Origin of the sequence: Candidatus Blochmannia vicinus (genome assembly GCF_023586525.1) — a bacterium.
Classification (GTDB): domain Bacteria; phylum Pseudomonadota; class Gammaproteobacteria; order Enterobacterales; family Enterobacteriaceae; genus Blochmanniella; species Blochmanniella vicinus.
In genome coordinates, this window is record NZ_CP097763.1 from 403,699 (window position 1) to 634,384 (window position 230,686).

General features: G+C 29.1%; 194 protein-coding genes, 12 tRNA genes, 1 rRNA gene, 1 other RNA gene and 2 pseudogenes (1 of these 210 cut by a window edge). 162 read left to right on the forward strand and 48 right to left on the reverse strand.

The window, feature by feature from the left end:
- Nucleotides 1–330 carry the 5' portion of an inorganic phosphate transporter gene (locus M9408_RS01680; RefSeq protein ID WP_250256962.1) on the reverse strand. The gene continues 1,293 nt to the left of window position 1, outside the view, so only the first 330 of its 1,623 coding nucleotides appear in the window; its start codon is at nucleotides 328–330; its stop codon lies off the left edge, out of view.
- Between the two features lie 342 nt (nucleotides 331–672).
- Here M9408_RS01680 and ubiA point away from each other — a divergent pair, with 342 nt between their 5' ends.
- On the forward strand, nucleotides 673–1,545 hold the full coding sequence (gene ubiA / locus M9408_RS01685) for a 4-hydroxybenzoate octaprenyltransferase (protein ID WP_250256963.1): 873 nt from the start codon (nucleotides 673–675) through the stop codon (nucleotides 1,543–1,545).
- 205 nt (nucleotides 1,546–1,750) lie between these two features.
- Here the strand turns inward: ubiA and zur are convergent, their stop codons facing one another.
- On the reverse strand, nucleotides 1,751–2,224 hold the full coding sequence (gene zur, locus M9408_RS01690) for a zinc uptake transcriptional repressor Zur (RefSeq protein ID WP_250256964.1): 474 nt from the start codon (nucleotides 2,222–2,224) through the stop codon (nucleotides 1,751–1,753).
- 553 nt (nucleotides 2,225–2,777) lie between these two features.
- Here zur and dnaB point away from each other — a divergent pair.
- From dnaB to gltP, 4 genes are all read left to right on the forward strand, one after another.
- The gene (gene dnaB, locus M9408_RS01695; RefSeq protein WP_250256965.1) at nucleotides 2,778–4,151 is read left to right on the forward strand and encodes a replicative DNA helicase; all 1,374 of its coding nucleotides are present in this window, start codon (nucleotides 2,778–2,780) and stop codon (nucleotides 4,149–4,151) included.
- A gap of 488 nt (nucleotides 4,152–4,639) precedes the next feature.
- On the forward strand, nucleotides 4,640–5,119 hold the full coding sequence (ssb, locus tag M9408_RS01700; RefSeq protein WP_250257469.1) for a single-stranded DNA-binding protein: 480 nt from the start codon (nucleotides 4,640–4,642) through the stop codon (nucleotides 5,117–5,119).
- A gap of 516 nt (nucleotides 5,120–5,635) precedes the next feature.
- Entirely contained in the window at nucleotides 5,636–7,279 is a 1,644-nt protein-coding gene (locus M9408_RS01705) for a Na+/H+ antiporter (RefSeq protein ID WP_250256966.1), read from the forward strand.
- Between the two features lie 720 nt (nucleotides 7,280–7,999).
- On the forward strand, nucleotides 8,000–9,286 hold the full coding sequence (gltP, locus tag M9408_RS01710; protein ID WP_250236744.1) for a glutamate/aspartate:proton symporter GltP: 1,287 nt from the start codon (nucleotides 8,000–8,002) through the stop codon (nucleotides 9,284–9,286).
- A gap of 264 nt (nucleotides 9,287–9,550) precedes the next feature.
- On the opposite strand, the gene M9408_RS01715 is transcribed toward gltP, so the two are convergent.
- From M9408_RS01715 to M9408_RS01735, 5 genes are all read right to left on the reverse strand, one after another.
- Complete coding sequence (locus M9408_RS01715) at nucleotides 9,551–9,973, reverse strand: Rid family detoxifying hydrolase (protein WP_250256967.1); 423 nt, start codon at nucleotides 9,971–9,973, stop codon at nucleotides 9,551–9,553.
- Between the two features lie 93 nt (nucleotides 9,974–10,066).
- On the reverse strand, nucleotides 10,067–11,110 hold the full coding sequence (argF, locus tag M9408_RS01720; RefSeq protein ID WP_250256968.1) for an ornithine carbamoyltransferase: 1,044 nt from the start codon (nucleotides 11,108–11,110) through the stop codon (nucleotides 10,067–10,069).
- Nucleotides 11,111–11,345: 235 nt separating this feature from the next.
- Entirely contained in the window at nucleotides 11,346–14,219 is a 2,874-nt protein-coding gene (locus M9408_RS01725) for a valine--tRNA ligase (RefSeq protein WP_250256970.1), read from the reverse strand.
- Nucleotides 14,220–14,230: 11 nt separating this feature from the next.
- Complete coding sequence (locus tag M9408_RS01730; protein WP_250256971.1) at nucleotides 14,231–14,683, reverse strand: DNA polymerase III subunit chi; 453 nt, start codon at nucleotides 14,681–14,683, stop codon at nucleotides 14,231–14,233.
- A gap of 19 nt (nucleotides 14,684–14,702) precedes the next feature.
- Nucleotides 14,703–16,229 carry a leucyl aminopeptidase gene (locus M9408_RS01735; protein WP_250256972.1) on the reverse strand — a complete coding sequence of 509 codons (1,527 nt, stop codon included), beginning with the start codon at nucleotides 16,227–16,229 and terminating at the stop codon, nucleotides 14,703–14,705.
- A gap of 238 nt (nucleotides 16,230–16,467) precedes the next feature.
- On the opposite strand from M9408_RS01735, the gene lptF reads away from it, so the two are divergent.
- Together lptF and lptG are read left to right on the forward strand one after the other, a co-directional pair.
- Nucleotides 16,468–17,577 carry an LPS export ABC transporter permease LptF gene (gene lptF / locus M9408_RS01740; protein ID WP_250256973.1) on the forward strand — a complete coding sequence of 370 codons (1,110 nt, stop codon included), beginning with the start codon at nucleotides 16,468–16,470 and terminating at the stop codon, nucleotides 17,575–17,577.
- Nucleotides 17,578–17,648: 71 nt separating this feature from the next.
- Nucleotides 17,649–18,665 (forward strand): LPS export ABC transporter permease LptG, encoded by a 1,017-nt coding sequence (gene lptG / locus M9408_RS01745; RefSeq protein ID WP_250256974.1) that lies wholly within the window; start codon nucleotides 17,649–17,651, stop codon nucleotides 18,663–18,665.
- 37 nt (nucleotides 18,666–18,702) lie between these two features.
- Here lptG and M9408_RS01750 read toward each other — a convergent pair whose 3' ends face one another.
- A complete protein-coding gene (locus M9408_RS01750; protein WP_250256975.1) occupies nucleotides 18,703–19,602 on the reverse strand; it encodes a LysR family transcriptional regulator in 900 nt (299 codons plus the stop codon).
- A 426-nt stretch (nucleotides 19,603–20,028) separates the two neighbouring features.
- Between M9408_RS01750 and M9408_RS01755 the strand changes: the two genes are divergently transcribed.
- The 4 genes from M9408_RS01755 to M9408_RS01770 all read left to right on the forward strand — a co-directional run bounded on the left by M9408_RS01755 (nucleotide 20,029) and on the right by M9408_RS01770 (nucleotide 22,214).
- Nucleotides 20,029–20,112: transfer RNA gene (locus M9408_RS01755), tRNA-Leu, on the forward strand.
- A 354-nt stretch (nucleotides 20,113–20,466) separates the two neighbouring features.
- Nucleotides 20,467–20,607, forward strand: coding sequence for a hypothetical protein (locus M9408_RS01760; RefSeq protein WP_250248529.1), 141 nt, complete (start codon nucleotides 20,467–20,469; stop codon nucleotides 20,605–20,607).
- A 19-nt stretch (nucleotides 20,608–20,626) separates the two neighbouring features.
- On the forward strand, nucleotides 20,627–21,277 hold the full coding sequence (locus M9408_RS01765; protein ID WP_250256976.1) for a metal ABC transporter ATP-binding protein: 651 nt from the start codon (nucleotides 20,627–20,629) through the stop codon (nucleotides 21,275–21,277).
- Nucleotides 21,278–21,353: 76 nt separating this feature from the next.
- Nucleotides 21,354–22,214, forward strand: coding sequence for a metal ABC transporter permease (locus tag M9408_RS01770; RefSeq protein ID WP_250248527.1), 861 nt, complete (start codon nucleotides 21,354–21,356; stop codon nucleotides 22,212–22,214).
- A 940-nt stretch (nucleotides 22,215–23,154) separates the two neighbouring features.
- On the opposite strand, the gene lptB is transcribed toward M9408_RS01770, so the two are convergent.
- Genes lptB through lptC form a run of 3 tightly spaced genes read right to left on the reverse strand, consistent with a single transcriptional unit; the run spans nucleotide 23,155 to nucleotide 24,932 of the window.
- Nucleotides 23,155–23,880, reverse strand: a complete 726-nt coding sequence (lptB, locus tag M9408_RS01775; protein ID WP_250236260.1) for an LPS export ABC transporter ATP-binding protein — start codon at nucleotides 23,878–23,880, stop codon at nucleotides 23,155–23,157.
- Between the two features lie 34 nt (nucleotides 23,881–23,914).
- Nucleotides 23,915–24,379, reverse strand: coding sequence for a lipopolysaccharide transport periplasmic protein LptA (gene lptA, locus M9408_RS01780; RefSeq protein WP_250256977.1), 465 nt, complete (start codon nucleotides 24,377–24,379; stop codon nucleotides 23,915–23,917).
- 37 nt (nucleotides 24,380–24,416) lie between these two features.
- Nucleotides 24,417–24,932 (reverse strand): LPS export ABC transporter periplasmic protein LptC, encoded by a 516-nt coding sequence (lptC, locus tag M9408_RS01785; RefSeq protein WP_250256978.1) that lies wholly within the window; start codon nucleotides 24,930–24,932, stop codon nucleotides 24,417–24,419.
- Between the two features lie 2,039 nt (nucleotides 24,933–26,971).
- On the opposite strand from lptC, the gene M9408_RS01790 reads away from it, so the two are divergent.
- Nucleotides 26,972–27,226 carry a BolA family protein gene (locus M9408_RS01790; protein WP_250256979.1) on the forward strand — a complete coding sequence of 85 codons (255 nt, stop codon included), beginning with the start codon at nucleotides 26,972–26,974 and terminating at the stop codon, nucleotides 27,224–27,226.
- Between the two features lie 54 nt (nucleotides 27,227–27,280).
- Nucleotides 27,281–28,540: a UDP-N-acetylglucosamine 1-carboxyvinyltransferase gene (gene murA / locus M9408_RS01795; protein WP_250236268.1), complete on the forward strand. Its 1,260-nt coding sequence runs from the start codon at nucleotides 27,281–27,283 to the stop codon at nucleotides 28,538–28,540.
- Between the two features lie 212 nt (nucleotides 28,541–28,752).
- On the opposite strand, the gene M9408_RS01800 is transcribed toward murA, so the two are convergent.
- Complete coding sequence (locus M9408_RS01800; protein WP_250256980.1) at nucleotides 28,753–30,126, reverse strand: Do family serine endopeptidase; 1,374 nt, start codon at nucleotides 30,124–30,126, stop codon at nucleotides 28,753–28,755.
- Between the two features lie 202 nt (nucleotides 30,127–30,328).
- Nucleotides 30,329–30,712, reverse strand: a complete 384-nt coding sequence (locus M9408_RS01805) for a YhcB family protein (RefSeq protein WP_250256982.1) — start codon at nucleotides 30,710–30,712, stop codon at nucleotides 30,329–30,331.
- A gap of 443 nt (nucleotides 30,713–31,155) precedes the next feature.
- Here M9408_RS01805 and rplM point away from each other — a divergent pair, with 443 nt between their 5' ends.
- Both rplM and rpsI read left to right on the forward strand, forming a co-directional pair.
- A complete protein-coding gene (gene rplM, locus M9408_RS01810; protein WP_250256983.1) occupies nucleotides 31,156–31,584 on the forward strand; it encodes a 50S ribosomal protein L13 in 429 nt (142 codons plus the stop codon).
- 29 nt (nucleotides 31,585–31,613) lie between these two features.
- Entirely contained in the window at nucleotides 31,614–32,018 is a 405-nt protein-coding gene (gene rpsI / locus M9408_RS01815; protein ID WP_250236276.1) for a 30S ribosomal protein S9, read from the forward strand.
- Between the two features lie 1,100 nt (nucleotides 32,019–33,118).
- Here the strand turns inward: rpsI and dolP are convergent.
- Nucleotides 33,119–33,751 carry a division/outer membrane stress-associated lipid-binding lipoprotein gene (gene dolP / locus M9408_RS01820; protein WP_250256984.1) on the reverse strand — a complete coding sequence of 211 codons (633 nt, stop codon included), beginning with the start codon at nucleotides 33,749–33,751 and terminating at the stop codon, nucleotides 33,119–33,121.
- 518 nt (nucleotides 33,752–34,269) lie between these two features.
- On the opposite strand from dolP, the gene rsmI reads away from it, so the two are divergent.
- The 3 genes from rsmI to M9408_RS01835 all read left to right on the forward strand — a co-directional run bounded on the left by rsmI (nucleotide 34,270) and on the right by M9408_RS01835 (nucleotide 36,712).
- Complete coding sequence (rsmI, locus tag M9408_RS01825; protein WP_250256985.1) at nucleotides 34,270–35,166, forward strand: 16S rRNA (cytidine(1402)-2'-O)-methyltransferase; 897 nt, start codon at nucleotides 34,270–34,272, stop codon at nucleotides 35,164–35,166.
- 35 nt (nucleotides 35,167–35,201) lie between these two features.
- Nucleotides 35,202–35,604, forward strand: an RNA gene (gene rnpB, locus M9408_RS01830) — RNase P RNA component class A.
- 553 nt (nucleotides 35,605–36,157) lie between these two features.
- Nucleotides 36,158–36,712: a DedA family protein gene (locus M9408_RS01835; RefSeq protein ID WP_250248517.1), complete on the forward strand. Its 555-nt coding sequence runs from the start codon at nucleotides 36,158–36,160 to the stop codon at nucleotides 36,710–36,712.
- A 127-nt stretch (nucleotides 36,713–36,839) separates the two neighbouring features.
- On the opposite strand, the gene M9408_RS01840 is transcribed toward M9408_RS01835, so the two are convergent.
- The 4 genes from M9408_RS01840 to rpsU all read right to left on the reverse strand — a co-directional run bounded on the left by M9408_RS01840 (nucleotide 36,840) and on the right by rpsU (nucleotide 41,316).
- Nucleotides 36,840–36,914 (reverse strand) — tRNA-Ile (locus M9408_RS01840).
- A gap of 260 nt (nucleotides 36,915–37,174) precedes the next feature.
- Nucleotides 37,175–39,031, reverse strand: a complete 1,857-nt coding sequence (gene rpoD / locus M9408_RS01845) for an RNA polymerase sigma factor RpoD (RefSeq protein ID WP_250256986.1) — start codon at nucleotides 39,029–39,031, stop codon at nucleotides 37,175–37,177.
- A gap of 166 nt (nucleotides 39,032–39,197) precedes the next feature.
- Nucleotides 39,198–40,946, reverse strand: coding sequence for a DNA primase (gene dnaG / locus M9408_RS01850; RefSeq protein ID WP_250257470.1), 1,749 nt, complete (start codon nucleotides 40,944–40,946; stop codon nucleotides 39,198–39,200).
- A 154-nt stretch (nucleotides 40,947–41,100) separates the two neighbouring features.
- Nucleotides 41,101–41,316, reverse strand: a complete 216-nt coding sequence (rpsU, locus tag M9408_RS01855; RefSeq protein WP_250236286.1) for a 30S ribosomal protein S21 — start codon at nucleotides 41,314–41,316, stop codon at nucleotides 41,101–41,103.
- A 167-nt stretch (nucleotides 41,317–41,483) separates the two neighbouring features.
- Here rpsU and tsaD point away from each other — a divergent pair, with 167 nt between their 5' ends.
- On the forward strand, nucleotides 41,484–42,500 hold the full coding sequence (gene tsaD, locus M9408_RS01860) for a tRNA (adenosine(37)-N6)-threonylcarbamoyltransferase complex transferase subunit TsaD (protein ID WP_250256987.1): 1,017 nt from the start codon (nucleotides 41,484–41,486) through the stop codon (nucleotides 42,498–42,500).
- A 31-nt stretch (nucleotides 42,501–42,531) separates the two neighbouring features.
- Here the strand turns inward: tsaD and plsY are convergent, their stop codons facing one another.
- Entirely contained in the window at nucleotides 42,532–43,119 is a 588-nt protein-coding gene (gene plsY / locus M9408_RS01865) for a glycerol-3-phosphate 1-O-acyltransferase PlsY (protein WP_250256988.1), read from the reverse strand.
- Nucleotides 43,120–43,247: 128 nt separating this feature from the next.
- On the opposite strand from plsY, the gene M9408_RS01870 reads away from it, so the two are divergent.
- Nucleotides 43,248–43,607 carry a FolB domain-containing protein gene (locus tag M9408_RS01870; protein ID WP_250236291.1) on the forward strand — a complete coding sequence of 120 codons (360 nt, stop codon included), beginning with the start codon at nucleotides 43,248–43,250 and terminating at the stop codon, nucleotides 43,605–43,607.
- A gap of 174 nt (nucleotides 43,608–43,781) precedes the next feature.
- Complete coding sequence (locus M9408_RS01875; protein WP_250256989.1) at nucleotides 43,782–44,606, forward strand: undecaprenyl-diphosphate phosphatase; 825 nt, start codon at nucleotides 43,782–43,784, stop codon at nucleotides 44,604–44,606.
- Between the two features lie 259 nt (nucleotides 44,607–44,865).
- Here M9408_RS01875 and M9408_RS01880 read toward each other — a convergent pair whose 3' ends face one another.
- Nucleotides 44,866–46,095, reverse strand: a complete 1,230-nt coding sequence (locus M9408_RS01880; RefSeq protein ID WP_250257471.1) for a tRNA CCA-pyrophosphorylase — start codon at nucleotides 46,093–46,095, stop codon at nucleotides 44,866–44,868.
- Nucleotides 46,096–46,585: 490 nt separating this feature from the next.
- Between M9408_RS01880 and hldE the strand changes: the two genes are divergently transcribed.
- From hldE to M9408_RS01895, 3 genes are all read left to right on the forward strand, one after another.
- Entirely contained in the window at nucleotides 46,586–48,034 is a 1,449-nt protein-coding gene (gene hldE / locus M9408_RS01885) for a bifunctional D-glycero-beta-D-manno-heptose-7-phosphate kinase/D-glycero-beta-D-manno-heptose 1-phosphate adenylyltransferase HldE (protein ID WP_250256990.1), read from the forward strand.
- A gap of 871 nt (nucleotides 48,035–48,905) precedes the next feature.
- Nucleotides 48,906–49,553 (forward strand): 3,4-dihydroxy-2-butanone-4-phosphate synthase, encoded by a 648-nt coding sequence (ribB, locus tag M9408_RS01890; RefSeq protein WP_250248503.1) that lies wholly within the window; start codon nucleotides 48,906–48,908, stop codon nucleotides 49,551–49,553.
- 242 nt (nucleotides 49,554–49,795) lie between these two features.
- Nucleotides 49,796–50,557 (forward strand): 1-acylglycerol-3-phosphate O-acyltransferase, encoded by a 762-nt coding sequence (locus M9408_RS01895; RefSeq protein WP_250256991.1) that lies wholly within the window; start codon nucleotides 49,796–49,798, stop codon nucleotides 50,555–50,557.
- Between the two features lie 134 nt (nucleotides 50,558–50,691).
- Here M9408_RS01895 and metC read toward each other — a convergent pair whose 3' ends face one another.
- From metC to cutA, 3 genes are all read right to left on the reverse strand, one after another.
- Nucleotides 50,692–51,879, reverse strand: a complete 1,188-nt coding sequence (metC, locus tag M9408_RS01900; RefSeq protein WP_250248501.1) for a cystathionine beta-lyase — start codon at nucleotides 51,877–51,879, stop codon at nucleotides 50,692–50,694.
- 1,114 nt (nucleotides 51,880–52,993) lie between these two features.
- Nucleotides 52,994–53,066, reverse strand: a tRNA-Phe gene (locus M9408_RS01905).
- A 377-nt stretch (nucleotides 53,067–53,443) separates the two neighbouring features.
- Entirely contained in the window at nucleotides 53,444–53,755 is a 312-nt protein-coding gene (gene cutA, locus M9408_RS01910; RefSeq protein WP_250256992.1) for a divalent-cation tolerance protein CutA, read from the reverse strand.
- A 409-nt stretch (nucleotides 53,756–54,164) separates the two neighbouring features.
- On the opposite strand from cutA, the gene M9408_RS01915 reads away from it, so the two are divergent.
- From M9408_RS01915 to efp, 3 genes are all read left to right on the forward strand, one after another.
- On the forward strand, nucleotides 54,165–54,458 hold the full coding sequence (locus M9408_RS01915) for a co-chaperone GroES (protein WP_011282622.1): 294 nt from the start codon (nucleotides 54,165–54,167) through the stop codon (nucleotides 54,456–54,458).
- 48 nt (nucleotides 54,459–54,506) lie between these two features.
- Nucleotides 54,507–56,144 (forward strand): chaperonin GroEL, encoded by a 1,638-nt coding sequence (gene groL, locus M9408_RS01920; protein WP_250256993.1) that lies wholly within the window; start codon nucleotides 54,507–54,509, stop codon nucleotides 56,142–56,144.
- Nucleotides 56,145–56,265: 121 nt separating this feature from the next.
- On the forward strand, nucleotides 56,266–56,832 hold the full coding sequence (gene efp, locus M9408_RS01925) for an elongation factor P (RefSeq protein WP_250236307.1): 567 nt from the start codon (nucleotides 56,266–56,268) through the stop codon (nucleotides 56,830–56,832).
- 21 nt (nucleotides 56,833–56,853) lie between these two features.
- On the opposite strand, the gene mscM is transcribed toward efp, so the two are convergent.
- Nucleotides 56,854–60,243: a miniconductance mechanosensitive channel MscM gene (gene mscM / locus M9408_RS01930; RefSeq protein ID WP_250256994.1), complete on the reverse strand. Its 3,390-nt coding sequence runs from the start codon at nucleotides 60,241–60,243 to the stop codon at nucleotides 56,854–56,856.
- 51 nt (nucleotides 60,244–60,294) lie between these two features.
- The gene (gene asd / locus M9408_RS01935) at nucleotides 60,295–61,173 is read right to left on the reverse strand and encodes an archaetidylserine decarboxylase (protein WP_250256995.1); all 879 of its coding nucleotides are present in this window, start codon (nucleotides 61,171–61,173) and stop codon (nucleotides 60,295–60,297) included.
- Between the two features lie 413 nt (nucleotides 61,174–61,586).
- Between asd and orn the strand changes: the two genes are divergently transcribed.
- From orn to M9408_RS02025, 18 genes are all read left to right on the forward strand, one after another.
- Entirely contained in the window at nucleotides 61,587–62,126 is a 540-nt protein-coding gene (gene orn, locus M9408_RS01940; protein WP_250256996.1) for an oligoribonuclease, read from the forward strand.
- A gap of 158 nt (nucleotides 62,127–62,284) precedes the next feature.
- Nucleotides 62,285–62,357, forward strand: a tRNA-Gly gene (locus tag M9408_RS01945).
- A gap of 344 nt (nucleotides 62,358–62,701) precedes the next feature.
- Nucleotides 62,702–63,187, forward strand: coding sequence for a tRNA (adenosine(37)-N6)-threonylcarbamoyltransferase complex ATPase subunit type 1 TsaE (gene tsaE, locus M9408_RS01950; RefSeq protein ID WP_250256997.1), 486 nt, complete (start codon nucleotides 62,702–62,704; stop codon nucleotides 63,185–63,187).
- Complete coding sequence (locus M9408_RS01955) at nucleotides 63,184–64,491, forward strand: N-acetylmuramoyl-L-alanine amidase (protein ID WP_250256999.1); 1,308 nt, start codon at nucleotides 63,184–63,186, stop codon at nucleotides 64,489–64,491. Before tsaE ends, M9408_RS01955 begins: the two co-directional genes overlap by 4 nt.
- A gap of 234 nt (nucleotides 64,492–64,725) precedes the next feature.
- Complete coding sequence (miaA, locus tag M9408_RS01960) at nucleotides 64,726–65,634, forward strand: tRNA (adenosine(37)-N6)-dimethylallyltransferase MiaA (RefSeq protein ID WP_250257472.1); 909 nt, start codon at nucleotides 64,726–64,728, stop codon at nucleotides 65,632–65,634.
- A 92-nt stretch (nucleotides 65,635–65,726) separates the two neighbouring features.
- On the forward strand, nucleotides 65,727–65,957 hold the full coding sequence (gene hfq, locus M9408_RS01965) for an RNA chaperone Hfq (protein WP_250236325.1): 231 nt from the start codon (nucleotides 65,727–65,729) through the stop codon (nucleotides 65,955–65,957).
- A gap of 175 nt (nucleotides 65,958–66,132) precedes the next feature.
- Nucleotides 66,133–67,419 (forward strand): ribosome rescue GTPase HflX, encoded by a 1,287-nt coding sequence (gene hflX / locus M9408_RS01970; protein WP_250257000.1) that lies wholly within the window; start codon nucleotides 66,133–66,135, stop codon nucleotides 67,417–67,419.
- Nucleotides 67,420–67,476: 57 nt separating this feature from the next.
- A complete protein-coding gene (gene hflK, locus M9408_RS01975; protein ID WP_250257002.1) occupies nucleotides 67,477–68,775 on the forward strand; it encodes an FtsH protease activity modulator HflK in 1,299 nt (432 codons plus the stop codon).
- A complete protein-coding gene (gene hflC, locus M9408_RS01980) occupies nucleotides 68,776–69,798 on the forward strand; it encodes a protease modulator HflC (RefSeq protein ID WP_250257003.1) in 1,023 nt (340 codons plus the stop codon).
- Between the two features lie 123 nt (nucleotides 69,799–69,921).
- Nucleotides 69,922–71,220, forward strand: a complete 1,299-nt coding sequence (locus M9408_RS01985; RefSeq protein WP_250257004.1) for an adenylosuccinate synthase — start codon at nucleotides 69,922–69,924, stop codon at nucleotides 71,218–71,220.
- Between the two features lie 269 nt (nucleotides 71,221–71,489).
- Nucleotides 71,490–72,233: a 23S rRNA (guanosine(2251)-2'-O)-methyltransferase RlmB gene (rlmB, locus tag M9408_RS01990; protein WP_250257005.1), complete on the forward strand. Its 744-nt coding sequence runs from the start codon at nucleotides 71,490–71,492 to the stop codon at nucleotides 72,231–72,233.
- A 216-nt stretch (nucleotides 72,234–72,449) separates the two neighbouring features.
- Nucleotides 72,450–72,803 (forward strand): 30S ribosomal protein S6, encoded by a 354-nt coding sequence (gene rpsF, locus M9408_RS01995; RefSeq protein ID WP_250257006.1) that lies wholly within the window; start codon nucleotides 72,450–72,452, stop codon nucleotides 72,801–72,803.
- A gap of 185 nt (nucleotides 72,804–72,988) precedes the next feature.
- A complete protein-coding gene (gene rpsR, locus M9408_RS02000) occupies nucleotides 72,989–73,213 on the forward strand; it encodes a 30S ribosomal protein S18 (RefSeq protein WP_250257473.1) in 225 nt (74 codons plus the stop codon).
- Nucleotides 73,214–73,271: 58 nt separating this feature from the next.
- Nucleotides 73,272–73,742, forward strand: coding sequence for a 50S ribosomal protein L9 (gene rplI, locus M9408_RS02005; protein WP_250257007.1), 471 nt, complete (start codon nucleotides 73,272–73,274; stop codon nucleotides 73,740–73,742).
- Between the two features lie 219 nt (nucleotides 73,743–73,961).
- Nucleotides 73,962–74,717: a 3'(2'),5'-bisphosphate nucleotidase CysQ gene (cysQ, locus tag M9408_RS02010; protein WP_250257474.1), complete on the forward strand. Its 756-nt coding sequence runs from the start codon at nucleotides 73,962–73,964 to the stop codon at nucleotides 74,715–74,717.
- 337 nt (nucleotides 74,718–75,054) lie between these two features.
- Nucleotides 75,055–75,252, forward strand: a complete 198-nt coding sequence (locus tag M9408_RS02015) for a hypothetical protein (protein ID WP_250236340.1) — start codon at nucleotides 75,055–75,057, stop codon at nucleotides 75,250–75,252.
- Nucleotides 75,253–75,302: 50 nt separating this feature from the next.
- On the forward strand, nucleotides 75,303–76,811 hold the full coding sequence (locus tag M9408_RS02020) for an autotransporter assembly complex protein TamA (protein WP_250257008.1): 1,509 nt from the start codon (nucleotides 75,303–75,305) through the stop codon (nucleotides 76,809–76,811).
- A gap of 62 nt (nucleotides 76,812–76,873) precedes the next feature.
- Nucleotides 76,874–80,644 carry a translocation/assembly module TamB domain-containing protein gene (locus tag M9408_RS02025; RefSeq protein ID WP_250257009.1) on the forward strand — a complete coding sequence of 1,257 codons (3,771 nt, stop codon included), beginning with the start codon at nucleotides 76,874–76,876 and terminating at the stop codon, nucleotides 80,642–80,644.
- Between the two features lie 58 nt (nucleotides 80,645–80,702).
- On the opposite strand, the gene ppa is transcribed toward M9408_RS02025, so the two are convergent.
- Nucleotides 80,703–81,236 carry an inorganic diphosphatase gene (ppa, locus tag M9408_RS02030; protein WP_250257010.1) on the reverse strand — a complete coding sequence of 178 codons (534 nt, stop codon included), beginning with the start codon at nucleotides 81,234–81,236 and terminating at the stop codon, nucleotides 80,703–80,705.
- A 250-nt stretch (nucleotides 81,237–81,486) separates the two neighbouring features.
- Nucleotides 81,487–82,458 (reverse strand): octaprenyl diphosphate synthase, encoded by a 972-nt coding sequence (gene ispB / locus M9408_RS02035; protein ID WP_250257011.1) that lies wholly within the window; start codon nucleotides 82,456–82,458, stop codon nucleotides 81,487–81,489.
- A 224-nt stretch (nucleotides 82,459–82,682) separates the two neighbouring features.
- On the opposite strand from ispB, the gene rplU reads away from it, so the two are divergent.
- The 24 genes from rplU (at nucleotide 82,683) to dnaJ (ending at nucleotide 112,815) form a co-directional block, all read left to right on the forward strand.
- Nucleotides 82,683–83,009 carry a 50S ribosomal protein L21 gene (gene rplU / locus M9408_RS02040; protein WP_250257012.1) on the forward strand — a complete coding sequence of 109 codons (327 nt, stop codon included), beginning with the start codon at nucleotides 82,683–82,685 and terminating at the stop codon, nucleotides 83,007–83,009.
- 16 nt (nucleotides 83,010–83,025) lie between these two features.
- Nucleotides 83,026–83,286, forward strand: coding sequence for a 50S ribosomal protein L27 (gene rpmA / locus M9408_RS02045; protein ID WP_250236357.1), 261 nt, complete (start codon nucleotides 83,026–83,028; stop codon nucleotides 83,284–83,286).
- Nucleotides 83,287–83,836: 550 nt separating this feature from the next.
- The gene (gene cgtA, locus M9408_RS02050) at nucleotides 83,837–84,859 is read left to right on the forward strand and encodes an Obg family GTPase CgtA (protein WP_250257013.1); all 1,023 of its coding nucleotides are present in this window, start codon (nucleotides 83,837–83,839) and stop codon (nucleotides 84,857–84,859) included.
- Nucleotides 84,860–85,160: 301 nt separating this feature from the next.
- Nucleotides 85,161–85,637, forward strand: coding sequence for a transcription elongation factor GreA (gene greA / locus M9408_RS02055; protein ID WP_250257014.1), 477 nt, complete (start codon nucleotides 85,161–85,163; stop codon nucleotides 85,635–85,637).
- 381 nt (nucleotides 85,638–86,018) lie between these two features.
- Nucleotides 86,019–86,651, forward strand: coding sequence for a 23S rRNA (uridine(2552)-2'-O)-methyltransferase RlmE (rlmE, locus tag M9408_RS02060; protein ID WP_250257475.1), 633 nt, complete (start codon nucleotides 86,019–86,021; stop codon nucleotides 86,649–86,651).
- Nucleotides 86,652–86,717: 66 nt separating this feature from the next.
- Nucleotides 86,718–88,658, forward strand: a complete 1,941-nt coding sequence (gene ftsH, locus M9408_RS02065; protein ID WP_250257015.1) for an ATP-dependent zinc metalloprotease FtsH — start codon at nucleotides 86,718–86,720, stop codon at nucleotides 88,656–88,658.
- 133 nt (nucleotides 88,659–88,791) lie between these two features.
- Nucleotides 88,792–89,631: a dihydropteroate synthase gene (gene folP, locus M9408_RS02070; protein ID WP_250257016.1), complete on the forward strand. Its 840-nt coding sequence runs from the start codon at nucleotides 88,792–88,794 to the stop codon at nucleotides 89,629–89,631.
- 13 nt (nucleotides 89,632–89,644) lie between these two features.
- Complete coding sequence (gene glmM, locus M9408_RS02075) at nucleotides 89,645–90,997, forward strand: phosphoglucosamine mutase (RefSeq protein ID WP_250257476.1); 1,353 nt, start codon at nucleotides 89,645–89,647, stop codon at nucleotides 90,995–90,997.
- Nucleotides 90,998–91,165: 168 nt separating this feature from the next.
- On the forward strand, nucleotides 91,166–91,441 hold the full coding sequence (gene secG, locus M9408_RS02080; protein WP_250236377.1) for a preprotein translocase subunit SecG: 276 nt from the start codon (nucleotides 91,166–91,168) through the stop codon (nucleotides 91,439–91,441).
- Between the two features lie 176 nt (nucleotides 91,442–91,617).
- Nucleotides 91,618–91,704 (forward strand) — tRNA-Leu (locus M9408_RS02085).
- Nucleotides 91,705–91,774: 70 nt separating this feature from the next.
- Nucleotides 91,775–91,848 (forward strand) — tRNA-Met (locus tag M9408_RS02090).
- Nucleotides 91,849–92,314: 466 nt separating this feature from the next.
- A complete protein-coding gene (gene nusA, locus M9408_RS02095; RefSeq protein ID WP_250257017.1) occupies nucleotides 92,315–93,826 on the forward strand; it encodes a transcription termination factor NusA in 1,512 nt (503 codons plus the stop codon).
- Nucleotides 93,827–93,854: 28 nt separating this feature from the next.
- On the forward strand, nucleotides 93,855–96,524 hold the full coding sequence (infB, locus tag M9408_RS02100) for a translation initiation factor IF-2 (RefSeq protein ID WP_250257018.1): 2,670 nt from the start codon (nucleotides 93,855–93,857) through the stop codon (nucleotides 96,522–96,524).
- 104 nt (nucleotides 96,525–96,628) lie between these two features.
- Nucleotides 96,629–97,012 carry a 30S ribosome-binding factor RbfA gene (gene rbfA / locus M9408_RS02105; protein ID WP_250257019.1) on the forward strand — a complete coding sequence of 128 codons (384 nt, stop codon included), beginning with the start codon at nucleotides 96,629–96,631 and terminating at the stop codon, nucleotides 97,010–97,012.
- 23 nt (nucleotides 97,013–97,035) lie between these two features.
- Nucleotides 97,036–97,788, forward strand: a complete 753-nt coding sequence (gene truB, locus M9408_RS02110) for a tRNA pseudouridine(55) synthase TruB (protein ID WP_250257020.1) — start codon at nucleotides 97,036–97,038, stop codon at nucleotides 97,786–97,788.
- Nucleotides 97,789–98,153: 365 nt separating this feature from the next.
- On the forward strand, nucleotides 98,154–98,423 hold the full coding sequence (gene rpsO, locus M9408_RS02115; RefSeq protein WP_250248475.1) for a 30S ribosomal protein S15: 270 nt from the start codon (nucleotides 98,154–98,156) through the stop codon (nucleotides 98,421–98,423).
- Between the two features lie 150 nt (nucleotides 98,424–98,573).
- Nucleotides 98,574–100,673: a polyribonucleotide nucleotidyltransferase gene (gene pnp / locus M9408_RS02120; protein WP_250257021.1), complete on the forward strand. Its 2,100-nt coding sequence runs from the start codon at nucleotides 98,574–98,576 to the stop codon at nucleotides 100,671–100,673.
- 617 nt (nucleotides 100,674–101,290) lie between these two features.
- Nucleotides 101,291–103,048, forward strand: a complete 1,758-nt coding sequence (locus tag M9408_RS02125; protein ID WP_250257022.1) for a DEAD/DEAH box helicase — start codon at nucleotides 101,291–101,293, stop codon at nucleotides 103,046–103,048.
- A 96-nt stretch (nucleotides 103,049–103,144) separates the two neighbouring features.
- Entirely contained in the window at nucleotides 103,145–103,561 is a 417-nt protein-coding gene (locus tag M9408_RS02130) for a DNA polymerase III subunit psi (RefSeq protein WP_250257023.1), read from the forward strand.
- A 954-nt stretch (nucleotides 103,562–104,515) separates the two neighbouring features.
- Nucleotides 104,516–106,963 (forward strand): bifunctional aspartate kinase/homoserine dehydrogenase I, encoded by a 2,448-nt coding sequence (gene thrA / locus M9408_RS02135; RefSeq protein WP_250257024.1) that lies wholly within the window; start codon nucleotides 104,516–104,518, stop codon nucleotides 106,961–106,963.
- 22 nt (nucleotides 106,964–106,985) lie between these two features.
- A complete protein-coding gene (thrB, locus tag M9408_RS02140; protein ID WP_250257025.1) occupies nucleotides 106,986–107,921 on the forward strand; it encodes a homoserine kinase in 936 nt (311 codons plus the stop codon).
- A 3-nt stretch (nucleotides 107,922–107,924) separates the two neighbouring features.
- On the forward strand, nucleotides 107,925–109,226 hold the full coding sequence (gene thrC / locus M9408_RS02145; RefSeq protein ID WP_250257026.1) for a threonine synthase: 1,302 nt from the start codon (nucleotides 107,925–107,927) through the stop codon (nucleotides 109,224–109,226).
- 416 nt (nucleotides 109,227–109,642) lie between these two features.
- On the forward strand, nucleotides 109,643–111,559 hold the full coding sequence (dnaK, locus tag M9408_RS02150) for a molecular chaperone DnaK (RefSeq protein ID WP_250257027.1): 1,917 nt from the start codon (nucleotides 109,643–109,645) through the stop codon (nucleotides 111,557–111,559).
- A gap of 122 nt (nucleotides 111,560–111,681) precedes the next feature.
- On the forward strand, nucleotides 111,682–112,815 hold the full coding sequence (gene dnaJ, locus M9408_RS02155; RefSeq protein ID WP_250257028.1) for a molecular chaperone DnaJ: 1,134 nt from the start codon (nucleotides 111,682–111,684) through the stop codon (nucleotides 112,813–112,815).
- A gap of 68 nt (nucleotides 112,816–112,883) precedes the next feature.
- Here dnaJ and rpsT read toward each other — a convergent pair whose 3' ends face one another.
- Nucleotides 112,884–113,162 carry a 30S ribosomal protein S20 gene (gene rpsT / locus M9408_RS02160; RefSeq protein ID WP_250257029.1) on the reverse strand — a complete coding sequence of 93 codons (279 nt, stop codon included), beginning with the start codon at nucleotides 113,160–113,162 and terminating at the stop codon, nucleotides 112,884–112,886.
- A 240-nt stretch (nucleotides 113,163–113,402) separates the two neighbouring features.
- On the opposite strand from rpsT, the gene ribF reads away from it, so the two are divergent.
- From ribF to M9408_RS02200, 8 genes are all read left to right on the forward strand, one after another.
- Nucleotides 113,403–114,335, forward strand: coding sequence for a bifunctional riboflavin kinase/FAD synthetase (gene ribF / locus M9408_RS02165; RefSeq protein WP_250257030.1), 933 nt, complete (start codon nucleotides 113,403–113,405; stop codon nucleotides 114,333–114,335).
- A 36-nt stretch (nucleotides 114,336–114,371) separates the two neighbouring features.
- Nucleotides 114,372–117,200 carry an isoleucine--tRNA ligase gene (gene ileS / locus M9408_RS02170; RefSeq protein ID WP_250257031.1) on the forward strand — a complete coding sequence of 943 codons (2,829 nt, stop codon included), beginning with the start codon at nucleotides 114,372–114,374 and terminating at the stop codon, nucleotides 117,198–117,200.
- The gene (lspA, locus tag M9408_RS02175; protein ID WP_250257032.1) at nucleotides 117,200–117,682 is read left to right on the forward strand and encodes a signal peptidase II; all 483 of its coding nucleotides are present in this window, start codon (nucleotides 117,200–117,202) and stop codon (nucleotides 117,680–117,682) included. Before ileS ends, lspA begins: the two co-directional genes overlap by 1 nt.
- 88 nt (nucleotides 117,683–117,770) lie before the next feature.
- Nucleotides 117,771–118,706 (forward strand): 4-hydroxy-3-methylbut-2-enyl diphosphate reductase, encoded by a 936-nt coding sequence (gene ispH / locus M9408_RS02180; RefSeq protein ID WP_250257477.1) that lies wholly within the window; start codon nucleotides 117,771–117,773, stop codon nucleotides 118,704–118,706.
- 255 nt (nucleotides 118,707–118,961) lie between these two features.
- On the forward strand, nucleotides 118,962–119,813 hold the full coding sequence (gene dapB, locus M9408_RS02185; protein WP_250257033.1) for a 4-hydroxy-tetrahydrodipicolinate reductase: 852 nt from the start codon (nucleotides 118,962–118,964) through the stop codon (nucleotides 119,811–119,813).
- A gap of 233 nt (nucleotides 119,814–120,046) precedes the next feature.
- On the forward strand, nucleotides 120,047–121,189 hold the full coding sequence (gene carA / locus M9408_RS02190; RefSeq protein WP_250248449.1) for a glutamine-hydrolyzing carbamoyl-phosphate synthase small subunit: 1,143 nt from the start codon (nucleotides 120,047–120,049) through the stop codon (nucleotides 121,187–121,189).
- A gap of 20 nt (nucleotides 121,190–121,209) precedes the next feature.
- Nucleotides 121,210–124,440 (forward strand): carbamoyl-phosphate synthase large subunit, encoded by a 3,231-nt coding sequence (gene carB / locus M9408_RS02195; protein ID WP_250257034.1) that lies wholly within the window; start codon nucleotides 121,210–121,212, stop codon nucleotides 124,438–124,440.
- A 138-nt stretch (nucleotides 124,441–124,578) separates the two neighbouring features.
- Complete coding sequence (locus M9408_RS02200; protein WP_250257035.1) at nucleotides 124,579–125,079, forward strand: dihydrofolate reductase; 501 nt, start codon at nucleotides 124,579–124,581, stop codon at nucleotides 125,077–125,079.
- 181 nt (nucleotides 125,080–125,260) lie between these two features.
- Here M9408_RS02200 and M9408_RS02205 read toward each other — a convergent pair whose 3' ends face one another.
- The 9 genes from M9408_RS02205 to leuA form a co-directional block, all read right to left on the reverse strand.
- The gene (locus M9408_RS02205; RefSeq protein WP_250257036.1) at nucleotides 125,261–126,088 is read right to left on the reverse strand and encodes a symmetrical bis(5'-nucleosyl)-tetraphosphatase; all 828 of its coding nucleotides are present in this window, start codon (nucleotides 126,086–126,088) and stop codon (nucleotides 125,261–125,263) included.
- A 202-nt stretch (nucleotides 126,089–126,290) separates the two neighbouring features.
- Nucleotides 126,291–127,094, reverse strand: coding sequence for a 16S rRNA (adenine(1518)-N(6)/adenine(1519)-N(6))-dimethyltransferase RsmA (gene rsmA / locus M9408_RS02210; protein WP_250257037.1), 804 nt, complete (start codon nucleotides 127,092–127,094; stop codon nucleotides 126,291–126,293).
- Nucleotides 127,075–128,094: a 4-hydroxythreonine-4-phosphate dehydrogenase PdxA gene (gene pdxA / locus M9408_RS02215; protein ID WP_250257038.1), complete on the reverse strand. Its 1,020-nt coding sequence runs from the start codon at nucleotides 128,092–128,094 to the stop codon at nucleotides 127,075–127,077. Before pdxA ends, rsmA begins: the two co-directional genes overlap by 20 nt.
- Before the next feature lies 1 nt (nucleotide 128,095).
- Nucleotides 128,096–129,379: a SurA N-terminal domain-containing protein gene (locus M9408_RS02220; protein ID WP_250257039.1), complete on the reverse strand. Its 1,284-nt coding sequence runs from the start codon at nucleotides 129,377–129,379 to the stop codon at nucleotides 128,096–128,098.
- Nucleotides 129,380–129,435: 56 nt separating this feature from the next.
- Nucleotides 129,436–131,805 (reverse strand): LPS assembly protein LptD, encoded by a 2,370-nt coding sequence (gene lptD / locus M9408_RS02225; protein WP_250257040.1) that lies wholly within the window; start codon nucleotides 131,803–131,805, stop codon nucleotides 129,436–129,438.
- A 540-nt stretch (nucleotides 131,806–132,345) separates the two neighbouring features.
- Complete coding sequence (gene leuD, locus M9408_RS02230; RefSeq protein WP_250257041.1) at nucleotides 132,346–132,957, reverse strand: 3-isopropylmalate dehydratase small subunit; 612 nt, start codon at nucleotides 132,955–132,957, stop codon at nucleotides 132,346–132,348.
- Nucleotides 132,958–132,974: 17 nt separating this feature from the next.
- Nucleotides 132,975–134,375, reverse strand: a complete 1,401-nt coding sequence (leuC, locus tag M9408_RS02235; RefSeq protein WP_250257042.1) for a 3-isopropylmalate dehydratase large subunit — start codon at nucleotides 134,373–134,375, stop codon at nucleotides 132,975–132,977.
- Between the two features lie 7 nt (nucleotides 134,376–134,382).
- Entirely contained in the window at nucleotides 134,383–135,477 is a 1,095-nt protein-coding gene (leuB, locus tag M9408_RS02240; protein WP_250257043.1) for a 3-isopropylmalate dehydrogenase, read from the reverse strand.
- Nucleotides 135,478–135,500: 23 nt separating this feature from the next.
- On the reverse strand, nucleotides 135,501–137,054 hold the full coding sequence (gene leuA / locus M9408_RS02245) for a 2-isopropylmalate synthase (RefSeq protein ID WP_250257044.1): 1,554 nt from the start codon (nucleotides 137,052–137,054) through the stop codon (nucleotides 135,501–135,503).
- 454 nt (nucleotides 137,055–137,508) lie between these two features.
- Here leuA and rsmH point away from each other — a divergent pair, with 454 nt between their 5' ends.
- The 15 genes from rsmH to secA all read left to right on the forward strand — a co-directional run bounded on the left by rsmH (nucleotide 137,509) and on the right by secA (nucleotide 157,586).
- Nucleotides 137,509–138,465: a 16S rRNA (cytosine(1402)-N(4))-methyltransferase RsmH gene (rsmH, locus tag M9408_RS02250; protein WP_250257478.1), complete on the forward strand. Its 957-nt coding sequence runs from the start codon at nucleotides 137,509–137,511 to the stop codon at nucleotides 138,463–138,465.
- A gap of 5 nt (nucleotides 138,466–138,470) precedes the next feature.
- The gene (gene ftsL, locus M9408_RS02255; protein WP_250257045.1) at nucleotides 138,471–138,782 is read left to right on the forward strand and encodes a cell division protein FtsL; all 312 of its coding nucleotides are present in this window, start codon (nucleotides 138,471–138,473) and stop codon (nucleotides 138,780–138,782) included.
- Nucleotides 138,783–138,865: 83 nt separating this feature from the next.
- Complete coding sequence (ftsI, locus tag M9408_RS02260) at nucleotides 138,866–140,557, forward strand: peptidoglycan glycosyltransferase FtsI (RefSeq protein WP_250257046.1); 1,692 nt, start codon at nucleotides 138,866–138,868, stop codon at nucleotides 140,555–140,557.
- Nucleotides 140,558–140,594: 37 nt separating this feature from the next.
- Nucleotides 140,595–142,106 carry a UDP-N-acetylmuramoyl-L-alanyl-D-glutamate--2,6-diaminopimelate ligase gene (gene murE, locus M9408_RS02265; RefSeq protein ID WP_250257047.1) on the forward strand — a complete coding sequence of 504 codons (1,512 nt, stop codon included), beginning with the start codon at nucleotides 140,595–140,597 and terminating at the stop codon, nucleotides 142,104–142,106.
- Nucleotides 142,103–143,476: a UDP-N-acetylmuramoyl-tripeptide--D-alanyl-D-alanine ligase gene (gene murF / locus M9408_RS02270; protein WP_250257048.1), complete on the forward strand. Its 1,374-nt coding sequence runs from the start codon at nucleotides 142,103–142,105 to the stop codon at nucleotides 143,474–143,476. Before murE ends, murF begins: the two co-directional genes overlap by 4 nt.
- Complete coding sequence (gene mraY, locus M9408_RS02275; RefSeq protein WP_250257049.1) at nucleotides 143,461–144,546, forward strand: phospho-N-acetylmuramoyl-pentapeptide-transferase; 1,086 nt, start codon at nucleotides 143,461–143,463, stop codon at nucleotides 144,544–144,546. Before murF ends, mraY begins: the two co-directional genes overlap by 16 nt.
- A 7-nt stretch (nucleotides 144,547–144,553) precedes the next feature.
- Nucleotides 144,554–145,879 carry a UDP-N-acetylmuramoyl-L-alanine--D-glutamate ligase gene (murD, locus tag M9408_RS02280; RefSeq protein ID WP_250257050.1) on the forward strand — a complete coding sequence of 442 codons (1,326 nt, stop codon included), beginning with the start codon at nucleotides 144,554–144,556 and terminating at the stop codon, nucleotides 145,877–145,879.
- Nucleotides 145,876–147,072, forward strand: a complete 1,197-nt coding sequence (gene ftsW, locus M9408_RS02285; protein WP_250248425.1) for a cell division protein FtsW — start codon at nucleotides 145,876–145,878, stop codon at nucleotides 147,070–147,072. The genes murD and ftsW overlap by 4 nt, the downstream gene beginning before the upstream one ends.
- Nucleotides 147,069–148,136 carry an undecaprenyldiphospho-muramoylpentapeptide beta-N-acetylglucosaminyltransferase gene (murG, locus tag M9408_RS02290; RefSeq protein WP_250257051.1) on the forward strand — a complete coding sequence of 356 codons (1,068 nt, stop codon included), beginning with the start codon at nucleotides 147,069–147,071 and terminating at the stop codon, nucleotides 148,134–148,136. Before ftsW ends, murG begins: the two co-directional genes overlap by 4 nt.
- Nucleotides 148,137–148,194: 58 nt before the next feature.
- Complete coding sequence (murC, locus tag M9408_RS02295) at nucleotides 148,195–149,634, forward strand: UDP-N-acetylmuramate--L-alanine ligase (protein WP_423775065.1); 1,440 nt, start codon at nucleotides 148,195–148,197, stop codon at nucleotides 149,632–149,634.
- 119 nt (nucleotides 149,635–149,753) lie between these two features.
- Complete coding sequence (locus M9408_RS02300; protein ID WP_250257052.1) at nucleotides 149,754–150,569, forward strand: cell division protein FtsQ/DivIB; 816 nt, start codon at nucleotides 149,754–149,756, stop codon at nucleotides 150,567–150,569.
- A 29-nt stretch (nucleotides 150,570–150,598) separates the two neighbouring features.
- Nucleotides 150,599–151,855, forward strand: coding sequence for a cell division protein FtsA (gene ftsA, locus M9408_RS02305; RefSeq protein WP_250257053.1), 1,257 nt, complete (start codon nucleotides 150,599–150,601; stop codon nucleotides 151,853–151,855).
- A 78-nt stretch (nucleotides 151,856–151,933) separates the two neighbouring features.
- A complete protein-coding gene (ftsZ, locus tag M9408_RS02310; RefSeq protein WP_250257480.1) occupies nucleotides 151,934–153,100 on the forward strand; it encodes a cell division protein FtsZ in 1,167 nt (388 codons plus the stop codon).
- 102 nt (nucleotides 153,101–153,202) lie between these two features.
- Entirely contained in the window at nucleotides 153,203–154,096 is an 894-nt protein-coding gene (gene lpxC, locus M9408_RS02315; protein WP_250257054.1) for a UDP-3-O-acyl-N-acetylglucosamine deacetylase, read from the forward strand.
- Between the two features lie 757 nt (nucleotides 154,097–154,853).
- Entirely contained in the window at nucleotides 154,854–157,586 is a 2,733-nt protein-coding gene (gene secA, locus M9408_RS02320) for a preprotein translocase subunit SecA (RefSeq protein ID WP_250257055.1), read from the forward strand.
- A 435-nt stretch (nucleotides 157,587–158,021) separates the two neighbouring features.
- Here the strand turns inward: secA and coaE are convergent.
- A pseudogene (gene coaE, locus M9408_RS03320) lies at nucleotides 158,022–158,638 on the reverse strand (dephospho-CoA kinase).
- A 436-nt stretch (nucleotides 158,639–159,074) separates the two neighbouring features.
- On the opposite strand from coaE, the gene dksA reads away from it, so the two are divergent.
- Nucleotides 159,075–159,542: an RNA polymerase-binding protein DksA gene (gene dksA, locus M9408_RS02335; RefSeq protein ID WP_250248420.1), complete on the forward strand. Its 468-nt coding sequence runs from the start codon at nucleotides 159,075–159,077 to the stop codon at nucleotides 159,540–159,542.
- Nucleotides 159,543–159,668: 126 nt separating this feature from the next.
- On the forward strand, nucleotides 159,669–160,160 hold the full coding sequence (folK, locus tag M9408_RS02340; RefSeq protein WP_250257057.1) for a 2-amino-4-hydroxy-6-hydroxymethyldihydropteridine diphosphokinase: 492 nt from the start codon (nucleotides 159,669–159,671) through the stop codon (nucleotides 160,158–160,160).
- Between the two features lie 1,811 nt (nucleotides 160,161–161,971).
- Here folK and lpdA read toward each other — a convergent pair.
- From lpdA to aceE, 3 genes are all read right to left on the reverse strand, one after another.
- Nucleotides 161,972–163,396: a dihydrolipoyl dehydrogenase gene (lpdA, locus tag M9408_RS02345; protein ID WP_250257058.1), complete on the reverse strand. Its 1,425-nt coding sequence runs from the start codon at nucleotides 163,394–163,396 to the stop codon at nucleotides 161,972–161,974.
- A gap of 163 nt (nucleotides 163,397–163,559) precedes the next feature.
- Nucleotides 163,560–164,858 (reverse strand): dihydrolipoyllysine-residue acetyltransferase, encoded by a 1,299-nt coding sequence (gene aceF, locus M9408_RS02350; protein ID WP_250257059.1) that lies wholly within the window; start codon nucleotides 164,856–164,858, stop codon nucleotides 163,560–163,562.
- Between the two features lie 8 nt (nucleotides 164,859–164,866).
- The gene (gene aceE, locus M9408_RS02355; protein WP_250257060.1) at nucleotides 164,867–167,536 is read right to left on the reverse strand and encodes a pyruvate dehydrogenase (acetyl-transferring), homodimeric type; all 2,670 of its coding nucleotides are present in this window, start codon (nucleotides 167,534–167,536) and stop codon (nucleotides 164,867–164,869) included.
- A 1,452-nt stretch (nucleotides 167,537–168,988) separates the two neighbouring features.
- Between aceE and mrcB the strand changes: the two genes are divergently transcribed.
- The 26 genes from mrcB (at nucleotide 168,989) to tyrA (ending at nucleotide 198,782) form a co-directional block, all read left to right on the forward strand.
- Nucleotides 168,989–171,286: a bifunctional glycosyl transferase/transpeptidase gene (mrcB, locus tag M9408_RS02360; protein WP_250257061.1), complete on the forward strand. Its 2,298-nt coding sequence runs from the start codon at nucleotides 168,989–168,991 to the stop codon at nucleotides 171,284–171,286.
- A gap of 281 nt (nucleotides 171,287–171,567) precedes the next feature.
- Entirely contained in the window at nucleotides 171,568–171,918 is a 351-nt protein-coding gene (erpA, locus tag M9408_RS02365) for an iron-sulfur cluster insertion protein ErpA (protein ID WP_250236495.1), read from the forward strand.
- Between the two features lie 436 nt (nucleotides 171,919–172,354).
- Nucleotides 172,355–173,995 carry a CTP synthase gene (locus M9408_RS02370; protein WP_250257062.1) on the forward strand — a complete coding sequence of 547 codons (1,641 nt, stop codon included), beginning with the start codon at nucleotides 172,355–172,357 and terminating at the stop codon, nucleotides 173,993–173,995.
- A gap of 78 nt (nucleotides 173,996–174,073) precedes the next feature.
- Nucleotides 174,074–175,417, forward strand: coding sequence for a phosphopyruvate hydratase (eno, locus tag M9408_RS02375; RefSeq protein WP_250257063.1), 1,344 nt, complete (start codon nucleotides 174,074–174,076; stop codon nucleotides 175,415–175,417).
- Nucleotides 175,418–175,914: 497 nt separating this feature from the next.
- A complete protein-coding gene (cysJ, locus tag M9408_RS02380; RefSeq protein WP_250257064.1) occupies nucleotides 175,915–177,735 on the forward strand; it encodes an NADPH-dependent assimilatory sulfite reductase flavoprotein subunit in 1,821 nt (606 codons plus the stop codon).
- Nucleotides 177,735–179,456 carry an assimilatory sulfite reductase (NADPH) hemoprotein subunit gene (cysI, locus tag M9408_RS02385; RefSeq protein ID WP_250257065.1) on the forward strand — a complete coding sequence of 574 codons (1,722 nt, stop codon included), beginning with the start codon at nucleotides 177,735–177,737 and terminating at the stop codon, nucleotides 179,454–179,456. Before cysJ ends, cysI begins: the two co-directional genes overlap by 1 nt.
- Nucleotides 179,449–180,210: a phosphoadenylyl-sulfate reductase gene (locus tag M9408_RS02390; protein ID WP_250248408.1), complete on the forward strand. Its 762-nt coding sequence runs from the start codon at nucleotides 179,449–179,451 to the stop codon at nucleotides 180,208–180,210. The genes cysI and M9408_RS02390 overlap by 8 nt, the downstream gene beginning before the upstream one ends.
- A gap of 327 nt (nucleotides 180,211–180,537) precedes the next feature.
- The gene (cysG, locus tag M9408_RS02395; protein WP_250257066.1) at nucleotides 180,538–181,962 is read left to right on the forward strand and encodes a siroheme synthase CysG; all 1,425 of its coding nucleotides are present in this window, start codon (nucleotides 180,538–180,540) and stop codon (nucleotides 181,960–181,962) included.
- Nucleotides 181,963–181,977: 15 nt separating this feature from the next.
- Complete coding sequence (gene cysD, locus M9408_RS02400) at nucleotides 181,978–182,892, forward strand: sulfate adenylyltransferase subunit CysD (protein ID WP_250248406.1); 915 nt, start codon at nucleotides 181,978–181,980, stop codon at nucleotides 182,890–182,892.
- Nucleotides 182,893–182,901: 9 nt separating this feature from the next.
- Complete coding sequence (gene cysN / locus M9408_RS02405; protein ID WP_250257067.1) at nucleotides 182,902–184,329, forward strand: sulfate adenylyltransferase subunit CysN; 1,428 nt, start codon at nucleotides 182,902–182,904, stop codon at nucleotides 184,327–184,329.
- A gap of 13 nt (nucleotides 184,330–184,342) precedes the next feature.
- The gene (gene cysC, locus M9408_RS02410) at nucleotides 184,343–184,981 is read left to right on the forward strand and encodes an adenylyl-sulfate kinase (protein ID WP_250257068.1); all 639 of its coding nucleotides are present in this window, start codon (nucleotides 184,343–184,345) and stop codon (nucleotides 184,979–184,981) included.
- A gap of 362 nt (nucleotides 184,982–185,343) precedes the next feature.
- Complete coding sequence (gene ftsB, locus M9408_RS02415) at nucleotides 185,344–185,619, forward strand: cell division protein FtsB (RefSeq protein WP_250257069.1); 276 nt, start codon at nucleotides 185,344–185,346, stop codon at nucleotides 185,617–185,619.
- Nucleotides 185,620–185,675: 56 nt separating this feature from the next.
- Nucleotides 185,676–186,401 carry a 2-C-methyl-D-erythritol 4-phosphate cytidylyltransferase gene (ispD, locus tag M9408_RS02420; RefSeq protein WP_250257070.1) on the forward strand — a complete coding sequence of 242 codons (726 nt, stop codon included), beginning with the start codon at nucleotides 185,676–185,678 and terminating at the stop codon, nucleotides 186,399–186,401.
- A gap of 15 nt (nucleotides 186,402–186,416) precedes the next feature.
- Nucleotides 186,417–186,890 carry a 2-C-methyl-D-erythritol 2,4-cyclodiphosphate synthase gene (ispF, locus tag M9408_RS02425; protein ID WP_250257071.1) on the forward strand — a complete coding sequence of 158 codons (474 nt, stop codon included), beginning with the start codon at nucleotides 186,417–186,419 and terminating at the stop codon, nucleotides 186,888–186,890.
- Nucleotides 186,891–187,250: 360 nt separating this feature from the next.
- A complete protein-coding gene (locus M9408_RS02430) occupies nucleotides 187,251–188,165 on the forward strand; it encodes a peptidoglycan DD-metalloendopeptidase family protein (RefSeq protein WP_250257072.1) in 915 nt (304 codons plus the stop codon).
- Between the two features lie 990 nt (nucleotides 188,166–189,155).
- Nucleotides 189,156–191,795, forward strand: a complete 2,640-nt coding sequence (gene alaS, locus M9408_RS02435) for an alanine--tRNA ligase (RefSeq protein ID WP_250257073.1) — start codon at nucleotides 189,156–189,158, stop codon at nucleotides 191,793–191,795.
- Nucleotides 191,796–191,976: 181 nt separating this feature from the next.
- Nucleotides 191,977–192,162: a carbon storage regulator CsrA gene (gene csrA / locus M9408_RS02440; RefSeq protein ID WP_250236520.1), complete on the forward strand. Its 186-nt coding sequence runs from the start codon at nucleotides 191,977–191,979 to the stop codon at nucleotides 192,160–192,162.
- 152 nt (nucleotides 192,163–192,314) lie between these two features.
- Nucleotides 192,315–192,405 (forward strand) — tRNA-Ser (locus tag M9408_RS02445).
- A 19-nt stretch (nucleotides 192,406–192,424) separates the two neighbouring features.
- Nucleotides 192,425–192,498: transfer RNA gene (locus M9408_RS02450), tRNA-Arg, on the forward strand.
- A 187-nt stretch (nucleotides 192,499–192,685) separates the two neighbouring features.
- Nucleotides 192,686–194,047: a signal recognition particle protein gene (gene ffh / locus M9408_RS02455; protein ID WP_250257074.1), complete on the forward strand. Its 1,362-nt coding sequence runs from the start codon at nucleotides 192,686–192,688 to the stop codon at nucleotides 194,045–194,047.
- A 97-nt stretch (nucleotides 194,048–194,144) separates the two neighbouring features.
- Complete coding sequence (rpsP, locus tag M9408_RS02460; protein ID WP_250236524.1) at nucleotides 194,145–194,384, forward strand: 30S ribosomal protein S16; 240 nt, start codon at nucleotides 194,145–194,147, stop codon at nucleotides 194,382–194,384.
- 9 nt (nucleotides 194,385–194,393) lie between these two features.
- Complete coding sequence (gene rimM / locus M9408_RS02465; protein ID WP_250257075.1) at nucleotides 194,394–194,951, forward strand: ribosome maturation factor RimM; 558 nt, start codon at nucleotides 194,394–194,396, stop codon at nucleotides 194,949–194,951.
- Nucleotides 194,952–194,981: 30 nt separating this feature from the next.
- Nucleotides 194,982–195,752 carry a tRNA (guanosine(37)-N1)-methyltransferase TrmD gene (trmD, locus tag M9408_RS02470; protein ID WP_250257481.1) on the forward strand — a complete coding sequence of 257 codons (771 nt, stop codon included), beginning with the start codon at nucleotides 194,982–194,984 and terminating at the stop codon, nucleotides 195,750–195,752.
- 4 nt (nucleotides 195,753–195,756) lie between these two features.
- Nucleotides 195,757–196,113 carry a 50S ribosomal protein L19 gene (gene rplS, locus M9408_RS02475; protein ID WP_250257076.1) on the forward strand — a complete coding sequence of 119 codons (357 nt, stop codon included), beginning with the start codon at nucleotides 195,757–195,759 and terminating at the stop codon, nucleotides 196,111–196,113.
- A gap of 456 nt (nucleotides 196,114–196,569) precedes the next feature.
- Nucleotides 196,570–197,664, forward strand: coding sequence for a 3-deoxy-7-phosphoheptulonate synthase (locus M9408_RS02480; RefSeq protein ID WP_250257077.1), 1,095 nt, complete (start codon nucleotides 196,570–196,572; stop codon nucleotides 197,662–197,664).
- Complete coding sequence (gene tyrA, locus M9408_RS02485; protein ID WP_250257078.1) at nucleotides 197,661–198,782, forward strand: bifunctional chorismate mutase/prephenate dehydrogenase; 1,122 nt, start codon at nucleotides 197,661–197,663, stop codon at nucleotides 198,780–198,782. The genes M9408_RS02480 and tyrA overlap by 4 nt, the downstream gene beginning before the upstream one ends.
- A gap of 279 nt (nucleotides 198,783–199,061) precedes the next feature.
- Here the strand turns inward: tyrA and M9408_RS02490 are convergent, their stop codons facing one another.
- Nucleotides 199,062–199,970 (reverse strand): prephenate dehydratase domain-containing protein, encoded by a 909-nt coding sequence (locus M9408_RS02490; protein ID WP_250257079.1) that lies wholly within the window; start codon nucleotides 199,968–199,970, stop codon nucleotides 199,062–199,064.
- Between the two features lie 163 nt (nucleotides 199,971–200,133).
- Complete coding sequence (gene bamD / locus M9408_RS02495; protein ID WP_250257080.1) at nucleotides 200,134–200,877, reverse strand: outer membrane protein assembly factor BamD; 744 nt, start codon at nucleotides 200,875–200,877, stop codon at nucleotides 200,134–200,136.
- Nucleotides 200,878–201,003: 126 nt separating this feature from the next.
- On the opposite strand from bamD, the pseudogene rluD reads away from it, so the two are divergent.
- The 4 genes and pseudogenes from rluD (at nucleotide 201,004) to M9408_RS02515 (ending at nucleotide 207,215) form a co-directional block, all read left to right on the forward strand.
- Nucleotides 201,004–202,007, forward strand: a pseudogene (rluD, locus tag M9408_RS02500) (23S rRNA pseudouridine(1911/1915/1917) synthase RluD).
- A 264-nt stretch (nucleotides 202,008–202,271) separates the two neighbouring features.
- Nucleotides 202,272–204,851, forward strand: coding sequence for an ATP-dependent chaperone ClpB (gene clpB, locus M9408_RS02505; RefSeq protein WP_250257482.1), 2,580 nt, complete (start codon nucleotides 202,272–202,274; stop codon nucleotides 204,849–204,851).
- 353 nt (nucleotides 204,852–205,204) lie between these two features.
- Nucleotides 205,205–206,239: a UDP-N-acetylmuramate dehydrogenase gene (gene murB, locus M9408_RS02510; protein WP_250257081.1), complete on the forward strand. Its 1,035-nt coding sequence runs from the start codon at nucleotides 205,205–205,207 to the stop codon at nucleotides 206,237–206,239.
- Nucleotides 206,240–206,399: 160 nt separating this feature from the next.
- On the forward strand, nucleotides 206,400–207,215 hold the full coding sequence (locus M9408_RS02515) for a biotin--[acetyl-CoA-carboxylase] ligase (RefSeq protein ID WP_250257082.1): 816 nt from the start codon (nucleotides 206,400–206,402) through the stop codon (nucleotides 207,213–207,215).
- An 82-nt stretch (nucleotides 207,216–207,297) separates the two neighbouring features.
- On the opposite strand, the gene coaA is transcribed toward M9408_RS02515, so the two are convergent.
- Complete coding sequence (coaA, locus tag M9408_RS02520) at nucleotides 207,298–208,242, reverse strand: type I pantothenate kinase (protein ID WP_250257083.1); 945 nt, start codon at nucleotides 208,240–208,242, stop codon at nucleotides 207,298–207,300.
- Nucleotides 208,243–208,521: 279 nt separating this feature from the next.
- On the opposite strand from coaA, the gene M9408_RS02525 reads away from it, so the two are divergent.
- From M9408_RS02525 to rplQ, 33 genes are all read left to right on the forward strand, one after another.
- Nucleotides 208,522–208,594, forward strand: a tRNA-Thr gene (locus tag M9408_RS02525).
- 14 nt (nucleotides 208,595–208,608) lie between these two features.
- Nucleotides 208,609–208,690, forward strand: a tRNA-Tyr gene (locus M9408_RS02530).
- A 36-nt stretch (nucleotides 208,691–208,726) separates the two neighbouring features.
- Nucleotides 208,727–208,798: transfer RNA gene (locus tag M9408_RS02535), tRNA-Gly, on the forward strand.
- A gap of 22 nt (nucleotides 208,799–208,820) precedes the next feature.
- Nucleotides 208,821–208,893, forward strand: a tRNA-Thr gene (locus M9408_RS02540).
- Nucleotides 208,894–209,011: 118 nt separating this feature from the next.
- On the forward strand, nucleotides 209,012–209,482 hold the full coding sequence (gene bfr, locus M9408_RS02545; RefSeq protein WP_250257084.1) for a bacterioferritin: 471 nt from the start codon (nucleotides 209,012–209,014) through the stop codon (nucleotides 209,480–209,482).
- A 328-nt stretch (nucleotides 209,483–209,810) separates the two neighbouring features.
- Complete coding sequence (rpsJ, locus tag M9408_RS02550; protein ID WP_250232109.1) at nucleotides 209,811–210,122, forward strand: 30S ribosomal protein S10; 312 nt, start codon at nucleotides 209,811–209,813, stop codon at nucleotides 210,120–210,122.
- Between the two features lie 77 nt (nucleotides 210,123–210,199).
- Nucleotides 210,200–210,847 (forward strand): 50S ribosomal protein L3, encoded by a 648-nt coding sequence (gene rplC, locus M9408_RS02555; RefSeq protein ID WP_250257085.1) that lies wholly within the window; start codon nucleotides 210,200–210,202, stop codon nucleotides 210,845–210,847.
- A complete protein-coding gene (rplD, locus tag M9408_RS02560) occupies nucleotides 210,848–211,480 on the forward strand; it encodes a 50S ribosomal protein L4 (RefSeq protein ID WP_250257086.1) in 633 nt (210 codons plus the stop codon).
- Nucleotides 211,477–211,779 (forward strand): 50S ribosomal protein L23, encoded by a 303-nt coding sequence (rplW, locus tag M9408_RS02565; protein WP_250257087.1) that lies wholly within the window; start codon nucleotides 211,477–211,479, stop codon nucleotides 211,777–211,779. Before rplD ends, rplW begins: the two co-directional genes overlap by 4 nt.
- A 23-nt stretch (nucleotides 211,780–211,802) precedes the next feature.
- The gene (gene rplB / locus M9408_RS02570; RefSeq protein WP_250257088.1) at nucleotides 211,803–212,633 is read left to right on the forward strand and encodes a 50S ribosomal protein L2; all 831 of its coding nucleotides are present in this window, start codon (nucleotides 211,803–211,805) and stop codon (nucleotides 212,631–212,633) included.
- An 18-nt stretch (nucleotides 212,634–212,651) separates the two neighbouring features.
- Nucleotides 212,652–212,939 carry a 30S ribosomal protein S19 gene (rpsS, locus tag M9408_RS02575; protein WP_250257089.1) on the forward strand — a complete coding sequence of 96 codons (288 nt, stop codon included), beginning with the start codon at nucleotides 212,652–212,654 and terminating at the stop codon, nucleotides 212,937–212,939.
- A 43-nt stretch (nucleotides 212,940–212,982) separates the two neighbouring features.
- Entirely contained in the window at nucleotides 212,983–213,312 is a 330-nt protein-coding gene (gene rplV, locus M9408_RS02580) for a 50S ribosomal protein L22 (protein WP_250236558.1), read from the forward strand.
- A gap of 31 nt (nucleotides 213,313–213,343) precedes the next feature.
- On the forward strand, nucleotides 213,344–214,024 hold the full coding sequence (rpsC, locus tag M9408_RS02585; RefSeq protein ID WP_250236560.1) for a 30S ribosomal protein S3: 681 nt from the start codon (nucleotides 213,344–213,346) through the stop codon (nucleotides 214,022–214,024).
- A gap of 30 nt (nucleotides 214,025–214,054) precedes the next feature.
- Nucleotides 214,055–214,456 carry a 50S ribosomal protein L16 gene (gene rplP / locus M9408_RS02590; RefSeq protein WP_250236703.1) on the forward strand — a complete coding sequence of 134 codons (402 nt, stop codon included), beginning with the start codon at nucleotides 214,055–214,057 and terminating at the stop codon, nucleotides 214,454–214,456.
- On the forward strand, nucleotides 214,456–214,662 hold the full coding sequence (gene rpmC, locus M9408_RS02595) for a 50S ribosomal protein L29 (RefSeq protein ID WP_250257090.1): 207 nt from the start codon (nucleotides 214,456–214,458) through the stop codon (nucleotides 214,660–214,662). Before rplP ends, rpmC begins: the two co-directional genes overlap by 1 nt.
- Before the next feature lie 16 nt (nucleotides 214,663–214,678).
- A complete protein-coding gene (gene rpsQ, locus M9408_RS02600; RefSeq protein WP_250236564.1) occupies nucleotides 214,679–214,936 on the forward strand; it encodes a 30S ribosomal protein S17 in 258 nt (85 codons plus the stop codon).
- A gap of 124 nt (nucleotides 214,937–215,060) precedes the next feature.
- Nucleotides 215,061–215,432 (forward strand): 50S ribosomal protein L14, encoded by a 372-nt coding sequence (gene rplN / locus M9408_RS02605; RefSeq protein WP_250236704.1) that lies wholly within the window; start codon nucleotides 215,061–215,063, stop codon nucleotides 215,430–215,432.
- Nucleotides 215,433–215,446: 14 nt separating this feature from the next.
- Complete coding sequence (gene rplX, locus M9408_RS02610; RefSeq protein ID WP_250257483.1) at nucleotides 215,447–215,767, forward strand: 50S ribosomal protein L24; 321 nt, start codon at nucleotides 215,447–215,449, stop codon at nucleotides 215,765–215,767.
- A gap of 12 nt (nucleotides 215,768–215,779) precedes the next feature.
- Nucleotides 215,780–216,319, forward strand: coding sequence for a 50S ribosomal protein L5 (gene rplE, locus M9408_RS02615; protein WP_250257091.1), 540 nt, complete (start codon nucleotides 215,780–215,782; stop codon nucleotides 216,317–216,319).
- A gap of 30 nt (nucleotides 216,320–216,349) precedes the next feature.
- Nucleotides 216,350–216,655: a 30S ribosomal protein S14 gene (rpsN, locus tag M9408_RS02620; protein ID WP_250236569.1), complete on the forward strand. Its 306-nt coding sequence runs from the start codon at nucleotides 216,350–216,352 to the stop codon at nucleotides 216,653–216,655.
- Between the two features lie 29 nt (nucleotides 216,656–216,684).
- The gene (rpsH, locus tag M9408_RS02625; protein ID WP_250236571.1) at nucleotides 216,685–217,080 is read left to right on the forward strand and encodes a 30S ribosomal protein S8; all 396 of its coding nucleotides are present in this window, start codon (nucleotides 216,685–216,687) and stop codon (nucleotides 217,078–217,080) included.
- A complete protein-coding gene (gene rplF / locus M9408_RS02630) occupies nucleotides 217,070–217,639 on the forward strand; it encodes a 50S ribosomal protein L6 (protein ID WP_250236573.1) in 570 nt (189 codons plus the stop codon). Before rpsH ends, rplF begins: the two co-directional genes overlap by 11 nt.
- Nucleotides 217,640–217,670: 31 nt before the next feature.
- Nucleotides 217,671–218,024 carry a 50S ribosomal protein L18 gene (rplR, locus tag M9408_RS02635; protein WP_250236575.1) on the forward strand — a complete coding sequence of 118 codons (354 nt, stop codon included), beginning with the start codon at nucleotides 217,671–217,673 and terminating at the stop codon, nucleotides 218,022–218,024.
- A gap of 15 nt (nucleotides 218,025–218,039) precedes the next feature.
- Nucleotides 218,040–218,564: a 30S ribosomal protein S5 gene (gene rpsE / locus M9408_RS02640; RefSeq protein WP_250236577.1), complete on the forward strand. Its 525-nt coding sequence runs from the start codon at nucleotides 218,040–218,042 to the stop codon at nucleotides 218,562–218,564.
- A complete protein-coding gene (gene rpmD, locus M9408_RS02645) occupies nucleotides 218,548–218,727 on the forward strand; it encodes a 50S ribosomal protein L30 (protein ID WP_250236579.1) in 180 nt (59 codons plus the stop codon). Before rpsE ends, rpmD begins: the two co-directional genes overlap by 17 nt.
- A gap of 3 nt (nucleotides 218,728–218,730) precedes the next feature.
- On the forward strand, nucleotides 218,731–219,171 hold the full coding sequence (gene rplO / locus M9408_RS02650; protein ID WP_250257092.1) for a 50S ribosomal protein L15: 441 nt from the start codon (nucleotides 218,731–218,733) through the stop codon (nucleotides 219,169–219,171).
- Between the two features lie 16 nt (nucleotides 219,172–219,187).
- Entirely contained in the window at nucleotides 219,188–220,522 is a 1,335-nt protein-coding gene (secY, locus tag M9408_RS02655) for a preprotein translocase subunit SecY (protein WP_250257484.1), read from the forward strand.
- Between the two features lie 39 nt (nucleotides 220,523–220,561).
- On the forward strand, nucleotides 220,562–220,678 hold the full coding sequence (gene rpmJ, locus M9408_RS02660; RefSeq protein WP_250236583.1) for a 50S ribosomal protein L36: 117 nt from the start codon (nucleotides 220,562–220,564) through the stop codon (nucleotides 220,676–220,678).
- A 33-nt stretch (nucleotides 220,679–220,711) separates the two neighbouring features.
- Nucleotides 220,712–221,068 carry a 30S ribosomal protein S13 gene (gene rpsM / locus M9408_RS02665; RefSeq protein WP_250257093.1) on the forward strand — a complete coding sequence of 119 codons (357 nt, stop codon included), beginning with the start codon at nucleotides 220,712–220,714 and terminating at the stop codon, nucleotides 221,066–221,068.
- Nucleotides 221,069–221,106: 38 nt separating this feature from the next.
- Nucleotides 221,107–221,499: a 30S ribosomal protein S11 gene (gene rpsK, locus M9408_RS02670; protein ID WP_423775057.1), complete on the forward strand. Its 393-nt coding sequence runs from the start codon at nucleotides 221,107–221,109 to the stop codon at nucleotides 221,497–221,499.
- Nucleotides 221,500–221,537: 38 nt separating this feature from the next.
- Nucleotides 221,538–222,161, forward strand: coding sequence for a 30S ribosomal protein S4 (gene rpsD / locus M9408_RS02675; protein WP_250257094.1), 624 nt, complete (start codon nucleotides 221,538–221,540; stop codon nucleotides 222,159–222,161).
- A gap of 34 nt (nucleotides 222,162–222,195) precedes the next feature.
- Entirely contained in the window at nucleotides 222,196–223,188 is a 993-nt protein-coding gene (locus tag M9408_RS02680) for a DNA-directed RNA polymerase subunit alpha (RefSeq protein WP_250257095.1), read from the forward strand.
- Between the two features lie 43 nt (nucleotides 223,189–223,231).
- Nucleotides 223,232–223,615, forward strand: coding sequence for a 50S ribosomal protein L17 (gene rplQ / locus M9408_RS02685; RefSeq protein ID WP_250257096.1), 384 nt, complete (start codon nucleotides 223,232–223,234; stop codon nucleotides 223,613–223,615).
- Between the two features lie 56 nt (nucleotides 223,616–223,671).
- On the opposite strand, the gene fmt is transcribed toward rplQ, so the two are convergent.
- Both fmt and def read right to left on the reverse strand, forming a co-directional pair.
- On the reverse strand, nucleotides 223,672–224,646 hold the full coding sequence (fmt, locus tag M9408_RS02690) for a methionyl-tRNA formyltransferase (protein ID WP_250257485.1): 975 nt from the start codon (nucleotides 224,644–224,646) through the stop codon (nucleotides 223,672–223,674).
- 35 nt (nucleotides 224,647–224,681) lie between these two features.
- A complete protein-coding gene (def, locus tag M9408_RS02695; RefSeq protein ID WP_250257097.1) occupies nucleotides 224,682–225,179 on the reverse strand; it encodes a peptide deformylase in 498 nt (165 codons plus the stop codon).
- A 437-nt stretch (nucleotides 225,180–225,616) separates the two neighbouring features.
- Here def and M9408_RS02700 point away from each other — a divergent pair, with 437 nt between their 5' ends.
- The 3 genes from M9408_RS02700 (at nucleotide 225,617) to rrf (ending at nucleotide 227,387) form a co-directional block, all read left to right on the forward strand.
- Nucleotides 225,617–226,186, forward strand: a complete 570-nt coding sequence (locus M9408_RS02700; protein ID WP_250257098.1) for a Sua5/YciO/YrdC/YwlC family protein — start codon at nucleotides 225,617–225,619, stop codon at nucleotides 226,184–226,186.
- 26 nt (nucleotides 226,187–226,212) lie between these two features.
- Entirely contained in the window at nucleotides 226,213–227,094 is an 882-nt protein-coding gene (gene aroE, locus M9408_RS02705; RefSeq protein ID WP_250257099.1) for a shikimate dehydrogenase, read from the forward strand.
- 177 nt (nucleotides 227,095–227,271) lie between these two features.
- A 5S ribosomal RNA gene (gene rrf / locus M9408_RS02710) occupies nucleotides 227,272–227,387 on the forward strand.
- Nucleotides 227,388–227,538: 151 nt separating this feature from the next.
- Here the strand turns inward: rrf and gloB are convergent.
- Nucleotides 227,539–228,294 carry a hydroxyacylglutathione hydrolase gene (gloB, locus tag M9408_RS02715; RefSeq protein WP_250257100.1) on the reverse strand — a complete coding sequence of 252 codons (756 nt, stop codon included), beginning with the start codon at nucleotides 228,292–228,294 and terminating at the stop codon, nucleotides 227,539–227,541.
- A 311-nt stretch (nucleotides 228,295–228,605) separates the two neighbouring features.
- The gene (rnhA, locus tag M9408_RS02720; protein ID WP_250236605.1) at nucleotides 228,606–229,061 is read right to left on the reverse strand and encodes a ribonuclease HI; all 456 of its coding nucleotides are present in this window, start codon (nucleotides 229,059–229,061) and stop codon (nucleotides 228,606–228,608) included.
- A gap of 60 nt (nucleotides 229,062–229,121) precedes the next feature.
- On the opposite strand from rnhA, the gene dnaQ reads away from it, so the two are divergent.
- On the forward strand, nucleotides 229,122–229,892 hold the full coding sequence (dnaQ, locus tag M9408_RS02725; protein ID WP_250257101.1) for a DNA polymerase III subunit epsilon: 771 nt from the start codon (nucleotides 229,122–229,124) through the stop codon (nucleotides 229,890–229,892).
- A 170-nt stretch (nucleotides 229,893–230,062) separates the two neighbouring features.
- Nucleotides 230,063–230,650 (forward strand): D-sedoheptulose 7-phosphate isomerase, encoded by a 588-nt coding sequence (lpcA, locus tag M9408_RS02730; protein ID WP_250257102.1) that lies wholly within the window; start codon nucleotides 230,063–230,065, stop codon nucleotides 230,648–230,650.
- Nucleotides 230,651–230,686: the final 36 nt, after the last annotated feature.

Sequence of the window (230,686 nt, forward strand, 5' to 3'; positions counted from 1 at the left end):
TCCGAGATTCCATAGTATCGCTGCAAATAGCATGGAAAAAATCATAGCTAGAATATGATTAGGATTAGTATTTGTAAAGAAATATGTAGGAAGTAAATGAATAATTGTATATGCAACACTTAAGCCGCTTAATATTACTCCTAAAAAGTTAAATATTCCTGACATCAATACTGCGCTATGAGAACGTAATGCACAAGTATAAATTACGGTAACTACAGAGTTAGCAGTATCATGGAAACCATTAATAGCTTCATAAATAAATACAAGAATTAATGCAAGGATCAACATAATTCTGATATGTATTTCTAAGTTGAAGAGAAAATGTGACATAAGAAAATACGCCATTATTAAAATGATAAAATTCGTATTATCTATGAGAATCTATGTAGAAAAAAAAATTATATTTTTTATAGTGATCACATATACATATGATATATTGTGTTGTTGTATGATCATTTTTTTATAAAAAAGTTTCATATCAGTTTCCTATTGCATGCGACATGATATTTATTGGCGTAATACATTGCAATGAATACATATAGTAGTATGTAATTACTCATTAAATATAAGCGAAATGAATGCCTTTAATATCATTTACGCACACTATTATAAAGATATCAGTTCTTGATAGTGTTATAGATACAGATAATAATTATATTGTTTACTAATTTTATGTCAAATAGGCTGTTTTTTATTAAAAAGTGCTACAATTTAGCACAGTTGATGCGTATTAATCAACCTATTGGATTTTTTCTATTGCTTTGGCCTACTTTATGGGGGTTATGGTTATCTAATAGAGGTATCCCCGACCATGTTATTTTGATAGTATTTGTTACTGGTGTATTATGTATGCGTTCTGCAGGTTGTATAATCAATGATTATGTCGATTGTGATATCGACAGTCGTGTTCGTCGTACTAAAATGCGCCCTTTATCGTCTGGTGCGATCACAAAAAAAGAAGCATCAACGGTTTTATTAATATTGCTTATTATTGCATTAGCATTGGTTTTAATATTTAATTTTGTTACTATAATTTTATCTTTAGTAGCGCTTATATTATCTGGAATATATCCTTATCTTAAGAGATATACTTATTTTCCCCAGCTAATGTTAGGAATATTATTTAGTTGGCCTATTCTAATGGCTTTTACTGCAATTAATTATCCTGTAAGTACTACTGCGTGGTTACTATTTATGATGAATATCATATGGACAATAGTATATGATACGCAATATGCTATGATAGATAGAGAAGATGATAAATATATTGGTGTAAAATCGTCTGCTGTATTATTTGGGAACATGGATAAATTTGTCATAGGAATATTTCAGTTTATTATTATATTTATATTGGGAATCATCGGATGGAAGGAACGATTTACTGTAGTATTTTATTTTTTTTCGCTATTTGGAGTCACTATCATATTTATATGGCAACAAATTTTAATTAATGAAAGAAAACGAACGCAATATTTTAAAGCTTTTTTAAGTAATAATTATATAGGCGCATTAATATTTATGGGGATTGCTTTAAATTTGTACTAATTTAAAGAAGTATTACGTTATTACTCTTGATAATATATGCTGTAAAAAATAAATTTTTTATCATATTATTTTGATCTTTAATTAACTTTTATAATTCAATCATATCTGTGATTGAATTATAAAAGTTAATTAAAGATCAATGTTTGTTGTTATTTACATTCGTATACATTTATGTAATATTTTTTATATTAATTATATGCAACAATTAGGATCTCAGATATGAATGCAATTGAATATTAATACATTTTGTACATAGTCCGTGTGCTTCAATAATGTTGTTAAACATAGTAAATCCTGTAATTTTAGCCATGTTTTGCAAAATTTCTTCAATACCTTTTGTTGTTTGTTCAGTAACTTGTTTGCAGCTATTACAAATAAAAAAAGCAAAATTGTGCGATAGTTCAAAAAAATAATGACATAGCATAAAACTGTTAGTAGATTCAATACGATGAATAAATCCTTGTTCTAACAAAAAATTTAAAGCTCGATAAATAGTAGAGGGTTTTGCATGAGGAAGCGCAGATTGTCGCAGCAAATGTAGTAAATTATAAGCACTGATAGCTCCGTTGTATTGAGATATTAATCGTAATACTGCTAATCGTTGCGGTGTTAAACGTACACATCGTTGTTCGCATAATTTTTTAATTTGAGTTAAGATTTTTTGGACATTAGTATTCATATTATTCCTTGGTTATTAATTATAGGACGCATGTCGCTATTATTACAGGAGGTACAAATCAAGATATATTTTCAAAATAAAATGGTGTTTTACAGTAATTATATAGCATATTAAATTAAGGTTTATATAATTAATTAAACTCTTATATAGTAATTATGTTATAACATTTAATAAATGAGTATTGAAAATAATTGAAGAATAATCATACATAAATAATGTAAATTTCATTATGTATAACAAAATGTTATATGTGTTTACCATTAGTAATTAATTACTAATGGTAAACAGTATTCGATAATTATGTTAGTGGAAATGCTAAAAAATGAATTAATATAAAAGCGTGTTTTTCGTAATTTTATTTACAATAGTTTAAACAACTGATGTATATATTATAATATCTTCATACATGATGTTATCATGATTTCAATTAATATAATTACTGTAGTCATTTTAAATAATATTTTGGTAAAAGTATGATTTTTGGTGTTTAAGTATTTAGAATATTTATTCTTGGGAAAGATAGCAAGTTTATACGGGAAGAAATATTAACACGATGCATATTGCTCATGATCAACAAGTAAATAATATAAAAATACCACCGTATTCGTTAGAAGCTGAACAATCAGTATTAGGTGGTTTGATGTTAGACAATACTCAATGGGAATATATATCAATACAAGTAGATTCTGATGATTTTTTTAATTATGCTCATCGAATTATTTTTAACGAAATGAAACGTTTGTTAGAAACAAATAAACCTATTGATTTAATAACGTTAGCAGAATCTTTAGAAATTCAAGGAAGATTGGAATCAGTAGGAGGGTTTGCATATTTAGCGGAATTATCAAAAAATGTTCCTAGCACTTCTAATGTAGCTGCATATGCTGATATAGTACGTGAGCGTTCAGTAATACGAGCAATGATTGACATAGCAAATAAAATTGCTGATGCTGGATATAATCCTCGAGGAAGAAGTAGTGATGAACTATTAGATTTAGCTGAGTCTCTTGTTTTCCAAATTTCGCGCAGTAAAAGTAATCATAATCTTAATCCTAAAGGAATAGACCATATTTTAGAAAAAACAGTTGCTCATATTGAGCAGGTATGTAATAAGCCAAAATATGGTGTCACAGGTATATCTAGTGGGTATAAAGATCTTGATAAAAAAACTGATGGTCTACAAAAATCTGATCTTATTATTATAGCCGCTCGCCCTTCTATGGGAAAGACAGCTTTTGCTATGAATTTATGCGAACATGCAGCAATGACTGAAACAAAGCCAGTATTGATTTTTAGTTTAGAAATGCCTGGTGATCAAATTATGATACGTATGTTAGCTTCATTATCTCGAGTTGATCAAGTACGTATTCGTACGGGACGACTTAATCATGAAGATCGAGAAAGAGTTATTAGTGCTATGAAGCTGCTTTTGGAGAAACGTAATATATATATTGATGATTCTTCATATCTAACACCTACTGAGGTGCGTGGGCGTGCTCGTAGATTATGTCGCGAACATGATGGTTTAAGTTTAATTATGATTGACTATTTACAATTAATGAGAGTTCCGTCTTTATCTAATAATCGAACATTAGAAATTTCTGAAATTTCTCGATCGTTAAAAGCTTTGGCTAAAGAATTAAAAGTACCAGTAATAGCAATATCTCAATTAAATAGAGGTTTAGAACAACGTATTGATAAACATCCTATCAATTCGGATCTGCGTGAATCTGGAGCGATTGAACAGGATGCTGATCTTATTTTATTTATCTATCGTGATGAAGTATATCATGAAAATAGTGATATGAAAGGTATTGCTGAAATTATTCTGGGGAAACAACGTAACGGGCCTATTGGTACCATACGGCTAATTTTTAATGGACAATGGTCTCGATTTGATAATTATATCGGTCCTGCTTGTTATTGATATACTATTAATTATTACAGTTGTATTATAGATATTATCTTAATAATAATTATGTGTGTAGAATACTATTTTCGTGTTTATTTCTATTAAAGACTAGGTATGATTTATATGTGTTATTTTTAAAAGTGCTCTTTATATTTCAGCAGAATAATAAAATTAAATAAATTATTGTTTCAGAATTTATTATTCTATGTATAAGTGTACATGTAGATTTTAATTGTTTATTAAATAAATTTAAAAATAATTTTTTCAAAATATTGTTTCTTTTATATAAATAAAACTAATATAATATTAGAATAGTATATTGGGCGCATGAGTATTTTATGAAAATATTAGTTAATAATATTAATTTTTATAGTTGAGTAGCTATATTAATTGATTATATCATCATATATTATACAATTTAACTACTTGATAAGATATTTGAGTATTTAAATAATGTTAAAATCACCATATGATTCTATCATATGGTGATTTTTGGGGGAATTGTGGCTAATAGAGGGATTAATAAAGTTATTTTGATTGGTTATCTTGGTCAAGATCCAGAAACTCGTTATATGTCAAATGGGAATATAGTGACTAATATTTCTGTGGCTACTACTGAATCGTGGAAAGATAAACAAACCAATGAATTTAAAGAAAAAACTGAGTGGCATCGTGTGGTGTTATTTGGAAAGTTAGCAGAAATTGCGTCAGAATATCTTCATAAAGGCTCTCAGGTATATGTCGAAGGATCATTAAAAACTAGAAAATGGCAAAATCAAAATGGACAAGATCGATATATTACTGAAATTATTGTTAATATTGGAGGAAGAATGCAAATGTTGGGTAATCGCCATGTAGCAGAGAGCAGCAGCGCATCGTTGGAAAATCAGGATTTAATAGATAACGGTAGTGCCGTGATGCCATCATCTAACGATGAGGTATCTACTAATGTTAACTTCGATGACGCAGATATTCCTTTTTAGAAAAATTTAAATATAAATTAAGATTTATTTTTTATCATCGTTTTATGTATGAGCTATGGTACATATATAGTTAATTTTTTTAATTGTCATTGAATTATATCTATAAATTTATAAACACAATATATACATATAAATCATGTTGTGTTTATTTTAGCATACTAATCATAATTCACATCTTTGTAATATCATTTAAATTGTAAAAATTAATATTATATATTATTAATTTTCGGTTAATTAATTTAGTTTACGTTAAGCGTTATTCAATATCATAAAGGGTATTAAAGCAATGCATATTCAAACAATAAAGCATGAAAATATATATTTATTAGAGTAAATGCACAAAATACGTCGTTGTTAATAAATAGCGTATAATTAAAAAATTAATTATATAATCATTACTTGTTTTGTAAATTATAAGTTTACTATGTCCAGGCAGAACATGAAATAAGTCTAAAAAGATAATCTAATATTTGTAGGTGTAATATTTATTTTTTGGATACAGTTGAGATTTAAAACATGGAGATTTTTTTTACGATTCTTATTCTTACTTTAGCTGTCTCCATTTCAGGGGTGATAACACGGATTTTGCCATTTCAAATACCATTGCCATTAATGCAAATTGTATTAGGAGCTTTATTGGCTTGGCCAAAATTTGGATTACATGTAGATTTTAATCCTGAGTTGTTTTTATTACTTTTTATTCCTCCATTATTATTTTCAGACGGTTGGAAAACTCCCATGCGTGAATTTTTACGGCATGGGGGAGAAATTGTTCTGTTGGCATTAATATTGGTTATTATTACTGTAGTTGGTATCGGATATTTAATTCATTGGATGATACCAGAGATGCCCCTGGTAGCAGCATTGGCATTGGCGGCAGTTTTATCTCCAACTGATGCAGTGGCACTTTCAGGTATTGTAGGAGAAGGACGTATTCCCAAAAAACTTATGGATATTCTTCAAGGAGAAGCTTTAATGAATGATGCATCAGGTTTAGTTTCCCTTAAATTTGCTATTTCGGTAGCTATGGGCACTATGGTTTTTAGTGTAAGCGGAGCTTCTATAGAATTCATCAAAGTATCTATGGGTGGTTTGTTAGCAGGTATAATTATTACTTGGGGATACAGCAAATCATTAAGATTTATCACTCGTTGGAGCGGTGGCGATCCTGCTACTCAAACAATATTTCTTTTATTGTTACCTTTTGCTGTATATTTGGTTGCTGAGCATATTGGAGTATCTGGAATATTATCGTCAGTTGCTTCGGGAATGACTATTGGTCAATCTGGAATTATTCGAAATGCACCGTTAGCTATGCGTTTACGAGGAAATAGTGTTTGGACAATGTTAGAGTTTGTATTTAATGGTATGGTGTTCATTATGCTTGGATTGCAATTGCCAGATATTTTATCAACTTCTATTTCACAAGCAGCAATGGATCCGACTATTAAAACATGGATGTTATTTGTCTACGTAATTTTTATTTATGCTGCATTAATGATAGTTAGATTTGGGTGGCTATGGCTAATGAAACATATAAGTTTATATTGTATGATTAAGCACCCAATGGTATTTAGTGAATATAGCATACGAGAAATTTTAATTGCTTCTTTTGCCGGAGTACGCGGTGCTATTACGTTGGCAGGAGTACTTTCAATACCACTGTTCTTAAAAGATGGCGCAATTTTTCCACTTCGTTATCAATTGGTTTTTATTGCTACTGGCGTTATTTTGTTTTCTTTGTTATGTGGTGTAATTGTCTTGCCGTGGTTATTACGGGGAATTGTAGTATCTGATAAATTATTACAACGAAAAGAAGAGCGTATGGCACGGGCGATAGCAGCAGAAGTGGCTATCGAAAGTTTATATAAATTGGAAGAGCGGTTAATACATAGTCAAGAAGAAAATATTGATAGCCAAATGATTAATGAGGTAAGCGCGCGTGTTATAGGTAATTTACGTCGTCGTATAGATGGAAACAATGATGCACATGTTATGTTAACTGAAGACTTAGAAAGGCGAATGAGACTAAATGCATTACGCGCTGAACGAGGGGAATATTATCATTTACGTGCACAACAAAAAATTAGCAACGAAACATTAACGAAATTATTACGTGATTTAGATTTCTTAGAAGCTTTATTAGCGGAACATGAATAATATTGTGTTATTATAAATTTTTATAGATTTTAAATATCAATCTATTTTTATAGAGTTTAACGTATAAGTTTTGCATAAAAACTACATATAATTGATATTGAAAAATTGTTAAAGTATCTAGAAAGTATAAGAATTTATAATAATTTTGGTTTGTAATACCAATACCTATTTCAAAAGAGGTGTTATGTGTTTAGTTTATACTTATATATTATGAATTTTTATATCATAAATATGAAAATATACTATTGTGCTAGTGTACGGTGTAGTTTTTAATGCAAATAAGCCTGATCTTAATAAGATTTAATTATGTAGCTGTTGACTTAAGCAATAGATAATATTATCCTCTATAAGGTGATTTATAATCGTTTATTATTTCTTATGTTTTATGAAATTATAAAGTTTTAATACACAATTTTAGATGTCAAGTTTATATGATTGCTCAATGCACATAAAAATATGTTGCGTTGAGTTTTATTTTTTCATGGGAATCTATTCGCATAGATAGTTTATGCATGTGTGTTATTTTGAATAAAGAGATGAAGCAATTTTATTATGCAAAGTAATTTATGAGTTTTATTGAGAAAAAGTTTTAGTGTATATTTATGGTTTTGGAAAGTATTTTTTAAAAAATTACTATCTAGATTAATTTAGTGCAATTATTTCTGAATTAATTGGATGAATAACAAGAATAACTCATTTAATTAAGGGGTAACTATGATGATAAAAAAATTTAAAATTACCCTTGCTTGGAAAATTTTTTTTGCTTTAAACTTGGGTATTATTTTAGGAATAGTATTACATAATCAAATAGAATTAAAAGATTGGATGATCGCTACATTCCTTTCTCCAGCTGGAGAAATTTTTATTCGTATGATAAAAATGATTGTAGTTCCCATTGTAATGGCTACATTAGTAGTTGGGATAGCTGGTATTGGCGATGCTAGAAAACTGGGAAGTATTGGGTTGAAGACTATTATTTATTTTGAAGTTATTACAACAATTGCTATAGTACTTGGTGTGGCTTTGGCTAATTTGCTTCATCCTGGTTATGGAATTGATATGTCTGTGTTGTCTAAAACAGATATTTCTATGTATGAGCAAACTACATCTGAGATACAGTCAAATTTAGTAAATACTATGTTGTCGTTAATTCCTTCGAACATTGTTTATTCCATGGCTAGAGGAGATATGTTGCCAGTTATTTTTTTCTCGGTTATTTTTGGGCTTGGATTAGCCACGTTGCCAGATAAAACTAAAAACCCATTATTGGACATTTTTAATTCTATAGCGGATACTATGTTTGAAGTAACTCATATAGTTATGCGTTATGCTCCTATTGGAGTTTTTGCTTTAATTTCAGTTACAGTTGCAACTTTTGGTTTTAGTTCTTTATTGCCTCTTACGAAACTTGTGTTGTTGGTTTATGGTGCTATTGTTTTTTTTGCACTGGTAGTATTGGGTGTAGTGGCGCGTATATGTAATCTCAGAATTTGGAAATTAATTTGTATTTTAAAAGAAGAGCTTATCTTATCTTTTTCTACTGCTAGTTCAGAAACTGTATTACCACGTATTATAGAAAAAATGGAGGCTTATGGAGCTCCATCAACTATTACTGGATTTGTAATACCTACTGGTTATTCTTTTAATTTGGATGGATCGACTTTATATCAAAGTATTGCTGCTATTTTTATTGCACAGCTTTATGGTATTGAATTATCTTTAAGTCAAGAAATTATTTTAGTGTTGACTTTAATGATAACTTCTAAAGGTATTGCTGGTGTTCCTGGGGTTTCTTTTGTAGTATTGTTAGCTACATTAGGTAGCGTAGGTATTCCGTTAGAAGGATTAGCATTTATAGCAGGAGTGGATCGAGTATTAGACATGGGTCGTACAGCACTGAATGTGATAGGTAACGCCTTAGCAGTGTTGGTAATTGCAAAATGGGAAAATCAGTATGATACAGAGCAGGCGCGTCTGTATGAATCAGAGATGTTACGTAATAAATAATATATCTCTATATTTCTTGTTCGTTATATTATTTGTTACGTTTTCTTTATAGAAAACATCTCTGTAAAGATGGAGCTTATTTTAAAAAATTTATCATATATAGGGTAGTAATATTTTTTTAGATATTTACTATAAATAATAAAGTGAATCTATAAAAGATATAGGGATCTTTTTAGTTAAAAGAAAAGTTTATGTAAAATTTTCAGTTTCATTTATTTTTGTATCTTGTATTTTATTTTTTATAAAATATACTATTCTGCTAATTTATAAAAAATTATGCATTGCAATGGCTTCTATTTCTATTTTGGCATTTTTTGGTAACTTAAAAATTCCTACACAGGAGCGTGCTGGTAAAGTTGTCTTTTCATAAGCAGAATATGTGTTGAAAAAATTTTCATAACTAGTATTTATTTTAGATAAGTCATTGAAATCAATGATAAATAATGTGGTTTTAACAATATTATTTATTTTTAGTCCGGTGGTTTCAATAATATTTTTAATATTTAGCAAAGCTTGATGGGTTTGATCGTAAATGTTATCAGACATAGTGTTTGTGTCTGGACATATAGGAATTTGGCCAGACACAAACACTACTATGTTGTTGTTTTCTATCTTTACAGCCTGGGCATAGGGACCAAGAGGAGCAGGAGCATTTTTGGTATTAATCGTCATAATGTGTTTTTGCATATAATCTATCCTATATATAATAGTAGCCTTTGAAAAGTAAAACATTAAATTTTAATACCCATACTATACCATAGTATAAAATTTTTATTTATATTATGAATTATTAAAATGGATTGGATCAAAACAACAAGTATCAGGAAGTAATGTTGCTAAAATAAGAGCTTTGACAGCATGTAAACGATTTTCAGCTTGATCAAATACTATACTATATGAAGATTCAAATATATCATTTGTTACTTCTATCCCATTGTTTAAATTATATTTTTTTGCTATTTTTTTACCAACAGTGGTTTCGGTATCATGTAACGCCGGTAAGCAGTGTAAAAATTTTATATTTGGATTGTTGGTATTTTGAATCATACGATGGTTTACTTGATATGGAGATAGTAAAGAAATACGGTTTTCCCACATTTTTTCATTTTCTCCCATAGATACCCATACATCGGTATATAAAAAGTCTACATCTTTTACCCCATTAGAAATATCTTCAGTAAGTGTAATATTACCATTGTTACGTTGCGCAAGATCTTGGCAATTTTGAAATAATTCTTGTGTGGGCCAAAATATTTTAGGCGATACTAATCTTAAATTAAATCCCATTATTGCTGCAGCTTCTAATAAGGAATTACCGATATTGTTTTTTGCATCTCCTACATAAGCTAGCGTCATTTGACGAAACGTTTTATGCGGTAATTGTTCTTGCATGGTCATAAGATCAGCAAGTAATTGTGTCGGGTGAAATTTCATAGTTAAACCATTCCATACCGGTACTCCAGAATATTGTGCAAGCATAGTAACTATATCTTGGCTATAACCACGATATAGAATTCCATGATACATTCTTCCCAAAATTTTAGCAGTATCTTTAATGGATTCTTTATGTCCAATTTGGCTAATATTTGGAGTTAAGCAAGTTACGCGTGCACCCTGATCAAATGCTGCTACTTCAAAAGCACATCTTGTTCTAGTTGAATGGTTTTCAAAAATGAGTACAATGTTCTTTCTATTTAATTTTTGGATTTCAGTTTGTGTATTTTTTTGATGTTTTAAATGACTTGATAATTGCAGTAAAAATTTAACTTCATTTTCAGTAAAGTTTATTAATCGCAAAAAAGATCGTTGATATAATTGATTCATGTGATATTTACCTAGAATACTGATCTATATAAAGGAATTGTTTACACGTAAGTAGAAAATAATATGCAATCTGAAAAATAAACTTTTTATTTTAGTAAAAAAATTTTTTAAAGATTTTTAAATTAGTTTCAATGAAAATATGAAAGTTATTTATAATTAATCAAAATAGTGAAAAATAAATTTATCATTAAATTTTTTAAATTACTTTCGATATATACGTTGTTGTATAGGATAATTATAGTTTTGTTATTATAGCATGTTGCTCAAGTAATTTATGTTTAATTTGTACATAATAATTTAATAATTCTTGTTTATTTTTTATGATAGACGTTGGTGCATGATTTATGAAATTATTGTTATTTAGTAATTCTTGCGTTATTTCAATTTTATGTTTTATTGATTCTAATTCTTTATTTATTTGATTAATTTTAATATTTTTATTAAATTTTTCTGGGGTACGTATTAATAATTCTGTTGAACCTAAAGATACAGCAATAGATTTTGGATATACTTCATGTTTTGGAATGAAATCGATACTTTTTAAGTAAGCAATATTGCATAGAATATTAGAATTATTTAAAATGCGTTTTTTAACATCTGGTGAAGTACACCTAAATACTACTTGTAATGGGATATTATATGTAATATTCATATTTGTGCGAACATTACGTATTGCTGTGACAGCATGTTTGATCCATTCAAAATCTAGGATAGATTCAGTGTCAATCATGGATACATTATATTTTGGAAATGGTTGTAACATAATAGTTTCACCGTCGTTTCCAGTAATTGTTTTAACTTCTTGCCAAATTTTTTCTGTAATAAAAGGAATAATTGGATGTGCTAAGCGTAGTAATGATTCTAGTAATGTAATTAATGTATAACGTGTTCCTCGTATTTCCAGTGTATTTCCGTGACAAAGTGTTGATTTAGTTAATTCTATATACCAATCACAGAATTGATGCCAAATAAACTTATGCAAAATATTTGCTATTTTATCGAAACGATAAATTTTTAAATTTTTATGGAAATTCTTAACTGTTTGATGAAATTTTGTAACGATCCAACGATCTGCTAATGAAAATAATTTTTCTGTAGAAGAAGATATGCAACAATCTTGATTTTTAGTATGCATTAATACAAAGCGACTAGCTTGCCACAATTTATTACAAAAATTATGATAACCTGTTAGCCGTTTCATATCCCAGTGTATATCTCGTCCAGATGATGCTAGTGCTACTAAAGTAAATCTTAAAGCATCGGTTCCATGAGATTTAATTCCATGAGGAAATTGTTTTTTAGTACATTTTATAATTTTATCAGCCAATTGTGGCTGCAGCATGTCTTTTGTACGTTTTTCTAATAAACTCTCTATAGAAATTCCATCTATTAAATCTATTGGATCAATGATGTTACCTTTGGATTTTGACATTTTGTGACCAGACTCGTCACGCATAAGACCAGTAATGTATGCGGTTTTGAATGGAATTTGAGGTATTCCATTATTATCTTTTATGAAATGCATGGTTAACATAATCATTCGTGCAATCCAAAAAAATATGATATCAAATCCACTTATTACAATGCTAGTAGGATGAAAAATATTTAATAAATTAGTATCTTTAGGCCAACCTAAACTAGAAAATGTCCACAAACTTGAAGAAAACCATGTATCTAATACATCGTTATCTTTGCGTAATATTATATCATTATCTAACTGATTTTTTATTCTGATATCTTTTTCGCAATGTCCTACATATATTTTATTATTAGTATCATCATACCAAGCAGGAATTTCATGCCCCCACCATATTTGCCGAGAAATACACCAATCTTGTATATTATTCATCCAACCAAAATACATATTTTTATATTGCTTTGGTACAAAATCAATCATACCTACTTGTACCGCATTTACCGCTTGTTGGGCTAAAATTTTAGCGCGTATATACCATTGATTAGTTAACATGGGTTCAATTATAGTCCCAGTACGATCGCTACATGGAATTATTGAATTATGAGGTTTTATATCATGTAATAAATTGAATTTGGTGCATTCAGAAATCATTTTTTTTCGTGCATGATAACTGTCAAGATTATGAAACATTTGAGGAATATTATAGTATAATTGATCGTTAGGTTTTCCATAACTATCAAATACTTCTGGGTGTTTAAGAATTTTCCCATTAAGTGAAAAAATGTTTATCATGGGCAATTTATGTCGCTTCCCTATTATATAATCGTTGAAATCATGAGCAGGGGTTATTTTAACGCAACCAGTTCCTTTAAACATATCTACATGTTCATCAAAAATGATAGGAATACATTTGTTAGTTATTGGTGTGATTACGTATTTTCCAATCAAATTTTTATAACGAGAATCTTCTGGATGTATTGCGACAGCGACATCTCCTAATATAGTTTCTGGACGTGTCGTTGCAACAATTAAATAGCTTGGGTCAATGGTAGAATGATCTGTAACAATAGTAGAGTTATTTAATTTATAGTATAGGTACCACATGGATCCTTTCATTGGTTTATTGACAACTTCTAAATCAGAAATTGCACTTTGTAATGTAGGGTCCCAATTTACTAATCTTTTTCCTTTATAAATTAAATTATCTTGATATAAACGAATAAAAGCTTCCTTTACTGCATAAGACATTTCTGTATCCATAGTGAAACATTTTCGTTTCCAATTGACTGAATTTCCTAATCGTCTCATTTGGTAAGTAATAAATTTTTCAGATTGTTGCTTCCATGTCCAAATTTTTTTTATTAAATCATCGCGTGTGTAGTTATGTCTAATTTTACCTGTATCATTATAAATTTTGTTTTCTACTAGAATTTGTGTAGCAATACCGGCATGATCTGTGCCTGTTTGCCATAAAGTATTCTTTCCATTCATTCTTTGATAACGCACTAAAACGTCCATAATGGTTTGTTGAAATGCGTGACCGAGATGTAATTGTCCTGTAATATTAGGAGGAGGCATCATAATACAATAACTCTTATGAGATGTATCTCCATGAGGATTAAAGTAACCTCCTTGTTCCCAGAATTTATAAATTGGTTCTTCTATATTTTTAGGATTATATATTTTTTCCACGATATGTTTACTCATGAAATTGGGGTATTAATAACATTTAGTTTAAATCCATTTTTTTTATAAGATTGGTATCTATGTCTTGCCCATTTTTTTAAAATGTCAGTTGCTGGTACAAAATCTATTATTTCATTAAAATTAAAAAAGAAATCCATATTTTGTTTCATAAGATTAATTAATAGATCTCTTGGATTATTGTCATAACAACATTGACTCCAGTATATAATTACTGGAGCGGCATGAACGGTTTTTCCAAATAAATTATGGGGTAAAAATGTGTTTTGATCAAATGTCCATAATATTTCATCTATTTTTATAGCTTGATGTTCGTTTTCGCAAGCTACTAAGATTTTTTTACCAGATCTCCATTGTATACTTATCAAATTACAAATAAGTTTTTCTATATAACTGAATTTAGTTTGTTGCTTAAATTCTTGAGGTATCAAATAAAAAGTGCCATGCTTCATATATTGTTAATTTTTGTGATTAGAATAGTGTTTGTTTATTTTTATGTGAGAATGATCTATTAATCAAATATTGCGACAAAAGCGCTACGGGACGTCCCGTAGCGCTTTTGTCGCAATAATTAGATCTCCACGCTGTTCCAGCAATATCTAAATGTGCCCAATGATATTTATGTGCAAATTTTTGAAGAAAACAACCAGCTGTAATTGCCCCACCAGATTTACCTCCAACATTTGTCATATCTGCGCATGTAGATTTTAATTGTTTTTGGAATATATCATTTAGTGGTAATCTCCAAACGTAATCTTTAGATTGTTTTGAAGCTATAATTAAATCATTGGCTAAATCTTCATTATTAGACATTAAACCACTAAAATGATGCCCTAATGCAACGACACAAGCTCCAGTTAATGTGGCTATATCGATTACAACATCGGGTTTATATCGCTCTGCGTATGTCAATGCATCACATAATACTAAACGACCTTCAGCATCAGTATTTAGTACTTCTACTGTTTGTCCCGATAAAGTAGTTAAAATATCACCTGGACGAAAGGAAGTATGACTTACCATGTTTTCACTAATAGCAAGTATCCCGATAATATTTAATGGTAAATTAAGTTCTGTAGCTATATACATAACTGCATATACCGCAGCAGCTCCACACATATCATATTTCATTTCATCCATTTTGTTTGATGCTTTAATAGAAATACCGCCAGAATCAAAAGTTAATCCTTTTCCTATAAATATAATAGGAGGAACATTAGATCCTTTAGGATGCCCTTCATATTTAATTATAGGCATTTTAGGAGTATAACTGGATCCAAGCCCTACTGCCAAATAAGCATTCATGCCTAATTTTTTCATTTCTAACGCATCAATTATATTTATTGTGATATTATTACGACTGGATAGTTTATTCACTTGATCAATAAGATAATCAGGAGTACAAAAATTAGGGGGCATATTTCCTAAATCTTTAGCTATTTTTATGCCATGAACGATCGACAATCCATCTTTAATAGATTGTTTACAGTATGTAAGTTCATTTGTGTTAGGTATATGTAAAATTATTTCTTGCAGTGATTGGTTAGATTTATTTTTATTGTTTTTAAATTTATTAAATACATACAATTCTTCTTCAACAATTTCTATTGTTTGTCTTATTTTCCAATAATTGTCATATCCTTTGATCTTTAATTCACTTAAAAAAAACAGTATTTTAACTATGGGGATTTCTTTACATAAGAGTATTATTTTACGAATTAATTTCCTGTAACAATATTCATCAAAATTATATTTTTTACCACAACCAATTAATAAAATTTGTCTATTATACAACTGAGGAATATCATACAATAAGAGTGTTTGCTCCATTTTTCCCTGAAATGCTCCACGATGCAACAATGAACTAATGTATCCTCCGCTTATGTTATCGATTTTTTTTGTTGAAGGAAATAAATGTGATTCTTCGAATATACCAGTAATCATGCAACCATCAGGATATGATTCTAGATGACTATCAGTGACCCTAAATTTTATCATAAATTTTCCCATTATAAATATGCTGAATAACATGTTGAAATAAATTAATCACAATATTCGTAATTATATAATCATATGTAACAATGAAGTACATTATTTATACGATCTTGGTTTACATTCTATCATTAATAAGTTTTATTTGCGTTATAAATAAATTAAATATGCATTTTAATACTATAATTTTATTATTGTTACGATTATTGATTTTTGATGTAAAAATAAGTTTTTAGGCAAAACAATGATATTTACAAAGTATATATTGAAAGAAATATTTAGAAATCAATTGATTATTTTAACATTATTATTTTTAGTTTGTTTTTGTCAAAAATTGATTAGAATGTTAGGGCTGGTAATAGATGGTAATATTTCAATGTATTTATTTTTTCTCTGTCTTGGTTTAAATATACCAGAAGCAGGAAAATTACTTATTCCTTTTAGTGTGTTTTTAAGCGTATTAGTGACTTTTTATCGCTTACATATTCATAATGAAATTATAGCTATGTATTCTTGTGCTGTAGATAAATACCTTATTATAAGGAGTATATTCTTATTTAGTGGAATCGTTGCAACGTTTGCTATGATCAATATAGGATGGTTATCTCCTTATTGCTCGAGTTATCAAAGTAAATTATTGCATGAAATCAAAGAAAACATTAATTTAATTGTTTTATCGGAAAAGAAATTTCAACCATTATCTACTAAATCTTTAATTTTATTTGCAGATAGTATTCAGGGAAAAAAATTAAAACATGTTTTTTTAGTAAAAACAAATCAAAATAAAAATAATGGTATGTATACAATTATGACGTCAGAACATGGCAATATTGATCAAAATCCTGATGGTTCTCGATTAATCATTTTAGAGAAAGGTACGTATTATGAAATCTATAATAAATGTGAATTGTGTGAACATATATTTATAACTAATTTTTCTAAGTATAAAATGTCGATTAATAATACGGTCAAAACATTGTTAAAAAAAAATAAATCCATTGATCATATGTCTATATACCAATTATGGTATTCTGTCGCTCCAGAAGCACGTGTGGAGCTTCACTGGCGTTTAACTTTATTAATGTCTATTTTTATTATGCCAATGATCACAACGTTATTAACTATCACTATTTCATATAATTATTTATCAAATTTTTTATTAACGATTTTTTTATATACTATTTTTTTTGTTTTGCATACTTTACTGCGTTCTCATATTATTTTAGAGAAAACAAATCCTATGGTATGGATGTGGGTTATAAATAGCATTTATTTATTAATAGCTTTATTACTTAATGCATGGGATACTTCTTGTATGAAAAAATTAGTTTTAGTAGCGCTTTATCGTAATTAAGTAACAATATAATTCATATGTATAATATTTTAAACCATTATATTAGGAAAGTAATTATATCGAGCACAATAGTGGTTTTTTTAGTGTTAATATCTTTATCCAGTATAATTAGATTAGTTGATGAACTACGTAAAATAGAAGAAGGAAATTATTCTATTTTTGAAATTATTATTTATATTATTTTAAGTTTACCAAAAGATTTTGAGTTATTTTTTCCTATAGCTACTTTATTAGGTGGCCTTTTAGGTTTAAGCGTACTTGAAGTACACAACGAATTTATAGCGATGCAAGTTTCTGGATTTAGTAAATTACAAATTGTTTTATCAGTTATAAAAGCTTCTGTTCCCGTGCTACTATGTAGTATTATTTCTAATGAATGGATAGTGCCTAATAGTGAAAAAATAATATATACATATCGCGATAAATCACAATATGACACTTATTTATTGTCTGCAAAGTTTAAAAATTTATGGTTTATAGATAACAACGATTTCGTTTATGTTGAGCGTGTAGTTTCATGTAGCGAGTTATTGGGAGTAAAATTGTATAATTTTGACGAAAAAAAATTAAAAAAGATATTTTATGTTAATCGAGCAGTGTTTATAAATAAAGTATGGCATTTAATTGATGTGAATGAATTAGATATTTCTAGTGAAATGTGTATTATTAATAAAAAAATACCACATTCTGAATGGCATGCTGCATTAACTCCATATAAATTATCGATGATGATTACTCATCCGAATATTTTATCTATTTCTAAATTATATCATTGTGCTAAATATTTTAATAAAATTGGCCAAAGTTCTAAGTATTATCAGATGATATTTTGGAACAAGATATTGTCTCCTATATCTGGATCAGTGATGACCATAATGGCATTAGCATGTACTTTTGGTCCATTACATAAAAAAAAGATAGGATTCAGATTATTCATAGGAAGTGTAGTAGGGTTTTTGTTCTATATTTTAAATCAAATATTTGGAATATTAGGGATAATGTATAATGTTTCTCCAATAGTTGGATCAATATCTCCTAGTGTAATATTTTTGATAATCAGCATAATTATCATGTGGATATATTCATAAATTTATTACATTAGAAATCTTTAAAAAGTTTTCATATTTACTTTATTTTGGTTAAAAACATGTCTTTGGTAAATTCTCGTACCCATTTATGAGCAGGGGAATGATTATGTTTAGAATGCCATGCTTGGATGATATTTCTTTTCCCTAAATTAAAATCAGTATAAAAATATGTTACTGGCATATTTAATTTTTGTGCAATTGTTAATACAAATTCTGGGATTACAGCCAATGCATCTGAATGAATGATGGCATTTACAGTGGTAATGTATTCAGGAGTAATACCAATTAGATTTCGTTCTGACCAAAAATATTTGTTATATTCATCAGAATTAGTTAAGTACTCATTTTTAGTTTGAATAAATTGATATTTTAACAAATTGTCCATGTGTTTATTTTTGGATAAAATAGGATGGTGATTTCGGCATATTAAACAACACTTAGATACATAGATAGTTCTAATGGTTATTTCAGGATTAAGAGAACGTATTTCTCCTATATATAAGTCTATAGCGTGATTGCGTAAAAAATCATCATCATAATCTGAATCATTTACTAAATTAATAAATACATTGGGAGCATTATTTTGAATCTCATGGAATAAGATAGTATTGAGAATAGAAAAAATAACATGATTCGATGCGATAGTAAAGGATATAGTAGTGTTCTTAGGTTCAAATACTATGTTACTACTAAATACTGATTCAATACGATTAACTAATTCTTTAATGTTGTCTTTTAGAGAAATTGCTTTAGGTGTTGGAATTAATTTAGTCCCACTACGAACTAAAATTTGATCATTAAATAAAACGCGTATTTTATTTAGGGATTTACTAATAGCTGGAGCGGTGACGTTTAGTTTTTTTGCCGCTAAATTTACGCTATTATCTTCTAGTAGCGCATTAAGAACTACTAGTAAATTAAAATCAAAATTGTTCATATAATAAAATTTTCATATAGTATTTATGTGTTAGGTATTATAATGTATAAATATACAAGAGTAAAATATATTAATGTAATCAATTATAATATTCTTGTCAGTAATAGATATATTGGGATAAATATGATATTTGCATTTTTCATAAAACAAGAATTATAAGTGATAGGTATAGTTGAGTGAAATAAAAATATATGATATTATCACTACCCATGGGTAGTGATAATAATGAATATTTGATCTTTTATATTGAAAGAATAGTATTTTTTCAATATAAAAGGTATTATTTTTAAGTTTAATAACTAAATTCAATAAATATGAGTAAGTCAATTTTTATGTGTTAAGATTATGCTTTATGAAATATATATAAAGTTTAACAATTAAATATTGATTTTAGAGAATGATTTTTAGAGAAATATTTGTTTGTTTGCCGAAGTGGCGAAATAGGTAGACGCAATTGACTCAAAATCAATCACTTTTATAAGTATGCCGGTTCGACCCCGGCCTTCGGCAAAGTTTGTATAAGGTTATTACAATAAAAAATCTAAAAACGTCTATATATTTTAAATTTTTTATTTTGAAATCTAGAAGTATTACGTTAAAGTGAACTAACATATTTTATAATACTGAATGAGTATAATTTAATTTTTTAAAATTAGTATTGTTTGCATGTAATGGCTACTATTTAGAAAATTAGGGATTGATCTTTGATAAGAATTAAAATTGCAATTAAAAGTATTGGGTGATTTGTTATAAAGATGGGGAGGAGAGACGAAATGCGGGGATGATTAAGGGAGAATTAGATCGGGGAAGTTTTTATTAAAAGATGTTATGTTATAACATAACTTAACCTATTAAGAGAGTTGCATGTCATCATTTTATTCTAAACAACGGTTATCTGTTGGAATGAGATTGTTCATTGCTTCAGGATTAGTTCGTATGCTCATAGCATTAGTGATATTAATATGTTTGTGGGCCGCTATTCTTTGGTCTTCCTTGTTACCCTAATAATATACAAGATAAACCCATGATGACATTATGTAATGTAATAGCAGGATACTATGGTCGTAATGTTAGTCCATCTGTAAGCGGTCGTATTAGATATGGCAGTATGATTGCTATTGTAGGACCTAACGGAATAGGAAAATCTACTTTATTAAAAACATTAGCTGGGTTATTACCTCCGATATCTGGTACATTAAAATTTGGAAAAAGAGGTAAACCTCGTGTAAGTTATTTACCTCAGGGTAAAACTATAGACTATCATTTTCCATTAACTGTCTTTGATGTAGTATCCATGGGTTGTTGGCCTAGAATAAATTTGTTAAAAAGACTAAATCGACGTCAAAAAACTGTAATTTGGCGTTCCTTAGAACAGGTAAAGTTATTGGATTTATTAAATCAATATATAGAAACCTTATCAGGTGGACAGGTTCAACGCATGTTGTTTGCTAGAATGTTAACGCAACAAGCATCGTTAATCTTACTTGACGAGCCGTTTCAAGGTGTTGATGAAAATACTTGTAAAATAATGATACGTTCTGTAAATCTGCTTTGCAGAAGAGGATGTACTGTGATTGCTGCGTTGCATAATGACGAATTAGTAACTGAATATTTTCCCAATATATTATCATTAACTCATTCTTGTAGTATTTGGAATTCTTCTGTACAAATATGATAGTTTAGTTTTATATGATTTCATATAAAATAAATGAAATCATTCATATACATATACTAATTTTTTGGTAAGAAATATGGCTATTCATATGTTGTTTGATCCTTTTATTAACTGTGGTTATATGCGTAGAGCTATAGTGGCTTGTTGTGTATTGTCTATTAGTATGACGCCAATTGGTAATTTCTTAATGTTAAAACGTATGAGTTTAGTAGGAGATGTATTGTCTCATGCTATATTACCAGGAGTAGCTATAGGATATTTTTTTTCAGGTATGTCATTTGTTATAATGAGTATAGGAGGATTTATTTCCGGTTTAGTTGTTGCAATACTATCTAATTGGATTAGTGAAAAAACATTGTTGCAAAAGGATGCTAGTTTTTCTGGATTTTATCTTGGATCTTTAGCATTTGGAGTGATATTAATGTCATTACATGGGCCTAATATAGATTTATTAGATTTATTGTTTGGATCTGTTTTATCTGTAAATTTATTGAATTTAGAATGTATTGGAGTAATTGGAACAATAACTCTGCTTACTGTTGCTTTACTTTATAGAGCTTTGATTATTGAAACATTTGATCCAGATTTTCTAAGAGAAAATGGTATTAAGGCGGCTAAATTTATTCAAATAATTTTTTTATCAATAGTTATGTTGAATTTGATAGCAAGTTTTCAAGTGACTGGTACTTTAATGTCTGTTGGGTTAATGATGTTGCCTGGGTTATCAGCTCGGTATTGGGTTAAGAGTTTAATAAATATGCTCTTGTTATCGGTATTAATTGCTTTGTTGTGTTCATGGATAGGATTACTTGGAGCATTCTATATGGTTTTCCCAGCAGGTCCTGCTATAGTGTTATGTGGTAGTATAGTATTTTTAATTTCGGTATTTTTTGGAAGAAATAAAGGTATTCTATTTTATATATACCATAAAAAATGAAATTTTTTGAATTATTTATTTAATTAATCATTTATTGTATTAGAACAAATTAAGTGTGTTTGTTTAAAAATATGATTTTTGTTAAACATGAACAATATAACGATTGAATATTTATATAATTAATTTTAATCATTATATGAAATTATGTTTAGTAGTGTTGTCTGTTTCTAATTGCATATAGCAATATTAAGTTTTAGTAATTATTAAAGATTTTTTATTTGTGATTATTTTAGTGTTGTTAATAAAATTATATATATAATTTTATTTATATTATATATCTTTGATTATAAATGAAAATTAATAAATAATGATTGTGTGATGGGTATTGTTATTATTTTTGTTTTTAGCAAATAAGAATGTGGTGCTGTATGATTTGTAATATATATACATATCAAAAAATAATATATATGTAACATTTTTTATAATATTAATAATAATACGTTTCAATTAAGTTTATACCCTAAAAATAGGGAGATTAAAGATTTAATTTTTTAAAATAGGGTAGAATAGTAATTGAAAAGTTAATTATTTTTACATAAAAATAAAGTAGTTTTAAATAGTAAAGTAAATGTTTCGTGTTTTAGGAACAAAATATATGATATTTTTATATATATATTATTACTTTTTTCTTATGTTCATAAGGAGTATTATTTAACGTAATGCTTATGATTATTATCTATTATAATTACTACTGTTTACTATCATAAATTTTTTTAAATTTACTCTCATTACTTATGAGATTTTGTGTGTTATATAGGTAGTACGCACAAAATATATGTAATTTTATAAATTTGAATTATATTTATAAATTAACGTTTATTTTGATTTAAGTTATTTATTTAGTTAGCATAGATTAACATAAATAAATATTGGTATCTGCTGCGATTGTAGAAATTATTAGTCTTCAATTTATATCTATTAATCATGGTTTATGGAGTAGTTACAATTTAATCGTATCTCCTAAATATACTTGTTGTACATTTTTATTATTCAAAATCTCATTAGGAGATCCATGAGCAATTAATTTTCCTTGATTAAGGATATATGCTCGTTTACATATACGCAATGTTTCTCTTACATTATGATCGGTTATTAACACCCCAAGTCTGCGGGATTGAAGTTGTTTAATGGTTTTTTGTATATCTATGATTGCTATTGGATCAACTCCAGAAAAAGGTTCATCAAGTAACATAAATTTTGGATTAGCAGCTAATGCTCGTGCGATTTCTACGCGTTTTCGTTCTCCTCCAGATAATGTTTGACCAATATTGTCTCGTAGATGACTGATATGGAAATTATTCATTAATTCTACAATAAGTTTATTGCGTTTTGTTGTATTAAGATTGCGCTGGGTTTGTAATATAGCCATTAAATTGTCAAATACAGTCAATCGACGAAAAATAGAGCTTTCTTGAGGCAAATAACCTATGCCTAATCGGGCTCTCAGGTAGATCGGAAATATACTAATATCTTTTTTACCAAGGAAAATATGACCGGTATTATGTTGAACAATTCCTAATATCATATAAAATGTCGTAGTTTTTCCTGAACCATTTGGGCCTAATAGTCCAACAATTTCTCCAGAAGAAATATATAAATTTATATCATTAACTACATAACGTCCTTTATAGATTTTAGACAAATTTCTTATAATAAGTGTTGTCATTCTATTAAATCAGAATTAATTATTACAGTGTAGATTAAATATATTTTTTAGATTGATTTGTTAATAAAGTTGTAACAACTTTATTTCCTTGATTAGAAATAGCTTTCATTTGTTTTTTTTTAATTGAGTATATGATTTTATCACTTTTTATAGAATTTCCTGATTTTTCTATATAAGCATTGCCAATAAAAGTAATAGTATCATCGTTAGTACTGTAATATATTATTAATGATTGAGCAAATATTGAGTTCTTCATGTCTTCTTGTGTTTGATTCAAAATGGCAGGTTTTCCATGTGCTTCTATTGCAGATAAATGATGTATATCTTTTTCATGAGAGACTAGTATTTTATCTGCATAAAGATTGATGTTTTTATATTTAAGAGTAACTTGATCTGTAAAAATTATCGTATTAGTTAGCATATTAATTGATTGGCATTGAGAGCAAATTTTAATTATTTGTGTTTTTTTTTGCGTTACAGCATGAGAATATGTAAACATAAAAAATATGTTAATACAAACAAGTATTATTCTGTTTTTACCGCATATATTGAATTTCATAGTAAGTTTGTGTACTATCAATTAATTTGATTGTTTGTGTATGCAGATTAGCATGCATTTTCATCCCGACAGAATAAAAATAATGACCATGTATAATTACTTTTTTGTTTGCAATAATATCTTGAGTTATTAAATTAATTATTGCTTGGTTTGTTTCAATAGATTGAAAATATGTGTTATCTATTAAACTATTCATATGGACGTTTCCGTATAAATGTAATGTTTTTTCATGATTTAATCTAGCTTGATTTGCTGTAATTTTCCATATTGGAGCATTTTTTTCATTAAAAGCAGTTACGTCAGGACGTATAAACCAAATGATTTTTTGGTCTGAAAAATGTTGAATACAATATGCTGTTAATTTAAATTTAAGTTGTCCTGTCGTATGATATATGTTGATGACTACATCATTACCTTGATGAGTGTATGTTTTTTTATTGACTAATAAATTTAGTGGCCTATTAAACATAATTAATGATTTTTTTATAATCATGGACAAAAAGATTATTATTAATATTAATAATATTACATAAAAAATATATTTTTTGTTTTTGTTTAATAACTTAGATATATAAAACATTGTGCTATCTCATTGCTGAATGGCTATAATTTAATATTTATTTATGTTTTAAGTAATAAAAAACATTATTAAGAGGTGATATAAATTAAATACTGCTAGAATTGTTAATTCTAATGTTGTTTTGGTGTGGAAGACTATATATATAAGTAAATATATGTTATAAAATGATACGATTGAAACAGTTATTTACAACAACATGAAATGTTGCGCATAGATACAACAATATATTCATTAACTTAAGGCGATATATAATGGAATTAGTTTCAAAATGTTAATTTTTAGTTTAGTTGTTAATTTTGAAACTAATATTAATGATATACATAGCATTATATGTTTTATTTAAGTGTTATGTATTTCTGATAGATTTTAGTGTTTTCAATTTTAATTTGTAATAATATTTTTATGATTAAGTTATATTATATATAAATAATGTAAGTAATATATATTGTGTGTAAGTAATATATTTATATATATGCAGTTTTTAAGTTTATTTTTATTAAAAGTATGATTGCTATATGTAAGATAAATAATTTTTACATTAAACAATAAAAATCTAATTTAGAAAAATATATTAATCGCTGGTTTTTATAAAATAGAAAAAAAATTATAATACTTAATAAGATAACTGAATTTATTTTTATGGACTTGTTAATTAAATATAATTTTTTCACATATCTTTAGATATATGAAATATAAAAATGTTTAATGTTATAAGTGTATGAGTACAAGATGAATATATATAGGATTTTATTATTATATGGTGGTTCGGATTAATTTTTGTTATATCGCAGTACATGAGTAAATTATATATTGCATGTGTATTATATGAAATTACTTTAAATAAATTTATATATATTCTTTATTGTATATGAAGTTATTTTTATTTTGATGCATATCTAATAAAATAGATTATTAATAATTAAATTAGAAATATGATAATATTTGCTATGAATGTAATAAAGGGTATTATTTTAATTTAATTATTAATATTGATGGAAAATTTATTTTTTGATACATTTTTAATAAAAATTATAAATTGTATGAGAATTATTATTATTTTGATAATATTAGTAATTATAAATATGTATATCCCAAAAAATAGTTGAAATGATATTATCAATTATAATAAAGATTGTTTTAAGATTATCAGTTACATTTGAGTAGTTGATATAGTTCTCCATATATTTTTGATATAATTTCACGTGTTATTTTAATAAAAATTTATTTTTAGTAATGTTTAATATTAATTCTTAATTATTAAATATATCGGTATGAAATTTATCAACATATAGTTGAGACGTTATAAATTAATGATATCTAGATGAATGAAATAATTAGTTTATAAGTACGATTATTATTTTTATATTATTTAATATTTTATGGACTCTATGTATGATTAAAATTTTTTATTTTTATAGATAGGTTAATAATGATTATTATCGAATTGTAATAATTAGTCTAATAATATAAAAATAATTTTTTTTTAAAATATGATGTAAATGTATGTAAAAATTTTGTCGACTAAATAGTCAGTTTTTATTTTTATTTTTAAAAATAAAAATAAATTTAATGTATTGTTCATATTTAAATAGGTATATATAATTAATATTAGTTTAATGATAATAAATATGGTATCTAATATCTTAGATAATAAAAGGTATGATTGTGTATATTATAGATACAGAAAGTTTTGTAGATATATGTAGTAGAGAAAAATTTAGATTTTATTTTTTAATGTATTTTCATTGAGGAGAAAGATAGTAATGATTATCGTTACATATTAGCTAAAAATAGAACTTAAAAAAATTAGTTATTTAAGATTAAAATTAAATATATATTGCAAAATATATTAATTTAAAAATAACAGCTTAAAGTAATTTTTAAGTAAAATATGATTAAGATAATTATTTGTTCTACCGTTAATTGTATTTATTTAAATGGTTTTGAAGCTTATGAATGGGAATGAAGTTAAAAGTATTTTATTAAAAAATTTATTATTAGATGAGGTATATGTTTCTTTTTGCGAAAATAATTGTCAAATTATTGCTATAGGTCATATATTTTATAATATGGATGAATTAGAACGGCATAAAATAATATATGCTCCTCTTATGCAGCATATATTAAATAATGAAATTCATTCTGTATCTATTCAAGCATTTAATCCTGAAGAATGGAATAAAAAACATATATCATGTAATATATAAAGCAGATTTTTAATTGCTATGGTATTAGTATGTAATTAACGTTAAATTATGAGAATGGATAAATTTTACATTTATGGTCCTACTCCTTTAAATGGTGAAGTGAGGATATCAGGAGCTAAAAATTCTGCGTTACCAATTTTATTTGCTACGTTACTAACTGAGGAACCAGTAGAAATTTTTAATGTTCCTAAATTGAAAGATATTGATGTTACTGTAAAACTTCTAAAAAAACTAGGAGCAAAAGTGGAGCATTGTGATGTAGTTTTCGCAGATACTAGCAGTGTTAATACATGTTGCGCTCCTTATGATTTAGTTAAATCTATGCGCGCTTCTATTTGGGCATTAGGACCATTAGTAGCACGCTTTGGAAAAGGGAAAATTTGGTTACCTGGTGGATGCTCGATTGGTAAAAGGTTAGTAGATTTGCATGTTAATGGGTTAAAGAAATTAGGCGCAACAATCATTTTAGAAAAGGAATATGTTATAGCTTCTGTGAATGGACGATTACATGGTGCTCATATTATAATGGATAAAATTAGTGTTGGAGCTACGGTCACTATTATGAGTGCTGCCGCATTAGCAGAAGGGACTACTATAATTGATAATGCTGCTCGTGAACCAGAAGTTGTTGATACCGCTAATTTTCTTATTATGTTGGGAACAAATATTAATGGAGCTGGAAGTAATAGAATTATTATTGAAGGAGCTCGAAAACTAGGCGGTGGAAAGTATTGTATCATACCAGATCGTATTGAAACTGGAACTTTTTTGGTTGCGGCTGCTATTTCACGCGCAAATGTAGTTTGTTTGGGATCACGTCCAGATACTTTACGTTTTGTTTTGAAAAAATTACGTGAATCTGGGGCTGAGATCAAAACTGGTAAAGATTGGATTAGTTTGAATATGAATGGAAAACGACCAAAAGCTATTACTTTATGCACTAAACCATATCCAGGATTTCCTACTGATATGCAAGCGCAATTTACTTTATTAAATGTAGTTTCTGAAGGCACGGGGAAAATTATAGAAACTATATTTGAAAATAGGTTTATGCATGTGCCAGAACTTATTCGTATGGGAGCTCGTGTTAAAATATCAAATAACATGATTGTTTGTCGTGGAGTTAATTCATTAATTGGAACACAAGTCATGGCAACAGATCTGCGAGCATCTGCAAGTTTAGTGTTAGCTGGCTGTATTGCTGAGGGATTAACGGTAGTTGATTGCGTATATCACATTGATCGAGGATATGATCGCATTGAAAAAAAATTAAAAAATATGGGAGCACATATTGAACGAGTTACTCATGAATAGCTTATATTAGATGTATAATGATTTTTATGTAATGGGTTTTGGTCTTTTTATGTCAAAATATTTTTTAAAAAATAACGTTTTAAGTGGATGTTTAGTTATGTACTTATTGTATTATTTGTAATTTACTGGATATTTATTTTCATTTGAATATTTAAAAACTTAGATTAAATATTGTTTTGTTTGTTGTATTGATCTTTAAATCAATGCAATAATTAACGGAGTAATAGAAATATATTTGTATCTCCGCGAACAATATTAAGCGCAATAATAGATGGTTTTTCGTTTAAAATTTTGCGTAATTGAGATAAGTTATGTACTTTAGTACGATTTAATCCAATGATTATATCACCTTTTTGTAAACCAATAGAATAAGCTGGAGAGTCTTTGGCCACTTCTTCAACTTGTACTCCTTTTGTTCCATCTTTTAAATATCCATTACTTAAAGAAGCTCCTTGCAATGCAGGAGTTAATACCTCTTCACTGGTGCTAACAGAAGTACTATCATCTAGTAAAACTGATATTGTTTGTATTTTTCCATCTCGTAACAATCCTAGTTTTATAGTTTTACCCGGGGTGGTAGTCCCAATTTTGACTCTTAACTCTGCAAAATTTTTTATTGGTTTTCCCTCTATAGATATGATGATATCTCCTGCTTTTATATTTGCTTTAGCGGCTGCAGTTCCTGGTAAAACTTCGCTGACAAACGCGCCGCGTTGTGCGTCAATGTTGAGTGCTTTAGCAATATCAGCAGTTAATTCTGTTCCTTTAATGCCTAATTGTCCGCGTTTTACTTCCCCAAATTCGATTAATTGTTGACTTAAATTTTTTACAATATTGCTAGGAATCGCGAAACCGATACCAATATTTCCTCCGCCAGGTGTTAAAATAGCAGTGTTAATTCCAATTAATTCTCCATGTAAGTTTACTAAAGCCCCTCCAGAATTTCCTCTATTTATAGAAGCATCAGTTTGTATAAAATTTTCTAGTCCTTCAAGGTTTAAACCACTTCTACCTAATGCTGATACAATACCAGAAGTTGCTGTTTGACCTAATCCAAAAGGGTTTCCTATCGCAACAGCAAAATCACCAACTTTTAAGATATCAGAATCAGCTATTTTTATTTCAGAAAGGTGTTTAAATTTTAATAATTGAAGTAATGCTAGATCAGTTTGCTCATCATGTCCTATTAATTTGGCATCAAATTCTCGACCGTCGTTAAGTTGTACTTTAATTTTATCTGCTCCATTTACAACATGATTATTGGTAATAATATAACCTTTATTAGCGTTAATAATAACTCCTGATCCTAATCCTTCAAACGGTCTAGACCCAAAGTTACCTCCAGGCATATCTGGTCCAAAAAAATATTTGAATTCTTTAGGTAATGTAAGTTTTCTTGCTGGCTGAATACCTTCTACATGTACACTTACTACTGCTGGAAGTACTGTATCTAACATGGGAGCTAAACTTGGTAGGAATCCTGATATTTCCGTAGAAAATGCCGTATGATTGATAGAAGATTCAGAATATGAAATTCCTAATGCGAATAATATACTCAATATGTTAAGTAAGTGTGTTGTTTTCATAAATAATTAATTTAGTTAGTTATATTATTAAGTAAGAAATAATATTTATACTAAAATGTTTATAAAACTTTAGTGACTAAATTACATATATTTATACCTATAATTAATTTTTAATTGTAGAAAGCCGTAGCACTGGAGATAATACTTTAGATATGAAAATGTAATATAGGGTATAATGAAATTTGTATAAATGATATTAGTGTTATTTGTTATCATAATTTTTTAAAGTATTTTCCGTATTATTAGAATAATCTAGTGGCGCTTCTATAGGTAGTTGTTCATTTTGTATATTTGTTTCTTTGGTGTTAAACATGCACATTATATCTTGAATATGTGTGTTTGGTAAAAAAAAGTTAGCACTTTTTTTTACATTATGATATAGATGACGATAATCAACTATCATTTTGTTTAATAATTCTATGGTGCATAAAAAGTGTTTACTTAGTTCTCTTTGGTATTCATTTAGTTTAATTTTGTTTTCTTGTAATTCATCATATAAATTTTTTTGATTATATAATAAATAGCGAGTTCTGTAATACATTATAATTGCTCCTGTAGCAATGCCAATTATTAAGATTGCGAGCATATATATATATATCATGGTAACGACTCCTAAAAAATTTCTTGTTGATATATTCTGTTTTGTATGGTTTTAATCGCCTAAATATTTAGCTAGAAATATTTAGGCGATTAAAACCAAAAATAGTATTTAAAAATTGTTTAGTACATTAATTATCAATTTTATTAATTGATAATATACAACGAATTTATTTATTATAAAATATAATATGATTATATTTCTTAATTATTTAATTTTTAGTTAATATATAGACATATAGATGTGACACATTTTATGTGCGAAAATATTAGTTCAATATTTATTTGAAATTTTTAAATAATATTGGAGAAATTTTATTTTTCAATAATGTTATTTTAATATAGAATCTATTATGTTATAATTATACTTTTATATTAAAAGTTTATTTTTGATTGGAACGTGTGTTTTATGTTGAGTTGATTTTTGTTTTTATGAAAACTTTTATGGAAAAATCAAATATAATTAGACGAAAATGGCATGTTATTGATGCTAAAAGTAAAATACTTGGTCGTTTATCTACTATAATTTCTAGATACTTAATTGGTAAACATAAAGTTGAATATGCCCCTCATATTGATATTGGAGATTACGTTATTGTTTTAAATGCAAAAGAAGTATCTGTAAGCGGTCGCAAACGTGATAATAAAATTTATTATCATCATACTGGGTATGTTGGAGGAATTAAACAATCTAGTTTTAAGAGAATGATTGACAGGAATCCTGAAAAGGTAGTTGAAATTTCAGTAAAAGGTATGTTACCTAAAGGACCTTTAGGTCGTATTATGTATCGTAGATTGAAAGTATACTCGGGAAGTACACATATACATTCTGCTCAAACACCTCAATGCATAGATTGTTGACGAATAAAATAAAATGGAAAATTTTGAGTATGACCTATAATCAATATTATGGTACCGGGCGAAGAAAAAGTGCATCTGCTCGAGTATTCATTAAGTTAGATGAAATGAGCAATGGGAAAATTATTATAAATAAGCGTAAATTAAATAAGTATTTTCCTAAAAATAGCATGCAGTTTATTGTTACCAGACCTTTGAAAACTGCTAATTTACTAAACAATAAGTTAGATGTATATGTTACTGTAAAAGGCGGAGGTATATCCGGGCAGGCTGGTGCTATATGTCATGGAATAACGCGCGCATTATTACAATATGATGATAAGTTACGTGATGTATTGCGTTCAGTTGGGTTAGTTACTAGAGATTCTAGAGAAGTAGAAAGAAAAAAGGTAGGATTACGCAAAGCACGAAGGAGTCCTCAATTTTCTAAACGTTGATATTTTGACATATTTGTATATATAAATATAAGGATGTAGTGGTTTTATCTTTTAAATGAGATTTTTTAAAATTAAGTATGAAATTATTTTTTAATAATGAGTGTTGGGATAAACATTGAGTATATTGGGAATGCTTTAGTTGATGAAAATTAGAGATGATATTATTTAAAATAATAGTGATTTCTATGGGTTGTGATGTATCATGTAAATATTGTATTGATAGTATATTAGATATATTATCTAACTAATAATTATATTTATTTATATTGTGTTATAAAAAATAAATCAACATGATCATATGCTTTTTTGTGAAAATTGTATATTTTTTAATATTCGTTAAATTATACTGGATTAATAATTGCGTAGGAATGTATTCGTGTAAGAAATCGGGATTTGTAAGTATGAAGTATAAACTTTTAAAGTCACAGTATGTTTTTAGTAAAAAAATAAATTCTTCATTGAAGAATGAGTGTATACAGAGTTATTGGTTATTATTAAAATAATTAGACATATGGATAAGTTTATTTTATATAAATGGTTGTTTTATTGCTTAATTTTTACATTTTTTGTAAATTCTACAAGTATATGAATTCGCAGGTAAGATAATGATGTACAATATTTAGTTTTTATTAAAGATTTAAAAAGTATATTAAATATTGTTTATAAATTTAAATGGAATAACTTTATTTTGTTGCATGGGTGTAGGCATATTGAATAAAAATCTAGCGCTGGATGTGCGTTGTTGTTTTGGGATATTTGTATCTATTTTAAAAATAATGTTGATTTATCAATATATTGCATTGAAAAAATAAATGATTAATTTTTTATATTCAGAATTATTTTTAAAATAGAATACGAAGATATTTTATTGTTTTGTTAAAAATGTTCTGTTGTTTGTAGATAGGATTGATTAAAAATTTTTTTAATTTGGCATATTTGTGAATATAAACAAAAAACATTAATTAATGATGATTAAACTTAATAATATGGTACTAAAAGTTAGTGAATAAATTAGATTATATAGATATGCATTTTCTCTATTTTTAAGTATTATTTATATTCTATACTTATATAAATAAATTTTATAAAATATAATAAATTTACTGAAGAAAAGATTTATATTTATGATTTGTAACCACCGCATTTCCTATATATGAAAATGTAGTGGTTACATTTTTTACCCTATTTGTTGTATTTGCTATTTTTTCAGCATACTTACCTTCTGCATAAGTAACTTGACCCAATAGAAAGACTTCTTTATTTTCTGTAACTATTTTAATACTAGAAGCACGTATATCTCTTTTAAGAAAAAGGTTTAAACGTATTTGATTACTAATCAAAGCATCTGCGAAAATAGATTGTAAACATATTGGCGTACCTTGTCGAATTGCATTATAAATATTTTTTGTTCCATTAATTTTAGTTACTATTTTTATAGCTTCTTTAATAAAAGAAGCAGAAGGAGCTTGTCCAGTTAATAATACATTACCTTGGTATACAGTGGGTTTTATACGTGCGTATTTTTTAATATGTTGATGCTTATTAAAAGCATAAGTAATATAAGTTTCTAAGATATTATCATCTAGCTGAGTACCTATAGTACGAGGATCATGCCATGCTGTAGTAATAAATGCAGCAGTCCCTATAGCTAACATACTTGAACAACAAGCTTGCAATACTAATATAGAAAATAGAATCAATAATAACTGAACTACATGATATCTAATGTTCATTCATATGTGTTTACAAATTTAGATATTAAAAATTGGATATTAATATCAGTTCACTTATTATATTTATGTAAGTAAATTACTTGCAATTAATCATTCCAATTGTATAAAAATTTTTATTTTACTACAAGTAGTAGCAGTATAATTCACTTTTATAAAATTGTTATATTTTTGTTAAATATTTTTAATAACTTCATTATGTTTATCATTTGTTTTAAAGTAACCATTTTGACAAAAATAGTTTTGAAGTGAATTATATTTCACCGGTAAATGTTCATTATCTAATGTTGAAGTATTAATTAAAACATGTTTTAGTTAAATATACATTTAAAATACGTTTTAATTTTTAAAAACAATAAAAACAATATACTAATTAATTCTTATGTTATTTAATTATTTATATATTGGTAGTCTTAGTATATAAAATACTGATTTAGTGTATTGAGTATTAACAATAAAGATGTACTATATTTTATAGTGATTTTGTTAAAAACGATACTTATTAAAGTAGATATTAATATATGAAAAAAATATCGTCATCAGAAACTAATTGTGTATCTGCTTTGTATATAGTTCCAACTCCTATTGGAAATTTAAAAGATATTACATATCGAGCGTTGTCAGTGTTGCGCCAAGTAGATTATATTGCTGTAGAGGATACGCGCCGTACTCGCATATTATTAAATTTTTTTTCTATTCGTACATCTTTGTATGTATTACATCAATATAATGAATATAAAAAAATACCAATATTAATTTCAAAATTACAAGCAGGATTAAGTGTTGCTGTAGTTTCTGATGCAGGTACTCCATTAATTAATGACCCAGGATATCGTTTAGTACAATGTTGTCAAAAACTAAAAATCAAAGTTATCCCGCTTCCTGGTCCATGTGCCGCTATTACTGCATTATGTGGATCTGGATTGCCGACAGATCGGTTTTGTTTCGAAGGATTTTTACCCCATAAACACAGGCTACGCATAAACCGCTTACAAGCCTTATTGGAAGAGCCACGCACATTAATTTTTTATGATGTAAAACATCGCATAATGGATACTTTAAAAGATATGATTAGTATTTTTGGATTAGAACGTTATGTTGTATTAGCTCGGGAATTAACTAAAATATGGGAATCTATTTACGGAGCTCCTGTAGGCCAATTATTATCTTGGATACAAAGAGATAGTTCTCGAATTCAAGGAGAAATGGTTTTGGTAGTAGCAGGAAATTGTCTAAAAAATCATGAATTGTCGCCAAAAATATTTCATGTCATGAACTTGTTGGCATCGGAATTACCTGTAAAAAAAGCTGCAACTTTAGTAGAATATATATATGGAGTAAGAAAAAATATACTTTATAAAAAATATTTGAGTAAGCGATTAAATAAAATTGTAGATCAAAATATTAATATTGATTAATGATATCATTTAAAATAATGGTTATAATATTTCAAGGAGTTAGCCAAACAATCGCTGCTTCTTTGTATTTGAAGTAATAAAGATAAAATTGATATAAATACAAATGAAGGGGAGGAAAGTCCGGGCTCCATAGGGCAAAGTGCCAGGTAATGCCTGGGAGATGCGAATCTACGACAAGTGCAACAGAAAGAAAACCGCCGATAATTATTTTTTATAACGAATAATAATATAGGTAAGGGTGAAAAGGCGTGGTAAGAGCACACCATATGGGCTGGTAACAGTTCGTATCATGTAAACTCCACTCGGAGCAAGGCTGAATAGAAGTTCTATAGTATGGTCCGTACTGAACTTGGGTAAGCTGCTTAAGCTGGCATGAGAATGCCAGCGTAGATGAATGATTGTTTAAAACAGAACCCGGCTTAAAGGCTAGCTCTTTGTTAAAAATAAATATAGAGTAGTAAAAATAAAATAAAAAATAATTTGAATAGTTAAATATTTAGTTTTGTAGTCGGTAATGTTGCTTTAAAACTATTAATTATAGAAAAGTTATAGTATTTATAATAGAAAATGAAAACTTTGTTGGATACTTTAATATAAATATATTATATGTTATATATTAGCACAAATATTTTATTTGTAGTATTGTTAAACGAATTTTTCAAGTTATCAATAAATACAATAGATAAATATATAAATTAAAAAAATTGAATTAGTATTCATTTAAAACATATCATTATATATATTTCATATAAATAAATATATCATTGAATTAAAATTTCTATAAAAATATTTAGGAATTTGTAGTTATAGTGATTAAACAAACAAATATTACTCTCTAACTACTCGTTAGTAGTATAATGTAGAGATGTTAGGGGAATACTATATTTATACTTTTCGTTAAGCAGTGATGTAACTAACAAATAAAGATATGTGAAGATATAAATTTTTTAAATTAATTGTATATTTTTATATGTATGAAATTAAGTGAGTCATGGATATTTTAAAAGAATTACTAAATATAATATGGCAAAATAATATTACGTTATTTCCCAGCTTAAGGTTAGCATTAGCTATTTACTCGTTAGTATTTATTATTCTTTTTTTAGAGAATGCTATTCTTCCTGCATTTTTTTTGCCTGGAGATAGTTTGTTAATTGTATTAGGAGTATTAATTGCGAAAGGTATTTTGAATTTTACTGCAACTTTAGGAATTTTAACAGTAGCTGCAGGTTTAGGTAGTTGGATGAGTTATTTACAAGGTAAATTTTTAGAAAATAATAAGACTATAAAAAGCTGGTTATCTTTTATACCTAATAAGTCCTATCAAAGAGCAAATCGTATGATCCATAAACATGGGCTATCTGCCCTTTTTATCGGTCGTTTTATAGTATTCGTGAGAACAGTGTTACCTACTATTGCAGGAGTGTCTGGATTAAGCTCCTTTCGTTTTCAATTATTTAATTGGATTAGTTCGTTTGTATGGGTATTTATACTTATTGTTTTGGGTTTTTTTTTAGAACGATTAGAATTTTTCTATGTATCATAATAGATAATTTAGTAAAAATCATCCCTAATAATATGGCTACAATGTTACTAAATTATGGTTTCTGTTAAAAAGTACTTTGTAAACATATGATGAGATAAGATAAAAAATTATTTTTTGGAAAAAATTGTGACCCCTGCTGGATTTGAACCAGCGACCAAGCGATTATGAGTCGCCTGCTCTAACCAATCTGAGCTAAGGGGCCTTGATTTCAATTTTATATTAAATGAATCATTTATGATCGAGTTGTTTATATTTTTATTAAATTTTATTGACGTTCTACCATGTAATTTTTATTTATTGATATTGTAAACGCGTAGTGTATAGCACACTTTACGCAACTTTGCAAAAAAATTGTTATGTTTGATATTTGTATGTTAAATATATATATTGTAAATTAATTTCTAATGCTACAAATTATACCAACAAATTGGCAATTATAATTTTTAAAATTTTTATATTTATTTAATCATCTAAAAAGCTGCGTAATATTTCAGAACGGCTAGGATGACGTAATTTTCTTAAAGCTTTTGCCTCTATTTGACGGATACGTTCCCGAGTTACGTCAAATTGTTTTCCCACTTCTTCTAAAGTATGATCAGTATTCATATCAATACCAAACCGCATGCGTAATACTTTAGCTTCTCTTGGAGTTAATCCAGCAAGTACATCATGGGTAGCAGTACGTAAATTATCTGAAGTTGCTGAGTCTAAAGGTAAATCAAGATTCGTATCTTCAATAAAATCACCAAGATGAGCATCTTCATCGTCTCCTATAGGAGTTTCCATGGAAATAGGTTCTTTCGCGATTTTTAATACTTTTCTGATTTTATCTTCTGACATAAGCATGCGCTCTGCTAATTCTTCTGGTGTTGGTTCATGTCCTATTTCTTGTAGCATTTGCCGAGAAACTCTATTAAGTTTATTAATAGTTTCTATCATATGAACTGGAATTCTAATAGTACGTGCTTGGTCTGCTATTGATCTAGTAATTGCTTGGCGAATCCACCAAGTAGCATAAGTAGAAAATTTATAACCACGACGATACTCAAATTTATCTACAGCTTTCATCAAACCAATATTACCTTCTTGTATCAAATCTAAAAATTGTAACCCTCTATTTGTATATTTTTTAGCAATAGATATGACTAAGCGAAGATTAGCTTCAACCATTTCTTTTTTAGCTCTGCGAGCTTTAGCTTCCCCAATCGACATACGACGATTAATATCTTTCACTTGTTCTATTGTTAGTCCTGTTTCTTTTTCAATTTGGTGTAGTTTTGATAAACTATGTTGTACATCCTCATCAACTTTATGTAATGTTTCCGACCATGACGTGTTGTTCATAGATAAAGCTGTATCAAACCAAGCTTTATTAGTTTCATTTCCTGAAAATAACTCTATGAAACTTTTCTTAGGCATTTTACTAATTTCAACACATAATTTCATAATCAAACGTTCTTGTATGCGTACTCGTTCCATCATAGAGCGCATATTATTAACTAAATTATCAAATTGTTTTGGAACTAATCTAAATTGTTTAAATACTTCGGAAAGCTTTAAGATTTCTTTTGATGATTGAGCATGATTGCGTCCATTATATTTTATTGATTTTCGAGTTATTTCATATTGATCACGTAGCGCTATAAATTTTTTACGAGCTATGTCTGGATCAATGTTATTTTCATCATTATTTTCTTCTTCATCGTCATCAGATATTGCTTCAGAAACAGTCTCAGAAGTTATATTTTGAGTTATATTTGTGTGTGCTGATGCTGATATGTTTTCTTCATCTGCGGCGTTAGGATCCACGAAACCTGTAATTAAATCTGAAAGGCGTGTTTCTCCGGTTTCTACGCGTTTATATTGGTCCAGCAAATAAGTAATTGCTTCTGGATATTCAGCAACTGAGCATTGCACTTGATTTATTCCATCTTCGATTCTTTTAGCGATATCTATTTCGCCTTCTCGTGTTAATAATTCTACAGTGCCCATTTCTCGCATATACATTCGTACTGGATCAGTTGTTCTACCTAACAACTCTGAATCAACATTAGCTAACGCCTGCACAGCTGCTTCTGTTGCATCTTCTTCATCATTAGTTGAACTAGTGTGTTCAATTAACAAAAATTCATCGGAATTAGGCGCTTCTTCCATGACTTGAATACCCATATCATTCATCATTTGGATTATATTTTCAATTTGACCTGGATCCACAATATCTTCTGGTAAATGATCGTTGACTTCAGAAAAAGTTAAATATCCTTGTTCTTTCCCAAGTGTGACGAGTAATTTAAATTGTGATTGTGGGTTATGTTCCATAAAAAGACTCCCACGTTTGCAGTAATATTTAAAAGTTTAATAGATGGTGTAACGTCCATCTATCGATGATATGTAAATAAAACTATTAATAAATAATTTATTCAGGAGGTATTTTTATGATTATTTTCATTAGTAATATTGAACCTAAAAAGTGTATAATTTTATATTAACGTTTTGATAATGTTTGAGTTAATAACCACAACTCTTGACGTTCTTGTGTTGTTAATCCAGATATTCGATCATGAGCAATAAGCATTTCTTGACGTTGTTCAAGAGTCAAATTATATAATTTAGTTAATGCATCAATAAAAGTGGTTTCTATCATATCATTTGTAATCAAGTGGTTCCAATAGGCTAGTGTTTCAAGTTTTGAAAAAAATTTATTCTCACGGTAATGCTCTAACAGTTGCGCAGGAGTTGGTGCTGGACATGTCTTGCATATTTTAACCAAATCAGTAAAAATCAAAATCATGACATCGTCTTTTTTAAATTGTTTTAATTCTTGTATGTTTGGTACTAGTTTGGCAAGATGTGGATTTTGTATTAATAATCCTATTAATATGTGTTCTATTCCATAACTTATACAATATTTTCTTGTTTTGTTAGTAGATAAAATAGGTTTTTTTATAAGTAATTGATTTAGCTTATTTTCATCTAAAATTCCTATTTTATTACCTAATTGTTGTAGTAAACACAATTTTAGTGTTTTTCCAGGAATTTTATTAAGCATAGGCAATATTAGGCTGCTTAATTTAACCCGACCCTCCAACGTTTGTAAATTTATTTTTTGTGATAATGTTTTAAATAGAAAATTTGATAAGTCTTGTTTTTGTGTTAATATTCTCAAAAAATTATTTTTTCCTATTTTACGTATTAATGTATCTGGATCTTCTCCATGAGGTAGAAATATAAAATTTATTTGTCGATCATCAGTAAGATATGGTAAAACAATGTTTAATGTACGCCATGCAGCTTTTTTACCAGCATGGTCGCCATCATAACAACAAATAATTTGATTGGTGATGTTATATAATAATCGAATATGATTAGCAGTAGTAGTTCCTAAAGAGGCGACTGCATAATTAATTCCAAATTGTGTTAATGTAATAACGTCTATATAACCTTCTACTAAAAGTATGTGAGAAGGATTTTTGTGTTGTATGCGTGTTTCATATAAACCATATAAATGTTGATTTTTTTTAAAAATTTCGGTATCTGGCGAATTTAAATATTTGGGCATTTTTTTGTGTGTGATAACACGCCCTCCAAATGCCACAATTCTTCCTGCTATATCTCGTATAGGGAACATAAGACGATTACGAAATCGATCATATTTATATTTTTTGTTATTACTAATTAACATACCTGATTGGTCAAGTAGTGTTTGATCATATGATGTAAAACTAAATTTTTGTACTATGTTATCCCATCCAGGTGGAGCAAATCCAATGTTGAAGTCAGCAATAGTTTTAGCGTTTAATCCACGATTGTGCAAATATTTGTAAGCATATAAATATTTTCTTTGCATTAGTATATTTTGATAGTATTGACTTAATTTATTCATTAACTGATATAGATTGGTTTTTTGATGATTATTTTTTTTTAAAATGTCTACATTCAGCTCTAATGATATCCCATTTATAATTGATAGTTCTTTGATAGATTCAAGAAATGTAAGTCGGTCATAATTCATCAAAAAATCTATTGCATTCCCATGTGATCCACAACTAAAACAATAATAGAACTGTTTTTCGATATTAACAGTAAATGATGGGTGTGTTTCGATATGAAATGGGCAACGAGCCAGAAAATTTTTTCCTTGTTTTTTTAAAGATATGCGTCGACTAATTAACTCAACAATATTAGTACGCGATATCAATTCATTGATTATTGTACTTGGGATACGGGTAATTATATCTCCTTAGTTTGTGCTATTGAATAACACTAACGTCATTATAAATTATGATTAAATGCTTATGCCTATAAATATAGGTAATTCAGTTTTACTAATTATAAAACAACATTTTCATTTATTTTTGTATGCTAAAAATTATATGAGTGAGAATGATTTAATATAATCGAACACGTCGTAAATTTTCTCGAGCTAATTTTTTTGTATGACGCTTAATTGCTGATGCTTTTGCTCGTTTACGTTCTGTAGTTGGCTTTTCATAAAATTCTCTGCGACGTACCTCAGATAAAATTCCTGATTTTTCACAAGATCTTTTAAAGCGGCGTAACGCTACATCAAATGATTCGTTTTCACGTACTTTAATTATTGGCATATATCCTTTCTCTATTATTATTTATTTTAAATTTTTTGTTGAAGATTATGATTTCAATATGATTAAAATAACTATATTTTTACTATTTTGTAATATAACATTATGACATGAAATATAAAACTAATGTGAAGTATTTTATAATTATTAATTAAATATGGAAAATGTATATGCGAGTTTTAGGTATTGAAACCTCATGTGATGAAACCAGCGTAGCAATTTATGATCAATGTCAGGGATTGTTAGTTAATAAAGTATATAGTCAAGATTCGTTACATGCTGACTATGGGGGAGTTGTGCCTGAATTAGCTGCTCGTGATCATGTACGAAAAATAGTTCCTTTAATTTTGTCTACATTAAGACAAGTTTATTTAAAGCCTGAAGATATCAATGGAATAGCGTACACTGCTGGACCTGGGCTGATAGGTTCTTTATTAGTTGGAGCGACTGTTGCTAGAACATTTGCTTATGCTTGTAAAATACCTGCTATCGATATTCATCATATGGAAGCTCATTTATTAGCCCCAATGTTAGAAAAAAAAGCTCCTGAATTTCCGTTTGTAGCATTATTAGTATCTGGTGGGCATACTCAACTAGTATTTGCAAGTAATATAGGAGAATATAAAATATTAGGAGAGTCTATTGATGATGCTGTTGGAGAAGTATTTGATAAAATTGCTATATTATTAGGATTAAAATATCCTGGCGGCGCTTTGTTATCACAAATGGCTCAACAGGGTATTACGGATCGTTATATATTTCCTCGTCCCATGATTGATCGACCAGGCTTAAATCTTAGTTTCTCTGGATTAAAAACTTTTGCTGTAAATACTATTATGTCAAGTGCTCACGATGTTCAAACTCATGCTGATATTGCGCGTGCATTTGAAGATGCAATTGTTGAAACATTAGCAATTAAATGTCGCCGCGCATTGGACCAAACTGGATTAAAATGTTTAGTAGTATCCGGAGGTGTTAGCGCTAATCATGCGTTGAGAGCGTATCTTGCAAGAATGATGCATATCTTAAAAGGAAAATTATTTTTTCCTAGCCCAGAATTTTGTACAGATAATGGAGCAATGGTTGCTTATACTGGATTTATTAGACTTAAGGCTGGATTATTCAGTGATTTACCGATTTTAGTAAGACCACGCTGGTCTTTAGAATCCCTTCCGAGAATAAGATAATTACTTTAATTATTATTAGCAATATTTTATATTAATTACGCCAAATACGTTTTTCTTGATGATTCCATAGTCGTTTAATATTGATAATATGCTTGATTAAAACTAAAGAAGATATTATTATTGTTGGAAGTAAATGTTGGGGTTGAAAGTACCAAGTGTAGAAAGGTACGATCAATGCAGCAATAATAGCACCTAATGAGGAATACCCAAAAGATAGTACAGTTAACAACCAGGTACTTATCATAATGACGGAGAGGTTAATGTTTATTGTAGTAAGTGCTCCAAATGCGGTAGCTACACCTTTTCCCCCATAAAATTTGAAAAATACGGGATACATGTGTCCTAAGCAGGAAAAAATAGCTGCTATTCCTAAAGAATCAGGTGAAATTTCTAGATAATGGCCTAGCCATATTGGAATTGCACCTTTTGATATATCGAATAATATTACAAAAATTGCAATTTTATAACCTGCGATACGAAAAATATTAGTAGCACCGGGGTTTTTAGAACCAAAATATCTTGGATCTGAAATATTTAATATTTTGCATATTAAAATGGCGCTAGATATTGATCCTAACAAATAAGCGGATATTATTATTAAAATAGAAACAGAAGTCATAAGTTATTCTTTTTTGATGTGTAATGAATGATTATTATATAGGAATTAATATATAGTGTATTTTTTACATCGTTAGTGTTATTTTAATAAATGATTTATTTACATAAATTAAATATCACAGCATATAAATGAATATTCTATTTATAGAACAACTAATAGTAATGGCATATATAGGTATATATGATTGGGAAAAAAAATATCTACAGAAGTTAATTTTTGATTTGCAATTATCATATAATACTGCAGTTTTTCTAGGTAAAACAGGTACTACATCGTATGTAGATTACACTCGTGTAAGTCAAACAATACTTGATTTAGTGAGTAAAAAATATTTCTATTTAATAGAAGATGTTGCTAATTTAACAGTAAACACGTTAGTAAAAAAGTTTTGTATTTGTTGGATTCGTGTAAAAGTGAGTAAACCTGGCGCGATTCGTAGCGCTTCTAATGTTGGTATATGTATTGAACGAAAAGTGAATATTTCTTAAATATTTAAAATAAGATTAGTTTCTTAAGAAAGAATATGTGTATTTATTTCAGATAAAATGAGTTTTTAAATAAAAAAATTGTATTCTATATCCTACAAACAATATGGTAGTTTATGTTTCAATTATTTATATTAAATTAAATGTTATAATCATGTTGTTTATTTTGGGTTATTAATGTTAGATGTACATAGATTAACTATTTCATTAATTCTGGGGATAGTGGAGGGCTTAACAGAATTTCTTCCTATTTCTTCAACAGGCCATATGATGCTAGTGGAGAGTATTGCTCATTATATGGATGATTCAGAAAAAACTTTTGCTGTGATTATTCAGCTAGGTGCGATTTTATCTATAACAATAATGTTTTGGAATAGATTATATAGTATGGGTGTAATTTGTATAAAAAAAATATTTGTTAAACAACATTATGATAAAAATCATTTATGTATTCGACATATATTATTAGGGACATTTCCTGGGGTAATATTGGGTTTAATTTTTTATGAAGAAATTAGATTGATTTTTGGGTTAACATATATTATGTATGGATTAATAATCGGTGGAATATTTTTATTAATTGGAGAATTATGTTTACTAAAAGGACCGCGTGTATCAGATATTGATAATATAACCTACGTGCAATCTTTTTTAATTGGATGTTTTCAATGTTTAGCATTTTGGCCAGGATTTTCTCGTGCTGGAGCTACTATCGGAGGAGGGTTATTAGTTGGATTAAACAGGCGTATATCATCAGAATTTTCATTTTTTTTAGCAATTCCTATTATATTTGGCTCGGTAGTATTAACTTTATATCATTGTGGATCTTCTATTAGTGCGATGGATGCTTTATTATTAGTTGGCGGTAGTATAGTGGCATTTGTTATAGCTTTACTTACCGTAAAATGTTTCTTAAAAATAGTTCAAAATATCTCTTTGGTTCCTTTTGCTATATATCGATTTTTGTTAGCCGGAGGAATTTATTGGGGATTAATAACATAATCAAAATTGGTGTTTTCAAATAGTAATTAATAGATGATATAGGAATTGAGAATGGATCTATATATTTTATTCTAGATCTTACATAAGAAGATCATCGTTATGTATATGACAATCTTAAATCTATATGAAAATTTCTTAGACAATTTTGGTGTTGATAAAAGAAGATATTCTTCGTATTTAAATAATTGTTTTTTAGTTTGAATTATGTACTTTAAGTTATTTTATTATTTATAGTTTTTAAAATTTTTATATTTAAATATTATTTGTTTTTATTTTTCCATATTTTTAAAGCATGCAATTGTCTAGTATATAATTCTTTACTTATATTGACTCCAGTAAATCCGTCTTCAATAATATTTGAAATGGGGATTTTTTTAGCAATAGAAAAGGCTGTATACAAAAAATTTTTCTGATTATATAAATAATTATTATAATTTATGCATCCTAGCATATTAGCTTGACTAATTAAAATGATTTGTTCTAGTCTTCTAGGACGTCGCCAACAATCAAAAACATCAAATAATTTCATTAACATTTTAGGTGTTAACGTTTCGATATTATATAAATAGTCATGATATTCGGAAACAATTTTTGCAAAATTACAAATTTCATGTGGTATTTTTAATCTATTACATAAATTATTGATTAAAGGCACCCCTAATTTTCTGTCATCATGATATTCGATACAGTTTTTTTTATTATTAAGAAAAGTTGGCTTTCCTAAGTCACGACATAAAATAGAGAAGCGCACATTGAGATCGTCTGTTAAACAAGCAGTCTTAGTAAGCATCATCATAGTAAGATTCTCTGTGTTTATTGGTGTACTCTGCTGTACCACTGAAGTAGGTATATCAAATAATGTGTCTAATTCAGGAAACAAGATTTTTAATGCTCCACAATGACGCAAAACCATAAAATATATTTGTGGATTATCTGTAATTAAAGCTTTCTTTGTTTCAATCCATATACGTTCTGGGGATAGAAATAACAATTCATGAGTCATTTCTTGCATTAATATTAATGTTTCTGGAGCTATAGTAAAATTCATATGCGCGAACCGCGCAGCAAACCGTGCAACTCTTAATACTCGTAGAGGATCTTCATTAAATGTATGAGAAACGTGCCGTAATAATCGTAATTGTATATCTCGTTGTCCATGATATGGATCCACAAGATTGCCATGTGTATCATAGGCCATAGCATTAATGGTTAAATCTCTGCGATATAGATCTTCTTCAATAGTGACTGATGGATCTGCATGACAAGTAAAACCAGTATAGCCTTTACCGGATTTTCGTTCAGTACGTGCTAACGCATATTCTTCATGATTTTCTGGATGCAGGAATACTGGAAAATCTTTTCCAACTTGCTCGTAACCATTGTTTAACATCTCTTGAGGGCTAGATCCTACTACCACCCAATCTTTTTCTTTAATTGGTAATTTTAACAATGTGTCTCGTACAGCGCCACCTACTAAATACTTTTTCATCATGCAATTTTTTAATTAAATGATCTATATCTTAATAGAAGAGATATATAAATTATACACATATTTTATATGATGCTGATGAATCAGAAAATAAAATTATTTTATATGCCATATAATTTTTAATATAAAATATAGTGCGATTGGGTTTATTGTTGTTAATCATCTTATATAAGAAATTAGTCAAATAACTATTTTAATAATAATAAGAAAATTAGCTGGGATATATAAAATTGTATGTGGTGTAAGCAATTTTAAATATAAGAACACTAATATATGTTTTTTAATTTAGTATAAAATTCTTGTCTATAAATTTTTGGGGAGATACACGGTTCATTTTAATTAAACACAATACTATAAAACATCAAGAATTATTTATATTTATAGATTTTAATTATTTACTAAATAATTTAATATATTATTGTTGTTATTAACTTAATGTAAAATTAATCATGGTTTTATTTGTTTAAGTAAGGTGTATTTTAAGTAAATTATGACTATTATTTTTCCGAGTTTTTCCAAATCTAGTGTGTTAGTTGTAGGAGATGTTATGTTAGACCGATTTTGGTATGGGTCTACCGACAAAATTTCTCCAGAAGCACCTGTTCCGATCGTTAAGATTAATAAAATTATAGATAGACCAGGTGGAGCTGCCAATGTTGCAATGAATATTGCCGCTTTAGGTGCTCAACCAAGATTGTTAGGATTCACTGGAGTTGATGAAGCGGCTAACATTTTAAAAAAACAACTAGATCAGTCGAATGTAAAATGTAATTTTATTCCAATTAATACTTGTCCTACTATAATTAAATTGCGAGTAATGTCACGTAATCAACAAATTATTAGATTAGATTTTGAACAATATTTCCATAATGTTGATACTACAAAATTGCTTAAACAAGTTGAATTTTATTTACCTAAATATAAGGTATTAGTATTATCTGATTACGCTAAAGGTTCTTTAAATAGTATAGAAGAAATGATTAAATTAGCACGTTATATCAATATACCAATTATAATAGATCCTAAAGGTATACAGTTTTCTCGTTATAAAGGGGCTACTTTATTAACTCCTAACATATCAGAGTTTGAATCTATAGTAGGATTTTGTCGTAATGAAAAGACTTTAATAAATCGTGCCCAGGAGATTATAATTGATTATAATTTATCAGCTTTATTGATTACACGTTCTGAACGTGGTATGACTTTATGTACACGGAATGCAGCTCCGTTACATTTTCCAACTCAAACAAAAGAAGTGCATGATGTAATCGGCGCTGGAGATACAGTGATTGGTGTATTATCAGCGGCGTTATCTTCCGGTAAAAGTTTAAAGAAAGCATGTTTTTTAGCTAATTTAGCTGCTAGTGTGGTAATAAAAAAATCTGGTACTTCTACTACTAATTTGAATGAAATAAAAAGTATTATAAATAGTTATACGTACATTAATTTGCCTTATGGCATATTAGATGAAAAGACGTTAAAACAAATAATATCTTTAGTTCGTAATAAAGGTGAAAAAATAGTGATGACTAATGGTGTATTTGATATACTGCATCCTGGCCATATAAGTTACTTAACCAATGCTAAAAAACTTGGAGATAAGTTAATTGTGGCTGTAAACAGTGATGATTCAACAAAACGATTAAAAGGCGAAACAAGGCCTATAAATACTTTAGAGAAACGTATGCTTGTGTTAGCTGCTTTATCAGTAGTAGATTGGGTAGTTCCTTTTCATGAGGATACGCCTGCAAGATTGATCGCAAATTTGTCGCCAGATTTTTTAGTGAAAGGAGGTGACTATCACGTTTGTGACATTGAAGGAAGTCAAGAGGTATTTAAAAATGGAGGAAAAGTACATGTATTAAATTTTAAGACTGGTTGTTCTAGTAGTAATATTATTAATGCTATTAAGCGTAAAAGTAAAAATGATATAAATTAAATTATAAATGGTGAATTTTTAGTGTGATGTTACAAAAGAATATAGTAAATATTTGGACAATGAAATGTGGGTATTACAAATAATGTGTAAATTTCAGATGTAATGCAAAAAATGTATTGAGATGATGAGAGGTCCTTATCATAAATAGATGTATTTATAATTATGTAGTTATGACAGGATTTATTTTAGTTGTATTTATTATTAAAATTTTTTATTTTAATTTTTATTAAGGTTTATATTTGTATTAGCTTTAATGTTTTATAGTTTATTTAGTTATATATTTTGAATAAAAATTTATAGTTGTACATCGATTTTTTATTGATTTATATAATAAATATTAACTACTTGGGGTATGATAATTATTTGGTTTTACTCTTTGAATTATGCGTAAAATATTAAATAATTTTTTAGAGTGGATTATTAGGAATAGCAGTAAGTTTTAGTTTTTCAATATTTATAATAATTAGTGTTTTTAGTTATTTTTTGATTATTTAAGAATTAAGTTTAGTTATCCGGGATTTAATATAAATTTAAGCGCATATAGAGTTATGTAATGTATGTTTTATGGACGTAGTGTTTTAATTTTTCTTATCAATCAGATATAATTTTGGGATAGGATGATTTATTACATATATACTATGATGTGCTTTATAATGATAGAAATGCATATATAGTATGTATGGTGCTATTAGTAGAATTTTTAAATAGTGTTTTAACATGATTTTGATATTTATAATGATAATATAAATAAGGGTACTGTTTTGATAAATTTTAATTTATGAGTATTTGGTTTTTACTGAATCATAGTTTTAATTCATGTCTATTTTTTCCCTTGTTTCATAAATGATGAGGTTGATGAGGATTAAAAATCATGCGTCGGCAGAGTTTTCTATCTGAATTTGGTACTCCTGTGGAGCGTGTCCAAAATGCACTAGAAGCACTTCGTAATGGTCGTGGTATTTTAGTAATGGATGATGAAAATCGTGAGAATGAAGGTGATATGATATTTGCTGCAGAAAATATGACAGTTGAACAAATGGCATTAGCTATTCGTTATGGTAGCGGAATAGTTTGTGTATGTTTAACAGAAGACCGGTGTAATCAGTTGAATTTACCAATGATGGTAGAAAATAATAGTAATCGTTATGGCACTGCTTTTACTGTTACTATAGAAGCAGCAGAAGGTATAACTACTGGAGTTTCAGCTGCAGATAGATTAACTACAATTAAGGCTTCTATAGAAGATAATGCAAAACCTTCTGATTTGAATCGCCCTGGCCATGTTTTTCCTTTGCGCGCCCAAAATGGTGGGGTTTTAGCTCGTATTGGACATACAGAAGCGGCTATAGATTTAACTTCATTAGCTGGATTGAGACCGTTTGGAGTATTGTGTGAAGTAACAAATAAGGATGGCAGTATGGCGCGTATATTAGAAATTGTTACATTTGCACATAAATATACGATGCCAGTGCTCACTATTTCAGATTTAATAACTTATCGCGTCAATGTAACTTCTTAATATATGTTAAGTAACTTGAGCTGTTTATGGGTTTGTAAATATTTTAAATAATATTAATCATAAAATAATTATCGTTAAACATAATGAATGGTAGCGTATCCAATTCAATTAATTTTTTAGCATAATTTAATAATATTTATTTACATAGTAAATGTTTTCTATTCTATAAATAGGCCCTATATGTTCTGGGCGAGATTAGTTTTTATTAAAAATTTGTACTGTGATACTTTTAGAGAGAGAAAATGCTTGCTATTATACGCATTATTTCAGTGTTGATATTGTCAATTATTATTTGTATATTTGGCATCGTTTATTGTTTATTAAGACCTCATCAGTCATATCATTCTGATCTTTTGGGTCGTTTGTTTGGGAGCATGGCTCCTATTTTTGGTATTACAGTTAAAATACGAAATTTTTCAAATAATCCATTACCGAGGAATTGTATATATATTTCCAATCATCAAAGTAATTATGATATGATAACAGTATCTCGTGTTGTACAGCCACGTACAATAATAGTCGGTAAAAAGAGCTTACTATGGATTCCGTTGTTTGGTCAATTATATTGGTTGTGTGGAAATATATTGATTAATCGGAGTCAAAGCTCTCGATCTCATAATATTTTAATAAAAATAGCTAAATCTATTAGAACGCGCGATGTTTCTATTTGGGTCTTTCCGGAAGGTACGCGTAGTTTTGGAAAGGGATTATTGCCGTTTAAAATAGGCGCTTTTCATGCTGCAATTTCTGCCAAAGTGCCCATTATACCTGTTTGTGTTTCTAATACTTCTAACAAAATAAAATTAAATCGTTGGTCTAATGGGTTAGTAATTGTTGAAATTCTGACGCCTATAGCAACTCAACAATATGAACCTAATAGAATACGTAGTATGACTAAATATTGTTATGAAGTTATGAAAAAAAAAATTGATGAGTTAAATCAAGAAGTAATTGAAGCTGAAACACAGGTTATTCGATCATTACACTCACGCCGTACAAAATAGCTTTCAAATTGTATTACAGATAAATACTCAGTCAGTGGGAACCCCCCCGTATTGATTGATTGTTTTAAGTTAACAGAATGTTATATATGCAATATATAGCCATAAAATAACATGCATAACTTATATTTATGCTATTATAAATTAATGCGATTGAAACCATCTGATAAATCATTAATCAGATCATCAGGATGCTCTAATCCTATGTGTACCCGAATCAATGTTCCTGTGAAATCTAACGTTCCAGCTGGACGTATGTAGCGTAGCTCTTCTACTTGATTTACTAAAATTAAAGATTCAAATCCGCCCCAGGAATATGCAAGTTTAAAATACTTAAGGTTGTCAATAAAACTAGATAATTGTAGTTTATTTAAACGTTTCTTTAGAATAAATGAAAATAATCCACTGGATCCGCTAAAATCTCTTATGAAATATTCATGTCCTTTGCATGTAGCTAAAGCAGGGTGATTTACTCGTTCTACTGCTGGATGTTTGGCTAACCAATGCGCAACATGCAGTCCATTTTCTTCATGTTGTTTTAATCTAACATATAAAGTACGTAGTCCTCGTGATGCCATATAAGCAGTATCAGCATCAACCATTTGACCCATCAAATAAGATTGTTCTTGTAATTGATCCCAACAACGTGCATTAGAAACTGCAGTGCCTATCATGGCATCAGAATGACCTGTGATATATTTAGTTCCAGATTGCAAGGAAATATCAACTCCTACATCTAGTGCTTTAAAAAAAACTCCTGCTGACCAAGTATTGTCTAATAATATGATGATATCTGATTTTTTTTCACGCACTGTTTTAACAATGTCAGGGATATTTTGTACTTCCATAGTTATTGAGCCTGGTGATTCTAATAAAACTAAACGGGTGTTATGTTGAATGAAATTATAAATATCACTTCCAATCAAGGGGTCAAACCAGGTAGTATGCACGTTCATTTTTTTTAAAACATGCCGACAGAATTTTTGAGTTGGTTCATATGCTGATCCTGTCATCAATATATGGTCTCCTGGCTTGATAAAAGAAAGTATTGCATGAGTAATTGCTGCTGTACCACATGGATATAACATGCAACCAACGCCATTTTCTAATTCAGTCATAGATTGGCGTAAAGAAAAATGGGTAATAGTCCCGTATCTACCATAGAATAATGTATCAGTGGTGTTGTAATTCTTAATAGCTTGTTTTTTTTGTTGAATAGAATTGAACACTACTGAAGATGTCCGTTGAATGATAGGATTTACTGCGCCGTGTGTATATTGCTTATCTCTTCCAGATGTGATTAGTTCGGTTTCAAATTTTATCATAATTACTGTTTTAAATTGATTAACCCTAAAACTTGCGATCAACTTTTATCACGATATCATATTTCTATTGTGATTATTCTTTTATTAGATAAAAAATTAAAATTCTTTATAAATTACCTATTAAATTTATATATATTCAAGTTATTTAATTAAACTACAATATAATAACTGTATGTTGCTCCAATTTCAATGGATGTATGTAGATTATATTTAGTATTATATCTAACAGCATAATACATAGTGCGATTTATGTTAAAGAGAAAATTATTTTTAATTAAATGATTTATATCAAGTGAATAATCATTCAATGATATTTAAATATATAATTTTTATGTGTTAATTGTTTATATAGTTGTTACATAAATTTTATTTTTAGTTTTTAATGCGCTGTGATTGAATATAATTGTTACATTAATTTTTTAAGAAATGATGTTTATCATAAGTTTATGAGTGTATGGTTGAATTGAATCGTTGCGTTATTTATACGATATATAGAGTTTAATAAAACAGATAGGTCAATATTATTTCATGGTAGTATTACATTATTTAAATGATTTGAATAAATATATGATAACTACTATAATATTAGTTGATAGTTAATTATCATTGTAAAATGAAAATCCCTTTGGGATATATCTTGATAAAAGTAAATAACGTTGAGACAAAACAAAATGTTGACATCAGTGTGGTGATTATTGATTGATCAATAAGCCGGCATTAGTTGTAGTTGATAAAATTAATTGGACTAAATATAAGTTGTCTATTCGACTATCACTAAATATAGTTTATGTTACTTAAATACAGCATAACGTAAATAAGATTATAAATCATTTTAAAAAGCTATTATATCCGTATGTATAGACAAATATCTGTTACTGTAATCGTTATATTGATATATAGTAAATAGATATATTTATGTTTTATTTTTGTTTTAAAAGGATAGGTTTTGCTAAAACCATACATAATTTCTACGGTTATCTTGCAATGGTTATCAGTTTCAATATAAAGCCATGATTTGTTTTATTTATACTGAAATATTGCTAGGTTTTAGTTTTTTGTAAGTATAACAAATTTTCTAATATTTTAATTTATAAATTAGTTAATTTTTAAAATATGCCCGGACTTGGAATTGAACCAAGGACACGAGGATCTTCAGTCCTCTGCTCTACCGACTGAGCTATCCGGGCTTTTAGTTTTGATCGACATTTTTAATAAAAGAATCTAGTCGTATTATCTTTATTCTACTTATTTCGTCAATATATTTCATATGTTAATGAAAACTATTATTTAAGTATTTCAAAATAACAAATCATTCCAGATTCCATATTAGTTTATATCAGCAACACCATTTTAATTAAACAGTATAAATAGCAACAAATAGATAATTGTTATTCGTTTTACTAAAATATATCTCATTTTACTATTTGAAATAGTGATTTTTATTTTCTATTAATTTATCAAATAAAATACTTTTATAAAATTTTAGAATACAAAGTTCAATTCTTAAGACTTATTGTTATAGTAAGTATATTAGGCTTCGTTGCATAATTAATATTATATAGTATTATGGTAATGTGGATCGTATCCACGATAGGTAGCTTGGTTCTCCATCTATAATAGGTAGTACTAATAATTCCGGAACTTTATAAGGATGTAACTTTTTAATTGTTGTAAACACTGCATCTTTTAAAAATTTTTGTGTTTTAATTAATAGTTGTAATTCAGTGTGATCTTTCAGGGTAGTTTCCCAATAATAAAATGAGCGCACTTCGTGCAATAAAGTTATACATGCTGCTAATTTATTATTTAATAATGTTTTTGTAATATTTAAAACAACAGACATATCGTTTGGTGTAGTACACAGGATTATTATCATGTTTTTTCTTTAAACAATCAAGCTATGCAATCCATTGATGCAATATATAGTGAAATTTTTGTACTCTGTTTTTATAACGAAAGTCAATTATTTCAGTATATATCGATCTTTTTTATATTGTGTTTGTATTATACTTTATGTTATTATATTAAATGATATTTGTAAATATAATGTTAATTATAATAAAAAATTAATTGCTATTAATGATTTGATAGATTGCTTATTTACGAGAATAAAGATGTTTATATATGTAAAAAATTTTTCATCCCCCCTTGAAGCAATCTTGAATGCCCCCATTTTAACTATTGTCCTGAAGTGGTGAATATTAATAAAATTTGCATCTGACGTTCGGTATAAAATTGTTAACGTGATATGTAAATAGTTAGATAATATAATTAGGGAGCATTAAATGAAAATTCGTCCATTGCATGATCGTGTAATTGTTAAACGTAAAGAGGTTGAATCAAAATCTGCAGGAGGTATCGTGTTGACTGGATCTGCAGCAGGAAAATCTACACGTGGAGAGGTATTGGCTGTTGGTCATGGCCGTGTTTTGGAAAACGGGGGGGTAAAAGCTTTAGATGTTCGTATTGGAGATACCGTGATTTTCAATGACGGGTATGGTGTAAAAGTGGAGAAAATTGATAATGAAGAAGTATTAATTATGTCAGAAAGCGATATCCTTGCTATCGTTGAGAAATAATTCGCGACTAACTTATTAATTGAACTAAAAATTTTTAAGGAAAATGAAATGGCAGCTAAAGATGTAAAATTTGGTAATGATGCTCGTGTCAAAATGCTGCGCGGTGTGAATGTGTTAGCCGACGCGGTGAAAGTCACTCTTGGCCCTAAGGGTAGAAATGTAGTGTTAGATAAATCTTTCGGGGCTCCGGTTATAACTAAGGATGGGGTGTCTGTAGCTCGGGAAATTGAACTAGAAGATAAATTTGAAAATATGGGCGCTCAAATGGTGAAAGAGGTTGCTTCTAAGGCAAATGATTCTGCAGGTGATGGAACTACGACTGCCACTGTTTTAGCTCAGTCTATAGTTAATGAAGGATTAAAAGCTGTAGCTGCTGGAATGAACCCTATGGATTTAAAACGTGGAATTGACAAGGCAGTGGTTGCTGCAGTAGAAGAGCTGAAAAAGTTATCTGTTCCTTGTTCAGATCCTAAAGCTATCGCTCAAGTAGGTACTATTTCTGCAAATTCTGATGAAACTGTTGGTAAACTTATTGCTCAAGCAATGGATAAAGTAGGAAAAGAAGGTGTAATTACTGTAGAAGAAGGATCTGGTTTGCAGGATGAATTAGATGTAGTTGAAGGTATGCAATTTGATCGCGGTTATCTGTCTCCTTATTTTGTAAATAAACCTGAAAGTGGTACAGTAGAATTAGAACATCCTTTCATTCTGTTAGCAGATAAAAAGATTTCTAATATTAGGGAAATGTTACCTATATTAGAATCTGTTGCTAAAGCAGGAAAGCCATTACTTATTATTGCTGAAGATGTTGAAGGAGAAGCTTTAGCTACTTTAGTAGTAAATAATATGCGTGGTATTGTAAAAGTAACTGCTGTAAAGGCTCCAGGTTTTGGTGATCGACGTAAAGCTATGTTACAAGATATAGCTATCTTGACCGCAGGAACTGTGATTTCTGAAGAAATTGGATTAGATTTGGAAAAAGCAACACTGGAAGATATGGGACAAGCTAAACGTGTACTTATTACTAAAGATGCTACTACTATTATCGATGGAGTAGGTAATAAGTCTGCTATAAATAGCCGTGTAGCGCAAATTAATCAACAGCGTGATGAAGCTACTTCTGATTATGATCGTGAGAAACTTCAAGAACGTGTCGCTAAATTAGCTGGTGGAGTTGCGGTAATTAAAGTTGGAGCAGCTACTGAAGTAGAAATGAAAGAAAAGAAGGCACGTGTAGAAGATGCCTTACATGCAACTCGTGCTGCTGTAGAAGAAGGTGTAGTTGCAGGAGGTGGTGTGGCTTTAATTCGCGTAGCGAATGCTATTAGAAATTTGTGCGGTGATAATGAAGACCAAAATGTAGGAATTAAAGTAGCTCGTCGCGCAATGGAAGCTCCATTGCGGCAAATTATGGCTAATGCTGGAGAAGAACCATCAGTAATAGCTAATAATGTTCGATCTGGGGAAGGAAATACTGGGTATAACGCTGCTACTGAAAAATATGGTAATATGATAGAGTTGGGAATTTTAGATCCTACTAAAGTAACTCGTTCTGCTTTACAATATGCTGCATCTATTGCAGGTTTAATGATTACTACTGAATGTATGGTTACTGAATTACCTAAAGAAGATAAACCAGATTTAGGAAATGCAGGGGCTGGTGGTAACATGGGCGGCATGATGTAGTTTTAATTAAATAATATAATCACCACCGGAACTAAACAACCCTAATCTAAAATAGGAAATAAATAAGATTAGGGTTGTTTAGTTCCGGTGGTGATTATACTTTTTAGAACTAATTTGTTTTATGGTACTGTATAGTATTAATGAGCTTAAAACTGGGCTTAAGATTATTCAAAATGATGAACCATGTGTTATAATCAGTAATGAGTCTATAAAGCCTGGAAAAGGGCAGTCTTTTAATCGAGTGCGATTTAGGCAAATAATATCTGGAAAAATATTAGAAAAGACTTTTAAGTCTGGTGATTTGTTAAGATCAGCTGATCTTTATGATATCAGTTTAATTTATGTATATCATGATAATGAGTTTTGGTATTTCATGGATGAAAAAAATTTTGAAGAGATCGCTGTTGCTTCAAAAATAATAGGAGATAACTTTAAATGGATTGCAACTCAATTACATTATTTAATAACTTTATGGAATAAAGTGCCAATTCTTATAACTCCTCCTAATTGTATAGAACTAAAAGTAATAAAAACTACTTCAATAAAAAAAAATAACTCTAGATCGTCTGAAACAAAATTAGCTACTGTAAATACTGGAGCTATGATTAAGGTTCCACTTTTTATTCAATTAGGAGAGTTAATTAAAATTAATACTCGCTCAGGAACATATGTCTCTCGAGCAAAGTAAATCTATACCAGATGATAGTATCTATTTTGTTGTGTAATAATTTGCATTAGGATAATTAGAATCAAAATTGTTGACAAATAATTGGTTGTTATAAGAATATATAGGTATGTATGGTAGTTTTAACCCATTATTTTGGTAATATTCTATGATTAACATATGTATTTGATGACATAAAGGCATGCGAAGTTTTATATCTGATATATGCATTCGTATCTCAAATATAGGTAATCCTTGTTGTAAATCTACTAAATATACTTCTGGAGGCGGAGTATTTAAGGCAAGAGAAGAATTTTGTACTATTTGTAGTAAGATTTGTACTATCTTTTTAGTATCTGTTTGTAACGGAGCTGGTACACGTAATACTACACGTGTTAATGTGTCCGATAAAGACCAATTAATAAATTGTTTTGTAATAAATTCTTTGTTTGGAACAATAATTTCTTTATGATTCCAATCAGTAATGATAGTTGCACGAGTATTAATGCGAGTGATATTACCAGTAAGATTGCTAATAGTTACAGTATCGCCAATACGAATTGGTTTTTCAAATAGTATTATTAATCCAGAGATGAAATTCGCAAAAATTTCTTGTAATCCAAAACCTAATCCTACACCTAATGCTGCTACTAACCATTGTATTTTAGTCCATTCTATACCTATTAATGAACATCCTATTATCCCTCCAAGAAACATCAATATATATTTAGTTAACGTAGTAATTGCATATCCTGTGCCTGGCGTAAGATCTAAATGTTGTAAAAAAGTGAGCTCTAGAAACGCTGGCAAATTTCTTACTGTTTTTGTAGTAATGACGATTACTAAGACAGAAATAATAAATGAATTCAACGTTATAGGTTGGATATTATCTACGCCTTTTATAGTAGAAGTAACATCCCACAATGTAATATTTTCTAAAAAAGAGAATGCTGAATATAATTCAGACCATAATAAAGTGGTTAATAATAAGGCGATGAGAGTAATAATAGATCGTATTAATTGTAATGACTGCGTACTAATAGTATCTAAATCTAAAATCTTTTTATTGTTTTTATCATTAGATACTAATTTATTAGTCTGTAATTGATAAGCATTTGATTCATTATTATATGCTCTTAGATTTAATTGAGTAACTCGTTTTTGTTTAGCTCGCTCAAAAGCAATACGACGTCTCTGAATGGATGTCCATCTACGAATAATATGGTATATGATTAACAACATAATCCAAATAAATAATGATGTTTCTAATCGTGCTAATAATGCTTGAGCAGCAAATAAATAACCTAAAATACAAGAAATTGCTGCTATTATTGGCGCGCATATCATAAAATTCCATAAAGAATAATTGATGATATTGTCGGAAGAATCATATTTATTTAAATATAGAGGCAATCCAGAACATTTTAGATTATTGGTAATGAATGTTAAATAAATACATAGCAAAATAAAGCATAACCGTCCCAAAGTATTAGAAAATTCTCTATCATTATAGTTATTAAATATAGTTAGCATCATTATTAAAAACACAACTGTTACAACAGCCCAGATATAATGATGTGAAAAAACTTGTTGAACTCTTTTTTTTGGCCAGCCAAAATGGATAATAAACAATCCTTTTGGAAACGCAAAATAAACGCCCACTATAAATACCCACAATATAAAGGTTGTAGCATTAATTTCATCACTAATTTCTACAGAAATAGGGTATAACCAAGCGTGATTTAAAGTATGTCCTATAATTGCCCATAAAATTGGAATTGGTAATGCTATTAACATTGAGTACCATATATTATACAAAGTAAGCAAAAAATTATCTTGATTTACTTTGCCTATTTTTTTACTAGATCGGTTTAAAAATTCTTGATAATGACGTTGTGCAGTAAAATGAAATCCAATTGATGCAATAAAACATAATATTATTAGTATTAAAGTTTTCTGATTAGAAAAAGTCATTTTTAAAACATGCATTATTTGACGATCAAATTTATTTGCAGTTAATAATCTGTATAAATCATGATAAATGTCTAACGGGTAAGATATAGTAATTGGATGTACATCAGCTACCCAAAATAAATGACGATGCGTAGCTTTTTGTATATCTTGTAATGCTTCTTTAAGCTGTTCATAAGAAATTTTTAATTTTGTTAATTCAAGAATTTGTGTATCATAATTGTCTAATAATGCAGAGATAAGATTACGTTGTATAATTAGTTTTTTTTCAAGAATATGTTTTTGCAGTAATGTTAATGATGATCCATCGTCTTGTTTGCTTTGTGATGATATTAATGTTAATTTATTTAACTGATTTTCACATTGAAGACGCTTGGCTCTTAATTGCGCCATATCATGATCTAGTTGCTGAAATTTAGGCATTTTTGGTAACTTAGAAACTTGAGAACGTAATGTTTCTCCAAGAGCTGGAGATTTGTCTAACCACTGCGCTTGTTCAAGTAAATTCGCAAAAGTTTGACGTACTTGTAATGTATATGATGTTGCTTCTTGTTGTTTAGATATGATACTGGTTATATAATGCGCTTGTTGATTTAAAGTAATTGAAAGATCATGATTGGTTTGTATCTGCTTTATAATGGATTTTGGTAATGTATTATTTTGTTCTGATAATATTTTTTCGCTATATTTAATAGGTTGTTTTGATTCGTGTTGACATAAATAGCTTAATTTGTTTCTTAATATCTGTGGTTCATTATCTACATATTTATATTTTTTTTTCAAAAATACTGTCCGAAGTTGGGATAATTCTTTATGATTGTTGGCGCTTAATTGAGCGAGTTCGAGTTCGGCTACTTTTAGTTGTTTAGCTACCTGTTCTGCTTGTAATGCCATAAATTTGGCTTCTTCTATCGGAGTATTTTTATTTGTAATAGATAATATGTGTTGTTGCGCTAAATTATTTAATATATTTTTAACCGTAGTCTGTTGTTTTAGTAATAGTATCAATGATTCATTAATTGAAGATATATAATTTTGTTCTTGTTTCAATTGTTTTGACAAATCTGTTAATTGATTATTAATTTGGAATAATTTCTGTTTCAGTTCATGAGTAGAAAGATTTTTATAGATATTAATACTTTGATTACATATATTGCTATATTCTCTGTGTAATTGAAGAATTGTACACGGAAAATCGTCTATTATTTTTTGATATTCTCTAATTTTAACATTAGAAAAGTTTCTTTCAGAAATAAAATCTAAAGTAGATTGTAGACTTTTTATAATGGATTTTTGATGAATGTCAAAATGTTCTTGTTGTTGTGCATATTGTAAATATTTTTTAATTTCATGTTCTTTTGAAAAATCATAAGAAAATAGTATCAGTGGATATAAACATCCTACAATAAATATTAACGAAGAAAAATATTCAAAAAATATGGTTTTCTTTTGAAAAGAGATCATACTGTGTACAATATTATTGCATGATTTTGGATAATGCACAAATATGTGTGATTATTTTTCTTGATTACATCCTTGTGCTAAAGGCATACCGATACGAGCAATATCGTATGGTTGTAATAGATTGTTTAAAATAACCTTTTTGTTATCAAATAAATTAATAACAGTAGATCCTAATTTAAATAATCCCATTTCATGTCCTTTTTGTAATATAATTAGATCTTCAATATTTGAAGTGTTTGGGTAACGCCAATGCTTAACAATCCCTTCTCGCGGCGGGGTAATTGCGCCTAACCATGCAGTTTCAATGCTTCCTACTATTACAGTTCCAACTAAAATTTGAGCCATATAACCAAAATCTGTTTCAAATAGACAGATAACTCTTTCATTGCGAGAAAATATATTAGGTATATTTTTTGTAATTTTTGGATGTACTGAAAATAAATCGCCGGGTATATACAACACCTCACGAAGTGTGCCTGTACAAGGCATGTAAACACGATGACAATTTTGAGGAGGTATATAAATGATAACGAAGTTTCCATCATTAAAATAATTAATGATGTTATCATGACCTGCTAGTAATCCATCTAGATGATAAGGAATTCCTTTTACTTGGAAGATATTTGTTTGATTTATTTTTCCTATTTGAGTAATGATTCCATCAGCTGGAATAACTAATGTAGATGGATTGGTGTCTATAGGTCGAGAATTATTACGCAATTTTCGAGTAAAAAACTCATTAAACGTTGTATAATTGGATGGATTAGGGTTATCGAATTCTTTCATATCTATTTTATAGACATGAATAAACAATTGGATCGCATAACGTGTTATCCACCCACCTTTCCATGAGGCTCCTAATCCTAATAAATAAGTAATCCAATATTTTGGTAATAAGTACTGCAGTAGAACTTGTATTTTTTCTAACATAATATGTACCTAATTTTTAGATTATTAATTTTTAGTTAAATGATTATAATGATTATATGTATTTCGTTATTAACTTTTTATAAATTCATATTATTCTTAAACGTTAATATAACATATAATATAGTTGTATATTGTATAAAAGTGCGCAAAAGTATGTTAAACTTTTGCTTATAGAATGAAGTTACTTTATTCCTAAGAGAAAGTTGCAGAATAACAGCGATCAATATAAGAGATTTCGTTTAATGGTATAGTGATCCATATTTAAAATTTCGATATATATTCACACTATAATAATATGTTTTATATATTTTATTTAACTTAAATTAAAATAATATTAAAAATAAAATGATTATAGATAACATTTATGTGTTTAGATTAAATTTTAAATAATATAACCGTATAGGTAGAGTTGAATGCATGATAAGAATTTAATATGGATTGATTTAGAGATGACTGGATTGAATCCAGAGAAAGACCGTATTTTGGAAATAGCTACCGTAATTACTGATAGTAAATTAAATATTTTATCGGAAGGCCCTGTTATAGCGATACATCAATCTGAATCTCAACTGTTGTTAATGAATGATTGGAATATGCGTGTTCATAGTTTTACTGGATTATTAGAAAAAGTTAGATCTAGTAAACTGGATGAGATAGATGCATCTAATTTAACGGTAAAGTTTTTAAAAAATTGGGTGCCTTTTAAAAAATCACCAATATGTGGGAGTAGTGTAGCTCAAGATCGACGCTTCTTATTTCGATACATGCCAGAATTGGAATCATATTTTAATCATCACTATTTGGATGTTAGCACTATTAAAGAATTAATGATTCGTTGGAGACCAGATTTGATATCTGGATTGAAGTTACGTAAAACTCATCGTGCATTGGAAGATATTCATGAATCTATTGTAGAATTGATGTATTATCGAAAATATTTTATGAAATTATAAAATAATATATTGTTTATAGTATAAGTGTTATTTAGTCATTTAATGATGAGGGATCAACGCACAATAATTAATTAGTATAAAAATTTAGTTATTAGTGTGGCTATTATATATGTATGTTAATGAATGGTAATTATGGTCTTTATTTTTATTTTAAATAAGCGGGAATAGCTCAGTTGGAAGAGTACAACCTTGCCAAGGTTGGGGTCGCGAGTTCGAGTCTCGTTTCCCGCTTTATTGAATTTATTTTCAGCGCTCTATTTATTAATTAAAAAATCATATATTAATATCGACATTAATGAATTTTTAAGGAGAAGTGCAAATATTTACATATTTAGCATAGTAAATTATAAATTATTATTTAGTTTTTAAATAATTTAATGATTGTTATATTCAGAAAATAATGATCTATCCTACTTTAGGCATGTAGATCTGTAGTAAATTATTACATATTAGTTCTCATAAGAAAATCAGTAACGTATGTCTTGTTGTTTCAATACATTTAATGCTTATATTAAGTTTTTGTGTTGTTTTATGTATAAAATATTTTGTCGCATAAGGTATAAATTATATTGAAGATGAAAAAATATGTATTGACGTTGTCTGATGAATCAAAAACCTTATTATTAGGTGCTACATTGGCTTCTGTTTGTGTTAGAAGTTGTGTGGTTTATTTAAATGGTTATGTGGGATCAGGAAAATCTGTTTTTTGTAAAGGATTTTTACATGCGTTAGGACATGTTGGGCATATAAATAGTCCAACTTACACTTTGATTGAATCTTACATTTTAACGCATTGGCATGTATATCATTTTGATTTTTATCGGTTAACTTCTTCAGAAGAACTTGAATATATGGGAATTAGAGATTATTTTGATGGCCATGCTGTATGCTTAATAGAATGGCCAAAACAAGGGATGGGATTTTTACCAACAGAAGATATTGCAGTGACAATGAATTATCATGACTGTAAAGAGTCTAGGAAAGTAGTGATAGAATCTTTTAGTAATTTAGGTCACAGAATGCTAGATGATTTATTAGCATATTGGAAATTGCATATATGAAGTTGAAATATGAAATAGTTTTTGTAATAATAATCTTATCAAAATATTTATGTATTGAACCGATAATAGCGTCAACTCTTAGCGCAATCTCTGTTACAAATAATAAAAATCAATCTACGATAATGTTAGATTGTGCTGTTGTTCCTGTTTATATGATCTTTTCTTTACGCAATCCAGAAAGAATTGTAATAGATCTTCTAACGACATCTAAGGTTGAAAAAGATATATCTCCAATAAATTTCAACGGTTCTAATTTAGTTAGATGTATTCGAACAAATACATCTGTTAATCACCAAAATATACGTATAGTATTAGATTTAACTTGTCCCGCAAATATAGGAACAGTAACACAAAAGCAAATAAAAGAAAATTATCGTCTTATGTTAACAATTTTGAAAAAGAAAACATTTACCGTGGCGGATGATATAAATCTTCATAAGATGCCGTCTATTATGATTCATAAAACTCGTTCACATGTAAATAAAGTAATAAATCATCAAAAAAAAATAATAGATACGCAATTTAAAAAAAATCAAAATCACAAACAAGTATTGTCTCCGATTATTGTAGCAATCGATGCCGGACATGGAGGTCAAGATCCAGGAGCTATGGGACGTCATGGCGGGATATATGAGAAAAATATTACGATTAATATAGCTAAAAAGCTAAAAATGTTATTGGATTTAGATCCGAGTTTTAAAGCCGTAATGATCCGGGATGGAGACTATTTTTTATCGGTTATGGAACGTTCTAATTTGGCTCGAAAAAGAGGAGCAAATGTTTTAATTTCTATTCATGCAGATTCTGCTGTAAACGCTAATGTTAGAGGAGCGTCAGTTTGGGTATTATCTGATCGTCGCGCTAAAAGCGAAATGATACATTTGTTACAATGCAGTGAAAAACATTCAGAATTATTAGGAGGATTAGGAGATATACTAACTAGTTATTGTAATGATCCATATTTTAGCCATTTAGTTTTAGATTTACAGTTTGGTTATGCTAAGCGAGTAGGATACGACATTGCGGTACATATATTACATCAATTAAAAAATATTACCCCTTTACATAAGAACACACCTGAGTATTCCAGTTTTGCCGTATTGCGATCTCCCGATATTCCATCTATTTTAGTAGAAACTGGATTTATTAGTAATATAAAAGAAGAGTATCTTCTTGTTAGTAATATTTATCAAGAAAAAATAGCTAATGCTTTGTATAAAGGTTTATGTTCTTATTTTATAAAATCACAAAAGAAACCGTTAGATTCCTCACAAGTAAAAAGAACATATGCTGCCGCCAGTTAATGAATAATTAATATTACTGTATATTGAAGCTATTATTATGAAAATTTCAGTTTTTTAGAAAATTATTATCAATATTTGTTGTATACTCTTATATATAAGAGTTAATATGTTCGTTGAAATAATTGAAGTGTCTTCATACATCATTTTATTTACATGACCTATCGAAGTAATACTTTTATATTGTATAAGTTAAGGAAGAAGAGTATTAAACGTCAACCATTAGTTATATTTTTAATGGGTCCTACAGCTTCTGGAAAAACAAGTGTAGCTATAGCTTTAAAAAAAAGAAAGTTAAAAATAGATATCATTAGTGTTGATTCAGCTTTGGTATATCGTGGTATGAATATCGGTACAGCTAAACCTATTCCTGCAGAATTAAAGCTTGCTCCTCATAAACTGATAGATATTCGTGATCCAGTTGAATGTTACTCAACAGCGGATTTTTGTCATGATGCAAACAATGAGATAGAAAAAATTATAAGATCCGGACATACACCTTTTTTAGTTGGTGGAACAATGTTATATTTTAAGAATTTGCTGGAGGGTTTGTTTTTTTTACCGAAGACTAATCAAAAAATTCGCGATGATCTAGAATACGAAGCAAAAAAAATAGGATGGGTAAGTATGTATAATCTACTTAAACATATTGATCCTGTTGCTGCTAATAAAATTCATTTAAATGATCATAAAAGAATAATTCGAGCATTAGAAATTTTCTTTATTTCTGGTAAAACATGGACAGAGTTGAAATTAATTGTTAGCCTCAAATTGAAATATCGAGCATGTCAATTTGCAATTGTTCCATCAAGCCGTGAAATTTTAAATAAACGAATTGAGCAACGGTTTTATAGAATGTTAGAAATAGGATTTGAGGATGAAGTTAGTAAATTATTTGATCGTTCTGATTTACATAGAAAAGAAGTAAGATCATCTATATCTTGTGTTGGCTATCGCCAAATGTGGGAATATTTATCTGGTGAGATTAACTACAATCAGATGATAATTAAGGGGATTTCTGCTACTCGACAACTTGCAAAACGGCAACTTACGTGGTTGCGTAAATGGCCAAATTTACATTGGTTATGTAGTGATAATTTGTCTGCTGCGATTGAAAGTATCTCAGCAGTATTAGTTAAAAATTAATTTTATGTATGAAATTTTCAAAATAAACTTGAAGTTATATAATTTTTGAGATTATTTAAAATGATAAAAATAAACTTTAAGGAAATCGAAAAATGAATAAAGGTCAATCATTACAAGATCCGTTTTTGAATGCATTACGTCGAGAACGCATTCCGGTTTTTATTTATTTAATAAATGGTATCAAATTACAAGGAGAAATTGAGTCCTTTGACAAATTTGTGATACTGTTAAGAAATACAGTTAATCAAATGATTTATAAACATGCTATATCTACCATTGTACCTTCCCGTCTCGTCCCATACTACATCAGTCGTAACAGTTAAAAACTTCTTCATAATCATTTATTTCAGAGATTTTCATGTCTTTTTGTATGTGATTATATATAAACTTGATTATTACTATTAAATATTATTAAGTGTAGTATACTATACTACGAGATATTTGACTAATTTTATTATATGTGATTACGTATATCAAATTTATTTGGAGTAGTTATTGTTGTATGACTCAAATTTTTTTAATAAACAAGCTATATTAGTTCATACTATTTTTCCTAAAAAAAAAGAAGATGAAAATTTTGATTTAAAAGAATTTTTATCTTTAGCTTCCACAGCAAGAATACAAATTCTAAGTATTCTTACTAGCAATTGTAAAACTTGCAATAGTAAATATTTTATTGGAACTGGAAAAGTGTTAGAGCTTGAACAGATGGTTAAAAATAATCCCGTATCTATTGTATTATTTAATTGTATTTTATCCCCTCATCAAGAACGTGATCTTATGCATTTATTACAATGCAAAATAATTGATAGAAATCAATTAATTCTTAATATTTTTGCACAGCGTGCACGCACATATGAAGGTAAATTACAGGTAAAATTAGCCCAATTACGTCATTTAAATTCTCGTTTAGTACATGAATGGAGTCATCTTGAACGTCAAAAAGGAGGTATTGGTTTACGAGGAGGATCAGGGGAGATGCAATTAGAAAGTGATCGTCGTTTATTGCGTAAAGAGATTACTCAGGTCTTATTGCGTCTAAAAAAAATAGAAAATCAAAGAGAACAAAATAGAAGACATCGCCTTAGAATTGGAGCGCCTACTGTTTCTTTAGTAGGATATACAAATGCTGGAAAATCTACTTTATTCAATATGATGACCGAATCACATGTTTATACAGCAGAGAAATTATTTTCCACTCTTGATCCTACATGTAGACGAATTGTATATAAAGGAGGGTCTAATATTATATTATCAGATACAGTAGGTTTTATTCAAAATTTACCACAAGGCTTGATATCTTCTTTTAAGGCAACTTTACAAGAAACAATACAAGCAACATTATTATTACATGTTGTAGATGTTTCTAATGAAAGATTTGAACAAAATATTGATACAGTACGTTATATTTTAAATAATATGCATATCCATAACACCCCCATACTTTTAGTGATGAATAAAATAGATCGATTAAAAAAACTAGTACCGCGTATTGACCGGGATCATGATAGTCGTCCAATACGAGTATGGATATCTGCTCAAGATAATTTAGGCATTTCTTTATTAATACAAGCCCTTAATGAGTTGTTACTAAATAATATGATTTCTTATGAATTACGGATGCCTATAAATAATGATTTATGCCAAAAATTATATAGGTTGCAAGTTGTTAAACAATATTGGGTTGAAGATAATAATTATATTAGATTAAAAATATATTTGTCTTCTATAGATTGGTGTCGTTTGTTAAAAAATAATAAATTATTAATAGATTATGTTATTTAATATTTCTAAAATACAGAAGAATAATGTAAATTACTCATATAATATGTGAGGCAAAATATGATTTTTAATTTTTTCAATAACTATAGGTATATTCACGATCCATGGGGAGATCGTAATAAAAATGATATAAATAGTTCTTCTTCCGAAGATAAAAATAAATCTAAATTTAATATATTAGATCCAGATAAATGCTTAAATAAAATAAATGACAAACTAAATATATTTAGTAATAAAAATAAAGACATAGAAAAATTTTCTAAAAATAAAAATTTTTTTATAATTTTAGTATTGATTATTATTGTTTTTATATGGATTTTTAGTGGTTTATACACTATTAAAGAAGCAGAACGTGGAGTAATTTTAAGATTTGGAAAATATCATCATTTAGTGCAACCAGGATTAAATTGGAAGCCTACTTTTTTTGACGTTGTAATCCCAGTAAATGTAGAATCAGTACGTGAATTAGCAGCGTCTGGTATGATGCTAACTTCAGATGAAAATGTAGTTCGAGTAGAGATGAACGTGCAGTATCGTGTAACTGAGCCGAAAAATTATTTATTTAACGTTATTGATGCTGATGATAGTTTACGTCAAGCTACTGACAGCGCATTGCGCGGGGTTATTGGTAAATATAATATGGATCGTATTTTAACTGAAGGACGTACAGTAGTGCGTAGTGATACTCGAAGAGTTTTAGAAAAAACGATATATCCTTATAATATGGGTATTACTTTATTAGATGTAAATTTTCAAACAGCTCGCCCGCCAGAAGAAGTAAAAGCAGCGTTTGATGACGCTATTGCCGCTAGGGAAAATGAACAACAATATATTCGTGAAGCTGAAGCTTATGCTAATGAAGTACAACCACGTGCCAATGGACAAGCACAACGTATCTTAGAAGAAGGTCGTGCATATAAAGCGCGCACTATTTTAGAAGCGCAAGGAGAGGTACAAAGATTTTTAAAAATTTTGCCAGAATATAAAGCAGCTCCTGAAATTACTCGCGAGCGACTATATATAAATTCCATGGAGCGTGTTTTGAGTAATACTAGAAAAATATTCGTAAACTTAAAAAATACACAGAATGTATTATTATTACCTTCAGGTCAAGTAAAGACAATTAAAAATAATAACGATAAAGTTGAGTATTCTGATAGCATTGATAACATCAATGATACTTTTAATCTTAACAAAATATCTGCTACTGATGATTCTAATACCAATCATTCAAAATTAATATCAAAAAGTAGTAAACTGTCTTGTCATGCAAATACTATAGCTGAAGAAAAAGTTTTAGATCAAAGACAAGCTAATACACAACGTGTTAATATTGTGCGTAAAGGGAGAGAGTCATAAATGATACGAAATGTTTTTTCATTCATTATATGTATAATAGTAGTGGTGTTGTTTTTTTCTTTATTTACAATAGAAGAGGGACATAAAGGTATTATATTACGTTTCGGGAAAGTATTGCGCGATATGGATAATAACCCATTAATCTATAATCCTGGATTACATATAAAAATTCCATTTATTGAGACAATAAAAATTTTAGATTCACGTATTCAAACTATGGATAATCAAGCAGATCGCTTTGTTACTATGGAAAAAAAAGATTTAATTATTGATTCTTATATTAAATGGCGCATCAGTGATTTAAGTCGATATTATTTAGCAACAGGAGGAGGTGATATTTCCCAAGCAGAAGTGTTAATAAAACGAAAATTTTCTGATCGATTACGCTCGGAATTAGGAAGATTAAATGTTCAAGGTATTGTAACAGATTCACGAAATAGATTAATGACTGATGTACGCGCATCGTTAAATAATGGCACATCAGGAGAAGAAGCGCTGACATCATTCTCTAAAAATATTAAAAATTTTAATTCGGAGAAATACGATATCTCAGGACAAAAACGATATCGTATTTCTGATTCGGTTAATCCAAACAGTATGGCTGCGTTGGGTATTGAGATAGTAGATGTGCGGATTAAACAAATTAATTTGCCAACAGAAGTATCTGATGCAATTTACCAGCGTATGCGAGCAGAACGTGATGCTGTTGCTAGACGTCATAGATCCCAGGGACGAGAAGAGGCAGAAAAATTACGTGCTACTGCAGATTATGAGGTAACACGTACTTTAGCAGAAGCTAAACGTCAGTCTTTGATTGTTAGAGGAGAAGCTGATGCTGAAACTGCTAAACTGTACGCTACTACTTTTAATGAAGATCCATCATTTTATTCATTAATACGTACCCTGCGCGCATATGAGAATAGTTTTAAGAAAAATAATAATGATCTCATGGTATTAAGCACAGAAACTGATTTTTTGCGTTTTATGCAATCACCACAAATTCTGCCAAGTATTAATAATTAAAATTTTAGAATAATAAATACTTGCCATATTTTATATTATAAATTAGGTATTATTTGTTATATTTCATATACTTAATCTCTACAGGAAATAATTATTTAAAAAATTAATAGGTGATTTTAAGAAATGGTTAGAAGTGTTGTTGTGTTAGGAGCTCAATGGGGTGATGAGGGTAAAGGAAAAATAGTTGATTTGTTAACTTCACAAGTTCAATACGTAGTGCGTTATCAAGGAGGGCACAATGCTGGTCATACTATTGTAGTAGACAAGAAAAAAATCACTTTGCATTTAGTTCCTTCTGGTATTTTACATAATCATGTTACTGCTATTATTGCTAGTGGGGTTGTAATATCGCCAACATCTTTAATAAAAGAAATAGAAATGTTGAAAAAAGCAGGTGTATCAACATGCAAACGCATATTTATTTCCGCATCCTGTCCTTTGGTGTTATCTTATCATGTCGCAATGGATTTAGCTAGAGAAAATTATCGAGCCTCTAAAACTATTGGTACTACAGGGTGTGGAATTGGGCCGGCTTATGAAGACAAAATAGCACGACGTGCATTACGAGTGAGCGATTTATATAACATAAAAAACATTGAAAATAAACTACAAGATATAATAAATTATTATAATTTTCAATTAGTTCATTATTACAAGGTGAAACCTATTAATTATCACGTGGTTTTAGATGAAGTGGTATCAACATCTGATATATTAATTGATATGATTGTTAATGTTCCTGAATTATTAGATGATGCTATAAAACGAGGAGATTCAGTTATATTTGAAGGAGCTCAGGGTAGTTTACTAGATGTTGATCATGGGACATATCCTTATGTGACATCCACTCATACTATTGCTGGAAGCGCAAGTGTTGGTGTGGGGATTGGAATTGGTTGTATTGATTATGTTTTAGGTGTTGTAAAAGCGTATTCTACTCGTGTTGGATTTGGGCCTTTTCCTACAGAACTGTCGAATGATATAGGTAATTGGCTATGCATGAACGGAAATGAAATTGGCTCTACTACTGGGCGTCGTCGTCGTACTGGTTGGTTTGATGCGGTAGCAGTACGATATTCTGCAAAAATTAATTCTTTTTTTTCGTGTTGTTTAACAAAACTTGATGTTTTAGATGGTTTAGAAGAAATAAAAATTTGTATTGCGTATCGCAAGAAAAACGGGAAAATAATATATAATTTTCCATGTGCTTTAGAAGAATTAGAAAATTTAGAGCCGGTATATGAAATATTACCTGGATGGCAAAAAAGTACTGTAGGTATTACGGCATTTCATCAACTTCCTAAAGAGTCACAACACTATATTAGACGTATAGAAGAAATTATTGAAGTTCCTATAAATATTATTTCTACTGGTTCAGAACGTTCAGCAATAATAGTATTATGTAATCCATTTAATTCTTAATTAACATAAAGAGCTGATGCTTTACTGTAAATAAAATAATTATTTGTTTGATAATCATACGTTGGATCTATCAGCGCGTGGTTTTAACAAGTAAAATATTTAGATTTCATATTTAATTATAATTTTGAACTAATATTTTTATAACTTTTAGATGTAAAAATAGAATATAAAATAGAATCAAAGTGTTATTTTGTTTTCATGTGTTTAAGTATTTAAAAAATTAGTTCAATATTACATACTAAAATTAGGGTTGTTTTTTAGAAAATACGATGATTGAATTAGTGTACGGTATACACGCTGTAAAATCTGTTTTAGATGACAATTCAAAACGGATTTTATCTGTGTATATTACACAAAAATCTAAAGACTTACGTTTAAAATCGTTAATTGATCAATTAAAACAATGTAAAATTGGCATTAAAAAATGTGATCGTCAGCAGCTAGATATTAAAGCGCAAGGAGCAGTACATCAAGGCATTATTGCTGAAATAGTTCAAAAATATTGTATGAAAGAAAATGATCTGTCTAATTTTTTAATACAATGTAAAACTACACCATTATTGGTGATATTAGATGGCATTACTGACCCACGTAATTTGGGCGCATGTTTACGATCTGCAGATGCAGCTGGGGCACATATAGTTATTGCGCCCCGTAATCGATCAGCGCGTTTAAATGGAACAGTTAGAAAAGTAGCTAGTGGCTCTGTAGAGCACATACCTTTCATGCAAGTGACTAATTTAATTAGGACATTACAATTACTTCAAAAACATAATATTTGGATTGTTGGTACTATAACTCAATCTAAACGTTTTATTTTTAATACTAAATTAATTAAACCATTAGCTTTTGTAATGGGTTCTGAAGGAAATGGTATTCGTCGTTTAACTCAAAAATATTGCGATGAATTAATTACTATTCCAATGTTAGGAGCTGCTACATCATTGAATGTTTCAGTGGCTACAGGAATATGTTTGTTTGAAGCGTTAAGACAACGTGGGAAGTATAAATAGTATAATGATTTAACATATATATATTTAACTATATAATTATTGTATGAATATACATTATTATTTAAGATATATGGTATTAATCATAAAAGATTAACATTTATATATAATTTTTATTTATGTAAAATTATATAGAAGAAAATATAAGTGTCTTATTATTTTTTAAGAATGTTATTAAATTCAATAAAGACAAATATTTTGGAATAAAAGGAATAAAGCATGCGTTATTATGAGATAGTTTTTATGGTTAACCCTGACTGCAGTGAACAAATATCTGGTATAATTAATCATTATACAGAAATTATCATAAATTCTAAAGGAAAAATTCATCGTATTGAAAACTGGGGACGTCGTCAATTAGCATATCCAATTAATAAATTTAGTAAAGCTTATTATATATTGTTAAATATAGAAGTGTCGCACAACATTATGAAAGAATTAAATAATGCTTTTCGTTTTAATAGTCTTATCATACGCAGTATGATCATGCGAACTAAATGCGCAATATCTGATCCGTCTCCTATGATGAAGAGGAAAGAAGAAAATCAAGAGCGCTATGTTACTAACACGTAGTAAAGTATTAAAATATATATTTTAATACTTATATTTATCTAATTAAATATTCGTGGATTTTTAGTAATTAATAATAATTAAAATTATAGATACATATTATTATATATTGCATTGAATAAATATAACATTATTATATTAAATTTGATTAAATATAGAAGTATGTATAATAAAATATGGAGTTAATTATGGGGCGATTTGTACGTCATCGCAAGTTTTGTAGATTTACAGCAGAAAAGTGTATTAATATTGATTATAAAGATCTTGTTACAATACAACATTCTATTATAGAAAGTGGAAAGATTATTCCAAGCAGAATTACTGGAACGAGAGCAAAATACCAAAGACAATTGGCTCGTGCCATCAAGAGAGCACGTTATTTGTCTTTATTGCCATATACTGATCATCATTAACTATTTAGAATGAATATAGATTAGTGTAATTTTGTTATCAAAAAAAATTGGAATAACGATGAAAATTATTTTGATTAATGACGTTGATAAGCTTGGAAATATGGGATCAGAAATTACTGTGAAATCGGGTTATGCTCGTAATTTTTTAATACCAAAATATAAAGCAATGCCAGCTACAAAAAATAATATCGCAATATTTAAAGCAAAACAGCTTGAGTTTCAAAATAAAGCTATAGAAATACAAACTAAGGCTGAACTTTGTGCAGAAACAATTAACAAATTAAAGAGTATTACTATTAAAGCTAAATCAGGAGTGGAAGGAAAATTATTTGGTTCTATAGGTTCTCGCGATATTGCTGCCGCAATTACGACAGCTTCTGGGTTTAAAGTTTTTAAATCTCAAATCAGATTACCTAATCATAATGTATTGAGAACTACTGGCACGTATAACATAAATATACATATTTATAATGATGTTTTTGCTAAAATAGACGTTATTATTGTTAGTCAAATGATAAAGAATAAGTAATTATAAATGATGCGATCATTTTGTTATATGTATTAATTTTAAAAATATATATAGTAAAATTGTGTGTCTTTTTATTTTGATTAAAAATCATAGTATATGTAATTAGTTATGACTAATCGTAGCCTCTTCTATAAATAAATTATTGATATATGTTTATAATTTATATTATGACGGATATAAAAGGTTATCAGGAAATGTATTATGCTAATTCATTATGGAATGATTGAAAAAATAAGCTATATTGCTCGTATAGCTGGAACAGAAATTATGAAGATTTACAATGGGAATTTAAAGTTAAATGCGCACCAAAAGTTAGATAAATCTCCTGTAACTAATGCTGATTTACTTTCTCATAAGATTATTATGTATGCATTACGAAATTTGACACCTGAAATTCCAGTGTTGTCTGAAGAGGATACTACTGAATGGAAAGTATGCAGAGATAAAAGTTGTTTTTGGTTGATAGATCCTTTAGATGGAACAAAAGAATTTTTATTGCGAAATGGTGCGTTCACTGTGAATATAGCCTTTATAGAATACGGTCAACCTATTATGGGAGTAGTGTATGTTCCCGCATATAATATATTATATGCAGCAGATAATGGAAAAGTATGGAAGATTAATTATAGAGGAGAACGTATAAATATTGCAGTGTGCGCATCTCATTATCCAATGATAGTGATGAGTCGCAACGATGTTGATTATGATCAACATCGTTTGTATGGTTATTTAAAAAAATTTAAAAATTATAAAATTATTAATATTGGATCATCATTTAAATTTTGTTTAATAGCAGAAGGTAGTGTGCATTTTTATCCGAGGTTTTCATATACTAAAATTTGGGATACAGCTGCTGGACATGTTATTGCTAAATCAGCTGGTGCTATAATTAATGATTGGGATGGAAATTCTTTACATTATAGCAATATAAATCGATCCTTTTTAAATCCAGGTTTTCAAGTTTCATCATATTAATTTGTATTGTATGTTTTATTTTTATTATCTATATAAATTGATATAGATAATAAGATGTCTGTCGGTATTTAAATTTTAATTTTTAATATTATTTAGAAGAGTTGTTATTATAAAATATTAATGATTTTCTAAGAATAACGGAATACTGAGTGTTATGTATTAATTATCAGATGTAATCATATATTATAGAAAGTAAATGAATATATATGTATTTATACTGAATAAATATGAAATAAAATAAGGTGTTCCACAAGGATGTTTTGCAAAGAAACTATATTTGTTAATATAATGTTTTATTATTTCACTTAAAAATTTAATATATTCCAGGACTTCATGCATGTTCAAGGAGCTTAAAAAATATATAGCGATAAGATCATATTTGATAGTTTATTTCTTCATGCCATTGATTTGTAATAGTAATATTAATATAGTAATAGAAGGATTAGATGGCGAATTAAATTATAACGTACGTGAGAAATTATCTGATATTAATACTGATTACAAGTATGTAGATATAGATTTAAAAAAAAAATAGATAGCGCAGTTAGAGCTGGATTACGTCCATTAGGTTATTATAATCCAACGTTGATTTTTTCTTCATTTAAGCCTTGCGATAAACAATCTGATCTACTAGTCATTAAAATTGAACCTGGGTCTCCAATTATGATTACTGAGGTAAATATTGTTATTCATGGAGATGGAAGAAAAGATCATGACTATCAGAAAATGGTAAAAGATGGAAAATCTTTTGTTGGAACAAGATTGAAACATAGTGATTATGAAGAATTTAAAAATAAACTTTATAATTTAGCTTTATTTAAAGGGTATTTCGATGCTACGTTCCAAAACAGTCAACTTATTGTTATACCTTCACTTTGTCGAAGTATTTGGAATATAGATTTCTATAGCGGACAACGTTATTTTTTTGAAAAAATTAAATTTCATGGCAGTCAAATTAAAGAAAGTTATTTAAAAAATATATCTAATATACATTCAGGAGAATACTATAATGCAGCGTCTGTTATGGAATTAAATCGCCGACTCTCTTCTACTAATTGGTTTGAATCAATATCAATCTCTTCAGAGAATACACGTTGTCAGCAAAAAAAACAATTAATATTAGACATCTTTTTTTATCCATGTACTAGAAACAGTTTTGAAACTGGATCTGGTTACAGTATGGACACAGGTCTACGCACTAAAATAATTTGGAAAAAACCGTGGATTAATGCATATGGACACAGTTTAGAAAATAATTTTAGTCTATCTACGTCAGAACAAGTTATTGATTTAAGTTATAAGATTCCACTTCTTCGTAACCCATTAGAACAATATTATCTATTACAGGGAGGGTTAATACATGAAGATATACATAATATTCGATCTAGCATTATAACTATAAATATGGCTCGTTATTGGAATTGCCCCCATAAGTGGCAACGCGCAATTAACGTGCATTGGCATTTTAATCATTATGATAATAATCATATTACTAGAAATATAGTATTAATTTATCCAGGAATAAGCGTACATCGCATTCGTAAGCGCGGAGAAGTAATGCCGTATTGGGGAGATAGTCAGCGTTATTCAATTAATATATCCAATAATTATTGGAAATCAGATGTTAATTTTGTTGCTGTGCAAGCTCAAAATATTTGGATTCGAACATTATCAAAAAAACATCGCGTTCTAATTCGTGGGAATTTAAGCTGGATAGATACTAATAATTTCTCATTTATTGATTCAATGTTACGTTTCTTTTCCAGTATGGATAGTGGTATTCGTGGATATAAATATTTAGATCCTTATGACAACTCTGAATGTTATATAAATGTTGCTGCTAAATTAATTACTACTACAGTTGAATATCAGTATAACATGATTAGTAAATGGTGGGGAGTTATTTTTATGGATGTAGGAGAGATTACTAATAATATTAAATGGAATAATTTCAGATCTGGTATGGGTATTGGAGTACGCTGGCAATTTCCAGTAGGTCTTATAAAATTAGATTTAGCAACTCCATTAATACATAGAGGAAAAGTAAATCATCAGTTTTTATATTTATATGTTAATTTAGGACCAGATTTATGATTTTTATAAAGAAAATCTATTTGATTTTCTTGTTATGGATATCAATAATATGTGGAGTTTTTATGTTTTTATTAGGTACTAATACTGGAACATATTTAACTCTTACAGGTATCGCTTATTATATCCCCGGGTTAACATTTGATTCTGTTTCCGGTACTTGGGGTAATTTTAATATAACCCATATAGTCTATAAAACGCCGATAGGTATAATTGATATTGATCAATGTAACATTTTATTAAATCTAAAATATATATGGAATAAACAGATATATATTGATCATCTTTTTTTAAAAAATATTTTTATAAAAATAACAAAAGTAGATACTAAAAATCAAGAAAATGAAAAATATAAAAAAATAAAAATAGAAAATATTTTTTCTTTTCCGTTTCCTATAATACTAAAAAAAGTAATATTGAATAATACTCATATTATTTCAAAAAATATTATTTTTAAATTAAAAACGCTAGATACTGGATTAACATTTCAAGATAATTTATTAACGGTTTTACCCGTATGTATCAAAGGAGCAGTTTTAAATGTTTCTAATATAAATATATCAAATATGAAAACTAATATAATAAACATGTATAAGCATAGTAACCAATGGAATATAAAATGTTTACTTAAATCATTATCTAGTACATTGTCAGTAACATTGTCTTCTTTTAAGATTCCCATAGATTTAGTTCTAAAAGATGTAAAAGGAGAGAATGTTTATATTTTCGATAATTATCGTAATTATTATACTATTAATCATTTTTGTTTTCGGACATATTTACATGATCAGGCGGCAAGTTTAAAATTAAATATTAAATTACCATATGGATATTTTAATGCGATAGGAAATGTAATATTTAAGGAATATTATCCAATAAATGTTACAGCTGATTATATTGTATATAATATTTCTAGCACCAATAACTCTTCTAATAAGATAAAAAATCAGAATATCAGTAAAATAAAATTAATTCTCACTGGAGAATTATACAATGATATATGTCTTCGTTGTGATTTTTTAGGCATTGTTTCTGCAGTACATGTATTATTAAAAATTAATATGATGAAATTTGGTATACCTATAGGCATATCTGTAGTTGGTAGAAAAATACCGCTTTCTTTTTTAGGAATGGATAATTATTTAATAGAAGATATTAATTTACGTTTAAACGGTGAAATACGAAGTTATTATATTCAAGTAATATTACAATTGAGTAGTATCAAATTTTCAGCAGCACATGTAATCGTGAATGCTCACGGGGATACTAACAGTTGTACCGTTTCTAAATTAAAAGCAACAATGTCAGATGGATATCTTAATATGCAAGGAGTTATTAACTGGACTAATATGATTAGTTGGAACAGTGTATTTTTATTAAATAAAGTTAATTTTTTTCAAAAATGGTTTAAAAATCCAATTAAATTATCAGGTAATATCGTTACTCAAGGACGTTTATATTCTAATGCTTGGGATATTAGAGTATCTGATTTAAATCTTAACGGAAGTGTATCAAATAGTAACATCTCATGTACAGGTGCATTATATAGTAACTCACTCGGTGAGTGGCAAGTCCCGGCATTATTAATAAAATGGGGAACTAATGCGTTAGAAATACAGGGAGACTTGAAAAAAAATTCTGTTTTAAAAGCTATGCTTTCAGCACCAGATTGCAATATAATCATACCTGGATTAAGCGGTAGTGTATATGGAAAATTTAAATTGTATGGACCTATTAGATGTCTTAGATTATTATCAAATGTTGATGTATTTTCTCTGAATTGGAAAGAAAAGAATCTTAATATTAATAAGATAATGATAAATAGTGATATTTGCCGTGATGATATTACGCAAAGTAACCTTTTTTTACAAGCAGATAAAATACGGTGTAGATTTTTGTCATTGCGCCAAATAATAATGCAAGGAAAAGGTAATATTAAACAGCATTATTTAAATTTAACAGCCTGTGACGACATGTTGTCTGGGGAAATAAAACTTTGCGGAAATCTGGATCTTTTTAATAAAACTTGGCATAGCAGAGTTAACAAAACGAGCATTATGACTCCAATGGGAACATGGAAATTAATGCAAGATATTGTTCTCACTTATCAATATTTAACACAAAAAATTATTTTTGATTCACATTACTGGGAAATTATTAATTATACAATTCCTATTTCTAATGGTTTAAAAACAAATATTTTAAACAAAATAGATGATTTATTTAAAAGTTTTAATATAGTTTCTTTAAAAATTTTATTTCCAGAATTAATAAATATACATACCGTTCGTATATCTTTCTCGAATTGTTATTGGGTAGCAGGAGAACGATTACCTAAGGGTACAATTTTATTTTCAGGAAAACAATGCAATATTCAATCTTCTATGGAAGATAAAGAAATAAATTCAATTAAAATAAACAAAATCACTGTAAGAATTATATTAATGCAAGCCATTTCATATTGTAAATGGTTCATAAATTTTGGTAATTATGATCAAAATTATGGATCGTTCAAAATAACCGAATTACATAATACATCTAAAATAACGGGCAACATACAGATTAAAAATACCTTATTATTTCCTTTTTGTCGTGCATTAATCTCATTAAAGGAGCCTATAAATGGATTGTTGAATTTGAATATTCATTTTTATGGATATGCGCATCACCTAAAAATTTATGGCTCTGCTCAACTACAAAATTTTGATATTAATAAGCCCGATACACCGTTTTTTATAAAAAATGGTCAGCTGTTTATAAGATTTTTTGGGGATCATGCTATATTAAATGGCACAATGAATACTGATAACGGAAGTAAGTTAAATTTAAATGGTGATATTGTTAATTTTAATTTTATTCGTAATATGCATGCATTTTTCAGAATATGGGGAAATCAAGTTTATTTTTGCATATCTCCAAAAATAAAGATGAAAATCTCTCCTAATATTACTTGTATGCTGACTTCAGAAAAAATTCATTTGAGAGGCAATATAGAAATTCCTTGGGCTCATATTGAAGTTAAAGAACGTTCAAAAAATATAGTTAGAGCGTCTTCAGAAGAAATTTTATTAGATGATAATTTTGAACCTATTTTAGATAAATCTAAAAATTTATGTATTTCTATTTATTCCAATGTTACTGTATCTCTTGGTAATGATGTGAATTTTAACGGATTGGGTTTACGCACGAAATTAAAGGGTAACTTAGAAATTGGATATAATAGAAATAATTTACTTTTAACAGGGCATATTGATATGCTTTCTGGTTATTTTCAAGTATATGGACAAAATTTGATGATAAAAAAGGGACACCTACTGTTTTCTGGATCAATAAACCAACCATATCTTGATATTGAAGCAATTTGTAATCCATCTAATATTAGAAATAGCAATATAGTTAGTATACGAATTACTGGTATTTTTGATCAGCCAAAACTAGAAGTTTTTTCTACTTCTTCATTATTTTCTCCACAGGAAATAGTACCTTATTTATTAGGTGACAATAGAAATTTTATACTTTTTAATACGGATGCAAGTGTAATAACATCTTTTTTAATTGGAGCAAGTGTCAAAAATAGTGAGCAATTTATTAACAAGATCGGAAAAATATTTGGTGTACAAGATTTAGCATTAAATACTCAAGATATTATCGGAACCACGCCGTTAGTTGCGATCAGTGGATATATCGCTCCCGGTTTACAAATTAAATATGGAATAAGCATTTTTGATTTATTGACGACAATAACCGTACGTTATTGTTTATGTTCACAATTGTATTTAGAAGCTACATCTGGAAGTAATCAAGCAATTGACTTGTTATATAAATTTAATTTTTAATAATTTTAATTTGCAATCGTCAACGTTTAATTAAAACTGTGTGATAAAAATATAAATATTATGTAATCTTTTTAAAACGTTCAAAAGCCTTTAAAATTTCTGTTTTAGCAGCGTTACTGCTTTCCCAGTTTTTTATTTTAACCCATTTTCCAGAGTCTAAATCTTTATAATTTTTGAAAAAATGATTTATTTGATTACGTAGTAAATTTGGGAGATCATTTATATCTTGTATTAATGAATACTGCTCCGATATTTTGTCGTGAGGTACTGCAATTATTTTAGCATCATTGCCAGATTCATCAACCATGTTGAGCATACCTATAGGGCGGCAATGTATTACGCAACCCGATTGTAAAGGATATGGAGTAGAGACTAACACATCCATTGGATCACCATCCAACGATAAAGTCTGATTGATATAACCGTAATTACAAGGGTAAAACGTAGGTGTTAATAAAAAACGATCAACAAATAGCATTCCTGTTTTTTTATCAATTTCATATTTAATTGGATCAGAGTTAGCTGGAATTTCAATAATAACGTATATATCTTCTGGAATATTTCTTCCAGCCGGAACTTGATTTAAATACATGTACGGTTACCTTATACCTGCAAGTGATTAATTCTGATACATAACAATATGTATTGTTGTTATGTATGTTTTCTGTTTAACATGTTTACAAATAATTATATTATTTTACTTATCGTAATTATAACAATATAATTATACGTTATTAAAATACAGTATTCCATATTATTTGTAGAGAATAATTATAATTTAATATCCTTTATATATCTAATTTTTAAATATTAATTATGTTTGTTATTCTAAAAAATAATAACTAATGAATCCTTTGAATTATATAAGTAGCTAAACTTGCTAGTGCTTTTCGGTAAGGAGAAATAGGTAAAATATTAAGACAAGAAATAGCTTTTTTAATTTCTGTTTCAGCACATTTTCGAGTGTACTCTAATGATCCATATTGATGCATGGTATCTAGAATGATACCTAATAAATGACGATTATTACCTTGTTTAATGGCATGACATATAAGCGATGCTTGTTTTGGGGTGCTATGATGAATAGCATGTAGTAAAGGAAGAGTAAGTTTTCCTTCATTTAAATCATTTCCAATATTTTTTCCAAATATTGTTTCTGGAGCAGAATAATCTAATAAATCATCAATTAATTGAAAAGCGATACCTACATATCGTCCGTAATTACGTAATGCTTTTTCTTGATAAATATCAGCATTAGCTAAAATGGCAGATGCTTGAGAAGCCACTTCAAATAAACGAGCAGTTTTACTATAAATAATTTTCATATAACTATCTATAGTGATAGTTGGATCATTGCAATTTGTTAATTGTAATATTTCTCCTTTTGCAATTATATTAACGGCATCTGCCATCAATGATAATATTCGTAAGGATTCTAATTCTGTCATCATTTGAAAAGCTCGTGTATATATAAAATCACCTACTAATACACTAGCAGCATTTCCAAAAATCATATTAGTAGTTATTTTACCGCGTCTCATATGTGATTTATCTACTACATCATCATGTAATAAAGTGGCAGTATGAATAAATTCTATTAATGTAGCAATAATGACATGTTGTGTTTTTTTATAACGTAACGCTCTTGCAGTTAACAAGGTAATCATTGGTCGAATTCGTTTTCCTCCACTATTAATAATATATTGAACAAGTTCGTTGATTAAAGTAATTTCAGATGCTAATCGAGCGCGAATTTCTGTATTCACATCTATCATATCTTGTTTAGTTAATTTGACGATTTGAGTAATATTCATTGATATTGTTGTAATTATTAAATGTCAGGTAATATGTACGTATTATATATATGAAGTGATATGTATCATATATAGTGATTCCATAAGTAATACATGTGGTAATTTTCATTATTATTATTATTAATAACAATATTTACTATTATGGTTGAGAAACATTCTTTTTTAATGTATAAGACATACATAGAAATAATATCAGATTATAAACAAGAGATGGATCATTATTTATGTATGCAGTTTTTCAAATTGGTAGTAAACAGTATCGTGTTACTGAAGGTCAAATAATTAATGTAGAAAAGATTGGTGTCAATGTTGGTAATCAAGTTGAATTTAATCAAATATTGCTTCTTAAATGTAATGATTGCCTTCAAATAGGATATCCTTTCATAAAAGAGGGAAAAGTGATAGCGGAAATTGTAGAACAAAATGTCAATCGAAAGATAGAGATTATTAAATTTCGTCGTCGTAAACATTTTCGTAAATTTCAAGGACATCGTCAGTGTTTTACAAAAATAAAAATAAAAAGCATAAATAGTTATAATTTAAATAATTAAGAGATAAGGAATAAAAATGGCACATAAAAAAGCCGGGGGTTCTACTCGTAATGGTCGAGATTCACATAGTAAACGTTTAGGAATTAAATGTTTTGGAGGAGAGTTTGTGTCTTCAGGTGCTATTATTGTACGTCAACGCGGTAATACATTTCATCCAGGCAACCATGTAGGCTGTGGAAGAGACTATACTCTTTTTGCTTTAAAATCTGGGAAAGTTTTATTTGAAAAAAAGGGAGTGTCTCGTCGTAGGTTTATTAGTATTATTGCTAACAAATAAAATAAGTGTGATTTTATAGTAATGTTATTTAATATCAAATTGTTGTGATTTGATATCAAATAAATTGGTTAAGACGGAGTTTAATTATATTTTATAGTTAAAAAAGTAGCAGTTGTATTAGTGTTGATGTCTCTGTAATACATGCTTTTAGATCGGTTAAAAATAATCCTAAATATGGATATAAATTTTTTATAGAAAAATAATAACTCATCATAGCGTGTAGATATGGTGAATATAAAATCTGTGACGTGAATAATTTATAATTTATAAGATTAATTAAATATATATTTACATAAATATTTGATTTAGTTGTGCATATACTATTGATTATATTTTATTAGGATTGTAATAATTTTTGTTATTTTTAGATAGTCTATAGTAATAATTTTATTAAATTATAAAAATGATGAATTTACGTCATATAAAATGGAAAAATACTAGAAATATGATTTAATAATATGAAATAAAATTAATTATTTCATAAATTTATTGAATGAGAGGTATATCTACATGCTTCCTAAAATTTAGTCGATGTATATAGAGGTGTATTATGAGATTTATTGATATGACTGATATTACAGTTGTTGCTGGAAATGGAGGGCATGGTTGTGTTAGTTTTCAAAAAACAAGAAAGGGCAGTTCTTTTTTAAAAAAACCTAATGGTAGTAATGGAGGAGACGGAGGTAATGTTTGGTTATTAGCAGATCCTAATGTAAACACTTTAAATTATTTTCATTTTCATCATATTTTTAGAGCTGGGCATGGACAATGTGGACGTAGCCGGGGTTGTACTGGAAAAAAGGGTAAGGATATTTTTGTAAAAGTTCCGTATGGAACTAGAGTGAGTGACAAAAAAACAAATGAATTATTAGGGGAAATAGACAGTCATAAAAAATGGTTAATGGTAGCTAAAGGAGGGCGCCATGGTTTTGGGAATGGACATTTTAAATATGCTCCACGACACAAAAAACTTTGTAGTACACATGGGGGGGCAGGAGAGTTTCAGCACTTGAATTTAGAATTACTTCTGATAGCGGACGTCGGAATACTTGGACTGCCTAATTCTGGAAAATCCAGTTTTATTCGTGTAATATCGTCAGCGAAACCAAAGGTAGCAGATTATCCATTTACTACATTAGTACCATATTTAGGTGTAGTACAGATTAATGATTATGATAGATTTGTTATTGCAGATATTCCTGGTATTATTAAAGGCGCTTCTAATGGCTCAGGATTGGGAATGAGGTTTTTAAAGCATCTAGAACATTGTCAAATATTATTGCATTTTATTGATATTGCACCTTTGGATAATTCTGATCCGTTAGAAAATATTATTACTATTAGACATGAATTAAATAACTATAGTAAAAAATTGACTTACAAACCTTGTTGGTTAATATTTAATAAAATAGATTTATTAGAGAGATATGTAGTAGAAAAAAAGATTGAGTATATCATTAGTTCTTTACAGTGGAAAGGCCGTTATTATTCTATATCTTCGACACATAATACGAATATATCATTGCTGTGTGACAGCATTATGAAGTTTATTATTTATCATGGCCAAAATTAAGAATAAATTCTTATAATATATATGTAAGAGAACGTAGCAAAGTGGTTAGATTAATGTGATTTTATTTATATTTTAAAATAATAAACTGAATATGCTATTGGATTTAAAATTTTTATACCATGGTATTTTTTGTTTTGTTTATATGATGTTTCGTTATAGAGAGTGATGTTCTTGATAAGATTAAATATCTGTGTTAGAGAATACATTTTAATTAAATTATGTTATCTGATTATAATGTAAACATTGTATACAGATAAGAATTTATTTTTTTTAAACATATATAATATGATGAAGGTAAGCCATGAAGTATGTACCAATGACTTTACGTGGAGCTGAAAGATTGAGAAAAGAATTGGATTACTTAAAGAATATTCGTCGTCCAGAAATTATAAAAAATATTTCCGAAGCACGCGAGCATGGTGATTTAAAAGAAAATGCTGAATATAATGCTGCTCGTGAGCAACAGGGTTTTTGTGAAGGACGCATTCAAGAAATAGAGTCTAAGCTTTCTCATGCGCATATTATAGATGTCACAAAATTAATTACTAACAATAGGATAGTTTTTGGAGCTACAGTTAATATTGAAAATTTAGATACAGCACATAGACGAACATATAGTATTGTAGGAGATGATGAGGCAAACCTCAAAGAAAACACGGTTTCTATTAATTCTCCTATTGCTAGAGGTTTAATCGGCCATAAAGCAGGAGATGTTATCGAGATTGACACTCCAACAGGAAAAATAAGATATAAAATAATTCAGATTAAATATTATTGAAATCATATGCTGTAAAAATTATATTTTCTGAAAAAATTTTAAAAAATAGCAATTTTGTAATTAAAAAGTTTAAGTTTTATTTATTATACAATTTATATTAAATTAAATTGTAGTGAAAGTATATGATGTAGTGATTTTGTTATTAAGGTTTTATGTTTTTAGTTGTTGTATGTTTTAGGGTATTTATTAATTTGTATTTCAGATGTATTTTGATCTGTATATTTTTTGTAATACTTAGAGTGATATTTAGATTATATACTAAAGAATTAATTAATTTTTATATAAAAATTTTAATTTTTTATTTAAATAAGATTAAAAATACTAGTTACCTTTATTTTATCAACGTTGTTTATGCAAAAATATTCAAGAAATAAACCTGATATGATAAATAAAAAATGTTCTGTACCTTCTTCAAGGTGGTTGCAAAAATATTGTAAAGACCAATATGTGATAGAAGCACGAAAACTGAAACTGCGATCACGGGCTTGGTTTAAATTAGATGCAATAAATCATATGGATATGTTAATTGCTTCTGGAATGACAGTAATAGATTTAGGATCAGCGCCTGGTGGATGGGCGATGTATGTAAAAAATAGAATAGGTAATACAGGACGCGTTATAGCATGTGATATATTACCTATGCGTAGGATTTCTGGAGTAGATTTTTTACAGGGAGATTGCTCCGATCCTAATGTTTTTAAAACACTGCGTACATGGATAGGACAACAAAAGGTTCATGTTGTTTTATCTGATATGTCTCCTAATATAACCGGCATATCAATAATTGATGTTAATCAATCTATATATCTTGGAAATGTAGCCTTAAATATATGTCGTGATATCTTAATGTATGGGGGAAATTTTCTAGTAAAAATTTTTCAGGGAAAGGGGTGGGATCAATACATGTGTGATGTACATTCTTTATTTAACCTAGTAAAAATCCGTAAACCAGATGCTTCTAGGTCTCATTCTCGTGAAGTCTATATTGTAGCTAAAAAACGTAAATATAATTGACATGTTATATAACATGTCAAAATTATTCAAATTTTGCTGTAATGCAATGTGTGCGAGGTTAATCTTTTGAGTGATATGGCTAAAAACCTAGGTCTCTGGTTGGTTATTGCAGTAGTTTTTATGTCTTTGTTCCAGAGTTTCGGGCCTAGCGACTCAGGTAGTCGTAAATTGGATTATTCTACTTTTATGTATGATTTAAACCAAGATCAAGTTAAAGAAGCTCGTATTAACGGTCGTGAAATTGTTGTTATAAAAAAGGATAGTAATCGTTATACTACTTATATCCCAGTAAATGATCCAAAATTACTTGATATTCTTTTAACTAAAAAAGTAAAAGTTGTTGGAGAGCCTCCAGAAGAACCTAGTTTAATTACATCTATTTTTATTTCTTGGTTTCCAATGCTATTATTAATTGGGGTATGGGTTTTCTTTATGCGTCAAATGCAAGGAGGCGGAAAAGGTGCAATGTCTTTTGGAAAAAGTAAAGCGCGTATGTTAACTGAGGATCAAATTAAAACTACTTTTGCGGATGTAGCAGGATGTGACGAGGCAAAAGAAGAAGTAAAAGAATTAGTAGATTATTTACGTGAGCCTAGTAGATTTCAAAAATTAGGCGGAAAAATTCCAAAAGGAGTATTAATGGTAGGACCTCCTGGTACTGGGAAAACGCTTTTGGCAAAAGCAATTGCTGGAGAAGCAAAAGTTCCATTTTTTACTATTTCAGGTTCTGATTTTGTAGAAATGTTTGTTGGTGTTGGAGCATCTCGTGTGCGAGACATGTTTGAACAAGCTAAAAAAGCCGCGCCATGCATTATCTTTATTGATGAAATTGATGCAGTTGGTCGTCAAAGAGGCGCAGGACTGGGAGGAGGACATGATGAACGAGAACAAACTTTAAATCAGATGTTAGTAGAGATGGATGGATTTGAAGGAAATGAAGGAATTATTGTTATAGCCGCTACTAATCGTCCAGATGTATTAGACCCAGCCTTGTTGAGGCCAGGTCGATTTGATCGTCAAGTAGTTGTGGGATTACCAGACATTAGAGGTAGAGAACAAATATTAAAAGTACACATTAGTCACGTGCCATTATCATCAGACGTAGACATATTAGTAATTGCTAGGGGAACACCGGGATTTTCAGGGGCTGATTTAGCTAATCTTGTGAATGAAGCAGCTTTATTTGCAGCTCGTGAAAATAAGAATATGGTATCAATGATAGAATTTGAAAAAGCTAAAGACAAGATTGTAATGGGAGCTGAACGTCGTTCTATGGTAATGACAGAGGCGCAAAAAGAATCTACAGCTTACCATGAAGCTGGCCATGCTATAATTGGTAGATTAGTTCCAGAGCATGATCCAGTACATAAAGTCACTATAATTCCTAGGGGGCGTGCTTTAGGTGTAACATTTTTTTTACCAGAAGGTGATGCAATTAGTACAAGTCGACAAAAATTAGAGAGTCAAATTTCTACGCTATATGGAGGTAGACTTGCAGAAGAAATAATTTATGGTCCAAATAAGGTATCTACTGGCGCATCTAATGATATAAAGGTCGCCACTTCTATTGCTCGGAATATGGTAACTCAATGGGGATTTTCTGAAAAACTTGGTCCGTTATTATATGCAGAGGAAGAAGGAGAAATCTTTCTTGGACGCTCAGTAGCTAAAGAAAAACATATGTCTGACGAAACTGCTCGTATTATTGATCAAGAAATTAAATTTTTGATTGAAAAAAATTATGTTCGTGCTCACAATCTTTTAATAGAAAATATAGACATCCTTCATTCTATGAAGGATGCATTAATAAAATATGAAACAATCAATGCGTCTCAGATAAACGATTTGATGAATCGAAAATCAATTGAGCCTCCATCTGGATGGGAACATAGTTCATTTGATACAAGTAACGATAAGAATACTTCTTCTTGTATTTCTTCAGTAATAGAACCAAAATCAGTAAACAGAGAATCTTATAAGGATAATCCTGATACTGCGTCGCAATAATATTGTGATAATTTACATAAAAAAAATAAAAATTAATATTCGTTATTTTTATCAAAAAATATTTTTTATTTTATAGAAACAAAATAATATATAGATTAAATTAAAACAATATATTAGAGATGTATGTGAATTTATGAATTCAGTTATAAATAAATATAATTTAAATCTTTCTGAAGTTCAAATTATGGGTATTTTGAATGTTGCTCCTGATTCTTTTTTTGATGGAGGAAATTATTGTACTCTTTCTAAAGCTATTGACCATACATTTCATATGATTTCTGATGGCGCTACTTTGATTGATGTGGGAGGAGAATCAACACGACCTGGAGCTGATATGATCAGTGATGAAGAAGAAGCAGAACGTGTTATACCTGTAGTACGTGCTATAGCGCAACGTTTTGATATTTGTATTTCGATAAATACATCATCAGCATTAATAATACGTGAAAGCGGGGATATTGGCGCTCATTTAATCAATGATGTACGTTCTCTCACCACTAAAGGATCTATGCAAGCTGCAGTATATTGTAAGCTACCGGTATGTTTAATGCATATGCAAGGAAAGCCTAAGACAATGCAAACTTCTCCAATGTATTTTAATATCGTAGCTGAAGTAAATGAATATTTTTCTAAACAAATATCTCGTTTTGAATCAGCTGGTATTACTAAAGATAAAATATTACTTGATCCTGGGTTTGGTTTTGGAAAGAATTTAGCACATAATTATCAGCTTTTAGCTAATTTGAAATATTTTCATCATTTTGGTTTACCTTTATTAGTTGGAATATCACGCAAATCGATGCTTAGTCTTAGTAACAATCAATGCAATCCTAAAAACAGATTAATAGGCAGTATTACCTGTGCGGTAATTTCAGCCATACAAGGCGCACGAATTATTCGTGTACATGATGTCAAGGAGACGGCAGAAGCATTACAAGTAGTTCAAGCTATGTTTCGACATGAAAAAAAATAAGGAAGCCTCTAATATGAATCGCCTCATATACTTCGGTACTGATGGTATTAGAGGTAGAGTTGGGAGCGCTCCAATCACTCCAGATTTTGTTTTAAAGCTTGGTTGGGCTGCAGGCAAGGTATTGAGTCGTTATAGTAAAGGACGATCTAATCAAATTATTATCGGAAAAGATACTCGTATTTCTGGGTATATGTTAGAATCGGCATTAGAATCAGGGTTAGCTGCCGCTGGTTTGTCTGCGGCATTAACTGGTCCTATGCCTACTCCAGCAATTGCATATTTAACTCGCGCTTTTAGAGCTGAAGCTGGTATTGTAATTTCTGCTTCGCACAATCCTTTTTATGATAATGGTATTAAGTTTTTTTCTGTTAAGGGCACCAAATTGGATAGCGAAGTAGAACATGCTATAGAGACAGAATTAAATAAATGTTTAACATGCGTTGATCCAAAAGAATTAGGAAAAGCTAGTCGTATTGTTGACGCAGCTGGTCGTTATATAGAATTTTGTAAAGGAACTTTTCCAACCCATCTTAGTTTGAGAAAATTAAAAATAGTTGTAGATTGCGCTAATGGAGCTACTTACCAAATAGCTCCGAGTGTATTTCGTGAGTTAGGAGCTAAGGTGGTTACTATTGCATGTCATCCAAATGGAGTAAATATTAATAAGGAATGCGGTGCTACAAATATTCGGCAACTACGTGCTCAGGTATTGGCAAAAAAGGCAGATTTAGGTATTGCTTATGATGGAGATGGCGATAGAGTAATTATGGTTGATCATTTTGGAAATAAAGTAGATGGCGATCAAATGTTATATATTATCGCTCGAGAAAAATTGTATCGTAATAAGCAACTAACAGGAGGTATAGTAGGTACTCTTATGAGCAATATGGGACTTGTATCAGCATTAAAACAGTTAAATATTCCTTTTATACGTGCTGGGATCGGCGATCGCTGTGTGCTTGCAATGTTAAAAAAAAAAGGTTGGCATATTGGAGGTGAGAATTCAGGACATATTGTACTCTTAGATAAAACCACTACAGGGGATGGTATTATTGTTGCTCTCCAAATATTGTCTGCTATGGTGAATAATTGCGTAAGTTTATATGAATTATGCAATGACATATGTTTATTACCCCAAATTTTAGTTAATGTATATTATTCTGGTACTGATAGTCCTTTAGATTCCGATTCAGTTAAAAAAGAAGCTAAAGCAGTAGCAGAGGAATTATCTGAACAAGGACGTGTGTTATTACGTAAGTCCGGTACTGAACCATATATTCGTATTATGGTGGAAGGAAAACGTTATGATAAAATATTGTATTTAGCAAATAGAATAGCTTCTGCAATAAGATCACAAATGAAATAAATATGATAGTAGTTAAATTTAACATTTGTTATGTATCATATACCGTTAACTTTAGTAAATTATTTAACTTATACTTGTATGAAGAAAATTTATATAAGTATAAAATTAAGTATATAACTATTATTTAATTATGATAATTTATGTTGATGTTAAGGATATTATAATGTCATGTATCAAACTTTTTTAGTTATATTTGTAATAATAGCAATGGCTTTAATTGCATTGATTATGTTTCAACAAAATAAAGGTAACGATTCTGGGGGAATGTTTAGTAATCGATCTTTAAATGATATGTTAGGTTCGGGAGGATTTAATGATGGAATAACTCGTTTAATAGTAATTTTAGCTATATTGTTTTTTGTACTTAGTTTGTTATTAGGAAATATGAATAGCAAACAAAATCAAAAATATATTCAAAATAGTGTACAAAATAGTCAATTCTAATATTGAATTAAATTTAATTAAATATTTTTTGTGAAAAACACAATATATAAAAATATGTCAAATAAATATATTTGTTCATGTACGATAAAACAATATATACGTAGACATGTGTAATTAGTAATCAATGTAAATAATAATAATATTTAATATATTATTTTGATGATATTTGCATCAATACCGAGGTGGTGGAACAGGCAGACACGCTACTTTGAGGTGGTAGTTTCTCTTTTTTGAGATTACGGGTTCGAATCCCGTCCTCGGTATTGCTTTATGATATAAATAATTTGATTTTTTAGAGTTATATAGTGTATAATCTCATCGTTTTAGTATTGACGCGGGGTGGAGCAGTGTGGTAGCTCGTCGGGCTCATAACCCGAAGGTCGTTGGTTCAAATCCGACCCCCGCAACCCTATTAAATACAGTACATGCTCCAACAAGTATCATATTATAAAATAAAAAATAATAAAAATTATTGTTTGTGTTTTTATTTAAAAGCCATCAATTATTTAATTGGTTTGTCAGTAAATCATTTAATATCTTAGAGAGTCTTGATGGATTTATTCTGATACTAATGTATTATAGTATCGGGCAGGTAGATTGTTAATTATTTTAATATGAAAGTTTATCAAGATTCATTAGTTTCATAATATCAAATAGAATTCTGTTATATGTGCTATGAGGTTGTCTGATATGCGTAGGATGCTGAATTAGCGCTTGTCTGGTTAATCATGATTTTTTATAATTTAAACCGATAATCATATGGTAATTTTGTGTTTTAAATAAAAATGACTAAAAGATTTTGATATTTAAAAAATTTACTTAAATTAAGTAATATTTAGTAGTTATTAAGAATAGATTTTTGAGATAATTAAAATGAATAAAGAGATTTTAGCTGTAGTAGAAGCAGTTTCTAATGAAAAAGCTGTACCTCAGGAAAAAATTTTCGAAGCGTTAGAGATTGCATTGGCCGCTGCTACAAGAAAAAAATATGAACAAGATATTGAAGTGCGTGTTGTAATTGATCGTAAATCAGGTCAGATAAACACGTTTAGGAGATGGGTTGTAGTAGAACAAGTTACTCAACCTACTAGAGAAATTACGTTAGATGCTGCTCGGTTTGAAAATCCAAAAATTAAAATTTATGATTATATTGAAGATGTTATTGAATCTGTTAGTTTTGATCGTATTACAACACAAACTGCAAAACAGGTTATTGTCCAAAAAGTACGTGAAGCTGAACGAGCAATTATTATAGAACAATTTTTAAGTCGCCAAGGTGACATTGTGACAGGCATAGTAAAAAAAATTAATAGGGATAGTATTAATATAGATTTGGGAAATAATGCTGAAGGAATTATTAATAAGGAAGAGATGCTGCCGCGTGAAAATTTTAGATTAGGAGATAGAATTCGTGGGATTTTGTACTTAGTACGACCAGATTTTAAAGGCCCTCAATTGTTTATAAGTAGAACTAGAACTGAAATGCTGATTGAATTATTTCGTATTGAAGTACCTGAAATTGGAGAAGAATTAATTACAATTAAGACTGCTGCCCGAGATCCTGGTTCACGAGCAAAAATTGCTGTCAAAACAAATGATAAACGTATTGATCCAATAGGTGCTTGTGTGGGTATGCGAGGAGCACGTGTTCAGGCTATTTCTAGTGAATTAGGAGGGGAACGAGTAGATGTTGTATTATGGGATGATAATCCCGTACAGTTTGTGATTAATGCTATGTCTCCTGCTGATGTCGCATCCATTGTTATAGACGAAGATAAGCATACAATGGATATTTCAGTAGAAGAATCTAATTTAGCTCAAGCTATTGGACGAAATGGACAAAATATTCGTTTAGTATCTCAATTAAGTGGCTGGGAATTAAATATTATGACTGTAGACGAATTAGAAAAAAAGCGTCAGGTTGAAATATCTGCTGTCACCAATATTTTCGTGAACACCTTAAATATTAGTGAAGAATCTGCTAAAATTTTAATTGATTCAGGATTTTCTTCACTTGAAGAATTAGCGTATGTACCTATAACAGAACTGTTATCGATAAAAAAAATTGATACTAAAACAGTGGAAGCAATTAGGAATCGTGCAAAAAATGCTTTAAAAAACTTTTCTATTACACATAATCAAGACGTTAAAGACAATAATCATACTGCCGTTATTAATCCTATTATAGAGTTGTTGAGATTGTCCAATATTGAATATGAATTGGCATTGAAATTAATTGAACGTGGTATTTCTACATTAGAAGATTTAGCCGAACAAGATATATCAATTTTATCTGACATCGAAGGAGTAACCAAAGAAAAAGTTGGAGAATTAATTATGGAAGCTCGCAATATTTGTTGGTTTAATAATGATAATAAATATTAATTATTTAATGTAATAATTAAGGAACACCATGATAGATAGCACTATACAATCATTTGCTATGGAAATGAAGACGTCGGTAGATCAATTAATACAATGGTTTTCATATTTCGGCATTATTAAAACAGAAAAGGATATTATAACTCAAATAGAAAAAGAAATTTTGTTTAAACATATGAATGATAATAAAAAAGGCTTATCCAATAAATTAACGTTGAAACGAAAAACACGTAGCACTTTGAGTGTATCCGGTATCGGTGGTAAAAGTAAACAAGTACACATAGAGATACGAAAGAAACTTACATATATACAATATACTACTTTACAAGAACCAGAGTGTATTGACTTAAAAAATAAAATGGTATCTAATGTTAATCATGAATTGGCTAATTCAACTAAAGAAAATAAATTAGTAAATAAAAAAGTAGATGACACCATAAATCCGTTTTTTTTAACTCAAAATTCTAAAAAAAATCATCATTATTCTGAATCAATAAGATGTAAAGAAAAAGTGTCAGGAAAAGTATATCCTCGTAAAGTTGAAGGTAAATATTTACAAGAAAAAAATGAAACACAGTTAATTAAAAAAAGATCTGAAGATAATTGGAATATTGAAAATGCAAAAACAATTCCTTCTAATTTAGAAAATAATAATAACGGTAGTAAATTATATTGTATGCCTTCATTAATAGAAAAAAATAACAATCAAAAATTAGAAAACGAACGACGTAATCGCTCTCGTACGCGTACGCGGAATCGAAGTGGAGGAAAATTAACCAAACAGCAGCAAACCAAAAGAAGCAATAATCATCGTCTATATGCAATTATGCCTGATGAATTTAGTAAAGAAGAAGAATTATATGTTTCAAATCGAATAGGTAAAAGTAAGCGCAAACAAAGTGCATTGCTACAGGGTTTCAATAAACCTGTTCAAGTAATTAATCGTGATATTATTATTGGAGAAACTATAAGTGTAGCTGAGTTAGCTAATAAAATGTCAACGAAGAGCTCGTGTGTTATTAAAGCGATGATGCAATTGGGGATCATGGCAACTATTAACCAAATTCTTGATCAAGAAACAGCTCAATTAGTAGCGGAAGAGATGGGGCATAAAGTCATTTTACGCCATGACAACGAACTAGAAGAATTAATTATGAATGATCGTATTAATAGTTGTACTATGATCGAAAATCGCGCACCGATAGTTACTGTTATGGGCCATGTAGATCATGGTAAAACTTCCCTTCTTGATTATATTCGTTCGACTAAGATAGCGTCTTCTGAAATAGGAGGTATTACTCAGAGTATAGGCGCATATAATGTAAGTACTGATAATGGAATAATTACTTTTCTAGATACTCCTGGACATGCGGCATTTACAGCTATGCGTGCTCGTGGAGTTCAGTTAACGGATATTGTAGTTTTAGTAGTAGCTGCTGATGATGGAGTTATGCCTCAAACTATTGAAGCAATACAGCATATTCAAGCTGCTAATGTTCCTGTGGTAGTAGCAATAAATAAAATTGATAAGTTAGAAGCAAATCCTGAACGAATAAAAAATGATCTAAATAATCATGGTCTTATCCCGGAAGATTGGGGTGGTGATACGCAGTTTATAAATGTTTCTGCTATTTCAGGCGATGGAATAAATAATTTATTAGATGCTATTTTATTACAGTCAGAAATATTAGAATTAAAAGCAATGCGCCACGGTATGGCAATTGCTACGGTTCTTGAGTCTTTTTTAGATAAAGGACGTGGGCCTGTAGTTTCTGTTTTAGTTCGTGAAGGTACACTAAAATGTGGTGATATAATTTTATGTGGAACAGAGTATGGACGTGTTCGTGCTATGCGAAATGAATTTGGTCACGATATTACTTCGGCAGGACCATCAATCCCGGTTGAATTATTGGGTTTGTCAGGGATACCTGATTCTGGAGAAATGGTCATTGTGGTGCGGGATGAAAAAAAAGCACGAGAAGTGGCGTTATATCGTCAAGGAAAATTTCGAGAAATGAAATTAGCTCGCCAAAAAGAACCTAATATAGCAAATATCTTTGCTAATATTAAGAATACTACCAGTGGTGCTATTTCTGAATTAAATTTAATTATCAAATCTGATACACAAGGTTCTTCTGAGGCTATTCGTGAATCTGTAGAAAGTTTATCAACTAGTAATATAATAGTAAAGATTTTGTCTTCGTCTATTGGCGGTATTACTGAAACTGATATCGCATTAGCGGTAGCTTATAATGCAATTATTTTAGGGTTTAATGTTAGAGCAGATCTTTCTGCAAGACGCATAATTGAGTTAGACCAAATAGATGTGCGTTATTATTCAGTAATTTATGATTTAATAAATGAAGTAAAACAAATGATGCACGGTATGCTAGTGCCGCGATATAAACATGAAAGTATTGGTTTAGCAAAGGTACGGAGTGTGTTTCATTCTCCAAAACATGGAAATATCGCCGGTTGTATAGTTGTTGAAGGAATGATAAAATGCCATAAAAAGATTAGGATCATACGAAATAATATAGTTACTTATGAAGGTGAATTAGAGTCGTTGCGTCGTTTTAAAGATGATGTTCATGAAGTACGAAGTGGGGTGGAGTGTGGTATTAGTATAAAAAATTATAATGATATTCATTCTGGAGATATGATTGAAGTATTTGATACCATAAAGATGCCTCATGTATAACCTTAAATAAGACATAGTTGATTATTTATACCTTTATTTTATTAAGGACGGGTGTGTTTGGATTTTAACGTTAAGCGCAATTCTTCTATAAAAGGTAAGAAGGAATGTACATTCAGCATCAAAATAACTACTATCGCACTCAGCGTGTTTCTCAAGAAATACACAAAAATGTTTCTGTTATTTTACAGCATAAAATCAATGATATCCGTATAGGTAAACCTACCGTTTCAGGAGTTCAAGTATCTAAAGATTTAAAAAACGCTAATATTTTCGTTACTTTTATTGATAAAGACAGTCCAGAAGAAATAAATTCTGCTATTGTAATATTACAACGTGCTTCACGTTTCATTCGTTTTTTATTGGCTAATGCTATGTGTTTACGTATCGCTCCTATTTTGTTATTTAAGTATGATTCTTCATTAAGTGAAGGAACAAGGGTGTGTGATTTAATCACTACTGTTACAACAGAGATTAAACATAGAAATTAAGTTAAATATGTTAGAGTTGATTAGTGAAGAGATACAAGAGTAGGTTAATTAGAAATGTTAATGGTGTTCTATTATTAGATAAACCTCAGGGGATATCTTCTAGTTCATTATTAAGAAAAATCAATAAGTTATTTTGCGCAAATAAAATAGGACATGCTGGTACCTTAGACCCTTTGGCTACAGGAATGCTTCTTATTTGTTTTGGAAAGGCAACTAAATTTGTTAAATATCTGTTGAATTATGACAAAAGATATAAAGTAATTGCTAAATTAGGAGAAAGTACTAATACTTTTGATTCAGATGGAGTAATTGTTCGTGTTTCATCTGTACAACTAAATAATAATAAATTAAAACAATGCTTAGAATCTTTTAAAGGAGTACAAAATCAGATTCCTCCTATGTTTTCGTCATTAAAATATCGTGGGTTGCCTTTATATAAATATGCTAGAAAAGGAATAACTATTCCTAGAAAACCTAGGATAGTTCATATATATAATCTAAATCTTCTTAAAAAAACAGAAAATATTATTGAATTAGATGTTAGTTGTTCTAAAGGCACTTACATTCGGAGTATGATAAATGACATTGGGGAGACCTTAGGTTGTGGAGCGCATGTCATAGCATTGCGTCGTTTATCAGTTGGGAAATATATCTCCTCTTCTATGATAAGTATAAACACCCTGGAAACTATTTTTTATAATGATTCTTTTGACGATTTAGAAGCTTTTTGTAAGTTAGATGAATTATTGATACCAATACACTCAATTATGCTTTGAACGCGCTAAGTATAATTAATAAGTATAAGTGAAATTATAGCGCATACGTTATCACTAAATTAAGTTGAAAATGAAATATGTAGAATATATTCTAATTATTTTTATTTTATTAAATAATACGAGTATAAATATTGATTGTATTACTTACTGTGTATAGAAAGCAGATTAGAACAGTAATTCAAACCCGAAATGGTCATGTATGATGCCATATGAAGCATGTTTTGCTATAGATCTAATTTATTATTTTTTAAATAAGATGGGTGGTTAAAATAGAATATTGAATATTAATTAAAGTTTTATTTGACTTCAGTTTAAAATATAACTTATCTTTGGACATAGGTTTATAAAATATAAAGGTGTTTTGCATGTCTTGGAGTGTTAAAAGAAAAATAGAAATAATTTCTACATTTGGTCGCGATCTTAAAGATACTGGCTCTACTGAGGTACAGGTCGCTTTATTAACTGAACGTATTGATTATTTGAAGCATCATTTTTTAAAACATAAAAAAGATCATCATAGTCGTCGTGGATTGCTGAAAATGGTTGCTCATCGACGGAAATTATTGAAATATTTAAAGGAAAATCACGTATTACGTTATGCCAATTTAATAAAAAATTTAGGGTTACGTCATTAGCATAAAATTTATAATTAAATTAACATCATAATGTATTTATATAGCTTATTATTTTAAAGTTAAGAAGTAAAATGAAGAGCGTTCGTTAATAAATCATAGATGATTAATTCAATACATAAAAATTATATTTTAAATATAAAGGATATTGTTTTGTTAAATCCGATTGTTCATAAATTTAAATATGGGAAACATACTGTAATTTTAGACGTTGGAACTGTAGCTCGTCAGGCAAATGCTGCGGTCATGGTGAGTATGAGTGATACTACAGTACTTGTTACTGTAGTTAGTTCTAATCAAGTAAAATTAGAACAAGATTTTTTTCCTCTTGTTGTAAATTATCAAGAACGCACGTATGCCGCCGGAAAATTTCCAGGAGGTTTCTTTCGTAGAGAAGGTCGCCCAAGTGAAAATGAAACGTTAACGTCTCGTTTGATTGATCGCCCTATTCGACCATTATTTCCCAAAGGGTTTATTAACGATGTGCAAGTAGTTGCTACAGTGATGTCAGTAAATCCGCAAGTGGACCCAGATATCGTAGCCATAATAGGAGTTTCTGCTGCATTAAGTTTATCTGATATTCCATTTTTGGGGCCAATTGGAGCGGCTAGAGTTGGTTATATTAAAAATAAATACGTACTAAACCCAACAACGACAGAGTTATCTAATAGTAAATTAGATTTGGTTATTTCAGGTACTGAATCTAACATTTTGATGGTGGATTCAGAATCATGTTTACTAAGTGAAAAAGAAATATTAGATGCTATTATATTTGGACACGAACAACAACAAACAGTGATTTACAATATCAATAAATTAGTCCAAAAATTTGGAAAATCTAAATGTTCTTGGAAAGAAAAAGAAATTAACATGTCCTTAAAAACATATGTATCTGAATTGTATGAGTCTCGCTCTAAAGACATATATTGTTTTTTTGATAAACAGGAGCGTCATGCTAAAGTTGATAGTATTAAAAAAGACATCATAAAGACTGTTCTTAATAATAACTGTGATAGTAATATCGTTGTAGATGAAAAAGAAATAATGTATCTTTTAAATTATTTAGAAACGCAATCAATTCGTTATCGTATTCTAGAAAATAAATTACGTGTGGATGGACGTTCAAAAGATGTAATTCGTGAAATAGATATAAAAACAGGTATACTGCCTCGTACTCATGGATCAGCATTGTTTACTAGAGGCGACACTCAGGCATTAGTAACCGTCACACTTGGTACAGAACGTGATGCACAGAATATTGATGGATTAATCGGAGCACGTATTGATAGATTCTTATTACATTATAATTTTCCGCCATATTGTGTTGGAGAGATCGGTATTATGGGCGCTCCAAAAAGAAGAGAGATTGGCCATGGACGATTAGCAAAGCGTGGAATGTTGGCAGTTATGCCTGATTCTAATGAATTTCCTTATACAATACGTGTAGTGTCAGAAATTACTGAATCCAATGGGTCATCTTCCATGGCATCCATCTGTGGAACATCTTTGGCGTTAATGGATGCCGGGGTACCGATTAAAGAATCAGTTGCTGGCGTTGCTATGGGATTAATTAAAGAAGGCAACGATTTTGTGGTATTATCCGACATTATAAGTGATGAAGATCATATTGGAGACATGGATTTTAAAATATCTGGTAGTCGTCAGGGCATTACGGCATTGCAAATGGATATTAAAATAGATGGAATTACTTATGATATTATAAACATTGCGTTAGAAAAAGCAAAATATGCTAGATTTCAAATACTAGATATTATGGATAAGATTATTAAGGTTCCTAAGAAGGAAATTTCAAAATTTGCACCAAGAATATACAGCATCAAAGTTAATCCGGGTAAAATTAAAGATATTATAGGAAAAGGAGGATCTGTCATTCGTTCATTGACTGAAGAAACTAATACTATTATTGATGTTGAAGATGATGGTACCATAAGAATAGTGTCTTTAGATTATGATAAGGCAAAACAAGCTATTCGCAGAATTAACGATATTACTGCAAATGTTGAAATAGGAGCTATTTATACTGGAAAAGTTACACATATTGTTGAATTTGGCGCATTCGTAACTATTTTATCTGGAAAAGAAGGATTAGTGCATATTTCTCAGATTTCTGAAAAAAGAATAAATAAAGTCACTGATTATTTAAAATTAGGACAAGAAGTATTAGTAAAAGTATTAGAAATAGATCGTCAAGGGAGAATTCGTTTAAGTATGAAGGGAATAAAAGCAGTGTAAATTTCATTGTAGTATAATGAGATTAGTTATTTGGTCATTGTATATATGTAGATATAATAATATTCGGTTTATAGTTAGTTGTTTACATGGATTGATGATTGTTTATTTATCTGAAATATATTGCACTATTATTTATAGTAATTTACTTATATTTTAAATTGTTTAATATAAACAAAGAAATATATAACTTAATAACATGTTTATAAAAACTAAATTTATATTTATTATTAATAAATAGGATTCAAATGAATAAGTACGCAGTGGAGTATTGGTGCGCTACAAAGATAAATATAGACCTTCAAGGAAGTAAATAAAAATTTAAATTCTATTCGGTCATCTACATAAAACAATAATATGTAGATTATTGTTTAATAGTATTTAAGAATCAATATTTTCTATAAAAATGGTGTTTATATTTGGTTAATATAGTTTTCATAAATATTATACAAGTTTTTAATCATAATTTATTAATGTTAATACATATACAGTAACATTATTCTTTGAACGATCTTAATCTATATGTGTATACATTTCTACATTAGGAAATGTTATTTTCTAAAAATTTTTATATTAAACTTATATAGTTAATTGGTTTATTAAATATGGAGTAATTACAGATGTCAAAAACCGCAGATTCTTTTATGGATTTAGGGTTAAATCATCATATAATTGATGTCTTACATGATATTGGATATAAAAAACCTTTACCTATTCAAACTCAGTGTATTCCATATTTATTAGCTGGATATGATGTATTAGGAATGGCGCATACAGGTAGCGGAAAAACTGCAGCCTTTGTGTTGCCATTGCTACACAATATTGATATTAATGATTCTTTTTCTCAAGCATTGATTGTAACACCTACTCGAGAATTGGCGATCCAGATTGGAAGAGTGTGTTCTGATTTTACAAGATATATGAATAAAATAAATATTGTGACTTTATATGGAGGACAAAGTTATGACATTCAATTGCGCGCGTTGGATAAAAGGCCTCATATTATTGTCAGTACTCCAGGTAGATTAATAGATCATTTAGATCGTGGTACTGCTAATTTATCTAAATTAAAAACTTTAGTGATAGATGAAGCTGATGAAATGTTACGTATGGGGTTTATTGAAGACATTGAGCGTATTATTAGAAATGTTCCAATTAAGCGCCAAACAGCGTTATTTTCTGCTACTTTTCCTATGGGCATTCGCCGTATAAGTTATAGATTTATGAATAACCCAAAAGAAGTATATATTCATACTAATACAAATATGTGTGCTGATATTAAACAAAGTTATTGGTTAGTTCGCGGAATAGCTAAGCATGAAGCATTAATGCGATTTTTAGAAACAGAAGATTTTGAAGCAGCCATCGTTTTTGTTCGTACTAAATGCGCAACAGTTGAAATTTCTGAAATATTAGAAAAATTTGGTTATAATAGCGCGGCTTTAAACGGAGATATGAATCAAGCAATACGACATCAAACATTGGATCGATTAAGACACGGAAGTTTGGAAATTCTTATAGCTACCGATGTTGCCGCACGTGGATTAGATGTTCATCGTATTAGTTTAGTAATAAATTATGACGTACCAATAAATTCTGATGCCTACATACATCGTATAGGAAGAACTGGCAGAGCGGGACGCGTCGGGAAATCTTTATTGTTTGTAGAATATAAAGAATATCGTCTGTTACGTAATATTGAACGTAAAATAAATTTAAGTATTACAGAAGTTCGACATCCTACTATTAAAACTTTGCTTGCTTGCCGTTTGGCTAAATTTGTTAATAAAATAGAATCTCAATTAAATACTAATAATGATTTAGATATATATCGATCATTATTATCACAAATAAAACCTAAACAAGATTTAACAATAGAAAATTTAGCAGCCGTTTTATTGAAAATGGCACAGGGAAACCGTCCATTAGTGCTGCCTCCAGATCCAATTATTAAAAGTAAATCAAATTATAAAATACATACAAAAAATAATCATAAAAATAATTATCGTATTGATAATAAGGCTTTGAAAGCTAGGTTAAAATCTAAAAGAATATCTTCTAAAAATATGAATATTTATCATATATCAGTAGGGCGCAATGATGGAGTTAAAATCCGTCATATCATTGGAATGCTTTCAAGTAAAATTGATAATATTCGTTGTTATGAAATAGGTAGTATTAAATTATTTTCTTTTTATTCTATTATTGCATTAAATAAAGGACTGTCTAACAATAAGATATTAACTCAATTATCTCATGCGCGAATCTTAAATAAACCAATAAATGTGAAATTATTAGGTAATACATCTTTGCAAGATAGTATGTATCATAATCAAAATTTTTCTGAAAATGTATATGTATCCGATAAGGTAATATAAAAAATTAAATTAGTTAAACATATAATTATTGTTATAGAGTTAATTATGTATATTAGTTATTATTGATGCTACTATATAAATTTAATGTGAGTAAGTATGTGGATTAATAACGAAGATAAACAAAACAATTCTATTCTACAGCAATTAGGTATTATACTGTGGAAGTTACGATATCCCATAGTTTTAAATAATAATAATCAGATTAAATTATGGAGATGTCTACGCTTATTATTAATATCGTCAGATTTTTCAATATCATTGAATGACCCTTTTATTAAAGATGTTATACGTGCTGCGCGGTTTAATCCTAAAGAAGTATACGCATTAACTAATGGTCAAATTAATCACTTGATTACCCCATCAGGATTTTCTTGTCACTGTTGGTGGATTGGTACTGAAGTATCAAAAAATTTCTATGGAATATGTTTAAACACTCCATCATTGCCAGTATTAAAATGTAATATTAAAGCTAAACGTGATTTATGGCGACAAATTAGTTGTATTAAATTTTAATATTTAAATTTTGTTTAGACATGTTTTATTAAAAATAAAAAGAAATGTATCGTATTATAATAATAACAAATATTTCTTTTATTTTGAGTTTTTGAAAACGTATTTATGCAAGCTTGCACACTTATTTGAAGCTATCAATATAGAAATTAGTTCATAACATATAAGTCAACGTAATTTGTATAGATATATAAAAGTTTGTTAAACAATTGAAAATTAATGTTGCAAGGAGTAATAAATTATTTTTTACTAATCAATAGTGATTGTTTAATTAATTAAATTAATTATTTAATTATATTAATTGCATAATTTCAATATTTTCACTTTTTTGAAGTACATATAAGATTATTTACGAATATATTAATATTTAATAAATCTTCAATCTTTACTAACTCTATTTTTTATTTTATTGATATTCATATTATTACATGAAAATCTCGCAAAATTATTTTTATATTAACAATATATTTTGTGTTAATAAACAATATTGTTTTGTTATTGGTTTATTAGAAGATATTATCTTGTCCATATTTAATGGAATAAATATTCAAGTATATGCATACATAAACATTACTTAATTTGATTCTATTTTATAGATAATAGATCTTTGATGAATATATGTATATTTATGATAGTGATCCTATTTGTATATATAAATTTATCACTATATATTTTAATTTTTAATGAAAACAAATATTTTGATTTTTAGCAATGTTATTACCACCTAAATAATAATCGATTATCTCCTTGCGAAGTTTTATTATAGATAGTATTTATATTAAGTGATTTAATGATATAATTGATTATAATGTGTGTTTGTTCTAATTTTTAACTATTTATTGTAATGATTATCCATAAAAATACGGTAAACAATATGGATAAATAATTAAAGGATTTTATGTCAATTTTTATTAATAAAGGTTCAAGATATTAGAAATCATATTTAGGAGACAAAACATGCGAGTATTGAAATTTGGTGGAACTTCGCTTTCTAATGCAAATCAATTTGTTCATGTCGCCAATATTATTGAAAAAAATGCTCAAGAAGAACAAATAGCAGCAGTATTATCAGCGCCTGCAATGATTACTAATCATCTAGTATCCATCATCGATTATACATTGAATGGTAGTTCTATTTTAGAACATATCCACAATATAGAAATTATTTTTAATACTTTATTAAAAGATATAGCTCAAATTCAACCAGGATTTAGTCATATAGCTTTACATGCTATATTAGAAAAAGAGTTTGTTAATTTAAAAAATTTACTACATGGAATTTCATTATTAAAATTTTGTCCAGACAATGTAAATGCTAATATTATTTGTTTAGGGGAAAAATTATCTATTATCTTAATGGAAGGTTTATTGATAGCAAGAAATTTTCAAACAACTGTTATTAATCCAGTGGATAATCTTGTAGCGCAAGGAGGAGGATATCTCGCTTCTACGGTAAATATTGAAGAATCTGCGCGACGTATTCAAAATATACCTATTTTTCACTCAAATATTATATTAATGGCTGGATTCACTGCAGGTAATGAGCAAGGAGAATTAGTTGCTTTAGGGAGAAATGGTTCTGACTATTCAGCTGCAATTTTAGCGGCTTGCTTAGGAGCTAATCGTTGTGAAATTTGGACAGATGTAGATGGCATTTATACATGTGATCCACATCAAGTACCTAATGCAAAATTATTACATTCATTATCTTATCAAGAGGCCATGGAGCTCTCTTATTTTGGAGCTAAAATTTTACATCCCCGTACTATCGTTCCAATTGCTCAATTCCATATACCTTGCCTAATAAAAAATGTTTTTAAGCCTGATGCCCCTGGCACATTAATTGGGTCAATTAATAATGATTCAATTAATGTAGTTAAAGGAATTACATATCTAAATGATATGGTAATGTTAAACGTTTCTGGGCCAGGAATGAAAGGTATGATTGGTATGGCTGCTCGTGTATTTTCAGCAATGTCTAAAGCCATATGCTCAGTAGTGTTAATTACTCAATCATCTTCCGAGTATAGCATAAGTTTTTGTGTGCCTTATCAAGAATTATCAAAAGCTTGTGCTTCATTGAATGATGAATTTAATTTAGAATTAAAAAATGGCCTTTTGGAGCCAATAGATGTGATACAAGATCTTGCAATTATTTCAGTTGTCGGCGATGGCATGCGTACTCAACTAGGTTTATCTAACAAATTATTTGGAGCATTAGCTTGTGCTAATATTAATATTATTGCAATTGCTCAAGGATCTTCAGAGCGTTCTATTTCGGTAGTCGTAAAGAACAATGTTACTGCTATTGGAATTAGGGTAGCTCATCAAATGTTATTTAGTGTTGATCAACTAATAGAAGTATTTATTATTGGATCTGGAGGTGTTGGTACTGCTTTAATAGAACAAATCAAACGTCAGAGACATTGGTTAAAAAATAAACACATTGATTTACGAGTATGCGGAATTACTAATTCACGAGTGATGTATATCAGTATAAATGGCATTGATTTAAGTCATTGGAAATCATCACTTAAAAAAGCGGATGAATCTTGTGATTTAAAGAAATTAATAGATGTTATAAAAGAAAACCATTTGTTAAATCCAGTTATTGTTGATTGCACTAGTAGTGTTGATGTTGCTGATCATTATGTAAATTTTTTGTTAAATGGTTGTCATGTAATTGCGCCAAATAAAAAAGCTAATACTGGGTCTATGAAACGTTATCGGACGCTGAGAGAAGCTGTGATAACATCACGGAGAAAATTTTTGTACGATACTAATGTAGGAGCTGGATTACCAGTTATAGAAAATTTGCAAAAATTATTGAATGCTGGAGATGAATTAATAAGTTTTTCAGGTATTCTATCTGGATCTTTATCTTTTATTTTTGGAAAATTAGATGAGGGATTATCGTTATCTGCTGCAACTTTGTTAGCTAAGAATAAAGGTTATACTGAACCAGATCCTAGAGATGATCTTTCTGGTATAGATGTTGCTAGGAAATTACTAATTTTAGCACGAGAAGTTGGATATGAATTGGAGTTAGAGGACGTTCAAATCGATCCAATAATACCACATAATTTTATGAGTGAGTATAATACAGACAGTTTTTTTGAAAAATTATATTTGTTAGATGATATTATGTTGAATAGAGCTAAGAAAGCATATGAATTAGGACATGTATTACGTTATGTTGGAAATATACAAAAAGGACAATGTCGTGTGCAAATTGAATCTATAGATAATAATCATCCATTATTTAAAGTAAAAGATGGAGAAAACGCTCTTGCATTCTTTACACGGTATTATCAGCCGCTACCATTGGTACTGCGCGGTTATGGCGCAGGAAACGATGTTACAGCGGCAGGAGTATTTGCAGATTTATTGCGTACTTTATCATAAAATATAGTAAGGACATGTAGATATGGTCAGAGTTTATGCTCCAGCATCTATTGGTAATATTGGAGTAGGATTCGATACGTTAGGTATGGCAATTACTCCGATAAATGGTAGTTTACTTGGAGATTGTGTAAGTATTGAAGATTCTAATATTTTTAGTTTAAAAAATATAGGATATTTTCATAATCAATTACCAACACAATTAGAAGAAAATATTGTGTTTCAATGTTGGGAGAGATTTTGCAAAACTTTAGGACAAAAGTATCCTTTAAGTATTAAGTTAGAAAAAAATATTCCTGTTTCTTCTGGTTTGGGTTCTAGCGCTTGTTCTATAGTAGCTGTGTTAGTAGCAATGAATTATCATTACGGATCTCCACTTAATAAAGATCAATTGCTTGCATTAATGGGGGAAATGGAAGGAAAAATTTCTGGTTCAGTTCATTTTGATAATGTATCGCCTTGTTTTTTAGGAGGTATGCGTTTAATTTTAAAAAATTGTAATATTGTTAGCCAAGTAGTTCCTAGTTTTAATAATTGGGTATGGATTTTAGCGTATCCAGGCGTGAAAATATCCACCGCGATATCTCGATCAATATTACCAAACAAATATAATCGCGAGGATTGCATTAATCACAGTCAGTATTTATCTGGGTTCATCCATGCTTGTCATACTCAACAAGAATCTTTAGCAATTAGGTGTATGAAAGATATTATCGCAGAACCTTATCGCTCGCGATTATTTCCAGTAAAGTTATCTTATATACGTCATAATATTATGAAAAAAGGTGCTATATCTTGTGGTATTTCAGGGTCTGGCCCAACAATTTTTGTATTATGTAATACTTATGATGTAATAGAAGACATTTCTGATTGGCTATCACGTTTTTATTTAAAAAATGATTCAGGTTTTGTTCGAATTTGTGCCCTCGATAAGCGCGGAGCACGTATTATAGTGGAATAGTTAATGAAATTATATAACATTAAACAACATGATGAACAAGTCACATTTTATCAGGCTCTTATACAAGGACTAGGAAAAGATCAAGGGTTATTTTTCCCGGTAGATCTTCCAAAGTTCTCCGCACTTGAAATTAATTCTATGTTAGAAATGAATTTCATAGAACGTAGTGTGCATATTTTATCTACATATATTGGCTCTGAATTATCAAAAAATAGTATATTAAGTTGCGTTCAGAATGCTTTTAATTTTCCAGTACCATTAGTATTTATAAAAAATAATATTGCCATATTAGAACTTTTCCATGGGCCAACTTTAGCTTTTAAAGATTTTGGAAGCCGATTGATGGCACAAATGTTAAATAAAGTTAATCATCAATTCGACAAGCCTATGGTTATTCTTACAGCTACATCTGGAGATACAGGGGCAGCTGTAGCTCATGCTTTTGTTGATTTGAGTAACATACATGTTATTATTTTATATCCTAAAGGAAAAATTAGTGTGTTGCAAGAAAGATTATTTTGTACTTTAGGAGGCAATATTTCTACTATATCAGTAGATGGAGATTTTGATTCATGTCAATTTTTAGTGAAAAAAGCTTTTGAAGATAATATATTACGACAGATTTTAGATTTAAATTCTGCTAATTCTATTAATATTAGTCGCTTGTTAGCTCAAGTTTGTTATTATTTTGAAGGAATATCGCAATTACCACATCAAATGCATAATAAATTGGTTATTGCAGTTCCTAGTGGAAATTTTGGAAATTTGACCGCAGGACTATTAGCACAATCTTGTGGGCTGCCAGTGAAAAAATTTATTGTTGCTACTAATATGAATGATACTGTACCTAGATTCTTGAAAAATGGTTACTGGGAGCCTCATCCTACTGTTTCAACGTTTTCTAACGCAATGGATGTAAGTTGCCCAAATAATTGGCCTAGAATAGAAGAATTATTTCGTCGAGAAAATAGATCTATTAAGGAATTAAAATATGGTTGTGTCAATGATATGCTTACCGAAAAAACGGTTCAAGAAATTTCAGATTTAGGATATCTTTCTGAACCTCATACTGCTGTAGCGTATCGATTGTTGTCTGATCAATTAGATTCTGATGAATTTGGAATATGCCTTGGTACTGCTCATCCTGTTAAATTTAAAGAGCTAGTAGAATGTTTTTTGAAAAAAAAAATACAAGTGGTATTGCCTGTTTCATTAAAAGAACGTATGAGATTACCTATTTTATCATATGAAACATCTAAATGTTTTTCTTCGTTACGTAATTTAATTTTAAAAATAGTATCTTAAATGTTATGTATAAACGATATTTATCGTTACTAAAAACTTTTAGTATATTTATATGTGTATATGTGCAATTGATGTATTCAATTACAAATACTTAATCAATTTAAGTTAAAATTATGTAAATATACTTTTTGACATAAACGTCAATACATATAGGTATGCAACAAAATTAAAGTTTTATGAAAATAATAATGTAAGTTAAATGTTACATAATAACAGTCTATATTCTGTTATTAGCATAGATATGCTGTTATAATTTTTGTTAATAATGCATTTATAAAAAATAATAATTAAATTAAAATTTGTATAATGTTTTGAAAAGTTTTGAAAACAAACTTATTTTAAGGTTGAAAAGTACAGTTTTGACCGCATATCAGGTGAATAGTGTGATTGAATTGATTTTCAGTGGAGGCATTTAGATGGGAAAAATTATTGGTATAGACTTGGGCACGACCAATTCTTGTGTTGCAATTATTGAAGGAAATAAGCCTCGTGTATTAGAAAATAGCGAAGGCGATCGTACAACTCCCTCTATTATTGCTTATACACAAGATAGCGAGATTTTAGTTGGTCAACCGGCCAAACGTCAGTCTGTTACTAATCCTAAAAATACTTTGTTTGCTATTAAGCGACTGATCGGTCGTAGGTTTCAAGATAAAGAAGTACAACGTGATGTTAATATCATGCCGTATAAAATAATTTCTGCTAATAACGGAGATGCTTGGTTAGATGTTAAAGGACAAAAAATGGCTCCTCCTCAGGTTTCCGCTGAAATTTTGAAAAAAATGAAAAAAACTGCAGAAGATTATCTTGGAGAACAAATTTCAGAGGCGGTTATTACAGTTCCAGCTTATTTTAATGATGCTCAACGTCAAGCTACTAAAGATGCTGGACGTATTGCCGGATTAGAAGTTAAACGTATCATCAATGAACCAACTGCTGCAGCGTTAGCTTATGGTTTAGATAAAGATACTAGAGGTAATCGTACTATTGCTGTATATGATTTAGGTGGAGGAACTTTTGATATTTCGATTATTGAGATTGATGATGTTGATGGAGAAAAAACTTTTGAAGTATTGTCTACTAATGGGGACACTCATTTAGGTGGTGAAGATTTTGATAGCCTTTTAATAAATCATTTAGTAGACGAATTTAAAAAAGATCAACATATTAATTTATATAGCGATCCTTTAGCAATGCAGCGATTAAAAGAAGCAGCAGAAAAAGCAAAAATAGAATTATCTACTGCACATCAAACTGATGTAAACTTGCCGTATATCACAGCAGATAATACTGGCCCGAAGCATATGAATTTTAGAGTAACTCGTGCTAAATTGGAATCTCTTGTAGAAGATTTAGTAAATCGTACTATGGAGCCACTTAAAGTGGCGCTAAAGGATGCTAATTTATCTGTTACTAAAATAAATGATGTTATTTTAGTAGGTGGACAAACTCGTATGCCTCTTGTTCAAAAAAAGGTGTCTGAATTTTTTCAAAAAGAACCACGTAGAGATGTTAATCCTGATGAAGCAGTTGCTATTGGAGCGGCAGTGCAAGGGGGAGTATTATCAGGAGATGTGAAAGATGTGTTGTTGTTAGACGTAACGCCGTTATCTTTAGGGATTGAAACTATGGGAGGAGTCATGACCTCATTAATTTCTAAAAATACCACTATCCCTACTAAGCATAGTCAAGTTTTTTCTACAGCTGAAGATAATCAATCTGCTGTTACTATTCATGTATTACAAGGCGAAAGAAAAAGAGCAAGTGATAATAAATCATTGGGGCAATTTAATTTGGATGGAATAGCGCCGGCAATGCGTGGAACACCTCAAATTGAAGTAACTTTTGATATTGATGCTGATGGTATCTTACATGTATCTGCTAAAGATAAAAATAGTGGGCGTGAACAAAAGATAACTATTAAAGCTTCTTCTGGTTTAAATGAAGAAGAAATTAAGAAGATGGTTAAAGAAGCAGAAGTGAATGCTGAATCAGATCGTAAATTTGAAGAATTAGTACAAATTCGCAATCAAGCTGATCATTTGTTACATAGTACAAAAAAACAGTTAAAAGAAGTAAGTGACAGTATATCATTGGATGATAAATCCACTATAGAGGGCGCATTAAGAGAATTAGAATCAGTTATAAAAAATGAAGATAAAAATGAAATTGAATCTAAAATTCAATCTTTAATTAAAGTTTCTGGAAAATTATTAGAAGCGAGTCAAAAACATCAAGAACAATCTAAATCTCAAACTTCTAATAGTACTGCTGCTGATGCAACTGGAGAGGTGGTAGACGCAGAATTTGAAGAAATAAAAAACAAAAAGTAATTTTTTGAAAGATTAAATTTAAAACAGGAGAAAATAATATTAAAGTTATCACTCAAAAAATTGAAAACACAAATATGTTACATACCGAATGAATAGGTATATTGAGGGACATAAAGAAAACCATGGCTAAATCAGACTATTATGAGATTTTAGGCGTTTCCAAAAATGCGGATGAGCGTGAAATCAAAAAGTCCTATAAACGCCTGGCAATGAAATTTCATCCAGACCGTAATCCAGGAAATACTGCGGCTGAAACAAAGTTTAAAGAAATCAAAGAAGCGTACGAAATATTAAGTAATGTAGAAAAACGCGCTGCTTATGATCAATATGGTCATGCAGCATTTGAACAAGGAAATATGGGATCATCAGCTAATTCAGGAAGGGCATCAGATTTTAGTGATATTTTTGGTGATGTGTTTGGAGATATATTTGGAGGAAATAGACGAGGTCGTTCAGGCAGAGGTTCAGATTTACGGTATAATATAGAATTAAATTTAGAAGATGCAGTACGTGGGGTTATTAAAGAAATTCGCATACCAACTTTATCGACATGTGAGAAATGTCGTGGCAGTGGAGCGAGGTCTAACGCAGCAATAGTTACCTGCATGACGTGTCATGGTCAAGGACAAATTCAAATACGCCAAGGTTTTTTTTCTGTACAACAATCGTGTCCTGCATGTCATGGGCACGGAAAAATTATTAAAGAAGTTTGCAATAGATGCCATGGAAATGGACGGATAGAGCGATCTAAAACTCTTTCTGTTAAGATTCCTGCAGGTGTAAATACAGGAGATCGCATACGCTTATCAGGTGAAGGCGAATCTGGAATTAACGGTGCGCCTGCAGGAGATTTATATGTTCAAGTACAAATTAGAAAACATCCAATTTTTGATAGAGAAGAAAGAAATCTTTATTGTGAAGTGCCAATTAGTTTTTCTATGGCCGCTTTAGGAGGCGAAATTGAAGTACCTACTTTAGACGGTAGAGTTAAATTAAAAATTCCTCCTGAAACGCAAACTGGAAAATTGTTTCGCATGAGAGGAAAGGGTGTAAAATCAGTACGTAGTAGTGGTAGTAATGGTGATTTATTATGTAGGGTGGTAGTAGAAACTCCAGTTAGATTAAATAATACCCAAAAACAACTATTGCAAGATTTATCAGATAGTTTCGAAGGACCTAATGGAAATAGAAATAGCCCTAGGTCTAAAAGCTTTTTTGATGGCGTAAAAAAATTTTTCGATGATCTCACTCGTTGATTTAATTGAAACGGGGTCATCGTTATTTTAAGAACTAACGTTTTTAGTTTTTTATTTTTTATCCTATTTTATTTCGATAAACAACCAGTCATTGACACGATACGAGCGTACATTCTAGATTTATGCCTAGCAGCTTTATTCTTATGAATTAAACCTTTGCAAGCCTGCCGATCTATTATTTTTTGCATAGAAATAAATGCTGTCATTGCGGCATTTTTATCTTTAGCCACAATTGCCATGCGAACTTTTTTTATAAAAGTTCGCAACATAGATCGACGACTTATATTGTACATACGTCGACTCTTTGATTTTATAAGATTTTTTTTAGCTGATTTAGTATTAGCCAATACACTACTCTCCCTAATAATTGTAATATGAAATATAACAATATAATATATCCTATATTATATTGTTATATTTCATATTACAATTATTATTTATAATTTAAATATAATCGTTTTTTATGATTATAGTGTGTGTTTTACTTCTTAATTCTATCTTAAAAATTAAATTATTTTTATTATTTTTAATTAATTAAACTATAGAATAACAGAAACATTTTTTAATAATTTATTTAAATTTTTGACATGGAATTTATTAGGGGATTACACAATATAAAATCTCGTCATAAAGGTTGTATACTTACTATCGGTAATTTTGATGGATTTCATCGTGGACATCAAGCATTAATTTCAAAATTACAAAAAGAAAGGAATCATTTAAAATTACCTGTTATGGTTATGATTTTTGAACCACAACCCAGAGAATATTTATCTAATATCATAACAATACGATTAACTAGGTTACGAGATAAAATTAATTATTTATATACTGCAGGTGTAGATGTTATTCTATGTATTGCTTTCAATAAAAAATTTGCTTCAATAGAAGCATATAATTTCATTAAGAATATATTAATCTATAAACTAGGAGTACAGTTTGTTTATATCGGAGATGATTTTAGGTTCGGAGCTTTTAGAAAAGGAGATTTTTTTTTATTGAAAAAAATAAGTAAACATGAAGGTTTTAAAGTAATACGCACTACTGCTTATCTTGATTCGCACGGAAAAAGAATAAGCAGCACTGCGATACGTGAGGCTTTAATAGAAAACAGAATTTTAGATGCTGAATTATTACTGGGACATTCTTATTGTATTTCTGGTAGAGTAGTACGTGGAGATAGTTTAGGACGCAAACTTGGGTTTCCTACGGCTAATATATCATTACAGGGAAAAAGATTACCTATACGTGGTGTATATGCGGTAGAAGTATATGGTATTTCTAATCTGCCATTACCAGGTATAGCTAATATAGGAATACGTCCTACAATTACTGGTAAAAATCAACAACAATTAGAAGTGCATTTGTTAAACATCTCTGTAAATCTGTATACTTATCACATTAAAGTAGTTTTTTTAGCTAAAATACGTGATGAACAATATTTCACTTCTATGAAAAGATTACAACATCAAATCAAAACCGATATAATAAACGTACGTAGTTATTTTAACAAAAAATAATATCAACAAAATTTATAAAAATGGAATAATTTATAAATGATGAACTATAAAAATACTTTAAATTTACCATATACATCGTTTCCGATGCGTGCTAATTTAGCTATATGTGAACCCGACATATTAACGCGTTGGTATAAAAATAATTTATATGAAGCGATTCGTCTAAAAAAAAATAAAAAAAAACTGTTTTTGTTACACGATGGTCCGCCTTATGTAAATGGTAATATTCATTTAGGACATGCAGTTAACAAGGTACTTAAAGATATTATTCTTAAATATAAAGGATTTATGGGGTATAATGCCCCTTATATCCCGGGTTGGGATTGTCATGGATTACCTATCGAACTGCAAGTAGAACGATTGATAGGACAACCGGGAATTAATATTGATCCAAACGAATTTCGAAATATCTGTCGTAATTATGTTTTAGATCAAATAGAAATACAAAAAAAAGATTTTATGAGGTTAGGTGTTTTAGGGGACTGGGATAGATCTTATTTAACAATGGATTTTAAGACTGAAGCGAACATTATTCGTACTTTAAGTAAAGTGATATCTTGTGGTTATTTTTATAAAGGCATTAAACCAATACATTGGTGTTTTCAGTGTCGTTCCGTATTAGCTGAATCAGAAGTAGAATATAACAATTATTTATCTTCCGCTATTGATGTTACTTTTTCTGCAGTAGATAGTGTTCGTGTTTCTGAAATATTTAATATTAATTTATATAAACATACTATTGAATTAGTTATATGGACTACTACTCCTTGGACATTACCTGCTAATCAGGCTATTTCTGTACATCCTGATTACAGTTATCAATTAATTTTGATAAATGATAATAGATATATAATTATTGCAGCCAATTTGGTAGATATTGTAATGGAACGCATACAATGTTTGTCTTGGAAGATTTTAGGAGAAACTTTAGGTAATTCTTTAGAATCGTTAAAATTTCATCATCCATTTATGTCTTTTGATGTCCCTATTGTATTGAGTTATCATGTAACATTAGATGCTGGAACAGGAGCAGTACATATAGCTCCAAATCATGGTATTGATGACTATATTATAGCTCAAAAATACAATTTAAAAAAAATTGATAACATAATAAACGATACGGGATATTATATATCTGATATACATCCTATGTTAAATGGAGTACATATTTTTCAATCAAATAATATAATAATAAATTTACTGAATCAGTTGGGTGCTTTATTACATGTAAATTACGATTATAAACATAGTTATCCATATTGTTGGCGTCATGAAGTTCCTGTTATATTTAAAACTACTTCACAATGGTTTTTAAGTATAGATAAATATAACTTAAGAGATCAATTATTACATGTAATACATAAAGTACGCTGGATTCCAGAAAGAAGTAAATCTAGTATTGAAACAATGATTATTAATAGACCCGATTGGTGTCTTTCAAGGCAGCGTGTTTGGGGTGTGCCAATACCTTTATTCATTCATAAACAAACAAATATTTTACATCCACGTACATTTGAATTAATGGAAATAGTTGCGCAACGTGTAGAACAATATGGAATACAAGCGTGGTGGGATCTAAAAGTTGAAGATATTTTAGAAAAAGAAGTAGATCAATATGAAAAAGTATTAGATACACTGGATGTTTGGTTTGACTCTGGTTCTACTTGTGATTCAGTAATACCAGAAAGATTCAAATATCATAAACATTTACCAGATTTATATTTAGAAGGTTCAGATCAATATCGGGGTTGGTTTATGTCGTCTTTAATTATATCAACTATCATTAAAGGTAAAGCTCCTTATAGAGAAGTATTAAGTCATGGGTTCACTGTAGATGCTCAGGGACGTAAAATGTCTAAATCTCTTGGAAATGTTATTAGCCCACAGGAAATAATAAAGAATTTTGGAGCAGATATTTTGCGGTTATGGATAGCTTCTTCTGATTATTCTAAAGATATGACGATTTCCGATGATATTTTAAAACATACAGCTGATATATATCGGCGTATTCGTAATACAGCTCGATTTTGTTTAGCTAATATTAGTGATTTTAATCCGGAAAAAGAATGTGTGCATCCAGAAAACATGATCGCAATAGATTGTTGGGCAGTAAATTGTGCTTTATCTGTGCAATTAGGAGTAATATCAGATTATAAAAAATATAATTTTCATAATGTGATACGGCGGGTTATGCAGTTTTGTTCAGTAGAAATGGGTTCTTTTTATTTAGATATTATTAAGGATCGACAGTACACTACAAAAAAAAATAGCACGGCGCGTCGTAGTTGTCAAACTGCATTATATCATATTATTGAATCTATGGTACGTTGGATAGCTCCAATTTTATCTTTTACTGCTGATGAAATTTGGAAATATATTCCAGGAAATCGATCAGAATATGTGTTTACTGAAGAGTGGTATGATGGGTTATTTAGCATTAATTCAACACAAGTTATGAGCAATAACCATTGGAATACTTTTTTAAATGTTCGGAACGAAGTAAATAAAACAGTTGAACAAGCGCGTCTTAACGGAATTATTAGAGGATCTTTAGATGCTAGTGTAGTTTTATATGCTATTCCAGAATTAGCGAGCAAATTACGTATATTAGATAATGAACTGTCTTTTGGATTGATAACATCCTCTGCTATAGTTTTAGATTATGACGATAAATTTAATAGAACTACATATAAACCAGAAGGAATACCAGGATTACAGATTTTTTTAGAAAAAGCTAAAGGAAAAAAGTGTTTGCGTTGTTGGCATTATAGATTAGACGTTGATCAAAATAAACATTATTCAAATATTTGTGCGCGTTGTGTTTCTAATATAGCTGGGCCAGGAGAAAATCGTAGGTTCTTTTAATGCAACATAAACAATATAATCATAAAAATTTAAAATGGTTATGGTTATCTATACTATTGATGTTATTAGATATAGAAACTAAATATTTAATAAAGACTCATTTTTTGATTGGAGAAGTGTTATCAGTAGTACCTGGTATTAATTTTTATTATATTCACAACTCGGGATTGGCTTTTGGGATATTCGCTAATGTTAATGTATATTATCGTTTAATATTTATATGGATAACAATATTAATTATTATGGCATTTGTTATAACTTTATATAAAATGATTGAATATTCTAAATGTTATAGTATATCTTGTTCTATGGTTATTGGAGGAGCTTTAGGAAATCTATTAGATCGTGTGTTGTATGGAACAGTGGTGGACTTTATTGACGTATATATTAAAAGTTGGCATTGGCCAACTTTTAATATTGCAGATATGGCTATTTGTATAGGAACTATTATTTTAATAGTAAAGCATTATTGTGATTTTTAAGAAATTTTAATTTAAGATATTCATATATGTCGATTAAAAATATACGATGATATCGTATTACTATGTTTGTATATAGGGGGGTGTAGATATTAAAGTTGTATTGGCTAATCCACGTGGATTCTGTGCAGGAGTAAATCGAGCAATTAATATTGTTGAGAAAGCTATTCAAGTATATGGTACTCCTATTTATGTAAAACATGAGTTAGTACATAATAGTTATGTAGTGAACCAATTATCAAAGAAAGGTATTGTTTTTATTGAACAAATAAATGAAGTACCCAATGGATCGGTTCTAATTTTTTCTGCTCATGGAGTGTCAAAAAAGATACGAGAAGAAGCTAAAATTAAGAGTTTAGTAGTACTCGATGCCACTTGTCCATTAGTTACTAAAGTGCATATGGAGGTTGCACGCGCTAATCGTAACGATATGGAAGTTATTTTAATAGGGCATGCTGGTCATCCAGAAGTAGAAGGAACGATGGGCCAATATATTTCTAAAAATTCTGAAAAAAAAATATATTTAGTTGAATCTCAATCAGACGCTTGGTTGCTTAAGGTAAATTATCCAAATAATTTGTTTCTTGTAACACAAACAACTTTGTCAATAGATGATACTGCAGAAATTGTTACGATTTTACATAAGAGATTTCCTAATATTCTAAGTTCTAGAAAAAATGATATTTGTTATGCCACATTTAATAGACAGAATGCCCTTAAAAATTTAGCTTTAACAGTAGAGATAATATTTGTTGTAGGATCAAGGATGTCATCTAATTCTATGAGGTTAATTGAATTAGCACATCGTATTGGAAAAATTTCATATTTAATTAGTCATGCTAATGATATTCAAAAAGATTGGTTGCGTGGAATAAATAATATTGGTATTACTGCTGGAGCATCAGCTCCGGATATCTTAGTACATCAAGTTCTAAATAAGTTACGTATATTAAGTAAAGATCATTTTGTTGTTGAAGAAATGATCGGACAAGAAGAGAATATGTTTTTTAATATGCCTAAAATTTAATATATTAAATAATAATATATTTATTAATTTAGTGTAAGAGTAAAACCTTATAGTTTCAAGTAAAATAAAATAGCATAAAACGGTATAACGATGGTATATATTATTTATTGTATTTCATTAAATAAAATACAATAAATAATTACTAAAAATTTGTTGAATATTTATATTTTATTGTTCCATATCAAGTATGGAATCAAATCATAGTTGTACATTCTTCTATATACAATAAGTACTATTATAGGGTATATAAAAATTATGAATGATGCACTTCTTCGTATTGCCGTTACGGGAGTAACCGGGCGTATGGGTAAAAAAATAATACAATGTATCGTTAAAGGAGAAAAAAAATTTAGTCAAAAAATCATTTTAGGAGCTGCTATAACACGTTCAAATGCTAGTATTTGTGGAATGGATGTTGGAAAGTTAATAAAAACTGATACTTTAGGAATAACAGTTACTGATGATCTCGAGTTAGTTAAAAATGACTTCGATGTTTTAGTAGATTTTACTGCTCCTAGTATATCTATGGAATATTTAAAATTTTGTGTTAATAATAATAAAAATATAGTTATTGGTACGACTGGGTTTAATAAGGCTGATGAGAGTTGTATTATGAATGCGTCTCGAAAGATAGGAATTGTATTTTCTTCCAATTTTAGTATAGGTATAGCATTAATATCAAGATTGTTACACAGGATTACGCATATCATAGGTGATAATTCAGATATCAGTATTGTTGAAGCGCATCATAATAAAAAAAGTGATATTCCATCTGGAACTGCTTTAATGATAAAAAATACTATTGTAAATGCATTAAGATCTACCCACTCTATAGCAGCTATGAATCGAAATGTTGATTACCCAACATATTCATCAGTATCATCTTCCGATCGTAATATTTCAATTCATTCGATACGTGCTGGGAATATTATTGGAGAACATACTGTTTTATTTATAGGATCAGAAGAGCGCTTAGAAATAACACATAAAGCATTAGATCGCACAATTTTTGCTCATGGGGCATTACATTCTGCTATTTGGTTAGGATATGATAAAGTAGGATTATTTAATATAGGAGATACTTTAGGAATAAATGCGTTGTTATAATTACTTGAGATAGAGACAATAATAGTAGAGTTTTGTATATTGTATTTAATAATTGAAATATTTGGAAAATTAATAATAAAATAAAACATGTGTAAATTTTATTTACACATGTTTTATTTTATTATACTATAATATTAATTATAATTTAATATCTAACTCATCAATTTCCTTTAATAAATTAAATATAGATTATATATTTAATAATTAATTTACTCGATGAATATAGAGGTATTTTGATGAAACCGGCATTATTGGTACTAGAAGATGGCAATCAATTCTATGGTTATGCAATAGGAGCTGAAGGTGAAACAGTAGGAGAAGTAGTGTTCAATACATCAATGACGGGATATCAAGAAATAATTACTGATCCTTCTTATGCGTATCAAATAGTAATTTTAACTTATCCTCATATTGGAAATGTTGGAACCAATGAACTTGATAATGAATCTTCTTGCATTCAGGTAAGAGGGCTTATTATTCATAATTTAGCCACTACTGTTAGTAATTTTCGTCATACGTTAACTCTTTCAGACTATTTAATACAACAAAATGTTGTTGGTATTGCTGGAGTAGACACTCGTAAATTAACTCGATTAATACGAGAAAAAGGAATGCAACATGGTTGCATTATTGCTCATGATGCTCCTAATGCTGCTTTAGCGTTACGTAGAGCTCGTGAATTTCCTGGATTGCACGGACTTAATCTTGCTCACAAAGTAAGTACTTCTCAACAATATATATGGAATCAAGGTACTTGGGATATCAAATCTGGAGTATTTGTTACCCCATTAAGTTTACCTTATCGTGTGGTAGTATATGATTTTGGTATTAAACGAAACATCATGCGTATATTAGTAGATTATGGTTGTTTATTAACTGTAGTCCCGGCGCATACCACAGCGCGCGAAATAATTAATATGAAACCAGATGGAATTTTTTTAGCTAATGGGCCCGGAGATCCAAATGCATATGGATATGCAATTAATTCTATTCAAATTTTTTTAAATACCACTAAAATACCGTTATTTGGAATTTGTTTAGGTCATCAATTACTAGCGCTAGCTAATGGAGCAAAAATAATAAAAATGAAATTTGGTCATCATGGATCTAATCATCCGGTAAAAGATATAGAAACAAATAAAGTTATAATAACTACTCAAAACCATAATTTTGTAGTAGATAAAAAAACTTTACCTGATACTTTAAAAATAACACATATTTCATTATTTGACGGTACATTACAAGGTATCCGCCATATTAATAAACCTGCTTTTAGTTTCCAGGGCCATCCAGAAGCTAGTCCTGGTCCTCACGATGCTACATCATCATTATTCAGTCATTTCATCAAATTAATTAAAAATTATCGTAATAAATAATATGTTTGGAGAGTACAAACATGCCAAAAAGAACCGATATACAAAGCATCTTGCTATTGGGAGCTGGGCCAATTATTATCGGGCAAGCCTGTGAATTTGATTACTCTGGAGCACAAGCTTGTAAAGCATTACGTGAAGAAGGATATCGTCTTGTTTTAGTAAACTCTAATCCTGCTACAATTATGACAGATCCTGATATGGCTGACGCAACTTATATTGAAGCAATTCAATGGGAGATGATATCTAAAATTATTGAAAAAGAACGTCCAGACGCACTACTTCCAACCATGGGTGGGCAAACTGCTTTGAATTGCACTTTAGATTTAGAACGTCACGGAATTTTAAGAAAATTTAATATCATAACTATCGGAGCAACGATAGACTCGATTTATAAAGCAGAAGACCGCCAAAGATTTCGAGAGTCTATGGAAAAAATTGGTTTAGATATAGCCCGATCTGAAATTGCGCACGATATAAATGAAGCTATGATAACTTTAGAAAAAATTGGACTACCTTGTATTATTCGCCCTTCTTTTACTTTAGGAGGAAGTGGAGGAGGTGTTGCTTATACTGAAGAAGAATTTAAAAAGCTTTGCAAATATGGATTAAATTTATCTCCTAATCATGAGCTTTTAATTGATGAATCTTTAATTGGTTGGAAAGAATATGAAATGGAAGTAATTCGTGATATTAAAGACAATTGTATAATTGTATGTTCTATAGAAAACGTTGATCCTATGGGCATCCATACTGGTGATTCTATTACTGTGGCGCCGGCTCAAACTTTAACTGATAAAGAATATCAGGTTATGAGAAATGCTTCAATAATGGTATTACGTGAAATTGGAGTAGAGACTGGTGGAGCTAACGTACAATTTGCAGTGAATCCAAATAATGGAAGACTTCTTGTCATTGAAATGAATCCAAGAGTATCACGATCATCAGCATTAGCTTCAAAAGCAACTGGATTTCCTATAGCTAAAATAGCTACTAAACTGGCAGTAGGATATACTCTAGATGAATTATCAAATGATATTACAAATGGATGCATTCCTGCATCTTTTGAGCCATCTATAGATTATGTAGTAACTAAAATTCCACGTTTTGATTTTGAAAAATTTCCAGGACGACACAATAATAGATTAACAACTCAAATGAAATCAGTGGGTGAAGTGATGGCGATTGGACGTAGTCAACAAGAATCTCTACAAAAAGCAATACGTGGACTGGAGATAGGAGTAACAGGATTAGATTCCAAAATTAATTTAGATCATCCTAAAGCATTTAATATTATTAAATATGAATTAAAAAATGCTAGCAGTAACAGAATATGGTACATTGCTGATGCTTTCCGATATGGAATATCTTTAGAACAAATTTTTCATTTAACTAATATCGATCGTTGGTTTTTAGCTCAAATTGAAGAATTAATACAATTAGAAAATGATATAATATCCACAGGAATATCATACCTTAATAGAAATCAGTTATATTTTCTTAAAAAGAAAGGATTTTCTGACGCAAGATTAGGAAAATTGACAGGTGTATCAGAAAACAAGATTCGTGCATTAAGATTTATGTATGATATACATCCTGTATATAAACATGTAGATGCCTGTGCGGCAGAATTTTCTACTGATACTTCTTACATGTATTCTACTTATGATGGTGAGTGTGAATCCCAGTTCAAGCAAAATAATAAAACTATCATGATATTAGGAGGGGGACCCAATCGTATTGGGCAAGGTATTGAATTTGATTACTGCTGTGTTCATGCAGCATTAACATTGCGTGAAAGTGGATATAATGTAATCATGGTAAATTGTAATCCCGAAACTGTTTCTACTGACTATGATATATCAGATATGCTTTATTTTGAACCAATTACTTTAGAGGATGTTTTAGAAATAATACGTATTACTAAACCAACAGGCGTAATTATTCAATATGGAGGACAAACTCCATTAAAATTAGCTAAAGCAATGGAGGCAGCTGGAATATCTATTATAGGTACTAGCCCAGATGCGATTGATCAAGCAGAAAACAGAGAACGATTCCAGCGTGCGATAAAATGTTTAGGATTACAACAACCTAATAATGTTACCGTTACATCATTAGAATCAGCTTTAAAAAACGCCAAAATCATAGGATATCCTATAGTGGTGAGACCTTCTTATGTTTTAGGAGGCAGAGCTATGGAGATAGTATATAACAAAAAAGAATTATTATGTTATTTTAAAAATGCTGTTAAAGTCTCTAATAATGCTCCAGTTTTATTAGATCATTTTCTAGAAAATGCAATTGAAGTAGATGTAGATGCTATTTGTGATGGACAGCAGGTATTTATTGGAGGAATTATGGAACATATTGAATACGCGGGAGTACATTCTGGAGATTCAGCATGTTCTTTACCAGCTTATACATTGAATAAAAATATTCAAGATAAGATACGGTGTCAAGTAAAAAAACTAGCATTCAAATTTAATATAAGAGGTTTAGTTAACATACAATTTGCAATACAAAAAAATGAAATTTATATAATTGAGATTAATCCAAGAGCGTCACGTACAGTTCCTTTCGTATCTAAAGCTACTGGTATAGCATTAGCAAAAATTGGGACTCGAGTGATGATTGGGCAATCTTTATTGGATCAAGGTATTATAAAAGAAGTGATTCCTCCTTATTTTTCAGTGAAAGAGGTAGTATTGCCGTTTAATAAATTTATTGATATAAATCCAAAATTAGGACCAGAAATGAGATCTACAGGGGAAGTGATGGGCATTGGTCGAACTTTTGAAGAAGCATTTGCTAAAGCAACAGTAAATAGTCAATCTTATATTAAAAAACATGGTGAGATATTATTATCATTATCTAAAAGAGATACAGATAAAGCGATAGATTTAGTTACTAAATTTATTCAAAATGGTTTTATGTTAGATGTTTCATATGAAACAGCAAAGATGTTAAAAAGTGTTGGCATTGTTTCTCAAATGATTAGGCCAGTGCACATAGCTAATACATATATTCACAAAAAAATTAAAAATGGTGAATATAGTTATGTTGTAGATACTACTACAACAGATGAAGTTAGCGGTAATAATACTACATTGCTGTGTCGTATCGCACTGCAACATAATATTCATTATGGTACTACAATAAATGGGAGTTTTGCTGCGGCAATATCATTAACTATTGATACTACGGAACATGTTATATCAATTCAAGATATGCATTCTAAAATAGAATATTAATTTATAATTTAATAATATGTAGATAAATGTAATTATAAAAATGGTGTGTATTTTTGATAAAATTACTACTGGCGTAATTAGATAGGTATTATTTAAAAATATTTTGTTTAATTTAATAAGCATTAAAATCTCTTATATATGATTATTAGCTTAATTGCTGCATTGACCACCAATCATGTAATTGGAAAAAGAAATGTTATTCCTTGGTATTTTCCTATAGATATTAAGTGGTTCAAGCATCATACTTTGTATAAGCCAGTTATTATGGGACGTAAAACATTTGAATCAATAGGCAAAAAACCACTGCTAAATAGATTGAATATTGTTTTAAGTCGTAATGCAATAAATAATCGTAATGATGTTTTTTTTGTGATAGACAGCCCAGACTATGCTTTATCCTTAATAAAGGATATATACGAAGAGGTTATGATAATTGGGGGAGGTACAATATATAATGTTTTTTTGCCTTATGCGCAACGTTTGTATTTAACATATATTAACAGTATTATCGATATTGATGGTGATTCTTGGTTTCCTGATTATGATATAAAAGAATGGAAATCTGTTTTTAATAGTTTTTATAAAGTAAATGATGATATTTTTTGTTACTTAAATTTTAAAATTTTAGAACGTCTTTAATGAAACCAATTATAGTTAAAATTATAAAAGCATTTTGTATTGATAGACTCAATTATATATTTGAGATCAATAAACTATTTTTTAAAAAGAGTGATGAATTGAATATAATTTTTTAATTTATTTTTAGTTTATACGAAATATCTATATAAAACTTTCAGAATTTTAATTTTATTTTTAAGCGTTAAGCAGGTGGAGTACAAGGTATAGATATAATTTCTTTATTTTCCCATCGCAATAAGGTAAGTGCACCGCCCCAACAACAACCGGAATCTAAACCATAAATCCCAGAAGGAACCTGTATATTTTTTAATGCTGCCCAATGGCCGAAAATTATGTTATATGTGGGATCGATCATTTTTTTTAAAGAAAACCATGGATAAATATTTTTTGGGGCATTCTTAGGCGCTCCTTTATATTTAAAATCTAATTGTCCGTTTAAATAAACATAACGCATTCGGGTAAATACATTAATGTATTCTTGTACCTGTTCCAACTTTTTTTTATTTATTTGAATCTGATGTGAATCAGTAGATACATCTTTATATATATTTTTGAAAATCAAATAAGGACAGTCGCTAACCAGAATTTCTTCTATTTCTTGAGCATACTTTTTAGCAGCGCAAATATTCCAATTAGGATTAATTCCTGCATGTGTCATTATTATTTTTTTATCTTCATCTATGTATAGTAAAGGTTGATGACGTAGCCAATACATTAATTCTTCTAAGTCTGGAGCATTTAATATCTCATTAAAGTAATCTTTATGATTTTTATGATCCATTCCAAAATATGTTTTTAACAAATGTAACTCATGATTACCTAATACTAGGTGAGCGCTTGAATGAAAATTGTAGACTAGACGTAACACTTCTAATGAACTAGGTCCCCTTGCTATTAAATCTCCAGTTAAATGTAAAGTATCAACATTAGGATCAAAACGTATTCGATCCAGCATAGTTCTTAAGTTCTTATAACATCCATGTACATCTCCAATAAAATAAGTAGACATTTTGATTATAAATTTTTTATTAAAGAAGCCATTAATTATAAAATGAATATTTTATGCAAACTATTCAGTTATTGATATCTTTCAAAAGATATCAATAACTGAATACAATTGAAACAGATAAAATCATATCACTTAAATAGCTAAAACACAATCATGCATGATTGTGTTTTAGCTATTTAAGTGATATGATTTTAAATCAAGTTTATTTATTGTTTAGTATAGCTGCCAATGTGCAATATTGGTTAATAGTAATGTTTTCTGCTCGTAATGTTGGATTAATTCCTTGTTGTATTATTTCTGTTTGATTAAAAAATGTAGATAAGCTGTTACGCAGAGTTTTACGTCGTTGTCTAAATGCTAGTTCAGTAAGTAAAGATAGGGTTTTTACGTCGATTACAGGATAAGGAGTATTCGTGTGCGGAATGAAGCGTATCATTAAAGATTCTACTTTTGGAATAGGAATAAAAGAAGTTGCCGGTATTTTAAATAATGGAATGGTTTTATAATGATACTGTGTTACTATACTTAATCTTCCGTATTCTTTGTTATTGGGATCTGCGCAAATTCGTCTTCCTACTTCTTTTTGAAACATAAAATGCATATCATCAATTACATTAAGATACTTAAATAAATATATGATTAATTCTGTAGCTATATTATAAGGTAAATTTCCTATTAATCGTAGTTTTTGTCCGAATTGGTTAGATAAATCGAAAAAGTTTGTTATCATTACATTTTGACTAAAAATTTTAATTTTTTTATTAAACATTTGAATTAATCGATTAACTAAATTGGAATCGCGTTCTATTAATATCAAAAAATCAATATCTATAGTATCCAAAATTTGTTTGGTTAATGCGCCTAATCCAGGTCCAATTTCTACTATTTTTTGATATTTTTTAGGATTGATAGATTTAACGATAGCATTAATAATATTTTGATCATTAAGAAAGATTTGACCCCATTTTTTTTGTATACAATGATTTTTATAGTATATTTTTTTCATGAAGTTTATTTGCCATATTGATTGCAACTGTGATAGCCATAATCATACTATTGGGTAATGCTAATCCTGTACCAGATAGCTCAAGAGCAGTTCCGTGATCCACAGAAGTTCTAATAAAAGGCAATCCAAAAGTAATGTTTACTGATTGACCAAATCCAGAATACTTCAGCACAGGCAATCCCTGATCATGATACATAACTAATATTACGTCTGCATGTTGTATATATTTTGATTGAAATATTGTGTCAGCTGATAACGGTCCTATTATTTCATAATTAGTGTGTTTTTTTAAAATATTTAGAGCAGGTATAATAGTTTCAATTTCTTCTTGTCCTATATATCCAGATTCCCCAGCATGAGGATTTAAACCACATACATAAATCTTAGGACATAGAATGCCAAAATATTGGGTTAATCCCTTAGCGAGAATAGAAATAGTATCACAAAGAGATTTTTGAGTAATTACTTTTGGAACAGACAAGATAGGTATATGAGTAGTGGCCAATGCAATACGTAGTTTACTATTGCTTAACATCATGACAGTTTTCTTGCATTTATTTATGTGAGATAAAAATTCAGTATGTCCACGAAATGCTATATTTCCTTTATTCAGAATAGCTTTATGTACAGGACCAGTAACTAATGCTGAAAATTCTTTATTTAAACATCCTTGCGATGCTCTTTTTAAAGTATTAATGACGTAATCATTATTATTAATATTTAATCTGCCAGGCACAGATTTTTTTGGAAGTAACACTTTTAATATAGATAATTCTCCAGGTACACAAGGAGATGCTGTTTTGTTAGCATGATAAGAACGTAATTTTAAAGGCAAATTTATTTGACTTGCTCTATCTAATAGCAAATAAGGATCTGCGCATACAACTAATTCTACGGGCCATTTTTTTTGTGCGCTCATGATTATTACATCAGGACCGATCCCAGCGGGTTCTCCTGTGGTAATAATAATTCGTTGTAATTTTTTATTTGTTTTAATCATTTTAATTAAGAATTTTAATGTACGATGCAGATCGTAATTCTTGAATCCAATATTTTATAATTTCATTAAAGTTTTTACTTAACAAATATAAATAAGCGCGCTCATGTGTTATTGCAGTGTAATCTAATACAGAAAAATCTATTAACTGAATTAAATACCATCCATCATAAATATGTATTGGCATGCTAATTTCATTATTTTTTAAAGTAATTAAAGCTCTTCGTATGGATGGCTCAAAATCATCTAAATCTTTATATATTATATTTTCTTCATAATTATCAAAGCACACATTTTTTAATTTTTCTTTAGCAATTATATCGAACGTGGTATTGTTTTTTTCAACAAGTTCTTTAATCTGTAATAGTTGTTTTACTATATTTGCATTTTTACATGAATCTTTTACACCAAATATTTTTGCTTTAATTTTAGTAACAGGTAATATCAGTTGTTTATAACGTATATCTTGTACTTCTGCAATATGTATTCCATCATGTGATAAAATGGGACCAATAAGATCGCCCTTTTCTATTTTTTGTAAATATTGATCAAAAATAATTGGTATATCCTTCCACGAAACCCATTCTGTTTCTTGTACTTTAATTATTTGCAAAATATCTTTATCAGAATAAAGACGTATTAATTTTTTAATACTATTATTTTTATTAAATTCTTTTTTTTTAATTAACAATCTTACAAAACATTCTATTTTGTTTATTTGGTCTTGCGTTGGTTGTATTGGCAATGAAAATATGATATGTCTTAACTTAAATTGCTTATTAAAATCGATTATTTCTGATTTATTAATAACTTTATTAATTTCATTAGTGGATATATTGGCACGATGATAAATAATACGATCACATATATTAATTTTAAGCATATCTTGATATTGTTGTGTACAATATTTTTCATAGTTTAAACCAATATTATATAAGTATGCACGAAACTGATCTAGTGTCATATCATATAGATTTGCAATACGATAAATTACCTGATTGAGTTGAGTATAATTATTTATAATATCTTGTTGAGTAGCAACCTGAAAAATGAGTTTATTTGAAATTAATTGATCTAGTATTTGTTGATAATATACAACGTACTGTGATGAATTGTTATCAAGATTAGAAATATTCTTTCGAATCGTATACATACTATTTCTAACATCACTATCCAATATAGCATGATGATTTACTAATGCTACAATTTTGTCTGTTGTTTTTATTTCTCCAAAGACAATACTTGTGTTTATTGTAAATATTAAAATTAATGTTTTCCAAAATTTCATAAATAATTTAATAATATTGTAAGTATAAATTTCCAATTTTTCCGGAATACATAAGATTAAGAGATATATTGATATGGTAAAATACCGATATTTAACATCTTATGCAGATGTTGTTGAAAATCTGATACAGAATTATATATTTTAATATCTAATCGTATTTTATTATCATATGTATGACGATTTGATAGATTGATCCAATCAATAATTTTTCGTTCATAAGATATATTCACCCCCCAACATGGAGTGTGATATTGTATCCCTATTGTTTGATCAATAAATTGATTAGTTTTTATATTATGGTAATGCGAACAACTTATTCTCCAATTATTAAATAATGGATAACAAGTAAGGATACCTAATTGAGAAATTGTTTTATAGTAGGTTGATTCGTTAATTTTTGGTAATATTTTTTCAAGATGTTGTTCATTGATATATCGATAATGTGTTTGTAGCACTTGGTTGTCTTTTCCTATATACTCTAATATTATGGTTCCAAAAGATAAAGTATGGTGCTGCATATCATATTGTATTTCAGTGCTTGTATTCCAATAATTATTAATATTCCAACGACTTGCTCCCGAAAATAACTTGATATTAGGAACATGAAATCTATATTTAGTTGTTTTTGGATATTTAGTATTAAATTGTGCCAAATTCAAGATTTGGCCTATAGACGCGTAAAAAAATTCGTTTTTTTTCTTAAAACATCGTATTGTTATATCTCCAGCAATTTGATTAGCAGGTAAAATACGATCCAATCCACTGCAAATAGAATCATGAAATAAATTTTTATGATCTATATGAATCATATTGGTATCATATATACCGATGTTTTCTTGAAAACGATACGGTATATATAAATATTGAAATTTTGGTTCTAAGAAACTTCTATATTTTTTAGAAACGTATGTTTTTTTTTTAAGAATTATTTTTCCATTGATTTTAAACTGAGGGATAAGGCGATTGACTGTATTTTGTAAAGGATAATTCATATACAGTATTTTGTTATAATAATTAATATTTTTTTGCCGATAATTCGTAATTCTCAATTTTGCTTCAGTATTAAATCTGCTCCAACAGTTATGTATTGGTAAGGTTAAAGTTGGTTCTATATGTATTCTGATTGTTTTGGGTAAATTATAATTTTCGGGTATAAATTGAGTTAATTGACTGAATAATTTTAAATTAAATGGTTTACCTTTGATATTACTATAATAAGTATTTAATTCTATTCGAGGAGCTGCTCTATAATTATAATGATCTTGGATCATTGTTATTTTAGCATTTTCAACACCAAAGTAAGTGAAACTAGTATTCCAATTTTTATCGCTATAATTACATAAAATTTTTTGATTTATATAATCGTTATTAGGGTGTATATATGCTGGTACATTAGTATTGTTACTGTAATTATTAAAACCTGTAGTCAAGAGATAATTAGAATAAAAATGCCATTTTTTATTCATGATGCCATTGTGTTTCCAATATAGTTGCCAATTACTATTACGATAATCATTATCAAATTTTTCATGACGTATTTTATCATTTCCTACGATGTCTAAAATTAATAATCCAGTTCCTGGTTTAACTAAATAACGTATTTCTGTTTCTAATTTTGCTCCTAAGTTGGATGTGTAACATGGAACGATACTTCCTGAATAATGTTTTGAGAAATTAATAGGACAAGGTATTTTAAATCCTAATCCTTGTTTATTATTGTATCTAATACTAGGTATATAGTGTCTTAAAATATTATTTTGTCGCAAAGATAATGATAAATAAGGGGTGTAAAATATTGGTATTTTTTTTATTTTAAGACATGCATTCCAAATATCTATGTTGCGTTTATGATGATCATATATCATTTCTGATCCTGTTATATTCCAATAACTATCATTTAAAATGCAAGAAGTACATTTGCCCTGTTTAACGATAGTATAACGATTTTTTCCTCGTTGCATAATAGAATTTGCTACGCCATAAATATGTGGTTCCAACAAATAATATGTACCTTTATGAATATCTATATCTTTATTGTAACAATTCATCCAAGCATGAGTTCCTGTTAACTCAATATAATCGCTATAATATTTTACATGACCATAAGCATATAATGTATTATATAATAACTCATTTTTTTCATTACGTGATATTACTAATTTATCAGACATTAAAATATGATTATCTTGTTTAATATTAACATGTCCAGAAAAGAGAATTTTTTTAGGATAATAGATATCTAATTCATCAGATTGAACATAGATAGACTGATCAACATAAGAAAAATCGCTGATCATAGGAATTTTTATACAATCAGACGCATGAGCTAAAAAATAAAATTGAGTATAGAATATAAAAACAATTAAATTAACAAAAATGTTTTTAAAAAAAAACTTAATTTTATCGATTAAACTATTTTGATGCATTTTTTATCAAAAAACTAAATTTTTGATTGAGTCAAAAAATAATTTTTATGTATTACTTAGAGCTATTATTAGCTACACACTTTGTATTAATTAAACAATGTTATTGAGATATTTTATTATAATTTTAGCAATCATTATGTACTATATATAATAATTCTTGAATTTAAGACCATAATGTTTATGTACATATCTCAATATTGTTTTTATGTTTTATATTTTACAAAAATATGTTGTCTTTTTCCATATAGCAAGAAGATCCTAATGCGTGTCTATTAGAATAACACGAAAAAATTTTGGTAGTTTTATTTTTTAAATTTTTCGATTATTTATATTAAATAAACGTTTTTAATCGTGTTTGTTTTCAATAATAGATCTATCATATCTATATGTTCAGATAAATTAATTGTTAATTAGACAATATTAAAAATTAAATAAATTATAATAATCGAGGATTATAAATTTTTAGATAATTTTTAACATTTATTTCTATTTTAATTTATATAAATATATATATATTATACAACATATCTGTTGGGGTATTTATTTTAAATATATTGGCTGGTTGTCTTCATATTTCTTAATAACAGCATCATATTGTAAAGTTAAATTGATATCATCTATATCGTTAAGCATACAATTTCTATAAAAATCATTTATTTTAAATAAATATTTTTTTTTATTATCATATGTATAAATAATTTGTTCATATAAATTTACAGTCAAGGACATACCTTTTTTTTGTGTTGAAATTTCTTTAAATAAATCGTTTACTTGTAGCTCTGGTAAAGTTATGAGTAACAAACGGTTGTTAAAGCTATTTTTGTAAAAGATATCCGCAAAACTTGGTGCTATGATAACTCTAAACCCATAATCTATAAGCGCCCATACTGCATGTTCACGAGATGATCCGCACCCAAAATTTCTTTGAGTTAATAAAATGCTAGCATTTTTATAACATGGTTTATTTAGCACAAAGCTTGTGTTCAAAATTTTAGGTGTATTTTCAAGAAAGCGCCAATTAAAGAATAAGTATAACCCAAAGTTTACACGAGTAATAGCCTGTAAAAATTGTTTTGGGATTATGTTGTCAGTGTCGACATCAGAAATGTCAAGCGGTAAAACTACACCGGTGTGTTGAATAAATTGAGACATATATACATCCTTTTACATCATTTATTTTTTCGGATATCTACAAAATGCCCGGCAATGGCTGCAGCTGCAGCCATTGCCGGGCTTACTAAATGAGTGCGGCTTCCACGGCCTTGACGACCTTCAAAATTACGATTACTAGTGGAAGCACAACGTTCACCTATATTAAGTCTATCATTATTCATAGCTAAACACATAGAACAACCAGGTAATCGCCACTCAAATCCTGCTTGTATAAAGATCTTATCCAACCCCTCCTCTTCCGCCTGTTTTTTTACTAATTTAGATCCAGGCACTACTATTGCTTGTGTACTGTTAGAAATATGCTGTCCCTTAATGATTTGCGCTGCTGCACGCAAATCTTCAATGCGTGAATTAGTGCATGATCCTATAAATACTTTATCAATAGAAATATCTGTTAAATACGTATTCGGTTGGAGTTTCATATAAGTTAAAGCTCGTTCAGCAGAATTACGTTCTATAGGGTCTATAAAAGATTCTAAAGATGGAATCGGTTGATCAATAGAGATTACTTGGCTAGGATTAGTTCCCCAAGTTATTTGCGGTTTAACATTAGATACATCAAAATTGAATGTTTTATCAAAATGGGCATCATGATCGGAATATAATGTTTTCCAATGTAATAATGCTTGTTCCCAGTTTTTTCCGATTGGCGAGAATTTACGATTTTTTAAATAGTCATAAGTAATTTTATCTGGCGCTATTAAAGCAGAAGTTGCGCCCATTTCGATGGCCATATTGCAAAGAGTCATACGTTCTTCCATACTTAAACAACTGATAACAGATCCACAAAATTCTACTACATAACCAGATCCTCCCCCATGTCCAACTTTTCCAATAATTGCTAGAATTATATCTTTAGCTGTAATCTGAGGAGCAATAACACCTAATAAGTTTACTTGCATAGATTTGTATCGAATTTGTTTTAAAGTTTGTGTCGCTAATACATGTTCTATCTCTGAAGTTCCTATTCCAAATGCTAAAGCACCAAAAGCTCCGTGAGTAGCAGTATGAGAATCTCCACATACAATAGTCATACCAGGTAATGTAATACCTTGTTCTGGAGCAAATACATGAACGATTCCTTGATAAGGATGATTTAAATCAAATAATTTAATCCCAAAATCTTTGCAGTTTTTCGTCAATCTATCTAATTGCTTTTTAGCCATGTTTCCAGAAACATTGATATTTTTTGTTGTAGTAGGAACGTTATGATCCATAGTAGCAAATGTTTTATTTGGTTGTCTAACCATACGTTTTTTTAAACGTAGTGCTTCAAAAGCTTGTGGAGATGTAACTTCATGCAATAAATGTCGATCAATATATAATATTGGAACGTCATCTTTATTTTCATATACGATATGCATATCATATAATTTTTGGTATAAGGATTTTCCCATATTATTTTTATCCTTTATTGTGAATTAAAGAAGCTATGATATCGCCCATTTCATTAGTACCGATACTTTTTCCGCATTCTGACGCTATATCAAACGTTCGATACCCCAACGTTAGTGCTTCAGACACTGCTTTTTCGATTGAAATTGCAACATGATTTAATTTTAAACTATATCTAAATAATAATGCGGTAGAAAGAATATGTGCAATAGGGTTAGCAATATTCTTACCTGCAATGTCTGGAGCAGATCCTCCAGCGGGTTCATATAAACCAAAGTCGTACTCATTAATACTAGCAGAAGGTAGCGTACCAATCGATCCGCTTATCATAGCGCACTCATCAGATAAAATATCACCAAATAAATTTGAACATAAAATAATATCAAACTTAGATGGATTGTTGATTAATTGCATACTAGCATTATCGACGTACAAATGTTCTAATTCAACATCTGGATAATTTTTTGCAACCTGTGATACCACTTCTCTCCATAGCATAGAAGTATAAAGTACATTTGCTTTATCTATAGAAGATACATGCTTTCGTCTTATTTGGGCTAATTTAAAGGCAATGTTAGCAATGCGTTCTATTTCAAATCGATGATAAATAGCAGTATCAAAAGCATATTCATGCGAACCTGCCCCTAAACGTCCTTGTGGCCTTCCAAAATAAATACCTCCAATTAATTCACGTACACATATAATATCAATTCCATTTGGAATTATTTTTACATTTAAAGGAGATAACTCTTTTAATGTGTTAGAAAGATATATAGGTCTTAAATTAGCAAATAAATTAAAATGCTTGCGTAAAGCTAATAAAGCACCTTGCTCCGGTCTATCTGAGCCTTTTAAATGATCCCATTGTGGTCCTCCTACCGCTCCAAGCAGTATTGCATCTGATTGTTCACAATATTTTAAAGTGCTATTAGGTAAAGGAGCGCCTTCACTATCAATCGCATCCCCCCCTACCTTATGTTCTGTAGTAATAATGTTGATTTGGAATTTTTTCCTTATTACATTTAAAACCTTATACACTTGTTTTGTAATTTCTGGTCCAATACCATCCCCTGGTAACATTGCAATTCGATAATTAATGTTCATAAATATTTAGGTTTTTCAAATTATTAGTGATTGTCCTTTTGTAAGTATTTTCGTTGAATTATTACTTGTTTTGCACGCCAAATGTTATTTAAAACATGGATCATAGCTTTAACTGAAGATTCTATTACATCTGTATCTAATCCGACTCCATGAAAATTACGACCTTCATATGACACAACAATATCTACTTGCCCTAATGCATTGCGACCATTCCCTTTTGCATTAAGTTGATATTTCTCTAAATTTATAGACAATTTTGTAATATGTGTTAATGCTTCATAAATCGCATCTATCGGTCCATTTCCAGTTGCTGAATAAGCACATATTTTTTCTCCGCAATACAATTTTACTAAAGCGGTAGCGATTCCAGAAGAACTAGAATGTACATTAAAGCACTTTAATCTGAAGAATTCTGATTGTTCTTGTTGATTATTAATAAATGCTAAAGCTTCTAGATCATAATCAAACACCTGTCCCTTTTTATCTGCAAGTTCTAAAAAAACATCATATAACTTATCCATATCATAATCACTTTCTTGATAACCCATTGCCTGCATATGATATTTTACAGCCGCTCTCCCAGATCGAGATGTAAGATTTAATTTAATATCTTTTAAACCAATACTTTCTGGAGTCATAATTTCATAATTTTTTCTATTTTTTAATACACCATCCTGATGAATACCTGAAGAATGAGAAAAAGCATTTGATCCAACTATTGCTTTATTGGCCGGAATAGGCATATTGCATAATTGACTAATTACTTGACTAGTCCTATAAATTTCTTGACAATGAATATTAGTATGCACATTCAATAAATCCTCTCGTACCTTAATGGCCATAATTACCTCTTCTAGTGCAGTATTTCCTGCTCGTTCACCAATACCATTTATAGTACCTTCAATTTGCCTAGCGCCTGCTTGTATGGCTGAAATGGCATTACCTACTGCCATACCTAAATCATTATGACAATGCACTGAAATAATAGCTTTATCAATGATAGGAACACGATTATATAGAGAAGCAATAATTTGGCCAAATTGATTTGGAATTGTATAACCTACTGTATCAGGAATATTAATTGTACTTGCTCCGGATTGAATGGCAATTTCAACAATACGACACAAATTGTCTATAGTAGTGCGTCCAGCATCTTCGCAAGAAAATTCTATATCATCAGTATATTTTCTTGCGTAATGTATTGCATGAATGGTCATTTCTATAATTTGATTAAAGTTTTTATTCAATTTAGATTGAATATGTACGGTTGAGGTAGGTAAAAATATATGAATACGAAAGTTTTTAGCAACTTTTAATGCTTCTGCCGCAATGTCGATATCTTTATCAACACATCTAGCCAAGGCACATACTAAACTATTTTTTATTTGTTTAGCTATTGTGCGTACTGACTCAAAATCTCCCGGAGAAGATATTGGGAATCCGACTTCCATAATATCTACTCCTAATCGTTCTAAAGCAAAAGCGATTTGTAACTTTTCCTTTACATTCAAGCTCGCTTGTAAAGATTGTTCACCGTCTCGTAAAGTTGTATCAAAAATAATGATTTGTTGACTCATAGATTATCCATGTCCCATGAATGTTAAAAACAAATATATGCATGATGTTTTATAATCATGTATAAACGATAACTAACAATATCACATTCAAATAATAATTTATTACATTAAACTTATTTTAAATCTATTGAATATTACTTGTCAACTACTAATACTATGGAAACAGAATATTATAATAGTAATATTATAGTGTTTAGAATTAATTTTCGTATTATTATTATTTATAATGATGATGTGCTCTACGCATTATTTAAAATAATAATAAGAACATTTTAGTACCTTAAACATAAGGTATAAGAATATATTACAATTATTAAACATTTTTATAGACACTAAATATAATGCAGCATAGAATGGCGTGTATTTAATAATTTTATTATGATCAGATATTTTATATTTATAAAAAAAATTAAGTATACATATATGACTTATTTATATTTTGATTGTTATGCATATATTTCATACCAACTACGACCATAAAAGTGTCTTGTTAGAAGAAGCGATACAAGCATTGAATATTAACTCAACAGGAGTGTACATTGATGGAACATTTGGTTTAGGAGGACACTCTAAGTTAATTTTATCTAAATTAACTAAACAAGGCCGTTTATTAGCGATTGATAGAGATTGGACATCTATAAAAATTGGAAAAATAATAGCCGACCGAGATAGTAGATTTACGATAATACACAGTACATTTTCCAAAATAAACAAACATATTAACAATATGGGACTTATTGGATCAGTAAATGGCATTCTATTAGACCTAGGGGTGAGTGCATTTCAATTGAATGATGATAGCAGAGGATTTTCGTTTATGAGAGACGGTCCTTTGGATATGCGTATGGATATTAGTAGTGGACAATCTGCTGCTGAATGGTTATCAAAAGCTTCATTAGAAAATATTATTTGGGTATTGAAAACTTTCGGAGAAGAAAGATTCGCTAAAATTATTGCTAAAGTTATTGTATCTACAAGACGGTATAAACCTATTGTACGTTCCATTATTTTATCTAAATTAATTTGCGATATTGTTCCATATCGTAGTATGCATAAGCATCCTGCAACTAAAAGTTTTTTAGCAATTAGAATGTATATTAATAATGAATTAGAAGAAATAATACAGGTATTGGAGGATTCATTGGCGATGCTATCTCCACTAGGAAGATTAGTAGTAATTAGTTTTAATTCTTTAGAAGATCGTTTAGTAAAAAATTTTATTCGTGATCATAGTTGTATCATATCCATGCCTCCCAAAATTCCATTAACAGATTATCAAATATTCAATAAATATAAGAGTAAACATAAACTAAAAGATATGGGAAAATTAATGCCCTCAAAACAAGAAATTAAAAGAAATACATGTGCTCGCAGCGCGATATTACGTTGTGCTGAAAAATTATTTATTTAAGTGCGATGAAAAAAAAACAATATAATCTTATTAGTATTATTTATGATGATCTATTTTTTCATGGTAAACAACAATTACTTTTATTGTTGTTGGTATTAACGTCAGCAATGCTAGTGATTTTAGTAACTTATCATACTAGATCCATGATTATGGATCGTGAGAAACTTTTGTTGGAAAAAGATGCTTTAGATACTGAATGGAGAAATTTGATTCTTGAAGAAAAAATATTATCTGATCATAGTCGTATTGAAGGCATTGCTATAAATAAATTACAAATGCATTATGTAGATCCAACACAAAATAATATATTCCACTGACCTAATAAAATGTATATTAATATATATATAAAATTACTTATTCAACGTCATATGTCCTCATATGATGACTTGATATGTGTTGTATGAAGTTTAAACCTTATAATTTCCAATTAATTTTAAGCAGTACACGTTTTAACTTATTGTACAGTTGTATTTTTTTTATATTAATTATCTTGCTATTAAGATTGACTTATTTACAAATCATTTATTCTAATAAGTTAATTAATGAGGAAAACTTGCGTTCATTGCGTGTGCAACATATCTCGTTCCCTCGGGGTTTCATTACTGATAGAATGGGTCAATTGCTAGCAATTAGTATACCGGCTGATTCAGTTTGGATGGATCCTTATAAAATTAATAGGAATGGCGGTATCTCTTCTGAGATCTGTCGTTGGAGAATGTTATCTAAAATATTAAATATATCATTAGACAAGCTATCATCTCTTATTAGTAATCATGCTACAGGGCGATTTATTTATTTAGCGCGACAAATAGATCCTTCTGTTTCTCAGCGTATTAGTCAACTTAAATTACCGGGAGTATATTTACAACAAGAATCAAAACGGTATTATCCTGCTGGGTGTATAACTGCGCATTTAATAGGAATAACAGATATAGATAGTCAAGGTATCGAAGGTATAGAAAAAAGCTTCAATACTTCGTTATCTGGTCAACCCGGAACAAAAGTAATACGAAAAGATAGATTTGGTAGAACAATTGAGGAAACTACTATAGAAAATGGACAAGCTTCTCAAAATATTGTTTTAAGTATCGATGAACGTCTACAATATTTAGCATATCATGAATTAAATAATGCTATACGTATAAATAAGGCAGAGTCTGGGAGCGTAGTATTAATAGACATTAATACTGGAGAAATTTTGGCTATGACGAATTATCCATCATATAATCCAAATAATTTATCTGTTACTAATAAATCCGTTATGCGTAATCGTGCTATTACTGATGCATTTGAGCCAGGTTCAACAGTAAAACCTATTGTGGTTATGGCTGCATTAAAACACAACATAATAACAACAGGTACTGTTGTGAATACATCTCCTTATGTGATTAATGGACATCAAGTCAAGGATGTAATTTATCGTGATAAATTAACTATTGGAGAAATATTGAAAAAATCTAGTAATGTTGGTGTTTCTAAATTAGCGTTATCCATGCCCGCAACAACTCTAGTAAACACATATTTAAATTTTGGAATGGGTAAGACGACTAATATAGGCTTAATAGGGGAAAGTAGCGGGGTATACCCATATGATAAATGTTGGTCAGATATAGAACGAGCCACATTCTCTTATGGATATGGCTTAATGATTACCCCATTACAATTGGCTAAAGTTTATGCTACTATTGGCGGGATGGGAGTATCTAAACCACTTTCTATCATACGAGTTGATTCTCCTTTAACATTAGGACATCAAGTTTTTCCAAGACCGTTAGTACGCGCTGTTCTAGATATGATGGAGAGCGTATTGTTACCAGGTAATAGTTATCAGGAAACGATTAAAGGATATCGGGTTGCAGTAAAAACTGGTACTGTCAAGACAGTAGGATCACATGGAAAATATATTAACAAGTATATTGCATGTGCTGCTGGAGTAGCTCCAGCGAGTAATCCTAGATTTGCTTTAGCAGTAGTTATAAATGATCCTAAAAATGGTCACTATTATGGAAATATGGTATCTACGCCAGTGTTTCGTGCAGTTATGGGCAATACGTTAAAAATAATGAATATTGCTCCAGATTTTTTACAATAATTTAAAAATATTACAATCTTTTTAATAAAAAAATTATATGCATGAATTACATAATTTATATAAATTTCTTCTACCATGCGTTTCTAATAATTCTGTTAGTCCCATATTAACAGGAATACAATTGGACAGTAGAGATGTTACATTAGGAAATTTGTTTATAGCGGTCAAGGGTTATAGGACTGACGGAAGATTATATATTGATTATGCAATTAAAAAAGGAGCCGCAGCAGTTCTTTCAGAATCTTGGAACAATACAACAATATCTAAAAAATATAGTTATCATACAAATGAAATACCTGTAGTTTATATAAATCATTTATCACAGCATTTATCTGATATGGCAGGAATCTTTTATAATCATCCATCCCGTTTTTTGAATTTAGTTGGTGTAACTGGCACTAATGGGAAAACTACTGTTACACATTTATTAGCTAGTTGGGTTCAATTATTAGGGGAGAAAAGTGCTGTGATGGGTACGTTAGGTAACGGGATATTAGATAATATGTCTTTATCCGACAATACGACTTGTTCTGCTATTGATACTCAAAAAATATTAGATCAATTTATTAAAGATAAGATTGTATTTGTTGCAATGGAAATATCATCACATGGATTATCTCAACATCGTGTAGATGCTTTATATTTTAAAGTTGCTATATTTACCAATTTAAGTCATGACCATTTAGATTATCATGGTAACATGGAGCAATATTTAATGTCTAAATGGCGATTATTTAATGAATTACATGTAGAGAAATATGTTATCAATGCTGATGATCTTATTGGTTGCCGATGGTTGTATTATTTACCACAGGCAGTTGCAGTAACCACAACAAGAAATTTACCGTTTTTTTGGAAAGGTAAATGGATATCTGTGATCAAAGTGAATTATTACTTGCACTATACAAACATTATTTTTGATTCAAGTTGGGGAGGCGGAATAATTCATAGCCAATTATTAGGAGAATTTAATGTTAATAATTTATTATTGGCTTTAGGCGCATTATTAGTATTGGGATATCCTTTATCGTTATTAGTTCACGCATCATCTCAATTACAGCCTATAATTGGTAGAATGGAAGTATTTGGTTCTAATGGGCGTCCTACAATTATAGTAGATTATGCACATACTCCTGATGCATTAAAAAAAGTGCTGATTTCAATTAGGCAATATTGTTATGGCCAATTATGGTGCGTTTTTGGTTGCGGAGGCGACAGAGATCAAAGTAAACGTGCTTTAATGGGTTATGTTGCAAAACAATATGCTGATCGCATTATTATTACTAATGATAATCCACGTACTGAAGAACCACAATCAATCGTAAATGATATTATGTATGGTGTAAGTCTATCAAATTCAAAAAAAATTATTAAAATTATTAAAAATCGTTATAGTGCGATACGCACTGTTATTTCCCAAGCGTGTTCAGAAGATATCATATTGATTTCTGGAAAAGGCCATGAAAAATACCAAATTATAGGAAATAATCGCATATATCATTCTGATCAAGACATAGTAAAAAAATTTTTAAAAATAACTTTATCATGATTCCATTTAGTCTTTGTAAAATAGCGCCAATTTTAAATGCAAAACATGTTGGTATAGATTTAATCATTAATTCCATTACTATTAATTCGAATACTATTTACAAACAATGTATGTTTGTAGCACTGATAGGTAAATGTTTTGATGGTCATGATTTTGCCGCCCAAGCCATCGATTCTGGCGCTAAAGCATTATTAGTAAGTAATTATATGTTATTAGATGTTCCTCAATTAATTGTACCTAATACTCGTTATGCTTTGCTAATGTTAGCACATTGGGTACGTCAACAAGTGTCAGCAAAAGTTGTTGCTATAACTGGGTCCAGTGGTAAAACATCAGTAAAAGAAATGACCACATCTATACTAAAGAATTGTGGGAATACAGTCGCAACACAAGGTAACTTTAATAATACAGTTGGAGTTCCAATCACTTTATTACGTTTAACCAAACAAAATAATTTTGCAATCATTGAATTAGGTTCGAGTCATCCAGGAGAACTGATACAATTAAGCAAGATCGTTTCTGCTAATTCAGCTTTAGTAAACAATATTTACCCATCACATTTATTAGGATTTGGATCATTAACCAAAATAAAAAAAGAGAAAGGAAAGATTTTTTCTGAATTAGATTCACGTGGAAAAGGTATTATAAATGCAGATAACCATGCTTTGTATTTGTGGCGTAAAATATTACGAGGAAAATCTATATGGAATTTTTCTTTGCATACTAATATTGGTGTAGATTTTTTTGCAAGTAATATTATTTCTGAAAAAAATGGAATGCGGTTTCTTTTGCACAGCCCATATGGGATCTCTCCAATATTGCTACCAATGTTGGGTAGACATAATATATCTAATGCTTTAGCCGCTAGCGCTCTTGCGTTTTCTGTAGGCGCGGGGTTATCGGAAGTAGTTACTGGATTGGAAAATGTAAAACCGTTACCTGGTAGGTTGTTTCCAATTATTTTAGGTGAAGGTAAAGTATTGTTGGATGATACTTATAACTCTAATGTTGGTTCTATGATATCTGCAATTCACGTATTAACCACAATGCCAGGTTATCGCATATTAGTAGTTAGTGATATGTCAGAATTAGGGAAATATAAAGAGATGAAATATCATTCTTATATTGGTAAATTAATCGCAACGACAAATATAAATAAAATTCTTACTATTGGTAGCGCCAGTTATTTTATTTCTAAAATGTCTGGAAGAGGAGAACATTTTAGAAATAAACACAAATTAATTATTTATATTAAAAAAATGTTATCTAGTTATACATCAATTAGCGTGTTAGTAAAAGGATCTCGTGTTTTTGAAATGGAGAAAATAATCAATGCTATCAAGGATGAAAAGAAATGTTCTTTTGGTTGATAAAGCATCTATTAGTACTATATTCATCTAATTTTAGTATTATTTGTCATTTAACTTTTAGGGTTATTGCTAGTTTATTGTTAGCATTATTTATTTCTTTGGGGATAGGTTCTTATGTAATTAAACGATTTCATAATTTACGTTTTTTTCAAATAGTACGTGAGAATGGACCAAAAGCACATATTCAAAAGCAAGGTACGCCCACTATGGGTGGAATTATAATACTTCTATCTATTTTTATATCGGTAATGATGTGGGCTGATTTGTCTAACTTATATGTATGGTATGTATCATTTATATTAATAACATATGGGATATTAGGATTAATTGATGATTTTTTAAAAATAAAAAGAAAAAGTACTGTCGGTTTAAGTGCATTACACAAATATTTTTGGCAATCGTTAATTGCATTAACGTTGATTATTACTATGTTTATATTAGACCACAACATTGTATCTACACAATTAGTAGTGCCATTTTTTAAAAATTTTATGCCACAATTAGGTATTTGGTATATTGTACTAGCGTATTTTGTCGTTGTTGGAACAAGTAATTCAGTTAATTTATCTGATGGATTAGATGGATTAGCTATTATGCCCATAATATTAATTACGGCTGGCTTAGCTTTAGTCGCATCTATAACTAGTGATATATATTTTTCTTATTGTTTACATATTCCTTACCTTGCTCTTTCTGGAGAATTAATAATTGTATGCGCTGCCATTATTGGTGCTGGTATTGGATTTTTATGGTTTAATACTTATCCAGCTCAAATATTTATGGGTGATGTAGGTTCTTTATCACTTGGAGGTACGCTTGGAATAATTGCAGTATTATTACGTCAAGAGTGTTTATTATTAATTATGGGCGGCGTATTTGTAATAGAAACCATATCTGTGATCTTGCAAATAATTTATTTCAAATTATTTAAAAAACGAATATTTAAAATGACACCGATTCATCATCATTTTGAATTAAAAGGTTGTCCAGAACCTCGACTTATAGTTCGATTTTGGATTATATCATTAATATTGGTTCTATTTGGATTAATTACTTTGAAAATACGGTAATAAAAATATGAATAATTATCGAGGATCACAAGTTGTGATTATCGGTTTAGGAATTACGGGTTTATCTTGTGTTAATTTTTTTTTAGCTCGTGGTATAATACCAAAAGTAATAGATACTCGTGCGCATCCTCCAGGGATAAGTCAATTACCACATATTGTAAAGTATTATTTGGGTGCGTTTAACGATATATGGTTATTAAGTGCTACATTAATTGTAGTTAGTCCTGGAGTACGATTAGATCATCCTATTTTAATTGAAGCATTAAAATCAGGAGTAGAGATTATTGGTGATATTGAATTGTTTGCTCGGGAGGTAACTGCTCCGATAATAGCTATTACTGGATCTAACGGAAAAAGCACAGTAACCCAATTAATTTCTAGGATAGTTCAGGGTGTTGGCTGGTATGTTGGTGTTGCAGGAAACATAGGCGTACCTGCTCTTTCTTTATTAAATAAATCATATCAATTGTATATATTGGAGATTTCAAGTTTTCAATTAGATACAACTTATAGTTTACGCGCAAAAGCAGCGATAATTTTGAATATTAGCGAAGACCACATGGATCGTTATCCCGGTGGATTAAGGCAATATTATCTTTCTAAGCAAAAAATTTATAAAAATGCTACAGTTTGTGTAATGAATGCTTTAGATCCTTTAACAGAACCCATATATGATGGTTATGATTACTGTGTGAGTTTCGGTATAAATGAAGATTCCGCAGATTATCATCTGAAACATTATAAAGGAGATAATTGGATAATCGCACGCAACGAATACGTGCTTAATTGTTCCTCAATGAAAATCAATAGTCGCATTAATTATATTAACGCATTATCCGCTTTAGCATTATCAGATATTTTTAATATTCCTCATTCTATTTCTTTAAAGGTATTGTGTCAATTCTCTGGACTAACGCATCGTTGTCAATTGGTTTATAAAAACCATGGAGTTAGCTGGATTAATGATTCTAAAGCTACTAATGTTAATGCAACTACAGAAGCTATTAACAACTTAACATTATCTGGGACACTACATTTGATGCTGGGAGGTGATGGAAAATTAGCTGATTTTTCTACATTAAAACGTTTAATTAAACAATATGAAATACACCTTTATTGCTTCGGAAAAGATGGATTATTATTGACAGAACTAGGTTTTGACAATGTCATTCTCACAAATACAATGATACAAGCAATGCGAATTATTAATCGTCGTACAAAAGAAAAAGACATAGTTTTGTTATCTCCAGCTTGCTCTAGTTTGGACCAATTTAAATCATTTGCAACGCGTGGATATATGTTTACCTATTTTGCACGAGAATTTGGACAATGAGAGTATTAAAAGAAAAAATTATTAATCACTTATTAAAATCGCATAAAAAAAAATTATCACATATTGATGTATTATATGATCGTCTGTTTTTTTGGTTTGTATTGGGATTAATTTGTATTGGTTTTATTATCATTAGTTCAGGATCGATTCCTATTGGAATACGATTAGTGAATGATCCATACTATTTCATAAAGCGTGTAATTATTTATTATAGTATAACATTCCTATTATCTGTAGTTATTTTAAGAATACCAATGATAATTTGGCAGAATTATAGTTTTATAATGTTATTGTATAGTTACATAACGTTAATAATAGCATTAATATTAAATAATTCCACTAATGGAGCGTCACGTTGGATAATGTTGGGTTCGTTATGTATTCAACCTGCAGAATTATCAAAGTTGTTTTTTATTTGCTATCTTTCCAATTATTTAACGCGTAAATCAAAAGAAATACGTGCTAATTTTTGGGATATATCTAAACCCATAGTAATCATGATACTATTAGCTATATTATTATTAGCGCAACCTGATTTTGGTAGTATTATTATTCTATTTATTACCACTTTGTCTATATTATTTCTTTTCGGAGCCAAATTATGGCAGTTAGCATTGATTTTTGTATCTAATATATTTTTAATTGCATTATTGATTGTAATTAAACCGTATCGTATACAACGTATACTTACATTTTGGGATCCATGGAAAGATCCATTTGGCAGTGGTTATCAATTAACTCAATCATTAATGGCATTTGGTCGCGGAAAATGTTTTGGAGAAGGATTAGGAAATTCTATACTTAAGTTAGAATATTTACCTGAAGCTCACACTGATTTTATTTTTTCTATCCTTGCAGAAGAATTAGGATATTTTGGAGCAATTTTAGTATTGTTTATGTTATTTATAGTTGTGTTTCGTGCCATGACTATTGGATATAGCGCTTTGAATATTAATCATAGATTTTCTGGTATTTTGGCTTGTTCTATCAGTATTTGGTTTGGATTACAAATATTTATCAATATAGGAACTGTTAGCGGAATATTACCCACTAAGGGGTTAACATTACCGTTTATTAGCTATGGAGGGTCTAGTTTTTTAGCTACAGTAATGGCAAGCATGCTGTTATTAAGAATAGATTTTGAAACACGTTTATCTAAAGATCAAGCTTTTTTGAAGAGCACGAAAAAATGAATCAAAAAAAAAGAATTTTGATAGTAGCAGGTGGTAGTGGAGGGCATGTATTTCCAGGATTGTCAGTAGCTCATTACTTGATTGATAATGGATATCAAGTTGTTTGGCTGGGTACTGCAGATCGTATTGAAGCTAAACTAGTTCCCAAATATGGTATTGATATTAAATTTATTCGTATTAAAAGGTGGCATGGCGAAAAATTACACATCAAGTGTATAATGCCGTTATATATTTGCTTAGCAGTATATCAAGCACGGAAAATTATAAAACATTGGAAACCTGATATAGTCTTAGGAATGGGTGGATATGTCTCTGGTCCTAGTGGATTAGCAGCATGGACGTGTGGTATTCCGTTAATAATACACGAACAAAATAGAATTATTGGTTTAACTAATCGGTATTTATCAATATTTGCTGCAAAAGTATTACAGGGATTTCCTAATACCTTTCCTAATGCTAAAATAGTAGGAAACCCAATACGACAAACAATATTGGCAATTCCAAATCCAGTTCAACGATGGCAAGGCCGTGTCGGCCCTATTCGTGTTTTGGTCGTTGGAGGTAGTCAAGGGGCTCATATATTAAACAAAATTATTCCAAACATGGCAGAAAAATTATCTAATAAACTGATCATATGGCATCAAGTTGGAGAGCAAGATTTCAAAAAAGTAAAATGGGCTTACCAAAAAATAAAACAAAACTCTCATAAAATTGTAAAATTTATTGATGATATAGCTCAAGCATATTCTTGGGCAGATATATTGATTTCTCGCGCTGGTGCATTAACAGTAAGCGAAGTGTCGGTCGTAGGATTGCCGGCAATATTTGTACCTTTTATACATCATAAAGACCGTCAACAATATTGGAATGCTATGCCTTTAGTACAAGTAGGAGCAGCAAAAATTATTGAACAGAAAAACTTTACAAGTGATTATGTTAGTACAGTGCTAGAATCTTGGGACAGAAAAACATTATGCAGTATGGCTCAACGCGCTAGAGGTGTGGCTATGCCTAATGCAACCCAACAAGTTTCTAAACTAATAATTGAATATTTAAAAAAATAAATATACTAATAATTTCAATTTTTGATATATAGAAAATATTAAAATATATTGAATGGATATGCCTAATATACCATTATTTACATCAAGAGATGTTATGTTAATAATGAATCATATCAAAAAAATACATTTTGTTGGAATCGGTGGAACTGGTATGTGCGGCATTGCAGAAGTATTAATGTATGAAGGTTATGATATTACTGGTTCTGATATTGTACATAATAATGCGACCCGTCACTTACTTGAGATAGGGGTAAAAATTTATTTTGGCCATAAGTATAGTAATATAAATAACGCTAATGTTATCGTCATATCTAGTGCTATTACTCCAAATAATCCGGAAATTTTAGCTGCGAGACAAGCTCGAATTCCTATTATTAAACGAATAGAAATGTTATCTGAACTCATGAGATTTAAATATGGAATAGCTGTTTCTGGAACGCATGGAAAGACTACTACTACAGCAATGATAGCTAATATTTATACTGAGTCAGGGTTAAATCCAACTTTTATAAACGGAGGTGTAGTAAAATCGGAAGGTGCGCATGCTCGCCTTGGATATAGTCGTTATTTAATCGTAGAAGCAGACGAAAGTGATGGTTCATTTTTGCATTTACATCCCATAGTAGAGGTAATTACTAATATTGATACTGATCATATAAATGCATATCAAGGTAATCTCAAATGTCTTAAAAAAGCATTTATTAGTTTTCTGCATAATCTACCATTTTATGGACATGCTGTGGTTTGCATTGATGATCCCATAATTTGTGAGATTTTACCCAAGATTAATAGAAAAATTATCACTTATGGTTTTAATAAGAATGCTGATTTACATGTTTTTGATTATCATCAAAATATAGAAAAAAGTAGTTTTACTGTATTACGTCCAAATAAATCAAAATTAAAGGTAACTTTAAATGTCCCTGGTTGCCATAACGCACTTAATGCTACGGCTGCTATTGCTGTAGCAACTGAAGAAGGAATTAGTGATGAACATATTCTTAAAACTATGTTATATTTTCAAGGAACGCAACGACGTTTTGAAAATCTAGGTCATTATCCTTTAAATAAAATAAATCGTCAAATAGGAGAATTTATATTAATAGATGACTATGGACATCATCCTGCTGAGTTATATGCTACTATTACAACAGCTCGAATTGGATGGCCTGATAGACGATTAATTATGGTATTTCAACCTCATAGGTATACACGTATAAAAGAATTATACAATGATTTCGTTAATGTACTTTCTAATGTAGATATTCTTTTAATACTAGATGTTTATTCTGCTGGTGAAACACCTATTTTAGGAGCAGACAGTCAATCTCTGTGTTGTACCATTCGTAAACATGGGAAAATTAATCCAATATTTATATCAAGCACGCAGATGTTATCAGATATACTAACTCAATTCTTGAAAAATAATGATTTGCTCTTAATTCAAGGAGCAGGTACAGTTAGTGAGATTGTGCGCGAATTAATCATTAAAAAATAACAATATATATATAAAATTATCATAATAAACAGTATAAAATATAAGTATGCATGAGATAACAATAAATTTTATGATAGTAAAATCATGAAAATAAATAGATCACTAAAACACTGCAGGCAGTGTTAAACACACGTAAAAACACAATAACTAAACATAGTTTAAAGCTAGGCAGGTATTATCAATTTCGTTATTCATTATTAGATTGGATATTATTAATTATCGCTGTAATTGGTGTTATTTGGATTTTTTATTGTATAAAAACATGGATTTATAATTCTTGTCGCTATCCTGTATCTTATATAATAGTAACTGGAAATCGTCGTTATACTACTAATACAGATATTAATCGAATAATAATAAAATTAGGCGCATTAGGTACATTTATAACTCAGGATATTAATATTATTCAAAAAGAAATTGAATATTTACCATGGATTCAGCAAGTGAGTATAAGGAAGCAATGGCCAGACACGTTAAAGCTACACATAGTAGAGTATGTTCCATTAGCGTACTGGAATAATTCACAAACCATTAGTGTAGCAGGAACTATTTTTAGTATACCTAAAGAATACCAAAATCAAGATAACGACACAAAAATTCCATATCTATATGGACCAAAAGGCAGTGAAAAAGCTGTATTAACTAATTACCACATATTTAATGCAATATTAAAGTCTAACACATTTCAAATAAAATCAATACAAATGGATATACGTTATTCATGGGAACTGATTTTACAAGATAATATTCATCTAAAATTAGGTAGAAATAATATAATCGAACGATTATATTATTTCATTAAAATTTATCCTGTTCTTCTTCAAGAAATTAATAACAATAATAAATATATTGATTATATAGATTTACGTTATCAATCAGGATTTGCTATAAGATGGATTTCCAATTCGATTACTCCCGTGCTTTATAATAAATAAAGAAAAAATAAATAAGGGCAAATACAAATATGATCAAAACTTCAGATAAAAAATTACTAGTAGGATTAGAAATTGGCACAGCTAAGGTTACTACAATGGTAGGTGAAGTTTTGCCCGATGGAATAATAAATATTGTTGGATTAGGATATTGTCCATCGCGTGGTATGGATAAAGGAGGAGTAAATAATTTGGAGTCAGTAATAAAATGTGTACAATATTCTATTAATCAAGCAGAATTAATGGCAGGCTGTCAAATTTCATCTGTTTATCTTTCTTTATCTGGAAAACATATTAGTTGTAAAAATGAAATAGGTATGGTACCTATTTCAGAAGAAGAGGTAACACAATCAGATGTGGATAATGTGGTGCATATAGCTAAATCAGTTAAAATACGTGATGAACATCGAATATTACACGTCATTCCACAGAATTATGCTATTGATTATCAAGAAGGGATAAAAAATCCAGTTGGATTATCTGGGGTTAGAATGCAAGCTAAAGTCCATTTGATTACTTGCCATAATGATATGGCTAAGAATATTGTTAAAGCAGTAGAGCGATGTGGATTGCAGGTAGATCAACTGATATTTTCCGGATTGGCATCAAGTTATGCTGTCTTAACAGAAGATGAGCGTGAGTTAGGCGTCTGCGTTGTAGATCTTGGTGGTGGTACAATGGATATAGCAATATATACTGCTGGAGCTTTACGTCATACTAAGGTTATTCCATATGCTGGAAATGTAGTTACTAGTGATATTGCCTATGCTTTTGGAACACCATTGTCTGATGCAGAAATAATTAAGATACGTTATGGTTGTGCTTTAGAATCTTTAATTAGCAAGGGAGAAAATATAGAAGTGCCAAGTGTTGGAGGTAGACCCCCTCGTATTTTACAACGTCATATGTTAGCAGAAATAATCGAGCCTCGATATATTGAGTTAATGATGTTAGTTAATCAAGAAATACTACAATTGCAATCACAACTTCGCCAAATCAATATTAAACATCATCTTGCAGCAGGTATTGTGTTAACTGGTGGAGCATCTCTTATAGACGGATTGTCAGCTTGTGCGCAAAAAGTATTTCATACCCAAGTTCGCATTGCGTCTTCCATCAACACGAATGGAATAATAGATGATGTCAAAAATCCACAGTATTCTACTGTTATTGGATTGTTACATTATGGAAAAGAATCTCATTTAAACAATGAGATAGATATAGAAAAAGGAATAACAATTAAAGGTTGGATAAAAAAAATGAATAATTGGTTAAAAAAAGAATTTTAAAATTTTTATAAATATAAAAATATGCTAAATCCGTTAAAAATTTATTTTTAAAATAATTGAAGTAATATGGAGAAAACTATGTTTGAACCAATGGAATTAACTAGTGACGCGGTAATTAAAGTTGTAGGTATTGGCGGAGGCGGCAGTAATGCAGTTGAGCATATGTTGCGTGAACGTATTGAAGGCGTAGATTTTTTTGCTGTTAATACTGATGCTCAAGCCTTAAGAAAGATGACAATAGGTCAAACCATCCAAATTGGTAGTTCTATTACTAAAGGATTAGGGGCAGGTGCTAATCCAGAAATTGGTCGTAACTCTGCAGAAGAAGATCGTGATGTATTAAAAGCCACTATAGAAGGTGCAGATATGGTTTTTATCGCCGCAGGGATGGGTGGAGGAACTGGAACAGGAGCAGCTCCGATAGTAGCCGAAGTGGCTAAAGATTTAGGTATTTTAACTGTAGCTGTAGTTACTAAACCTTTTAATTTTGAAGGGAAAAAACGTATGGTGTTTGCTGAACAAGGAATTTCTGAACTATCTAAATATGTAGATTCACTTATAACGATTCCAAACGATAAATTATTGAAAGTTTTAGGACGAGGTATATCATTATTAGATGCATTTAGTGCTGCCAATGATGTATTAAAAGGGGCAGTTCAAGGTATTGCGGAATTAATTACTCGACCCGGTTTAATGAATGTAGATTTTGCAGATGTACGCACAGTAATGTCGGAAATGGGGTACGCCATGATGGGAGCTGGAGTAGGATGTGGAGACGATAGAGCAGAAGAAGCATCCGAATTAGCTATTGCTAGTCCTTTATTAGAAGATATTGATTTGTCTGGAGCGCGTGGTGTTTTAGTAAATATTACTTCTGGTTTAGATCTACGATTAGATGAATTTGAAACTGTGGGCAATACTATACGTTCTTTTGCTTCTGATAATGCAACGGTAGTAATAGGTACTGCTTTAGATCCAGATATAAATAACGAATTACGCGTTACTGTGGTTGCAACAGGAATCGGTATTGATAAGCGTTCAGATGCTATTCGATCAAATATTAAAGAAGAAAAAAAAATAGTACAAAATAACCATTATCATAATCGTTCTTCTCAAAGAGTATCTACCTTTTTCAAGGAATCTAGGCATACATCATCCGCTACAGTTAATCAGCAGAATACAACTATTGATAAGGATACAGATTATTTAGATATTCCTGCTTTTTTAAGAAAACAAGAAGATTAAATTAAAGATAATATTGATAAACAATCTTCATAAAAATACAAATATATATCTATATAATTTTTTTGATATAGTGATGGCATAATAATTACATGAGATAATATCATGATAAAACAACGAACATTAAAACGCGTTGTACAAATTACTGGAGTAGGGTTACATACTGGTAAAAAAGTGACATTAACTTTGCGCCCTACTGCAGCAAATACTGGTATCATTTATCGTCGTACTGATTTATATCCTCCTGTAGATCTTCAAGTTAATATTAAATCAGTAGGGAGCACTGCGTTATGTACATGTTTGATTAATGAATACGGTACTCAAATTTTTACTGTTGAACATTTAAGTGCTGCTCAAGCAGGATTAGGTGTTGATAATATTATTATAGAATTGAATGCTCCTGAAGTACCAATAATGGACGGTAGTGCTAACCCTTTTGTATGTTTATTATTAGATGCTGGAATAGAAGAACTTAACAGCGCTAAAAAATTTATCCGATTAAAACAAACTGTACGTGTTGAAGATGGTGATAAGTGGGCTGAATTAAGACCATTTGATGGGTTTACGCTTGATTTTACTATTGATTTTGATCATCCAGCTATTAACGTTAATACGCAGCATTGTTTTTTTAATTTTTCTTCAGAATCTTTTGTTCATAATATTAGTCGAGCACGTACTTTTGGTTTTATGCGTGATGTAAAAGATTTACAATCTCGTGGATTTGCTTTAGGAGGAAGCTTCAATTCAGCTATAATAATTGATGATGATCGCGTACTTAATGAAGATGGATTGCGTTTTGACGATGAATTTGTTCGGCATAAAATGCTTGATGCTATTGGTGATCTATTTATGTGCGGACACAACCTTATCGGTTCTTTTATTGCTTTTAAATCTGGGCATACCCTAAATAATAAATTATTAAAAACCGTTTTATCGTGCCAAGAGTCATGGGAAATCGCTACTTTTTCTAAAGCGTCTGACCTACCTTTATTATTTTAGATATCTATTCATATTTAAAAATATAAAATATGACAATATCAATCATAAATTTTAACACATAAATATATCCGACTTGTTTAAGATAAACCCATTATTTACTCATTATTACTATTTAATTCTTTAAAAATTTTATTGTGTTACTACATATACAGTTATTCTATAAACCATATATTCTAATTTGTTAAATAAAAATCGAAAAATTATTTAAATTTATCTGCAATAAACATTTTTATCTTATAATATAGACAATATATACAACATCTGAGTATGGCATGTATAATTTATAAATTCAATGTAATTATGAAAATCAGAAATACACGAGTATTTTTTGATATTTTATTTCTTTTTATTCGTATGTATGAAAATTTTTAAACTTTATTTAAATAGTTTCACATTCAGAATATCAAATATATTAATAAAATCATTAGTTGTATGTTGCACTATATAATGTGTTTAAAACACATACATAACATGTAAATTTATGTAAATAAAAATTTATGCTTATCCATGCAATTTTACTGTTTAAATATTTTCTATAAAATATTTATGTTAATCAACATGATTCATAGCATTAAATATACATTGCATGCAATTTATTCACATCTATTTTAATAGATTGTAAAATAATATAAATTAATCACTGTTGTTAAAACGGTTAAATATATATGTATACAACAATATATCTTCAATAAGAATAATATATTGTCACGTTATTATTTGTATAATACGCCATCATTGTAATGAGATATAAATTATTATGATAACACCATTTAAATTACTTACTAAAATTTTTAAAAATAGAAATGAGCGAGCACTACATCGTATGCAAAAAGTGGTGGATATTATAAATTGTATGGAAAAAGACATAGAAAAGTTAAATGATAATCAACTCGCATCTAAAACTAACGAGTTTCGTGTATCTATTAAATCAGGTATAAAATGTGAAGAACTATTACCACAAACGTTTGCTGTAGTGCGTGAAGCTATCAAGAGGATATTTAATATACGTCTTTTTGATTCCCAATTATTGGGCGGAATAGTTTTAAACAATCGTTGTATCGCGGAAATGAAAACTGGAGAGGGAAAAACTTTAACCGCTACTTTACCCGCTTACTTAAACGCATTAAGCGGTAAAGGAGTACATATCGTTACAGTTAATAATTACTTAGCACATAGAGATGCAGTAAATAATAAACCATTATTTGAGTTTTTAGGCTTAACTGTTGGAATTAATTTACCAGAACAATCAGCATCTATGAAACGTGCTGCGTATGCAGCAGACATTACTTATGGAACAAATAATGAATATGGCTTCGATTATTTGCGTGACAATATGGTTTTTGTTCCGGAAGAACGGGTACAACGAGGATTATATTATGCATTAGTAGATGAAGTAGATTCTATTTTGATTGATGAGGCTCGTACCCCATTGGTCATTTCCGGCCCATCAGATGATACTTCTTTACTATACTTAAAAATAAACGAATTGGTTTTTAGCATAATTCAACAAAATAAAAAAAATGCAAACGATTTACAAAAAGAAGAATATTTCACAGTTGATGAAAAATCAAGACAAATTATATTAACTGAGCAAGGATTAGTATTGATCGAACAATTATTAATTAAATCTGGGATCATGACTCAAGGTGAATCATTATATTCATCAGATAATATTATATTGATGCACCATGTTAACGCGGCGTTTCGTGCGCATATTTTATTCGCATGCGAAGTGGATTATCTTGTTAAAAATGGTGAAATACTGATTATTGATGAACATACAGGACGTGTGATGCCGGGTCGTCGATGGTCAGATGGATTACACCAAGCAATAGAAGCTAAGGAACGAGTAACGGTTCAAAATGAGAATCAAACATTAGCTTCAATTACATTTCAAAATTATTTTCGTTTATATGAAAAATTATCTGGTATGACTGGAACTGCTCATACTGAAGCATTTGAGTTTCAATCTATCTATAAATTAGATACTATTGTTATACCAACTAATCGTCCTATGATCCGTAACGATTTACCAGATGTGATTTATATGACAGAACGCGAAAAAATTGATGCTATTATTAATGATGTTAAAGATTGTGTTAAACGTAATCAGCCAGTTTTAGTAGGAACTATATCGATTGACAAATCTGAAATTATTTCTCGTGCTTTAAAACAAGCTGGAATCGTTCACAAAGTTTTAAATGCTAAGTTTCATTCTATAGAAGCAGATATCATAGCTCAAGCAGGACATCCTGGTGCAGTAACCATTGCTACAAATATGGCTGGTCGTGGAACTGATATTATGTTAGGAGGAAATTACCGCGCAGAAATCGCTGCATTGAATACAACGAATATATGTAAAATTTCAAAAATTAAATCTGCTTGGAAAAAACGTCATGATACAGTATTAAAATCTGGAGGATTACATGTAATTGGTACTGAACGACATGAATCTCGTCGTATTGATAATCAACTGCGCGGACGATCTGGACGACAAGGTGATGTAGGTTCTTCTAGATTTTATTTATCAATGGAAGATTCGTTAATACGAATTTTTGCTTCTGATAGACTAGTGAATATGATGAAAAAATTAGGTATGAAACCTGGAGAAGCAATTGAACATCCATGGATCACTAAAGCTATTGCTCATGCCCAAAAAAAAGTAGAAAATCGCAATTTTGATGTTAGAAAACAATTATTAGAATATGATGATGTAGCTAACGATCAACGTCGGGTTATTTATGAACAACGAGATAAATTATTAGACATGTCAGATATTGATGAGATTATAAGCAATATTCGTCACGATGTTATTGACAAGTTATTTAATATTTATATTCCTTTACAAATCATAGAGGATAAAAATGATTTAATAAAATTAGAAGAATGTTTGAGAACTGATTTTTATCTAATATTACCTCTTGTAGAATGGATAGATCTAGACCCTAAATTATATGAAGAAAAGGAAAGATTACGTCAACGTATATTGGACAATATGACTCAACAATATGAGCATGCTAAAAAAAAAATAGGAATGAATATTGTACGTTCTTTTGAAAAAGGAGTTATGTTAAGAACATTTGATGTATTATGGAAGGAACATTTATCATCAATGGATTACTTACGTCAAGGAATTCATTTAAGAGGATATGCGCAAAAAGATCCTAAACAGGAATATAAAAGAGAGTCATTTTCCATGTTTATTAAAATGCTAGATCATTTAAAATATGAAGTGATAAGTGAAATTAGTAAATTGGTGATGAAATCGTTTAATAAAAAAGAATCTGTTTTTTCAGAAAATAGCAAGTATAGTGAGATATGCTCTATTGATCCACAAGCAATTAATAGTAAATTACTGTCTATAGATTATTTTTTAAATACAAATACATTAATTAAAAATAAAGTGGTAGGCCGTAATGATTCTTGTCCTTGTGGATCTAATAAGAAATTCAAGGAATGTCATGGTAAAATTACGTGTAAGTATCATTGATATATATAAATTACTTAAAATGATTTTTAAGTTGATTATTATAACAAACATGAAGTTATATGTTTTATCTAAAATAAAAAAATAATATTTGTAAATTATAAATAATACATGTTTATAAGTGTACATGTAATATTAAAAAATAATTGTTTTACCTTAAATTTGTTTCCATCAAAGTAGATAAGTTAATGTTTTTAGGTATTCACGATTTTATCTTCGCACCGCAATGCTAATTAACATAAAAAATTATTTATTTTTAATTTTAACAATGGGTTTTATTGTTTGTGTGTATACAGTGTAGGTATGAAAACAATTATAATGCTTATTTATGAAAGAAATTAATGTGAATAAAAAAAATTTTAATTATGATGACTACATCGTATATCATATGATAAATAAAGCATAATTTTGAAATTTTTCATAATAAAAACAATAGTTTTAGTGATTATTTTTTTTTATATTCATGTAATGTTTATGTAAGACCAAAATGCTTGAATCGATATCATCTGGATTTTTGTTGTTCTCAATAATATCATCGGCAAATTCGAGTCTGCGTTGACGAGATGCTTGTGATAATAAAATATTTTTCGCATATTGTTGACTAATTTTGTCTCTGTTAATAATTCGATTCAATTGAATATCAGCACGAACATCTACTACTAATATTCGATCTGCAAATTTTTGTAAGTTATTTTCTATTAACAATGGAACGACCCATAATATATAATATGATCTATTAAATAATAAATTTATAGTTTTTTGAGTTTCTTTTCGGATGATTGGATGTAACAATTTTTCAAGCCATTCTTTATCTTTAAGATTAAAAAAAATTTTTTTTTTAATATAGATCGATTTAACGAGCCGTTGGAAAACAACACGCTTGACCCAAAATATTTGGTTATCATGTGTAAAGCAATACTTCCAGGTTGTGTGACTGTTCTAGAAATAAAATCCGAATCTATTACGGATATTTTTTCTGATAAATCAGAAAATTTTTTTGCGACAACACTTTTCCCAGAACAAATCCCTCCGGTTAACGCAATAACACAAGACATAATACATTTTCATTAAATTAAATTTTTGTTTCTATAAAAAATATGGTTTTTAAGAATTATAAAAAATTAATATTATAATTTTCTCGTGTAAATATTTAGTAAAATTATATACAATGCTATTATTATTTATGACAAAAATCATAACGTTATTATAAACACTCAAGTAATATCAATATAATACACGATTTTTAAACAGTTATCAATATTTATTGGTTTCTATAATCATCTGTGCGCTTTAAGAATAATCAACTATTATAATAAGATTAAAAAGATTACTTAATAAGATCTATTATATTGTATTTGATAAAATATTATTTTATTAATTTTTTTATTCATTATATGTTTGTAATATTAGTAAATGTTATTTTTAATAATTAAATTTTAATGCATATTGATGTAAATTTGTTTTATAATATATAAAATCAGGAGTAAGTATATGCCGATAAAATCATCAAACCGTAGTAACAAGTATTCTTCTTTAAATGTATTAATAATTGCCGGGGTAACGCCATACCAACGCAAGCCTAATGAAGAATATATGAGTTACGATCAACTATTACATTTTAAACGCATCCTTGAAACGTGGAAAAATCAACTTAAATATAATTTAGAGTATTCTACGTTATGCGTACAAAATCAGGAATCTGTCAATTTTCCAGATCCAGTAGATAGAGCTACACAAGAAGAAGAATTTAATATTAAATTACGTAATCGAGATAGAGAACGTAGACTTATTGAAAAAATTGAAAAAACTTTAAAAAAAATAGATACAAATGAATTTGGATTTTGTGCTTCATGTGATGTAGAAATCGGAATCCGCAGATTGGAAGCTCGACCAACAGCTGACTTATGTATTGATTGCAAAACTTTAGAAGAAATTAAAGAAAAACAAATGACTGGATAAATTATCATAGTAACAATTAACCTTTATTGGTATCATATCATTATATGAAGATATAATTAGAAATTAGTTTTTAATAATTTATACACAGGTTTTATTATGATAATTAATCACAGGATATATGATTAAATGGAACGTGTCTGGATAGGATTAGGCAGTAATATGTCAAATCCTAAAAAACAAGCTGATAAAGCTATGTGGTCTCTTTCTAACCTTCCAGCGACCAAACTTATAGCTTTTTCATCCTATTATCGTAGTCGACCATTAGGGCATAAAAATCAGCCTGATTTTCTAAATGCAATAATAATATTAGACACCAATCTTTCTCCTAAATCGTTGTTAAGTCACATCCAATATATTGAAAAAAAACAAGGTCGTGTTCGATTACATAATTCTCTTTTGTGGCAATCACGCACACTAGATCTAGATATTTTATTATTTGGACAGCATAATATACATACCTCTGAATTAATAATACCACATTATGATATATACAATCGAGAATTTATAATTTATCCATTAATTGAATTGGATAATCATTTAATTTTTCCTAATGGAAAAATTATAACAGATATTGCTAAAACTGTTCCTGAAAATGGTTTAGATTTTTGGAAAAAATAAAATATTTAAATTATTGTTATCTACAACAACTCATATGGTATGAGGGGGTTATTATTTATTTTAAAAATAAATTATACGTATATATGTAATTAATTGTTTATAATGAAATTAAAAAATATTGATGAATTTGTTTGTTTAATTATGAATATATTAACCTAACCATCTAAAATTTGATCTATAACAAATTCTTTGTTATTTATTTTTGTTTATCTTAATTAAAATTATATACAACAAAATTGTTCTGCTATGTTTAATAATTATCTGGTAATTGTTATCATTTGTAACGATTTCTACAAATGAAATGGATTTCAGATACTGTTGTTCTAAAAAATTGAGAAAAATCTACAATTGAGACGCAAATAATAAAATTAACAATATTAAATAGCACGTATTTACTATATAGATATAACGATATTTATATATTTCTACATAAATGTGATGATATATTTTTTATTGATTAAAATATTTATTTTTTATTATTATAAATATACTTTTTAGTGATTAAATGAGTTAATTGTTATGAAATAAGTACTATATCAGTTTTTTAATAATAAATACTGCACAAATAATTCATTACATTTTTACTAAAAATAATTTCTGTAAAATATTTTAATACTAATAATCATTTGGAGGATATTATTATGAGGAACCCTAATATCATTAATTAAAAAATTAAAATTATTTTATGATTGCAGTTAAAAACGTACTATCATAAGCATAAAATTCTGTCTATATATTTAACAATTTTAAATTATTTTTTCATTGTTAAGTTTGATGACTTTTATGTTTTTAAAAATATCTATAAAACACTTAATTTTTTAGATATTTATATAAATATAAGATTAATTTAATGATTTTATATAAATTTATTATTGAATATAAATTATTCTATTTTATTAAAAAAATAATACTAATAACACAAAACAATTCTAATTTAAAAATTTCTTTTAAATATCTATAGACAAGAAACACATGAACTTGATAGTAACTCTCAATATAAATAACATAAGGGTTATTATTAATTTATACAGTAAATATATTTCCTAAATATTTTATTTATAACTATAAAATAAAGATTTTATTTTCAAATTATAATGATGTATTTTATTATTCTGAATAGATCAGAAAATACAATTAATATTTATATTAAAATTGAAAATATATCTAATTATTCTAAATTAAATTGCGTGATTAATATATATATATATGAAATTTAGATATTCCAAATTCTTTAATTTGTTCCTAATATTACAAGATACTAATAATATAATTTAGTATTTTGTTATAATTAATATTTTTTATTTATATACAACACAATATTTTTAGATTAATTTTTAATTAGATATTTACAATTATACCACTAATTTTTATATTAGGACATATTTCTATTTTTATAAAAAATTAAATATCTCAAATAATAAAAATATTAAACTTCTAATTTTAATTAATTAATAGTTACAAGTTAATCATACCCTTAAATTAATTAATTAAAAAAATATAATATAAATCCACTGCACATCCATAACGTTTGCAATTATATATATAAATATACGATATTTAACAAATGAATATTATTAGACTAATATTATTAGTTTAAATATCTTATTATTATCAAATAAAATACATTATATTAAATCAACAATATAAATTTTAACGACATATACTTATAAATATTTTAAACATTTATTTAGTTTATAGAAATTATGTAGTATATGAAATACTAGCGCTTATATACTTGAATAATTTAAAGAAACTATATATCAATGTAGCATTATTTTAAATTAATTTATTTACAACTATATAAAATTTTGTTATGTTCGTGTGTTTATATTAGGTAAATCAGTAACCGATCCATCATAAATAGATGCTGCTAATGCTATTGATTCATATAAAGTTGGATGAGCATGAATAGTTAAAGTAATATCTTCCGCATCACACCCCATTTCAATAGCTAATGCGACTTCCCCTAATATTTCACTGGCGTACGTACCTAAAATTGATCCTCCTATAATTCTATTTGTTTTTTTGTCAAAAATCAATTTAGTCATACCTTCTTTACAATCCTCAGTAATTGCTCGGCCTGATGCCATCCAAGGGAAAACAGTGACTTTATAATCTATATTTTTTGCTCGAGCATCTTTTTCGGTGTAGCCAACCCATGCTATCTCTGGATCAGTATATATAATAGATGGAATTATTATTGGATCAAAATAACGTTTTTTACCAGCTATAACTTCTGCTGCTACACGTCCTTCATGAATACTTTTGTGCGCTAACATTGGGTGTCCGATAACATCGCCAATAGCAAAAATATGTTTTACATTAGTACGCATTTGTTGATCTACGGGAATAAAACCATATTCATCTACATTTACTCCTGCGTTTTCAATGTTCAACGTATTGCCGTTCGGAGCACGCCCAATTGCTACTAATAATACGTCATAACGTCTAATATTTTTTAATGAAGTTTGGTTGTTTTCCATAGTAACATAAATACCATCTTTTTTAGCTTCTATTACGTTTACCGTAGTATTTAAAATCAAATTAATATTCCTACTTATTATTTTAGAAAAAAGATTAATAATATCTTCATCTAAAATTGGTACAATTTGATTGTATACTTCTACTATATCAATTTCTGATCCAAACGCATGATATATTGTTGCTATTTCTAATCCTATAGCTCCAGAACCTATGATTAGTAAACGCTTAGGTATTGATTGTAAAGATAGAGCATCAGTTGAGTTCCAAATACGATTATCATTAGGAGCAAACGGTAAGGACACAGCATGAGATCCTGCTGCTATTATGGCATAATCAAATGTTATTTCTAAAGTTATTTGATTGTTTTTAACTTGAATAGTATTTTTATCAATAAATTTACCAATGCCATTAATTACTTTGACATTGCGTGCTTTTGCCATAGTACCTAAGCTGTTCGATAGCTGAGTGATGATTTTATTTTTCCAAGAACGCATTTTTTCAATATCAATGTTTACTTCTGCTGATGTAAGAATACCGTATTTATCTAAATGTTTTTTTGTTTTAATTAACTTAGCAATATGTAATAATGTTTTAGAAGGAATGCAGCCAACATTAAGACATACTCCGCCTAAAATGGGGTAACGTTCTACTATGATAGTATCCATTCCTAAATCAGCGCAGCGAAAAGCTGCAGAATAACCTCCTGGTCCTGCGCCCAAAACAAGAATTTGAGTTTTTAGTTGCATATGCATAGCCGCTTCTCTTTTACCCCTCAGATTTTAATTAAAACTACAAACTAGTATATCTAATTTGATTAAATATGTATTTATCTATTATGTTTAATCTATATCTGATAATAACACATACGTTTATATTTTTATGTAATAGAATCATCGCATTTATGTCATCACCAATTTACATAAATAATAATCGCATATCAGAAATTATTCTATTAATAAGTGTTATAAATCGAGCGCCATCTGCGCCATTAATAACACGATGATCGTATGATAACGATAAAGGCAAAATTAAACGCGGAACAAATTTCTTTCCAGTCCAAATTGGTTTTGTAAAAGACTTAGACATACCTAAAATAGCTACTTCTGGAGCATTAATAATAGGAGTAAAAGCTGTGCCTCCTATACCTCCTAGGTTAGATATAGTAAAACTTCCTCCCTGCATATCAGAAGGAATCAATTGATTTCCAGAACGCGCTCTTTTTGAGAGCTCTGTTAACTCTTGTGATAATAAAATTATACCTTTTTTATTTACATCACGTAAAACAGGTACTAATAATCCTTTAGAAGTATCTACTGCTATACCAATATTAATATATTTTTTTAAAATTAGCGTCTGACTATCTTGAGATAAAGAACTATTAAATCGTGGTAATTCCTCTAATGCTTTTGAAACTGCTTTTAAAACAAAAACTAGCAGTGTAATTTTACAATTTATTTTTTTCTTTTCAATTTCGAGATTTTGTTGCTTTCTAAAATTCTCTAAATCAGTAATGTCAACTTCATCAAATTGTGTTACATGAGGAAGCATTATCCAATTTCTTTGTAGGTTTGTAGCAGAAATTTTCTGTATTTTACTTAACGTTACAGTTGTAGTATTGCCAAATTTACTGAAATCTATTTTTGGCCAAGATTGTATAGATACTAATTGATTAGATTGCATAGATGACATACAGTTTATATGATGCATTGATATATTGTTCATATAATCTTGAATATCTTCCTTTAAGATACGTCCTTTACGACCACTACCCTTTACTTTTGATAAATCTATTCCGCATATGCGAGCTATATGACGTACTAATGGAGTAGCATGTATCGTGGTGGTGATATCGAGTTTAGAATAGATACTGCGATTTGTCGTATTACTACATATAACTCTTTTTTTTGTATCATTAGTTTCTGAAAAACGAGAAGAAACAATATTTTTTTGATCATTAAAAGACGATGCATTAGTACTGTTTTGTATATCAAGTAATAAAATTAAAGATCCTGTATGTACTTTATCTCCAACATGGACATGAATTATAGTAACAATACCAGAACAAGGAGCTGGTATTTCCATAGAAGATTTGTCACCTTCTATAATAATAAGTGGTTGGTTAATACTAATTTTGTCTCCAATTTTGACCATTACTTCTGTAACTTCTAATTCATCATCACCAATATTTGGTACATTAACTTCGATTGCCTTCATGCTACCTCCTATATTAGACGTGGATTAATTTTGTCAGGATCAATATCGAATATTTTGATAGCATTTAAAACAACGTTGGCATGAATATAGCCGTTTTTTACTAATTGGGCCAATGCAGCTGTAACTACATAACCTGTATCCACTTCAAAATGATGTCTTAAATTTTCTCGGCTGTCAGAACGACCGAACCCATCTGTACCCAAAACAAAAAAGTGATTACTTGGAACAAAACATCGAATTTGTTCTGCAAATAACTTCATATAATCAGTAGCCGCTATAGTAGGAAAATTATTTAACACAGTAGTAATATATGGTATTTTAGGTGCATCCATAGGATGCAACATATTCCAGCGTTCACAGTCTTGCCCATCTCGTGCTAATTCAGTAAAAGAAGTAACACTGTATACATCAGAGCTTACATTATATTCTTGAGACAAAATTTGAGCTGCTTCACGAACAAGACGTAAAATAGCGCCAGATCCCATTAATTGAATTTTTCCATTGTCACCAGATAAAGATTCTAATTTATAAATTCCTTTTCGAATACCTTCTTCAACCCCTGTTGGCATTGCTGGCATATGATATTTTTCATTTAATGTAGTAATATAATAATATATATTTTCTGGATTATTTCCATACATACGCGCTAACCCATCTTGTATGATCACAGCGATTTCGTATGCATATGTTGGATCATAAGAAATACAATTAGGAATTGTTAATGACTGAATATGACTATGGCCATCAGCATGTTGTAGTCCTTCGCCGTTTAAGGTAGTCCGACCAGACGTGCCCCCAATTAAAAATCCTCGAGCTTGTTGATCAGCAGCAGCCCAAAAAAAATCTCCAATTCTTTGAAAACCAAACATTGAATAATAAATATAAAATGGTACCATAGGAAAATCATTAGTACTATATGAGGTAGCAGCAGCTAACCAAGAGGCTGCTGCACCTAATTCATTAATACCCTCTTGTAAAATTTGCCCTTGTTTATCTTCACGATAATAGGCAAGCACATCATGATCTTGAGGTGTATATTGTTGCCCCATAGAACTATAAATACCAATTTGGCGAAACAACCCTTCCATCCCAAAGGTTCGGGCTTCATCAGCAATAATAGGTACTAGCCTATGTTTGATTGGCGCATATTGTAATAGTATATTGAAGACACGCATAAATGCAAGAGTAGTAGAAATATCTTTATTTTGTTGTATTAACAAAGGATAAAAATGTTTTAATGTTGGCAGTTCTAATGAATAAGTAGAATGTTGTAATCTATTTGGAATGTATCCAAATAATTTTTTGCGTTGTTCATGTAAATATATGTATTCTTTAGAGCCTTCTTTAAATGTTAAATAGGGCAAAGATTCAATTTGGTCGTCTTTGATAAGATTAAGGTTAAATTTATCTCTAAAATGACGTATTTCTTTTATATTAATTTTTTTAATTTGATGTGCAATATTCATTCCTTCAGCGCTAGAGCCCATTCCATAACCTTTAATAGTATGCGCTAATATTACAACAGGTTTTCCAAAGCTATTCTTGGCTTTTTCTAAAGCAGCAAATACTTTTTTAGGATCGTGTCCACCGCGATCTAGTGCCCAAATTTCAGAATCACTCATGTCATCCACCAATGCATTAGTTTCCGGATATCTACCAAAAAAATGTTTACGTACATATGCGCCATCTTTAGATTTAAATGTTTGATAATCTCCATCAACAGTTTCATTCATAAGTTTAATGAGCTTACCGCTAGTATCCTTATGCAACAAAGCATCCCATTTACTTCCCCAAATAACTTTAATTACTTCCCAACCTGATCCTTTAAATATATTTTCTAAATCATTGATAATTTTTCCATTGCCTACTACTGGGCCATCTAATCGCTGTAAATTGCAATTAACAATAAAAATTAAATTATCCAATTTTTCTCTAGCGGCAATATTAAGAGCTCCTTTAGATTCAGGTTCATCCATTTCTCCATCCCCTAAAAAAGCATATACTGTTTGTAAAGTAGTATCTTTTAAATTTCTATTTTTTAAGTATTTTAAAAATTTTGCTTGGTAGATTGCGCTAATTGGAGCAAGACCCATAGAAACTGTAGGAAATTGCCAAAATTCTGGCATTAATTTTGGGTGGGGATACGAAGGGAGCCCCAGGTTTTTTACTTCTTGACGAAAATTATTTATTTGATTCTCATGTAATCGTCCTTCAAGAAAAGCACGAGCATATATTCCAGGTGAAATATGGCCTTGAAAATATACTAAATCACCTCCATCATGCTTATTACGCCCACGAAAAAAATGATTAAAACACACCTCGTACAACGTAGCTGAAGATTGAAACGAAGCGATATGTCCTCCTAAATCTAAATTTTTTTTTGATGCATGCAATACCATCATAATAGCATTCCAACGAATAACAGCGCATATATGTTGCTCTATTTCTAAATTTCCAGGATATTCTGGTTCATCTTGAACTGGAATAGTATTTATATAATCATTTGTTGTTGTTTCATTACTAGAAGTAACAACACCGTTGCTACGAGCTACATGTACAATTTGATTTATTAAAAATTGAGCTCGTTTAACACCTTCTTTTTGAATAACCGAAGAAATAGATTGTAACCAATCTTGTGTTTCTATTGGATCCACATCATTAGATAAACATTCTAACATTATAGCGTTTCCTTAATGTGTTTGAATATATGTATATTGCTTATATTAATATTATAAATACTTTATACGATATAAATATAAATTATTTATGTATGATTATGTTCATGAACGAATAAAATTATTTTTAAAATATATTCATTTCACTGCTTTAAAAATAAAATTTTTTGCACAAAGCGATAATTTAGTAATTCAAGTGATTACAGAATATTGTTAAATTATTCTGTAATCACTTCTTTAAGATCAGAAAATAATAAATCAAATAAGTAAACATAATATATAAAATATTATTTATTAATTTTTAGTACTAATGCTTATAATATATCATTTATTTAAATAAGCGTAATAAGATACATAATAGATTTATTTTTATACTAATTTTCAGTATTGTGTATATGTTTTATATATAAAACAATAATTTTTTTAAATATTTTATGACTACTTCATCATAAAATTATATTTCATATTTTTTTATAATGATATACTAAAATACATATTAATTTTTGTTTTATTATTTCTTAATAATAATATAATTTTTATATCAAATTAATTTGTTATTTATAAATTTATATATAATAAAAGATTGATTTAATGCTTAAATATTTTTAATGTTAAGTTAGATTTTACAGAATTATTATATTTATATTTTTGTTTAATTTTACATATTTTTAAAATAATAAGAGAATAAATATACTTTCATATCATGAATTTGTAATAATTATAAAAATTTATAATTTCAGACACTAAATCTACTTGATAATTAATATAAATTAATTGTATAAATCTATTATTTAATTATTTAAATAAATCGTATATTAAAAATAGTAACTTTAAATATAATTTAATGCCCCTAATACATGAATTATGTTCTATTTTAGTTTATTCGAAATATTTAATTTATATATTTTATTTCATAGAAATATAAAAAAATATATTATGTTAAAATTATTTAATTTTTTTAAAAAACCTTTTAACTATATAAAATATATAAAGAATATTCATATATTATATTCATAAATACTACATAGCTTCAATTTATTGCGGTATAAATATAATTATTTTATATATTTTTAAGTATATTCAAGTCCTATTAAAATTAATTTAATAAAAGTTATTTATAATTTATCAGGAATGCATCTATGTATAAAATATAAGTTCAAAAAACTATTATATAAATATAAACTAAAGTTATTATATTATTATTATTTTTCGAATTTAAAACATTCAAGCATTAATTACTAAAAATTAACAATCAAATACACAAATTTTTATTTAAAAAATGTATAAATTGCTGTAAATTAATTATAGTATTTGAAATATTGTTACTTAAACTTAGTGAATATATAAGTAATTACATAATGGTTATCACCTATAATAACAAAAGAAGCATCAAAATTATCATTGATGATTAACTTATCTGAGCATCATAATATGTATTAAAAATTACAATTTTTTATGGATCAATTACCATATAAGCGTCATTTAATCATTGTGCAACGAACTTTACATGTTCTATACATTATAATATGCATTTGTGTTTTTATTATCATTCTGATTACAGGATATGGAATATTTTTAGATAAGACAATTCAAAGTCGGATTAATGGAAAAGTCTGGAAATTACCTACTGTTGTTTATAGTCGTATGATTAATGTAGAACCTAATATGCCATATAATAAAAATGACATAATTCATCTATTAGAATCATTACAGTACCGTCAAGTATCTGAAATTACTCATTCAGGAGAATTTGTCGTACATAATAATGAAATTGAGTTATTTCGTAGACCTTTTAACTTTCCAAGTGGAGAAGAAAGAGAAATACATGCATCCTTTTTTTTTAATCAAGAAAAATTACTACGCATTTATAATCAAGACACAAAAAATAATTTTGGATTATTTAGGCTTGATCCCAAAATCATCTCTATTATATATGCTCCTAATGGACAACAAAGGTTACTTTTACCGAGATCTGAATTTCCAGATATATTAATAGATATGTTATTAGCTATTGAAGATCGTTATTTTTATCGGCATGATGGCATTAAAATATCTTCTATTGGTCGTGCTTTTTTAGCCAATATTATTTCTGGACGCACTGTACAGGGTGGGAGTACTTTAACCCAACAACTAGTGAAAAATTTATTTTTGAATAATACCCGATCATTATGGCGTAAATTTAACGAAGCCTATATGGCTTTAATTGTTGATCATCGGTATAGTAAAGACCGTATTCTTGAGTTATATTTAAATGAAATATATTTTGGTCAAAATAGAAATGATCAGATTCGTGGATTTCCTTTAGCCAGTTTTTATTATTTTGGAAGACCAATAAGTGAATTAAGTTTGGATCAACAAGCAATGTTAGTTGGAATGATAAAAGGGGCGTCTTTATATAATCCCTGGAAAAATCCACAGATAACATTAGAACGCCGAAATTTAATACTAAAATTATTGGTGCATAGACATATTATTGATAAAAAGTTATATACCATTCTTATTGCGCGCCCTTTAGGAATACAATCAAAAGACGAAGTATTAATATTACGCCCTGCTTTTACGCAAATGGTAGACGAAGAAATACAAAATATTGATCAAATTAACGATTTTTCTGGAATAAAGATATTTACGACATTAGACCCTATTTCTCAAAAATCAGCAGAAAAAGCAATGGAATCAGGTATCCATAATCTAAGATGTTTTTATAAAATAAAAGATTTAGAAGGAGCTATAGTTGTAGTAGATCGATTTAGCGGGGAGATACGTGCTATGGTAGGCGGATCTGAACCACATTTTTATGGATTTAATCGCGCTATGTATGCTCGTCGTTCTATTGGTTCGTTAGCAAAACCGGCAACTTATTTAGCAGCGTTGAGTAATCCTAATAAGTACCACCTTAACACATGGATTGCTGACGAACCTATTACTGTAAAACAACCAAATGGAGTGATTTGGTCCCCTAAAAATTATGATCGAAAATTCAGAGGAAAAGTTACTCTTATTGATGCATTTATTAAATCTTTAAACATACCTACCGTTAATTTAGGAATGACAATAGGCTTAGACGCTGTTTCTAAAATTTTAATAAAATTGGGTATTTCACCTGATTTTATTTCTTCTTTCCCATCTATCCTTTTAGGCTCTATCAATTTGACACCTATAGAAGTTGCGCAAGAATTTCAAACTATTGCTAATGGTGGCCAATATTCTTCCTTATCGTCTGTTCATTATATTATGAATGAAGAAAATATGATACTATATCAATATTTTCCTAAAACAGAACGTGTTATTTTCCCTCAAGCAGCTTATTTAATATTATATGCAATGCAACAAGTAGTAGCACAAGGAACTTCTTATGTTTTATCTGTAAAATTTCCTTATTCACAATTGGCAGCTAAAACTGGCACTACCAATGATCTTCGCGATAGTTGGTTTGTTGGAATTGATGGAAAGGAAGTAACTGTAATTTGGATAGGACGAGACAACAACGGAGCGACTAAATTAACAGGGACGAACGGAGCATTAACTCTATATAGTCTTTATTTAGAATATCAAAAGCCTACCCCTTTGTGTTTAATACCACCTAGTGGTATTAAACACATGCCTATAGATAATCATGGTAATTTTGTTGTACATGATAATAAAAATACTTGTTGTCAGGCGTTACCAGTATGGATAACCGATCAGCAGTTATTATATCGGTTATCCAACCAAACAAACATAGTTTCATACGATTCAGCAATCAATAAATAATACTATAGAAACCCTGGCTATTCATGATGTAACCGAATAAATTAAATAATTTTATTCATGAATAAAAATTACTCATTATCTATTAGTATTAGAGTATTATTATATTAATAACAACTTTAATTATATAAATTTTAATTTACATAATTTTTTCTGCTATATTTGAGAATATATACTATTAATTTAAATATTTTTTAATAAAAACAAAAAATTTTATACATTTGACTAACTTATGACTAAAAAATTAATTATAGCATTATGTATGATGTAAAAGGCTGATAATTATGAACAATAATGCAACGTTTCCTGTACAATTGACTGATTTTGCAGCTAACAAAGTAAGGCTTTTAATTAAAAATAAAGCAACAAATAATTCAAATTTAAAATTACGTGTATATGTTATAGGAGGAGGTTGTAGTGGCTTGCAATACGGCTTTACTTTAGATGAGGAAAAATCTAGTGATGATTATATTATGGAAAATAATGGTGTTACTTTAGTGATAGACCCTGTAAGTCTGCAATATTTATTTGGAGGTATTATAGATTATTATGAAGAACTAGAGGGATCCCGATTTGTTGTAATAAATCCAAATGCTAAAACTACTTGCAGTTGTGGTTCATCGTTTAGTATATGAAATGAATGATACAAGTCACAATATATTTTACAAATGATAAAAAATAGGGTATTTTCTACAATTATGTTATGTAATACCAATTACATTAATTATATTATGTGTATGTCATATTTTTTGCGGAGTAAGCTCTAAGTGTAATATACAAAATCAATGCCATTGCATATAGTACGACTATACAAGGTTGTTATATTATTAAAATAAATATATATACGATCATTGTATTGATAATGTGAGTAGGTAGTTTAAAATTAAATACTCACTCATATCAAATCATTCACTATTAACATTTGAATAACATTCAAAAATAATTATAATTTGTATTCCAAAAATAAAGATAAATATATCAAAAATTGATATTTAACTAAATAATCCGCTATAATTTATAATAAAATTTAAATCATAAAGATTATATGTATGTATATAATTTGGATAATATGTGAAAATTAATTATATTTTTGTTACTGGAGGAGTGGTATCATCTTTAGGTAAAGGTATTGCTACAGCATCGTTAGCTGCGGTTTTAGAGGCACGTGGTCTTCGTGTAACTATAATGAAACTAGATCCTTATATCAATGTTGATCCTGGCACAATTAGTCCTGTGCAACATGGTGAAGTATTTATTACTGAAGACGGGGCAGAGACTGATTTAGATTTAGGGCATTACGAGCGCTTTATCCGTACTAAAATGAGACATCATAATAATTTTACAGCCGGCAAAATTTACGCCGATGTTTTGCGAAAAGAACGTCGTGGTGATTACTTAGGCGCTACTATACAAATTATCCCTCATGTTACTGATACCATAAAAAAATGGATTATAGCAGGTGCTTCTGGTTACGATGTGTTGTTAGTAGAAATAGGAGGAACAGTAGGTGATATTGAATCATTACCCTTTTTAGAAGCTATTAGGCAAATGGTAATAGAAGTAAATAGAGAACAAATTTTATATATACATCTAACATTAGTACCTTTTATTACAGCATCTGGAGAACTAAAAACAAAACCTACGCAACATTCAGTAAAAAAATTGCTTTCTATAGGTATTCAACCTGATATTTTAATTTGTAGATCTGACAGAGTAATCAGCAACAGCGAACGGAAAAAAATTTCTTTATTTTGTAATGTATCTAAACAAGCAATTATTTCTCTTCAAGATGTAGATTCAATTTATAAAATACCTGCTTTACTAAAATCACAGGGACTAGATGATTATGTTTGCAAACGTTTTAATTTAAATTGTCCTACAGCAAATCTATCAGATTGGGAAGAAGTAATTTATTATCAAGAACATCCAATAGGAGAAGTTACTGTCGGCATAGTAGGTAAATACATTGAATTAGTAGATGCTTACAAGTCAATAACAGAAGCATTAAAACACGCTGGAATAAAAAACCGTTTTATTGTTAATATTCGTCTTATTAGCTCCCAGAAAGTAGAAAAATTAGGTATAGAAAAAACCCTAAAGGGGTTAGATGCAATTCTAGTTCCTGGAGGATTCGGTTATCGTGGAGTTGAAGGAAAAATTTTATCTGTACAACATGCTAGAGAAAATAATATTCCATACTTCGGAATTTGTTTAGGTATGCAAGTTGCATTAATCGAATTTGCTCGACACGTTGCTGGAATGCCAGACGCTAATTCTACAGAATTTATAACTAATTGTAAATGTCCAGTAATAGCTTTAATAAGTGAATGCAAAAATGAAAATGGTACTATGATGACGTATAATACTAATTTAGGTGGTACTATGCGTTTAGGTAATCAAGTATGTTATTTAATTAAAGGAAGTTTAACATATCAAATATATGGTAAAAGTACTATATTAGAACGTCATCGACATCGTTACGAAGTGAATAATATGTTACTAAAAAATATAAACCACGCTGGATTAACTTGTGTTGGATTTTCTGAAAATAATCATTTGGTAGAAGTAATCGAATATTCAAAACATCCATGGTTTATAGGTAGTCAATTTCATCCTGAATTCAATTCTACACCTCGTGAAGGACATCCCCTATTTATAGATTTTATAAGAGCTGCAATGGAATATCAACATCGTCATAATAAATTAATTTAGTATATATGAGTCAATGTTTATGGTACTATATTTCCAATTTGGAATTAAAAATATAAATTAATTTATGAAGGGATATATATGCCTAAAATCTTAAATATTGTTGGACGTGAAGTTATCGATTCTCGTGGTAATCCAACAGTGGAAGCCGAAGTATATATTAAAGGTGGTTCTAGATTAGCATCAGTACCATCTGGGGCATCCGTTGGTTCCCAAGAGGCTGTAGAGTTACGAGATAATGATAAAAATCGCTTCTTCGGAAAAGGAGTCACAAAAGCAGTTAATGCTATAAATGGACCTATTAATAAAATATTAAAAGGTATAGATGTAACGCAACAAGATGTTATTGATAACACCATGATTGATCTAGATGGCACTAGTAATAAATCAAAATTTGGGGCTAATGCTATCTTAAGCGTTTCATTAGCAATTGCAAAAACAGCTTCAGTATTTAAAAATATCCCATTATATCAGCACGTTGCTGATTTGTATAATATGTCAACAAATAAATTTTCTATACCGCTCCCCATGATGAATATCATTAATGGCGGTAAGCACGCTGACAATAATTTAGATATTCAAGAATTTATGATAATTCCAGTTGGCGCAAAAACAATTAAAGAAGCGATTCAGATGGGAGCTGAAATATCACATGGTTTAGGAATAATACTAAAAGATAGAGGTATATCTGCACAATTAGGTGATGAAGGTGGGTATGCTCCTAATATCAATTCTCATACTACCGCTCTAGAATTGATAAAAGAATCTATTGAACGATCCAATTATATCTTAGGAAAAGACATTGTATTAGCAATAGATTGTGCTGCATCTGAATTATTTAATAAAGTAGCCGACAAATATAACATAAAAAGTGAAAAAAAATCCTTTACTTCTAAAGAATTTACTCATTATTTATCATTATTAGCGAAAAAATACTCAATAGTTTCTATTGAAGATGGACAAAGTGAATACGATTGGGATGGATTTTCTTATCAAACTAAAGTTCTTGGGGATAAAATTCAATTAGTAGGAGATGACTTATTTGCAACTAATGTAAATTTGTTACAAATAGGTATTGACCAAAAAATTGCAAATTCTATTTTAATCAAGTGTAATCAAATAGGATCATTAACTGAAACACTATATGCTATTAGAATGGCTAAAACCGCGGGGTACGCTACGATTATTTCACATCGTTCCGGAGAAACCGAAGATACTAGTATTGCTGATATAGCAGTGGGTACTGATGCAGGGCAGATAAAAACTGGACCTATTCGTTGCTCTGAACGTGTAGCTAAGTATAATCAACTTATCCGTATAGAAGAAATTTTAAATAAAAAAGGAATGCTGCGTGGATTTAATAAGATAAAATATATATCACATTCTAATGTTCAATTAAGTACATCTGAAATTCATAATACTTAACTAATCTATACTTTAGATAGTATAAAAATTAAATAACGGAATATAATTTTTTATTATTTAATAATAGAATACAAATTTAAAAATAGTTGATTTAATGATACTGGATTATATCTAAAAAATGACACGCGGTAACAACATACAGTTATATGTATATGTAATATATGTAGCAGTAGCGTTGTTTTTAACATATATTTATAGTAAATAAATATATAAACTGTTTCAGTTTACTACTTATTGTACTATTATAGCAATAATCACAATGTAGTTATATAATTTATATTATCTTAGACTTGTAATGTTTTCAAAAATCACAGCAAATAATTTTAAAAAAGTATTTATTGATTAGATTAAAAATTTGGATAAATTGTGTTCATACATATGCATTTAATATACCCATCTTATCTAAAATCAACAAAACTAAATTATTTAGATATATACTGATATATAATAATAAATAATCTTTGCTTTTATAAGCTTAAAATTAAGTTTTTGATTTAATGATGAAAAAAATTGCACATAACGAGATAACGCCATTAACTTCAGAACAATTAAGTGATATTCAGTCAATTTTTGTCACTTTGTCCAATTCTCAATTGATTTGGATATCCGGATACTTGTGGGGATTAATAAATGCTGTACAAACTGATAAGATAACTAATGTTTCTGAAAAAACTAAAATTATAGATTTTGTTCCTAATAAAAAAATTACTCTTATATCTGCTTCTCAAACTGGTAATGCACGACAATTAGCTGAACAATTACGCGATGATATTAATGCGATTAATTTAGATGTTATATTATTTAATGCCAGAGATTATAAATTCAAAAAAATTGCTGAAGAAACATTATTAATCATTATTACTTCTACATATGGAGAGGGAGAGCCTCCAGAAGAAGCAATTGCGTTGCACAAATATTTGTTTTCTAATAAAGCAGCTAAAATGGAAAATACTTATTTTGCTGTGTTTAGTTTTGGCGATCGATCATATGAATATTTTGCTAAAGCTGGAAAAGATTTTGACCATCGCTTAGAAGAACTCGGAGCACATCGGTTATGTGATCGGGTCGACGTCGATATCGATTTTAAAGAAGAAGCTAATATATGGAGAAAAAAAATAGTCTTTTTATTAAAAAACAAGGTAAAACATACTTCTACATTCAATAGAATTAATAAAGTTCATAAAATTACACAAGTAAATCACACCATTTATAATAAAGAACATCCATTAATTGCCTATTTATCAACACGACAAAAAGTTACTAGCCGTAATTCACTCAAAGATGTTCACCATTTAGAAATAGATATTACTAATTCTAATGTATGTTACCAACCAGGAGATGCATTAGGAGTATGGTATGAAAATGACCCTAATCTTATTAATGAGTTATTGGAATTATTAGGTTTAAAAGGGACTGAAGAAATACAAATTAAAGGACAGTTAATATCTCTTAATGAGGCATTAAAAAACCACTATGAATTAACACATAATTCTACAATTGTTGTAAAAAATATGGCTACCATCACTCAAAATAAAATATTACTGGATTTATTTAACGATCAAGAAAAATTAAATACCTTTATTTCGACTACACCTATTATTGAAATGATACACCATGTGTCAGTGAAAATAAATACTCAAGAATTATTACAAATATTACGACCCATGCAACCTCGATTTTATTCTATTTCTTCTGCTCAATCAGAAGTGGGAGAAGAAGTACACATCACAGTAAGCGCAATACGTTATAAAATAAACGAACGCTTTAGAACAGGTGGTGCCAGCAGTTATTTAGTAGATCGTATAAAAGAAAATGATAAAATACGTATTTTTATTGAACCTAATGATAATTTTAGATTACCGAAAGATTCTAATATTCCAATAATCATGATTGGAGCAGGGACAGGTATTGCTCCGTTTCGTGCTTTTATGCAACAACGAGTCACAGATGGAGCATTAGGAAAAAACTGGTTGTTTTTTGGAAATTTGAGATTTATTGATGATTTTATTTACCAAGTTGAGTGGCAACGTTATTTCAAAAATGGTGTATTGACTAAAATTGACACAGCTTGGTCTAGAGATCAAGATTATAAAATTTATGTACAAAATAAATTATTAAAAAATAGTGCTGAAGTTTGGTCATGGATCCAAGAAGGAGCTCATATATATGTGTGCGGCGACGCCAAATATATGGCTAAAGACGTAAATAAAGCTTTAATTACGTTAACATCTCGACATGGAGGTATGAATTTGGATAAAGCAAACGAATTTTGGGATGAAATGCGAATAAAACAGCGTTATCAAAGAGATATTTACTAATGAATACAAAACATAATAATAATAATAATATAACGTTATTATCCGATAATGAGCGAATAAAAAAAGCAAGTAATTTCTTAAGAGGTACTATTGCTCAAAATTTAGATAACAGCTTAACCGGAGGTTTTAACGCAGACAATATTCAATTAATTAAATTTCATGGAATGTATCAACAAGATGATCGTGATGTGCGTATAGAACGAGAAAATCAAAAGTTAGAACCATTAATTAATATGATGCTACGTTGTCGTTTACCAGGTGGTGTAATTACTCCAACCCAATGGCTAGCTATCGATGATTTTTCAAAACAGTATACTTTATACGGAACAATCCGTCTTACTACTAGACAAACTTTTCAACTGCACGGTTTATTGAAACCAAACTTAAAAAGTTTACATAATTTGTTAAATAAATTAGGATTAGATTCTATAGCTACTGCAGGGGATGTAAATCGTAATGTAATATGTACAGCTAATCCAATGGAATCAACATTGCATTATCAAGTATGGGAGTTAGCAAAAAATATTTCTGCACATTTATTACCAAAATCTCGAGCGTATGCAGAAATTTGGTTAGATGGAAAAAAAACAGAATCTACAGATTCTGAACCAATTTTGAGCGCTACTTATTTACCTCGTAAATTTAAAATAGCAATTGCGATACCACCAATGAATGACGTAGATGTTCACGCTAATGATCTTAGTTTTATTGCCATTAAAAGTAATAACACTGAGAAAATAATTGGTTTTAATGTATTAGTTGGAGGAGGATTAGCGATGACTTACGGAGATATAACTACATATCCTCGTAAAGCCAGTGAATTTGGGTATATTGTTACAAAAGATGTTTTAAAGATTACAGAAGCAGTGGTTACAACGCAAAGAGATTGGGGAGATAGATCTGATCGAAAACATGCGAAAACAAAATACACTTTAGATCGAGTTGGAACAGCAGTATTTAAATCAGAAGTCGAACGTCGTTCTGGAATAAAATTTCATCCAATTCATCCTTATATATTTACAAATAGAGGAGACCGATTTGGATGGGTACAAGGTATTGATGGCGATTGGCATCTTACTTTATTTATAGAAAATGGGAGAATATTAAATAATGCTCCTAAAAAGTTATTAAAATACGGAATCTCAGAAATTGCACGAGTACATTCCGGTTCTTTTAGATTAACTGCAAATCAAAATTTAATTATTTCCGGGATATCTAAAGATAATAAATTACTGATTGAAAATATATTGAAAAAATATGGCATAACAAATGATGATATTATGCCGCAACGACAGGCATCTATGGCATGCGTAGCGCTTCCTACTTGTCCTTTAGCTATGGCAGAAGCAGAACGATTTTTACCCGAATTCATTACTAAAGTAGAAAATATTATGTCAAAATATAAATTAGAAAAAGATGCTATTGTTTTAAGAGTGACGGGTTGCCCAAACAGTTGCGCTCGTGCAATGTTATCAGAAATTGGATTAACGGGAAGGTCAATCGGACGTTATAATCTTTACTTAGGAGGTAATAATATTGGTACGCGTATTCCTCGATTATATAAAGAAAATATCACAGAAATAGATATCTTAAATATACTTGACATGACTATTGAACGTTGGGCAAAAGAAAGAATTAATAAAGAATCTTATGGAGATTACGTAGTAAGATCCGGAATAGTCAATGCCGTTGTAAATTCTGAAAAAGATTTTTATGAATAAATTATTAAATATTATTAACTATTGTTGGGCTTTTAAAAAACTTAATTCATTCAATATAAATGAACAAAAATTAATATTAAATAAAATAAATCAGCATCTAGAATCTCTAACGACAGAAGACAGGTTTAAATGGGCTGTAGAACATTTACCTAGTCAAGCAATATTATCTTCAAGTTTTGGCATCCAATCATCAGTCAGTTTACATTTAACTACTTACTATTATCCTAATATCCCGATTATTTTAATTGATACCGGCTATCTATTTCCAGAAACATATCGATTTATCGATCAACTAACAGAAAAAATGCAATTAAATTTACATGTATTTTCCCCAAAGCAATCTGCAGCATGGCAAGAAGCACGATACGGTAAATTATGGGAACAAGGTATAAATGGTATTAAACAATACAATAATATTAATAAAGTTGAACCGATGCATCGTGCTCTAAAAACACTTAAAGTGCAAACATGGGTTGCAGGTTTACGACGTAATCAATCAAGTAGTCGTAAAAAATTGCCAATAATCGCTATTCAAAATGGAATTTTTAAATTTTTACCTATCATTGACTGGGATACTTCTCAGATTTATAGATATATGAAAAAACATTCTTTGGAATATCATCCATTATGGAAACAAGGATATGTATCAATAGGAGATATACACACTAGTATAAAATGGAAACCTGGCATGAAAGAAGAAGAGACGAGGTTTTTTGGATTACAGCGTGAATGTGGTTTACATATTATTGATTGAAATTTATTTTCATATAAATCATTTATATGATATACTTCAATTTTAATCGTATAGTAAGTATTTGAATAATGGAATATATTGCTGTTAGTGATAGTTATTTATAATAGAGCGTATGCCTATATTTTAGTGCTTATCAAGATGTGTTAGTTATAGTTATTTATCAATATTAAGGATTGATCTCAAAATAGAATGTACTATATATGAAAAATATTACACATAAATAAAATATTTTTATACTTACAATTTCTATTAATCTTTAATATAATAAAATATGTAACATTGAAAATTTGTTAATAATTTATTATATCTGAGTATAGGTATAATTCTGTGGAGTATTTACCGTTATTTGTTAATCTCGAAAATAGGCCAGTTTTGGTTGTTGGAGGAGGAAGTGTCGCTGTACGAAAAATAAAAATCCTACAAAGAGTTGGTGCTATTATTACAATAATAGCACCAACTCTTTGTCCGGAATTGAAAAAAATATTACTCGCTCACAATATCAATTGGATAGGCAAAAATTTTAACCCTGCCATGTTAAATAAAGTAACTTTAATAATTGTGGCAACCAATGACACTAAATTAAATACTTTAATATACCAAAATGCTGAAGAACGACATATCTTAATAAATACTGTAGACGATAAAAATAAATGTTCATGTATTTTTCCTGCTATTATCGATCGAGATCCTATTTTAATAGGAATTTCTTCCTGTGGAAAAGCACCTATATTAGTGCGTATTTTACGTGAAAAACTTGAATCGTTATTACCAAAGTCTCTTGGTTTTATAGCAAAATTATCGGGAGCATGGCGTAATCAAGTAAAACAACATATTGTCGATACAGTATGCAGACGTCGATTCTGGGAAAAAATATTTTATAATGGTCACATTGCTAACTTAATTGAAAAAAATCGCCTCGAAGAAGCTAATAAAGCTTTTAAATTTGCTCTTAAAAATATTGAAAATAATTATAAAAAAGGTAGTGTAACTTTAGTAGGCGCAGGACCTGGAGATGTAGGATTGTTAACTATTAAAGGGTTGCAAGTAATGCAACAGGCAGATGTAGTGCTATATGATCACTTGATAAGTTCAGATGTATTAGATTTAGTTCGCCGAGATGCTGATAAAATTTATGTTGGGAAACGTGCTGGAGATCATTCAATTTCTCAAAAAAAACTTAATCAATTTATAGTACAATTAGCACAACAAGGCAACAAAGTTGTTAGACTTAAAGGAGGGGATCCACTTATTTTTGGTAGGGGGGGAGAAGAATTACAAACAGTATCAGAAGCAGGCATTCCTGTTCAAATAGTTCCTGGCATTACAGCAGGTATTGGTGTTCCAGCTTATGCTGGAATTCCATTAACTCATAGAAAATATGCTCATAGTGTTATCTTTATTACAGGTCATAGTATCAATGACAATAATCAATTTAACTGGAATATTTTATCAAATAGTAAACAAACATTAGTTATTTATATGGGTAAAATTAATGCCATAAATATTAGCAATAATTTGATCACGCATGGACTAAATGCGCATACCCCAGCAGCCGTAATTAGTCGAGGAACATATAGAGATCAAAAAATTTTAATTGGTACCTTGATTGAATTAGAAAAATTAGCAAAAATGGCTGATCGTCCTGCTTTGTTAGTTATTGGCAATGTTGTATCATTACATAGTAAAATAAATTGGTTTGGAAAAAACCCACTGCGTTTCTATTCGTTTAATTCAATTATTAATTTGATGTAAATTAAAAGGATAATCATGACAAAAAATAGAAAATATATTACTTATTTGAACAAGTTAGAGTCAGAAAGTATCTATATTATTCGCGAAGTGGTAGCCGAATTCTACAAACCAGTCATGTTGTATTCCATCGGTAAAGATTCTTCAGTAATGTTACATTTAGCAAGAAAAGCATTCTATCCTAGTAGATTACCTTTTCCTTTATTGCACATAGATACTGGTTGGAAATTTCATGAAATGTATATATTTCGTGATAAAACTGTTAAATCTTATGGATTTGAACTATTAGTTCATAAAAATTTAAAAGGTATATCCATGGGGATCAATCCATTTATTCATGGCAGTGCTAAATATACAGATATTATGAAAACAGAAGGACTTAAACAAGCATTAAATAAATATGGATTCGATGCAGCTTTTGGTGGCGCTCGTCGTGATGAAGAAAAAATTAGAGCTAAAGAACGAATTTACTCGTTTCGAGATAAATTTCATTGCTGGAATCCCAAGAATCAACGCCCAGAACTATGGTATAACTATAATGGAAAAATTAATAAAGGAGAAAGTATTCGAGCATTTCCATTGTCTAATTGGACAGAATTGGATATCTGGCAATATATTTTCTTAGAAAAGATTGAAATAGTACCATTATATTTAGCTAAAAATCGCCCTGTAATATGCAGAGATGGAAATTTAATTATGGTAAATGACGAACGTATTAATCTTAAGCCTGGAGAAATCATAGAAGAACGCATGATACGATTTCGTACATTAGGGTGTTGGCCATTAACTGGAGCAATAGAATCTAAAGCAGCAACATTGCCTAAGATAATTGAAGAAATGTTAATATCTAAGAACAGTGAACGACAAGGACGTATCATTGATTTTGATCAATCTGGATCTATGGAAATTAAAAAACGTCAAGGTTATTTCTAAGGAACCATTATGATTAGCGCCATAGAACAAGAAATTATTAATTATGGAGGAATTGAAAATTATTTATATACGCAACAATATAAAATATTGTTGCGATTTCTCACATGCGGTAACGTAGACGATGGGAAAAGTACTTTGATAGGACGATTATTATATGACTCATATCAAATTTATGATGATCAATTATCTATTCTGCATATGGATAGTAAAAAAATTGGTACTCAAAAAAATAAATTAGATTTAGCGTTGTTAGTAGATGGATTACAATCAGAACGTGCGCAAGGTATTACCATAGATGTTGCTTATCGTTATTTCTTTACTAAAAAACGTAAATTTATAATCGCTGATACTCCAGGACATGCAGAATATACAAAAAATATGGTTACTGGCGCTTCTACCAGTGAATTGGCTATTTTATTAGTAGATGCACGTAAAGGAATACAGGGGCAAACTAAAAGGCATTGGTTTATAAGTGTACTTTTAGGTATCCGACATATAATAGTAGCAATTAATAAAATGGATTTAATAGATTATAATCAAGAGATCTTTCAAAAAATTAGTAAAGAATATTTAGAATTTTCTAAACAATTATCTACTGATATAATTACTAAATTTATTCCAATATCTGCTTTAGATGGGGATAATATTACAACATTATCAACAAACATGAAGTGGTATAAAGGCTCGACTTTATTAGAGATATTAGAAAATGTTAATATTAACAGTTTTTCTCGCCTCGAAAAACAAGAGTTACGTCTCCCAATACAATATGTAAATCGCCATTCAGATTTTAGGGGTTATTCTGGCACTATTGCGTCTGGCAGTATACATACTGGACAAGATATTAATGTTTTTCCATCAAATACTACTTCTAGTATTAAACGTATTATTACTTTCAACAAAGATGAAAAATACGCTCAAACTGGAGAAGCAGTTACTATAACTTTAGAAGATGACCTCGACATTAGTAGAGGGGATATGATAACTGGTGCACACCCGACTGTTACCCCCGTATGGTCTGCATTAGTAGATATAGTATGGATGAAAAAAGAAGAATTGCAAGAAAATCAATATTTTAATATTAAGATTACTAGTAAAATTATAAAAGCACAAATAAGAGATATAGAATATCAGGTAGATGTGCATACTTTACAATTCCAAAAAACGAAATCAATACCACTCAATGGAATTGGGTTAATAAAGTTATCATTTGATGAACCATTATTATTAGATCAGTATTCTTATTATCCAACAACTGGGAGTATGATATTTATTGATTTATTGACCAATGAAACCGTAGGGGCCGGAATGGTCCGGAACCCTATAAAATGTCATAAAAAATCCAAAGATAGGAACAACTATAGCGAATTTGAATTAGAATTACATGCATTAATTCGTCTTCATTTCCCTCATTGGAATATTAAAGATTTACCATAATCATACTTATACCATGACTAAAAAAAATATCGATTATTTTTCTAATAGAAATATTTTTTGGAACACGTTTTATATAAAACGAAAAGATCGTGAATTTCTACATAAGCATCGTGCTATATTATTATGGTTTACAGGATTGTCAGGATCTGGTAAATCAATTTTAGCTAATGTTTTAGAAAAAAAATTACATAATAAAAATATAAGCACATACATATTAGATGGAGATAATACGCGACATGGATTATGTCGCGATTTAGGATTTAGTGATCATGATCGACATGAAAATATACGCCGAGTAGGAGAAACAGCGCGATTAATGGTTGACGCAGGAATAGTGGTATTAGCTACTTTTATTTCTCCTTATCATTACGATCGTCAAATGATACGTAACATGTTTCCTGTTAATGATTTTATCGAGATATTTGTTGACACTCCTCTATATGTTTGTGAAAACCGTGATCCAAAAGGTTTATATAAAAAAGCTAGATCTGGAGAAATAGAAAATTTTACTGGCATAAGTTCTCCGTATGAAAGACCAAAAAAACCACATATATATTTAAATGGGCAAAAATCGGTAATAGAACTAATTAACCAAATATTACAATCATCGTTCCTCGAATCTTTATTCAAAATAGATCACCATTTTAAATAATACAGAACACAAATATATATCACTTAATAAGTCTATAATAATTAAATTTCTATAATAAAGAAAATGAGTGTATCAAAAATATTATTTATTTTAATAAGAATTATTTTTTTAATTAAATAAAAATTAATTTTTTCCAGAAAATATTCTCATAATAAATCTAAATAATTCACAATAATTTTTGAATTGGTTCGTTTTAATGTGTATTATGTATGGCGTATGCGACTGTATATTATACATTTAATAAAAATTACAGTTATTTACTTCAGAAATTTGCATTTATCACCAAAGAAAACAAGTTGATTATTCGGTTAATATAATTGATTTTGATAAAAAAGTATAATAAATTGGCAGGCAGCATAAACATGAACAAATTAAGTTATTTATTATTCACGTTACTTGCTTGGCTACAATATTCATTGTGGTTAGGTAAAAACGGAATCTATGATTTAATCAATATTCATAATACAATTAAACTATATAAAAATACTAACGATGTTACCCAAATGAGACTTCGTAATAATCAATTATTATATGAAATTTATGATTTGCTTCATGGAGATGAGGCTGTTGAAGAACGATCAAGGTACAATCTTGGAATGATCAAGGTTGATGAAACTTTTTATCAAATAAAATTGTAATCACAATAATATTAATTTCAATAAACATTGATAATGGTTTAACGAAATTGGTGTATATGATCTGCTTTACTAAACGTGCTAAAAATAAATTTCCAAATATTACAGCTATTCTTCCAGCAGCAGGCACTGGGAAACGTATGAACAGTATACTGCCAAAACAATATTATACGATAGGCAATAAAACTTTACTTGAGCATTCAATTAGCACTTTATTATGTCAATCATGCATTCGTCGTTGCATAGTGGTGGTGAACGCGCGAGATTGTTGGTTTAAAAAATTATCTATTGCTTATGATCCTAGAATTAGTGTAGTTGTTGGAGGAAAAACACGAGCTGATTCAGTAATGGCTGGTCTACAACATGTAAAAAAATCAGTTTGGGTGATGGTACATGATGCAGCACGGCCTTGCCTACATCCTGAAGATCTATTACGATTATTTGAGGTGACAAAATTTTCTCAAGTAGGTGGAATTTTAGCAATACCAATCTGTAATACTATTAAGCAAACTTATTGTGGCACCAATTTTGTACGATATACTTTGGATCGTAATAATCTATGGCATGCTTTAACTCCACAGTTATTTAATTATAATCTTTTAAAAAGTTGTCTTAAAAAGGCTTTAAAAAACAAAGTTACTATTACTGATGAAGCATCAGCTGTAGAATATTGTGGATATACATCTATTTTAATACACGGTCGTTCGGATAATATCAAAGTTACTCATCAAGATGATTTAAAGCTAGCTAGTTTTTATTTATCTGAATTAAATAAAAAAACTTAATGGGATTTATAAAACATGTTGCGTATCGGTTATGGATTTGATGTACATCAATTTGGAGGATATCGTCCGCTCATTATTGGAGGAGTAATCATTCCTTACACACAAAAAATAGCAGCGCATTCTGATGGTGATGTTTTAATACATGCGTTGATCGATTCTTTATTAGGAGCTGCTTGTTATGGAGATATTGGATCAATGTTTCCAGATACTGATTCTGAATATAATAATATAGATAGCCGAAAATTGTTACGAATTTCTTGGAATAAAATTATTACACGAGGGTATTTATTAGAAAATGTAGATATCACTATAATCTTGCAAATTCCAAGGATAAATACGTATATTTATCAAATGCGTTATCATATTTCCCAAGATCTAAATTGTCCAGTAACTAACATCAACATAAAAGCTACTACTACTGATACACTGGGTTATATTGGTCGCTCTGAAGGAATTTCATGTGTAGCGGTAACATTATTAACACGTTAATATTTCTTATAATAATATATATGTAGTTACTATAAGAATCAAGTTACTATTAATTCAGATCAAATCAAATCAATGATATAAATGTATAAAATAAAAAATAATAGTATCTGTCGATCCATTAATTTATTAAAGAATCAATACCCCTTATATTGATATATAATAAATACACAAATCTATTGTAAATCTATAAGTTATTTTGATATTAAAATATGCATTATTTGAAATTTAATATTAGCATCAAATATATATATTCTGCTTATAATTTATTAGACAAGTGAATTATCAAAAAATAAGCAGAAATTAAAGGAGTTCAGTATAGTTACTATGCTAGACAACAATATATTAATAATTTATACGATAATGATTTTTATATTTTTAGGAGGATGCTCGAATAACAATAATATTCACAGGAAATATCATGGCGAATGTATTTCGGGTTCTACAAACCTTGATTTACACAATTCTTCCCTCCAAGGTAAAGAAAAAGAATCATGGTATCAGCAGAAAATATCTACTAATAAAGCCCATAAATACAATAATATAAATTATAGTTCTTATCATAAGTCTACATATACGGTAAAGTCTGGCGACACTTTATTTTATATTGCTTGGATTACAGGAAGCAGCTGCTCAAATCTATCAAAAATAAATAATATTAAAGATATAAATCAATTAAAAATAGGTCAAATAATAAAAGTACCCCATAATACGGAATTATCATATTTTAAAAAATTTTCAAAAAATTTTTTTTCAAATTTTAATCACAGTGACAATACTTTAGGAAAAGTATTATTTTTTGTTAAAAACCAATTGTTGTTTTTACGAACTAACAAATATAATTCCTCTAACATAAAAAATACATCTCATAATATGACTTCTTGTTTAAAAAAATCAGAATTAGCAGTAATTAAGAATTGGTATTGGCCGGCAAACGGAATCATAACTAACGCTTTTTCTAATTCTGAAAGAGGTAATAAAGGAATTGATATATCTGGAATTTTAGGCCAACCTATATTAGCTACTGCTAATGGAAAAGTAGTGTACGCTGGTGATACATTGAAAGGATATGGTAATTTAATTATTATTAAACATGATAATAATCATCTCAGTGCTTATGCACATAATGACACAATATTAGTAACAGAACAGCAAGAAGTTAAAATGGGTGATAAGATAGCTACTATGGGTTATAGTAGCACTAACGAAGTTAAATTACATTTTGAAATTAGATATAAAGGAAAATCAGTAGATCCTTTATATTATCTGAAACAATAGATAATCTAATCCCAACTAGACATGAATTTCTTAACAATGAACATATAAGAACATACATTTATGAAAATAATAATTATTTTACCTTTTAAATTAATTTAATTGTATTTTAATGTTTTAATTTTAATAATTGATTGAAATCATTAATTTTACGAATATATATATCTAATATTTAAATTAAACTTTAAATAATATTAATCAAATATAACTATTTAATACATTAAATATAAAATATAGTATACATATATATACTATATGAATCGTATATTCTGATCAGAACAATAAGTTTCTTATAATTTGGTAATAACACATAAATTATAATTGGTTGAAAATCATGATGATGTGAACTTTTACTATAATAAAAATGAATAAAGAATACCTGAACAGATCAGTCTCAATTAATAATAAATTGGTTTTTTTAATATACTTGCATTTATTACATAATACGAATAATACACATACATATTTCAGTATATGATATAATATTGTTATAAAAAATTTAATATATAATCATGCTAGGTTATAGAAATAATGGAAGACACAATTATTTAATTACTAATACTGGGAGTTTCAGATCACGTCTAATAAATATACGATTCTAAATTTACTAAATTTTTTAATTTTATAAATAATATATATGTATTAAATAATAATGTATTTATATTATATACATAAATAAGAGATACTATCAATTAACGCATTTTACATATGTTTTTATATATTACTCTTAAAATTTTATGAGTTTACTTAAATAGTTGATCCATTAGAAATTAGATATATAATATAATCGATGCTTATACTTTTATTTTTAAGATATATCTGTAAATAATACATTGTTACTTGTTGGTCTACAAACAACATCGAATTCTTTTATTTATATATATTCAAAATAAATAATATTCTACAATTTTGATTTCTATCTTTTTTAAAATTGTTTATAATATTTAATTATGTAAATCAAATATATGGAATTTTCATTTCATGATGGAATCTATGCATAAAAATATTGATAATATTCGTCAGGAATTTCTTAATTTTTTTAAAAAAAAAGGACATGAAATTATTGCTAGCAGCACTTTAATTCCTGATAACGACCAAACATTATTGTTTACTAATTCTGGTATGAATCAGTTTAAAAATATATTTTTAGGCATGGATAAGCCGCTATTTAAGCGTGTTACGACTGCACAACGTTGCGTACGTGCTGGAGGAAAACATAACGATTTAGATAATGTTGGATATACTGCGCGACACCTTACATTTTTTGAGATGTTAGGTAATTTTAGTTTTGGAGATTATTTTAAGAATGAAGCTATCCAATTTGCTTGGGAGTTATTAACTGATAATAACTGGTTTAATTTATCTAAAAATAAACTATGGGTAACAGTACATATTTGTGATTCTGAATCTTATGATATTTGGATAAAACAAGTAGATATACCTAACGAACATGTTATTAAAATTGGAAATAATACAGATAATTTTTATGATTCTGATAATTTTTGGCAAATGGGTAATGTTGGTCCTTGTGGCCCGTGTTCAGAAATATTTTATGATCATGGAGATCGATTTCAAGGAGGTCCTCCTGGTAGTTTAAAAGAACTTGGAGAAAGATATGTTGAAATTTGGAATTTAGTATTTATACAATTTAATCGCCAATCAAATGGTCATCTCTTGTCACTTCCTATGTTATCAGTAGATACAGGAATGGGTTTAGAACGAATTTCCGCAATATTACAGGGAGTACATAGTAATTATTCCATTGATATATTTAGAAAATTGATATCTTCTATATCTCAAATTACTCAAGTTAATAATGACAATACTAATAGGTCTTTATGTGTAATAGCTGATCATATTCGTACATGCTCATTTTTAATTCAAGACGGAGTTACTCCTTCAAATGAAGGACGTGGTTATGTGTTACGCCGGATTATCCGCAGAGCCATTCTTCATGGGAAAAAATTAGGTATAAATGACATTTTTTTTTATAAATTAGTACCTCCTCTTATTAAATATATGCAGCATTTATCTGATAACCTACGCGAAAAAAAAGATTTTATAAAGAAAGTTTTATTTAATGAAGAAAAATTGTTTGAAGATACTTTAAGAAAAGGTTTAAAATTATTAGAGAAAAAATTAGTACTATTAAGAGGAAATGTTTTGAGTGGGGAAATAGCATTTGATTTATATGATACTTATGGGTTTCCTTTAGAATTAACAAAAGATATCTGTTTAAGACACGGTATACATGTAGATCAGGTAAAATTTGATCAGTCTATGTTGGCGCAAAAAAAACATGCGAAAGAATCAAATAAATTTTATATTTTTAACAAAAATATATCACTTTGCAATATATTAAGTACGTTTGTCGGATATCGTGAACTTACTTATAGAACTAAAATAATAGCATTATTTCGCATAAATAAGCCAGTAAATAAAATTTGTGCAAAAGAAGAAGGAATAGTAATTTTAAAAAATACCCCTTTTTATGGAGAATCGGGAGGCCAAGTTGGAGATTCTGGTCAATTGAAAACTATATCTAGTTTATTTCAAGTTACTAATACTAAAAAATATGGACAAACAATAGGTCATTTGGGGGTAGTGAACAGCGGATCAATTAGCGTAGGAGAAGAAATAATTGCACAGGTAAATCAATGTAAAAGGAGACATATTTCTTTAAATCATTCCGCTACTCATTTACTACGCGCCGCGTTATATCAAGTTCTCGGGACGCATATAATACAAAAAGGATCATTAGTAAACGATCAATATTTACGTTTTGATTTTTGTCATCATGAAACAATGACAGAGGTACAAATTAATACAGTAGAAAATATTGTAAATAAACAAATTTGGATCAATTTTCCTATTATGGCTGACATGATACCAATAGAAACAGCTAAAAATGACGGAATTGTGATGCTTGTAAATAAGCAATATGAAAAAATAGTGCGTGTTATAAGAATGGGAAATTTTTCTGCTGAATTATGTGGAGGAACTCATGCTAAAAATACGGGAGAAATCGGTATATTTGTAATCACTAAAGAATCTAGCATTGCTTCCGGTATTAGACGGATTGAAGCAGTAACTAGCATTACAGCATTATCTGTAATACATCAATATAAAAAATTACTTCAAGATATTTTTACATCGACAAAAAGTAATAATAAAAATATTTTAAGTAAAATATATGAGTTCAAATCCCGTTGTCAAAAATTGGAAAAGGAAATAGAACATTTAAGAAATCAACAAATCATACAGGAAAGTTTATCTTTCATTAAAGAAATTTATTATATTAAAGATGTACAAGTTTTAGTAAAACAAGTTGAAAATATGATGCTAAACCCATTGACAAATTTAATAGATTGCCTTAAACGTCAACTAAAATCAGGAGTTATTGTTCTTATTAATGTTAATAAGAACAATAAAATTAGCATAGCAATAGCTGTTACTAAAGATTTAATAGAGAACAATCGCATAAATGCTCTAAATTTAGTACGTTTAATTATAAATACCCTTGGTGGAAAAGGTGGAGGAAAGCCTCATTTTGCTCAAGTCGGTATAAATAATGTTATAAATACATCCAAAATTTCCACCAAAATAAATTATTTATTACACAATATACTATAAACAATTATATTGTATACCAAAATTGTTTAAAAATTATTAATATATTAATTAAAGCAGCGTACTAAAAATCTATAAAATAATCAAAGATTATATAAAGATATTTACTTCATATCGTTAAATATTATAAAAACAGTAAAAACGTTAAGAATTACGGCTATTTGAATTTTTCAAGGAGTAAAGGATGCTTATTCTAACTCGACGAGTTGGTGAAACTCTTATCATTGGGGATGAGATTACAGTAACTGTGTTAGGTATTAAAGGGAACCAAGTTCGTATTGGTGTAAATGCTCCCAAAGAAATATCTATACACCGAGAAGAAATTTATCAACGTATTAAAGCTGAAAAATCACAACAAACTTTATGCTAAAGTTATTATTTTAAAATGAATTTTCTATACAAATAGTAATTTTATGATTAAAAATTTAGTTGTAAATTATATAAAAACAACGTAATGTAACAGGAAATTTTTTAATTATAAGAATAAAAATAAGTTGATGAAGAAAATAAATAAAAATATTCAGTGAGGTGGCCGAGAGGCTGAAGGCACTCCCCTGCTAAGGGAGTATATGGTTTTAGCACTGTGTCGAGGGTTCGAATCCCTCCCTCACTGTTTAACAGAGAGGAACGATGCACCCGTAGCTCAATTGGACAGAGCACTCGGCTACGAACCGAGAGATCGGAGGTTCGAATCCTCTCGGGTGTATTTGCATAATGTTTTATTTCACGCACACTAAAGATAGTAGTATCTTATAAATATACAGATATTACTATTGAAACTTTAATTGTTATTAAATAATATGGAAATATTAATAAATTGTGTTTACAATTACTTATTATAATTTTTATGGTTTAATTTATTACAATATCTATGTTTAATTTGAGTAATAAAAATGTTTGAAAACTTGTCTAAAAAAATATCGCAATCAATACATAATATCATTGGTTCTGGACGATTAACAGATAAAAATATTAAAGATACTTTAAATGCGATTAAAATTTCTTTATTAGAAGGTGACGTCGCATTATCTGTCGTACATGGTTTTATTAATAAAGTAAAAGAAGGAATCATTGGACAGAATATAAACAAACATTTAACTCCGGGTCAAGAATTAATTAAAATCATGCACACTTCTTTAGTAAAAATTATGGGAGAAGGATCGCATGATTTAAATTTACACACTCAAATACCTTCACTAATATTAATCGTAGGCCCACAAGGTTCTGGAAAAACTACTACTGTTGGAAAACTTGCTAAATATTTAAAAAATAAAAAAAATAAAAAAATATTAGTGATATCAACCGATACATATAGACCAGCAGGTATACAACAATTAAGAGCATTAATAAGTTCTGAAAATATTAGTTTTTTTTCAGATTATAATGTTGGTAATAAACCAATTGATATCGCTAAAATAGCAATTAGCGCGTCAAAATCACTATCTTATGATGTCTTACTAATAGATACCGCTGGTTGTTTAGATACAGATTATACTTTACTTTCAGAACTTTCAGAAATTCATAATGTTATTAATCCAGTAGAAACTTTATTCGTTATAGATTCTATGATTGGGCAGGTGGCTATTGATAGTATACATGCATTTAATAAGGCTTTACCATTAACTGGAATTATTCTAACTAAATTAGATGGAGATTCACGTGGAGGTGTGGCTTTATCTATTAAGTATCTTACCGGTAAGCCTATAAAATTTATAGGAACAGGAGAAAAAATTGACGAGCTAGAACCTTTTAATGCATACAGAATAGCTGGACGTATACTTGGAATGGGCGACATACTTTCATTAATAGAAGATATTGAAAATCAAGTGGAATGGGCTAAAGAAAAAAAATATATTGATAAAAATAATACAGATTTTAATTTATGTGATTTTTTAAATTATATAAAGCAAATACGTAATATGGGAGGAATTAACAAAATAATAAGTAAACTGCCTTCTAATTTAGGAATTAAATTAAATGATGTTCAATCATATACTCATAACAATACATTTGCACATATAGAAGCGATAATTAACTCTATGACCATTAAAGAACGCTTAAATCCAGACATAATTAAAGGATCTCGGAAAAAACGTATTGCTAATGGATCTGGAGTACACATACAAGACGTTAATAAATTGCTCACTAAATTTAATCATATACGTATTACAATACAAAAAATAAATAAAAATGAAGCATTTCGAGTAATACGTACATTAAAAGACAAAATATCATCTAAATTTACAATTGGTTAAACATGGTTTGCATACTTAGTTCAGTAGTATATAAGCTTTTATATCATATATCATAAGTCTGATTGCTTTTAATTTTCAATTCAGGATATATATATCTATGGTAAGAATTAGATTAGCACGAGGAGGCAATAAAAAAGCTCCTTTTTATCACATAGTTGTTGCTGATAGTAGAAATGCGCGTGATGGTCGTTTTATTGAGCGTATCGGATTCTTTAATCCAATTAAATTTAGAAATAATAAAAACCTACATATAAGCATAGAACGAGTAAAATTTTGGTTACATAAAGGAGCAAGCCCATCTAAACGTGTTTTAAAATTAATAAAAATTCATGAATAATAATTCAATATGAAAGATAACAAAAAAAATAAAATAGAGCAACCTGTTACTAATCCTATAGTAATAGGAAAAATTGTAGGTGCATATGGTGTTTTAGGGTGGATACGAATCATATCTTTTACCGAAAAAAGTGACAATATTTTTTTTTATAATCCGTATTACGTCATAATTCAATCTAAATGGAAATCAATTTATTTAGATAAATGGAGATTACTTGGAAAACGTTATATTGCCAAGATGCGAGAAATATCAAATAGGGAATCTGCTCAATTATTAAATCATTGTGAAATGATTATAGATAAGACACGGCTCCCTCATCTAAATACTGATGAATATTATTGGAAAGATTTAATAGGATGCACAGTAATTACAGTAAAAGGAATTTTTTTGGGGAATATTATTAGCATGATAGAAACTACAGCAAATGACGTTTTAGTAGTAAAAATGTATCAAAACAAATTTGCTGGGATTAGAAATTGTCTTATTCCTTTTCTTATAAAGAGAGTTATAAAAAATGTTGATCTTGTTATACGTACTGTAACTGTAGATTGGGATCCTAATTTTTAATTACTCATGGGATTAAAATTTTATAAAAATATGTGGTTAGGTGTAATTACTTTATTTCCAGAAATGTTTCGCCCTATTATTCATCATGGAATAATAGGGCGATCAATTCGAAATGGTATTATTTCGATAAAACTATGGAATCCACGTGCCTTTACAGATAATCTACACTGTAGTGTAGATGACCGTCCCTATGGAGGCGGGCCAGGTATGTTAATGATGATTGAACCTCTAAAAAATGCAATTAACCACGCTAAAAACGAATTAGGAAATAATATTAAAGTAATTTATCTCTCTCCTCAAGGAAAAAGATTAAATCAGAAATATGTGCGCAAATTTGCATCTAATTATCAAAAACTAATTTTGGTTTGTGGTAGATATCAAGGTATTGATGAAAGATTAATTCAAACAGAAATTGATGAAGAATGGTCTATAGGAGATTATATTCTCAGCGGAGGAGAATTAGCTGCGATGGTAATAATAGATACTATGTCTAGAGTTATCCCTGGTGTGCTAGGTAATCAAAATTCAAAAGAATCAGATTCTTTTTCTAAAGGAAAATTAGATTGCCCACATTATACACGACCAAAAATTTTTGCAGGAATGAAAGTGCCATCAGTATTATTATCAGGAAATCATAGTAATATTGCTCGCTGGAGACAAAAACAAGCTTTAGGTCGTACTTGGATCAAAAGACCAGATTTGCTTGATGATATACAATTAACTGACGAAGAAAAAGAGTTACTAGTTGAATTTAAAAATGAGCACATTTTATCTTTAAAAGAAAAAGAATTAGGGAAATAATATAATGTATGAATTAATAAACAATTTTGAAACAAAACAAATAAAAAAAAATGTACCACGTTTACATTCAGGTGATACGATAGAAGTTAAGACCTGGGTCATAGAAAACAATAAAAAACGGTTACAAACTTTTGAAGGTATCGTTATTGCTATTAAAAATCGTGGATTACATTCTTCATTTACTGTAAGAAAAATTTCTAGCGGAGAAGGGGTAGAACGTGTTTTTCAAACACACTCTCTTGTTATTGAAGAGATTAAGATTAAACGATTTGGTTTTGTTCGTCGCGCTAAATTATATTATTTACGTAATCTCAGCGGAAAATCTGCACGTATCAAAGTAAAAGTACGTATAAATTCATAAAATACTTTTTTATTTTATTAAATAATTAATACATATTCAATAATATATATGTGTTTATTTACTAAATTTTAATATATTAAAATTATTTATCATCTAATTTACTTTAATTATTAGGACTTTCGATTGCAATAATCATCTATTTATATACAAATAGATGCGCTAAAAACAATACAATATGTATTGTGTACATGTACAAAATCTTAATTTTGATTAAACTAAATCAATAATATTTCATATAGAATAATAACTTATTATTAGTAGCACTTCACATAAATTTAAAAATTAAATAAATTTAATTAATCAATATATAATAATTTATTAACAATTATAATGTAAAACTATATTTACATTAGTTTTACATGTGTATCATAATATAGTCACATATCATCATTTTTAATTAATGATTTAGTATTATAGATTTATACTATGACATCTTATTATATCAAGGTTAACAATATGCAGAAAAATGAGCGTAATAGCATCTATACTTGCAACACGTACCCAATAATTACCCCTGAACAATTAAAAAACCAATTTCCTATAACACATGCAGAACAACAGACCATTGTTAATTCTCAAAATATAATTATAAATATTATTCACAGACGTGATCCACGTTTTTTAATAATATGCGGTCCTTGCTCTATCCACGATGTTAATGCTACTTTTGATTATGCCAATAAATTAAAAACCCTATCAATAGATTTACAAGATCAACTATATATTGTTATGCGGGTATATTTAGAAAAACCTCGCACTAATATCGGTTGGAAAGGCTTAATTAATGATCCGTATATGAATGGTTCTAATGATATTGAATCAGGATTAAAAACTGCTCGAAATCTGCTAGTACAATTAATAAAAATTGGATTACCTCTCGCTACTGAAGTATTGAACCCAAACATTCCACAATATATTGGAGAACTCTTCAGTTGGTCATCTATCGGAGCGCGTACTGCAGAATCTCAAATACATCGAGAAATAGCTTCTGGATTAAATACTCCTATAGGATTCAAAAATAGTACTAACGGTAATTTTTCTAATGCAATTAACGCAATACGTGCTGCGATGATGCCTCATTGCTATATTAGCATTAATCAATCAGGTCAAGTATGTTTGCTGCATACAAAAGGCAATCCTAATGCTCATATAATTTTACGCGGAGGAAAAACTCCTAATTATCATCCAGCGGATGTTATTTGTTGTGAAAAAAAAATAATAGAAGCAGGAGGAGGATTATCATTGGCATTAATGGTAGATTGCAGCCATGGAAATTCTGATAAAGATTATCGTCGTCAGATTAATGTAGCGCAATCTATTTCACATCAAATTAAACATGGAAACCGTTCTATCATTGGTTTAATGATTGAAAGTTATATTCACTCTGGAAATCAATCTATAAATTTATCATCATCTTCTACAGTACAGTATGGAGTATCAGTCACCGACGCATGTATAGACTGGGAAACAACTCAACACTTATTATATGATTTATATAAGGAATTAAAACCATTTCTTATAAAGCGCATATCAGGAGCCGAAATGGCATGATAGAGGAACTGAATATTTTACGAAAAAAAATTGATAAAATAGATCAAGCTTTATTAAAGCTATTATCCAAACGACTTTCTTTAGTCTCTGAAGTAGGAGAGATAAAAAGTCGTTATGGATTATTTATTTATGCACAAGATAGAGAGGAAATAATAGTAGCCTGTCGAAGGAAAGAAGCAATAAAATTAGGTGTTTCTCCAGACTTAATAGAAGATATATTACGCCGCGTCATAAGTGAATCCTATTGCAATGAAAATGAAAAAGGATTTAAAACATTATGTCCAAATTTAGGCCCGATTGTTATAATTGGAGGAAAAGGAAAAATGGGCCAGTTTTTTTGTAAAATGCTAACTTTATCAGGATATACAGTACGAATTTTAGATAAAAATGATTGGACTAATGCAGAATTAATACTAACAGATGCTGGAATGGTGATAATCAGCGTTCCTATTCATTTAGTTACTAATGTTGTTTGTAAATTACCATATATACCTCATAACTGTATTATAGTAGATTTATCATCTATAAAAAAAATATCCTTAAATGCTATACTGTCTGCACATAGCGGACCAGTATTGGGATTACATCCCATGTTCAATCCAGACCATGGCAGCATGGTGAAACAAGTAGTAATTTGTTGTGACGGACGTTATCCAGAAGCATATCAATGGTTATTAGAACAAATACGATTATGGGGTGCAGAATTATATTTCTGCAATATAACAGAACATGATCGATATATGAGTCTAACACAAGGATTATGTCATTTTATTACTTTTATAGCGGGATATTATTTATTAAAAGAAAATATTGATTTAAAAAAAGTACTATCTCTTTCTTCGCCAATATTTCGGTTAAAGTTAATAACAATAGGACGGTTATTTGCTCAAGATCCACAATTATATGCAGATATCATAATGACTTCAGAAAATAATCTAATATTAATCAAACGTTATTATAGGAGACTAGGTAGAATTCTAACATTATTAGAACAGAATAAAAAACAAGAATTCATTGATCAATTTAAAAAAATTAAAAATTGGCTTGGTATATATACTGATATTTTTTTTGTAGAAAGTCGTAAAATATTACGTCAAATTAATCACATGCAAAAATAACACACAAGATTAATAATAATAATCTAAATAATATTGACTAATTTTTGTAATTATTTTCCTTAAAATTATATTTATCTAGATTAAAAAATCTAACTATATAAAAAATTAATTGTTTAAAATTTAAAATTATATTTTGTACATAAGAATCTGGGACATTTTTATAGTCGATATTTACATGTGTTGAAAATAAGTGCATAATTACCTATTATTTACGATTGCATATAGCTACATACAAAAAATAGTACGTATATTGTCATTATTCAAAACGTTTATATATACTTATTTAATATAGTATATAAATCTATTGTTATTGCAATTTCTAACTATACTAGCAGATGACTTACATTGATAACAACCTAATATTTTTAATAAACATGAAATTTTTCGTAATTCAATCAAAACTTGTTGTATATATATGTCATTAATATGTGCCATCATTTCAATAATAATTATATTGTCTGATTTACTATATGATAAAACACGTGGTTTTAAGTAAGTTTTTTTAATATTATAATATTGCAATATTTTTAGAACTTCACACAATTTTTCTGATTGTTGATTAACGGAAACAATAATCATAGTTTTTATGGCCATAGAATTATTAACAACTTCAATATTTGTATTTTTTAAAATAATAAATCTGGTTGTATTTTTCTGGTAATTAGATAGGTTATATGTTAACAATGAATGTAATCCATAAAACGCGCCTCCTTGCATGCTTCCTAAAGCTGCTAAATTAGATTGATTTAATTTAGCCACTGTTTCCATAGCATCTGCGCTGCTTTTACAGAATATAATTTTCCATGTCGAAAAATTTTTTAAAAATCTGCTACATTGTTGCACAGGTTGGGGATGACTATATATAATCTGAATTCGATTTACGTCAGTATTGCTATTTACTAATATACAATGATTTATAGGAATAGTAATTTCGTCTACTAGTAATAATCGGGTGTTAAGTAATAAATCACATACTTCATTAATTAATCCAGAATTAGAATTCTCGATAGGAACTACACCATATTCTGCATAACGACATTCTACTAAAGTAAAAATATCATTAAATCTTTGACAACTATATTCTACCATTCGATCAAAATGACAATTCGCATATTGCATAGCAGCAATATGCGAATAAGAGCCTTTAGGACCTAAAAATGCTATATGCACTGTAGATTTATAAATCATAATAATACTCATTTACTGTAATATTTTAATATTACAGATATTATCTACATAATAATTATAGTTTCTATAACGATATTTTCAAAAATTAATACCCAGTTTATAAATATTATACGATTAATTTCTATATAGAACATAATGAAAATTATTCGTAAATCATATTGAATCAATATATTGGATTGGCAACGATAATTTTTGCGACTTTGTCAGCTTGATCTGGTAAATATATATTTTGATAAGCTTGTTGCATATAATACAATGCTTTACGAGTTGCTTGAGTATCTGGAAAACAATATAACATTTTTTCTACGCGAGCTATCACTGATATATAAGCATCTCTTTTAGCATAAAATTCTACAATAGCAAGTTCATACTCAGCTATTCTATTTTTTAGAAAAATTAAGCGTCTGTAAGCATCTGAAAAATATCGACTATTCGGATATCCATGAATCAGTTTCACAAAACTATGGAATGCGGTATGCGCATACGTAGGATTGCGATCAAACCAATTCATATTTAGATATTTTATTAATGTCTTATTATCTTCATCTAAGCACATATTAACTACGCCATGCATGTATAGTACATAATCAAAATGTTTATGATTAGGATATAATTTAAAAAAACGTTCTATATAATTATTTGCTAATTTGAAATCATTCAATTTATAATAAGCATAAATTAAATCTAAATAAATTTGTTGCGGACAAGGATCAAATAATCGTAAATTTTGTAAATTTACTAAATCTTGCACTGCTCCTTTATAATCAGCGTTATATAATTTATTTTGAGCAAGTTTATAAAGATTACGGGCAGAACAACTCATAACGCGATCAGAAGCAATGGTATAAGAAGTTATAATGGTGCTAATAATGATTACGATTATTATGTGGAGTTGAACACGTTTCATAAAAGTTTTATTAATACTCCATGCTACATGTAAATATTAATAGATCACATATAATGAATTCGTTGTTAACGAATATCATACAATAATTTAATTAAATTTTAATAATTCAACCATATTATTAATATAATGACATCCGAATACTATACTATAAAACCTATAGTTGTACAAACATCGCAATCTGGAAAACGATTAGATTGTGTTCTATCTGAATTATTACCAAATCATTCACGTTCTCAAATAAAACGTTGGATTCTTTCTAAGAAAGTGCAAGTTAATAATCAAATAATTCTCATACCTAAAAAAAAAATGATAGGTGGTGAATTTATTGAAATAAAAAATATTATTAATATCAAAAATAATAGTATAGTTCCTCAAAATATCCCTCTTGAAATTATATACGAAGATAATGATATTGTAGTAATAAATAAAACAAAGAATATAGTAGTGCACCCAGGAGCTGGTAATTATTCAGGTACTATATCAAATGCTTTATTATACAAATATCCATCTATTATCAAAGTATTTCGAACAGGTATCGTTCAACGCCTAGATAAGGATACTACTGGTTTAATGGTTGTAGCCAAAAACGTTAACGCATATCATCACTTATTACAACTATTTAAAAAAAAAAAATTATTAGAGAATATGAAGCCATAGTTCTTGGCAGGTTTACCCATAATGAAGGAATCATAGACGAACCAATTCGAAGACATACTGTTCATCGTACTCGCATGACGGTAAACCCCATGGGAAAGTCCGCTGTTACACATTATTCTACTATAGAAGCATTTAATATGCATACTAGGCTTCGTGTGCGCCTTGAAACTGGAAGAACTCATCAAATTCGTGTACATATGGCTCATATTAATCACCCATTATTAGGAGATAAGAAATATGGAAAATTAACTTATTTTGTTAAAGGCACATCTAATGAACTCAATGATTATTTACGTATTTTTAATCGACAAGCATTACATGCAACTACGTTGCAACTATATCATCCTGTTACTAAAATACAAATGAAATGGGTTATACCTTTACCTTCAGATATAACAAAATTAATAAATATATTGCGAAAAACTAAGAATATGTTAAATAATACTATTCATTTACAAAAGACACTTTATTGAGATACTTTATTTTTACGACAACTACAACTTGATTATTTAATAAAAATATTATATAAAATTAATTATGTTAAATCGATTATGATTGACATCATACATATAATAAAATTATGCATACACCGGAGTATGGTAACATGCATTTTATATTTTTAATAATATATATGCTTGAATTTTGAGTATTTAATCTCCATATCATCATGATTCATGTTAACTAGAGATGAAAGTGGTTAGTGTTTGTCTCTTATTATAAGAGGGCGATGGAATGTTATGCGGTTAGATCATTTTACTCATCATTTTCAATTAGCACTTTCTGATGCTCAATCTATAGCACTTAGCAAAGATAATCAATTTGTTGAACCTACCCATGTGATGCTTGCTTTTTTAAAAGAAGAAACTGGATCAGTATATCAGTTATTAGTACGCGCCGGATCTAATATTTATCAATTAACTAAATCAGTTGAACAGGCATGTGATTTCCTACCAAAAGTGGAAGGTATTGGGGGAAATATTCAATGCTCACGTGATCTAATTAAAATATTAAATATATGTGATAAATTAGCACAGAAATACAATGATACTTTCATTGCATCAGAAATGTTCATATTAGCAGTGATTGAATCTCATGGGATGTTAAACGATTTATTAAAAAAATCTGGAGTAATTGTAGAAAACATAAAAAAAGCAGTAGATTACATGCGTAACAATCGGTTAGTTAATGATCAAAAAGCAGAATCTCAGCGTCAAGCATTACGAAAATTTACTATAGATATAACTAAATGTGCAGAAAAAAATAACCTTGATCCTGTTATTGGTCGAGACGAAGAAATTCGTCGTACCATCCAAGTGTTGCAGAGACGTACTAAAAATAATCCCGTTCTTATTGGAAAAGCTGGAGTAGGAAAAACTGCTATTGTAGAAGGATTAGCACAACGTATTGTTAATGGTGAAGTTCCAGAAGGATTAAAAAATAGTCGTATATTAGCTTTAGATATGGCTGCATTATTAGCGGGATCAAAATATAGAGGAGAATTTGAAGAACGTCTAAAGAACGTGTTAAACGATATATCTAAAGAAAAAGACAATATTATTTTGTTTATTGATGAACTCCATATTATGGTTGGAGCCGGCAAAACTGATGGGTCAATGGATGCAAGTAATATGCTTAAACCAAGACTGGCTAAAGGTGAATTACATTGTGTAGGAGCAACTACATTTGATGAATATAACAAGTACATTGAACAAGATGCAGCTTTAGAAAGACGTTTTCAAAAAATATTTGTTGCTGAGCCTAGTGTTGAAGATACTATAGCTATTCTTCGTGGATTAAAAGAACGTTACGAACTACATCACAATGTTCATATTACTGATCCAGCAATAGTAGCTGCCGCAACCTTATCATATCGATATATTTCTGATCGTCAATTACCGGACAAAGCTATTGATCTAATTGATGAATCTGCTTCTAGTATTCGTATACAAATAGATTCTAAGCCAGAAGAATTAGACAGATTAGAACGACGTATTATACAGTTAAAGTTAGAGCAACAAGCTTTGAAAAAAGAATCAGATAACGCTAGTATGAAACGATTAGAAGCATTAACTACTGAATTAGTACAAAAAGAACAGAATTATGTTACTCTTGAAAAAGAGTGGAAAAATGAAAAGATTTACTTATCTAGCGCTCAAAACATTAAATCTGATTTAGAACAAGCAAAAATTGCCATTGATCAAGCACGCCGTATTGGTGATTTAGCTCGTATGTCTGAACTGCAGTATGGTAAAATTCCAGAATTAGAAAACAAACTATCAACAGTGTTGCAACATAATAGTAAAAAGATGCGTCTTCTACGAAATTGTGTTACTGATATAGAAATTGCTGAAGTATTATCTCGCTGGACTGGTATTCCCGTTTCTCGGATGTTAGCTAATGAAAAAGATAAATTATTACATATGGAGCATGCTTTACATCAATTAGTCATTGGACAACATGAAGCAGTAAAAGCAGTGTCTAACGCTATTCGTCGGAGTCGATCTGGATTATCTGATCTTAAACGCCCAATTGGTTCATTTATGTTTTTAGGGCCTACTGGAGTGGGGAAAACTGAGTTATGTAAAGCATTATCTATGTTTCTTTTTGATACTAATAACGCAATAGTTCGTATTGATATGTCTGAATTTATGGAAAAACATTCTGTGTCACGGTTGTTAGGAGCTCCTCCTGGTTACGTTGGGTATGAATCAGGGGGGGGATATTTGACTGAATCAATACGTCGTCGACCGTATTCTATTATTTTATTAGATGAAATAGAAAAAGCGCATGTAGAAATTTTCAATGTATTATTACAAGTATTAGATGACGGACGATTAACAGACGGACATGGACGAACAGTAAATTTTAGTAATACCGTGATCATAATGACCTCTAATTTAGGATCAGATTTAATTCAAAAACGATTCGGAATCATAGATTATCAAGAAATAGAAATTACAGTATTAGATATAGTCAATCGACATTTTAGACCAGAATTTATGAATAGAATAGATGAAATTGTGGTGTTTCATCCGCTGAACGCTGAACATCTAATCAAAATTGCTAATATTCAGTTACAATATTTGTGTGATCGTTTAGAAGAAAAGGGATATCCTAACACTAATATTACCAATAAAGTCTTAGTATTTTTATCAAAAGTTGGATTTGATCCAATATACGGTGCGCGCCCATTAAAACGTGCTATACAACAACATATTGAAAATGAATTATCTCAAAAAATATTATCTGGGGAATTATTACCAGGTAAAAATATTACCTTAGATGTTGTAAATAACACAATTGTTTTTATTCAATAATTTACAATTCATTTTAAACAGACAATTACCTAAGTATCATTGAATAAAAATTATTAAAAATTTAATTATCTTAGAGTGTAAAAAAATTAAGTTTGGTTTGAATTATTAGTATTTAGTTATTATTTATATTCAGATAATTAATCATACATATGAAAATTATTGCATTAATTTATTATATAGTAATTATAATTATGTATAAATTGAATAACATCCGATAAAAATAGACCAATTACATTATTGGGACGTATGGGTTTTTAAGTGTAATAAACTTTATATAAAATTATTTACTAAAAAATAAGTTTTATATTCATAAAATAATACGTATCTAATATTTTTATTAAAAATTTAAATATATGAAGCATTATGTGCATTTAAAATCATTAAATACTTTTTCAATTGACGTATTTGCTAAACATGTAGTAACTGCGCATAATGAATGTGCTTTATTAAGATTTTGGAAGAAAGCTTATAATAAAAGAACACCTGTTCTCATTTTAGGAGGTGGCAGTAATATATTATTTTTAGAAAACTATATTGGAACAATATTATTAAATAGGATAAAAGGTATTTTTATTACTGAAAATAAAATGGCATGGAGACTCCACGTTGGAGCTGGAGAAAAATGGCATGAATTAGTAACTTATACCATAAATAAAAATATACCAGGTTTAGAAAATTTAGCCTACATTCCAGGATATGTAGGGGCTGCCCCCATCCAAAATATTGGAGCTTATGGTGTTGAGCTATCTCAAATATGTGAGTATGTAGATGTTATAGATTTATATAATGAAAAAAAAATTCGTTTCTTTCGTGCTGAATGTAATTTTCAATATAGAGATAGTATTTTTAAAAATTGTTTAAAAAAATATGCTATTGTATCCGTAGGATTAAAATTAAATAAAAAATGGAAACCTGTACTAAGTTATCACGAATTAACTCATTTAAATAAAGATAGTATCACGCCCCGTCAAGTTTTTAATTTTATTAATATTATTAGACAAAAAAAATTACCAGATCCTATTTTAGTAGGAAATGCTGGTAGTTTTTTTAAAAATCCAATAGTAGATACTAATATAGCACGTTATTTATTTCAAATTTATCCAAATATGCCTTATTATTCTCAAAAAAATGGAAAAATAAAATTATCAGCAGGATGGTTAATAGAACGTTGTCAATTAAAAGGTTATATGTTTGGGGAAGCAGCAATACATCCTAAACAATCACTAGTATTAATTAATCGCAGGAAAATAGCTACTGGGACCGAAATTGCAGCATTAGCTCTTTTTATATATAATCAGGTTGCAGATAAATTTAATATTTATCTGCAACCTGAAGTTAGGTTAATTGGTAATTATGGAGAGATAAATCCAAAAAAATTATTTACATAATAAACGGTTTACGTAAATTTAGATTAATTAGAAACTTAAAATTATATACATTTTATAATTCTTATGATACATGTAATTTAATCAATTGATCTGAAATCATTAAAAAATTAAATAAACATTAAAATATAAATATCAATTTTATTTTGGGAATTTTAAAATTTTGTTAAACTCTAACGACAACCATAGTTTTATCACATGTTCTCCTTTCTTAAATAAATTTAAAATTTTAACACAATTACCTGAAGGCAAAGTAATTGTGTTAAATGAAGTGCATTCAACAAACCAATATATAATAGATAATATTCCATATATAAGATCCGGTGACGCTTGTGTTTCAGAACATCAAACGCAAGGAAGAGGAAGGAGAGGAAAAATTTGGGTTGCGCCTTTTGGAGAAAGTATTTGCTTATCCATTTATTGGGCATTAAATAAGACCCCACCGACAATCACTGAACTTAGCATAATGATAAGTATTGTTGTAGCAAAAATATTAAAGAATTTAGGCGTATCTCAAATTAAAATTAAATGGCCTAATGATTTATATATCTATGGTAAAAAATTAGCAGGAATCTTAATTGAAATTATAACACGAAGTGATAATATCGCTCATATAATAATAGGTATTGGTATTAATTTGTCTATGCGCACGAGTATAGCATTGAATAATAAAATTGGTAAAAACTGGATTAATCTAAAAGATATTGGAATTATACTTGATCGAAATATTTTAGTGGCAACGCTTATTAATACATTAAATAAGAAATTAAAAGATTTTATATATTTGGGATTTGATCCATTTATTTCCTACTGGAAAATTTTTGATTATTTATATAACAAACCGATAAAATTATTGGTTGGCAACCATACAATATATGGTACAGCTCTTGGAATAAACATGCATGGAGCATTGATAGTGGATCAATCAAATGTAACAGGGCATTATTCAGGAGATGATATTTCTGTGGATTTATCCTAGAATCCAAATTCTATTAAAAGTTTCCTTACTAAAATAGTAACATATTACTAAAATGATACATTTGCAATTTTCATTATAAAACTTATTTTCTTAATTGAACATTATCTACTGTATGATTAATACCTTTTTTCAAAATTAAATTTGCCCGTTCTCGAGTAGGTAAAATATTTTTTTGTAAATTTAGTCCATTTATTTTAGCCCATGATTTCGAGGCTATAGAAATTATTTTTTTTTTAGATAATTGCGTATAACGATAAAAATAAGAATCAGGATAAGAAAAAGTAGTACAACAAAATTTTAAAAATCTATTAATATACCATTCTTGTAGTAAATGTTCTGGAGCATCAACATAAATAGAAAAATCAACAAAATCAGACACAAAAACGCAAGGTAAATTGTAGTTATAATCGTAATTAGTTTGTAAAACATTTAATCCTTCCAAAATAAGAATATCTGGCTTATGAATTATCTGTTGAACGTTAGGAATAATGTCATATTTTACATGAGAATATACAGGAATTGTCATTGATCGTACCTCTCCAGATTTAATTTTTGAGATAAAATTCACTAAACTAACTATATCATAAGATTGTGGAAAGCCTTTTTTCTTCATTAAATTCCGTTTTTTTAATATTTTATTAGAATATAAAAATCCATCAGTTGTTACTAATTCTACAGCACGGTGTTCGGGCCACCTACTGAGTAGCGTTTGCAGTACTCTAGCTGTAGTACTCTTTCCCGCAGAAACACTACCAGCAATACCAATAACGTATGGTATACGTTGTTCGTGGCTATTCAAAAATTGCTTTAAAATATTTTGCCGCCTCATATTTGAATGAATATATAAATTAAGCAGCCTAGATAATGGTAAATAAATTTCTATTACTTCATTTATAGAAATATTATTATTTATATCTCTTAAGTTCATAATTTCTTTTTGAGATAATATGCCATTGATATCATCTCGAAAAGAAGCCCATTCTTTACGATTAAAAGTTAAAAATGGTATAGATGAAACATGTAACATATTGTTTCTATTATAATAAAATGTATAAATAAATATTTTATATAATTAAATCTTCCATTTTAGTTCTTGATCAAAATAGAAGATTTAATTATAATCGTGTATTTATAATTGCAATGTTATAAAACATAATAATTTATATCTTTAAAATAAAAATCTATTTCTTAAAAATATTTTGAATACTTTTATTGTCTCAAATACAATAGTATAATATATTTTTTAAATATACTGTTCATCAGAGTAGAATAGTGCTTGTTTTATTAAAATAATAATTAATGTGATGCCGGTGTAGCTCAATAGGAAGAGCAACTGATTTGTAATCAGTAGATCAAAGGTTCGAATCCTTTTGCCGGCATCTGTAAAAATTATGATGGGGTTCCCGAGTGGCTAAAGGGAGCAGACTGTAAATCTGTCGTCGTAGACTTCGAAGGTTCAAATCCTTCCCCCATCATTTAATTATGTATGAAATTAATTTCATTCTTCTATAGTGGGCATTGTATAATGGTTATTACCTCAACCTTCCAAGTTGATGATGTGGGTTCAATTCCCACTGTCCACTTTTTATAACATAGTAGAATTATGCTGATATAGCTCAGAAGGTAGAGCACACCCTTGGTAAGGGTGAGGTCAGCAGTTCGAATCTGCTTATCAGCATTTATATAAATTTTTCCCGTGAAGATATTAACAATGTTATAATAAAAAGATAATCTGAATATAATAAATAATTTTAATTCTAAATATATATAAACTAAAACACCATTTAGGAGCTTCTATGAAAGGAGATAATCATCTTATCATTCATCTTAATAACTTACTGAGTGATGAATTAATGGCCGTAAACCAATATTTTTTACATGCTAAAATCTTTAAAAATTGGGGGTTAAAACGCCTTAATAATATAGAATATCAAGAATGTATGGATGAACTAGATCATGCAGACCTTTATACAAAACGTATTTTATTCCTAGAAAGTATGCCTACCTTAAGAAAATTTGATTCATTAAATATTAATAAAAAAATTGAAGATATTTTACATGCTGATCTTAACTTAGAATATCATAGTGTTGAAAATTTACGTAAAAGTATCAAATATGCTGATTCAATACAAGATTACATATCTAAAGATATAATGATACAAATTCTTAATGACGAAGAGAAACATATTGATTTTTTAGAAACAGAACTAAATCTCATGACAAAAATTGGTATGCATAATTATATACAATCCCAATTGAATGAATGATCTTTTATATCAAAAAAAATTATTTTAAAAAATGTTTATATAATTTTTAAAAATTATTAAAAATGCTTTAAAAACTTTTATTCCAAATTAATCTTGTTTTTTATTTGCTTACTGGTACACTGAATTTACGCAGTACTTCTTTTGTAAAAAATTGAGTATAACCAATTACTATTTTACACTAAGTATAAAATACGATTTTGCACATTAAATGTAGTGGCACAAAATATTTTAAACCATTAATTATAAACTAAAAGACTACAAAATATTACAAGATTGTATACAAATTTGTTCATGAAATAATTAATTTTTTGGAGCTATATATTTAAACATGCAAAACCAAAGAATACGTATTCGTTTAAAAGCATTTGATCACCGATTAATAGATAGATCAACTGTAGAAATCGTAGAAACCGCCAAACGTACTGGTGCTCAAGTACATGGACCTATCCCGTTACCCACTAAAAAAGAGAGGTTCACTGTTTTAATTTCTCCGCATGTTAATAAAGATGCAAGAGACCAATATGAAATACGCACTCACAAACGTTTAATAGATATTGTCGAGCCTACTGATAAAACGGTAGATGCTTTAATGCGTTTAGATTTAGCAGCGGGGGTAGACGTACAAATTAGTCTAGGTTAGAATAGTATATATAGTTTTATATACATAAAACAAATTATAAATTTCATTTTAAAACAAAAGAGGTTGTATCCATAATAATGAAAGGTTTAATTGGTAAAAAATTGGGTATGACTCGACTATTTAATGAAGATGGCTTGTCTATTCCTGTAACCATGATTGAAATAAAACCTAATCGTGTAACACAAGTAAAAAATATTAAAAATGATGGATATTGCGCAGTGCAAGTAACTACTGGAATAAAAAATATTAAACATGTTAATAAATCAGAAATCGGACATGTGCTAAAATCAGGTATTGATCCCGGTCGTGGGTTATGGGAATTTCGCTGTGATAATAAAACAGAAATATTAGTAGGAGATATCATTACTATACAGATTTTTACAGATGTTAAAAAAGTTGATATCACAGGAATATCCAAAGGAAAAGGATTTTCGGGTACAATAAAACGCTGGAATTTTCATATGCAAGATGCAAGTCACGGCAATTCTTTATCACACAGAGCTCCTGGATCTATTGGACAGAACCAAACTCCTGGTAGGGTATTCAAAGGTAAAAAAATGGCAGGACAATTAGGAAACTACAAAGTTACGGTACAAAATTTAGATGTTATAAGTGTTGATGTAGCACGAAATATATTATTAGTTAAAGGTGCTGTTCCGGGAATAATTGGTGGTAACTTAGCTATCAAAAAATCCATTAAAGTACAATTCAAAGAGAAAATATAAATGGAATTAAAAATTAAAGACTTCACAACAAACATAAATATATCAGATTCAACCAAATTTTATGTATCTGATAAAATCTTTGGATGTCCTTTTAATCCAGCATTAATACATCAAGTTGTTTCTGCTTATTTAACTAATTCTCGCCAAGGAACAAGATCCCAAAAAGGACGTTCGGAAGTTGCAGGTTCTAATAAAAAACCTTGGCGTCAAAAAGGAACCGGCAGAGCACGTGCTGGATCAATAAAGAGCCCTATTTGGCGATCTGGAGGAGTAACCTTCGCAGCTAAACCTAAATTATACAGCCAAAAAATAAACAAAAAAATGTATCGAGGAGCAATAAGAAGTATTTTATCTAAATTAGTTTGCGATGATCGTTTGTTTTTAATAAGAAATTTATTTATAGAAAAACCGAAAACTAAATTATTATTAGAAAAATTGCAAACAATAACACCAAGAAAAAGCATATTGATTTTTACTGATTTTTTAGATAATAATTTACTTTTGGCATCACGTAATATTTACAAAATAGAGATACGTACTGCGACGCATATAGATCCAGTAAGTTTAATAAATTTTAATACCACTTTAATTACTGATACCAGTATAAAAAAAATTGAGAAGCAATTGATATGATTTATCAAGAACGTTTATTAAAAATATTAAAATCTACACATGTTTCTGAGAAAACATCTATTCAATCAGAAAAATATAATACTTTTGTTTTTAAAGTAGCAAGATACGCAACTAAAACAGACATTAAAAACGCTATGAATATGCTGTTTTCTATAAAAACAAATAATATAAACACTGTAGTTATCTCAGGAAAATCTAAAGGTACAGCTAATAATATTGGTCATCGTAGTAACTGGAAAAAAGCGTATGTTGTTTTAGAAAAAAACCAAAAAATAGATTTTATAAATATAATAGAATAGATAAACATGGAAAATTAAAAGAAATGCCTATTGTGAAATGCAACCCAACTTCCCCAGGTAGAAGGCATGTTAGTAAATTAGTTAATTTTGATTTATATAAAGGGAGTCCTTGCTCTTCATTATTATCTAATAAAATTAACAAGTCAGGTGGACGTAACAATTATGGTCGTATTACTGTACGCCATATCGGAGGGGGGCATAAAAAACGTTACCGAATAATTGATTTTAAACGTAACAAAGATGGGATTCCAGCGATAATAGAACATTTAGAATATGATCCAAATCGTTCAGCAAACATAGCATTAATTTTATATAAAGACGGAGAACGCCGTTATATTTTGGCTCCAAAAAATATAAAAATAGGTGACGTTATTAGTTCTGGATTAAACGCTCCGATTAAACTGGGCAATTCTTTGCCTCTGAGCAATATTCCGATTGGATCTTCTATTCATAACGTAGAAATGAAAATAGGAAAAGGTGGGCAATTAGCACGTTCTGCAGGATCCTATATACAAATAGTAGCCCGTGATGGAGAATATATAATTCTCAGACTACGATCTGGAGAAATACGTAAAGTTCGTTGTGAATGCCGAGCAACTATAGGAGAAGTTGGTAATTCTGAACATATGTTACGAATGTTAGGAAAAGCTGGAGCTAACAGATGGCGTGGCAATCGCCCTACTGTACGCGGTACGGCTATGAATCCAATTGATCATCCTCATGGAGGCGGGGAAGGTAAAAATTTTGGAAAGCATCCCGTATCTCCTTGGGGAGTACAAACCAAAGGAAAAAAAACACGTAATAACAAACGTACCAACAAATCTATATTGTCTCATCGAAAAAATAAAATATAAAGAATTTAGGAAAAATTTATGCCTCGTTCTATTAAAAAAGGTCCATTTATAGACCTGCATCTTCTGAAAAAAGTAGAAAAAGCAATAGAAATAGGTGATAAAAAACCTATTAAAACTTGGTCGAGACGATCAACAATATTTCCAAGAATGATTGGTTTAACTATATCGATACATAATGGACGTAAACATATACCTGTATTCATCTTAGATGAAATGGTTGGGCATAAATTAGGCGAGTTTTCTCCAACTCGTACCTATCGTGGCCACTCGGTTGATAAGAAAACAAAAACCATTGTTAAAAAATAATTATAATCTTAAAAATAAGATTTACTATAGGGGATAGTCTGGTATGGCAACAATTGCTAGATACCGTTATATTCGTTCTTCTGCTCAAAAGCTTCGTTTAGTAATCAATATGATCCGAGGGAAAAAAGTATCTCAAGCACTTGATATTTTAGAATATACTAACAAGAAAGCTGCAAAATTAGTAAAAAAAACTTTAGAATCTGCTATTGCTAACGCGGAACATAATGATGGTTTAAATTTTAATAATTTAAAAATTATTAAAATTTTTGTTGATAACGGGCCTACTATTAAAAGAATCATGCCACGAGCTAAAGGACGATCAGATAAAATTATGAAACGAACAAGTCACCTTACCATAATGGTATCTAATTAAAAAATATATTTAAATGGATGGAGTATTATAAATGGGTCAAAAAGTACATCCGAATGGAATACGGTTGGGTATCACCAAAACATGGCATTCCACTTGGTATGCAAATAATAAAGATTTTTCTAACAACTTAGGAAACGATTTTTCAGTGCGTCAGTTTTTGGCAAAAAAACTCTCAAAAGCTTCAGTATCTCGTATAATTATTGAGCGTCCTGCTAAAAGCATAAGAGTGACTGTTTATACAGCTAGGCCTGGACTCATAATTGGAAAGAAAGGAGAGGATATTGAAAAATTACGTAAAAATATAGCAAAAATTTCTGGCGTTCCAACGCAACTAAATATTGCTGAAGTTCGTAAACCAGAATTAGATGCGAAACTATTGGCTGATAATATAGCATCTCAATTAGAACGCAGAATAATATTTAGACGGGCAATGAAACGAGTTGTACAAAGCGCAATGCGTCTAGGAGCAAAAGGAATTAAAGTAGAAATAAGTGGCAGATTAAGCGGCGCTGAGATTGCTCGTACCGAATGGTATAGGGAAGGACGTGTTCCATTACATACTTTTCGTGCTGACATTGATTATAGTCTTGCGGAGGCACAGACTACATATGGGGTAATTGGTATTAAAGTATGGGTATTTAAAGGCGAAATCTTAGGGGATATATTATCTACTACAACAGGCTACTCAAATCAATCAATTAAAAACACATAAAAATCGCAGATAAAGGATAATAATAGGATGTTGCTGCAACCAAAATATACAAAATTTCGTAAAATGCATAAAGGGCGTAATCGTGGATCAATAACAAATGACAATATTAGCTTCGGAAAATTTGCTTTAAAAGCTACTAGTCGTGGGCGATTAAAATCTTGTCAAATTGAAGCAGCACGGCGTGCTATAAGTCGTGCTATTAAGCGTCAAGGGCAAATATGGATTCGTGTGTTTCCAGACAAGCCTATCACTAAAAAACCTCTTGAAGTACGAATGGGAAAAGGCAAAGGTAATGTAGAATATTGGGTAGCGTTAATCCAGCCAGGAAAAATTTTATACGAAATAAATGGAGTACCGAAAGAATTAGCATGTAATGCTTTTAAATTAGGTGCTGCAAAATTACCAGTTAAAACCACTTTAATAGGAATATAATGAATAAAATAATAAAATCATTAAATCAAAATAAAAAGAATGTTATTACTTCGTTTAGAGAAGAATTAATGAAGGTATTACGTGAATATTTTAACTTACGTATACAAGCCAAAGCAGGTCAGTTAAAACAATTGCATTTATTAAAAAAAGTGCGCCGTAATATAGCATCTATTAAACATTATTTATCTAATAATAAAAACATGTAAATAGGGAGGGTATTTTATGGTTGATAGGATTCGTATCCTGATCGGGCGCGTAATTAGTAATAAAATGAACAAATCTGCTGTTGTTTCTGTTGAACGCTTAATTAAACATTCAACATATGGAAAGTTTATTAAACGCACTACCAAATTACATATACACGACCCTAATAATGAAACCAGTATTGGAGATATCATTTCAGTACAGGAATGTCGCCCCATTTCTAAAACAAAATCTTGGATACTAACTTCTATTATCAAAAAATCAGATTTTTTTTAAATAAAATATAATATATAATTAACAATCAATTGTTGAGCCTAACTAATATAAGAGGTGTGCGGGTATATATTTCTTTTAAAAATGTCAATTAATTATCATTATTATAATTATTATGGAGTTTTATGTGATTCAAGAACGTACTATTTTAAATGTGGCTGATAACTCTGGCGCTCGATATGTAATGTGCATTAAAGTGTTAGGAGGGTCTGGCCGTCGTTATGCTAATGTCGGTGACGTTATTAAAGTTGCTATTAAAGAAGCAGTACCACGCGCCAAAGTAAAAAAAGGTGATGTATTAAAAGCTGTTGTCGTGCGTACAAAAAAAGGCGTGCGTCGTTCAGATGGATCTGTTATTAGATTTGATAATAATGCTTGTGTACTGCTACATGATACAAGTGCTCAACCTGTAGGAACTCGTATTTTTGGACCAGTAACTCGTGAATTACGTAACGAAAAATTTATGAAGATTATTTCTTTAGCCCCCGAAGTACTTTGATGGAGATAATTATAATGGCAGCAGCTAAAATTAAACGTAATGATGAAGTTATTGTATTAAGCGGAAAAGATAAAGGAAAAAAAGGAAAAGTAAAATACATTTTTTATGATAAAGGTAGAGCTATAGTAACAGGAATAAATTTGATAAAAAAACACCAAAAACCCATCCCAAATAAAAATCAACCAGGAGGCATTATTGAAAAGGAAGCATCTATCGATTTATCCAATATTGCAATATTTAATACTACTCTAAATAAAGCAGATCGTGTAGGATTTAAAATAAAAAATGGTAAAAAAATACGCATCTTTAAGTCTAATGGAGATATAGTTAAATAGCCGGAATAACATATGACTAATTTATATGATTATTATAAAAATAATGTAATACAAAGTTTGATAGAAAAATTTCAGTACCGATCTGTTATGCAAGTTCCTACAATTAAAAAAATTACTATTAATATGGGAGTAGGAAAATCTATTACCAATAAAATTTTTTTAGAAAAAGCAATAGAAGACTTAACAAAAATTTCAGGGCAAAAACCAATCATAACTAAAGCGCGTAAATCTATTTCTAGTTTTAAAATTAGGCAAGGGCAGCCAATTGGATGTAAAGTAACCTTACGAGGAACACGAATGTGGGAATTTATTGAGAGATTCATTTCTATTGCTATGCCTCGTATTCGTGATTTTCGTGGTTTATCTATGAAGTCTTTTGATGGTTATGGTAACTACAGCATTGGAATACGTGAGCAAATTATCTTTCCTGAAATTGATTATGATACTGTTGATGATATGCGAGGAATGGATATCACTATAACTACAAATGCTATTTCTGATAATGAAGCATATGCTTTATTATCAGCTTGTCATTTTCCATTTCGAAAATAATCTTATCCCTTCAAATAAGAGAGTTAAAACATGACTAAAGAGTCCGTAAAGGCGCGCGAAATAAAGCGTCTAAAATTAGTTAATAAATATTATACACAACGTATTTCTTTAAAAAAAATTATTATTAATCAACATCTGCCTAACAAAGAACGTTGGAACGCTGTTTTAAAATTGCAGACTTTACCACGTGATTCTAGTCCATCTAGACGACGTAATCGTTGTCGTCACACTGGTCGTCCTCATGCTTTTTTAAGAAAATTTGGACTGAGTCGTATGAAGTTACGTGAAGCTGCTATGCGTGGAGAAATACCTGGTCTAAGAAAAGCTAGTTGGTAATCAATTATTTACTGTCGGAGCTCTACATAATGAGTATGCAAGATTCAATCTCGGAAATGTTAACTACTATACGTAATGGGCAAATTTCTAAAAAAGAAAAAATTTGCACCCCATCTTCCACAATTAAAGTAGCAATTGCTAATGTATTAGCAGAAGAAGGATTCATAAAGAAATATAATATTAAAGATAATGTTAAACCTGTTTTAGAAATATTTCTAAAATATTATCAAAAAAGAAAACCTGTCATAGATACTATAAAACGTATTAGTCGTCCTGGGTTACGTATCTATAGAAAGAGAAGAGAATTACCTCAAGTAATGTCTGGTATGGGGATTGTTATTATTTCTACTTCTAAGGGTATAATTACAGATAACAAAGCTCGTCAGCTTAATATTGGTGGGGAGATCATATGTTATGTATCCTGATGCTAAACATATTTCTACACCACATGCATATAAAACAATCATTCTTGTTCCTAATATAACAACAATAAAACTACAAGACCGTTTTATTTATGTTACAGGCACACGTGGAACGTTAACTTTAAAATTACATAAATCAATTGACGTGCAACAATTACATGACGAAAAAAAGCTGTTGGTATATACCAACGAAAATATTAATATTAAAAATAAAGCCTTAATAGGAACAACACACGCATTAATTAATGGTATGATTACTGGTGTCACAACAGGTTTTACTAAGAAACTACAATTAATAGGGATAGGTTATCGTGTAGCTGTTCAAAATAATATAATAAGTCTAACTATAGGATTCTCTCACTCTATTAATTATACTTTACCTGTAGAAATTACAGCAACATGTCCAAGTCAAACCGAAATTACTATAACAGGGATAAATAAACAAATTGTTGGGCAAATTGCAGCAGATTTAAGATCACTTCGCCCCCCTGAACCTTTTAAAGGAAAAGGTATTCGCTACATTAATGAAATAGTACATAACAAAGATACTAAAAAAAGATGATGATTATCAATCGTATAGAGAATAATATAATATGAATAAAAAAGATGCTCGTATTAAAAGAGCTATAAAAGTACGAAAGAAATTATATAAATTAGGAGCTACTAGATTAGTAGTACATCGGACTTGTAAGCATATTTACGCGCAAATAATTTCAAAGGACAATTCAGATGTATTAGTCACAGCTTCTACGACGGAAAAATTGATTTCAAATCAAGTACAAATAACTAGTAACAAAAAAGCTGCAGCTATAGTAGGAAAAATTATTGCAGAACGTGCAACAAAAAAAAATATTAAAAACGTATCTTTTGATCGTTCTGGGTTTAAATATCATGGTAGAGTACAAACGTTAGCTAATTACGCTAGACAAGCTGGGCTAAGATTTTAAATTAGGGCAAATAAAATGAAATATTTTGATAAACAGCCTGGTGAATTGCAAGAAAAACTAATTACGGTAAACCGAGTTTCTAAAACTGTTAAGGGTGGTCGTGTATTTAGTTTTACAGCATTAACTGTAGTAGGAGATACAAATGGTCGTGTAGGATTTGGTTACGGTAAGGCTCGTGAAGTTCCATCGGCCATTCAAAAATCAATGGAAAAAGCTCGCCGTAATATGATAATTGTCTCCCTATATAAAGGCACTTTACAACATGCAGTCAAAGGAACATATACAGGTTCTCATATTTACATGAAACCTGCTTCTGAAGGCACTGGAATTATCGCTGGAACTACAATGCGTGCTATCTTAGAAGTAGTGGGAATACATAATGTGTTAGCAAAAGCTTATGGGTCTACAAATCCTATTAATATAGTTCGTGCAACTTTAAATGCATTACAAAAAATGAAATCTCCCCAAATGATTGCAGAAAAAAGGGGTAAATCAATCAAAGAAATTTTAGGTTATTATAATTATGTTAAAAACTATTAAATTGACCCAAACTAAAAGTTCTATTGGTTGTCTACCAAAACATAAGGCAACTTTGCGTGGCTTGGGTTTATCTTACATCAGAAATACTGTTGAAAGGATTGATACACCTTCCATCCGTGGTATGATTAGTTTAATTGCTTATATGGTTAAAGTAGAGGAATAAATTATGTACCTTAATACTATTTCTCCGTCTAAAGGATCTAAACGTTTAAGTAAACGAGTAGGTCGAGGTATAGGGTCTGGATTAGGTAAAACAGGAGGGCGTGGGCATAAAGGACAAAAATCGCGTTCTGGAGGAAAAATACGTCTTGGGTTTGAAGGTGGGCAAACTCCTTTATACCGTAGGTTACCGAAATTTGGATTCACATCTCATAAAGCTATGGTTACCCAAGAAATCAGATTATCTGCTTTATCCTGTATTCCCAACAAAATAATAGATATGAATGCTCTAAAAGAACATAATATTATTAAGAAAAAAATTAAATTTGTTAAAATTATCATGTCTGGAGAAATTAAATGTCCTATCATACTACATAATAGCTTACGCATTAGCAAAGGCGCGCGAATTGCTATTCAAGCTGTAGGCGGGCAAATAAAGAAGGGGTAATTTAAAAAATTAAATGATGATAGTAACTAAAAACCGGCAACCTAAATCTGCTTTTAAAAGCATACAAGGTGGGTTACACGAATTGAAACGAAGAATTATATTTGTGATTAGCGCTTTGATTATTTTCCGGATTGGATCATTCATTCCAATCCCAGGAGTGGATTTAATTGTTTTGGCAAAAATTATAGAACAACAACAGGGGACTATTATTGAAATGTTTAATATGTTTTCTGGAGGATCCTTAAGTCGTGCTTCTATTTTTAGTTTAGGAATTATGCCATATATTTCATCTTCAATTATTGTGCAACTATTAACCGCAGTACATCCTACTTTGATAGAAATTAAAAAAGAAGGAGAAAGTGGAAGAAAGCTAATTAACCAATATATTCGTTATGGTACTTTAATACTGGGAATATTACAATCAGTAGGAATTGTCACCAGTTTACCCAGTGTGTCTGGATTAGTAATTAATCCAGGATTTTCTTTTTATTGTATAGCAATCATTAGTCTTGTCTGTGGTACTGTTTTTTTAATGTGGTTAGGAGATCAAATTACTAATAGAGGAATAGGAAACGGAATTTCGGTTATCATTTTTTCAGGAATAATTGCCGGATTACCACTCGCTATAGGCCATACTATAGAGCAAGTAAGACAAGATGAATTACATTTTTTCATATTAATTTTAATTATCTGTTTAATATTTAGTATTACTTTTTTCGTTGTATTTATGGAGAGAGGACAACGCCGCATTTTAGTACATTATGCTCATCGTCAGCAAGGTCGACGTATTTATGCCGCCCAAAACACACACTTACCGCTCAAAGTAAATATGGCTGGCGTTATTCCTGCTATTTTTGCTTCCAGTGTAATTTTGTTTCCAGGCACCGTTGTTTCTTGGTTTGGTAGCAGCACCAGTTGGCAATGGTTAACCATAATTTCTTTATATCTGCAACCAGGCCAACCATTATATATTTTACTTTATGCAGCAGCTATTATGTTTTTTTGTTTTTTTTACACATCTTTAGTATTTAATCCGCGTGAAACAGCCGAAAATTTAAAAAAATCTGGGGCGTTTGTACCTGGAATTAGACCAGGAGAACAAACCGCAAAATATATCAATAAAATTATGATTCGTTTAACTTTCATTGGAGCAATATATGTTACATTTATTTGTTTAGTACCAGAGTTTATGAGAATTGCTATGAAAGTCCCTTTTTATTTTGGAGGAACATCTTTGCTTATTGTAGTTGTAGTGATTATGGATTTTATGGTTCAAATACAGACTTTAATGATGTCCAGTCAATATGACTCTGTACTAAAAAAAGCAAATTTGAAACACTTTAACCATTAATTAAAAATTTATAAATTTTATATATATAGGAAAAAAATTATGAAAGTACGTGCGTCAGTCAAAAAATTATGTCGTCATTGTGAAATTGTGAAAAGACATAATATCATTCGAGTAGTTTGTCGTGTAGATCCAAAACATAAACAACGACAAGGATAATTTTTATTAATATCAATTTTAGGAGTACAAATAGTGGTACGTATAGCAGGTGTCAATATTCCTGATCGCAAACATACCGTTATTGCTTTAATGTCCATTTATGGAATTGGTAAATCTCGTGCTCGATTAATTTGTTCAAATATAGGCATAAATGAACATTTGCAACTTTATAAATTATCTGAAATCCATATAGATAAATTACGTGATGCAGTAGACAAATATATTGTAGAAGGAGATTTACGCCGAGAAGTAACCCTAAATATTAAACGTTTGATAGATCTCGGTACTTATCGAGGATTACGACATCGTCGTAATCTACCAGTAAGAGGTCAAAGAACTAGAACAAACGCAAGAACCTGTAAAGGTCCTCGTAAATCAATAAACAAATAACTTAAGTAAGTTTAACAAAAGAAATATACAAACACAAAATGATTAAATCATCCAATCTTCGAGCTCGTAGACGACTCAAAAAACAAATTTTAGATGGCATAGCACACATACATGCATCTTTTAATAACACTATAATCACTATTAGTGATAAACAAGGCAATACTCTGGGGTGGACTACAGCTGGAGGCTCTGGTTTTCGTGGATCTCGCAAATCTACACCATTTGCTGCACAAATAGCAGCAGAACGGTGCGCTGAAATAGTTCAAGAATATGGAGTAAAAAATTTAGAAGTTATGGTTAAAGGACCTGGACCAGGACGTGAATCTGCAGTACGAGCATTAAACGCATCAGGGTTCAATATTACTAGTATTACTGATGTTACTCCAATCCCTCATAATGGTTGCCGTCCTTCCAAAAAACGTCGTGTCTGAAAGACACGACCAATGTTATTTTTAAGGAAATCAAATGTATGGCAAAATATTTAGGACCTAAACTGAAACTCAGTCGTCGTGAAGGAACAGACCTTTTTTTAAAATCTGGAATTCGTCCAATTGATTCCAAATGTAAATCTGAACAACCTCCAGGGCAACATAATATACGTAAATCTCGGTTTTCAGATTATGGAATACAGTTACGAGAAAAACAAAAAGTTAGGCGTATATATGGTATTTTAGAGCATCAATTCTCCAATTACTATAAGAAAGCTACGCGCATTAAAGGAAATACCGGTGAAAATTTACTTAAATTATTAGAAAGTAGATTAGATAATATTATATATCGTATGGGATTTGGAACAACGCGTGCTGAAGCTCGTCAATTAGTAAGTCATAAATCCGTTATGGTTAATGACCATATTGTTAATATAGCTTCATATCAAGTTGTGCCTAATACAATTATTAAGATACGTAAAAAATCACATAATCAATCCAGAATTCGTGCTTCTTTAGAACTCGCTGAACAACAACGAGAAAAATTAGCTTGGATTGAAGTCGATCCTATTAGATTTCAAGGAATATTTAAACGTTTCCCAGAACGCAATGAATTATCTGCAAATATCGACGAACATCTAATTGTTGAATTATATTCAAAATAAACAAAACTTGTAAGATAATAAAAGAGAGGCAGTGATGCAGAACTCTGCAACAGAATTTTTAAAACCACGGTTAGTAGATATTGAACAAATTACTAAAACACGTGCTAAAGTTACTCTAGAGCCATTAGAACGAGGATTTGGTCATACTTTAGGAAATGCCCTGCGTCGTATTTTACTTTCATCAATGCCTGGATTTGCAGTAACAGAAGTTGAAATTGATGGCGTATTACATGAGTACACCACAAAAGAAGGTATACAAGAAGACATTTTAGAAATTTTGCTTAACCTAAAGAAATTAGCTATTAGAGTTGAAGGCAAAAATAATATTACTCTGACTTTAAAAAAATCTGGTATCGGTCCTGTAATTGCAAATGATATTTCATATGATACTGATCTTGTAAAAATTATTACACCAGATCATATTATATGTCATATAACCGATAAGAATACATCTATTAACATGCGTATAAAAGTACAATGTGGTCGAGGTTACGTCCCAGCTTCTGCTAGATTTAATCCTGAATCAGATATCTTACCAATTGGTCGATTATTATTAGACGCGTGTTATAGTCCGGTAGAAAGAATTTCTTATAACGTAGAAGCTGCTCGTGTTGAACAACGTACAGATTTAGATAAACTAATTATTGATATGGAAACTAATGGCACTATAGAACCTGAAGAAGCAATTAGGCGTGCAGCAACAATTTTATCCGAACAACTTGCAGCTTTTATTGATTTACGAGATATACATCAACCAGAACATAAAGAAGAAAAACCAGAATTTGATCCAATTTTATTACGTCTTGTTGATGATTTAGAACTAACTGTCCGTTCCGCGAATTGTTTGAAAGCAGAATCTATTCATTATATTGGAGATTTAGTACAACGAACAGAAGTAGAATTATTAAAAACTCCTAATTTAGGGAAAAAATCATTAACAGAGATAAAAGACGTATTAGCTTCCCGTGGATTATCTTTAGGAATGCGTTTGGAAAATTGGCCTCCGTCAAATATTTTAGATGGTTAATATATTTATAATTCAGTATTATAATATAATAAAGGTAATGTATATGCATCATCGAAAAAGTGGCTCTAAATTAAATAAAACTAGCGCTCACCGTAAGGCTATGTTTCGCAATATGGTTATTTCATTAGTAACTTACCAAATTATAAAAACTACTTTATCTAAAGCCAAAGCGCTACGTCGTATTATTGAACCATTAATTACGTGTAGTAAAATAGATACAGTTGCAAACCGGCGTTTAGTTTTTTCTAAAATTAGAGATAAAAATATTGTTACAAAATTATTTACACAAATTAGCCCACATTTTTTAAACCGTCCTGGAGGATATACTCGTGTGTTAAAATGTGGACCACGTAAAGGAGACAATGCTCCAATGGCATACATCGAACTAGTGGAGCGATCTAAAATAATAAAGAATATAAAACAATAATTATAAATTAAATAATTCACTCACATAATAAAACTATAAATTCATATAATTTCGCTTCATTCTAATATTGAATTAGGTATAAACCATTCTTTATATGCATTAAGGAGATCACGTATCAACGTCCTTTTTTTTCCTGAAATTTGTAACACAGTAAGTATTAATACTCCAGAACCAGTCACAACATAAATACCATATGAATTAATTGATAATATAGTACCAGGTAACATAGATGCTAACGAATAATGACAGTGATCCATCGTGTTTCGATCGCCTACTTCGGCGCCCCATACTCTAATACGACAATTTTTTATCAGAAAATAACTAATTGGCCATGGATTAAAAGCACGGATACAGCGCTCTAATTGAATTGCTGATAACTGCCAATCAATACGTGCTTCCTGCTTAGTTAATTTATGTGCATATGTAGCATGAGTTAAATCTTGAGGTGTTAGTGTATATGTTTCTAATATAAGTTGATCCAATACTTGTAATAACATAATGGAACCCATCTTCGCTAATCTATTAGAAAGGGTATAACTAGTATCTTTTGGTAAAATATTACAAGGCATAACATGAAGAATATCGCCAGTATCGACACCCAAATCCATTCGGATAATAGTTATCCCTGTCACAACATCGCCATATTCCAACGCACGTTGGATTGGTGCTGGACCGCGCCAACGAGGTAATAATGAACCATGTACGTTAATACACCCTAGTCGCGGTATATTTAATATTTCTTCTGGTAAAATTAATCCATAAGATACAACTATTATTAAATCCACGTTAAGTTTTTTAACAATATAAATAATTTCAGAAATAGACAAAAAACTAGATTGAAAGAATGCTATATTGTGCTTTTTTGCCATATCATATAAAGATAGAAAATATTTATTTTTTGATGCTTGTTTTTCTTGAGTAAAAATAGCTATTACTTGATGTATAGAAAAATAAACCAGCGTATATAAGTGCCATGCCGCAAAATTTGTAGTTCCAAAAAACGCAATACGCAATGATTTTATGTGTTTCATCATATATGACATACTAAAAATAAAATAAATACTTTCTAATATTTACAATAATTTTTCATTTTTTTATAAATTCTTTTAATTTTTAATGGAGATAAATAATCAATAAAAAGCTTACCGTATAAATGATCTACTTCATGTTGAATACAAATTGCTAATAAATTATTTGCTTCTATCTCAAATTTATTACCATGTTGGTCTAATGACCGAACTATTATAGTTTCTGAACGCGGAACAATTTCATGTATCTGAGGAATAGACAAACAACTTTCAGCCATACTAATAATACCTGTTCTTTTTATAATATTAGGATTAATAAGAACTAGTCGTTGCTTATTTTCTATGCAAAGATCAATAACAATAATTTGTTGTTGAATATTAACTTGTGTTGCAGCTAAACCAATACCCTTGTTAAAATACATCGTATCAAACATATCATTTACAATCTGCCTAATATTATTAGAGACTGCAATAACAGGATCAGCAATTTTTCTGAGACGTTCATCAGGATAACGCAATATTTCTAATATCGACATAAATAAAAAATTATTAAAAAATTTTAAGTAAATTGTATATGATCTAATAAATTATGGATATAATTCAGAAAAAATAAATACAAAATATTCATATTTATTATATTTTTAAAAAATTTATTTATTTTAATAAAATTTTTATAATATTTAAATCCTTTAACTTAAGATATAGTTAAATAATCAAATATATGTAACTAATATCACTATACATATAAGTATATATGGAATATTGAGTGAACTGTAATACAAACATGTAATAAAAAATATCGAATCATATCTATGTAATTTTAAATACATTAAAATAATCAAAACTTGAAATATTATAATTTTATGTATACACTTTAAAAAAAGTTAATTGATTAATAATTTTTAAAAATCTTTTATAAATAGCGATTTAAACTAAGGAAATATTATATGCTATTTCCATTAAATGATGATCTATGACAAAAATATTATATTCATCAAATATAAAAGATTTGCTAGCTCAATTATATCGAGGAAAGGTGATTATTTATCCAACAGAATCAGTGTTTGGATTAGGATGTGACCCTGATAATAAGTATGCAATACATACTTTGCTAAAAATAAAAAATAGGTCATGGAAAAAAGGTTTAATTTTAATTGCTGCCAACTACACACAACTACTAAAATATATTGACGATAGCTGCTTAAATGAAGAACAACGGTCCCGAGCTTTTTCTATTTTGCCTAGACCGACAACGTGGGTATTTCCAGCAAAAATAAATAGCCCATATTGGCTGACAGGTCAATTTTCTTCCTTAGCGGTACGAATTAGTTATTTTAAGCCAATTCAACGTCTTTGTTTAGCTTTTGGAAAGCCTTTAGTGTCTACTAGCGCTAATCTATCTGGACAACCTCCTGCACGTACTATCACAGAGGTATACAAACAATTCGGAAGTGAAATATCCATTATGTATGAAGACGTACTTGGAAAACATAATCCTTCAGAAATTAGAGATATTATGACCAATAAATTAATTCGTAGATAATTTCTGTTATTGGAGGAGAGATATAAATGAGTGCTTTTGCTGTTTTTGGTAATCCAATCGAACATAGTAAATCAGCAGAAATTTATGCATTATTTGCAAATGAAATCGGAATTAAAAAAGAATATGACTTAAAATTAGTATCAAAAAATAATTTTGAGAATCTATTATATAATTTTTTTAAATTAGATGGATTAGGCGCAAATATTACCACTCCATTTAAAGAACATGCATACTTTCTGTGTCAGAAATTAACTGAACGCGCTAAAACAGCGCGTTCAGTTAATACAATTAAAAAACTAAACAATAAAATTTTACTAGGAGATAATACTGATGGTATTGGATTTATTAGTGATTTAAAACGTCTTAATTGGATAAACAACAACAATCATATCACTGCAATGACACATCACGACAATAAATCTATGAAAATAAATATTTTATTAATCGGTGCTGGAGGTGCTTCAAAAGGAATTCTTCTCGCATTATTAACCACGGTAGTAGAATGTTATATACATATAGTAAACAGAACATTCCATAAAGCCCAAACATTGGTATCTTATTGCCATGAAATAGGATATAAAAATGTATCATGTATGCCTTTATGTGAATTAGCTGACAATACTAATAAATATAGTTTAATTGTTAATGCTACAACTAGCAGCATGATCAATACCATTCCGAAAATACCGCCTACTATTATCACTCCTCTAACTAAATGTTACGATTTATTTTACCAAAAACAAGATACATCATTCATAACATGGTGTAAAAAACATGGATCAATCCACTGTTCAGATGGATTAGGTATGTTGGTAGAACAAGCGGCTCATGCATTTTTATTATGGCATAACTTACTTCCTTCTGTTAATCCTGTATTAAATCATTTAAGATCTACTCTTTATGTATAATTATATAATTTTTATAAGAAAAGCATAAACAAAAAATTATTTATCATTAAGACAAAAAATTTTATTAAATAAAAATTTTTGTCTTAAAACATATTTTACTTTATAAAAGTTTTAAACTAATATACAATGAGTCTGATGAAATATTTGTTGTATATAATTAATGGTTATACAAATTAACTTGGCGGCGTTAGCGCGATAGTACCACCTGATCCCATTCCGAACTCAGAAGTGAAATGTCGTAGTACCAATGGTAGTGTGGGGTTTCCCTATGCGAGAGTAGGGGGCTGCCAAGTTATTTAGCATTTAGTTGATATAGTTAACAAACTATAAAATAATACAAAATAAGAAAAAAGTTGTTTTATTAAAGAACATAATCTATTAATTAGTCAAACTGTTGTAAAATATCGGTTCTTTCTTATATTAATAAAAAAACTGAAATAAAAATTAAAACAAATCTTTTTTTTTGCGCAATTCATAAAAAACTTGCCATTTTTCTTTGATATCAGACGATAAATTAAGTGCCCTTTTTACATCTACATTATTACAACGAAAAAAAAGATTAACTTTTAGTTCTAAATTTACCGTTGTTGGTACAGTGGATTTATTCTTTTCACGTAATTTAATAACCCTGTTACGATAATTAATAATAAACCGATCATGAGGTAATATAGAAATAGCAAAATTAACATTAGGTAAAGTATATTCATGACCACTGAAAATTAAGGTGTTACTAGGAAACAATCTAATTTTTATAAAAGACTCATACATCTTTTGAGCCAGTCCCACACAAAATGTGCCACAACCTGCAGAAAATACAGTATCACCACAAAATAACCAAGGCATGCAATAAAACCCAATATGGCCTAATGTATGTCCAGGAAAATGAAATACTCTAAATTTTTTTTGCAATAATACAAAATCGTCTCCCTCTGATACTAAAAAATGAGTGCTATTATTTTTAGTTTCCGCAGGACCATAAATAATTGTTTTTGGAAAATATTGCATTAATATGCTCACCCCATTAACATGATCTAGATGATTATGAGTTAATAAAATCGCCCGTAATACAAGTTGAAATCTCTTTAAAATTTTTAATACTTCTATTGCTTCTCCAGGATCAATAACTATACATTCATTTCTATAATTATATAGAATCCAAATATAATTAGTATTTAACGCTGAAACTCTAATGATATTCATAATTAATTACGTTATTTAATAAACTAAAAATAAATATTTTAAAATTTTTAGAACATACAATATGTAAAATTTATCACTTTCATTACTTTGGACCAAATTTGTCAAACATAAATACAATACGTCAGAAGATTCAATAATTTTTTAATACATCGTATCACTAAAAATAAAAAATAACATATAATATGATCGGTGAAAAATTTTTATAAAAATAGAGATTTTCATATACAAACATTATATTTATAAGCAAAATATACATTTATTCAAGTAAAAAAATAATTACTACAATAACACATATATTATTGTCATTGATATTAATAAAAATCTTCATTTAGAGGACACTTAGCGGCTAATCGAGCTAATTGATCGCATCGTTCGTTATCTGGATGTCCAGTATGACTTTTTAACCAATTCCATTGCGCAATAGAATGCAGTTGTGTCGCTATGTCTAATCGTTGCCATAAGTCAATATTTTTTACTAATTTTTCTTCAGCAGTTTTCCAATGATGTTTTTTCCATATATGAATCCATTGAGTAATCCCATGTAATAAATATTGACTATCAGTATTTAAAATAATTTGACATGGATTTTTAAGTGATTCTAACGCAATAATAGCCGCCATTAACTCCATACGATTGTTAGTAGTTAAACGATACCCAATGCTAAACTCTTTCTTATATTGTTTATAACGTAATACAGCAGCACAACCGCCTGGGCCTGGATTACCAAGACATGATCCATCAGTGAAAATTTCTATTTTTTTATACATATATAGGATATATTATAACGTTAATTATAAATTAAACTAGTGTGACATAAACAAGCAAATATGAGCGCTGATATTATACGACAAATTGTTCTAGATACCGAAACTACTGGTATGAATAAATTCGGTCTTCATTACGTAGACCATAGAATTATTGAGATCGGTGCAGTAGAAATAATAAACCGTCATTTAACTGATAACAAATTTCATGTATATCTCAAACCAAATCGTGTGGTTGATATCGAAGCTTTTCAAATACATGGAATTAGCAATCAATTTTTACAGGATAAACCAACTTTTTCAGAAATAATAAATGAATTTTTACTGTTTATTAGGGATAGCGAATTAATTATTCACAATGCTCCATTCGATCTAGGTTTTCTTAATCAAGAGTTACAGATATGCAATAAAAACCAAAAAAAAATAGAATCTTATTGTACTATAATTGACAGTTTAAAATTAGCTCGCAAAAAATTTCCAGGACAACGTAACAATTTAGATGCATTATGCGAACGTTATTCTATTAATAATGATAAACGACGAAACCTACATAGCGCATTAATTGATGCACGACTTTTAGCCAATGTATTTTTGTCCATGAGCGGAGGACAAACAAAAATGGAATTTATGAAAATAACAAATATGCCAAATAACAAAATTAGTAATATAATGAGATTAAATAACAGCATAAAACATGCTAATACTAATAGAACATCATTAAAAATTATTTATGCTGATGAACAAGAAAAATTAGCTCATGAAGAATATTTAGATCGTATACAGAAAATAAACAAAAACTGTATATGGCGCAACGATAATAATACACACAAATAATAAGTTATTTAACTATATTTCAAATAAATTACAACCCAAATAAATATAATTATTATTAATAATAATTAGAGAAATTCATATATCTAATTATTACATACGATATAATACCATTTATCACAATTATAATATTATATTTATCCCATATATATTCTTATTTTTCAGGAGTTATTATGTATCATGATTTAATTTGCAACGAATTTAATGCAACTATAAAAATGATGAAGATTTTTATTCATGAAAAACATAATATTCATGCGGTAGAATCTGCTGCAAAACTTATTGCTAATACTTTCAAAACAGGAGGAAAAGTATTATCTTGTGGAAATGGTGGTTCACACTGTAATGCTATGCACTTTTCAGAAGAATTAACCGGACGTTATAGAAATAATCGAGTAGGCTATGCAGCTATAGCGATTTCTGATCCATCATATCTATCATGCGTCAGTAACGACTTTGGTTATGAATATGTGTTCTCTCGCTATATTGAATCTATTGGAAATAAAAAAGATTTACTATTTGCCATCTCTACTTCTGGTAAATCAACTAATGTTTTATATGCTATAGAAGCAGCGCATAAAAAAAACATGAAAACAATTTTTTTGACTGGAGAAAAAAAAGAACATGAGTTATCCAATTCTATAGATATAGAAATTTGCGTACCATACCTAAGTTATTTTGATCATATTCAAGAAATTCATATCAAAATCATTCATTTACTCATTCTCATTACAGAAAAAGAAATGATATCTGTTTCTTAAAAAATAACTAAAAAATTAATATAAATTTATAATACA

Excerpts from the sequence above, each read along its gene's own strand:
- rlmE (WP_250257475.1), top strand. The coding sequence starts at position 86,019 with ATGATAAATAAAAAATGTTCTGTACCTTCTTCAAGGTGGTTGCAAAAA.
- thrA (WP_250257024.1), top strand. The coding sequence starts at position 104,516 with ATGCGAGTATTGAAATTTGGTGGAACTTCGCTTTCTAATGCAAATCAA.
- ffh (WP_250257074.1), top strand. The coding sequence starts at position 192,686 with ATGTTTGAAAACTTGTCTAAAAAAATATCGCAATCAATACATAATATC.
- fmt (WP_250257485.1), bottom strand. The coding sequence starts at position 224,646 with ATGAAACACATAAAATCATTGCGTATTGCGTTTTTTGGAACTACAAAT.
- M9408_RS02480 (WP_250257077.1), top strand. The coding sequence starts at position 196,570 with ATGCAGAAAAATGAGCGTAATAGCATCTATACTTGCAACACGTACCCA.
- M9408_RS01895 (WP_250256991.1), top strand. The coding sequence starts at position 49,796 with ATGCTTGCTATTATACGCATTATTTCAGTGTTGATATTGTCAATTATT.
- rpsQ (WP_250236564.1), top strand. The coding sequence starts at position 214,679 with ATGGTTGATAGGATTCGTATCCTGATCGGGCGCGTAATTAGTAATAAA.
- dapB (WP_250257033.1), top strand. The coding sequence starts at position 118,962 with ATGAATGATGCACTTCTTCGTATTGCCGTTACGGGAGTAACCGGGCGT.
- cutA (WP_250256992.1), bottom strand. The coding sequence starts at position 53,755 with ATGATAATAATCCTGTGTACTACACCAAACGATATGTCTGTTGTTTTA.
- tsaD (WP_250256987.1), top strand. The coding sequence starts at position 41,484 with ATGCGAGTTTTAGGTATTGAAACCTCATGTGATGAAACCAGCGTAGCA.
- coaA (WP_250257083.1), bottom strand. The coding sequence starts at position 208,242 with ATGTTACATGTTTCATCTATACCATTTTTAACTTTTAATCGTAAAGAA.
- ileS (WP_250257031.1), top strand. The coding sequence starts at position 114,372 with ATGATGAACTATAAAAATACTTTAAATTTACCATATACATCGTTTCCG.
- M9408_RS02125 (WP_250257022.1), top strand. The coding sequence starts at position 101,291 with ATGTCAAAAACCGCAGATTCTTTTATGGATTTAGGGTTAAATCATCAT.
- M9408_RS01790 (WP_250256979.1), top strand. The coding sequence starts at position 26,972 with ATGAATGGGAATGAAGTTAAAAGTATTTTATTAAAAAATTTATTATTA.
- rsmA (WP_250257037.1), bottom strand. The coding sequence starts at position 127,094 with ATGAAAAAAATATACTATAAAAATCATTGTATACAAAAAAAATGGGGT.
- leuA (WP_250257044.1), bottom strand. The coding sequence starts at position 137,054 with ATGAGTCAACAAATCATTATTTTTGATACAACTTTACGAGACGGTGAA.
- ftsA (WP_250257053.1), top strand. The coding sequence starts at position 150,599 with ATGATCAAAACTTCAGATAAAAAATTACTAGTAGGATTAGAAATTGGC.
- cysD (WP_250248406.1), top strand. The coding sequence starts at position 181,978 with ATGACAAAAAATAGAAAATATATTACTTATTTGAACAAGTTAGAGTCA.
- rpsE (WP_250236577.1), top strand. The coding sequence starts at position 218,040 with ATGAAATATTTTGATAAACAGCCTGGTGAATTGCAAGAAAAACTAATT.
- M9408_RS02130 (WP_250257023.1), top strand. The coding sequence starts at position 103,145 with ATGTGGATTAATAACGAAGATAAACAAAACAATTCTATTCTACAGCAA.
- folK (WP_250257057.1), top strand. The coding sequence starts at position 159,669 with ATGGAACGTGTCTGGATAGGATTAGGCAGTAATATGTCAAATCCTAAA.
- secG (WP_250236377.1), top strand. The coding sequence starts at position 91,166 with ATGTATCAAACTTTTTTAGTTATATTTGTAATAATAGCAATGGCTTTA.
- murE (WP_250257047.1), top strand. The coding sequence starts at position 140,595 with ATGCATGAATTACATAATTTATATAAATTTCTTCTACCATGCGTTTCT.
- eno (WP_250257063.1), top strand. The coding sequence starts at position 174,074 with ATGCCTAAAATCTTAAATATTGTTGGACGTGAAGTTATCGATTCTCGT.
- ftsL (WP_250257045.1), top strand. The coding sequence starts at position 138,471 with ATGAAAAAAAAACAATATAATCTTATTAGTATTATTTATGATGATCTA.
- murF (WP_250257048.1), top strand. The coding sequence starts at position 142,103 with ATGATTCCATTTAGTCTTTGTAAAATAGCGCCAATTTTAAATGCAAAA.
- M9408_RS02200 (WP_250257035.1), top strand. The coding sequence starts at position 124,579 with ATGATTATTAGCTTAATTGCTGCATTGACCACCAATCATGTAATTGGA.
- murD (WP_250257050.1), top strand. The coding sequence starts at position 144,554 with ATGAATAATTATCGAGGATCACAAGTTGTGATTATCGGTTTAGGAATT.
- lpcA (WP_250257102.1), top strand. The coding sequence starts at position 230,063 with ATGTATCATGATTTAATTTGCAACGAATTTAATGCAACTATAAAAATG.
- carB (WP_250257034.1), top strand. The coding sequence starts at position 121,210 with ATGCCAAAAAGAACCGATATACAAAGCATCTTGCTATTGGGAGCTGGG.
- dnaK (WP_250257027.1), top strand. The coding sequence starts at position 109,643 with ATGGGAAAAATTATTGGTATAGACTTGGGCACGACCAATTCTTGTGTT.
- M9408_RS01735 (WP_250256972.1), bottom strand. The coding sequence starts at position 16,229 with ATGATAAAATTTAGGGTCACTGATAGTCATCTAGAATCATATCCTGAT.
- rplV (WP_250236558.1), top strand. The coding sequence starts at position 212,983 with ATGGCAACAATTGCTAGATACCGTTATATTCGTTCTTCTGCTCAAAAG.
- rplR (WP_250236575.1), top strand. The coding sequence starts at position 217,671 with ATGAATAAAAAAGATGCTCGTATTAAAAGAGCTATAAAAGTACGAAAG.
- murB (WP_250257081.1), top strand. The coding sequence starts at position 205,205 with ATGAAGCATTATGTGCATTTAAAATCATTAAATACTTTTTCAATTGAC.
- rplI (WP_250257007.1), top strand. The coding sequence starts at position 73,272 with ATGAAAATTATTTTGATTAATGACGTTGATAAGCTTGGAAATATGGGA.
- folP (WP_250257016.1), top strand. The coding sequence starts at position 88,792 with ATGAATTCAGTTATAAATAAATATAATTTAAATCTTTCTGAAGTTCAA.
- M9408_RS01800 (WP_250256980.1), bottom strand. The coding sequence starts at position 30,126 with ATGAAAACAACACACTTACTTAACATATTGAGTATATTATTCGCATTA.
- M9408_RS02680 (WP_250257095.1), top strand. The coding sequence starts at position 222,196 with ATGCAGAACTCTGCAACAGAATTTTTAAAACCACGGTTAGTAGATATT.
- dolP (WP_250256984.1), bottom strand. The coding sequence starts at position 33,751 with ATGAACATTAGATATCATGTAGTTCAGTTATTATTGATTCTATTTTCT.
- M9408_RS01805 (WP_250256982.1), bottom strand. The coding sequence starts at position 30,712 with ATGCTCGCAATCTTAATAATTGGCATTGCTACAGGAGCAATTATAATG.
- cysQ (WP_250257474.1), top strand. The coding sequence starts at position 73,962 with ATGATTGAAAAAATAAGCTATATTGCTCGTATAGCTGGAACAGAAATT.
- ispD (WP_250257070.1), top strand. The coding sequence starts at position 185,676 with ATGATCTGCTTTACTAAACGTGCTAAAAATAAATTTCCAAATATTACA.
- ftsZ (WP_250257480.1), top strand. The coding sequence starts at position 151,934 with ATGTTTGAACCAATGGAATTAACTAGTGACGCGGTAATTAAAGTTGTA.
- infB (WP_250257018.1), top strand. The coding sequence starts at position 93,855 with ATGATAGATAGCACTATACAATCATTTGCTATGGAAATGAAGACGTCG.
- argF (WP_250256968.1), bottom strand. The coding sequence starts at position 11,110 with ATGAATCAATTATATCAACGATCTTTTTTGCGATTAATAAACTTTACT.
- cgtA (WP_250257013.1), top strand. The coding sequence starts at position 83,837 with ATGAGATTTATTGATATGACTGATATTACAGTTGTTGCTGGAAATGGA.
- ppa (WP_250257010.1), bottom strand. The coding sequence starts at position 81,236 with ATGTATTTAAATCAAGTTCCGGCTGGAAGAAATATTCCAGAAGATATA.
- hflK (WP_250257002.1), top strand. The coding sequence starts at position 67,477 with ATGATTTTTAATTTTTTCAATAACTATAGGTATATTCACGATCCATGG.
- rpsP (WP_250236524.1), top strand. The coding sequence starts at position 194,145 with ATGGTAAGAATTAGATTAGCACGAGGAGGCAATAAAAAAGCTCCTTTT.
- cysC (WP_250257068.1), top strand. The coding sequence starts at position 184,343 with ATGACTAAAAAAAATATCGATTATTTTTCTAATAGAAATATTTTTTGG.
- rpmA (WP_250236357.1), top strand. The coding sequence starts at position 83,026 with ATGGCACATAAAAAAGCCGGGGGTTCTACTCGTAATGGTCGAGATTCA.
- lpdA (WP_250257058.1), bottom strand. The coding sequence starts at position 163,396 with ATGCATATGCAACTAAAAACTCAAATTCTTGTTTTGGGCGCAGGACCA.
- secY (WP_250257484.1), top strand. The coding sequence starts at position 219,188 with ATGATAGTAACTAAAAACCGGCAACCTAAATCTGCTTTTAAAAGCATA.
- rplC (WP_250257085.1), top strand. The coding sequence starts at position 210,200 with ATGAAAGGTTTAATTGGTAAAAAATTGGGTATGACTCGACTATTTAAT.
- rpsH (WP_250236571.1), top strand. The coding sequence starts at position 216,685 with ATGAGTATGCAAGATTCAATCTCGGAAATGTTAACTACTATACGTAAT.
- dnaQ (WP_250257101.1), top strand. The coding sequence starts at position 229,122 with ATGAGCGCTGATATTATACGACAAATTGTTCTAGATACCGAAACTACT.
- ftsB (WP_250257069.1), top strand. The coding sequence starts at position 185,344 with ATGAACAAATTAAGTTATTTATTATTCACGTTACTTGCTTGGCTACAA.
- rpsF (WP_250257006.1), top strand. The coding sequence starts at position 72,450 with ATGCGTTATTATGAGATAGTTTTTATGGTTAACCCTGACTGCAGTGAA.
- dnaJ (WP_250257028.1), top strand. The coding sequence starts at position 111,682 with ATGGCTAAATCAGACTATTATGAGATTTTAGGCGTTTCCAAAAATGCG.
- rplQ (WP_250257096.1), top strand. The coding sequence starts at position 223,232 with ATGCATCATCGAAAAAGTGGCTCTAAATTAAATAAAACTAGCGCTCAC.
- rplD (WP_250257086.1), top strand. The coding sequence starts at position 210,848 with ATGGAATTAAAAATTAAAGACTTCACAACAAACATAAATATATCAGAT.
- M9408_RS02015 (WP_250236340.1), top strand. The coding sequence starts at position 75,055 with ATGTTCAAGGAGCTTAAAAAATATATAGCGATAAGATCATATTTGATA.
- metC (WP_250248501.1), bottom strand. The coding sequence starts at position 51,879 with ATGATAAAATTTGAAACCGAACTAATCACATCTGGAAGAGATAAGCAA.
- leuB (WP_250257043.1), bottom strand. The coding sequence starts at position 135,477 with ATGAACATTAATTATCGAATTGCAATGTTACCAGGGGATGGTATTGGA.
- cysI (WP_250257065.1), top strand. The coding sequence starts at position 177,735 with ATGAATACAAAACATAATAATAATAATAATATAACGTTATTATCCGAT.
- M9408_RS01765 (WP_250256976.1), top strand. The coding sequence starts at position 20,627 with ATGATGACATTATGTAATGTAATAGCAGGATACTATGGTCGTAATGTT.
- rpsK (WP_423775057.1), top strand. The coding sequence starts at position 221,107 with ATGATTAAATCATCCAATCTTCGAGCTCGTAGACGACTCAAAAAACAA.
- tsaE (WP_250256997.1), top strand. The coding sequence starts at position 62,702 with ATGAAAAAATATGTATTGACGTTGTCTGATGAATCAAAAACCTTATTA.
- gloB (WP_250257100.1), bottom strand. The coding sequence starts at position 228,294 with ATGAATATCATTAGAGTTTCAGCGTTAAATACTAATTATATTTGGATT.
- rplB (WP_250257088.1), top strand. The coding sequence starts at position 211,803 with ATGCCTATTGTGAAATGCAACCCAACTTCCCCAGGTAGAAGGCATGTT.
- M9408_RS01750 (WP_250256975.1), bottom strand. The coding sequence starts at position 19,602 with ATGAACAATTTTGATTTTAATTTACTAGTAGTTCTTAATGCGCTACTA.
- M9408_RS01770 (WP_250248527.1), top strand. The coding sequence starts at position 21,354 with ATGGCTATTCATATGTTGTTTGATCCTTTTATTAACTGTGGTTATATG.
- M9408_RS02490 (WP_250257079.1), bottom strand. The coding sequence starts at position 199,970 with ATGATTTATAAATCTACAGTGCATATAGCATTTTTAGGTCCTAAAGGC.
- erpA (WP_250236495.1), top strand. The coding sequence starts at position 171,568 with ATGAACAATAATGCAACGTTTCCTGTACAATTGACTGATTTTGCAGCT.
- dnaB (WP_250256965.1), top strand. The coding sequence starts at position 2,778 with ATGCATATTGCTCATGATCAACAAGTAAATAATATAAAAATACCACCG.
- pdxA (WP_250257038.1), bottom strand. The coding sequence starts at position 128,094 with ATGATTAAAACAAATAAAAAATTACAACGAATTATTATTACCACAGGA.
- asd (WP_250256995.1), bottom strand. The coding sequence starts at position 61,173 with ATGTTAGAAAAAATACAAGTTCTACTGCAGTACTTATTACCAAAATAT.
- murA (WP_250236268.1), top strand. The coding sequence starts at position 27,281 with ATGGATAAATTTTACATTTATGGTCCTACTCCTTTAAATGGTGAAGTG.
- M9408_RS01730 (WP_250256971.1), bottom strand. The coding sequence starts at position 14,683 with ATGAAGCATGGCACTTTTTATTTGATACCTCAAGAATTTAAGCAACAA.
- mscM (WP_250256994.1), bottom strand. The coding sequence starts at position 60,243 with ATGATCTCTTTTCAAAAGAAAACCATATTTTTTGAATATTTTTCTTCG.
- hldE (WP_250256990.1), top strand. The coding sequence starts at position 46,586 with ATGACTATTATTTTTCCGAGTTTTTCCAAATCTAGTGTGTTAGTTGTA.
- hfq (WP_250236325.1), top strand. The coding sequence starts at position 65,727 with ATGAATAAAGGTCAATCATTACAAGATCCGTTTTTGAATGCATTACGT.
- M9408_RS02025 (WP_250257009.1), top strand. The coding sequence starts at position 76,874 with ATGTTTTTATTAGGTACTAATACTGGAACATATTTAACTCTTACAGGT.
- groL (WP_250256993.1), top strand. The coding sequence starts at position 54,507 with ATGGCAGCTAAAGATGTAAAATTTGGTAATGATGCTCGTGTCAAAATG.
- plsY (WP_250256988.1), bottom strand. The coding sequence starts at position 43,119 with ATGACTTCTGTTTCTATTTTAATAATAATATCCGCTTATTTGTTAGGA.
- clpB (WP_250257482.1), top strand. The coding sequence starts at position 202,272 with ATGCGGTTAGATCATTTTACTCATCATTTTCAATTAGCACTTTCTGAT.
- ribF (WP_250257030.1), top strand. The coding sequence starts at position 113,403 with ATGGAATTTATTAGGGGATTACACAATATAAAATCTCGTCATAAAGGT.
- rpmC (WP_250257090.1), top strand. The coding sequence starts at position 214,456 with ATGAATAAAATAATAAAATCATTAAATCAAAATAAAAAGAATGTTATT.
- zur (WP_250256964.1), bottom strand. The coding sequence starts at position 2,224 with ATGAATACTAATGTCCAAAAAATCTTAACTCAAATTAAAAAATTATGC.
- M9408_RS02205 (WP_250257036.1), bottom strand. The coding sequence starts at position 126,088 with ATGTCTACTTATTTTATTGGAGATGTACATGGATGTTATAAGAACTTA.
- M9408_RS01985 (WP_250257004.1), top strand. The coding sequence starts at position 69,922 with ATGGTTAGAAGTGTTGTTGTGTTAGGAGCTCAATGGGGTGATGAGGGT.
- murG (WP_250257051.1), top strand. The coding sequence starts at position 147,069 with ATGAATCAAAAAAAAAGAATTTTGATAGTAGCAGGTGGTAGTGGAGGG.
- rpmJ (WP_250236583.1), top strand. The coding sequence starts at position 220,562 with ATGAAAGTACGTGCGTCAGTCAAAAAATTATGTCGTCATTGTGAAATT.
- lptC (WP_250256978.1), bottom strand. The coding sequence starts at position 24,932 with ATGATTATAAAAAAATCATTAATTATGTTTAATAGGCCACTAAATTTA.
- bfr (WP_250257084.1), top strand. The coding sequence starts at position 209,012 with ATGAAAGGAGATAATCATCTTATCATTCATCTTAATAACTTACTGAGT.
- rpsR (WP_250257473.1), top strand. The coding sequence starts at position 72,989 with ATGGGGCGATTTGTACGTCATCGCAAGTTTTGTAGATTTACAGCAGAA.
- tyrA (WP_250257078.1), top strand. The coding sequence starts at position 197,661 with ATGATAGAGGAACTGAATATTTTACGAAAAAAAATTGATAAAATAGAT.
- secA (WP_250257055.1), top strand. The coding sequence starts at position 154,854 with ATGATAACACCATTTAAATTACTTACTAAAATTTTTAAAAATAGAAAT.
- rplX (WP_250257483.1), top strand. The coding sequence starts at position 215,447 with ATGGCAGCAGCTAAAATTAAACGTAATGATGAAGTTATTGTATTAAGC.
- lptB (WP_250236260.1), bottom strand. The coding sequence starts at position 23,880 with ATGACAACACTTATTATAAGAAATTTGTCTAAAATCTATAAAGGACGT.
- glmM (WP_250257476.1), top strand. The coding sequence starts at position 89,645 with ATGAATCGCCTCATATACTTCGGTACTGATGGTATTAGAGGTAGAGTT.
- M9408_RS01705 (WP_250256966.1), top strand. The coding sequence starts at position 5,636 with ATGGAGATTTTTTTTACGATTCTTATTCTTACTTTAGCTGTCTCCATT.
- orn (WP_250256996.1), top strand. The coding sequence starts at position 61,587 with ATGCATGATAAGAATTTAATATGGATTGATTTAGAGATGACTGGATTG.
- cysN (WP_250257067.1), top strand. The coding sequence starts at position 182,902 with ATGATTAGCGCCATAGAACAAGAAATTATTAATTATGGAGGAATTGAA.
- lspA (WP_250257032.1), top strand. The coding sequence starts at position 117,200 with ATGCAACATAAACAATATAATCATAAAAATTTAAAATGGTTATGGTTA.
- efp (WP_250236307.1), top strand. The coding sequence starts at position 56,266 with ATGGTACTGTATAGTATTAATGAGCTTAAAACTGGGCTTAAGATTATT.
- lptA (WP_250256977.1), bottom strand. The coding sequence starts at position 24,379 with ATGTTTACATATTCTCATGCTGTAACGCAAAAAAAAACACAAATAATT.
- M9408_RS01955 (WP_250256999.1), top strand. The coding sequence starts at position 63,184 with ATGAAGTTGAAATATGAAATAGTTTTTGTAATAATAATCTTATCAAAA.
- M9408_RS01875 (WP_250256989.1), top strand. The coding sequence starts at position 43,782 with ATGTTAGATGTACATAGATTAACTATTTCATTAATTCTGGGGATAGTG.
- ribB (WP_250248503.1), top strand. The coding sequence starts at position 48,906 with ATGCGTCGGCAGAGTTTTCTATCTGAATTTGGTACTCCTGTGGAGCGT.
- rnhA (WP_250236605.1), bottom strand. The coding sequence starts at position 229,061 with ATGTATAAAAAAATAGAAATTTTCACTGATGGATCATGTCTTGGTAAT.
- rplS (WP_250257076.1), top strand. The coding sequence starts at position 195,757 with ATGTATGAATTAATAAACAATTTTGAAACAAAACAAATAAAAAAAAAT.
- ispB (WP_250257011.1), bottom strand. The coding sequence starts at position 82,458 with ATGAATATTACTCAAATCGTCAAATTAACTAAACAAGATATGATAGAT.
- rlmB (WP_250257005.1), top strand. The coding sequence starts at position 71,490 with ATGATTGAATTAGTGTACGGTATACACGCTGTAAAATCTGTTTTAGAT.
- M9408_RS01870 (WP_250236291.1), top strand. The coding sequence starts at position 43,248 with ATGAATATTCTATTTATAGAACAACTAATAGTAATGGCATATATAGGT.
- rpsD (WP_250257094.1), top strand. The coding sequence starts at position 221,538 with ATGGCAAAATATTTAGGACCTAAACTGAAACTCAGTCGTCGTGAAGGA.
- aroE (WP_250257099.1), top strand. The coding sequence starts at position 226,213 with ATGAGTGCTTTTGCTGTTTTTGGTAATCCAATCGAACATAGTAAATCA.
- leuD (WP_250257041.1), bottom strand. The coding sequence starts at position 132,957 with ATGTCTCAATTTATTCAACACACCGGTGTAGTTTTACCGCTTGACATT.
- rsmI (WP_250256985.1), top strand. The coding sequence starts at position 34,270 with ATGAAAAAAATATCGTCATCAGAAACTAATTGTGTATCTGCTTTGTAT.
- greA (WP_250257014.1), top strand. The coding sequence starts at position 85,161 with ATGAAGTATGTACCAATGACTTTACGTGGAGCTGAAAGATTGAGAAAA.
- M9408_RS02430 (WP_250257072.1), top strand. The coding sequence starts at position 187,251 with ATGATTTTTATATTTTTAGGAGGATGCTCGAATAACAATAATATTCAC.
- def (WP_250257097.1), bottom strand. The coding sequence starts at position 225,179 with ATGTCGATATTAGAAATATTGCGTTATCCTGATGAACGTCTCAGAAAA.
- thrB (WP_250257025.1), top strand. The coding sequence starts at position 106,986 with ATGGTCAGAGTTTATGCTCCAGCATCTATTGGTAATATTGGAGTAGGA.
- aceE (WP_250257060.1), bottom strand. The coding sequence starts at position 167,536 with ATGTTAGAATGTTTATCTAATGATGTGGATCCAATAGAAACACAAGAT.
- M9408_RS02390 (WP_250248408.1), top strand. The coding sequence starts at position 179,449 with ATGAATAAATTATTAAATATTATTAACTATTGTTGGGCTTTTAAAAAA.
- rplO (WP_250257092.1), top strand. The coding sequence starts at position 218,731 with ATGTACCTTAATACTATTTCTCCGTCTAAAGGATCTAAACGTTTAAGT.
- rplE (WP_250257091.1), top strand. The coding sequence starts at position 215,780 with ATGACTAATTTATATGATTATTATAAAAATAATGTAATACAAAGTTTG.
- M9408_RS01715 (WP_250256967.1), bottom strand. The coding sequence starts at position 9,973 with ATGCAAAAACACATTATGACGATTAATACCAAAAATGCTCCTGCTCCT.
- rpsS (WP_250257089.1), top strand. The coding sequence starts at position 212,652 with ATGCCTCGTTCTATTAAAAAAGGTCCATTTATAGACCTGCATCTTCTG.
- nusA (WP_250257017.1), top strand. The coding sequence starts at position 92,315 with ATGAATAAAGAGATTTTAGCTGTAGTAGAAGCAGTTTCTAATGAAAAA.
- lptD (WP_250257040.1), bottom strand. The coding sequence starts at position 131,805 with ATGCATCAAAATAGTTTAATCGATAAAATTAAGTTTTTTTTTAAAAAC.
- M9408_RS01835 (WP_250248517.1), top strand. The coding sequence starts at position 36,158 with ATGGATATTTTAAAAGAATTACTAAATATAATATGGCAAAATAATATT.
- M9408_RS02220 (WP_250257039.1), bottom strand. The coding sequence starts at position 129,379 with ATGAAATTTTGGAAAACATTAATTTTAATATTTACAATAAACACAAGT.
- rpsC (WP_250236560.1), top strand. The coding sequence starts at position 213,344 with ATGGGTCAAAAAGTACATCCGAATGGAATACGGTTGGGTATCACCAAA.
- hflC (WP_250257003.1), top strand. The coding sequence starts at position 68,776 with ATGATACGAAATGTTTTTTCATTCATTATATGTATAATAGTAGTGGTG.
- rbfA (WP_250257019.1), top strand. The coding sequence starts at position 96,629 with ATGTACATTCAGCATCAAAATAACTACTATCGCACTCAGCGTGTTTCT.
- lpxC (WP_250257054.1), top strand. The coding sequence starts at position 153,203 with ATGATAAAACAACGAACATTAAAACGCGTTGTACAAATTACTGGAGTA.
- murC (WP_423775065.1), top strand. The coding sequence starts at position 148,195 with ATGCCTAATATACCATTATTTACATCAAGAGATGTTATGTTAATAATG.
- aceF (WP_250257059.1), bottom strand. The coding sequence starts at position 164,858 with ATGAAGGCAATCGAAGTTAATGTACCAAATATTGGTGATGATGAATTA.
- alaS (WP_250257073.1), top strand. The coding sequence starts at position 189,156 with ATGCATAAAAATATTGATAATATTCGTCAGGAATTTCTTAATTTTTTT.
- rplW (WP_250257087.1), top strand. The coding sequence starts at position 211,477 with ATGATTTATCAAGAACGTTTATTAAAAATATTAAAATCTACACATGTT.
- csrA (WP_250236520.1), top strand. The coding sequence starts at position 191,977 with ATGCTTATTCTAACTCGACGAGTTGGTGAAACTCTTATCATTGGGGAT.
- thrC (WP_250257026.1), top strand. The coding sequence starts at position 107,925 with ATGAAATTATATAACATTAAACAACATGATGAACAAGTCACATTTTAT.
- rplM (WP_250256983.1), top strand. The coding sequence starts at position 31,156 with ATGAAAACTTTTATGGAAAAATCAAATATAATTAGACGAAAATGGCAT.
- rpsJ (WP_250232109.1), top strand. The coding sequence starts at position 209,811 with ATGCAAAACCAAAGAATACGTATTCGTTTAAAAGCATTTGATCACCGA.
- M9408_RS01915 (WP_011282622.1), top strand. The coding sequence starts at position 54,165 with ATGAAAATTCGTCCATTGCATGATCGTGTAATTGTTAAACGTAAAGAG.
- rpmD (WP_250236579.1), top strand. The coding sequence starts at position 218,548 with ATGTTAAAAACTATTAAATTGACCCAAACTAAAAGTTCTATTGGTTGT.
- leuC (WP_250257042.1), bottom strand. The coding sequence starts at position 134,375 with ATGGGAAAATCCTTATACCAAAAATTATATGATATGCATATCGTATAT.
- M9408_RS02700 (WP_250257098.1), top strand. The coding sequence starts at position 225,617 with ATGACAAAAATATTATATTCATCAAATATAAAAGATTTGCTAGCTCAA.
- rpsI (WP_250236276.1), top strand. The coding sequence starts at position 31,614 with ATGACCTATAATCAATATTATGGTACCGGGCGAAGAAAAAGTGCATCT.
- rpsU (WP_250236286.1), bottom strand. The coding sequence starts at position 41,316 with ATGCCAATAATTAAAGTACGTGAAAACGAATCATTTGATGTAGCGTTA.
- rpoD (WP_250256986.1), bottom strand. The coding sequence starts at position 39,031 with ATGGAACATAACCCACAATCACAATTTAAATTACTCGTCACACTTGGG.
- rimM (WP_250257075.1), top strand. The coding sequence starts at position 194,394 with ATGAAAGATAACAAAAAAAATAAAATAGAGCAACCTGTTACTAATCCT.
- ftsW (WP_250248425.1), top strand. The coding sequence starts at position 145,876 with ATGAGAGTATTAAAAGAAAAAATTATTAATCACTTATTAAAATCGCAT.
- mraY (WP_250257049.1), top strand. The coding sequence starts at position 143,461 with ATGTTCTTTTGGTTGATAAAGCATCTATTAGTACTATATTCATCTAAT.
- rpsO (WP_250248475.1), top strand. The coding sequence starts at position 98,154 with ATGTCTTGGAGTGTTAAAAGAAAAATAGAAATAATTTCTACATTTGGT.
- ubiA (WP_250256963.1), top strand. The coding sequence starts at position 673 with ATGTCAAATAGGCTGTTTTTTATTAAAAAGTGCTACAATTTAGCACAG.
- rplU (WP_250257012.1), top strand. The coding sequence starts at position 82,683 with ATGTATGCAGTTTTTCAAATTGGTAGTAAACAGTATCGTGTTACTGAA.
- M9408_RS01880 (WP_250257471.1), bottom strand. The coding sequence starts at position 46,095 with ATGAAAAAGTATTTAGTAGGTGGCGCTGTACGAGACACATTGTTAAAA.
- bamD (WP_250257080.1), bottom strand. The coding sequence starts at position 200,877 with ATGAAACGTGTTCAACTCCACATAATAATCGTAATCATTATTAGCACC.
- M9408_RS01760 (WP_250248529.1), top strand. The coding sequence starts at position 20,467 with ATGTCATCATTTTATTCTAAACAACGGTTATCTGTTGGAATGAGATTG.
- mrcB (WP_250257061.1), top strand. The coding sequence starts at position 168,989 with ATGGATCAATTACCATATAAGCGTCATTTAATCATTGTGCAACGAACT.
- ispF (WP_250257071.1), top strand. The coding sequence starts at position 186,417 with ATGTTGCGTATCGGTTATGGATTTGATGTACATCAATTTGGAGGATAT.
- cysJ (WP_250257064.1), top strand. The coding sequence starts at position 175,915 with ATGATGAAAAAAATTGCACATAACGAGATAACGCCATTAACTTCAGAA.
- trmD (WP_250257481.1), top strand. The coding sequence starts at position 194,982 with ATGTGGTTAGGTGTAATTACTTTATTTCCAGAAATGTTTCGCCCTATT.
- miaA (WP_250257472.1), top strand. The coding sequence starts at position 64,726 with ATGGGTCCTACAGCTTCTGGAAAAACAAGTGTAGCTATAGCTTTAAAA.
- ftsI (WP_250257046.1), top strand. The coding sequence starts at position 138,866 with ATGAAGTTTAAACCTTATAATTTCCAATTAATTTTAAGCAGTACACGT.
- rpsN (WP_250236569.1), top strand. The coding sequence starts at position 216,350 with ATGACTAAAGAGTCCGTAAAGGCGCGCGAAATAAAGCGTCTAAAATTA.
- dksA (WP_250248420.1), top strand. The coding sequence starts at position 159,075 with ATGCCGATAAAATCATCAAACCGTAGTAACAAGTATTCTTCTTTAAAT.
- rplF (WP_250236573.1), top strand. The coding sequence starts at position 217,070 with ATGTATCCTGATGCTAAACATATTTCTACACCACATGCATATAAAACA.
- lptF (WP_250256973.1), top strand. The coding sequence starts at position 16,468 with ATGATATTTACAAAGTATATATTGAAAGAAATATTTAGAAATCAATTG.